At 34.0% G+C, this 230,686-nt stretch carries 200 protein-coding genes, 1 other RNA gene, 14 pseudogenes and 1 other annotated feature (2 of these 216 only partly in view); of the genes and pseudogenes, 190 read left to right on the top strand and 25 right to left on the bottom strand.

From position 1 onward, the window contains the following. Together H1220_05145 and H1220_05140 are read left to right on the top strand one after the other, a co-directional pair. Window positions 1-456, top strand: the 3' portion of a protein-coding gene (locus H1220_05145; protein QMI85119.1) for an ATP-binding cassette domain-containing protein. Its footprint begins 324 nt before the window's first position; 456 of the gene's 780 nt are visible here — the last part of the coding sequence; the start codon falls outside the window, past its left edge; it ends in the stop codon at window positions 454-456. Between the two features lie 4 nt (window positions 457-460). Further along, window positions 461-1,057 carry a flavin reductase family protein gene (locus H1220_05140; GenBank protein QMI85118.1) on the top strand — a complete coding sequence of 199 codons (597 nt, stop codon included), beginning with the start codon at window positions 461-463 and terminating at the stop codon, window positions 1,055-1,057. 61 nt (window positions 1,058-1,118) lie between these two features. Here H1220_05140 and H1220_05135 read toward each other — a convergent pair whose 3' ends face one another. Both H1220_05135 and H1220_05130 read right to left on the bottom strand, forming a co-directional pair. Further along, window positions 1,119-1,211, bottom strand: a complete 93-nt coding sequence (locus tag H1220_05135) for an IS3 family transposase (GenBank protein QMI86659.1) — start codon at window positions 1,209-1,211, stop codon at window positions 1,119-1,121. 300 nt (window positions 1,212-1,511) lie between these two features. Further along, window positions 1,512-2,816 (bottom strand): ISL3 family transposase, encoded by a 1,305-nt coding sequence (locus tag H1220_05130; protein ID QMI85117.1) that lies wholly within the window; start codon window positions 2,814-2,816, stop codon window positions 1,512-1,514. An 86-nt stretch (window positions 2,817-2,902) separates the two neighbouring features. Between H1220_05130 and H1220_05125 the strand changes: the two genes are divergently transcribed. Beyond that, window positions 2,903-3,175, top strand: coding sequence for a recombinase family protein (locus tag H1220_05125; GenBank protein QMI85116.1), 273 nt, complete (start codon window positions 2,903-2,905; stop codon window positions 3,173-3,175). A gap of 437 nt (window positions 3,176-3,612) precedes the next feature. Beyond that, a pseudogene (locus H1220_05120) lies at window positions 3,613-3,842 on the top strand (Lsa family ABC-F type ribosomal protection protein). Window positions 3,843-3,881: 39 nt separating this feature from the next. On the opposite strand, the gene H1220_05115 reads toward H1220_05120, so the two are convergent. Then, entirely contained in the window at window positions 3,882-4,319 is a 438-nt protein-coding gene (locus H1220_05115; protein QMI85115.1) for a MerR family transcriptional regulator, read from the bottom strand. 125 nt (window positions 4,320-4,444) lie between these two features. On the opposite strand from H1220_05115, the gene H1220_05110 reads away from it, so the two are divergent. The 3 genes from H1220_05110 to H1220_05100 all read left to right on the top strand — a co-directional run bounded on the left by H1220_05110 (window position 4,445) and on the right by H1220_05100 (window position 6,988). Further along, complete coding sequence (locus H1220_05110; protein QMI85114.1) at window positions 4,445-5,440, top strand: alpha/beta hydrolase; 996 nt, start codon at window positions 4,445-4,447, stop codon at window positions 5,438-5,440. A gap of 219 nt (window positions 5,441-5,659) precedes the next feature. Next, complete coding sequence (locus tag H1220_05105) at window positions 5,660-6,001, top strand: hypothetical protein (GenBank protein QMI86658.1); 342 nt, start codon at window positions 5,660-5,662, stop codon at window positions 5,999-6,001. A 429-nt stretch (window positions 6,002-6,430) separates the two neighbouring features. Beyond that, window positions 6,431-6,988 carry a transposase gene (locus H1220_05100; GenBank protein ID QMI85113.1) on the top strand — a complete coding sequence of 186 codons (558 nt, stop codon included), beginning with the start codon at window positions 6,431-6,433 and terminating at the stop codon, window positions 6,986-6,988. Window positions 6,989-7,259: 271 nt separating this feature from the next. On the opposite strand, the pseudogene H1220_05095 reads toward H1220_05100, so the two are convergent. After that, window positions 7,260-7,656: pseudogene (locus H1220_05095) on the bottom strand (hypothetical protein). Window positions 7,657-7,858: 202 nt separating this feature from the next. On the opposite strand from H1220_05095, the gene H1220_05090 reads away from it, so the two are divergent. The 8 genes and pseudogenes from H1220_05090 to H1220_05055 all read left to right on the top strand — a co-directional run bounded on the left by H1220_05090 (window position 7,859) and on the right by H1220_05055 (window position 15,428). After that, the gene (locus H1220_05090) at window positions 7,859-9,130 is read left to right on the top strand and encodes a UDP-N-acetylglucosamine 1-carboxyvinyltransferase (protein ID QMI85112.1); all 1,272 of its coding nucleotides are present in this window, start codon (window positions 7,859-7,861) and stop codon (window positions 9,128-9,130) included. Then, complete coding sequence (gene rho / locus H1220_05085) at window positions 9,130-10,386, top strand: transcription termination factor Rho (GenBank protein ID QMI85111.1); 1,257 nt, start codon at window positions 9,130-9,132, stop codon at window positions 10,384-10,386. The genes H1220_05090 and rho (H1220_05085) overlap by 1 nt, the downstream gene beginning before the upstream one ends. Window positions 10,387-10,401: 15 nt before the next feature. After that, window positions 10,402-11,346: a nucleoside hydrolase gene (locus tag H1220_05080; protein ID QMI85110.1), complete on the top strand. Its 945-nt coding sequence runs from the start codon at window positions 10,402-10,404 to the stop codon at window positions 11,344-11,346. A gap of 12 nt (window positions 11,347-11,358) precedes the next feature. Further along, complete coding sequence (locus tag H1220_05075) at window positions 11,359-12,303, top strand: glycosyltransferase family 2 protein (GenBank protein ID QMI85109.1); 945 nt, start codon at window positions 11,359-11,361, stop codon at window positions 12,301-12,303. After that, entirely contained in the window at window positions 12,290-12,811 is a 522-nt protein-coding gene (locus tag H1220_05070) for a YqeG family HAD IIIA-type phosphatase (GenBank protein QMI85108.1), read from the top strand. Before H1220_05075 ends, H1220_05070 begins: the two co-directional genes overlap by 14 nt. After that, window positions 12,804-13,899, top strand: a pseudogene (gene yqeH / locus H1220_05065) (ribosome biogenesis GTPase YqeH). The gene H1220_05070 and the pseudogene yqeH (H1220_05065) overlap by 8 nt, the downstream one beginning before the upstream one ends. After that, entirely contained in the window at window positions 13,899-14,207 is a 309-nt protein-coding gene (gene yhbY / locus H1220_05060) for a ribosome assembly RNA-binding protein YhbY (protein QMI85107.1), read from the top strand. The pseudogene yqeH (H1220_05065) and the gene yhbY (H1220_05060) overlap by 1 nt, the downstream one beginning before the upstream one ends. A gap of 288 nt (window positions 14,208-14,495) precedes the next feature. Next, a complete protein-coding gene (locus H1220_05055) occupies window positions 14,496-15,428 on the top strand; it encodes a 2-dehydropantoate 2-reductase (protein ID QMI85106.1) in 933 nt (310 codons plus the stop codon). Window positions 15,429-15,562: 134 nt separating this feature from the next. Here the strand turns inward: H1220_05055 and H1220_05050 are convergent, their stop codons facing one another. Beyond that, window positions 15,563-16,714, bottom strand: a complete 1,152-nt coding sequence (locus H1220_05050; protein QMI85105.1) for an iron-containing alcohol dehydrogenase — start codon at window positions 16,712-16,714, stop codon at window positions 15,563-15,565. An 85-nt stretch (window positions 16,715-16,799) separates the two neighbouring features. Here H1220_05050 and H1220_05045 point away from each other — a divergent pair, with 85 nt between their 5' ends. The 9 genes and pseudogenes from H1220_05045 to pnp (H1220_05005) all read left to right on the top strand — a co-directional run bounded on the left by H1220_05045 (window position 16,800) and on the right by pnp (H1220_05005) (window position 26,529). Next, window positions 16,800-17,270 carry a methylated-DNA--[protein]-cysteine S-methyltransferase gene (locus H1220_05045; GenBank protein QMI85104.1) on the top strand — a complete coding sequence of 157 codons (471 nt, stop codon included), beginning with the start codon at window positions 16,800-16,802 and terminating at the stop codon, window positions 17,268-17,270. Window positions 17,271-17,459: 189 nt separating this feature from the next. After that, a complete protein-coding gene (locus tag H1220_05040; GenBank protein QMI85103.1) occupies window positions 17,460-17,660 on the top strand; it encodes a cold-shock protein in 201 nt (66 codons plus the stop codon). An 87-nt stretch (window positions 17,661-17,747) separates the two neighbouring features. Continuing rightward, a pseudogene (gene xth, locus H1220_05035) lies at window positions 17,748-18,508 on the top strand (exodeoxyribonuclease III). Between the two features lie 64 nt (window positions 18,509-18,572). Further along, a pseudogene (pepV, locus tag H1220_05030) lies at window positions 18,573-19,970 on the top strand (dipeptidase PepV). A gap of 180 nt (window positions 19,971-20,150) precedes the next feature. Continuing rightward, the gene (locus H1220_05025; protein QMI85102.1) at window positions 20,151-21,242 is read left to right on the top strand and encodes an MFS transporter; all 1,092 of its coding nucleotides are present in this window, start codon (window positions 20,151-20,153) and stop codon (window positions 21,240-21,242) included. Between the two features lie 95 nt (window positions 21,243-21,337). Continuing rightward, window positions 21,338-22,225 carry a sulfite exporter TauE/SafE family protein gene (locus H1220_05020; GenBank protein QMI85101.1) on the top strand — a complete coding sequence of 296 codons (888 nt, stop codon included), beginning with the start codon at window positions 21,338-21,340 and terminating at the stop codon, window positions 22,223-22,225. A 130-nt stretch (window positions 22,226-22,355) separates the two neighbouring features. Then, entirely contained in the window at window positions 22,356-23,756 is a 1,401-nt protein-coding gene (locus tag H1220_05015) for an ISL3 family transposase (protein QMI85100.1), read from the top strand. Window positions 23,757-23,983: 227 nt separating this feature from the next. After that, the gene (gene rpsO, locus H1220_05010; GenBank protein ID QMI85099.1) at window positions 23,984-24,253 is read left to right on the top strand and encodes a 30S ribosomal protein S15; all 270 of its coding nucleotides are present in this window, start codon (window positions 23,984-23,986) and stop codon (window positions 24,251-24,253) included. 155 nt (window positions 24,254-24,408) lie between these two features. Continuing rightward, a pseudogene (pnp, locus tag H1220_05005) lies at window positions 24,409-26,529 on the top strand (polyribonucleotide nucleotidyltransferase). Between the two features lie 189 nt (window positions 26,530-26,718). Here pnp (H1220_05005) and H1220_05000 read toward each other — a convergent pair. Then, window positions 26,719-28,018, bottom strand: a pseudogene (locus H1220_05000) (ISL3 family transposase). A gap of 85 nt (window positions 28,019-28,103) precedes the next feature. Here H1220_05000 and H1220_04995 point away from each other — a divergent pair. Next, on the top strand, window positions 28,104-28,376 hold the full coding sequence (locus H1220_04995; protein ID QMI85098.1) for a recombinase family protein: 273 nt from the start codon (window positions 28,104-28,106) through the stop codon (window positions 28,374-28,376). Between the two features lie 437 nt (window positions 28,377-28,813). After that, window positions 28,814-29,043, top strand: a pseudogene (locus tag H1220_04990) (Lsa family ABC-F type ribosomal protection protein). A gap of 39 nt (window positions 29,044-29,082) precedes the next feature. Here H1220_04990 and H1220_04985 read toward each other — a convergent pair. After that, window positions 29,083-29,520, bottom strand: coding sequence for a MerR family transcriptional regulator (locus H1220_04985; protein QMI85097.1), 438 nt, complete (start codon window positions 29,518-29,520; stop codon window positions 29,083-29,085). Window positions 29,521-29,645: 125 nt separating this feature from the next. Between H1220_04985 and H1220_04980 the strand changes: the two genes are divergently transcribed. From H1220_04980 to H1220_04970, 3 genes are all read left to right on the top strand, one after another. Beyond that, a complete protein-coding gene (locus tag H1220_04980) occupies window positions 29,646-30,641 on the top strand; it encodes an alpha/beta hydrolase (GenBank protein ID QMI85096.1) in 996 nt (331 codons plus the stop codon). Window positions 30,642-30,860: 219 nt separating this feature from the next. Beyond that, window positions 30,861-31,202: a hypothetical protein gene (locus tag H1220_04975; protein ID QMI86657.1), complete on the top strand. Its 342-nt coding sequence runs from the start codon at window positions 30,861-30,863 to the stop codon at window positions 31,200-31,202. A 429-nt stretch (window positions 31,203-31,631) separates the two neighbouring features. Continuing rightward, entirely contained in the window at window positions 31,632-32,189 is a 558-nt protein-coding gene (locus tag H1220_04970; protein QMI85095.1) for a transposase, read from the top strand. 285 nt (window positions 32,190-32,474) lie between these two features. Here H1220_04970 and H1220_04965 read toward each other — a convergent pair whose 3' ends face one another. Then, window positions 32,475-32,702, bottom strand: coding sequence for a hypothetical protein (locus H1220_04965; GenBank protein QMI85094.1), 228 nt, complete (start codon window positions 32,700-32,702; stop codon window positions 32,475-32,477). Window positions 32,703-33,057: 355 nt separating this feature from the next. Here H1220_04965 and H1220_04960 point away from each other — a divergent pair, with 355 nt between their 5' ends. From H1220_04960 to H1220_04925, 8 genes and pseudogenes are all read left to right on the top strand, one after another. Further along, a complete protein-coding gene (locus H1220_04960; protein QMI85093.1) occupies window positions 33,058-34,329 on the top strand; it encodes a UDP-N-acetylglucosamine 1-carboxyvinyltransferase in 1,272 nt (423 codons plus the stop codon). Then, window positions 34,329-35,582, top strand: a pseudogene (gene rho / locus H1220_04955) (transcription termination factor Rho). Before H1220_04960 ends, rho (H1220_04955) begins: the two are co-directional and overlap by 1 nt. Before the next feature lie 15 nt (window positions 35,583-35,597). After that, entirely contained in the window at window positions 35,598-36,542 is a 945-nt protein-coding gene (locus H1220_04950) for a nucleoside hydrolase (protein QMI85092.1), read from the top strand. Window positions 36,543-36,554: 12 nt separating this feature from the next. Then, the gene (locus H1220_04945) at window positions 36,555-37,502 is read left to right on the top strand and encodes a glycosyltransferase family 2 protein (protein ID QMI85091.1); all 948 of its coding nucleotides are present in this window, start codon (window positions 36,555-36,557) and stop codon (window positions 37,500-37,502) included. Next, window positions 37,489-38,010 carry a YqeG family HAD IIIA-type phosphatase gene (locus H1220_04940; GenBank protein ID QMI85090.1) on the top strand — a complete coding sequence of 174 codons (522 nt, stop codon included), beginning with the start codon at window positions 37,489-37,491 and terminating at the stop codon, window positions 38,008-38,010. The genes H1220_04945 and H1220_04940 overlap by 14 nt, the downstream gene beginning before the upstream one ends. Before the next feature lie 12 nt (window positions 38,011-38,022). Further along, entirely contained in the window at window positions 38,023-39,099 is a 1,077-nt protein-coding gene (yqeH, locus tag H1220_04935) for a ribosome biogenesis GTPase YqeH (GenBank protein QMI86656.1), read from the top strand. Continuing rightward, window positions 39,099-39,407, top strand: a complete 309-nt coding sequence (gene yhbY / locus H1220_04930) for a ribosome assembly RNA-binding protein YhbY (protein QMI85089.1) — start codon at window positions 39,099-39,101, stop codon at window positions 39,405-39,407. Before yqeH (H1220_04935) ends, yhbY (H1220_04930) begins: the two co-directional genes overlap by 1 nt. Window positions 39,408-39,696: 289 nt before the next feature. Continuing rightward, entirely contained in the window at window positions 39,697-40,629 is a 933-nt protein-coding gene (locus H1220_04925; protein ID QMI85088.1) for a 2-dehydropantoate 2-reductase, read from the top strand. Window positions 40,630-40,763: 134 nt separating this feature from the next. On the opposite strand, the gene H1220_04920 is transcribed toward H1220_04925, so the two are convergent. Next, window positions 40,764-41,915, bottom strand: a complete 1,152-nt coding sequence (locus H1220_04920) for an iron-containing alcohol dehydrogenase (protein ID QMI85087.1) — start codon at window positions 41,913-41,915, stop codon at window positions 40,764-40,766. 85 nt (window positions 41,916-42,000) lie between these two features. On the opposite strand from H1220_04920, the gene H1220_04915 reads away from it, so the two are divergent. From H1220_04915 to pnp (H1220_04870), 10 genes and pseudogenes are all read left to right on the top strand, one after another. Next, window positions 42,001-42,471 carry a methylated-DNA--[protein]-cysteine S-methyltransferase gene (locus tag H1220_04915; GenBank protein QMI85086.1) on the top strand — a complete coding sequence of 157 codons (471 nt, stop codon included), beginning with the start codon at window positions 42,001-42,003 and terminating at the stop codon, window positions 42,469-42,471. A gap of 189 nt (window positions 42,472-42,660) precedes the next feature. Further along, window positions 42,661-42,861, top strand: a complete 201-nt coding sequence (locus tag H1220_04910) for a cold-shock protein (GenBank protein QMI85085.1) — start codon at window positions 42,661-42,663, stop codon at window positions 42,859-42,861. Between the two features lie 88 nt (window positions 42,862-42,949). Then, on the top strand, window positions 42,950-43,711 hold the full coding sequence (gene xth / locus H1220_04905; protein ID QMI85084.1) for an exodeoxyribonuclease III: 762 nt from the start codon (window positions 42,950-42,952) through the stop codon (window positions 43,709-43,711). A gap of 64 nt (window positions 43,712-43,775) precedes the next feature. Continuing rightward, window positions 43,776-45,176, top strand: coding sequence for a dipeptidase PepV (pepV, locus tag H1220_04900; GenBank protein ID QMI85083.1), 1,401 nt, complete (start codon window positions 43,776-43,778; stop codon window positions 45,174-45,176). A gap of 119 nt (window positions 45,177-45,295) precedes the next feature. After that, complete coding sequence (locus tag H1220_04895) at window positions 45,296-45,985, top strand: MFS transporter (protein ID QMI85082.1); 690 nt, start codon at window positions 45,296-45,298, stop codon at window positions 45,983-45,985. Then, complete coding sequence (locus H1220_04890; protein QMI85081.1) at window positions 45,960-46,448, top strand: hypothetical protein; 489 nt, start codon at window positions 45,960-45,962, stop codon at window positions 46,446-46,448. Before H1220_04895 ends, H1220_04890 begins: the two co-directional genes overlap by 26 nt. A 95-nt stretch (window positions 46,449-46,543) precedes the next feature. Then, window positions 46,544-47,431, top strand: a complete 888-nt coding sequence (locus tag H1220_04885) for a sulfite exporter TauE/SafE family protein (protein QMI85080.1) — start codon at window positions 46,544-46,546, stop codon at window positions 47,429-47,431. Between the two features lie 130 nt (window positions 47,432-47,561). Beyond that, a complete protein-coding gene (locus H1220_04880) occupies window positions 47,562-48,962 on the top strand; it encodes an ISL3 family transposase (GenBank protein ID QMI85079.1) in 1,401 nt (466 codons plus the stop codon). A 227-nt stretch (window positions 48,963-49,189) separates the two neighbouring features. After that, window positions 49,190-49,458: pseudogene (gene rpsO / locus H1220_04875) on the top strand (30S ribosomal protein S15). 155 nt (window positions 49,459-49,613) lie between these two features. Continuing rightward, window positions 49,614-51,733, top strand: a pseudogene (pnp, locus tag H1220_04870) (polyribonucleotide nucleotidyltransferase). 190 nt (window positions 51,734-51,923) lie between these two features. Here pnp (H1220_04870) and H1220_04865 read toward each other — a convergent pair. Further along, window positions 51,924-53,227 (bottom strand): annotated as a pseudogene (locus H1220_04865) (ISL3 family transposase). Between the two features lie 528 nt (window positions 53,228-53,755). Here H1220_04865 and H1220_04860 point away from each other — a divergent pair. The 4 genes and pseudogenes from H1220_04860 (at window position 53,756) to H1220_04845 (ending at window position 60,801) form a co-directional block, all read left to right on the top strand. Further along, on the top strand, window positions 53,756-56,320 hold the full coding sequence (locus tag H1220_04860) for a pneumococcal-type histidine triad protein (GenBank protein ID QMI85078.1): 2,565 nt from the start codon (window positions 53,756-53,758) through the stop codon (window positions 56,318-56,320). 309 nt (window positions 56,321-56,629) lie between these two features. Beyond that, entirely contained in the window at window positions 56,630-57,127 is a 498-nt protein-coding gene (locus tag H1220_04855; GenBank protein ID QMI85077.1) for a GNAT family N-acetyltransferase, read from the top strand. A gap of 12 nt (window positions 57,128-57,139) precedes the next feature. After that, entirely contained in the window at window positions 57,140-57,448 is a 309-nt protein-coding gene (locus tag H1220_04850) for a DUF4298 domain-containing protein (GenBank protein ID QMI85076.1), read from the top strand. A 343-nt stretch (window positions 57,449-57,791) separates the two neighbouring features. Beyond that, a pseudogene (locus tag H1220_04845) lies at window positions 57,792-60,801 on the top strand (hypothetical protein). 61 nt (window positions 60,802-60,862) lie between these two features. Here H1220_04845 and H1220_04840 read toward each other — a convergent pair. After that, a complete protein-coding gene (locus tag H1220_04840; protein QMI85075.1) occupies window positions 60,863-61,012 on the bottom strand; it encodes a hypothetical protein in 150 nt (49 codons plus the stop codon). Between the two features lie 608 nt (window positions 61,013-61,620). Between H1220_04840 and H1220_04835 the strand changes: the two genes are divergently transcribed. From H1220_04835 to essC, 17 genes are all read left to right on the top strand, one after another. Further along, window positions 61,621-62,199, top strand: a complete 579-nt coding sequence (locus tag H1220_04835; GenBank protein QMI85074.1) for a transposase — start codon at window positions 61,621-61,623, stop codon at window positions 62,197-62,199. Beyond that, window positions 62,156-63,019 (top strand): ISL3 family transposase, encoded by an 864-nt coding sequence (locus tag H1220_04830; protein ID QMI86655.1) that lies wholly within the window; start codon window positions 62,156-62,158, stop codon window positions 63,017-63,019. Before H1220_04835 ends, H1220_04830 begins: the two co-directional genes overlap by 44 nt. A gap of 81 nt (window positions 63,020-63,100) precedes the next feature. After that, window positions 63,101-64,912 (top strand): PTS glucose transporter subunit IIA, encoded by a 1,812-nt coding sequence (locus tag H1220_04825; protein QMI85073.1) that lies wholly within the window; start codon window positions 63,101-63,103, stop codon window positions 64,910-64,912. A gap of 1 nt (window position 64,913) precedes the next feature. Next, window positions 64,914-66,371 carry a family 1 glycosylhydrolase gene (locus H1220_04820; protein ID QMI85072.1) on the top strand — a complete coding sequence of 486 codons (1,458 nt, stop codon included), beginning with the start codon at window positions 64,914-64,916 and terminating at the stop codon, window positions 66,369-66,371. Window positions 66,372-66,388: 17 nt separating this feature from the next. Beyond that, the gene (locus H1220_04815; GenBank protein QMI85071.1) at window positions 66,389-67,225 is read left to right on the top strand and encodes a PRD domain-containing protein; all 837 of its coding nucleotides are present in this window, start codon (window positions 66,389-66,391) and stop codon (window positions 67,223-67,225) included. A gap of 268 nt (window positions 67,226-67,493) precedes the next feature. Beyond that, a complete protein-coding gene (locus H1220_04810) occupies window positions 67,494-67,940 on the top strand; it encodes a PTS sugar transporter subunit IIA (GenBank protein ID QMI85070.1) in 447 nt (148 codons plus the stop codon). 11 nt (window positions 67,941-67,951) lie between these two features. Continuing rightward, window positions 67,952-68,233, top strand: a complete 282-nt coding sequence (locus H1220_04805; protein ID QMI85069.1) for a PTS sugar transporter subunit IIB — start codon at window positions 67,952-67,954, stop codon at window positions 68,231-68,233. Window positions 68,234-68,258: 25 nt separating this feature from the next. Beyond that, a complete protein-coding gene (locus H1220_04800) occupies window positions 68,259-69,518 on the top strand; it encodes a PTS transporter subunit IIC (GenBank protein QMI85068.1) in 1,260 nt (419 codons plus the stop codon). A gap of 58 nt (window positions 69,519-69,576) precedes the next feature. Continuing rightward, window positions 69,577-70,464 (top strand): 4-hydroxy-tetrahydrodipicolinate synthase, encoded by an 888-nt coding sequence (gene dapA, locus H1220_04795; protein QMI85067.1) that lies wholly within the window; start codon window positions 69,577-69,579, stop codon window positions 70,462-70,464. Between the two features lies 1 nt (window position 70,465). Continuing rightward, window positions 70,466-71,098, top strand: coding sequence for a ketohydroxyglutarate aldolase (locus H1220_04790; GenBank protein ID QMI85066.1), 633 nt, complete (start codon window positions 70,466-70,468; stop codon window positions 71,096-71,098). Window positions 71,099-71,114: 16 nt separating this feature from the next. After that, on the top strand, window positions 71,115-73,196 hold the full coding sequence (locus tag H1220_04785) for a BglG family transcription antiterminator (GenBank protein QMI85065.1): 2,082 nt from the start codon (window positions 71,115-71,117) through the stop codon (window positions 73,194-73,196). Then, window positions 73,189-73,776, top strand: coding sequence for an SIS domain-containing protein (locus H1220_04780; protein ID QMI85064.1), 588 nt, complete (start codon window positions 73,189-73,191; stop codon window positions 73,774-73,776). The genes H1220_04785 and H1220_04780 overlap by 8 nt, the downstream gene beginning before the upstream one ends. A 315-nt stretch (window positions 73,777-74,091) precedes the next feature. After that, complete coding sequence (locus H1220_04775) at window positions 74,092-74,235, top strand: type III toxin-antitoxin system ToxN/AbiQ family toxin (protein ID QMI85063.1); 144 nt, start codon at window positions 74,092-74,094, stop codon at window positions 74,233-74,235. A gap of 219 nt (window positions 74,236-74,454) precedes the next feature. Further along, window positions 74,455-74,745, top strand: coding sequence for a WXG100 family type VII secretion target (locus H1220_04770; protein ID QMI85062.1), 291 nt, complete (start codon window positions 74,455-74,457; stop codon window positions 74,743-74,745). Between the two features lie 14 nt (window positions 74,746-74,759). Beyond that, the gene (locus tag H1220_04765) at window positions 74,760-75,014 is read left to right on the top strand and encodes a hypothetical protein (protein ID QMI85061.1); all 255 of its coding nucleotides are present in this window, start codon (window positions 74,760-74,762) and stop codon (window positions 75,012-75,014) included. Next, on the top strand, window positions 74,992-76,104 hold the full coding sequence (locus tag H1220_04760) for a hypothetical protein (protein ID QMI85060.1): 1,113 nt from the start codon (window positions 74,992-74,994) through the stop codon (window positions 76,102-76,104). The genes H1220_04765 and H1220_04760 overlap by 23 nt, the downstream gene beginning before the upstream one ends. Beyond that, the gene (gene essC, locus H1220_04755; GenBank protein ID QMI85059.1) at window positions 76,097-79,600 is read left to right on the top strand and encodes a type VII secretion protein EssC; all 3,504 of its coding nucleotides are present in this window, start codon (window positions 76,097-76,099) and stop codon (window positions 79,598-79,600) included. The genes H1220_04760 and essC overlap by 8 nt, the downstream gene beginning before the upstream one ends. A gap of 35 nt (window positions 79,601-79,635) precedes the next feature. Here essC and H1220_04750 read toward each other — a convergent pair whose 3' ends face one another. Then, entirely contained in the window at window positions 79,636-81,039 is a 1,404-nt protein-coding gene (locus tag H1220_04750; GenBank protein ID QMI85058.1) for an IS1182 family transposase, read from the bottom strand. A gap of 255 nt (window positions 81,040-81,294) precedes the next feature. Beyond that, window positions 81,295-81,906 carry a hypothetical protein gene (locus tag H1220_04745; protein ID QMI85057.1) on the bottom strand — a complete coding sequence of 204 codons (612 nt, stop codon included), beginning with the start codon at window positions 81,904-81,906 and terminating at the stop codon, window positions 81,295-81,297. Window positions 81,907-82,069: 163 nt separating this feature from the next. Between H1220_04745 and H1220_04740 the strand changes: the two genes are divergently transcribed. From H1220_04740 to H1220_04620, 25 genes are all read left to right on the top strand, one after another. Beyond that, window positions 82,070-83,017, top strand: coding sequence for a methionyl-tRNA formyltransferase (locus H1220_04740; GenBank protein QMI85056.1), 948 nt, complete (start codon window positions 82,070-82,072; stop codon window positions 83,015-83,017). A gap of 52 nt (window positions 83,018-83,069) precedes the next feature. After that, window positions 83,070-84,371, top strand: coding sequence for a 16S rRNA (cytosine(967)-C(5))-methyltransferase RsmB (gene rsmB, locus H1220_04735; protein QMI86654.1), 1,302 nt, complete (start codon window positions 83,070-83,072; stop codon window positions 84,369-84,371). A 15-nt stretch (window positions 84,372-84,386) separates the two neighbouring features. Then, on the top strand, window positions 84,387-85,136 hold the full coding sequence (locus H1220_04730; protein QMI85055.1) for a Stp1/IreP family PP2C-type Ser/Thr phosphatase: 750 nt from the start codon (window positions 84,387-84,389) through the stop codon (window positions 85,134-85,136). A gap of 2 nt (window positions 85,137-85,138) precedes the next feature. After that, window positions 85,139-87,052, top strand: a complete 1,914-nt coding sequence (pknB, locus tag H1220_04725) for a Stk1 family PASTA domain-containing Ser/Thr kinase (GenBank protein ID QMI85054.1) — start codon at window positions 85,139-85,141, stop codon at window positions 87,050-87,052. Window positions 87,053-87,314: 262 nt separating this feature from the next. Then, window positions 87,315-88,688 (top strand): FAD-dependent oxidoreductase, encoded by a 1,374-nt coding sequence (locus H1220_04720; protein QMI85053.1) that lies wholly within the window; start codon window positions 87,315-87,317, stop codon window positions 88,686-88,688. Between the two features lie 398 nt (window positions 88,689-89,086). After that, window positions 89,087-90,022, top strand: coding sequence for an ABC transporter permease (locus H1220_04715; GenBank protein ID QMI85052.1), 936 nt, complete (start codon window positions 89,087-89,089; stop codon window positions 90,020-90,022). Beyond that, entirely contained in the window at window positions 90,022-92,391 is a 2,370-nt protein-coding gene (locus tag H1220_04710) for an ABC transporter permease subunit (GenBank protein QMI85051.1), read from the top strand. Before H1220_04715 ends, H1220_04710 begins: the two co-directional genes overlap by 1 nt. Window positions 92,392-92,439: 48 nt before the next feature. Continuing rightward, on the top strand, window positions 92,440-93,225 hold the full coding sequence (locus tag H1220_04705; protein ID QMI85050.1) for an ABC transporter ATP-binding protein: 786 nt from the start codon (window positions 92,440-92,442) through the stop codon (window positions 93,223-93,225). Beyond that, window positions 93,218-94,000, top strand: coding sequence for an ABC transporter ATP-binding protein (locus H1220_04700; protein QMI85049.1), 783 nt, complete (start codon window positions 93,218-93,220; stop codon window positions 93,998-94,000). The genes H1220_04705 and H1220_04700 overlap by 8 nt, the downstream gene beginning before the upstream one ends. A gap of 175 nt (window positions 94,001-94,175) precedes the next feature. Next, window positions 94,176-94,763 carry a hypothetical protein gene (locus tag H1220_04695; protein ID QMI85048.1) on the top strand — a complete coding sequence of 196 codons (588 nt, stop codon included), beginning with the start codon at window positions 94,176-94,178 and terminating at the stop codon, window positions 94,761-94,763. Between the two features lie 127 nt (window positions 94,764-94,890). Then, window positions 94,891-95,373, top strand: coding sequence for a MarR family transcriptional regulator (locus tag H1220_04690; GenBank protein ID QMI85047.1), 483 nt, complete (start codon window positions 94,891-94,893; stop codon window positions 95,371-95,373). Between the two features lies 1 nt (window position 95,374). Beyond that, window positions 95,375-96,346 carry a ketoacyl-ACP synthase III gene (locus tag H1220_04685; GenBank protein QMI85046.1) on the top strand — a complete coding sequence of 324 codons (972 nt, stop codon included), beginning with the start codon at window positions 95,375-95,377 and terminating at the stop codon, window positions 96,344-96,346. Continuing rightward, complete coding sequence (locus H1220_04680; protein ID QMI85045.1) at window positions 96,319-96,597, top strand: acyl carrier protein; 279 nt, start codon at window positions 96,319-96,321, stop codon at window positions 96,595-96,597. The genes H1220_04685 and H1220_04680 overlap by 28 nt, the downstream gene beginning before the upstream one ends. 87 nt (window positions 96,598-96,684) lie before the next feature. Beyond that, window positions 96,685-97,644 (top strand): enoyl-[acyl-carrier-protein] reductase FabK, encoded by a 960-nt coding sequence (gene fabK / locus H1220_04675; protein QMI85044.1) that lies wholly within the window; start codon window positions 96,685-96,687, stop codon window positions 97,642-97,644. Between the two features lies 1 nt (window position 97,645). Beyond that, the gene (gene fabD / locus H1220_04670; protein ID QMI85043.1) at window positions 97,646-98,566 is read left to right on the top strand and encodes an ACP S-malonyltransferase; all 921 of its coding nucleotides are present in this window, start codon (window positions 97,646-97,648) and stop codon (window positions 98,564-98,566) included. Further along, window positions 98,563-99,297, top strand: coding sequence for a 3-oxoacyl-[acyl-carrier-protein] reductase (fabG, locus tag H1220_04665; GenBank protein ID QMI85042.1), 735 nt, complete (start codon window positions 98,563-98,565; stop codon window positions 99,295-99,297). Before fabD ends, fabG begins: the two co-directional genes overlap by 4 nt. A 44-nt stretch (window positions 99,298-99,341) precedes the next feature. Further along, window positions 99,342-100,586 (top strand): beta-ketoacyl-ACP synthase II, encoded by a 1,245-nt coding sequence (gene fabF / locus H1220_04660; protein QMI85041.1) that lies wholly within the window; start codon window positions 99,342-99,344, stop codon window positions 100,584-100,586. Between the two features lie 18 nt (window positions 100,587-100,604). Next, the gene (gene accB / locus H1220_04655; protein ID QMI85040.1) at window positions 100,605-101,063 is read left to right on the top strand and encodes an acetyl-CoA carboxylase biotin carboxyl carrier protein; all 459 of its coding nucleotides are present in this window, start codon (window positions 100,605-100,607) and stop codon (window positions 101,061-101,063) included. Window positions 101,064-101,074: 11 nt separating this feature from the next. Continuing rightward, window positions 101,075-101,506 (top strand): 3-hydroxyacyl-ACP dehydratase FabZ, encoded by a 432-nt coding sequence (gene fabZ, locus H1220_04650; GenBank protein ID QMI85039.1) that lies wholly within the window; start codon window positions 101,075-101,077, stop codon window positions 101,504-101,506. A 3-nt stretch (window positions 101,507-101,509) separates the two neighbouring features. Next, a complete protein-coding gene (accC, locus tag H1220_04645) occupies window positions 101,510-102,892 on the top strand; it encodes an acetyl-CoA carboxylase biotin carboxylase subunit (GenBank protein QMI85038.1) in 1,383 nt (460 codons plus the stop codon). 9 nt (window positions 102,893-102,901) lie between these two features. Continuing rightward, window positions 102,902-103,774 carry an acetyl-CoA carboxylase carboxyltransferase subunit beta gene (locus H1220_04640; GenBank protein ID QMI85037.1) on the top strand — a complete coding sequence of 291 codons (873 nt, stop codon included), beginning with the start codon at window positions 102,902-102,904 and terminating at the stop codon, window positions 103,772-103,774. Next, complete coding sequence (accA, locus tag H1220_04635; protein ID QMI85036.1) at window positions 103,758-104,549, top strand: acetyl-CoA carboxylase carboxyl transferase subunit alpha; 792 nt, start codon at window positions 103,758-103,760, stop codon at window positions 104,547-104,549. The genes H1220_04640 and accA overlap by 17 nt, the downstream gene beginning before the upstream one ends. 197 nt (window positions 104,550-104,746) lie before the next feature. Then, window positions 104,747-105,631: an aspartate carbamoyltransferase catalytic subunit gene (locus H1220_04630; GenBank protein QMI85035.1), complete on the top strand. Its 885-nt coding sequence runs from the start codon at window positions 104,747-104,749 to the stop codon at window positions 105,629-105,631. Window positions 105,632-105,644: 13 nt separating this feature from the next. Further along, window positions 105,645-106,913 carry a dihydroorotase gene (locus H1220_04625; GenBank protein ID QMI85034.1) on the top strand — a complete coding sequence of 423 codons (1,269 nt, stop codon included), beginning with the start codon at window positions 105,645-105,647 and terminating at the stop codon, window positions 106,911-106,913. Window positions 106,914-106,922: 9 nt separating this feature from the next. Then, window positions 106,923-107,858 carry a dihydroorotate oxidase gene (locus H1220_04620; GenBank protein QMI85033.1) on the top strand — a complete coding sequence of 312 codons (936 nt, stop codon included), beginning with the start codon at window positions 106,923-106,925 and terminating at the stop codon, window positions 107,856-107,858. A gap of 342 nt (window positions 107,859-108,200) precedes the next feature. On the opposite strand, the gene H1220_04615 is transcribed toward H1220_04620, so the two are convergent. Continuing rightward, complete coding sequence (locus H1220_04615; protein ID QMI85032.1) at window positions 108,201-109,241, bottom strand: IS30 family transposase; 1,041 nt, start codon at window positions 109,239-109,241, stop codon at window positions 108,201-108,203. Window positions 109,242-109,496: 255 nt separating this feature from the next. Between H1220_04615 and H1220_04610 the strand changes: the two genes are divergently transcribed. From H1220_04610 to H1220_04575, 8 genes are all read left to right on the top strand, one after another. Next, window positions 109,497-110,171 carry a response regulator transcription factor gene (locus H1220_04610; protein ID QMI85031.1) on the top strand — a complete coding sequence of 225 codons (675 nt, stop codon included), beginning with the start codon at window positions 109,497-109,499 and terminating at the stop codon, window positions 110,169-110,171. Between the two features lie 51 nt (window positions 110,172-110,222). Further along, window positions 110,223-111,359: a HAMP domain-containing histidine kinase gene (locus H1220_04605; GenBank protein QMI85030.1), complete on the top strand. Its 1,137-nt coding sequence runs from the start codon at window positions 110,223-110,225 to the stop codon at window positions 111,357-111,359. Between the two features lie 146 nt (window positions 111,360-111,505). Further along, the gene (locus H1220_04600; GenBank protein QMI85029.1) at window positions 111,506-112,906 is read left to right on the top strand and encodes an ISL3 family transposase; all 1,401 of its coding nucleotides are present in this window, start codon (window positions 111,506-111,508) and stop codon (window positions 112,904-112,906) included. Between the two features lie 128 nt (window positions 112,907-113,034). After that, window positions 113,035-113,721: a DNA repair protein RadC gene (radC, locus tag H1220_04595; GenBank protein ID QMI85028.1), complete on the top strand. Its 687-nt coding sequence runs from the start codon at window positions 113,035-113,037 to the stop codon at window positions 113,719-113,721. A gap of 94 nt (window positions 113,722-113,815) precedes the next feature. After that, complete coding sequence (locus tag H1220_04590) at window positions 113,816-114,103, top strand: hypothetical protein (protein QMI85027.1); 288 nt, start codon at window positions 113,816-113,818, stop codon at window positions 114,101-114,103. Between the two features lie 2 nt (window positions 114,104-114,105). Further along, the gene (locus H1220_04585) at window positions 114,106-115,269 is read left to right on the top strand and encodes a DUF2974 domain-containing protein (protein QMI85026.1); all 1,164 of its coding nucleotides are present in this window, start codon (window positions 114,106-114,108) and stop codon (window positions 115,267-115,269) included. After that, the gene (locus H1220_04580) at window positions 115,269-115,463 is read left to right on the top strand and encodes a hypothetical protein (protein ID QMI85025.1); all 195 of its coding nucleotides are present in this window, start codon (window positions 115,269-115,271) and stop codon (window positions 115,461-115,463) included. Before H1220_04585 ends, H1220_04580 begins: the two co-directional genes overlap by 1 nt. 16 nt (window positions 115,464-115,479) lie before the next feature. Continuing rightward, the gene (locus tag H1220_04575; GenBank protein ID QMI85024.1) at window positions 115,480-115,779 is read left to right on the top strand and encodes a hypothetical protein; all 300 of its coding nucleotides are present in this window, start codon (window positions 115,480-115,482) and stop codon (window positions 115,777-115,779) included. Window positions 115,780-115,991: 212 nt separating this feature from the next. Here the strand turns inward: H1220_04575 and mgtA are convergent, their stop codons facing one another. Next, the gene (mgtA, locus tag H1220_04570) at window positions 115,992-118,646 is read right to left on the bottom strand and encodes a magnesium-translocating P-type ATPase (protein ID QMI85023.1); all 2,655 of its coding nucleotides are present in this window, start codon (window positions 118,644-118,646) and stop codon (window positions 115,992-115,994) included. 648 nt (window positions 118,647-119,294) lie between these two features. Here mgtA and H1220_04565 point away from each other — a divergent pair. The 9 genes from H1220_04565 to H1220_04525 all read left to right on the top strand — a co-directional run bounded on the left by H1220_04565 (window position 119,295) and on the right by H1220_04525 (window position 132,380). Further along, a complete protein-coding gene (locus H1220_04565; protein ID QMI85022.1) occupies window positions 119,295-120,257 on the top strand; it encodes a methyltransferase domain-containing protein in 963 nt (320 codons plus the stop codon). Window positions 120,258-120,265: 8 nt separating this feature from the next. Then, window positions 120,266-121,354 (top strand): ABC transporter substrate-binding protein, encoded by a 1,089-nt coding sequence (locus H1220_04560; GenBank protein QMI85021.1) that lies wholly within the window; start codon window positions 120,266-120,268, stop codon window positions 121,352-121,354. Between the two features lie 3 nt (window positions 121,355-121,357). Continuing rightward, entirely contained in the window at window positions 121,358-122,413 is a 1,056-nt protein-coding gene (locus H1220_04555) for an iron ABC transporter permease (GenBank protein QMI85020.1), read from the top strand. A 1-nt stretch (window position 122,414) separates the two neighbouring features. Further along, window positions 122,415-123,176 carry an ABC transporter ATP-binding protein gene (locus tag H1220_04550; GenBank protein QMI85019.1) on the top strand — a complete coding sequence of 254 codons (762 nt, stop codon included), beginning with the start codon at window positions 122,415-122,417 and terminating at the stop codon, window positions 123,174-123,176. Between the two features lie 134 nt (window positions 123,177-123,310). Continuing rightward, on the top strand, window positions 123,311-124,177 hold the full coding sequence (locus H1220_04545) for an NAD(P)-dependent oxidoreductase (protein ID QMI85018.1): 867 nt from the start codon (window positions 123,311-123,313) through the stop codon (window positions 124,175-124,177). Window positions 124,178-124,317: 140 nt separating this feature from the next. After that, window positions 124,318-124,551: a YkuJ family protein gene (locus tag H1220_04540; protein ID QMI85017.1), complete on the top strand. Its 234-nt coding sequence runs from the start codon at window positions 124,318-124,320 to the stop codon at window positions 124,549-124,551. Window positions 124,552-124,699: 148 nt separating this feature from the next. Beyond that, entirely contained in the window at window positions 124,700-125,398 is a 699-nt protein-coding gene (locus H1220_04535) for an O-methyltransferase (GenBank protein ID QMI85016.1), read from the top strand. A gap of 653 nt (window positions 125,399-126,051) precedes the next feature. Then, window positions 126,052-131,736 carry a YSIRK-type signal peptide-containing protein gene (locus tag H1220_04530; protein ID QMI85015.1) on the top strand — a complete coding sequence of 1,895 codons (5,685 nt, stop codon included), beginning with the start codon at window positions 126,052-126,054 and terminating at the stop codon, window positions 131,734-131,736. A 452-nt stretch (window positions 131,737-132,188) separates the two neighbouring features. Beyond that, window positions 132,189-132,380 carry a helix-turn-helix domain-containing protein gene (locus tag H1220_04525; GenBank protein QMI85014.1) on the top strand — a complete coding sequence of 64 codons (192 nt, stop codon included), beginning with the start codon at window positions 132,189-132,191 and terminating at the stop codon, window positions 132,378-132,380. A 323-nt stretch (window positions 132,381-132,703) separates the two neighbouring features. Here the strand turns inward: H1220_04525 and H1220_04520 are convergent, their stop codons facing one another. Next, window positions 132,704-133,084, bottom strand: coding sequence for an IS30 family transposase (locus H1220_04520; GenBank protein ID QMI86653.1), 381 nt, complete (start codon window positions 133,082-133,084; stop codon window positions 132,704-132,706). A 12-nt stretch (window positions 133,085-133,096) separates the two neighbouring features. Continuing rightward, on the bottom strand, window positions 133,097-133,360 hold the full coding sequence (locus H1220_04515) for a hypothetical protein (protein ID QMI85013.1): 264 nt from the start codon (window positions 133,358-133,360) through the stop codon (window positions 133,097-133,099). Between the two features lie 315 nt (window positions 133,361-133,675). Between H1220_04515 and H1220_04510 the strand changes: the two genes are divergently transcribed. Beyond that, window positions 133,676-136,492: a YSIRK-type signal peptide-containing protein gene (locus tag H1220_04510; protein ID QMI85012.1), complete on the top strand. Its 2,817-nt coding sequence runs from the start codon at window positions 133,676-133,678 to the stop codon at window positions 136,490-136,492. 241 nt (window positions 136,493-136,733) lie between these two features. Here the strand turns inward: H1220_04510 and H1220_04505 are convergent, their stop codons facing one another. After that, window positions 136,734-138,134, bottom strand: coding sequence for an ISL3 family transposase (locus H1220_04505; protein QMI85011.1), 1,401 nt, complete (start codon window positions 138,132-138,134; stop codon window positions 136,734-136,736). Window positions 138,135-138,335: 201 nt separating this feature from the next. Here H1220_04505 and H1220_04500 point away from each other — a divergent pair. The 8 genes and pseudogenes from H1220_04500 to H1220_04465 all read left to right on the top strand — a co-directional run bounded on the left by H1220_04500 (window position 138,336) and on the right by H1220_04465 (window position 155,697). Continuing rightward, window positions 138,336-138,571, top strand: a pseudogene (locus H1220_04500) (hypothetical protein). Between the two features lie 14 nt (window positions 138,572-138,585). Then, window positions 138,586-139,368 (top strand): hypothetical protein, encoded by a 783-nt coding sequence (locus H1220_04495; GenBank protein ID QMI85010.1) that lies wholly within the window; start codon window positions 138,586-138,588, stop codon window positions 139,366-139,368. A gap of 50 nt (window positions 139,369-139,418) precedes the next feature. Continuing rightward, window positions 139,419-139,613 (top strand): hypothetical protein, encoded by a 195-nt coding sequence (locus tag H1220_04490; protein ID QMI85009.1) that lies wholly within the window; start codon window positions 139,419-139,421, stop codon window positions 139,611-139,613. A 285-nt stretch (window positions 139,614-139,898) separates the two neighbouring features. Beyond that, window positions 139,899-140,408, top strand: coding sequence for an RDD family protein (locus H1220_04485; GenBank protein QMI86608.1), 510 nt, complete (start codon window positions 139,899-139,901; stop codon window positions 140,406-140,408). A 1,347-nt stretch (window positions 140,409-141,755) separates the two neighbouring features. Continuing rightward, window positions 141,756-142,382 (top strand): recombinase family protein, encoded by a 627-nt coding sequence (locus H1220_04480; protein QMI86607.1) that lies wholly within the window; start codon window positions 141,756-141,758, stop codon window positions 142,380-142,382. Window positions 142,383-142,577: 195 nt separating this feature from the next. Next, window positions 142,578-152,318, top strand: a complete 9,741-nt coding sequence (locus tag H1220_04475; protein QMI86606.1) for a DUF1542 domain-containing protein — start codon at window positions 142,578-142,580, stop codon at window positions 152,316-152,318. Window positions 152,319-152,775: 457 nt separating this feature from the next. Next, a complete protein-coding gene (locus H1220_04470) occupies window positions 152,776-153,708 on the top strand; it encodes a glycosyltransferase family 2 protein (GenBank protein ID QMI86605.1) in 933 nt (310 codons plus the stop codon). 30 nt (window positions 153,709-153,738) lie between these two features. After that, entirely contained in the window at window positions 153,739-155,697 is a 1,959-nt protein-coding gene (locus H1220_04465; GenBank protein QMI86604.1) for a hypothetical protein, read from the top strand. Window positions 155,698-155,948: 251 nt separating this feature from the next. On the opposite strand, the gene H1220_04460 is transcribed toward H1220_04465, so the two are convergent. Then, complete coding sequence (locus tag H1220_04460; protein QMI86603.1) at window positions 155,949-156,923, bottom strand: hypothetical protein; 975 nt, start codon at window positions 156,921-156,923, stop codon at window positions 155,949-155,951. A gap of 401 nt (window positions 156,924-157,324) precedes the next feature. Between H1220_04460 and H1220_04455 the strand changes: the two genes are divergently transcribed. From H1220_04455 to trxA, 58 genes are all read left to right on the top strand, one after another. Further along, window positions 157,325-157,843: a sigma-70 family RNA polymerase sigma factor gene (locus H1220_04455; protein ID QMI86602.1), complete on the top strand. Its 519-nt coding sequence runs from the start codon at window positions 157,325-157,327 to the stop codon at window positions 157,841-157,843. A gap of 69 nt (window positions 157,844-157,912) precedes the next feature. Further along, the gene (locus H1220_04450; GenBank protein QMI86601.1) at window positions 157,913-158,086 is read left to right on the top strand and encodes a hypothetical protein; all 174 of its coding nucleotides are present in this window, start codon (window positions 157,913-157,915) and stop codon (window positions 158,084-158,086) included. Continuing rightward, window positions 158,031-158,324: a hypothetical protein gene (locus H1220_04445; GenBank protein QMI86600.1), complete on the top strand. Its 294-nt coding sequence runs from the start codon at window positions 158,031-158,033 to the stop codon at window positions 158,322-158,324. The genes H1220_04450 and H1220_04445 overlap by 56 nt, the downstream gene beginning before the upstream one ends. Then, the gene (locus H1220_04440; protein QMI86599.1) at window positions 158,317-159,441 is read left to right on the top strand and encodes a DUF2800 domain-containing protein; all 1,125 of its coding nucleotides are present in this window, start codon (window positions 158,317-158,319) and stop codon (window positions 159,439-159,441) included. The genes H1220_04445 and H1220_04440 overlap by 8 nt, the downstream gene beginning before the upstream one ends. Next, on the top strand, window positions 159,419-159,982 hold the full coding sequence (locus tag H1220_04435; protein QMI86598.1) for a DUF2815 family protein: 564 nt from the start codon (window positions 159,419-159,421) through the stop codon (window positions 159,980-159,982). The genes H1220_04440 and H1220_04435 overlap by 23 nt, the downstream gene beginning before the upstream one ends. Window positions 159,983-160,220: 238 nt before the next feature. Next, complete coding sequence (locus H1220_04430; protein ID QMI86597.1) at window positions 160,221-162,140, top strand: DNA polymerase; 1,920 nt, start codon at window positions 160,221-160,223, stop codon at window positions 162,138-162,140. 109 nt (window positions 162,141-162,249) lie between these two features. Next, the gene (locus tag H1220_04425) at window positions 162,250-162,447 is read left to right on the top strand and encodes a hypothetical protein (GenBank protein ID QMI86596.1); all 198 of its coding nucleotides are present in this window, start codon (window positions 162,250-162,252) and stop codon (window positions 162,445-162,447) included. A 4-nt stretch (window positions 162,448-162,451) separates the two neighbouring features. Next, window positions 162,452-162,613 carry a hypothetical protein gene (locus H1220_04420; protein ID QMI86595.1) on the top strand — a complete coding sequence of 54 codons (162 nt, stop codon included), beginning with the start codon at window positions 162,452-162,454 and terminating at the stop codon, window positions 162,611-162,613. Then, complete coding sequence (locus H1220_04415; protein QMI86594.1) at window positions 162,597-162,977, top strand: DUF4406 domain-containing protein; 381 nt, start codon at window positions 162,597-162,599, stop codon at window positions 162,975-162,977. The genes H1220_04420 and H1220_04415 overlap by 17 nt, the downstream gene beginning before the upstream one ends. Beyond that, a complete protein-coding gene (locus tag H1220_04410) occupies window positions 162,955-165,270 on the top strand; it encodes a hypothetical protein (GenBank protein ID QMI86593.1) in 2,316 nt (771 codons plus the stop codon). Before H1220_04415 ends, H1220_04410 begins: the two co-directional genes overlap by 23 nt. A gap of 252 nt (window positions 165,271-165,522) precedes the next feature. Then, window positions 165,523-165,798: a VRR-NUC domain-containing protein gene (locus tag H1220_04405; protein ID QMI86592.1), complete on the top strand. Its 276-nt coding sequence runs from the start codon at window positions 165,523-165,525 to the stop codon at window positions 165,796-165,798. Next, window positions 165,779-167,122, top strand: a complete 1,344-nt coding sequence (locus tag H1220_04400; GenBank protein QMI86591.1) for a DEAD/DEAH box helicase — start codon at window positions 165,779-165,781, stop codon at window positions 167,120-167,122. Before H1220_04405 ends, H1220_04400 begins: the two co-directional genes overlap by 20 nt. Before the next feature lie 42 nt (window positions 167,123-167,164). Continuing rightward, on the top strand, window positions 167,165-167,596 hold the full coding sequence (locus H1220_04395) for a sigma-70 family RNA polymerase sigma factor (protein ID QMI86590.1): 432 nt from the start codon (window positions 167,165-167,167) through the stop codon (window positions 167,594-167,596). A 118-nt stretch (window positions 167,597-167,714) separates the two neighbouring features. Continuing rightward, a complete protein-coding gene (locus H1220_04390; GenBank protein ID QMI86652.1) occupies window positions 167,715-167,930 on the top strand; it encodes a helix-turn-helix transcriptional regulator in 216 nt (71 codons plus the stop codon). A 39-nt stretch (window positions 167,931-167,969) separates the two neighbouring features. After that, window positions 167,970-168,338, top strand: a complete 369-nt coding sequence (locus H1220_04385) for an HNH endonuclease (GenBank protein QMI86589.1) — start codon at window positions 167,970-167,972, stop codon at window positions 168,336-168,338. 104 nt (window positions 168,339-168,442) lie between these two features. After that, window positions 168,443-169,021: a terminase gene (locus H1220_04380; GenBank protein QMI86588.1), complete on the top strand. Its 579-nt coding sequence runs from the start codon at window positions 168,443-168,445 to the stop codon at window positions 169,019-169,021. Window positions 169,022-169,023: 2 nt separating this feature from the next. After that, window positions 169,024-169,806 carry an S-adenosylmethionine synthetase gene (locus H1220_04375; GenBank protein ID QMI86587.1) on the top strand — a complete coding sequence of 261 codons (783 nt, stop codon included), beginning with the start codon at window positions 169,024-169,026 and terminating at the stop codon, window positions 169,804-169,806. Between the two features lie 9 nt (window positions 169,807-169,815). Continuing rightward, window positions 169,816-171,057 carry a site-specific DNA-methyltransferase gene (locus H1220_04370; GenBank protein ID QMI86586.1) on the top strand — a complete coding sequence of 414 codons (1,242 nt, stop codon included), beginning with the start codon at window positions 169,816-169,818 and terminating at the stop codon, window positions 171,055-171,057. After that, entirely contained in the window at window positions 171,050-172,489 is a 1,440-nt protein-coding gene (gene dcm, locus H1220_04365) for a DNA (cytosine-5-)-methyltransferase (protein QMI86585.1), read from the top strand. Before H1220_04370 ends, dcm begins: the two co-directional genes overlap by 8 nt. Before the next feature lie 62 nt (window positions 172,490-172,551). Continuing rightward, window positions 172,552-172,743, top strand: coding sequence for a hypothetical protein (locus H1220_04360; GenBank protein ID QMI86584.1), 192 nt, complete (start codon window positions 172,552-172,554; stop codon window positions 172,741-172,743). Next, window positions 172,724-172,945 carry a DUF4314 domain-containing protein gene (locus tag H1220_04355; protein ID QMI86583.1) on the top strand — a complete coding sequence of 74 codons (222 nt, stop codon included), beginning with the start codon at window positions 172,724-172,726 and terminating at the stop codon, window positions 172,943-172,945. Before H1220_04360 ends, H1220_04355 begins: the two co-directional genes overlap by 20 nt. A gap of 96 nt (window positions 172,946-173,041) precedes the next feature. After that, window positions 173,042-173,335 carry a transcriptional regulator gene (locus H1220_04350; GenBank protein ID QMI86582.1) on the top strand — a complete coding sequence of 98 codons (294 nt, stop codon included), beginning with the start codon at window positions 173,042-173,044 and terminating at the stop codon, window positions 173,333-173,335. A 159-nt stretch (window positions 173,336-173,494) separates the two neighbouring features. Further along, window positions 173,495-173,695, top strand: a complete 201-nt coding sequence (locus H1220_04345) for a hypothetical protein (GenBank protein ID QMI86581.1) — start codon at window positions 173,495-173,497, stop codon at window positions 173,693-173,695. A gap of 36 nt (window positions 173,696-173,731) precedes the next feature. Next, a complete protein-coding gene (locus H1220_04340; protein ID QMI86580.1) occupies window positions 173,732-175,321 on the top strand; it encodes a terminase large subunit in 1,590 nt (529 codons plus the stop codon). Window positions 175,322-175,383: 62 nt separating this feature from the next. Continuing rightward, window positions 175,384-175,980 carry a type IV toxin-antitoxin system AbiEi family antitoxin domain-containing protein gene (locus tag H1220_04335; protein ID QMI86650.1) on the top strand — a complete coding sequence of 199 codons (597 nt, stop codon included), beginning with the start codon at window positions 175,384-175,386 and terminating at the stop codon, window positions 175,978-175,980. Further along, on the top strand, window positions 175,973-176,806 hold the full coding sequence (locus H1220_04330) for a nucleotidyl transferase AbiEii/AbiGii toxin family protein (GenBank protein QMI86651.1): 834 nt from the start codon (window positions 175,973-175,975) through the stop codon (window positions 176,804-176,806). The genes H1220_04335 and H1220_04330 overlap by 8 nt, the downstream gene beginning before the upstream one ends. Window positions 176,807-176,911: 105 nt before the next feature. Next, window positions 176,912-178,168 (top strand): phage portal protein, encoded by a 1,257-nt coding sequence (locus H1220_04325; protein ID QMI86579.1) that lies wholly within the window; start codon window positions 176,912-176,914, stop codon window positions 178,166-178,168. Further along, entirely contained in the window at window positions 178,128-178,844 is a 717-nt protein-coding gene (locus H1220_04320; protein ID QMI86578.1) for a Clp protease ClpP, read from the top strand. Before H1220_04325 ends, H1220_04320 begins: the two co-directional genes overlap by 41 nt. A gap of 5 nt (window positions 178,845-178,849) precedes the next feature. After that, window positions 178,850-180,016 carry a phage major capsid protein gene (locus H1220_04315; protein ID QMI86577.1) on the top strand — a complete coding sequence of 389 codons (1,167 nt, stop codon included), beginning with the start codon at window positions 178,850-178,852 and terminating at the stop codon, window positions 180,014-180,016. A 15-nt stretch (window positions 180,017-180,031) separates the two neighbouring features. Continuing rightward, window positions 180,032-180,310 (top strand): phage gp6-like head-tail connector protein, encoded by a 279-nt coding sequence (locus H1220_04310; protein ID QMI86576.1) that lies wholly within the window; start codon window positions 180,032-180,034, stop codon window positions 180,308-180,310. After that, window positions 180,310-180,642: a phage head closure protein gene (locus H1220_04305; GenBank protein ID QMI86575.1), complete on the top strand. Its 333-nt coding sequence runs from the start codon at window positions 180,310-180,312 to the stop codon at window positions 180,640-180,642. The genes H1220_04310 and H1220_04305 overlap by 1 nt, the downstream gene beginning before the upstream one ends. Further along, window positions 180,639-181,016 (top strand): HK97 gp10 family phage protein, encoded by a 378-nt coding sequence (locus tag H1220_04300; GenBank protein ID QMI86574.1) that lies wholly within the window; start codon window positions 180,639-180,641, stop codon window positions 181,014-181,016. Before H1220_04305 ends, H1220_04300 begins: the two co-directional genes overlap by 4 nt. Continuing rightward, window positions 181,009-181,359 (top strand): hypothetical protein, encoded by a 351-nt coding sequence (locus H1220_04295; GenBank protein QMI86573.1) that lies wholly within the window; start codon window positions 181,009-181,011, stop codon window positions 181,357-181,359. Before H1220_04300 ends, H1220_04295 begins: the two co-directional genes overlap by 8 nt. Further along, window positions 181,332-181,916, top strand: a complete 585-nt coding sequence (locus H1220_04290; protein ID QMI86572.1) for a phage tail protein — start codon at window positions 181,332-181,334, stop codon at window positions 181,914-181,916. The genes H1220_04295 and H1220_04290 overlap by 28 nt, the downstream gene beginning before the upstream one ends. Window positions 181,917-181,925: 9 nt before the next feature. Continuing rightward, a complete protein-coding gene (locus tag H1220_04285; protein ID QMI86571.1) occupies window positions 181,926-182,291 on the top strand; it encodes a hypothetical protein in 366 nt (121 codons plus the stop codon). A gap of 287 nt (window positions 182,292-182,578) precedes the next feature. Beyond that, a complete protein-coding gene (locus H1220_04280; GenBank protein ID QMI86570.1) occupies window positions 182,579-183,235 on the top strand; it encodes a hypothetical protein in 657 nt (218 codons plus the stop codon). After that, window positions 183,228-183,641: a hypothetical protein gene (locus H1220_04275; protein ID QMI86569.1), complete on the top strand. Its 414-nt coding sequence runs from the start codon at window positions 183,228-183,230 to the stop codon at window positions 183,639-183,641. The genes H1220_04280 and H1220_04275 overlap by 8 nt, the downstream gene beginning before the upstream one ends. Window positions 183,642-183,727: 86 nt before the next feature. Next, entirely contained in the window at window positions 183,728-186,535 is a 2,808-nt protein-coding gene (locus H1220_04270; GenBank protein QMI86568.1) for a phage tail tape measure protein, read from the top strand. Continuing rightward, the gene (locus H1220_04265; GenBank protein QMI86567.1) at window positions 186,532-187,167 is read left to right on the top strand and encodes a hypothetical protein; all 636 of its coding nucleotides are present in this window, start codon (window positions 186,532-186,534) and stop codon (window positions 187,165-187,167) included. Before H1220_04270 ends, H1220_04265 begins: the two co-directional genes overlap by 4 nt. After that, entirely contained in the window at window positions 187,167-188,786 is a 1,620-nt protein-coding gene (locus H1220_04260) for a phage tail protein (GenBank protein ID QMI86566.1), read from the top strand. Before H1220_04265 ends, H1220_04260 begins: the two co-directional genes overlap by 1 nt. A 1-nt stretch (window position 188,787) precedes the next feature. Beyond that, entirely contained in the window at window positions 188,788-190,536 is a 1,749-nt protein-coding gene (locus H1220_04255) for a hypothetical protein (GenBank protein ID QMI86565.1), read from the top strand. 17 nt (window positions 190,537-190,553) lie between these two features. Then, window positions 190,554-190,964 (top strand): phage holin family protein, encoded by a 411-nt coding sequence (locus H1220_04250; protein ID QMI86564.1) that lies wholly within the window; start codon window positions 190,554-190,556, stop codon window positions 190,962-190,964. Next, window positions 190,957-191,937: an N-acetylmuramoyl-L-alanine amidase gene (locus H1220_04245; protein QMI86563.1), complete on the top strand. Its 981-nt coding sequence runs from the start codon at window positions 190,957-190,959 to the stop codon at window positions 191,935-191,937. The genes H1220_04250 and H1220_04245 overlap by 8 nt, the downstream gene beginning before the upstream one ends. 154 nt (window positions 191,938-192,091) lie before the next feature. Continuing rightward, window positions 192,092-192,481, top strand: a complete 390-nt coding sequence (locus tag H1220_04240; protein QMI86562.1) for a sigma-70 family RNA polymerase sigma factor — start codon at window positions 192,092-192,094, stop codon at window positions 192,479-192,481. After that, complete coding sequence (locus H1220_04235; GenBank protein ID QMI86561.1) at window positions 192,474-192,641, top strand: hypothetical protein; 168 nt, start codon at window positions 192,474-192,476, stop codon at window positions 192,639-192,641. Before H1220_04240 ends, H1220_04235 begins: the two co-directional genes overlap by 8 nt. 43 nt (window positions 192,642-192,684) lie before the next feature. Continuing rightward, window positions 192,685-193,587 (top strand): recombinase family protein, encoded by a 903-nt coding sequence (locus tag H1220_04230; protein QMI86560.1) that lies wholly within the window; start codon window positions 192,685-192,687, stop codon window positions 193,585-193,587. Further along, window positions 193,580-195,145, top strand: a complete 1,566-nt coding sequence (locus H1220_04225) for a recombinase family protein (GenBank protein ID QMI86559.1) — start codon at window positions 193,580-193,582, stop codon at window positions 195,143-195,145. Before H1220_04230 ends, H1220_04225 begins: the two co-directional genes overlap by 8 nt. 193 nt (window positions 195,146-195,338) lie before the next feature. Further along, window positions 195,339-196,160, top strand: a complete 822-nt coding sequence (locus H1220_04220) for an HAD family phosphatase (GenBank protein QMI86558.1) — start codon at window positions 195,339-195,341, stop codon at window positions 196,158-196,160. 1 nt (window position 196,161) lies between these two features. Then, window positions 196,162-197,046, top strand: a complete 885-nt coding sequence (locus H1220_04215; GenBank protein QMI86557.1) for a phosphotransferase — start codon at window positions 196,162-196,164, stop codon at window positions 197,044-197,046. 182 nt (window positions 197,047-197,228) lie between these two features. Further along, window positions 197,229-198,755: a DEAD/DEAH box helicase gene (locus tag H1220_04210; GenBank protein QMI86556.1), complete on the top strand. Its 1,527-nt coding sequence runs from the start codon at window positions 197,229-197,231 to the stop codon at window positions 198,753-198,755. A 197-nt stretch (window positions 198,756-198,952) separates the two neighbouring features. Continuing rightward, window positions 198,953-199,627, top strand: a complete 675-nt coding sequence (locus tag H1220_04205; GenBank protein QMI86555.1) for a hypothetical protein — start codon at window positions 198,953-198,955, stop codon at window positions 199,625-199,627. A gap of 54 nt (window positions 199,628-199,681) precedes the next feature. Next, the gene (dinB, locus tag H1220_04200; GenBank protein QMI86554.1) at window positions 199,682-200,794 is read left to right on the top strand and encodes a DNA polymerase IV; all 1,113 of its coding nucleotides are present in this window, start codon (window positions 199,682-199,684) and stop codon (window positions 200,792-200,794) included. Between the two features lie 68 nt (window positions 200,795-200,862). Beyond that, complete coding sequence (gene trpS, locus H1220_04195) at window positions 200,863-201,855, top strand: tryptophan--tRNA ligase (protein ID QMI86553.1); 993 nt, start codon at window positions 200,863-200,865, stop codon at window positions 201,853-201,855. Window positions 201,856-201,899: 44 nt separating this feature from the next. After that, window positions 201,900-202,982, top strand: a complete 1,083-nt coding sequence (locus tag H1220_04190; protein ID QMI86552.1) for a hypothetical protein — start codon at window positions 201,900-201,902, stop codon at window positions 202,980-202,982. A gap of 110 nt (window positions 202,983-203,092) precedes the next feature. Beyond that, window positions 203,093-204,133, top strand: coding sequence for an IS30 family transposase (locus H1220_04185; protein ID QMI86551.1), 1,041 nt, complete (start codon window positions 203,093-203,095; stop codon window positions 204,131-204,133). 196 nt (window positions 204,134-204,329) lie between these two features. After that, window positions 204,330-204,531: a binding site (T-box leader), on the top strand. A 642-nt stretch (window positions 204,532-205,173) separates the two neighbouring features. Further along, window positions 205,174-206,490: a histidine--tRNA ligase gene (locus H1220_04180; protein QMI86550.1), complete on the top strand. Its 1,317-nt coding sequence runs from the start codon at window positions 205,174-205,176 to the stop codon at window positions 206,488-206,490. Window positions 206,491-206,499: 9 nt separating this feature from the next. Next, entirely contained in the window at window positions 206,500-208,257 is a 1,758-nt protein-coding gene (gene aspS / locus H1220_04175; protein ID QMI86549.1) for an aspartate--tRNA ligase, read from the top strand. 131 nt (window positions 208,258-208,388) lie between these two features. Further along, the gene (trxA, locus tag H1220_04170; protein QMI86548.1) at window positions 208,389-208,700 is read left to right on the top strand and encodes a thioredoxin; all 312 of its coding nucleotides are present in this window, start codon (window positions 208,389-208,391) and stop codon (window positions 208,698-208,700) included. Between the two features lie 114 nt (window positions 208,701-208,814). On the opposite strand, the gene H1220_04165 is transcribed toward trxA, so the two are convergent. Further along, window positions 208,815-210,314: a carboxypeptidase M32 gene (locus H1220_04165; GenBank protein QMI86547.1), complete on the bottom strand. Its 1,500-nt coding sequence runs from the start codon at window positions 210,312-210,314 to the stop codon at window positions 208,815-208,817. A gap of 136 nt (window positions 210,315-210,450) precedes the next feature. Between H1220_04165 and H1220_04160 the strand changes: the two genes are divergently transcribed. Further along, on the top strand, window positions 210,451-210,981 hold the full coding sequence (locus tag H1220_04160; protein QMI86546.1) for a thermonuclease family protein: 531 nt from the start codon (window positions 210,451-210,453) through the stop codon (window positions 210,979-210,981). Between the two features lie 23 nt (window positions 210,982-211,004). Then, window positions 211,005-211,289, top strand: coding sequence for a heavy metal-binding domain-containing protein (locus tag H1220_04155; GenBank protein ID QMI86545.1), 285 nt, complete (start codon window positions 211,005-211,007; stop codon window positions 211,287-211,289). A 26-nt stretch (window positions 211,290-211,315) separates the two neighbouring features. Here the strand turns inward: H1220_04155 and H1220_04150 are convergent, their stop codons facing one another. From H1220_04150 to gpsB, 3 genes are all read right to left on the bottom strand, one after another. Beyond that, window positions 211,316-212,461, bottom strand: a complete 1,146-nt coding sequence (locus tag H1220_04150) for a class I SAM-dependent RNA methyltransferase (protein QMI86544.1) — start codon at window positions 212,459-212,461, stop codon at window positions 211,316-211,318. A gap of 79 nt (window positions 212,462-212,540) precedes the next feature. Beyond that, an RNA gene (gene rnpB, locus H1220_04145) (RNase P RNA component class B) lies at window positions 212,541-212,908 on the bottom strand. 12 nt (window positions 212,909-212,920) lie between these two features. After that, window positions 212,921-213,241, bottom strand: coding sequence for a cell division regulator GpsB (gpsB, locus tag H1220_04140; GenBank protein ID QMI86543.1), 321 nt, complete (start codon window positions 213,239-213,241; stop codon window positions 212,921-212,923). 359 nt (window positions 213,242-213,600) lie between these two features. On the opposite strand from gpsB, the gene ruvB reads away from it, so the two are divergent. Both ruvB and queA read left to right on the top strand, forming a co-directional pair. Next, the gene (gene ruvB / locus H1220_04135; protein QMI86542.1) at window positions 213,601-214,617 is read left to right on the top strand and encodes a Holliday junction branch migration DNA helicase RuvB; all 1,017 of its coding nucleotides are present in this window, start codon (window positions 213,601-213,603) and stop codon (window positions 214,615-214,617) included. 9 nt (window positions 214,618-214,626) lie between these two features. Further along, window positions 214,627-215,667, top strand: coding sequence for a tRNA preQ1(34) S-adenosylmethionine ribosyltransferase-isomerase QueA (gene queA / locus H1220_04130; protein ID QMI86541.1), 1,041 nt, complete (start codon window positions 214,627-214,629; stop codon window positions 215,665-215,667). Window positions 215,668-215,777: 110 nt separating this feature from the next. On the opposite strand, the gene yaaA is transcribed toward queA, so the two are convergent. Further along, on the bottom strand, window positions 215,778-216,491 hold the full coding sequence (gene yaaA / locus H1220_04125; GenBank protein QMI86540.1) for a peroxide stress protein YaaA: 714 nt from the start codon (window positions 216,489-216,491) through the stop codon (window positions 215,778-215,780). 140 nt (window positions 216,492-216,631) lie between these two features. On the opposite strand from yaaA, the gene gndA reads away from it, so the two are divergent. The 4 genes from gndA (at window position 216,632) to pulA (ending at window position 222,154) form a co-directional block, all read left to right on the top strand. Continuing rightward, window positions 216,632-218,065 carry an NADP-dependent phosphogluconate dehydrogenase gene (gene gndA / locus H1220_04120; protein QMI86539.1) on the top strand — a complete coding sequence of 478 codons (1,434 nt, stop codon included), beginning with the start codon at window positions 216,632-216,634 and terminating at the stop codon, window positions 218,063-218,065. Between the two features lie 311 nt (window positions 218,066-218,376). Then, entirely contained in the window at window positions 218,377-218,988 is a 612-nt protein-coding gene (locus H1220_04115; protein ID QMI86538.1) for a class I SAM-dependent methyltransferase, read from the top strand. Between the two features lie 113 nt (window positions 218,989-219,101). Beyond that, entirely contained in the window at window positions 219,102-220,055 is a 954-nt protein-coding gene (gene nrdF / locus H1220_04110; GenBank protein ID QMI86537.1) for a class 1b ribonucleoside-diphosphate reductase subunit beta, read from the top strand. Window positions 220,056-220,150: 95 nt separating this feature from the next. Continuing rightward, window positions 220,151-222,154: a type I pullulanase gene (gene pulA / locus H1220_04105; protein QMI86536.1), complete on the top strand. Its 2,004-nt coding sequence runs from the start codon at window positions 220,151-220,153 to the stop codon at window positions 222,152-222,154. 38 nt (window positions 222,155-222,192) lie between these two features. Here pulA and H1220_04100 read toward each other — a convergent pair whose 3' ends face one another. Then, window positions 222,193-222,774, bottom strand: coding sequence for a hypothetical protein (locus H1220_04100; protein QMI86535.1), 582 nt, complete (start codon window positions 222,772-222,774; stop codon window positions 222,193-222,195). 344 nt (window positions 222,775-223,118) lie between these two features. Here H1220_04100 and glgB point away from each other — a divergent pair, with 344 nt between their 5' ends. The 5 genes in view from glgB to H1220_04075 are tightly spaced (at most 13 nt apart) and all read left to right on the top strand, a layout consistent with a single transcriptional unit that may run on beyond the window. After that, complete coding sequence (glgB, locus tag H1220_04095; protein ID QMI86534.1) at window positions 223,119-225,056, top strand: 1,4-alpha-glucan branching protein GlgB; 1,938 nt, start codon at window positions 223,119-223,121, stop codon at window positions 225,054-225,056. After that, on the top strand, window positions 225,053-226,183 hold the full coding sequence (locus H1220_04090) for a glucose-1-phosphate adenylyltransferase (protein QMI86533.1): 1,131 nt from the start codon (window positions 225,053-225,055) through the stop codon (window positions 226,181-226,183). The genes glgB and H1220_04090 overlap by 4 nt, the downstream gene beginning before the upstream one ends. Beyond that, window positions 226,183-227,232 carry a glucose-1-phosphate adenylyltransferase subunit GlgD gene (locus tag H1220_04085; protein QMI86532.1) on the top strand — a complete coding sequence of 350 codons (1,050 nt, stop codon included), beginning with the start codon at window positions 226,183-226,185 and terminating at the stop codon, window positions 227,230-227,232. The genes H1220_04090 and H1220_04085 overlap by 1 nt, the downstream gene beginning before the upstream one ends. Window positions 227,233-227,241: 9 nt before the next feature. After that, entirely contained in the window at window positions 227,242-228,669 is a 1,428-nt protein-coding gene (glgA, locus tag H1220_04080; GenBank protein QMI86531.1) for a glycogen synthase GlgA, read from the top strand. 13 nt (window positions 228,670-228,682) lie between these two features. Then, window positions 228,683-230,686 carry the 5' portion of a glycogen/starch/alpha-glucan phosphorylase gene (locus tag H1220_04075; protein QMI86530.1) on the top strand. The gene runs 396 nt beyond the window's last position, so the window shows 2,004 of its 2,400 coding nt (coding positions 1-2,004); its start codon is at window positions 228,683-228,685; the stop codon falls past the right edge of the window.

The raw sequence follows: 230,686 nt of genomic DNA, 5'->3' as shown, positions 1-230,686 counted from the left end.
AGTGCTATTTTAAAAGATGTAGGATTGGACGATACTTATTTGGAAAAAACGTCTAAAGAACTAAGTGGAGGACAACTACAAAGAATTTGTATTGCTAGAGCATTATTACTAAAACCAGATGTCATTATTTTTGATGAAGCATTAAGTGGATTAGACCCTTTAATTCAAGGACAACTCTTAAAACTTTTATATGACTTAAAAGCAAGATACAATCAAACCTATGTGTTTATTTCACATGATTTTAATTTATGCTATGCAATATGTCATCGTGTATTAGTGATGTTTGAAGGAGAAATTGTTGATGAAATCAATGATTTCAATATACCAATGAACGTGACACATCCCGTGACACAAAATTTATTAAAAGAATCTCAAAATCCAAAATATTCTAAGTGCCAATTACGAAAAATTGTTGTAAAATTAGAAAGTCAAAGACAAAATATGAATGGAGAATAAAAAAGTGAAAAAAACATTTGAAACAAGAAAATTATACTTTGGATTTCCTGTTTTCTTTTTAGGATACAAAGATGATGTTCACGGATACAATATCTCAACATCTAGTTCAGCTTATTCTTTAGGAAGTATGATGGTTATTGCCATGAGAACAAAAGGCAACGCCATTACAGAAATTACAAAACACCGTCAATTTACGGTAAATATTCCAACACAAGAACTAACAAAAGAATCTGAATTAGCTGGTTTTAATAGCCGTAAAGACAAATTTGCTATTACTGGCTTAACCTATACACTAGGTGAAACAGTAGATGCACCACTAGTAGATGCTTGTCCTGTTTCTATTGAATGTGAAGTGATTGAAATGGTTGAATGTGGTGCATTAACAAATGTTATTGCTCGTGTGACAAGACGTGTCGTTGACGACTCTTTAATTGACGAAAATGAAGCATTTAGAAGTGAAATCTTTTCTCCAATTAGTTATATCGGTGACGGTGCTGCACGTCAATACCGTTATTATAATGATGAAGCAATTAAAATGGGAAGTATCATCAAAAAAATTAGAGAAGAACAAGCAGCAGAACAAGAAAATGCTGATAAATAATGGCTCTATAATAAATCGTGTTGGAGATTAAAGTGACCCCTAAAAGTTAGACAATATATATTTAGTTGAAGGATTGAATTCTGTGCTGTACAGGACTCAGTCCTTTTAGTTTTACGTTGATTTGTTTGTTGTCATAGTCAATATAATCTGAAATAGCTACTTTCTTCTAAGAATTGATGATAAAAAGCATGCTGGTACTACTAACCTTGATCACTGTGTATAATGTTTCCTCGGTATATTTTATCAGGGAGTACCTCTTCAAGTATATTTTGGCTCTATGTCAAATAGGGTTGATGACTCATAAAAGGTAGTGATGTCACGAATGTTACGTCACTATCTTTTTAGTTTAAGTCACAAAGTGATGTACGGCTCACCGACATGTACACGATACATGTCTTTTCCCCTACGTTGTGCGGAGAAGGAGCTATTCGTACGTCACTTTTGACTTAAACTATTAAGCAACTAGTGAAGTAGATGGTACGGTATACGGTACATATAACTTACACATGAATAAAATACGATTTCTAAAATGTGAAAAGTTACGATAACCATAGGCATTTCTCTTAAGTACTTTAATTTTATGATTGATTCCTTCAAGTGCACCGTTAGTCAAATGATGGTAGATAAAGGTGTTTTTAATATAGGGTAAATACCCTTTGAAAGTTCTTAATACTCTACGTAAACCAGGAGAAATAGCTTCCTGTTTAGCCCATATGAGTATTTCTTCAAATCGGTCAAAATCTCTATTGTGTAAAGCAGCTCTTAATTGATGAACGACATCGTATGTGGCTCTTAGTTCGGGGACTTGTTCCAATAAATAATCGACTATCCCTTGTGTATGCGTCATCCAATCAAACAGTGGAAAACGGTGATAAGGATAACTACTTAGTGTATCTGTGTTACTTAAAAACAACTTCCAATAACGTTTCATTTTGTTGTATAAACGGCGATTGTTCTGATGTAAAGCTTTCATTACATGCACTCTGTGTTTTGTTAACTCACGATTTAATGCTTGTACAATATGAAAAGGGTCGATAATGATATGTGCGTTAGGAAATACTTGCTTGGATACCTGAATATAGGGGCGAAACATATCAATCGTAATTGTTTTAACAGCTTTTCTTGTCTGGGTATCGTATCTAGCAAAGTAGTCTAATAGAGTGCTGGGTTTACGGTCGTGTACAACGTCAATCAGTTGATGAGTCAGTGCATCACAATAGATAAAACTCATGGCACTATCAGAAGATTTTACTGACTTGAATTCATCAAAGCATAGATGATGAGGTAATTGTGTGTTGTGATTTACTTTTAAAGTAGAGGCGACTTTATCAACAATACGTCTGACCGTATGTACAGATACATTGTGTTGTTTAGCGATGTAGGTTTCTGAAATGGTTTCTGTAAAAGTGTCCATTATCTTTTGTTTTAAACGGTTCGTGATAAAACAATGCTTATCCACAATAGGTGTTTCAGCCGTAAACGATGATTGACAGATTTTACAATAAAAACGTTGTTTAGTGAGTGATAAATAGGCATTTAGTCCTGAAATTTGGCATAAAGACAGTCGCGATTGACGTGTTCCATTTTTTACAATGCCATTGGTTGTGTGACAATTTGGGCAACAATCTGGTGTATAGGTTAATTTACCGTATAAGACTAATGATTTTTTATGTCGAATGACACATTCAGATATGTTTTCATGATCAAATGTGATGTTTTTATCCTTTAATTGTAGTAAGGTTTCTGTTATACTGGACATGGGCAATTTCTCCTTATTATTTGGTCGTACTTTTAATTTTAGAGAAAATTGCCTTTTTGTCTACATAAAATGAGGGTTGCTGGCTTATGCCATCAACCCTAAAAATTATACAGCCATTAACACCCGGTGGGAAGAAGAAATGGTCGGCGAGAACAGTTGCAGCAATACTTAGTAATGAGAAATATAAAGGAGATGCGCTGCTGCAAAAGTCATTTACAGTTGATTTTTTGACTAAGGAAAAGAAAAAGAATGAGGGTGAAATACCTCAATATTATGTAACAGGAAATCACGAGGCTATTATTTCACCAAGTACATTTGATAGGGTACAGAGGTTACTAGAGCGAAGAAAAGCTGGTTAAGAATAAGAAAGAGATTATTAGCACCCATAAAAAAATGGCAAAGATAATCTTTGATACCTCAGCATTTGAGAAGGAAAAGACAGAACTAGAAGAAGAACTTAATATTGTGGCTTAGCAGGTAAATGACTGTATTAATGAGAATGCCAGAAAAGTTCAAAACCAGGATGATTATGAAATAAGATACTCAAGCCTAGTAAATAGGTTTAATACTACAAAGGTTAGGCTGGATGAAATCAAGCAAACTATCATAGAAAAACAATCCAAGCGTGATGAGGTAGAGGATTTTATAAAGGAATTAGAAAAGCAAGATCTCATGAGAGAGTTTGATAAAAATGTATGGCTTAGTATTGTAGACTATCTTACAGTACATCATGATGGAAAAGTTGAATTTACATTCCTTGATGGCAGTCGGATAGAATTAAATAGATAGAAATCGAAACAGGAATTCTATTGATGACCAATCAGGAAATTTTATATCATGGTATGAAAACAAAGTGATGGAAGACCGATTTGAAATCAGTCAAAATGAGAAATTAAAAAAGATATTAAACGATTAAAAGAAGCTGCAAGATAGAGTAAAATTTAGTTCGATAAAATTGAAAACTGAAAATGGCGCAAAATATCTGGTGTAAAACTGGAAAAAGGACATATTGGACACCAATTCGCACCCCAGATTCACATATCTCGGGTTATCAACCCAGCTGTATTATTTATGTGCCTTGTTATATAGTTTTTGAATATCTTTGGGAAGTTTATCTGGAAGCAGGGCATTAATGCCATCCTCAGTACCATCTTGCAATGCTTTATCATAATACCAACATTTAAACTCGAGCATGGCAAGAGTTTTTTCAAGCTGCTTTATTTCAGAAAGTACAGCTTTTTTACGAGATTCAAATAATTGTTTTCTATCAAAGTAGCTTGATGGGCCTTCCATAACCCACTGAAAGAATCGTTTAATATCTTTTATTTCAAGACCGGATAATTTTAAACATTCAATAACCCGTAAAGCCTCAATTTCAGTATCTCTGAAATATCTGATATTGCCTTTTCGCTCTAGATGAGGGAAAAATCCTTCTTTATCATAGTATCTTAATGTTGAGATTGGGAGATTAAACATCTCTGAAACCTGTCCAATTGTATACATATATTTACCTTCTTTCGATTATAAAAACAATACTTGACCTAAAGTTAACTTCAGGTCTTATAATTATATTATAAGACCTGAAGATTTTATTTTCAATATGAACTTATATGGAGGTATTTGATAATATGAAGACAGATGAACTTAAGCTAGTTGTGGAATGGGACAAGACATTTCCTAAAAGTGAGAAAGTGGATCACAAGAAGGTCACATTTATAAATCGATATGGCATCACACTTGCTGCAGATATGTATATTCCAAAAGAGCCTAAGAATAAATTTCCTGCGATTGCAGTAAGTGGACCTTTTGGAGCAGTAAAAGAACAGTGTTCCGGACTGTATGCCCAGACAATGGCAGAGATAGGGTATCTGACTATTGCATTTGACCCGTCTTTTACAGGTGAAAGTGGTGGAAAACCAAGATATATGGCATCTCCGGATATTAATACAGAGGATTTTATGGCTGCAGTAGATTTTCTTTCAGTTCAGGATAATGTGGATGCAGATAAAATCGGTATTATTGGAATTTGCGGATGGGGTGGTATGGCCATTAACACAGTAGCTCTTGATACCAGAATCAAGGCAACAGTCGTTTCTACAATGTATGATATGACAAGAGTGAATGCCAACGGATATTTTGATTCTGAAAACAATGAGGAAGCTCGTTATAATTTAAAGAAAAAGCTAAATTCAATTAGAACAGAAGAATACAAAAAAGGTGAGTACTCAAGGGCTGGTGGATGTATCCCTCTTCCGGTTCCAGAGGATGTACCATTCTTTGTGAAGGATTATAGCGAATACTATAAAGGTAGAGCCTATCATGCAAGGAGCATTAATTCAAATGACGGATGGAATGTGATTGGCTGTCAGTCATTTATGAATCAACCGATTCTTAAATACAGTAATGAAATCAGAAGTGCAGTTCTTATTATGCATGGAGATAAGGCACATAGTTATTATTTTGGGAAAGATGCATATGAAGCTATGATTAAGGACAGTAATTACACTGATAATAAAGAGTTTCTTACCATTCCAGGTGCTGTTCATACAGATCTTTATGACAATTTAGAAGTGATCCCTTTCGATAAGATACAGAAATTCTTTGAAGAAAATGGAGTATGTTAGTGATGTAAAAGAAAGTATTAACTATATCAACAATTTTAAGGGGTAGAAGCAATGCGAACATTATTTTGTACTATTCTGTCTATGGTGATACTTGTTTCTATGGTGGGATGTGGAAATATCGTAAATGACTGTGACAATAAAAATCAGACAGATAAAATTACTGGGGAAGCTAAAAGTGACAGTCAAAGTGTAAATAGTAAAGAAAGTCAGAAATATGATATGAAATTATATATTAATGATACGCTTGTTCCTGTTATATGGGAGGATAATGCTTCGACGAGGTCACTAATGGAAGATGTCTCAGAGGGTGATATGGTTATCAGTATGTCTAGGTACGGAGGTAATGAGCAGGTGGGTTCATTGAGAAAGCAGTATAGAAGTAATGATAAACAGATGACCACACACAATGGGGATATAGTCCTTTATAACAGTAATAATCTTGTTGTGTTTTATGGTTCAAATTCATGGGCATATACGAAGCTTGGAAAAATAGATTTACCGGAGCAGGAAGTTACAGACTTATTGTCGAATGAAGATGTAATAATAACGATCAAAAAGTAAGGGGTGGTCATTAGAATGGGAAAAATTATAAAGACAGCAGGTAGAAAGTAGCTTGGAGAATTCGCTCGGTAAATTCTTCAAAAGGCAGAAAGTAGCGTTTACTGATATTTTAAGAATTATGGGAATTAATCTGGTAGAATTGCAAAATTTGATGTGAAAATTTAAAGATTTAATTCAATCTAGTTATAATATACAATTTGATTTTAGTGTAAGGACGGTAGCAATACCGTCTCAGACTGTTGACAAATTAAAATGTCGACAGTCTTTTTTCGTATCAGACGTTAAGTTGTACGGCTTACCACGATGTACACGATACATCGCTCGTTCTCTACTACGTGCGAGAACGAAGTCATTCGTACCACAACGTCTGATACGATAATAACGCTTAAAAGTGGTATAATAGAGATAAGAAAAAGGAGGGAAAAATCTATGTTTTATAAAGAAACTCACCCAAATGATGAAATCATATTAAACACATTGTCCGAATTAGTACCAAAAGACCATTTACTACGTAAAATTGATAAATCAATTGATTTCAACTTTATTTATGAGATTACTTCTCCCTATTATAGTCATACCAACGGTCGTAATAGTTTAGACCCTGTTGTTTTATTTAAATTGGTCTTTTTAAAAGATATTTATGGCATTAAATCCATGCGAGAAACCATTAAACGTGTCGAAACGGATGTAGCGTTTAGATGGTTTTTAAACCTCCCTTTCTCTAAACCTACCCCACATTATTCTACTTTCTCTCAAAATTATATTCGCCGTTTTCAAGGTACGTCTGTGTTTGAAGATATATTCAACACTATTGTACACCAAGCTATCTCACATCATTTAATTAGCGGCACAGCATTATTCACAGATTCCACACACATTAAAGCAAACACCAATAAAAATAAATTTAGAAACGCCGTTATTGAAGTGGTTCAGGAACGTAAACGAGATTTAGAAAACGAAATCAACGCCGAACGAGAAGCTATTTGAAAAAAGCCGTTTCATTACACCGATAAAACCAGCTCTAAAACTATTAAAGAAAGTACGACTGATAAAGAAAGTGGCTATTACCATCGGGATAATAAAGAAAAAGGATTTATGTACTTAGACCATCGTAGTGTAGATGGTAAACACAATTTTATTGTAGACTGCTTTATGGCGCAAGTACGTCTCCATTTGGATTTTTGCATAAACTCTGTTATTATTTTCATAATGTATCCAAAATTTTCAATGCAAATTTTTTGTCTAAAAATAAATGCGTTCATAAACTTCCTTTTAATGTACCGATAATGGCAGATGATTTAAATTTGTTATTACATACACTAATTCGGATAGAAATGTAGAAAATATTTTCTAACGACAGCCCAAATGTTTTGTTGTGATTGATTGATAAAAATTGTCCATTGATATTGAATGGGTGACCGTATAAAACAACAACAGCTGTGTCTAATGATTCAAATAATACGTCTTTACGGATAAAGCTAATGAATAAAAATTTTAACAAGCTTTTTATCTTTCGATTCGTCTAGCTCTTTTAAAAGTTTGTATTGACTCAAGGCATATTTTTTCGATAATTCTGTAATCGGTTGGTTATGAATATAGTAGTCCTCTCATAGATGAATTAAAAATGTATCGTTATTTTATACATGTTTTTCCATAGAATATCCTTAATGATTATATAAATTAAATATTATTCTATACGATTTATGCACAGCATTCAAGAAGAAACGTGAATACAACATAAAAAGATAGACATTTCACTCATTTTAAGCTATTCTAAAATGGGTGTTTTTGTCATTTAGACAAAAATAAGAAAATTGCGAATGAGAGATAGTAGATACGTTTTAAGGAGAATGAAACATGAAAAAAATTGTTGTTCACGGGGGCAAAAAACTATTTGGGGAAGTGACAATAAATGGTGCAAAAAATAGTGTTGTAGCACTTATTCCAGCTGCCATTTTAGCGGATAGCCCAGTAACTTTAGAAGGTGTACCAGATATTAAAGATGTACATGCATTGATTGAGATATTACATGATTTTAATGTAAAGGCAGTATTTGATAATGGCGTGTTAACAATAGATCCAACGCATATAAAATCTGTTCCAATGCCAAGTGGTAAAATTCAAAGTTTACGTGCTTCTTATTACTTTATGGGTGCAACATTGGCTCGTTTTCATGAAGGAGTTATTGGATTACCTGGAGGTTGTTTTTTAGGTCCTCGTCCAATTGATCAGCATATTAAAGCTTTTGAAAAATTAGGTGCAACCGTGACGAATGAGCAAGGTGCTATTTCTTTAGATGCTAAAAAACACGGGATACATGGCACACGTATTTACTTTGATGTTGTGTCTATTGGTGCCACAATTAACTGTATTCTTGCAGCGGTGAAAGCAAAAGGTAGAACCATTATAGAAAACGCAGCAAAAGAGCCTGAAATTGTTGATGTGGTAACATTATTGAATAAAATGGGTGCTAATATCCGTGGTGCAGGTACAGCCACTATTCGTATTGATGGTGTGGAACACTTACATGGCTGTACACATGCCGTTATACCAGATCGTATTGAAGCAGGAACGTATTTGTCATTGGCAGCCGCTTGCGGTGAGGGTATTTTAGTCAAAAATGTCATAGCCGAACATATTGAAAGTTTTTTGGCGAAATTAGACGAAATGGGTGTCGATTTTGTTGTTGGAGAAGAAGATATTTTAGTAAAACCAACGAAAGAATTAAATATGGTATCAATTAAAACGCAACCTTATCCGGGATTTGCGACTGATTTACAACAACCGATTACACCATTATTATTAAAAGCAACAGGAACAGGAACGGTTTTAGATACGATTTATCCAAAACGTGTGAAACACATTGCTGAATTGGTGAGAATGGGTGCAAATGTCAAAGTAGAAGGAGATACGATTCGTTTCAATGGGCCTTCTGAACGTCTTATGGGTGCACAAGTCACAGCTAGCGACTTAAGAGCAGGGGCATGTTTATTAATTGCCGGTTTAATGGCAGAGGGAACAACAGAAATTTATGGTGTAGAGCATATTTTAAGAGGATATGCCCATATTATCGATAATTTACGTGCATTAGGGGCGGATATTGAAATGGTTGAAATTGGAGGCGACTAATGGAAAATATTTGGACTTTAGAAACACTTGAGCAAGAAACGTTAAAAGAAATTTATAAATATGCTAGAGAATTAAATATTCCCTCATATAGTCAAATGAATAAAAAGGAATTGTGCATGGCTGTCATTCGTGCACAAGAAGAAACACAAGGTTTCTTTACAGTTGAAGGTGTTTTAGACGTTGTTTATAACGGACAAGATAGCTATGGTTTTTTACGTCCAATAAATTATACCCCAAGTCAAGAAGATATTTATATTTCTAATTCACAAATGCGTCGCTTTGATTTAAGAAGAGGCGATTTAGTGACAGGAACGGCTCGTCCACCAAAACAAAGTGAACGTCGCAATGGGTTAATGCATGTGTTAAAAGTCAATGGACAAGATCCAGAAAAAGCTAAAGAAAGAGAGCATTTTCCAGCTTTAGTCCCACTTTATCCAGACACACAAATTGTTTTGGAACATAAAACAAATGATATTGCTGCACGTGTGATTGACTGGGTAGCACCAATTGGGTTTGGACAGCGTGGGTTAATTGTTGCACCTCCAAAAGCAGGTAAAACATCATTGATTAAAACGATTGCCAAAGGAATTACACAAAATTATCCAGACGTTTATTTAATTGTCTTATTGATTGACGAACGTCCAGAAGAAGTAACTGATTTAGAACGCAGTATTAACGGAGAAGTGGTTTATTCGACATTTGATCAACAACCTGAAAACCATGTACGTTTAGTTGAGTTAGTTCATGAACGAGCATTACGCTTAGTTGAAGAAAAAAAAGATGTTGTCATTTTAATGGATAGCATTACCCGTTTAGCTAGAGCATATAATCTTGTTATTCCTCCGTCTGGTCGAACATTGAGTGGAGGGATTGATCCAGCCGCTTTTTATAAACCAAAACGTTTTTTTGGAGCCGCACGTAATATTGAGGACGGCGGTAGTTTAACAATTCTTGCAACGGCATTGATTGATACAGGTAGTCGCATGGACGATGTGATTTATGAAGAATTTAAAGGAACTGGTAATATGGAATTACATTTATCCAGAGAACTAGCAGAAAGACGTATTTTTCCTGCAATTGATATAAAAAAATCAGGCACACGTCGTGAAGAATTATTGATAGATAAAAAACGTTTAGACTTAATTTTTAAAATGCGTAACAGTATGAAAGGAGATTCACTCGAGTATACAGAGGCTATTTTAAAAGGAATGCGTAGTACAACAAGCAATAAAAAATATTTTGATTTATTAAAATAAGAAGGTAGAGAGAATATGACAAGAAAAGTATATTTAAACCATGACGGTGGTGTAGATGATTTAGTATCTTTATATTTATTATTGAAAATGGACGATGTTGAAGTTGTTGGTGTTGGTGTCATTGAAGCAGATTGTTATTTAGAACCTGCCGTATCTGCAAGTAAAAAAATTATTGAAAAATTCGGATCAGAAAAAGATAAAAAACATATCAAAGTTGCATCTTCTAATTCAAGACCGGTTCATCCATTTCCTAAAGAATGGCGCATGCACGCTTTTACAGTAGATGCCTTACCTATTTTAAATGAACATAAACCAGTAAGTATTCAAGATAGTTCTTTGAAAGCACATGAAGATTTAGTGCATGTCTTAAAAAATAGTGATGAAAAAATTGATTTAGTTTTTGTTGGTCCATTAACCGATTTGGCAAGAGCGTTAGAAATGGATGCAAGCATTGAAGAAAAAATCAATAAATTATATTGGATGGGTGGAACATTTTTAGAGCATGGCAATATTGAAGAACCGGAGCATGATGGAACAGCAGAGTGGAATGTATTTTGGGATCCATTTGCCGCAAAACGTGTTTGGGATTCTTCAATCAAAATTGAATTAGTTGCTTTAGAAAGTACAAGAAAAGTTCCTTTAACATTAGATGTACGTGATATGTGGGCAAGTCAACGTCGTTTTGAGGGAGTTGACTTTTTAGGACAATGTTATGCTATCGTACCACCATTGACTCATTTTGTAACGAACTCAACATATTTCTTATGGGATGTATTAACGACAGCTTCATTTGGACAAGAAGCTTTAGTCAAACGTGACATTGTATACAGTGATGTGGTCACAACAGGAGCAAGTAAAGGACGCACGATAAAAGTAGAAAATGGACGACCAGTTGACTTAGTATATGATGTCAATCCAACAGCATTTTTTGATTATATTACTGATTTAGCTAAAAAATAGAAAGGAGTAAGGATGTTATCAATTATAATTCCTTGTTACAACGAAGAAGGAGCCATTCCTTTGCTATATAAGCACGTGATTGATGTATTAAAAGAGATTGGTATGTCTTATGAATTGATTTTTGTCAATGACGGCAGTAAAGATAACACGTTATTGCAATTAAAATTATTGGCAAAAAAAGACAATCATGTAAAATACATTAGCTTTAGTCGTAATTTTGGAAAAGAAAGTTCAATGCTTGCAGGATTGAGTTACGCAAGTGGACAAGCTGTGATTATTATGGACGCTGATTTACAACATCCTCCTCTACTTATTAAAGAAATGATCAATGCTTTTCATGCTGGATATGATCAAGTAATTGCCAAAAGAACACGAACGGGAGATTCTGTATCTAAAACGTTTTTTGCCAAGATGTATTATAAAATTGTCAATCATTTAACAGATGTTGAAATGGTTGACGGTGTTGGCGATTTTCGTTTATTAAGCAGAAAAGCAGTCGATGCTTTATTGTCATTAAAAGAGAGCAATCGTTTTTCAAAAGGTCTTTTTTCTTGGATTGGCTTTAAACAAAAAATTATCGAGTATGAAAATCAAGAACGTCAAGTTGGAGAAACAAAATGGTCGTTGAAAAAATTATTTAACTATGGTGTGCAAGGTATTTTATCATTTAACGACAAACCTTTACGCATCACCTTTCAATTAGGATTAGTATGTGTGCTCATGTCATTTTTATATATTTTATGGACATTTATCACAATATTAAAAGAGGGTGTGACGGTTGGTGGGTATTTTACGACAATTTCTGCCATTTTAGTGATTGGTGGTGTGCAACTCATCTCGATTGGTGTTTTGGGAGAGTACATTGGTAAAATTTACTACGAAGTAAAAAAACGTCCACCATATCTGATTGATGATACAAATATAAACGTAAAGGAGAGCGAGCATGACATCGTTTAAACCAACATGGATGTTAAATAGTGTTTATGGTTTAACGCCAGAAGCATTACAAACACATGATATTCATACTGTTTTAGTTGATTTAGACAATACGATTGTTGCTTGGTGTGATCCATTAGGGACCCCTGCTTTAAAAGAATGGTTACAAACCTTAAAAGAGGCACATATTCAAGTAGCCATTGTATCGAATAATCGACAAAATCGTGTTGCCAAAGTAGCGAATACTTTAGATATCCCTTATGTTGCCAGTGCTAAAAAGCCACTGTCTAGTGGTTTGAAAAAAGCAATGGAGAATTTACAAAGTACACCAGATAAAACAATTATGGTGGGAGATCAATTATTGACTGATATTGTAGCCGGTACTTTATCAAAAATGAGAACAGTTATGGTAAAACCACTTGTAAACAGTGATTATTTTATGACAAAAATCAATCGTTTTTTTGAAAGACGTATTTTAGCAAAATGGCAAAAAAAATATCATTTAGAATGGAGAGAAACACTTGACTGAAACACTTTTTTGTATAGGTTGTGGATTAGCTATACAAACAGAAAATCCAAAAGAAAAAGGGTATACGCCGAAATCTGCGTATGAAAAAGGTATTGAAACAGGACAACTTTATTGTCAACGTTGTTTTAAATTAAGACACTATAATCAATTAGAAAAAGTATCCGTATCCGATGATGATTTTTTAGCCATGTTGCATGAAATAGGTTCACGTGATGCCTTGATTGTGAATGTGATTGATATTTTTGATGTTTATGGTTCTATGATTTCTGGTTTGCATCGTTTTGCAGGCAAAAACGATATTTTGATTGTTGCTAATAAAGTTGATTTATTGCCAAAATCCGTTAATTTAAATCGTGTGAAACACTGGTTAAAAGAACAATTACACACACAAGGCATTAAGCCTATTGATATTGTCATGGCAAGTGGTAAAAAGAAAAAAGAGATTGATGCCTTATTAGATGTTATTGAACATCGTAGGCAGGGTAAAGATGTCTATGTTGTAGGTGTCACAAATGTTGGAAAATCAACTTTAATCAATGCTATTTTCTAGTTTAGGTGGTACACAAGAATTGATAACAACATCTCAATTTCCAGGAACAACATTAGATCAAATTCGTATTCCTTTTGAGGATGGCGCTGATTTAATTGATACGCCAGGAATTATTCATCGTCATCAAATGGCACATTATTTAGATGAAAAATCATTGAAACTAGTATCTCCACAAAAAGAATTAAAGCCGGTGACATTCCAATTAAATGAAGAACAAACATTATTTCTTGGAGGATTAGCTCGTTTTGATTATTTATCGGGAGAAAAAAATGCTATGACATTTTATTTTGCTCAAGAATTGTTGTTACATCGCACAAAATTAAATGGAGCAACAGCTTTTTATGACAAACATAAAGGTGGTTTATTATCGCCTGTCCCGCAAGAAGATGTGGCATTTGTACGTAGTGAATTTTTTATCAAAAAACAAATGGATATTGTAATTTCTGGATTGGGTTGGATTACAATGCATCATAAAGGTAAAGTAGCTGTTTATGTTCCAAAAGGTGTGGACGTAACAATTAGGGAGGCAATTATTTAATGTTGACAACAAAACAAGTCAAATTTTTGAAAAAAGAAGCACACCATTTAAAACCAATTTTTCAAATTGGAAAAGGTGGTTTAAACGAAGATATGCTTAGACAAATAGGTGAAGCTATCGAAAAAAGAGAATTGATAAAAATAAATTTATTACAAAATACAATGGAAGATGAAGAACATGTTGCAAGTGTTCTAACAGAAATGTTACACGTTCATATTGTTCAAATTATCGGGCATACACTTGTTTTATACAAAGTATCCTCAAAAGAAAAATATAGACGTATCTCTGTGTGTGTGAAAGAAGTATAAATACCTTATTATCTTCTATGTATTGCAACAATGATTAAGGAAAAAAAAATAGAGAAAAACGAGTCTTTATCGCTTTTCTCTATTTTTAATTCGTCGTTAAATCGTGTTGGTGTAAATGGAGCATGATTAAAATACAATGTCTTATGAAAAAGGTATCAAAATAGTTGTAGAGATATTTTTTATATGAATAAAATGTTCATGTTGACACAAAGCTCGTTTTTCTATATGCTAATCGTGTTAAACAAATGTTTTTGAAATGCTATAGGTATATAAGAAAAGGAGGATACTATGAAGTTTGCAATTTTTGGTGCAGGTGCTTTAGGGTGTCGTATTGGTTATCAGTTAATGAAAGCAGGGGAGAATGTCACATTGGTCGATACATGGAAAGACCATGTCGAGAAAATTAAAAAAAGTGGCTTATATGTCGATTATAATGGTATTGAAGAATGTGTACCAATTCCCATTTATTATCCTGAAGAAGTAACCAATACTTTTGATGTCATTATCCCATTAACAAAATCAATGGCATTAGAGAATGTCTTAAAAGATGTAAAAACATATTGTCATCAAAATACCCGTGTTATCTCTTTATTAAATGGGTTAGGACATCATACTATTTTTGAAAAGTATATACCAAAAGAAAATATCGTGTTAGGGACAACCATTTGGACGGCACAATTAAAAGAAGCAGGGCATGTATTGTTACATGGTGTTGGTAATATTACTTTGCAAAATGCTGTACTAGATGACACATTAAAAGAAAGCGTTGAACAGATTGTACATATTTTTAATCAAGCAAATTTAAATGCACAATATAGTGATAATGTGATGCATGCCATTTGGAAAAAAGCATGTGTGAATTGTTGCTCTAATGCAGCTACAGCTCTTTTAGAATGTAATTTAGGAGAATATTTATTACAAGAAAATGGTAAGGAGGTTGTTAGACATCTAACCGAAGAATTTGTAGAAGTCGCTCGCACACAAAATATTGATTTTGATTTAGAAGAATTGCTTGCGTTTGTCTTGCAGGCAACATTAAAAGTAAAAGACCATTATACATCTATGTACCAAGATTTAGTGAAAAACCGTCGCTTAACAGAAATTGATTATTTGAATGGCTATATTGCAAAACTTGGGAAACAAAACAATATTTCTGTTCCGTATAATGATTTCATCACAAAACTGATGCATCTAAAAGAGGTTATTTTAGACGCTAAATAAAAAACTTTGTCAAATTGTATTAGTAAGTTGTCCCAAAAGTCAAAAAGCGAAGTCAACACGGTAATATGTTGACTTCGCTTTTCCTGTTTTTAGGTGTTAGAATGAATTTTATAATAAAAATGAGGTACTTTTATTTATAAACTCATCTTCAAAATGGCAAGTGCATCATCATAGCCTAATGGTTCTAAACGACCAAAAGTACCATAAATCATGCAATGCTCTGTCATTTCTTTTAATTTTGTATCATCAATCTCAACTTGAGCTAAAGTACTTGGTGCATTTAAACTTGTCCAAAAAGCACGAAGTGCATCAATCCCAGCTTTTGCTGTATCAAAGGCTGTTTCTTTTTGAATGCCAAATACATTTTTTGCAAATTTCTCAAAACGATCCACGTGTTTAGGCATGACATATGACATCCAGTTTGGCATGATAATGGCTAAACCTTGTGCATGTGCAATATCATAATAAGCACTAACAGCGTGTTCGATATTATGCGTACTCCAGTCACCACTATATCCCCAACGTAAAGAACCATTTAATGCAACTGTTCCAGCTAGCATAAGTGTTTCTCGTGCATCATAATCTGTTGGATTATCAATCACTTTTGGTGCAGTTTCAATAATGGCACGTAAAACACCTTCAATCATACCGTCTTGAACAGTTGTGTTTGTAGCTTCGTTAAAGTATTGTTCAATTAAGTGACTCATCATGTCTACAATACCATTTACAGTTTGATGTTCAGGTAAAGTGAATGTGTATGTAGGATCTAAAATAGAAAAAGCAGGATAAACAAGAGGATTTCCCCAACCTAATTTTTCATTTGTGTCAATATTTGTAATCACACTACCAGAATTCATTTCTGAACCTGTTGCAGCAAGTGTTAAAATCGTACCAAATGGCACAGCTTGTGTTGGTTTATGTTTACCAATAACAATATCCCAAGCGGGACCGTCATAATAAGCAGCAGCAACAATCAATTTTGTACAATCAATGACACTACCACCACCAACAGCTAAAACCACGTCAATCTTGTGTTCTTTAATCATATCAGCACCTTTTTGAGCTGTTGTAACACGTGGGTTTGGTTCAACACCGCTTAATTCAAAAACATCAAAACCCTCTAATTCTGTCATGATAGAATCGTATAAACCAGTACGTTTAATACTACCACCACCATAGACTAATAATAGACGTTTTCCATATTGTTCAAGTTCTTTTTTTAATTGAGAGATTTTATTTTTTCCAAAAATAAGTTTTGTCGGGTTTTTATAAGCAAATTCAACCATGTGATTACCTTCTTTCATAAATAATGACTATAGTCTACAATATACATATATTACTTTCAACTATTTCGTTTTAAAGGAGGCATTCATGTATTACAGCACAATTTTTTATCGTATGCATACTTATTATATAGTTGTGTCAGAAAAAGGCTTAGTTTCTATTGATATAAGCCCGTTTTATGTACAACTTTATCAAGCTATAAAATGTGATGAAAAAACAAATATATATGTACAACAACTAATGGAATATTTTACAAAGAAACGTACCGTATTTGATGTCGTATTTGATTTACGTGGTACACCATTTCAAATAGAGGTTTGGAAAGCCTTATTATCTGTTCCATTTGGTTCGACGGCAACTTATACGGATATTGCTTGTCTTATCAATAAACCTAAAAGTGTCAGAGCAGTTGCAAATGCGATTGGTAAAAATCCAATTTTAATGATGATTCCTTGTCATCGTATTTTAGGTAAAAACGGTTACTTAGGTGGCTTTCGAGCAGGTATTTCTTTGAAAATAGAATTATTAGAACATGAAAAAGAAAAATATACATACTAAATCGAACATTTTTTTAAAAAATTATATTTTTCTCTGTACTTTTAGAAAAAAGTATGTTACATTAACTATAATGTTTTTTGTTAGACTTTTCGGGTAATTGTAAGTTTAAATCATTTTGTGTTTACGACAGTTGGCACCGGCTACAAAAGATATAATAAACTGTGCACGTGCACAACAGGAGGATTTCCAATGGAAAAAGGAACAGTAAAATGGTTTAATGCAGAAAAAGGATTCGGGTTTATTTCTCGTGAAGGTGGCGAAGATGTATTCGTACACTTTACAGCAATCCAAACAGACGGTTACCGTACATTAGAAGAAGGTCAAGAAGTTGAATTTGAAATCGGTGAAGGCGCTCGTGGCCCTCAAGCAGTAAACGTTGTAAAATTATAATCATAAAAAAGTCACCTTACTTAAAGGTGGCTTTTTTTATTTGATAGAGATAAAATAGAAAATATTTTAAAATAGAAGAGGTTATCTATGAAAATAACAACGTGGAATGTGAACGGTGTTCGTTCCGTTTTAACAAAAGGTGTTTTACAAGACTATTTACAAGAAAGTATGCCAGATATTATGTGCTTACAAGAAGTGAAAGCTCTAATAACAGATGTTGATTATCCATTTTCTGACTTTGGTTATCATGTCTATTGGAATAGTGCTGTAAAAAAGGTTATTCTGGTACAGCTATTTTAACGAAAATAAAACCATTGTCAGTGTTTTATGGTATTGATAAAGAAGAACATGATCAAGAGGGGCGTGTGATTACACTCGAGTTTGATACATATTATCTTGTCACAGTTTATACGCCGAATGCAAAGCGTGATTTGACACGATTAGTTTACCGTCAACAATGGGAAGATGATTTTTTAAATTATATTAACGCACTAAATAAGAAAAAACCTATTGTCTTTTGTGGGGATTTAAATGTGGCGCATCGAGAAATTGATTTGGCAAATCCAAAAACAAATATTGGCAATGCAGGTTTCACAAAAGAAGAACGTGAAAAATTTGATTGTGTACTAAAAGCGAACTATGTTGATAGTTTTCGTGCTTTTTATCCAGACAAAACAGGTGCTTACACATGGTGGAGCTATATGAATCAAGCTAGAAAAAGAAATATCGGATGGAGAATTGATTATTTTATCGTAGCAAAAGAATTTATGTCACATGTTAAAGATGTGGTGATTCGTGAAGATGTATTAGGCTCTGATCATTGTCCAGTTGAATTATGGCTAGATTGAGTAAATGTATAGAGTGTTCAAAATGATTATGATATAATAATGCCAATGATTAGGAGGTTATGGAATGACAATAAATTGGACAGAAGAAGTAGCAAAAAGAAAAGATGACTTATTGGCAGATTTAAATGCTTTATTAAGTATTGATAGTGTTCGTAATGACGATTTAGCAACAGAAGATGCACCTGTAGGTCCTGGGCCAAGAAAAGCATTAGAGGCGTTTTTGGCTATTGGTGAACGTGATGGTTTTATCACAAAAAATGTAGATAATTTAGCTGGTCATATTGAGTTTGGACAAGGTGAAGAATTGATGGGGGTTTTTGGACATGTTGATGTAGTACCTGTTGGAACAGGGGGATACAGATCCATTTACACCAACAATTAAAGATAATCGTTTATACGCACGTGGTTCAAGTGATGATAAAGGACCAACAGTGGCTGCTTACTATGCTATTAAAATGATTAAAGAATTAGGTTTACCTGTGTCTAAAACATACGCTTGATTATTGGAACAGATGAAGAGAGTGGTTGGAAATGTATGACCCGCTACTTAGAAGTTGAGAGAACGCCAGATTTTGGTTTTTCTCCTGATGCTGATTTCCCAATTATCAATGGAGAAAAAGGTATTTTAACATTACACGTCAGTGTTAAAAATGCACCAAGCCAAGCGGATACAAAATTAGTGTCTTTTGAAGCAGGTTTACGTGAAAATATGGTACCACAAGATGCTTCAGCTTTATTCGTCACACCTGTATCTATCGAAACATTACAAAAAGATTTAGATGCATTTGTCAACAAATACCCAATTACAGCTACTTTATCTAAAAAAGATAATACAGTAAGAATTGATGTTGTCGGAAAAGCATCTCATGGGATGGCACCGATGAATGGTGTGAATGCAGGTACTTATTTAGCTGTATTCTTAAATCAATATCATTTTGAAGGGCATGATAAAAACTTTTTATCCTTTATTGAACAAACATTACATTTGGAACATTATGGAGAAAAATTAGGTTTAACATATACAGATAAAGTCATGGGTGAATTGACAATGAATCCAGGAGTATTCACATATAATGAAAATGGTGGAAAAGTATTGTTAAACTTCCGTTATCCACAAGGTATTACAGCTGAAGAAATTAAAGCTGGAGCTGAAAAAGCATTGGTTGACTTTAATGTTGTTGTGACAGCCGGTAAATCTCAAATACCTCACTATGTTCCTGCAAGTGATCCACTTGTGAAAACATTACTTGATGTATATGAAAAACATACAGGGCATAAAGGTGTTGAGAAAACAATCGGTGGTGGAACATATGGACGTTTACTAAAACGTGGTGTTGCATATGGAGCGATGTTCCCACACAGCATTGATACAATGCACCAAGCGAATGAATTTATTGATTTAGATGATTTATTCAGAGCATGTGCGATTTATGCAGAAGCAATCTATGAATTAGTAAAATAATCTAAACAACCACTTTGCACCGTGCAAAGTGGTTGTTCAAATTAAAATAAACACGATTGTTTCTTGTATTGATTTTATGAGCTTACAAGAAACAAAGTGTTTTAAACGGGAGAATAAAGTTGAAAATAAAAGATAGTTATTTTAGTTACTTCACCATGTATTTTTTCTACTATGCCTCGTATGCATTATTCACAGCATTTACATCTATTTGTATTGAATAAAGGCTATACAAGTGTGGATGTATCCATTATTGTGTCATCAGGTTTAATTGCAGGTATGGCAACACAACCTATTATTGGCTATTTAAGTGACCGTTTTAATATTAAATTGTTAAATACGATTTTGTTGAGTTTATCGGCTTTATTTGGATTAGTATTTTCTTTTTTAAATGATGTTTTCTTTATGGCGATAATGTATGCCATTGTTTTTTTATTGATGAATGGTGTGAACCCAGCTATTGAGAAAACAGCAACAACAAGTCGTTTTAGATATGGAACACTACGTATTTGGGGGACGATTGGTTTTGCGATTGGTGCACAATTAGCAGGTTTGGTTAATCAATACATAGGAGCATCGTTTATTTATTTTTTATTCTGTTTAACGATGCTTCTATCAGTATGTGGTATGTTATTTACAAAAAATAATGTAGATACATTAAGTATACAGACAAATCAATCTAATTATAAAGCGACGCTATTTGGTAATAAGCAATATACGATGTATTTGATTATTGCATCTATTTTTTATGGCACATTAAGTGTATCTGGAACGCATATTCCAGCAATGTTACAGCAAAGTGGATTAAATGAAACGGTAAGTATGACTGTTGTTTCATTTGCTGTTCTTTGTGAAATGCCGCTCGTTTTCTTTTCACATTTATTTATGGATAAAATGAAAAATAAACATTTACTTACTTTATTGTATATTTCTCTTATGGTACAGTTTTTAGCTTATGGCTTATTGGCGATTTTACCCATTAAAATTATCGCTACTTTATTGTTTAAACATACCGTTGGAATGACGTTTATTATGACCAATTTAAAAGTAGTACGTACAATTATACCAAATGAATATCAATTTAGTGCTTTATCAATTGTTGCAACATTAGGTAGTTTATCGGCTGTATTATGGCAATTTATTGGTGGATTTCTTATTACATATTATGGATATAGTAGCTTTTATTTAGTGATGTTAGCTTCATTATGTATTGGATTTTTATTATTAGTGAATTTTAAAGTGCAAGATAATAAAGATTTAATTTTGTTTCGATAATAGTCGTCATCTTAGAGCAAGATGACGACTTTATTTTTTGTAAAAATAAATAAAAAACAGTTTACGAAATAAAGATTTCGTATTACAATACGTTCATGGAAAATCAACTATTATTGCATAGCATTCAAATTTTACTTATCTGTTTAATTTTTTGGTTTTTGTTTATTATGTTTTCTTATACAAAAAAACATAAAATATCATTAACAAAAAAGTTTTGGACAGGATTTGGTATTGGTTATTTAACGGATTTATTGGATACATTAGGAATAGGAACTTTTGCAACGACAACAACACTTTTTAAACTAACAAAATTAGTAGAAGATGACCGTAAAATACCAGCCACTATGACAACAGCTCATGTTATTCCTGTTTTAACAGAAGCACTTTTATTTATTACAATTGTTAAAGTCGATTTATGGACACTCATTGTCATGGCTTTATCTGCTTTTTTAGGAGCATTTGTTGGAGTACGCGTAACACAGCATTGGAATACGTCTAAAGTCCAACGCATTTTAGGTTCTTTATTGCTTTTAGCTGCTTTTTTTATGGTATATCGTATGATAACCAATCCGGGTGCCGATTTAAACGATGATATAAGAGGATTGTACGGTATCAATTTATTGATAGGTGCCATTTTTGACTTTGGTATTGGTATGCTCATGAGTATGGGCTTAGGAAATTACGCTCCAGAATTGATTTTCTTCTCACTCATGGGAATTAGTCCTGCCGTTGCTTTACCTGTTATGATGTTAAATGCAGCTATGATTATGACAGCAGGAGCCAAACAATTTATTTTATCAGGACGTGTCAATTGGCCTGGCGTTCCTGGCATTATTGTTGGTGGTGTACTTGGGGTATTAACAGCAGGGTTCTTTTTAACGAATATTGATGTAAATCAATTAAAAGTACTTGTTGTGTTTATCGCCTCTTATACAGGTATTACGCTTTTATACGCGTCATATAAAAAACGTGTTGACGGATAAATCCGGAAACACGTTTTATTTTATAAATAGAACTAATTTTATTATTAAATCAATAAAGTCAGAAATTAGTGAGTTTTATAGATGATGAACTTTAGCATGATATAGAATAAAAAGGGCTCTATAATAAATCGTGTTGGTGGGAATAATCCACCAACACGATTTTGTATATAAAAGTGGACAAAAAAAGAGAAATACCTGTATGATTAAATCACCACAATTAAACAAGGAGGTATTTCTCATGGATTATTATACAAAAAAATTATTGACATTAACAGATAAATCTTTCATAGCTGATGAACATTGGTTAGAAGAAAAAACAATAAATGGTATTCCACACCACTTTATTAAAGGTACTTGGACAAAGCCTTGCCACACCTGTCCACATTGTCATGCTAAAACACTCATCAAACATGGGACATATCAAACGAAAACATTATTACCAAAGTTTAGACAAATCAAAACTGTTTTACTTCTTAAAAGAACCCGTTATCGCTGTAAAACGTGTCTAAAAACCTGTTCTTCTTCGTGTTCTTTAGTCGATAAACATTGTTGTATTTCTAAAGAATTAAAACAACTTATTGCACTTGATTTAACGAAAAATATTTCAAGAAAACATATCTGCCAAGACCACTTTGTATCTGATGTGACCGTACAACGTGTCTTAGATAAATATACAAAACAAGTTAAACCGTCTTTTCATTATCTACCTAAGGTACTATGTATCGACGAATTTAAGTCTGTGACATCTCATTTAGGGAAGATGAGTTTTATCTGTGTAGACGGATTGACGCACCGTATTATTGATGTGTTACCTAGTCGCCAATTAGACCATTTAATCACTTATTTTAAACAATTTTCTAAAAAAGCAAGACATAGCGTTCGCTATCTTGTTATGGATATGAATGCCAATTATGGCAAACTTATTCAGAAGGTTTTTCCTAATGCCGTTATTGTCACAGATAGATTTCATATCATACAACATATACATCGGAATTTAAATACACTACGTATAAAAGAAATGAACACCTTTAAAAAAGAAGAAAAGGCTTATAAACACTTAAAGAAATACTGGAAATTATTATTAAAAGATGCCTTTGATGTAAATGATACAGACTATCACTATCACCAATCCTTTAAAACATATCTGACACACGCACAAATCCTGGATAGATTATTAGACTATAGTCCTGTTTTAAAACAAGCATATGAGTTTGTACAAGAGTTGAGATATGCTTATAGACAGCGAGATTTTGAGTCATTTATGGAGGTTATTCATCATATTGACCCGTCATTACCAGAGTGGTTTAGAAAGAAATTTGATATTTTTAAAACCTATCAGAATGGTATTTATCAAGCTTTTACCACACCTTATTCAAACGGTATCACAGAAGCTATCAACAATCATATTAAAGTCATCAAACGGATTGCCTATGGCTACAGACGTTTTTCTTATTTTAGATTGCGTATTTTAATCATACAACACCATTCTCAGTGGCAGAAAAAGAATGTGAAAAAGGTAGTGAATGGTTAATGCCATTCACTACCAACATACTCACTATTTCTCTCCACCAACACAATTTGACGAAGAGCCATAAAAAGAGGGTTATTTTCATAAGAAAGACCAATGATTTTGTTTGACAAATGATATTTCATTACGTAAAATGATAGTGTGTATCTACACGAACCTTATACTTGGTAAATGCGTATCACCAACGATTTACTCGGCATAGGGCAATTTTAAAGAAAGAGGTGTTAGAAATGGCAATTTCTAAAGAACAAAAAACTGAAATCATCAAAGCATACGCAACACACGAAGGAGATACAGGTTCTCCAGAAGTACAAATCGCAGTGTTAACAGCTGAAATTAACGCTTTAAACGAACATGCACGTGTTCACAAAAAAGACTTCCATTCAGCTCGTGGTATGATGAAAAAAATCGGTCATCGTCGTCACTTGTTAGCGTACTTACGTAACAAAGATATTCAACGTTACCGTGAATTGATTCAACGTTTAGGCTTACGTCGTTAATCAGTATTGTTTAGGCGGTATTCCATTTTGGAGTACCGCCTATCCTATGTAAGCTCATTTTAAGTAGCCACTAGACTACTATGCAAAGAAGAGTGAATGACAATTGATTGACTGTTCTTTGTTTAGTAGCGTGGCAGAAAGATAGAGGAATAAATATGACAAAACAAGTTTTTGAAACGATGTGGGCAAATCGTCCATTAAAAGTTGAAGTAGGGCAATTAGCCAAACAAGCAAATGGTGCTGTTTTAGTTCGTTATGGAGATACAGTTGTGTTGACAGCGGTTGTTTGTTCAAAATCAGCCACAACAGGAGATTTTTTCCCGCTAACTGTAAACTATAATGAAAAAATGTATGCCGTTGGTAAAATGCCAGGAGGCTTTATTAAACGTGAAGGTCGTCCAAGTGAGAGTGCAACTTTAACAGCACGTTTAATTGATAGACCGATCCGTCCAATGTTTGCAGACGGATTTAGAAATGAAGTACAAATTACTAATACAGTATTATCTGTAGAACAAGATTGTTCTCCAGAAATGGCAGCAATGTTTGGTTCTTCTTTAGCTTTATGTATTTCTGATATTCCATTTGACGGGCCAATTGCAGGAGTTGATGTTGGACGTGTTAATGGTGAATATGTTATTAACCCAACAGTTGCTCAAAAAGAAAACAGTGATATTGAACTATCTGTTGCAGGAACAAAGACGGCTATCAATATGGTAGAAAGTAGTGCAAAAGAAGTTTCAGAAGAAGACATGTTGCATGCCTTACTATATGGACATGAAGCTATTAAAGCACTTGTTCAATTCCAAGAAGAAATCACACAAGCTGTTGGTAAAGAAAAAATGGATATTGACTTGTTGACATTAGATGAAGACCTTGTTAAAGAAGCACAAGACTTATTTAAAGATAAAATGTTAACAGCTATTCAAACCGAAGAAAAATTAGCACGTGAAGCAAATATTGAAGCAGTTAAAGAAGAAGCTATTTTATTCTTTGAAGAAAAATATGCAGAACATGAAGAAATTGAGCGTATTGCTAAAGAAATTCGTCAAATTGTTTATGATTTAGAAAAAGATGAAGTACGTCGCTTAATTACAGAAGATAAAGTAAGACCAGACGGTCGTAAAATTGATGAAATTCGTCCACTATCTTCAGAAGTTGCTTTATTACCACGTGTTCATGGTTCAGGCTTATTCACACGTGGACAAACACAAGCATTAACGGCAGCAACTTTAGCACCATTAGGCGAGCATCAAGTCATTGACGGATTGGGTATTGAAGAAGGAAAAAGATTTATTCATCATTATAATTTCCCACAATTTTCTGTTGGTTCAACAGGACGTGCAGGAAGTCCAGGACGCCGTGAAATTGGACATGGTGCATTAGGAGAACGAGCATTAAAACAAATTATTCCAACACCAGAGGAATTTCCATATACGATTCGTTTAGTATCTGAAGTATTAGAATCAAATGGATCAAGTTCACAAGCAAGTATTTGTGCCGGTACATTGGCGTTAATGGATGCAGGTGTTCCTATTAAAGCACCAGTTGCCGGAATTGCTATGGGATTGGTGATGAATGAGGATAATGGACAGTATACCGTTTTAACAGATATTCAAGGTTTAGAAGATCACTTAGGTGATATGGACTTTAAAGTAGCTGGAACAAGTGAAGGTATCACAGCTTTACAAATGGATATTAAAATTAAAGGTATTACTGAACAAAATTTTAACAGAAGCATTAACACAAGCCAAAAAAGCACGTTTGGAAATTTTAGAAGAATTAACAAGCACGATTGCACAACCTAGACCAGAATTAAGCCCGTATGCACCGAAAATCGAAATGATACAAATTCATCCAGATCAAATCAAGGTTGTCATTGGGCGTGGTGGAGAAACCATTAATGCCATTATTGATGAAACAGGAGTTAAAATAGATATTGACCAAGAGGGTAATGTGAGTATTGCTTCTTCTGATACGGATATGATTAAGCGTGCTATCCAAATTATTGAAGAATTAACACATGTTGTTGAAGTAGGCAATATTTATGAAGGTACAGTTAAACGTATTGAAAATTTGGCGCCTTTGTTGAAATTGTAAAAGGAAAAGACGGTCTAGTTCATATTTCTGAAATATCTCATGAAAGAACGAAATCTGTTGAAGATGTTTTAAAAATAGGACAAATGGTACGTGTCAAAGTCATTGAAATTGATAAACAAGGTAGAATTAACTTATCAATGAAAGCTCTTATTGAAAAACCAGTTTTAGACCAAGAATAAATAAAAAACGGGCTCTATGTCAAATAGGGTTGATGACTCATAAAAGGTAGTGATGTAACAAATGTTACGTCACTATCTTTTTTTAAGTCACAAAGTGATGTACGGCTCACCGACATGTACACGATACATGTCTTTTCCCCTACGTTGTGGGGGAAGGAGCTATTCGTACATCACTTTTGACTTAAACTATTAAGCAACTAGTGAAGTAGATGGTACGGTATACGGTACATATAACTTACACATGAATAAAATACGATTTCTAAAATGTGAAAAGTTACGATAACCATAGGCATTTCTCTTAAGTACTTTAATTTTATGATTGATTCCTTCAAGTGCACCATTAGTCAAATGATGGTAGATAAAGGTGTTTTTAATATAGGGTAAATACCCTTTGAAGTTCTTAATACTCTACGTAAACCAGGAGAAATAGCTTCCTGTTTAGCCCATATGAGTATTTCTTCAAATCGGTCAAAATCTCTATTATGTAAAGCATCTCTTAATTGATGAACGACATCGTATGTGGCTCTTAGTTCGGGGACTTGTTCCAATAAATAATCGACTATCCCTTGTGTATGCGTCATCCAATCAAACAGTGGAAAACGGTGATAAGGATAACTACTTAGTGTATCTGTGTTACTTAAAAACAACTTCCAATAACGTTTCATTTTGTTGTATAAACGGCGATTGTTCTGATGTAAAGCTTTCATTACATGCACTCTGTGTTTTGTTAACTCACGATTTAATGCTTGTACAATATGAAAAGGGTCGATAATGATATGTGCGTTAGGAAATACTTGCTTGGATCTGAATATAGGGGCGAAACATATCAATCGTAATTGTTTTAACAGCTTTTCTTGTCTGGGTATCGTATCTAGCAAAGTAGTCTAATAGCGTGCTGGATTTACGGTCGTGTACAACGTCAATCAGTTGATGAGTCAGTGCATCACAATAGATAAAACTCATGGCACTATCAGAAGATTTTACTGACTTGAATTCATCAAAACATAGTGATGAGGTAATTGCGTGTTGTGATTTACTTTTAAAGTAGAGGCGACCTTATCAACAATACGTCTGACCGTATGTACAGATACATTGTGTTGTTTAGCGATGTAGGTTTCTGAAATGGTTTCTGTTAAAGTGTCCATTATCTTTTGTTTTAAACGGTTTGTGATAAAACAATGCTTATCCACAATAGGTGTTTCGCTGTAAATGATGATTGACAGGATTTACAATAAAAACGTTGTTTAGTGAGTGATAAATAGGCGTTTAGTCCTGAAATTTGGCATAAAGACAGTCGCGATTGACGTGTTCCATTTTTTACAATGCCATTGGTTGCGTGACAATTTGGGCAACAATCTGGTGTATAGGTTAATTTACCGTATAAGACTAATGATTTTTTATGTCGAATGACACATTCTGATATGTTTTCATGATCAAATGTGATGTTTTTATCCTTTAATTGTAGTAAGATTTCTGTTATATTAGACATAGGCAATTTCTCCTTATTATTTGGTCGTACTTTTAATTTAGAGAAAATTGCCTTTTTGTCTACATAAAATTAGGGTTGCTGGCTTATGCCATCAACCCTAAAAATTATACAGCCATTAACACCCGGTGGGAAGAAGAAATGGTCGGCGAGAACAGTTGCAGCAATACTTAGTAATGAGAAATATAAAGGAGATGCGCTGCTGCAAAAGTCATTTACAGTTGATTTTTTGACTAAGGAAAAGAAAAAGAATGAGGGTGAAATACCTCAATATTATGTAACAGGAAATCACGAGGCTATTATTTCACCAAGTACATTTGATAGGGTACAGAGGTTACTAGAGCGAAGAAAAGCTGGTTAAGAATAAGAAAGAGATTATTAGCACCCATAAAAAAATGGCAAAGATAATCTTTGATACCTCAGCATTTGAGAAGGAAAAGACAGAACTAGAAGAAGAACTTAATATTGTGGCTTAGCAGGTAAATGACTGTATTAATGAGAATGCCAGAAAAGTTCAAAACCAGGATGATTATGAAATAAGATACTCAAGCCTAGTAAATAGGTTTAATACTACAAAGGTTAGGCTGGATGAAATCAAGCAAACTATCATAGAAAAACAATCCAAGCGTGATGAGGTAGAGGATTTTATAAAGGAATTAGAAAAGCAAGATCTCATGAGAGAGTTTGATAAAAATGTATGGCTTAGTATTGTAGACTATCTTACAGTACATCATGATGGAAAAGTTGAATTTACATTCCTTGATGGCAGTCGGATAGAATTAAATAGATAGAAATCGAAACAGGAATTCTATTGATGACCAATCAGGAAATTTTATATCATGGTATGAAAACAAAGTGATGGAAGACCGATTTGAAATCAGTCAAAATGAGAAATTAAAAAAGATATTAAACGATTAAAAGAAGCTGCAAGATAGAGTAAAATTTAGTTCGATAAAATTGAAAACTGAAAATGGCGCAAAATATCTGGTGTAAAACTGGAAAAAGGACATATTGGACACCAATTCGCACCCCAGATTCACATATCTCGGGTTATCAACCCAGCTGTATTATTTATGTGCCTTGTTATATAGTTTTTGAATATCTTTGGGAAGTTTATCTGGAAGCAGGGCATTAATGCCATCCTCAGTACCATCTTGCAATGCTTTATCATAATACCAACATTTAAACTCGAGCATGGCAAGAGTTTTTTCAAGCTGCTTTATTTCAGAAAGTACAGCTTTTTTACGAGATTCAAATAATTGTTTTCTATCAAAGTAGCTTGATGGGCCTTCCATAACCCACTGAAAGAATCGTTTAATATCTTTTATTTCAAGACCGGATAATTTTAAACATTCAATAACCCGTAAAGCCTCAATTTCAGTATCTCTGAAATATCTGATATTGCCTTTTCGCTCTAGATGAGGGAAAAATCCTTCTTTATCATAGTATCTTAATGTTGAGATTGGGAGATTAAACATCTCTGAAACCTGTCCAATTGTATACATATATTTACCTTCTTTCGATTATAAAAACAATACTTGACCTAAAGTTAACTTCAGGTCTTATAATTATATTATAAGACCTGAAGATTTTATTTTCAATATGAACTTATATGGAGGTATTTGATAATATGAAGACAGATGAACTTAAGCTAGTTGTGGAATGGGACAAGACATTTCCTAAAAGTGAGAAAGTGGATCACAAGAAGGTCACATTTATAAATCGATATGGCATCACACTTGCTGCAGATATGTATATTCCAAAAGAGCCTAAGAATAAATTTCCTGCGATTGCAGTAAGTGGACCTTTTGGAGCAGTAAAAGAACAGTGTTCCGGACTGTATGCCCAGACAATGGCAGAGATAGGGTATCTGACTATTGCATTTGACCCGTCTTTTACAGGTGAAAGTGGTGGAAAACCAAGATATATGGCATCTCCGGATATTAATACAGAGGATTTTATGGCTGCAGTAGATTTTCTTTCAGTTCAGGATAATGTGGATGCAGATAAAATCGGTATTATTGGAATTTGCGGATGGGGTGGTATGGCCATTAACACAGTAGCTCTTGATACCAGAATCAAGGCAACAGTCGTTTCTACAATGTATGATATGACAAGAGTGAATGCCAACGGATATTTTGATTCTGAAAACAATGAGGAAGCTCGTTATAATTTAAAGAAAAAGCTAAATTCAATTAGAACAGAAGAATACAAAAAAGGTGAGTACTCAAGGGCTGGTGGATGTATCCCTCTTCCGGTTCCAGAGGATGTACCATTCTTTGTGAAGGATTATAGCGAATACTATAAAGGTAGAGCCTATCATGCAAGGAGCATTAATTCAAATGACGGATGGAATGTGATTGGCTGTCAGTCATTTATGAATCAACCGATTCTTAAATACAGTAATGAAATCAGAAGTGCAGTTCTTATTATGCATGGAGATAAGGCACATAGTTATTATTTTGGGAAAGATGCATATGAAGCTATGATTAAGGACAGTAATTACACTGATAATAAAGAGTTTCTTACCATTCCAGGTGCTGTTCATACAGATCTTTATGACAATTTAGAAGTGATCCCTTTCGATAAGATACAGAAATTCTTTGAAGAAAATGGAGTATGTTAGTGATGTAAAAGAAAGTATTAACTATATCAACAATTTTAAGGGGTAGAAGCAATGCGAACATTATTTTGTACTATTCTGTCTATGGTGATACTTGTTTCTATGGTGGGATGTGGAAATATCGTAAATGACTGTGACAATAAAAATCAGACAGATAAAATTACTGGGGAAGCTAAAAGTGACAGTCAAAGTGTAAATAGTAAAGAAAGTCAGAAATATGATATGAAATATTATATTAATGATACGCTTGTTCCTGTTATATGGGAGGATAATGCTTCGACGAGGTCACTAATGGAAGATGTCTCAGAGGGTGATATGGTTATCAGTATGTCTAGGTACGGAGGTAATGAGCAGGTGGGTTCATTGAGAAAGCAGTATAGAAGTAATGATAAACAGATGACCACACACAATGGGGATATAGTCCTTTATAACAGTAATAATCTTGTTGTGTTTTATGGTTCAAATTCATGGGCATATACGAAGCTTGGAAAAATAGATTTACCGGAGCAGGAAGTTACAGACTTATTGTCGAATGAAGATGTAATAATAACGATCAAAAAGTAAGGGGTGGTCATTAGAATGGGAAAAATTATAAAGACAGCAGGTAGAAAGTAGCTTGGAGAATTCGCTCGGTAAATTCTTCAAAAGGCAGAAAGTAGCGTTTACTGATATTTTAAGAATTATGGGAATTAATCTGGTAGAATTGCAAAATTTGATGTGAAAATTTAAAGATTTAATTCAATCTAGTTATAATATACAATTTGATTTTAGTGTAAGGACGGTAGCAATACCGTCTCAGACTGTTGACAAATTAAAATGTCGACAGTCTTTTTTCGTATCAGACGTTAAGTTGTACGGCTTACCACGATGTACACGATACATCGCTCGTTCTCTACTACGTGCGAGAACGAAGTCATTCGTACCACAACGTCTGATACGATAATAACGCTTAAAAGTGGTATAATAGAGATAAGAAAAAGGAGGGAAAAATCTATGTTTTATAAAGAAACTCACCCAAATGATGAAATCATATTAAACACATTGTCCGAATTAGTACCAAAAGACCATTTACTACGTAAAATTGATAAATCAATTGATTTCAACTTTATTTATGAGATTACTTCTCCCTATTATAGTCATACCAACGGTCGTAATAGTTTAGACCCTGTTGTTTTATTTAAATTGGTCTTTTTAAAAGATATTTATGGCATTAAATCCATGCGAGAAACCATTAAACGTGTCGAAACGGATGTAGCGTTTAGATGGTTTTTAAACCTCCCTTTCTCTAAACCTACCCCACATTATTCTACTTTCTCTCAAAATTATATTCGCCGTTTTCAAGGTACGTCTGTGTTTGAAGATATATTCAACACTATTGTACACCAAGCTATCTCACATCATTTAATTAGCGGCACAGCATTATTCACAGATTCCACACACATTAAAGCAAACACCAATAAAAATAAATTTAGAAACGCCGTTATTGAAGTGGTTCAGGAACGTAAACGAGATTTAGAAAACGAAATCAACGCCGAACGAGAAGCTATTTGAAAAAAGCCGTTTCATTACACCGATAAAACCAGCTCTAAAACTATTAAAGAAAGTACGACTGATAAAGAAAGTGGCTATTACCATCGGGATAATAAAGAAAAAGGATTTATGTACTTAGACCATCGTAGTGTAGATGGTAAACACAATTTTATTGTAGACTGCTTTATGGCGCAAGTACGTCTCCATTTGGATTTTTGCATAAACTCTGTTATTATTTTCATAATGTATCCAAAATTTTCAATGCAAATTTTTTGTCTAAAAATAAATGCGTTCATAAACTTCCTTTTAATGTACCGATAATGGCAGATGATTTAAATTGTTATTACATACACTAATTCGGATAGAAATGTAGAAAATATTTTCTAACGACAGCCCAAATGTTTTGTTGTGATTGATTGATAAAAATTGTCCATTGATATTGAATGGGTGACCGTATAAAACAACAACAGCTGTGTCTAATGATTCAAATAATACGTCTTTACGGATAAAGCTAATGAATAAAAATTTTAACAAGCTTTTTATCTTTCGATTCGTCTAGCTCTTTTAAAAGTTTGTATTGACTCAAGGCATATTTTTTCGATAATTCTGTAATCGGTTGGTTATGAATATAGTAGTCCTCTCATAGATGAATTAAAAATGTATCGTTATTTTATACATGTTTTTCCATAGAATATCCTTAATGATTATATAAATTAAATATTATTCTATACGATTTATGCACAGCATTCAAGAAGAAACGTGAATACAACATAAAAAGATAGACATTTCACTCATTTTAAGCTATTCTAAAATGGGTGTTTTGTCATTTAGACAAAAATAAGAAAATTGCGAATGAGAGATAGTAGATACGTTTTAAGGAGAATGAAACATGAAAAAAATTGTTGTTCACGGGGGCAAAAAACTATTTGGGGAAGTGACAATAAATGGTGCAAAAAATAGTGTTGTAGCACTTATTCCAGCTGCCATTTTAGCGGATAGCCCAGTAACTTTAGAAGGTGTACCAGATATTAAAGATGTACATGCATTGATTGAGATATTACATGATTTTAATGTAAAGGCAGTATTTGATAATGGCGTGTTAACAATAGATCCAACGCATATAAAATCTGTTCCAATGCCAAGTGGTAAAATTCAAAGTTTACGTGCTTCTTATTACTTTATGGGTGCAACATTGGCTCGTTTTCATGAAGGAGTTATTGGATTACCTGGAGGTTGTTTTTTAGGTCCTCGTCCAATTGATCAGCATATTAAAGCTTTTGAAAAATTAGGTGCAACCGTGACGAATGAGCAAGGTGCTATTTCTTTAGATGCTAAAAAACACGGGATACATGGCACACGTATTTACTTTGATGTTGTGTCTATTGGTGCCACAATTAACTGTATTCTTGCAGCGGTGAAAGCAAAAGGTAGAACCATTATAGAAAACGCAGCAAAAGAGCCTGAAATTGTTGATGTGGTAACATTATTGAATAAAATGGGTGCTAATATCCGTGGTGCAGGTACAGCCACTATTCGTATTGATGGTGTGGAACACTTACATGGCTGTACACATGCCGTTATACCAGATCGTATTGAAGCAGGAACGTATTTGTCATTGGCAGCCGCTTGCGGTGAGGGTATTTTAGTCAAAAATGTCATAGCCGAACATATTGAAAGTTTTTTGGCGAAATTAGACGAAATGGGTGTCGATTTTGTTGTTGGAGAAGAAGATATTTTAGTAAAACCAACGAAAGAATTAAATATGGTATCAATTAAAACGCAACCTTATCCGGGATTTGCGACTGATTTACAACAACCGATTACACCATTATTATTAAAAGCAACAGGAACAGGAACGGTTTTAGATACGATTTATCCAAAACGTGTGAAACACATTGCTGAATTGGTGAGAATGGGTGCAAATGTCAAAGTAGAAGGAGATACGATTCGTTTCAATGGGCCTTCTGAACGTCTTATGGGTGCACAAGTCACAGCTAGCGACTTAAGAGCAGGGGCATGTTTATTAATTGCCGGTTTAATGGCAGAGGGAACAACAGAAATTTATGGTGTAGAGCATATTTTAAGAGGATATGCCCATATTATCGATAATTTACGTGCATTAGGGGCGGATATTGAAATGGTTGAAATTGGAGGCGACTAATGGAAAATATTTGGACTTTAGAAACACTTGAGCAAGAAACGTTAAAAGAAATTTATAAATATGCTAGAGAATTAAATATTCCCTCATATAGTCAAATGAATAAAAAGGAATTGTGCATGGCTGTCATTCGTGCACAAGAAGAAACACAAGGTTTCTTTACAGTTGAAGGTGTTTTAGACGTTGTTTATAACGGACAAGATAGCTATGGTTTTTTACGTCCAATAAATTATACCCCAAGTCAAGAAGATATTTATATTTCTAATTCACAAATGCGTCGCTTTGATTTAAGAAGAGGCGATTTAGTGACAGGAACGGCTCGTCCACCAAAACAAAGTGAACGTCGCAATGGGTTAATGCATGTGTTAAAAGTCAATGGACAAGATCCAGAAAAAGCTAAAGAAAGAGAGCATTTTCCAGCTTTAGTCCCACTTTATCCAGACACACAAATTGTTTTGGAACATAAAACAAATGATATTGCTGCACGTGTGATTGACTGGGTAGCACCAATTGGGTTTGGACAGCGTGGGTTAATTGTTGCACCTCCAAAAGCAGGTAAAACATCATTGATTAAAACGATTGCCAAAGGAATTACACAAAATTATCCAGACGTTTAAATTGTCTTATTGATTGACGAACGTCCAGAAGAAGTAACTGATTTAGAACGCAGTATTAACGGAGAAGTGGTTTATTCGACATTTGATCAACAACCTGAAAACCATGTACGTTTAGTTGAGTTAGTTCATGAACGAGCATTACGCTTAGTTGAAGAAAAAAAAGATGTTGTCATTTTAATGGATAGCATTACCCGTTTAGCTAGAGCATATAATCTTGTTATTCCTCCGTCTGGTCGAACATTGAGTGGAGGGATTGATCCAGCCGCTTTTTATAAACCAAAACGTTTTTTTGGAGCCGCACGTAATATTGAGGACGGCGGTAGTTTAACAATTCTTGCAACGGCATTGATTGATACAGGTAGTCGCATGGACGATGTGATTTATGAAGAATTTAAAGGAACTGGTAATATGGAATTACATTTATCCAGAGAACTAGCAGAAAGACGTATTTTTCCTGCAATTGATATAAAAAAATCAGGCACACGTCGTGAAGAATTATTGATAGATAAAAAACGTTTAGACTTAATTTTTAAAATGCGTAACAGTATGAAAGGAGATTCACTCGAGTATACAGAGGCTATTTTAAAAGGAATGCGTAGTACAACAAGCAATAAAAAATATTTTGATTTATTAAAATAAGAAGGTAGAGAGAATATGACAAGAAAAGTATATTTAAACCATGACGGTGGTGTAGATGATTTAGTATCTTTATATTTATTATTGAAAATGGACGATGTTGAAGTTGTTGGTGTTGGTGTCATTGAAGCAGATTGTTATTTAGAACCTGCCGTATCTGCAAGTAAAAAAATTATTGAAAAATTCGGATCAGAAAAAGATAAAAAACATATCAAAGTTGCATCTTCTAATTCAAGACCGGTTCATCCATTTCCTAAAGAATGGCGCATGCACGCTTTTACAGTAGATGCCTTACCTATTTTAAATGAACATAAACCAGTAAGTATTCAAGATAGTTCTTTGAAAGCACATGAAGATTTAGTGCATGTCTTAAAAAATAGTGATGAAAAAATTGATTTAGTTTTTGTTGGTCCATTAACCGATTTGGCAAGAGCGTTAGAAATGGATGCAAGCATTGAAGAAAAAATCAATAAATTATATTGGATGGGTGGAACATTTTTAGAGCATGGCAATATTGAAGAACCGGAGCATGATGGAACAGCAGAGTGGAATGTATTTTGGGATCCATTTGCCGCAAAACGTGTTTGGGATTCTTCAATCAAAATTGAATTAGTTGCTTTAGAAAGTACAAGAAAAGTTCCTTTAACATTAGATGTACGTGATATGTGGGCAAGTCAACGTCGTTTTGAGGGAGTTGACTTTTTAGGACAATGTTATGCTATCGTACCACCATTGACTCATTTTGTAACGAACTCAACATATTTCTTATGGGATGTATTAACGACAGCTTCATTTGGACAAGAAGCTTTAGTCAAACGTGACATTGTATACAGTGATGTGGTCACAACAGGAGCAAGTAAAGGACGCACGATAAAAGTAGAAAATGGACGACCAGTTGACTTAGTATATGATGTCAATCCAACAGCATTTTTTGATTATATTACTGATTTAGCTAAAAAATAGAAAGGAGTAAGGATGATGTTATCAATTATAATTCCTTGTTACAACGAAGAAGGAGCCATTCCTTTGCTATATAAGCACGTGATTGATGTATTAAAAGAGATTGGTATGTCTTATGAATTGATTTTTGTCAATGACGGCAGTAAAGATAACACGTTATTGCAATTAAAATTATTGGCAAAAAAAGACAATCATGTAAAATACATTAGCTTTAGTCGTAATTTTGGAAAAGAAAGTTCAATGCTTGCAGGATTGAGTTACGCAAGTGGACAAGCTGTGATTATTATGGACGCTGATTTACAACATCCTCCTCTACTTATTAAAGAAATGATCAATGCTTTTCATGCTGGATATGATCAAGTAATTGCCAAAAGAACACGAACGGGAGATTCTGTATCTAAAACGTTTTTTGCCAAGATGTATTATAAAATTGTCAATCATTTAACAGATGTTGAAATGGTTGACGGTGTTGGCGATTTTCGTTTATTAAGCAGAAAAGCAGTCGATGCTTTATTGTCATTAAAAGAGAGCAATCGTTTTTCAAAAGGTCTTTTTTCTTGGATTGGCTTTAAACAAAAAATTATCGAGTATGAAAATCAAGAACGTCAAGTTGGAGAAACAAAATGGTCGTTGAAAAAATTATTTAACTATGGTGTGCAAGGTATTTTATCATTTAACGACAAACCTTTACGCATCACCTTTCAATTAGGATTAGTATGTGTGCTCATGTCATTTTTATATATTTTATGGACATTTATCACAATATTAAAAGAGGGTGTGACGGTTGGTGGGTATTTTACGACAATTTCTGCCATTTTAGTGATTGGTGGTGTGCAACTCATCTCGATTGGTGTTTTGGGAGAGTACATTGGTAAAATTTACTACGAAGTAAAAAAACGTCCACCATATCTGATTGATGATACAAATATAAACGTAAAGGAGAGCGAGCATGACATCGTTTAAACCAACATGGATGTTAAATAGTGTTTATGGTTTAACGCCAGAAGCATTACAAACACATGATATTCATACTGTTTTAGTTGATTTAGACAATACGATTGTTGCTTGGTGTGATCCATTAGGGACCCCTGCTTTAAAAGAATGGTTACAAACCTTAAAAGAGGCACATATTCAAGTAGCCATTGTATCGAATAATCGACAAAATCGTGTTGCCAAAGTAGCGAATACTTTAGATATCCCTTATGTTGCCAGTGCTAAAAAGCCACTGTCTAGTGGTTTGAAAAAAGCAATGGAGAATTTACAAAGTACACCAGATAAAACAATTATGGTGGGAGATCAATTATTGACTGATATTGTAGCCGGTACTTTATCAAAAATGAGAACAGTTATGGTAAAACCACTTGTAAACAGTGATTATTTTATGACAAAAATCAATCGTTTTTTTGAAAGACGTATTTTAGCAAAATGGCAAAAAAAATATCATTTAGAATGGAGAGAAACACTTGACTGAAACACTTTTTTTATAGGTTGTGGATTAGCTATACAAACAGAAAATCCAAAAGAAAAAGGGTATACGCCGAAATCTGCGTATGAAAAAGGTATTGAAACAGGACAACTTTATTGTCAACGTTGTTTTAAATTAAGACACTATAATCAATTAGAAAAAGTATCCGTATCCGATGATGATTTTTTAGCCATGTTGCATGAAATAGGTTCACGTGATGCCTTGATTGTGAATGTGATTGATATTTTTGATGTTTATGGTTCTATGATTTCTGGTTTGCATCGTTTTGCAGGCAAAAACGATATTTTGATTGTTGCTAATAAAGTTGATTTATTGCCAAAATCCGTTAATTTAAATCGTGTGAAACACTGGTTAAAAGAACAATTACACACACAAGGCATTAAGCCTATTGATATTGTCATGGCAAGTGGTAAAAAGAAAAAAGAGATTGATGCCTTATTAGATGTTATTGAACATCGTAGGCAGGGTAAAGATGTCTATGTTGTAGGTGTCACAAATGTTGGAAAATCAACTTTAATCAATGCTATTATTTCTAGTTTAGGTGGTACACAAGAATTGATAACAACATCTCAATTTCCAGGAACAACATTAGATCAAATTCGTATTCCTTTTGAGGATGGCGCTGATTTAATTGATACGCCAGGAATTATTCATCGTCATCAAATGGCACATTATTTAGATGAAAAATCATTGAAACTAGTATCTCCACAAAAAGAATTAAAGCCGGTGACATTCCAATTAAATGAAGAACAAACATTATTTCTTGGAGGATTAGCTCGTTTTGATTATTTATCGGGAGAAAAAAATGCTATGACATTTTATTTTGCTCAAGAATTGTTGTTACATCGCACAAAATTAAATGGAGCAACAGCTTTTTATGACAAACATAAAGGTGGTTTATTATCGCCTGTCCCGCAAGAAGATGTGGCATTTGTACGTAGTGAATTTTTTATCAAAAAACAAATGGATATTGTAATTTCTGGATTGGGTTGGATTACAATGCATCATAAAGGTAAAGTAGCTGTTTATGTTCCAAAAGGTGTGGACGTAACAATTAGGGAGGCAATTATTTAATGTTGACAACAAAACAAGTCAAATTTTTGAAAAAAGAAGCACACCATTTAAAACCAATTTTTCAAATTGGAAAAGGTGGTTTAAACGAAGATATGCTTAGACAAATAGGTGAAGCTATCGAAAAAAGAGAATTGATAAAAATAAATTTATTACAAAATACAATGGAAGATGAAGAACATGTTGCAAGTGTTCTAACAGAAATGTTACACGTTCATATTGTTCAAATTATCGGGCATACACTTGTTTTATACAAAGTATCCTCAAAAGAAAAATATAGACGTATCTCTGTGTGTGTGAAAGAAGTATAAATACCTTATTATCTTCTATGTATTGCAACAATGATTAAGGAAAACAAAAATAGAGAAAAACGAGTCTTTATCGCTTTTCTCTATTTTTAATTCGTCGTTAAATCGTGTTGGTGTAAATGGAGCATGATTAAAATACAATGTCTTATGAAAAAGGTATCAAAATAGTTGTAGAGATATTTTTTATATGAATAAAATGTTCATGTTGACACAAAGCTCGTTTTTCTATATGCTAATCGTGTTAAACAAATGTTTTTGAAATGCTATAGGTATATAAGAAAAGGAGGATACTATGAAGTTTGCAATTTTTGGTGCAGGTGCTTTAGGGTGTCGTATTGGTTATCAGTTAATGAAAGCAGGGGAGAATGTCACATTGGTCGATACATGGAAAGACCATGTCGAGAAAATTAAAAAAAGTGGCTTATATGTCGATTATAATGGTATTGAAGAATGTGTACCAATTCCCATTTATTATCCTGAAGAAGTAACCAATACTTTTGATGTCATTATCCCATTAACAAAATCAATGGCATTAGAGAATGTCTTAAAAGATGTAAAAACATATTGTCATCAAAATACCCGTGTTATCTCTTTATTAAATGGGTTAGGACATCATACTATTTTTGAAAAGTATATACCAAAAGAAAATATCGTGTTAGGGACAACCATTTGGACGGCACAATTAAAAGAAGCAGGGCATGTATTGTTACATGGTGTTGGTAATATTACTTTGCAAAATGCTGTACTAGATGACACATTAAAAGAAAGCGTTGAACAGATTGTACATATTTTTAATCAAGCAAATTTAAATGCACAATATAGTGATAATGTGATGCATGCCATTTGGAAAAAAGCATGTGTGAATTGTTGCTCTAATGCAGCTACAGCTCTTTTAGAATGTAATTTAGGAGAATATTTATTACAAGAAAATGGTAAGGAGGTTGTTAGACATCTAACCGAAGAATTTGTAGAAGTCGCTCGCACACAAAATATTGATTTTGATTTAGAAGAATTGCTTGCGTTTGTCTTGCAGGCAACATTAAAAGTAAAAGACCATTATACATCTATGTACCAAGATTTAGTGAAAAACCGTCGCTTAACAGAAATTGATTATTTGAATGGCTATATTGCAAAACTTGGGAAACAAAACAATATTTCTGTTCCGTATAATGATTTCATCACAAAACTGATGCATCTAAAAGAGGTTATTTTAGACGCTAAATAAAAAACTTTGTCAAATTGTATTAGTAAGTTGTCCCAAAAGTCAAAAAGCGAAGTCAACACGGTAATATGTTGACTTCGCTTTTCCTGTTTTTAGGTGTTAGAATGAATTTTATAATAAAAATGAGGTACTTTTATTTATAAACTCATCTTCAAAATGGCAAGTGCATCATCATAGCCTAATGGTTCTAAACGACCAAAAGTACCATAAATCATGCAATGCTCTGTCATTTCTTTTAATTTTGTATCATCAATCTCAACTTGAGCTAAAGTACTTGGTGCATTTAAACTTGTCCAAAAAGCACGAAGTGCATCAATCCCAGCTTTTGCTGTATCAAAGGCTGTTTCTTTTTGAATGCCAAATACATTTTTTGCAAATTTCTCAAAACGATCCACGTGTTTAGGCATGACATATGACATCCAGTTTGGCATGATAATGGCTAAACCTTGTGCATGTGCAATATCATAATAAGCACTAACAGCGTGTTCGATATTATGCGTACTCCAGTCACCACTATATCCCCAACGTAAAGAACCATTTAATGCAACTGTTCCAGCTAGCATAAGTGTTTCTCGTGCATCATAATCTGTTGGATTATCAATCACTTTTGGTGCAGTTTCAATAATGGCACGTAAAACACCTTCAATCATACCGTCTTGAACAGTTGTGTTTGTAGCTTCGTTAAAGTATTGTTCAATTAAGTGACTCATCATGTCTACAATACCATTTACAGTTTGATGTTCAGGTAAAGTGAATGTGTATGTAGGATCTAAAATAGAAAAAGCAGGATAAACAAGAGGATTTCCCCAACCTAATTTTTCATTTGTGTCAATATTTGTAATCACACTACCAGAATTCATTTCTGAACCTGTTGCAGCAAGTGTTAAAATCGTACCAAATGGCACAGCTTGTGTTGGTTTATGTTTACCAATAACAATATCCCAAGCGGGACCGTCATAATAAGCAGCAGCAACAATCAATTTTGTACAATCAATGACACTACCACCACCAACAGCTAAAACCACGTCAATCTTGTGTTCTTTAATCATATCAGCACCTTTTTGAGCTGTTGTAACACGTGGGTTTGGTTCAACACCGCTTAATTCAAAAACATCAAAACCCTCTAATTCTGTCATGATAGAATCGTATAAACCAGTACGTTTAATACTACCACCACCATAGACTAATAATAGACGTTTTCCATATTGTTCAAGTTCTTTTTTTAATTGAGAGATTTTATTTTTTCCAAAAATAAGTTTTGTCGGGTTTTTATAAGCAAATTCAACCATGTGATTACCTTCTTTCATAAATAATGACTATAGTCTACAATATACATATATTACTTTCAACTATTTCGTTTTAAAGGAGGCATTCATGTATTACAGCACAATTTTTTATCGTATGCATACTTATTATATAGTTGTGTCAGAAAAAGGCTTAGTTTCTATTGATATAAGCCCGTTTTATGTACAACTTTATCAAGCTATAAAATGTGATGAAAAAACAAATATATATGTACAACAACTAATGGAATATTTTACAAAGAAACGTACCGTATTTGATGTCGTATTTGATTTACGTGGTACACCATTTCAAATAGAGGTTTGGAAAGCCTTATTATCTGTTCCATTTGGTTCGACGGCAACTTATACGGATATTGCTTGTCTTATCAATAAACCTAAAAGTGTCAGAGCAGTTGCAAATGCGATTGGTAAAAATCCAATTTTAATGATGATTCCTTGTCATCGTATTTTAGGTAAAAACGGTTACTTAGGTGGCTTTCGAGCAGGTATTTCTTTGAAAATAGAATTATTAGAACATGAAAAAGAAAAATATACATACTAAATCGAACATTTTTTTAAAAAATTATATTTTTCTCTGTACTTTTAGAAAAAAGTATGTTACATTAACTATAATGTTTTTTGTTAGACTTTTCGGGTAATTGTAAGTTTAAATCATTTTGTGTTTACGACAGTTGGCACCGGCTACAAAAGATATAATAAACTGTGCACGTGCACAACAGGAGGATTTCCAATGGAAAAAGGAACAGTAAAATGGTTTAATGCAGAAAAAGGATTCGGGTTTATTTCTCGTGAAGGTGGCGAAGATGTATTCGTACACTTTACAGCAATCCAAACAGACGGTTACCGTACATTAGAAGAAGGTCAAGAAGTTGAATTTGAAATCGGTGAAGGCGCTCGTGGCCCTCAAGCAGTAAACGTTGTAAAATTATAATCATAAAAAAGTCACCTTACTTAAAGGTGGCTTTTTTTATTTGATAGAGATAAAATAGAAATATATTTTAAAATAGAAGAGGTTATCTATGAAAATAACAACGTGGAATGTGAACGGTGTTCGTTCCGTTTTAACAAAAGGTGTTTTACAAGACTATTTACAAGAAAGTATGCCAGATATTATGTGCTTACAAGAAGTGAAAGCTCTAATAACAGATGTTGATTATCCATTTTCTGACTTTGGTTATCATGTCTATTGGAATAGTGCTGTAAAAAAAGGTTATTCTGGTACAGCTATTTTAACGAAAATAAAACCATTGTCAGTGTTTTATGGTATTGATAAAGAAGAACATGATCAAGAGGGGCGTGTGATTACACTCGAGTTTGATACATATTATCTTGTCACAGTTTATACGCCGAATGCAAAGCGTGATTTGACACGATTAGTTTACCGTCAACAATGGGAAGATGATTTTTTAAATTATATTAACGCACTAAATAAGAAAAAACCTATTGTCTTTTGTGGGGATTTAAATGTGGCGCATCGAGAAATTGATTTGGCAAATCCAAAAACAAATATTGGCAATGCAGGTTTCACAAAAGAAGAACGTGAAAAATTTGATTGTGTACTAAAAGCGAACTATGTTGATAGTTTTCGTGCTTTTTATCCAGACAAAACAGGTGCTTACACATGGTGGAGCTATATGAATCAAGCTAGAAAAAGAAATATCGGATGGAGAATTGATTATTTTATCGTAGCAAAAGAATTTATGTCACATGTTAAAGATGTGGTGATTCGTGAAGATGTATTAGGCTCTGATCATTGTCCAGTTGAATTATGGCTAGATTGAGTAAATGTATAGAGTGTTCAAAATGATTATGATATAATAATGCCAATGATTAGGAGGTTATGGAATGACAATAAATTGGACAGAAGAAGTAGCAAAAAGAAAAGATGACTTATTGGCAGATTTAAATGCTTTATTAAGTATTGATAGTGTTCGTAATGACGATTTAGCAACAGAAGATGCACCTGTAGGTCCTGGGCCAAGAAAAGCATTAGAGGCGTTTTTGGCTATTGGTGAACGTGATGGTTTTATCACAAAAAATGTAGATAATTTAGCTGGTCATATTGAGTTTGGACAAGGTGAAGAATTGATGGGGGTTTTTGGACATGTTGATGTAGTACCTGTTGGAACAGGTTGGGATACAGATCCATTTACACCAACAATTAAAGATAATCGTTTATACGCACGTGGTTCAAGTGATGATAAAGGACCAACAGTGGCTGCTTACTATGCTATTAAAATGATTAAAGAATTAGGTTTACCTGTGTCTAAAACATTACGCTTGATTATTGGAACAGATGAAGAGAGTGGTTGGAAATGTATGACCCGCTACTTAGAAGTTGAGAGAACGCCAGATTTTGGTTTTTCTCCTGATGCTGATTTCCCAATTATCAATGGAGAAAAAGGTATTTTAACATTACACGTCAGTGTTAAAAATGCACCAAGCCAAGCGGATACAAAATTAGTGTCTTTTGAAGCAGGTTTACGTGAAAATATGGTACCACAAGATGCTTCAGCTTTATTCGTCACACCTGTATCTATCGAAACATTACAAAAAGATTTAGATGCATTTGTCAACAAATACCCAATTACAGCTACTTTATCTAAAAAAGATAATACAGTAAGAATTGATGTTGTCGGAAAAGCATCTCATGGGATGGCACCGATGAATGGTGTGAATGCAGGTACTTATTTAGCTGTATTCTTAAATCAATATCATTTTGAAGGGCATGATAAAAACTTTTTATCCTTTATTGAACAAACATTACATTTGGAACATTATGGAGAAAAATTAGGTTTAACATATACAGATAAAGTCATGGGTGAATTGACAATGAATCCAGGAGTATTCACATATAATGAAAATGGTGGAAAAGTATTGTTAAACTTCCGTTATCCACAAGGTATTACAGCTGAAGAAATTAAAGCTGGAGCTGAAAAAGCATTGGTTGACTTTAATGTTGTTGTGACAGCCGGTAAATCTCAAATACCTCACTATGTTCCTGCAAGTGATCCACTTGTGAAAACATTACTTGATGTATATGAAAAACATACAGGGCATAAAGGTGTTGAGAAAACAATCGGTGGTGGAACATATGGACGTTTACTAAAACGTGGTGTTGCATATGGAGCGATGTTCCCACACAGCATTGATACAATGCACCAAGCGAATGAATTTATTGATTTAGATGATTTATTCAGAGCATGTGCGATTTATGCAGAAGCAATCTATGAATTAGTAAAATAATCTAAACAACCACTTTGCACCGTGCAAAGTGGTTGTTCAAATTAAAATAAACACGATTGTTTCTTGTATTGATTTTATGAGCTTACAAGAAACAAAGTGTTTTAAACGGGAGAATAAAGTTGAAAATAAAAGATAGTTATTTTAGTTACTTCACCATGTATTTTTTCTACTATGCCTCGTATGCATTATTCACAGCATTTACATCTATTTATGTATTGAATAAAGGCTATACAAGTGTGGATGTATCCATTATTGTGTCATCAGGTTTAATTGCAGGTATGGCAACACAACCTATTATTGGCTATTTAAGTGACCGTTTTAATATTAAATTGTTAAATACGATTTTGTTGAGTTTATCGGCTTTATTTGGATTAGTATTTTCTTTTTTAAATGATGTTTTCTTTATGGCGATAATGTATGCCATTGTTTTTTTATTGATGAATGGTGTGAACCCAGCTATTGAGAAAACAGCAACAACAAGTCGTTTTAGATATGGAACACTACGTATTTGGGGGACGATTGGTTTTGCGATTGGTGCACAATTAGCAGGTTTGGTTAATCAATACATAGGAGCATCGTTTATTTATTTTTTATTCTGTTTAACGATGCTTCTATCAGTATGTGGTATGTTATTTACAAAAAATAATGTAGATACATTAAGTATACAGACAAATCAATCTAATTATAAAGCGACGCTATTTGGTAATAAGCAATATACGATGTATTTGATTATTGCATCTATTTTTTGGCACATTAAGTGTATCTGGAACGCATATTCCAGCAATGTTACAGCAAAGTGGATTAAATGAAACGGTAAGTATGACTGTTGTTTCATTTGCTGTTCTTTGTGAAATGCCGCTCGTTTTCTTTTCACATTTATTTATGGATAAAATGAAAAATAAACATTTACTTACTTTATTGTATATTTCTCTTATGGTACAGTTTTTAGCTTATGGCTTATTGGCGATTTTACCCATTAAAATTATCGCTACTTTATTGTTTAAACATACCGTTGGAATGACGTTTATTATGACCAATTTAAAAGTAGTACGTACAATTATACCAAATGAATATCAATTTAGTGCTTTATCAATTGTTGCAACATTAGGTAGTTTATCGGCTGTATTATGGCAATTTATTGGTGGATTTCTTATTACATATTATGGATATAGTAGCTTTTATTTAGTGATGTTAGCTTCATTATGTATTGGATTTTTATTATTAGTGAATTTTAAAGTGCAAGATAATAAAGATTTAATTTTGTTTCGATAATAGTCGTCATCTTAGAGCAAGATGACGACTTTATTTTTTGTAAAAATAAATAAAAAACAGTTTACGAAATAAAGATTTCGTATTACAATACGTTCATGGAAAATCAACTATTATTGCATAGCATTCAAATTTTACTTATCTGTTTAATTTTTTGGTTTTTGTTTATTATGTTTTCTTATACAAAAAAACATAAAATATCATTAACAAAAAAGTTTTGGACAGGATTTGGTATTGGTTATTTAACGGATTTATTGGATACATTAGGAATAGGAACTTTTGCAACGACAACAACACTTTTTAAACTAACAAAATTAGTAGAAGATGACCGTAAAATACCAGCCACTATGACAACAGCTCATGTTATTCCTGTTTTAACAGAAGCACTTTTATTTATTACAATTGTTAAAGTCGATTTATGGACACTCATTGTCATGGCTTTATCTGCTTTTTTAGGAGCATTTGTTGGAGTACGCGTAACACAGCATTGGAATACGTCTAAAGTCCAACGCATTTTAGGTTCTTTATTGCTTTTAGCTGCTTTTTTTATGGTATATCGTATGATAACCAATCCGGGTGCCGATTTAAACGATGATATAAGAGGATTGTACGGTATCAATTTATTGATAGGTGCCATTTTTGACTTTGGTATTGGTATGCTCATGAGTATGGGCTTAGGAAATTACGCTCCAGAATTGATTTTCTTCTCACTCATGGGAATTAGTCCTGCCGTTGCTTTACCTGTTATGATGTTAAATGCAGCTATGATTATGACAGCAGGAGCCAAACAATTTATTTTATCAGGACGTGTCAATTGGCCTGGCGTTCCTGGCATTATTGTTGGTGGTGTACTTGGGGTATTAACAGCAGGGTTCTTTTTAACGAATATTGATGTAAATCAATTAAAAGTACTTGTTGTGTTTATCGCCTCTTATACAGGTATTACGCTTTTATACGCGTCATATAAAAAACGTGTTGACGGATAAATCCGGAAACACGTTTTATTTTATAAATAGAACTAATTTTATTATTAAATCAATAAAGTCAGAAATTAGTGAGTTTTATAGATGATGAACTTTAGCATGATATAGAATAAAAAGGGCTCTATAATAAATCGTGTTGGTGGGAATAATCCACCAACACGATTTTGTATATAAAAGTGGACAAAAAAAGAGAAATACCTGTATGATTAAATCACCACAATTAAACAAGGAGGTATTTCTCATGGATTATTATACAAAAAAATTATTGACATTAACAGATAAATCTTTCATAGCTGATGAACATTGGTTAGAAGAAAAAACAATAAATGGTATTCCACACCACTTTATTAAAGGTACTTGGACAAAGCCTTGCCACACCTGTCCACATTGTCATGCTAAAACACTCATCAAACATGGGACATATCAAACGAAAACATTATTACCAAAGTTTAGACAAATCAAAACTGTTTTACTTCTTAAAAGAACCCGTTATCGCTGTAAAACGTGTCTAAAAACCTGTTCTTCTTCGTGTTCTTTAGTCGATAAACATTGTTGTATTTCTAAAGAATTAAAACAACTTATTGCACTTGATTTAACGAAAAATATTTCAAGAAAACATATCTGCCAAGACCACTTTGTATCTGATGTGACCGTACAACGTGTCTTAGATAAATATACAAAACAAGTTAAACCGTCTTTTCATTATCTACCTAAGGTACTATGTATCGACGAATTTAAGTCTGTGACATCTCATTTAGGGAAGATGAGTTTTATCTGTGTAGACGGATTGACGCACCGTATTATTGATGTGTTACCTAGTCGCCAATTAGACCATTTAATCACTTATTTTAAACAATTTTCTAAAAAAGCAAGACATAGCGTTCGCTATCTTGTTATGGATATGAATGCCAATTATGGCAAACTTATTCAGAAGGTTTTTCCTAATGCCGTTATTGTCACAGATAGATTTCATATCATACAACATATACATCGGAATTTAAATACACTACGTATAAAAGAAATGAACACCTTTAAAAAAGAAGAAAAGGCTTATAAACACTTAAAGAAATACTGGAAATTATTATTAAAAGATGCCTTTGATGTAAATGATACAGACTATCACTATCACCAATCCTTTAAAACATATCTGACACACGCACAAATCCTGGATAGATTATTAGACTATAGTCCTGTTTTAAAACAAGCATATGAGTTTGTACAAGAGTTGAGATATGCTTATAGACAGCGAGATTTTGAGTCATTTATGGAGGTTATTCATCATATTGACCCGTCATTACCAGAGTGGTTTAGAAAGAAATTTGATATTTTTAAAACCTATCAGAATGGTATTTATCAAGCTTTTACCACACCTTATTCAAACGGTATCACAGAAGCTATCAACAATCATATTAAAGTCATCAAACGGATTGCCTATGGCTACAGACGTTTTTCTTATTTTAGATTGCGTATTTTAATCATACAACACCATTCTCAGTGGCAGAAAAAGAATGTGAAAAAGGTAGTGAATGGTTAATGCCATTCACTACCAACATACTCACTATTTCTCTCCACCAACACAATTTGACGAAGAGCCATAAAAAGAGGGTTATTTTCATAAGAAAGACCAATGATTTTGTTTGACAAATGATATTTCATTACGTAAAATGATAGTGTGTATCTACACGAACCTTATACTTGGTAAATGCGTATCACCAACGATTTACTCGGCATAGGGCAATTTTAAAGAAAGAGGTGTTAGAAATGGCAATTTCTAAAGAACAAAAAACTGAAATCATCAAAGCATACGCAACACACGAAGGAGATACAGGTTCTCCAGAAGTACAAATCGCAGTGTTAACAGCTGAAATTAACGCTTTAAACGAACATGCACGTGTTCACAAAAAGACTTCCATTCAGCTCGTGGTATGATGAAAAAAATCGGTCATCGTCGTCACTTGTTAGCGTACTTACGTAACAAAGATATTCAACGTTACCGTGAATTGATTCAACGTTTAGGCTTACGTCGTTAATCAGTATTGTTTAGGCGGTATTCCATTTTGGAGTACCGCCTATCCTATGTAAGCTCATTTTAAGTAGCCACTAGACTACTATGCAAAGAAGAGTGAATGACAATTGATTGACTGTTCTTTGTTTAGTAGCGTGGCAGAAAGATAGAGGAATAAATATGACAAAACAAGTTTTTGAAACGATGTGGGCAAATCGTCCATTAAAAGTTGAAGTAGGGCAATTAGCCAAACAAGCAAATGGTGCTGTTTTAGTTCGTTATGGAGATACAGTTGTGTTGACAGCGGTTGTTTGTTCAAAATCAGCCACAACAGGAGATTTTTTCCCGCTAACTGTAAACTATAATGAAAAAATGTATGCCGTTGGTAAAATGCCAGGAGGCTTTATTAAACGTGAAGGTCGTCCAAGTGAGAGTGCAACTTTAACAGCACGTTTAATTGATAGACCGATCCGTCCAATGTTTGCAGACGGATTTAGAAATGAAGTACAAATTACTAATACAGTATTATCTGTAGAACAAGATTGTTCTCCAGAAATGGCAGCAATGTTTGGTTCTTCTTTAGCTTTATGTATTTCTGATATTCCATTTGACGGGCCAATTGCAGGAGTTGATGTTGGACGTGTTAATGGTGAATATGTTATTAACCCAACAGTTGCTCAAAAAGAAAACAGTGATATTGAACTATCTGTTGCAGGAACAAAGACGGCTATCAATATGGTAGAAAGTAGTGCAAAAGAAGTTTCAGAAGAAGACATGTTGCATGCCTTACTATATGGACATGAAGCTATTAAAGCACTTGTTCAATTCCAAGAAGAAATCACACAAGCTGTTGGTAAAGAAAAAATGGATATTGACTTGTTGACATTAGATGAAGACCTTGTTAAAGAAGCACAAGACTTATTTAAAGATAAAATGTTAACAGCTATTCAAACCGAAGAAAAATTAGCACGTGAAGCAAATATTGAAGCAGTTAAAGAAGAAGCTATTTTATTCTTTGAAGAAAAATATGCAGAACATGAAGAAATTGAGCGTATTGCTAAAGAAATTCGTCAAATTGTTTATGATTTAGAAAAAGATGAAGTACGTCGCTTAATTACAGAAGATAAAGTAAGACCAGACGGTCGTAAAATTGATGAAATTCGTCCACTATCTTCAGAAGTTGCTTTATTACCACGTGTTCATGGTTCAGGCTTATTCACACGTGGACAAACACAAGCATTAACGGCAGCAACTTTAGCACCATTAGGCGAGCATCAAGTCATTGACGGATTGGGTATTGAAGAAGGAAAAAATTTATTCATCATTATAATTTCCCACAATTTTCTGTTGGTTCAACAGGACGTGCAGGAAGTCCAGGACGCCGTGAAATTGGACATGGTGCATTAGGAGAACGAGCATTAAAACAAATTATTCCAACACCAGAGGAATTTCCATATACGATTCGTTTAGTATCTGAAGTATTAGAATCAAATGGATCAAGTTCACAAGCAAGTATTTGTGCCGGTACATTGGCGTTAATGGATGCAGGTGTTCCTATTAAAGCACCAGTTGCCGGAATTGCTATGGGATTGGTGATGAATGAGGATAATGGACAGTATACCGTTTTAACAGATATTCAAGGTTTAGAAGATCACTTAGGTGATATGGACTTTAAAGTAGCTGGAACAAGTGAAGGTATCACAGCTTTACAAATGGATATTAAAATTAAAGGTATTACTGAACAAATTTTAACAGAAGCATTAACACAAGCCAAAAAAGCACGTTTGGAAATTTTAGAAGAATTAACAAGCACGATTGCACAACCTAGACCAGAATTAAGCCCGTATGCACCGAAAATCGAAATGATACAAATTCATCCAGATCAAATCAAGGTTGTCATTGGGCGTGGTGGAGAAACCATTAATGCCATTATTGATGAAACAGGAGTTAAAATAGATATTGACCAAGAGGGTAATGTGAGTATTGCTTCTTCTGATACGGATATGATTAAGCGTGCTATCCAAATTATTGAAGAATTAACACATGTTGTTGAAGTAGGCAATATTTATGAAGGTACAGTTAAACGTATTGAAAAATTTGGCGCCTTTGTTGAAATTGTAAAAGGAAAAGACGGTCTAGTTCATATTTCTGAAATATCTCATGAAAGAACGAAATCTGTTGAAGATGTTTTAAAAATAGGACAAATGGTACGTGTCAAAGTCATTGAAATTGATAAACAAGGTAGAATTAACTTATCAATGAAAGCTCTTATTGAAAAACCAGTTTTAGACCAAGAATAAATAAAAAACGGGCTCTATGTCAAATAGGGTTGATGACTCATAAAAGGTAGTGATGTAACAAATGTTACGTCACTATCTTTTTTTAAGTCACAAAGTGATGTACGGCTCACCGACATGTACACGATACATGTCTTTTCCCCTACGTTGTGCGGGGAAGGAGCTATTCGTACATCACTTTTGACTTAAACTATTAAGCAACTAGTGAAGTAGATGGTACGGTATACGGTACATATAACTTACACATGAATAAAATACGATTTCTAAAATGTGAAAAGTTACGATAACCATAGGCATTTCTCTTAAGTACTTTAATTTTATGATTGATTCCTTCAAGTGCACCATTAGTCAAATGATGGTAGATAAAGGTGTTTTTAATATAGGGTAAATACCCTTTGAACGTTCTTAATACTCTACGTAAACCAGGAGAAATAGCTTCCTGTTTAGCCCATATGAGTATTTCTTCAAATCGGTCAAAATCTCTATTATGTAAAGCATCTCTTAATTGATGAACGACATCGTATGTGGCTCGTAGTTCGGGACTTGTTCCAATAAATAATCGACTATCCCTTGTGTATGTGTCATCCAATCAAACAGTGGAAAACGGTGATAAGGATAACTACTTAGTGTATCTGTGTTACTTAAAAACAACTTCCAATAACGTTTCATTTTGTTGTATAAACGGCGATTATTCTGATGTAAAGCTTTCATTACATGCACTCTGTGTTTTGTTAACTCACGATTTAATGCTTGTACAATATGAAAAGGGTCGATAATGATATGTGCGTTAGGAAATACTTGCTTGGCTATCTGAATATAGGGGCGAAACATATCAATCGTAATTGTTTTAACAGCTTTTCTTGTCTGGGTATCGTATCTAGCAAAGTAGTCTAATAGCGTGCTGGATTTACGGTCGTGTACAACGTCAATCAGTTGATGAGTCAGTGCATCACAATAGATAAAACTCATGGCACTATCAGAAGATTTTACTGACTTGAATTCATCAAAACATAGGTGTTGAGGTAATTGCGTGTTGTGATTTACTTTTAAAGTAGAGGCGACCTTATCAACAATACGTCTGACCGTATGTACAGATACATTGTGTTGTTTAGCGATGTAGGTTTCTGAAATGGTTTCTGTTAAAGTATCCATTATCTTTTGTTTTAAACGGTTTGTGATAAAACAATGCTTATCCACAATAGGTGTTTCCGCTGTAAATGATGATTGACAGGATTTACAATAAAAACGTTGTTTAGTGAGTGATAAATAGGCGTTTAGTCCTGAAATTTGGCATAAAGACAGTCGTGATTGACGTGTTCCATTTTTTACAATGCCATTGGTTGCGTGACAATTTGGGCAACAATCTGGTGTATAGGTTAATTTACCGTATAAGACTAATGATTTTTTATGTCGAATGACATATTCTGATATGTTTTCATGATCAAATGTGATGTTTTTATCCTTTAATTGTAGTAAGATTTCTGTTATATTAGACATAGGCAATTTCTCCTTATTATTTGGTCGTACTTTTAATTTAAGAGAAAATTGCCTTTTTGTCTACATAAAATTAGGGTTGCTGGCTTATGCCATCAACCCTAAAAATTATACAGCCTATTTTTCTATCGTTGAGAATGGTCGTGTATAGTTACCATTGCTTTATTACACATCAACTCTTTAGGTAAAAAATGAGGGTTTAGTCCAATATGATGACATTACCATAATGCATAAAAATAGAGTGGTATAAAAAGTGAAGTGTTTCATAGCTGATAAAAAAAGGGTTTCTAATAGATATTTATAAATGATATTGGGTATTTCCTGTTTTTAGGTCCATTTTTATTTAAAAACTTTAATTGACAAGAGGATTTCAGAATAAAGTATACATTGTTCTTGATGCATAAATTTATTTAAAATACATACTATTTTGCACAATAAACCTATTATGAAGCCATATAATAGAATTGACATCTTATGTAAAATCCTTTATTATACAAAATGTAACTATTACGATTTGTGAAAGGGAGAAAAATGAAGAGAAAACATATTATTATCGGAACAGTAGGAGCGGTTGCGTTAACAAGTGTGTGTGCTTTTGCGTTGTTGCAATCACAATCAAATAATGTAACGAAAATGGAAGCACCCGTATCCAATAAGCAAACAGAAAATACAAAAGACAAAACAGCATTATATGAAACAATTGCAAATCAAATTAAACAAAACAAACCAGTACCCGTTGTGGGTAGAGTTTTTGAAAATGGTTATTTATTAAAGCACGGTAATCATTATCACTTTGTTCATGGTAAAGTACCTGAGAATGCTATTTTTGAAAAAATGGTTGAAAAACAAGATTATTATGTGTTTGATCCAAAGGATATTGTAGAAGAAAATGAATTAGGGTATGTCGTACGTCATGGAGATCATTTCCACTTTATTCCAAAAGGCAGTGTGAATAACGGCACAACAATAGCACATCATGATGAGCACAAAGTAGACCATGAGCATGATGATTATGTGTTTAGTCCAAGTGATGTTGTTGGTGAAACAGAAACCGGATATATTGTACGTCACGGAGATCATTTCCACTTTATTCCAAAAGGTAGTGTGAATAATGGTACAACAATAGCACATCATGATGAGCATGAAGCAGGCCATGACCATGAGCATGATGATTATGTGTTTAGTCCAAGTGATGTTGTTGGTGAAACAGAAACCGGATATATTGTACGCCATGGAGATCATTTCCACTTTATTCCAAAAGGCAGTGTGAATAACGGTACAACAATAGCACATCATGATGAGCATGAAGCAGCTCATGACCATGAACATGGTGTAAATGATATAGTGAATAAAGAGCATGAATCAGATAATACGCACGAAGGTCATGAACATCACGATGCAGATAATTCAATGCATGACGATAATGAACATCATAGTGAAGAAAATGAACATCATCAATTTGCATTTGATCCAAAAGATATTGTGAGTGAAGATGAAGAAGGATATGTTGTACGTCATGGAGATCATTTCCATTATGTTTACAAAAAAGATCTTCCGTCTGATTTTGTGAAACCTCATGAGGAAGAAGAAACAGAAGAACCAAAAATAGAAGAACCAAAAACAGAAGAGCCAAAACCAGAAGAACCCACGAATTTGCCAGATGATTTAGAAGAAAAAATAAACTATATTATAGCGGCGTATGGTGTTCCAAGAGAAGCAATCAAAGTCCATAATGGATACTTTGTATTTAATGAACCGACACATGAATATGATCCATCCCATATTCATCCGTATGCTATTCCTATTAACAAATTAAAAATACCTGTTATGACAGATGATAAAGAGGCAGATTTTGAAAATGAATGGTTATCTATTGCAGAACGAATGGGTGTTTCTCCGGAGCAATTAGAAATTAAAGATGGCTATTTTGTTATTTCACATGGTGATCATAGTCACTATGTGAAAATTATGTCGGGTGGAGAAAAAGAATACTTCAAAAATAAATTGCCAGATATTGTTGGAGCCTTTGTTCGTGGTGATTTAGATAAAGATGTTGTTATCAATAAAGCACAAGATCTTGAAAAACAAGCAGAGGATACTTATAAAGATGATCCTAAGCAATTAAGACGTATTAAAACAGCTTTACGTCAATTTAAAGAAAAAGTTGCTTTAGGTGGTAATTCAACGCAAGGTTATTTAGATATGTTAACAGCTTTTGAAAAACAATATATTTCGTTAAATGAAGAAGAAGCGTTGTCCGAAGAAGATCAAGCATTGGCGCAAAAACATAGTGAGCTTGTTGATAAAATTAATCGATTGAATTTATCAAGATTTTCAATAACAAAAGAAAATTTGCTAGATAAACTTTATAAAATTAGTGAATCAAAAAATCTTCAACGATTAAATGATTTGGATATATATATCAATGGATTTAATGATTTGAGAGCAAGACCTGGTATTACTGGGTTACAATTTTTAGATTATTTATTAGCTCATGTGGACGATAGAGAATTGTCTTATGATACAAGAGAATTTGTGTCAGATGCGATTTATGAATCTTATGAAGCAAGTATTATGAATCGCAAATCTATTTTCTCTATTTTCCATTTGATTGCAGACGCTAAAGATGCAATCCGTTTGTCTCATGAAACACCAGCAGAAACAAATAATACAATAACGGGTCCAAAATATGCAAGATTAGACGAACCATTTGAGTGGAGAGTGCCGTCTGTTCGAGAAGATGCGAAACGTTTTGTAGAAGATGTTAGAGGGTTGATTGGACCAACTGATCCAACACCAACACCGTCAAACTTCAAAGAAAAACCTGTTTCTGATACACCAAAGGAAGATATGGTAGTGAATAGTGTAGAAGATGATACTACAGGCAATGCGGTAAGTGAAGAACCAAAATCTAATGAAGAAGTATCGACGTCTGAAATGCCAGAAGTGTCTTCAGAAACAGAAGAAAAAGAATCAAGTGATGCTGCATTGGAAACGAACAATGAAGAAACAGCATCTGATGATAGTGATGTGGTGCGTATTGTCAATCCGAATTCAGAAGAAGTAGAGGAAAATTCGACTGAAGATCATCACTAAAAAATGAAGTAGGTGACGAGGTGAACCAACTATGGATGGTTCACCTCGTTTTGCGTTTCTATGTCAAATGACGCTAGAGGAGAGGAATAGAATAGTATTAGCTACCCAATGCTTTATTCTATGACTGAGAATGGCCTTAAGTACGTTAGATTAATATGATTCTGTTTGAATATGGAATAATGAATATAATGTAATGATTTTTTCGTCAACATTATTTCATCTCGAGTTTTAAGATATTGATTGAGTAAGTTGTCGTGAGAAAGCAAACATGATATGATAAATTTATCTAAAAGTGAAAGGAAAGCATGTATGCCAATTAAAGATATCGTGCAGCCTAATATCATTCCAATTGATGACGTATTACGATTGAGAAAGTTTGACGGAAATTTTTATTTTGCACTTGAATGGTACCAAGACGAAGAAACAGTCTGGTATGTAGATGGTGATAGAGATCTATACTCTAAAGAATTACTTGAAAAAATGTATATGTACTGGAATAGTGTTAGTGAAGTCTATTTTATTGAAGTGTATACGAATGGAACGTATCAACCGATTGGGGATGTATCATTTCATCAAGAAGATATGCCTATTGTGATAGGCAATAAATCATATCGAGGAAAAGGTATTGGGAAAAAAGTTATTCAAACACTTATTGAAAGAGCCAAGACTTTAGGATATGACAAATTATATATCGAAGAAATCTATGATTTTAATGTTGCTTCTCAAGCACTTTATATGAGCTTAGGATTTAAAAAGAAAGAGTTTGTCAACAAAGGATGGTCTTATGAACTTATTTTATCATCATAAAAAGGAGATATTATGAACGACTCAATAAAACGTATTGAATATATGGAAAATGTATTAGATAAGCAAATCAATGATTTACAACAACTAGAAAAATGCTTAGATGTGTTGGATAAAGACTACTCAAACTATCAAGAATTGATCACTTATTACTATAGTGACGAACGAAATACTGATTTAATATTGGATGATACAAATCAATTACCAAAGATGTTAAAAAGAGGTGTTTTATCAGAAGATGCTATTTACAATATGATGGCAGATAGACATGAATTATTGATACGCATGCTAGAAACAGCAACCAAATGGTTGAAAAATGACTAAATAAAGAAGTATTCGAGGTGAATGAACGTTTTTGAACGTTGTTCACCTCTTTAGTTGTTTTTTCTTAAATAAGTTGTTAGAGAGAAATTAGTACTGTCTTTTTTACCATTAAGAATGATGAAAAGATGTTATTTAAAAGCACTGTTAAATAGGACTGATTTCATCATATAATTGTTTATCATTTAAGTGGATTTATTTTGTTTAAATGAGCAATTATTTCTTATATTACCTTATCAATACATAAAACGACGAGGTATAAAAATTCTTTAATAACCGAACGGGTAAACGTTTACAATTCATTCGGATTATGTTATTATAAATTTACCTATAAGGAGGGAAATTTATGAAAAGAAAACGTCTATTATTAGCAACTGCTTTATTGGTAGCGGGTACAATTTGTCCACTCACCCAAATAAAAGCAGAAACAAGTAGAGTACAAACTCTTGTTGAGGGAATGAGTATTCGTCAAAAAATCACGCAAATGTTGATGCCAGACTTTAGAAAATGGAAACAAGCTGGACAAGATAGCGAAACAGATTTTACAGAATGGTAATTTACCACTATTACTAACTATTGACCAAGAAGGTGGTATTGTATACCGCTTAGGTAGTGGAACAGCTTTACCAGGTAATATGGCAGTTGGGGCAACAAGAGAACCAGAATTAGCTAGACAAGCAGGAGAAATTATTGGGAGAGAATTATCTGCTTTAGGGCTAAATGTTGACTTTGCCCCTGTTTTTGATACAAATAATAACCCACATAATCCGATTATTGGATTACGTTCATTCTCATCTGATCCAAATGTCGTAGCATTATTAGGTGTTCCAATGATGCAAGGTATTCAAGAATACAATGTTGCTGTTGCAGCAAAACATTTTCCAGGACATGGTGATACAGCAACGGATTCACATACAGGATTACCATTGGTTGATAAATCTTATGCTGAACTAGAAGCATTAGAATTATTACCATTTAAAGCAGCTATTGATAATGGTGTTGACATGTTGATGACAGCACATATTCAATATCCACAAATTGAAAAAGATACTGTTGTATCAAAAAAAAGTGGCGAAAAAATTTATATTCCAGCAACGTTATCTGATGATGTTATTACAGGGATTGTTCGTAATAAATTCGGATACAATGGTGTTGTGATTACCGATGCCATGGGAATGGATGCTATTGCGAAAAACTTTGGTGAATCAGAAGCAGCAATTATGGCCATTAAAGCAGGTGTGGATATTGTGTTAATGCCTACTTTTTTAAGAAGTAAAGCTGATTTAGTAAAAATTGATACAATCATTAATGACATTGAACAAGCTGTGAATGAAGGAATTATTCCAGAAAGTCGATTGAACGAAGCGGTGACACGTGTTTTAACATTGAAAGAAAAACGTGGCGTACTAGATTTTTCATTAGCGGATAGAACACTAGAAAAAGCAACGGCAAGTGTTGGTTCGGATATGAACCGTGACTTAGAACGTACTATCGCTACAAGTGCTGTAACTGTTGTGAAAAATGACGATACAGTTTTACCATTCAAAGCAAATGCAGGCGATAAAGTTCTTTTATTAGGTGCATATAATAATGAATTGCCAGGATTAGAATTAGGAATGAGACGTTTGATTGCAGATGGTATTGTTTCTAAAGACGTTACATTTGAGTCTTTCCGCTATAGTAATCAAACAACAATAGATGAATTAAAATCAAAAATAGACAATGCTACACATGTAATTGTTATTTCAGAAATAGGTAGACAAGCACAATTAGCAAGTGATGTATGGTTAACAAAAATTCCAACAGAAGTAATTGATTATGCGAATGAAACAAATAAAAAATCTGTTGTTATGAGTATTTCTAAACCTTATGATGTTGCTAACTATCCACGTGCTAAAGCGATTGTTGCTGTATACGGAAACAAAGGAATGGACCCAACAGAAGCGTTGAAACCAGACAATGCGTTCGGACCAAATATTCCTGCTGGTGTAGAAGTTATTTTTGATGGCAAAGAACATATTGGTACATTGCCAGTAGATGTACCGGTTGTTGAAAATGGTGTTATCTCTGAAACAGAAATTGCCTATCCAATTGGTCATGGTTTAATGTATACAGATGCTATTAAAGAAATGAATTTATCACTACCTGAAACAGCAAAAGTAGGGCAAAAATTTAAAGCAACGGTTACATTAGGAGAACTAAATGGATTAGAAAAAGAAGATTATGATGTTGCCGTTAAAGTGGATACAACAAAATTTAAAATTGTTGGTGATAAAACAAGTGATACGTTAGTTGTACATAAAAAAGCAATGGATAAATCTCCAATAGAAATAGAATTAGTTCCATTATTATCTGGTGTACATGCACCTGTTCTTTCAGTAAGTGTTATTGATAAACAAGAAAGAATGTTTACAAAAGAATATGAAGCTGAAATGATTGATGTAGCTTCTAATATAGATAACACTATGAAAACAAGTTTATCTATACCTGAATTTGCAAGAGTAGGGCAAAAATTTAAAGCAACGGTTACATTAGGAGCATTAAATGGATTAGAAAAAGAAGATTATGATGTTGCTGTTAAAGTGGATACAACAAACTTTAAAATTGAGGGCAATGAAACAAGCGATACGTTAGTTGTACATAAAAAAGCAATGGATACATCACCAGTAGAAGTGAATGTTATTCCAATAAATAATGGTGAATATGCACCTATTCTTTCAGTAACTGTTACTGATAAAAAAGATAATATGTTTATAAATGAATATAAAGATGAAATGGTTCGCGTATTGTTGATGGATATGGAAGGTGTGAATTTATCCCTACCTGAAACAGCAAGAGTAGGACAAACATTCAAAGCAACGGTTACATTAGGAGAACTAAATGGATTAGAAAAAGAAGATTATGATGTTGCCGTTAAAGTGGATACAACAAAATTTAAAATTGTTGAAAATCCAGCATATACAATAGTGACAGGTACAACAGGATTTAGAAGTGTTGATAGTGATACTGAAACAACAGTAATGATACATAAAAAAGCATTGGATGTATCACCAATAGAAATAGAATTAGTACCATTAGTATCTGGTAAATATGCTCCCGTTCTTTCAGTAAGTGTGATTGATAAACAAGGAAGAATGTTTACAAATGAATATCAAGATAGAATGGTGTCTGTTTTACCAATGAGAATGCCAGCGGTAAGCAGTACAATGAAAGCGCCAAAAGAAGTGCAACAAGCAGACGTTTCTACAAAAGGTAAATATTTACCAAAAACAGGTGAGCAGTCAGTTGCTATTTATGTAGGCTTATTATTTGTCGGCATGGCTGTTTTAGTCAGAAAAAAAGCAGAAGATAAATAACAACTTAGGTTGTGCGATATAGCTAATGAATGCATGAAATTTGTATAAAAATAATCGCAAATTACAATAGTAAATTAACTACCTCAGGCAAATCATAAGGGCACAAATAATGAAATAATTTACGAGGATAATGGTTTATCCATTGTTCAACAGCCGTTGCTTCGTCAGAAGTAACGGCTGTTGTGCCTTTTATGTTATAGTTATTTTGCATCTATCGGTATCCTTTTTTGTTGTTATGAAAAGTATATCCTATGAGATGTTTTTTGTACCACTGGTTAACTTAATTATATAATTTACTATGTATATAGCAAATATGAAATTGTTTACAAAAAAAGAGCAGAGATGTACAATAAATATATAAATAATTAGATGACGTTAGCAAAGAAAGGGTGTATGTGACATGAAACTAAAATTTAAACATTTTTTTGTTATATTAAGTATCATAGGGTTTCTAAGCCTTGTCATAATAAATTGGAATAGTTTAATGGCATTTGATATGAAAACGATTGTTATTCTTGTGCTACTGGGATTGTTTATTATTGTTCGTTTAGCTGAGTATAAATCTATAAAAGAATAGTTATAGAATAAATATCATTTTTATAAAAAGATGTTGACGGTTTCAAAAAAATATAGTATAGTAATTTCAATAAAATATGTGGCATGTTACTGGTAAAGCAGGCAGGACCTTTATAAATGGATAGGTAGAGTGTATCCATTTATAAGGGTCCTTTTGTTTTTGTTTCATGTAAAAAACTATTGTCAAAAGGTGTTTACCACAAATGATAGTAGTACGATAAAAGAAAGGCTCTATAATAAATCGTGTTGGTGGGAATAATCCACCAACACGATTTTGTATATAAAAGTGGACAAAAAAAGAGAAATACCTGTATGATTAAATCACCACAATTAAACAAGGAGGTATTTCTCATGGATTATTATACAAAAAAATTATTGACATTAACAGATAAATCTTTCATAGCTGATGAACATTGGTTAGAAGAAAAAACAATAAATGGTATTCCACACCACTTTATTAAAGGTACTTGGACAAAGCCTTGCCACACCTGTCCACATTGTCATGCTAAAACACTCATCAAACATGGGACATATCAAACGAAAACATTATTACCAAAGTTTAGACAAATCAAAACTGTTTTACTTCTTAAAAGAACCCGTTATCGCTGTAAAACGTGTCTAAAAACCTGTTCTTCTTCGTGTTCTTTAGTCGATAAACATTGTTGTATTTCTAAAGAATTAAAACAACTTATTGCACTTGATTTAACGAAAAATATTTCAAGAAAACATATCTGCCAAGACCACTTTGTATCTGATGTGACCGTACAACGTGTCTTAGATAAATATACAAAACAAGTTAAACCGTTTTCATTATCTACCTAAGGTACTATGTATCGACGAATTTAAGTCTGTGACATCTCATTTAGGGAAGATGAGTTTTATCTGTGTAGACGGATTGACGCACCGTATTATTGATGTGTTACCTAGTCGCCAATTAGACCATTTAATCACTTATTTTAAACAATTTTCTAAAAAAGCAAGACATAGCGTTCGCTATCTTGTTATGGATATGAATGCCAATTATGGCAAACTTATTCAGAAGGTTTTTCCTAATGCCGTTATTGTCACAGATAGATTTCATATCATACAACATATACATCGGAATTTAAATACACTACGTATAAAAGAAATGAACACCTTTAAAAAAGAAGAAAAGGCTTATAAACACTTAAAGAAATACTGGAAATTATTATTAAAAGATGCCTTTGATGTAAATGATACAGACTATCACTATCACCAATCCTTTAAAACATATCTGACACACGCACAAATCCTGGATAGATTATTAGACTATAGTCCTGTTTTAAAACAAGCATATGAGTTTGTACAAGAGTTGAGATATGCTTATAGACAGCGAGATTTTGAGTCATTTATGGAGGTTATTCATCATATTGACCCGTCATTACCAGAGTGGTTTAGAAAGAAATTTGATATTTTTAAAACCTATCAGAATGGTATTTATCAAGCTTTTACCACACCTTATTCAAACGGTATCACAGAAGCTATCAACAATCATATTAAAGTCATCAAACGGATTGCCTATGGCTACAGACGTTTTTCTTATTTTAGATTGCGTATTTTAATCATACAACACCATTCTCAGTGGCAGAAAAAGAATGTGAAAAAGGTAGTGAATGGTTAATGCCATTCACTACCAACATACTCACTATTTCTCTCCACCAACACAATTTGACGAAGAGCCAAAAGAAAAGGAGTGTTTCATATGAACTATAAAAAAGTAGCAGAAGATGTGTTAAAACACATTGGAGGAAAGGAAAATATTTCTCATTTTGAGCATTGCTCAACACGTTTACGTTTTACATTGGTTAACAATGATAAAGTGAATATAAGTGCTTTAGAAAGTATTGATGGTGTTGTAGGCGTAAGACAAAATATACAAACACAAATCATTATCGGAAATGAAGTTAATGAAGTTTATGAAGAAGTAAGAAAATTAGTTGGAGAGGTATCTGCTTCAACAACACCAATATCAAATAAAAAAGTACCGTGGACAAGTGTCTTTTTAGATTTCTTAGTAGGTGTGTTCCAACCATTAGTACCCGCAATTGCCGGTGGGGGTGTGTTGAAATCAATTTTATTATTATTAAATTTATGTGGTATTTTACCTAAAGATTCAACAGCATTTGTCGTATTCAATCAAATTGGTGATGCACCACTTTACTTTTTACCATTGCTTGTTGCTGTTTCAACAGCTAAAAAATTAAAAGTGAATGAATTAGTTGCAGCATCAGCAGTTGGTGTATTGTTATTACCTGCTGTGACAAAATTATTAACAGAGGGATTAGTATTATTTGGTTTATCTGTACAAAATATTGCATATGCGTATCAAGTATTTCCTGCTATTTTAACAGTTTTATTATATGCTGTATTAGAAAAACAGTTAACAAAATATACACCAAAACCAATTCGTATTTTCTTTGTACCAATGATGTCATTGGCGATTACAGTACCAATTACATTGTTTATTTTAGGACCGCTAGGATTTAATTTCGGTCAATTATTCTCAACTGTTATTTTATTCTTATTCCGTCATTTAGGGTGGGTAGCAACAGCTTTACTTGCATCTGTTTTACCATTTATGGTTGCTACAGGAATGCATAAAGCAATGTTACCTTATGCTATTGCAACAATGGGTGAGTTGCATAAAGAAATTTTGTACTTACCTGCATCATTAGCACATAATATTTCAGAATCAGGTGCATCTTTTGCAGTTGCTTTAAAAACAAAAGATGAAAAATTACGTGCAACGGCTATGTCATCAGGTATTTCAGCATTATTTGGGATTACAGAACCTGCATTATACGGGGTAACATTACAACATAAAGCTGTTTTGTATAGCGTTGTGTTAAGTTCATTGATTAGTGGAGCGTTTATTGGAATTGTTGCTGTGGAGGCTTTTGCATTAGTTGGGCCAGGTCTAGCATCTATGACGATGTTTACAAATCCTGCCAATCCAATGAATTTAGTGTGGGCATTTGTTGGTTTTGCATTGGCATTTGTCATTGCGTTTGTGGCAACATTCATTCAATATAAAGAACAAGAAAAAGACACAACTATTCGTTATATTAGTCCAGTTGAAGGGAATATTGTTCCATTAGAACAAGTTAATGATGATGTGTTTTCGTCTAAATTAGTTGGGGAAGGTATTGCCATTGAACCAACATCAGATGGTGTGCTTGTATCACCTTTTACAGGAACAGTTGAGGTGGTTTATGAAACTGGACATGCGGTGATGTTAAAAGATACATTAGGTGCAGAAGTATTATTTCATATTGGAATTGACACGGTAAAATTAAATGGTATGTATTTCACAAAACATGTGGAGAATGGTGCTATTGTAAATAAAGGTGATGTGTTAGTAACATTTGATGTTGAAAAAATTAAACAAGAAGGTTATGACCCAACTGTTATGATGATTGTAACAAATCACCAGCACTATAACATACATTTATCAGCACAAACACATACAACAACAAAAGATATATTACTCACGATTGATAAGAAAGGAGAATAAGATGACAGTTTTACCAGAAGGATTTTTATGGGGTGGTGCCATTGCAGCCAATCAAGCAGAAGGTGCTTGGAATGTAGACGGTAAAGGATTATCCGTTGCCGATATTGCGATGTATCGTCCTGATTTAGATGTAAAAAATTATAAAGGACACATGACTGTCACAACAGAAAGTGTGTTAAAAGCTGCAAAAGATACGAGCGATAAATGGTATCCCAAACGTCGTGGTATTGACTTTTATCATCATGTTGATGAAGATTTAGAATTATTTGCAGAAATGGGTTTTAAAGCATTACGTGTGTCGATTGCATGGAGTCGCTTATTCCCAACAGGAAAAGAATTAACTCCGAATCAAAAAGGTATTGCATTTTATAAAAGAATGTTTCATAAAATGAATGAATTAGGTATTGAACCGATTGTAACATTGTCACATTATGAAATGCCATTGCATTTGAGTTTAAATGGTAATGGTTGGGTAGACAGAGTGGTGATTGATGATTTTCTACGTTTTTGTCAAGTGTGCTTTACAGAGTTTAATACAGTGCAGTACTGGCTAAGTTTTAATGAAGTTGATAGCATTTTAAGACATCCTTTCACAACGGCTGGTATTATTCCAGATCAATGCCCTGAAAATCAAGAAGAAGCAGTCATTTATCAAGCATTACATCATCAGTTTGTGGCGTCTGCTAAAGCAACAAAATTATTAAAAGAGATAATTCCAAATGCTAAAATGGGCTGTATGTTAACAAAATTAACAACGTATCCATTAACATGTAAACCAGAAGATGTTGAATTAACGCTGAAAAAGAATTTACAAAATTATTTTTATGCCGATGTGCAAGTGTTTGGTGAGTATCCAAGATTAACACTAAATGCTTTAGAAAAAAAAGGTATTGTGTTATCATTTGAACCTGATGATTTAGCATTATTAAAAGCATATCCAGTTGATTTTGTATCATTTAGTTATTATATGTCTATGGCAGAATCAACCGATCCAAATGCTCCAAGAACACCCGGAAATACGGTTCTAGGAGTGAAAAATCCTTATTTACCAGCGACTGACTGGGGTTGGCAAATTGATCCAAAAGGATTAAAGATTTCATTACTTGAATTATATGACCGTTATAGAAAACCATTGATGATTGTAGAAAATGGAATGGGTGCAAAAGACGTCTTAGAAGAGGACGGTTCAATCCATGATCCGTATCGTGTCGCATATTTTAAAGCACATTTTGAACAAATGAAAGAAGCAGTCGATGAAGGTGTAGAGTTATTAGGATATACAAGCTGGGGTGCTATTGATATTGTTAGTGCTGGTACATCACAAATGAGTAAACGTTATGGTTTTATTTATGTAGATATTGATGATGAAGGTAATGGTACCTATAAACGTTATAAAAAAGATTCATTTTATTGGTATAAAAAAGTAATCGCATCAAATGGAGAAGATTTAGGCGATTAAAAAGTAGGAGGTGGCGTATGTCGGTTATTAAAAAAGTGCTTAATTCCAGTGTTGTTTTAGTTGATGATAAAGGCAAAGAAATGATTGCGCTTGGAAAAGGCATTGGTTATGGAAAAAAGCCGGGAGAAGCATTGGAAAAAAATCAAATTAGTCAATTATTTTTTCCAGTTGAGACACCTCAAGCACGACAACTATTTTACCTCATTGAAAATATTCCAAGTCAATATTTTGATATAACAAACGATATTTTATCTTTTTCAGAGCAATTATTAGACGAAACAGTTTCTCCGTTATTGTATTTATCGTTAACAGACCATATTCATTTTGCGATTGAGCGTCATCAACAAGGTATTGTTTTGAGTAATAAAGTGTTTTGGGAAGTGAAGTTATACTATCCTCAAGAATTTAAAATTGGGCAATATGCTATTGGATTAATTGAGAACGTTTTTCAAGAAACATTGCCAGAGGAAGAAGCTGCTAATATCGCATTTCATTTTATCAATGCGCGTCAAGCAGGAGATGAGAAAAATGCACAAAAAAGTGTCAAAATGATTGGAAATATTGTTAATTTAGTCAAGTATACACTTGGAAAGTCTTTAAAAGAGGATTCCATTCACTATAAACGTTTTATCGTCCACATTCGCTTTTTTGTAGAACGTTTTTTATCCCATGAAATGATAAATGATGATAATATGTTATTGTTTCAACAAGTATCTGAAAATTACCCAAAAGCAATGGAAGATGCTAAAAAAATTCAACAATTTATTTATCAACACTATGGTAGTAAAATATCAGTTGATGAAGTAACGTATTTAGCCATTCATATTAATCGTTTATTGAAAGATGCCGAATGACTTAATAGTCGTCATATCGAAGTGGAGCAACAAGTTGATGTTGCTCCACTTCTGTATTTCTATGACATAGATAAAAATAAAAATAGAGAACATCGCATTTTATATTCGTCATATTTTTCTACAATTTATTTATATAAACTTTTAGATTGAGAAAAAGAGCATGTTCAGTTCACTTTTTGCACGGGGTACAAACAAAAGATGAACCCAATTTGTATTGAAGCACTGAAACCGTAACCATATAATAGAATTAAGGAATGGAGGTGAGGACATGTTAAAAGATGTACTAAGAGAAACACATATTCAATTAGATGTTGAAGCCGACAACTTTGAAGATGCGATTTTACTATCGGTTGCCCCATTATTAAAAAATGGGTTTGTTTCTCAAGAGTATGTGGATAACATTATTCGTATTTATAAGGAAACAGGCCCTTACATTGTGATTACGAAACATGTAGCACTACCTCATGCACCAAGTCAGTGTGGAGCATTGAAATTAGGGATGGGGCTAACACGATTAAAAACACCTGTTGTATCAGGAAATCAAGCCAATGATCCAGTAAAATATTTATTTTCACTAAGTGCACCGGATAGTAATAGTCACTTAGAAGTATTAGCAGAATTGGTTTCTTATTTGAGCAGTGATACATTTCTTTCTCAAGTGGAACTTGCAAAAGAACCAAAAGATATTATGGCATTATTTTTAAATAACAATTAGGAGGTATTATTATGGCAAAAGCATTAGTTGCTTGTAGAGCAGGAGTAGGATCAAGTTTGATGTTAAAAATCAAAGTACTTGAAGTTGTGAAAGAAGAAGGATTTGATTTACAAATTGAACATTCTTCTTTAGATGGTGTACCAGGTTTTGACGGTGAATTATTGATTACATTACCAGATGTGGCACAAGAGTTAACTGAAAAAGGTGTACCACAAAAAGTAGTAGGTATTACAAATATTGTAGATAAAAAAGAAATTAAAGAAAAACTAGAAAAAGCATTAAGCGAATTATAAATCATATGAAGAGAGGGAGAGAGTTATGGATATTTTGATTAGTCTATTAAGTACACCGGCTATTTTATTAGGACTGGTTGCATTTGTTGGTTTACTTGCACAGAAAAAAGGCGGTGTTGAAATTTTAACAGGTACCTTTAAAACGATTATCGGCTTTTTAGTATTTAGTGCCGGAGGATCTATCATTACAGGTGCTCTACAAAAATTTAATACATTATTCCAAACAGGATTTAACATTCAAGGTGTTATCGCTTCTCCAGAAGCAGCAACAGCTTTAGCGCAAAAAGAGTTTGCATTAGTAACATCTTCTACACTTATTTTAGGTTTTGTGATGAACTTAGTATTTGCACGTATCACACCATTTAAAAACATTTTCTTCACAACAGGACACAGTTTATTCTTTGCATGTGTATTGTCACTGATTTTTAAAGCACATGGATTTGATGATGTCTTGGCAATTGTTTTAGGTGGAACATTACTAGGATTTATGTCTGCTTTCTTACCAGCGTTATGTCAACCATTTATGCGTAAAATCACAGGTAGTGATGCAACAGCAATCGGACACTTTAACATGTTTGGCTATGCTTTATCAGGTTATATCGGTAAATTCTTCAGTAAATATGAATCTGAAAGTACAGAAACTATTAAATTTCCTAAATGGTTATCATTCTTTAAAGATTTCTTAATGGGTGTATCTGTTATTATGCTTGTTTTATTCTATGTTGCAACTTTTGCTGCAGGAGAAACAGCAACAAAAGCATTAGCTGGTAGTCAACATTGGTTAGTATTCCCACTTATCCAAGCCTTTACATTTACAGCAGGTATGTCAATTTTAATGACTGGTGTAAGAATGTTCTTAGGTGAAATTACAGCGGCGTTTGTGTCTATTTCAGAAAAATTCATTCCAAATTCAAGACCTGCATTAGACGTACCAACAGTATTCCCATTTGCACCAACAGCAGTTATTGTTGGTTTCCTTTCAAGCTATGCGGCAGGATTGTTAGCTGTGTTTATTATGATTTTATTTAAATTCCCAATCGTAATTATTCCAGCAGCACACATTTGCTTCTTCTCAGGAGGAACGGCGGCAGTCTTTGGTAACTCAACAGGTGGTTGGAGAGGTGCGATTGCAGGCTCATTCGTGGCAGGATTATTATTAGCATTCCTACCAGTTGTCTTATTCCCACTATACGGTCAATTAGGCATACAAGGTTCAACATTCCCAAATATTGACTACAATGTGACTGGTATTTTATTAGACGGTATTTTAAGTATCTTTAAATAATATATGCAAAACTCAGTGGGATTTATTCGCTGAGTTTTGTTTTTTAGGAGGTTTTACAATGACATTAGGTGGACTGATTACGGCAATGGTAACACCATTTGATAAAGACAATACAATAAATTGGCAAGCGACTGAAAAGTTAATTGACCATTTAATAAGCAAACAAGTATCGGGTTTATTTATTTTAGGAACAAATGGTGAATTTCATGTCATGACAAAAGAGGAAAAATTAGACTTTGCAAAATATGTTGTGTCATATACAAATAAACGTGTACCTGTTTATGTAGGTGTTGGTGGTAATGATACAAACGAAGTTATTTCTTTAGCAAAAGACATGGAAAGTATTGGAGCAGATGCTTTATCGGTGATTGCCCCTTATTTTGTGAAATTAAAAGAAGAAGAATTGTATGAGCATTTTAAAGCCATTGCCAGAAATGTGACAATTCCAGTTATTTTATATAATATGCCCGGATTAACAGGTAATCCACTAAGTCCTACACTTGTAAAAAAACTAGCTGATATCACAAATATAATTGGGATTAAAGATAGTAGTGGAAACATTGACAATATAAAAGCTTATATTGATGAAACAAAAGAAAAAGATTTTAAAGTATTATCGGGTTCCGATTCTCTTATTTTAAATGCATTAAAGCTAGGCGCTGCCGGAGCTGTTGCTGCTACCTCTAATGTGTTAACAGATATAGATGTCGCCATTGTTCGTGAATATCAAGCAGGTAATCTTGAAAAAGCACAAGACTACCAAAATAGTATCGAAGAATTTAGACGTATCTTAAAATATGGTTCTATTCCATCTGTTTTAAAGTATGCCTTGACGTATGTTGGTCATGATGTTGGAGAGGCTAGACGACCAGTTCTACCAGTTTTAGATGAGTATCAGCAAGATATTAAAGACGTTTTGGACAACTATTTCAAGGAGGAAAACTAAGATGACAAAATTAGAAACATTAAATCGTTTATATCAAACAGCTATTATGGCTATTGTACGTATTGATACGATTCAAAGAGGATTTGAAATTGTAGATGGCTGTTTAGCCGGTGGTGTCGATTGCATGGAAATTAGTTTTACTAATAGTCGTGCACCGGAATTTATTAGAGCAATTCAAGAAAAATATCAAGATAAAATGCTTGTAGGTGCAGGGACAGTTTTAGATAGTGAAACTGCACGTATTGCGATTTTAGCTGGTGCAAAATTTATTATTTCACCTAATTTTAGTAAAGATGTAGCTAAATTATGTAATAGATATCAAGTGCCTTATATGCCAGGATGTACGTCTTATACCGAAGTCATTGAAGCATTAGAATATGGAGCGTCTATGATAAAAGCATTCCCTATTTCTAACTATTATGGTGCAAGTTTAGGAAAAGTGTTTAAAACACCATTACCATATTTACCAATCTTATCATCTGGTGGTGCAACACCTGAAAATATTGGAGAATGGTTGAAAAACGGTATTCAAGTTGTTGGGGTAGGTAGCTTATTAACTACAGGTACCGTAGAAAATATTCGTGAAAATGCAGCACGTTTTGTTGAAGGAGTGACCTTGTTTAGAAACAACTAGAAAATGAGGAGTAGATATGTTAGATAAAAAAGCAACACTCGTTTTGAATAGTATTTTAAAAAATAAAGAAACAGATATCAATCGTATTGAAAGAGAAACGAAATTAACCTTACGTCAAATTGATTATTCTTTAAACAAAATAAATGAATTGCTTGTCGATTATAAATTGATGCCACTTCGTATGAATAGTACACTCATTAGGCTAACAACAGCTCAATTCAGTTTTTTAAGACAATATCCGTCTAGTTCAGATTATTTAACATCATATATTTTAGATAGTGAAGAAAGACGATACTTTATTTTTTTAATATTAGTATCTCAATATTCAGATTATATTGCTGTCAATGATTTTATTGATTTATTAAAAATTTCAAAAACAACATTGATGAATGATTTAAAACAATTAGAGCATGAATTATTAAACTATCGTATCAACCTTTTATATTCTAGAAAAGATGGTTATTATCTATCGGGAGAAGAGTTTGATATACGACGATTTTTAATCCGTCAAATTATGATTGATTTTTCAGAGCATCATGATATTATTTACTCTATTTTTTTTAAACGTTATTTAAAAGAAAATATTGATGAACATGTGCAGGAAATCAAAGAAAAAATTACAGTGATTAGTCAAGAACATCGTATTACATTTGTAGAAAATCGTTTAAATGAATTTGCATATTTTCTACTTATTTTAAAATATCGTATGAAAAAAACAATTCCATTTCAATTTAAGCATTCTCTTGAAGAAGCAAAAGAATATCGTTTGGCAAAAGATATTTTAAGTACATTTGGTTTAGTAGAAAAGAATGAAGTGTTGTACTTAACAGCATGGTTACTCGGACAAACCGTAGGTAATATAGGAGAAACTTCCTTTGATAGAATGCTTATTTTAGATATAGTAGAACGCATTGTATTTCGTTTTGAATTATTGGCAGGTATACAATTTGATGATAAGTTTTCAGTTTTAAAACAGCTATATAGTCATATACGTCCTACTTATTATCGTATGCTTTTTAGATTACCGATTATCAATGGATTGATTCATGAAACAAAACAGCAATACAAAGAAATGTTTTTTATTGTGAAAGAAACGTTATCATCTATTGAATCAGTATTTGGTAGTTCAATTCCCGATGAAGAAATTGCTTTTTTAACCATGCATTTTTCAGCAATGATACAAAATCATTCTAATATCACGATGACACATAAAACAACAGCAATTGTTGTCTGTCCAAATGGTATTGGTAGTTCGGCTATTATTTATACTGAATTGAAAAATATTTTTTCGGATATGACTTTTATTGGTCCAGTTGATTATGACACATACTTTAAACTAGATACAAATACCTACGATATTGTGTTTTCAACAATTCCAAACTATAAATTACTTGAAACATCAAAACCAGTGTTTGTCGTAAATCCTATTATGAGTGTCGATGAAAAATATGATATTATTCGTCAAGTTTATTCAGAAATTGGAAATAAACATTTTAGATTGCCAGGTGTTGAAACAGTGATGAACATTGTTGAAAAATATGCAACTGTTCATAATGCGAAAGCACTAAGAAGAGATTTATTTAAATATTTTTCAAACAATCAAATGTCTTTTGAAACAAAACATGTTTTACGATTATCCGATGTCATAAAACAACAGTATATTCAATTAAACTGTCCTGCAACAACTATACAAGAAGCTATTGAGTATGCAGCACAACCATTGCTTGATGACGGTGTGATTGAAAAACGATATGTGGAACATATTTTAAAGCATATAGAAGAAAGGCAAGATGCGATGCTTATTTCACCAGGGATTTCAATGCCACATACAAAACCTGAAAATGGCTCACATGATGTTGCAATATCCTTTGTGAAACTACAAGAACCGATTATGTTTCAAAGACAAAAAGAACCTATTTCATGCCTGTTTTTCTTAAGTGCCATTGATCACAAAAAGCATATTCATGTCATGGCAGATTTAGTAAAACTTTTATCAGATACAGATTTATTTCAAGAAAAATTAAAACAAATCAATGATTGTAACTCATTTTTAGAATTATTAACATTAAATGAATTGGAGAAAATAGGGTATGAATAAATTAGACTTATTAAAAACAAGTTTAAAAATGGAAAGTGAAGGACTATTAAAAACAGCAAATCGCTTAAATGAGCAAACATTAGAAATTGTCGAAATTGTTGATTCTTGCCAAGGTAAAATTGTATTCACTGGGGTTGGAAAATCCGGACACGTTGGTAAAAAACTTGCAGCAACTTTTTCTAGTGTTGGTATACCTGCTATCTTTGTACATAGCACTGAAGCATTTCATGGCGATTTTGGTATGATACAAACACAAGATATTGTATTTTTGCTATCTAATAGTGGAAGTACACAAGAAGTATTAAGTATGTTACCAACATTAAGAAAAATCGGCTGTATCACGATTGCTTTTACATCAAAAGACCAATCTAGTTTAGCTGATATGTGTGATTATACATTACACTATACGTATGAAAAAGAAGCTGATGTTTTAGGATTAGCCCCAACGACAAGTTCAACAACGATGCTCGCTTTAGGTGACAGCATTGCTGTGGTTGTATCGGCTAGCCGTCAATTTACAAAAGATGATTTTCATTTATTCCACCCCGGTGGTGCCTTAGGGAAACAGTTAGAAAAATAAACTAAAAGAGTGCATTCTTGAGATGCCAATCTCAATCAGATAGGTAATAATATTATAAAATGACTATATTTCTTGTGAAGTATAGTCATTTTTTATGTTTCTTCATGTTGATTCAAATGATTAAAAATGGATAACGGTATCTTTTTTTAAGCAGTAAAAAATGAAGCAGTCGAACGAGGAGAAAAATCGTTCGAATATGACTTTATATAATAAAATTACTCTGTATAAGTAAAAATATAGAAAATAGTATTTATTAAAAATAATAACTGAAAGAAATACTATTATTTTGCATATAGTATTTATAGACAGAATGAAATGTATAAAAAACATATTTTAGCTATATTCGATATAAAAAAGATGATACCTGTACCAGAAAATTGTTATGAAAAATTAGATTTTAAGATGATTCAAGATAAATCCTATTATCATTTAATAAAAAAAGAGTATATTTTTGTTTGAAAAGGAAATAAATGATTTATGATAAGCTAGAAAAACTGTATTTAATGTAGAAAAGTAAGCAAAAAGTTTTCTAACTTATTGCCATTTTTTACATTAGAGAAAGCCATACAAGACTTTCAGCATGATAATCAAGGTATATAAATATTTTTTATATGTTACAAAGAAATGCTCTGATATTGCATATACTAATAATAGAACAAAAAAGAAAAGAGGAAGAATATGCAACAAATCAGTTTAAAACCACAAGAATTAAAAGAACAAGCACGTATTTATGTTCAAGCTAAAGAGGAAATTGAACAATCTATTCAAAGAGTAAATCATATGAATACATCTATTTCACAAGAATGGAAAGGGCAAGCTTTTCAAGCTTATTTGGAACAATACCAGCAATTATATCAATATGTTCAGAAATTTGAACAATTATTGGAAGATATTTTTCAACAATTAAATAGATATGCTACTCTTGTTGAACAGCGTGATAGAGAAGATGCACAGTCCTTTGGGATTTAGTAATAGGTGTATTTATGATTGGTATTACATTAGTAAAAGACAATAAAGAAATTGATCTACTCGTTCCAAGTAAAGTGACCATGCATCAATTAAAAGAACTTATTTATAATATGTTTGAGCATCATGGTATTGCACTGAAATATCCTTTTCAACTCGTTGTAAAAAATAAATGTATACATATTGGAGAATATGATGTATTAGAAGATTATGGTATTGCAACGGGAGATAAATTTGAAATGATTGTTGATGATACGCATGACAGGAAATAGTCAGTCTTTGCTATGTCAAGAGTTTGGGGACAAATTGATAGTTAGCTTAAATAAAAGTCAATATACGTGTGAGCATTTATCTATTATTAAATTATATTATACTATTGTAATAAAAGAAGAGATGCTCATTTGTGAATATGATATTAAAGATAGAGGATTTTCTTTAGAATCGTATAGAAATAATAAATTAAGTTATTTAGAAAAAATATGTATTGCTAAAAATATTGTCACCTACATCAAACAAATGGATATGTATACAGTACCTTATATTCATCCTAAAAACATTTATATTGCTGATGATATAACTATTCATATATGCCATGTTGGCATGCCTCATCTTGTCTATCCATATAAAGATTACCCAATGATGCAATATGTCAAAGCAATTTTATTATGGCTATTACATCCTAAATATTCTTTTGAACAATTACAATATGGGCAGTTTACACTTTCTGATACTTTTTCAAATCATTTACATCAAATAGAATCAATAGAGCAACTTGACACATATTTACAAGCAGAATATCAAAAAGAAATAAAGAAACAAAGAAAACAAAAAAAGTATGTTTCAAAGTATCTTTATGTTTTTTATAAAGTAGGATTTTTAGTTATGTCGGTTATTTTTGGGATGAATATTATAACAAAACCAATTTATGATACTATAGAATATCAATTACAAACAGCTTTTTTGAAAGGAGATTATGACTTTATCCAAGAGCAGTTAAAAGGAGAAAGTTTAGATAATTTATCACAAATCAAACGCTATTTATTAGCTTATGCAAGTATACAGCGACAAGATAGTAAATATATTCAAAAAATAGATGCATTAAAGACAATTTCTTTATCGTCATCATCACATGTATTAAATTTTTGGATTTATTTAGGAAAAAAAGATTATCAACAGGCACTTGAAGTGGCCAAAATAAATCAAGATAAACAAATGTTACTTTTAGCTTACTTACATCTATATGATACAACAAAAAAGACAGTTGAACTATCCGATACGCAAGAGCAATTATTAACGGAGTATAAAAAAGAAATTGACTATTTGTATCATGAATTGGATAAAAAAGAGGGTAAAAATGAGTAGTCATTCTTATTATGAAGTATATATATTTGATATATTATTAACAAAATTATCCATTCACAGACAAAATCCTATGATAAAACATGATGGTATTGTGTTTAGTTTAGTGAATAATAAGCTAATGATTGACGGAGAATATGTGGGTATAGGATTACATACAATAAAGCAATATTCATTGTTAGTCATAAAAAGTGAGAATGTTCATGATTTCTATTTTACATTGAGATCTGATATTGTTTTAACAATCGGAAAAGATGATTATAATGTTATAAAAATAGAAGAAGATATACACATACTTATCAATAACACACATGTGTGTATAGTGACACAAAATGATGTTCTCTATTATCAAAATAAATTGGTACAAGAAAATATGTATCCGATAATGGATAATATGCAGATGATGACAAAAAGTTTTCGATTAGAAAAGACAAATAATCAATGGCATATCATTCTCTTTTCCAATAAAGTTGTATGTCGTGATGATGCGATTTATAGACAACCACATATCTCATATAAACAGTCTGATTTTCCAAAATATTATCGGCATGTAAACATACATTTTGATAAACCACATCAGCGTTTTGTATTAAAATCAAAAGATAGTAAAAAAAGTAAACAATTAAGTCATGCTAAATCTTTTATCATTCCTTTTCTCACAACAATAAGTACTAGTTTATTTGGAAATGTATCTATTGTTTTAGTTGGTTTGTTTCTTAACATGTTGATATTGATAAGCCAATATGTATATAACAGATATAAAAATAAAAAATATATTGAACAAGAAAATAAAAATAAAGAAAAAGACTTCATGTATGCAGCATCTTGTATTGCTCAATCTTATCAAAAAGAACGAGAGATACTACAACAGAATTTTCCGTTTCCAAGTGAACTAGTACGATTGATGTCTGTATATGATACACGAATTTATGAAAGAGCTTATTATCATGACTATTTTTTAACCGTATCTTTAGGATTAGGAAGTGTTTCATCTAAACTGTCTATTGATATACAAAATGATGAGGATAAATTATTAAAAAAGCGATTTAGTAGACATGAACGTAGTCCTATTTCACTTTCGTTAAAAGAAAGTTACGTTGGTGTTGTCGGTACATATCAAAATATGATGTGTTTTTTAGAACATATATTGATACAATTAACTTTTTTCCATTCATATTTAGATGTGCAATTTGTCTGTCTTATATCAAAAGATGAATATAATAAAATATGGAGAAAATGGCGGTTTTTAAAGCATTTTTATATAAATGATTGTTGTATGAGAGGACTATGGTATCAAGAAGAACACAGACAAAAAGGATTAGATGCATTATATAATGTATTGTTAAAACGGAAAGATAAACTAAAAAAAGGGCATGTGTTTTTACCACATTATCTATTCATTGTAACAGACTATAAATATATAATAGAACATCCTATCTATCATTTATTAGAGAAATATCCCAATCAACTAGGTATGACTGTCATATTTATAAGTATTTCAAAATTGATGCTTCCACATATTGTAAAAGAAACAATCTTATTACACACTGAAGAAAAAGGACAAGTGCTGTCTGCTCAGTATGACTCTCATTTTTTTCTATATCCACCGACTCAACATATTGAAAATGGAATTAGATGTTTGTCAAATTTGATACATATTGATACGAAGAAACCGATGATGTCTACTTCTTTAAACTTTTTAGAGCAGTATCAAATATCGCAAGTATCCGAACTATCAATTTTACATCGCTGGCAAACAGCAAAAAGCTATCAATCTTTAAAAGTAACCATTGGCATCTCAGATAAAAATAATCGGGTTTATTGGGATTTACACGAATCAGAGCACGGTGCTCATGCGTTAATTGCAGGAATGACCGGTTCAGGAAAATCTCAATTTCTTATAACGTATTTATTAAGTCTTGCAGTTTCTTACTCACCAGAAGATATTTCGATGTTTATTATTGATTGGAAAGGTGGAGAAATTGTCTATGCGTTAGAAAAATTACCTCATATTGTTGGAGTAGTAACAAATTTAGATGAAAATCATGTATTACGTGCAATTCAAAGTTTAAAAGCAGAGATAAAGAAAAGGCAAGAAGCATTTGTTTATTATAGAGTATTTAATCTTAATGAGTATATCAAACGATATAAGGCACATAAACAATGTACCTCTGTATCTACAATGGAGCCACTTCCACATCTGTTTTTAATTTGTGATGAATTTGCCGAATTAAAAACATACGCTCCAGAATTTTTAATAGAATTAACATCAATCGCAAGGATTGGACGTTCTTTAGGCATTCATTTAATATTAGCTACACAAAAACCAAGTGGTATTATTAATGAACAAATGGAAAGTAATATTCAATCAAAAATTGTGTTAAAAGTAAATAGTGAGCAAGACTCTAATGAATTATTAAAAACACCAGATGCTGCTTATATTACAACGAGAGGAAGAGGATACTTAAAAATTGGACAAAAGAGTCAGATACTTTTTCAAAGTGGGTATACAGGTTGTTCAAATATGACAAAACAAGATATAGCTCTCACGATTTATAAAATAGATGATTTAGGGCAATCAATAAATGTATTGCCAACCGTACAGACAACAAAAGCAATGACTCAATTAGAAGCAATCATTTCAGAAATAGTATATGTACATAAAATGAGTTCTTTTAAAAAAGTACAAAAGGTACTTATACCACCTTTAGAAGAAAGCATCCTTATGCCGATTTTACAACATCATACTATGCCAGATATGTGTGCACCATTAGGTATTATTGATTTACCATTTTATCAAAAGCAAGAAATATATTTTTTTAATGTATGGCAGCAGTCCCATACTATTGTTTTTGGAAGTAAAGGGTATGGTAAAACAAGTACAATTTTGACAATGATATTATCTTTGACAATGTATCATTCTCCAGAATGGTTATACATATACATGGTAGATTTTGATTATTATCACTTATCTGCCTTTTTAGATTTACCACATGTATTAGAGTATGTATCTTACGATGAACAAGAAAAATTAAATCAGATGATACAACATATATATAGTATATTTACACAACGGAAAAAGATGAAACATATGAAAAAATATCCGACTATTTTAATATTTATAGATGATTATGATAGTTCTATGAGTTGTGAAAAATTAGAAGAGTGTTTATATCAAGTGATAAAAGAGGGAGCAGCGTTTTCCATATATGTTATCATGACTGTAAGTACAATGAACAATGTGCGTATGGCTTTATTAAATATGTTTCGTACAAAAATAGTATTGCATTTAAAGGAAAAGCAAGATGCTTTATATTTGCTTGGGAAATCTACTCTAATACCAAAAGCTATTAAAGGACGAGGATATATTATTCAAGAAGAACCGATATTGTGTCAAATATATACAGTCGAAAATATATGTGAACGTATAGAGTATATTTATCAATATTGGTGTAAACATCATATAACAAAAAAGTTAGAAAGTGTATATCAACATTAGTAAAAAGGCTTGAAATCAATGTTTTCAAGCCTTTTTCAGACTGTTGACAATAGCGATAAAAAATCCAACATATTTTTTAAAAATTGAAAAATATGTTGGATTTTGAATTTTAAAATACTAAATGAAGAATAATATCTCAAAAAATGGCTATCTCTCGTGAGTAGAATTGCCATTTTTTTCATATTTTGGGCAGCACAAGATAACCAAGTATAATCTTGCATCTTGGCTACTCCTCTATATTGTGCAAACCGATACCCATGATTTTGTTTAGAGTCTGCAAAACTACGCTCAATCGTTTCTTTCCGTCGTTTATATAGTGCTTTCCCAAATGTAGATAATCGACGTTCACGACATCTATCGTATACATCAGCATCTATCGCTCGACGTAGTATCCGTTTATTACTGTTATCGCTTATACGATACTGCTTATATCCTTGTCTATCAATGTTTCTGTAGGTGTAAATTTCTCCCGTACGTGTATCCGTAAAACAATCTCTAGATGAATCATATCGAAAAAACTTATGGTCAGGATTGCGATGAAAACGTCTATACCCAATCACAGAAAATATCTTTTTCTCTTCTAAAAATTTTAAAATGTCTTTTTTATAATACCCGCTATCTAACGCGACACAATTGACATCAAATTTAAATTTTTCCATCACATACGTTAATCGCGACACATACGGTACGCTATCATGCACGTTCCCCGGTGTAATAAAGCAGTCCACAATAAAGTTATGTTTACCATCGACACTACGATGGTCTAAGTACATAAATCCTTTTTCTTTATTATCCCGATGGTAATATCCGCTTTCTTTATCAGTCGTACTTTCTTTTATGTTTTTAGAGATGATTTTATCTGTGTAGCTAAAAGGCTTTTTTCCAATAGCTTCTCGTTCGGCGTTGATTTCGTTTTCTAAATCTCGCTTACGTTCTTGAACGGTTTCCATAACGGCGTTTCTAAATTTATTTTTATTGGCGTTTGCTTTAATGTGTGTGGAATCTGTGAATAATGCTGTCCCACTAATTAAATGATGTGAGATAGCTTGGTGTACAATAGTATTAAATATATCTTCAAACACAGACGTCCCTTGAAAACGGCGAATATAATTTTGAGAGAAAGTAGAATAATGTGGGGTAGGTTTAGAGAAAGGGAGGTTTAAAAACCATCTAAACGCTACATCCGTTTCGACACGTTTAATGGTTTCTCGCATGGATTTAATGCCATAAATATCTTTTAAAAAGACCAATTTAAATAAAACAACAGGGTCTAAACTATTGCGACCATTCGTATGGCTATAATAAGGAGAAGTAATCTCATAAATAAAATTGAAATCAATTGATTTATCAATTTTACGTAGTAAATGGTCTTTTGGTACTAATTCGGACAATGTGTTTAATATGATTTCGTCATTTGGGTGAGTTTCTTTATAAAACATAGATTTTTCCCTCCTTTTTCTTATCTCTATTATACCACTTTTAAGCGTTATTATCGTATCAGACGTTGTGGTACGAATGGCTTCGTTCTCGCACATGGTAGAGAACGAGCGATGTATCGTGTACATCGTGGTAAGCCGTACAACTTAACGTCTGATACGAAAAAAGACTGTCGACATTTTAATTTGTCAACAGTCTGAAAAAGGCTTGAAATCAATGTTTTCAAGCCTTTTTGAGTATTGTTAAATAAATAGTGACTAATCATGATCAATCTCAAGAACTTTTAATGTTGCATTATCAACTTTAACTTCTTTTTTCTGGTTGGCACTATATAGTTCTACTTCCCAATAAGTGATACCTAATTCTTGATCCAGACTGATTTTTGTGACAGTATCTACTGCTAATGTTTGTTTCACAGCATTCAAAACATTTGTGATGCTAGATAAAGAACTTGTGTTGATTGCTTCTTTTTGACGTTCAACACCATTTCTTTCATCACTGTCTAACATCTCTTCCTTTAAAATGACTTTATCTTTTGTTTGTGTATTTACTTGAATTGTTTTTTCTGAATCATTACCAATTAAGTCTACTTCAAATAAAGGAGTAGGGACATTTAATGTTAAACTGATACTTTCAATGTCAAAATCAGGAAAATCTTTTTTTACTAATGCTACAATCTCATTGACGTCATAATCAACTGTTGATGATGTTTGTGTAGAAGATTGTTTCATTATTGTCTGCTGCGCAGTTGTTTGTTGTGTTGTCGTTGTTGTGACAGAATGTGATATATTTTGTTGTGATTGATTTGAGCAAGCACACAAAATAAAAGTAGATAAAAATATCACTGTTTTTGAAAAATTTTTCTGCATAAAAATTACCTCCATTTTTATATCATTTAGAGATTATAGGAGATAGATTTTCATAAGTCAAATTTTTTAGAGCTTTTCAGAAGTATTCTTTGCAAGTCTTTTTATTGCTTGATATAATAGTTTTATATGAATTTTTCATGAGCCTTGGATAAAGGAGTTTTATATGTCTAAAAAAATAGTATTTATGGGAACACCTGAATTTTCTGTTCCCATTTTAAGAGCATTAGTTGAAAGTGAATATGAGGTTATTGGTGTTGTGACACAACCAGATAGATTGGTTGGGCGAAAAAAAGTATTAACTCCTTCTCCTGTAAAACGTGAAGCGTTGCTACATGGCATTGATGTGTATCAACCAGAGAAATTGGTTGGTTCGCAAGAGTTAGAAACACTTTTATCTTTAGATATTGATTTAATTGTCACAGCAGCTTACGGACAATTTTTACCGTCTGTTTTATTAAATCATCCAACATATCGTGCAATCAATGTACATGCTTCTTTGTTACCGAAATATAGAGGAGGAGCTCCTGTCCAATATGCCATTATGAATGGAGAAACACAAACGGGTGTAAGTATTATGTATATGGAACCAAAAATGGATGCTGGAGATATATTAAATCAAAAAGCTATTGATATTTTAGAAACAGACACTGTAGAAACGTTATTTGATTCATTAAGCTTATTAGGTAGAGAATTATTGATCGAAACTTTACCATGTTTATTTGAAGACACTATACAACCAATCAAACAAGATGAGTCAAAAGTGATTTTTTCACCAAATATTTCAAGAGAACAAGAAAAAATAAATTGGCATCAAACTGCCACTGACATCAATCGTCAAGTTAGAGCTATGAATAGTTGGCCGGGTGCTTATACATTATTGCACGGTGAACGGTTTAAAATATGGGAGGCTATTCCTGTTCAAGAACAGACGAATGAACCAGTTGGAACAATGATAAATATAACAGATACAGAAATTTTTGTCGCTTGTGGAGAGCACACAGTATTATCACTAAAAGTAGTACAACCGTCTGGGAAATCAAAAATGTCTATTGCTGATTTTTGTCGTGGTAGTGGTGCTCGATTAGAAAAAGGAGATTGTTTTGAAAAATAAGTCAATCGAATTAACAAAAGCACAACGTAAAAAAACAGTACGATATTTAGCCATGAAAATTTTAGTAGATGTCGAACAAAATCAAGCTTATGTCAATTTAAAGTTAGATGCTGTCTTAAAAGAAGTACCTTTATCTACAATAGATGCTAATTTATTAACAGAGATTGTTTACGGCGTCACACAAAGACGATTGACATTGGATTATCTACTAGAACCTTATGTAAAAAAAGCAATTCCTTTATGGTTACGAACAATTTTACGATTATCTACTTTTCAAATGATATTTCTCGATAAAATTCCTGCATATGCTATTTTGAATGAAGCGAGTGAAATTACAAAAATCAAAGCTGGTCAAAGTATTGTTAATTTTGTGAATGGTGTGTTGCGAAATATTGATAGAAATGGGAAAGAACGTTTATCTCATTTAATGATGCAACCAAGAACAAAAGAAGTTGTGTCACTACGTACGAGTTTGCCTATGTGGCTAGTGACGTATTTTGATACACTTTATGGTTTAGAAGAAACAGAAAAAATAGGATACTCATTACTCGAGAAACCTTATCTATCTGTTCGAGCATATGATGTAGATAAAGCAATAAATCAATTAAGTCAGACATTTATGTGTGAAAAAAGTCCATTGGCACCAAATGGTATACGTATACATTCGGGGCATGTTGCGCAAACATCTTTATTTTTACAAGGAGATATTACGATTCAAGATGAAAGTTCAATGCTTGTTGCATTGTGTGGAGCCTTGGAGGAAAGTGATAAAGTATTAGATGCATGTGCGGCACCAGGTGGAAAAACAACACATATCGCTCATTTTTTAAATAAAGAAAAGGGTGGTATAGTCTATGCATTGGATTTATACGAACATAAAATCAAATTGATTGAAGAAAATGCAAAACGACTTCACGTAGATGATGTTGTGGAGGCTATGATAAAAGATGCTCGAGATGTGTCGTCTTTTTCAGATAATTATTTTGATAAGGTGTTTGTAGATGCTCCGTGCTCCGGTTTAGGATTGATGCGGCGTAAACCAGATATTAAATATAGTAAAGTGTTTGATACAATTTCCTCACTTTCTGCTATACAAGAGGATATTCTTGAAAGTGTCTTTCCTAAAGTTGCCGTTGGAGGACGTTTAATTTATAGTACGTGTACCGTGACTTTGGAAGAAAACGAAAAACGAATGGCACAATTTTTAAAAACACATACTAATTTTGAGAGAGTGCCATTATATGATTTAAAATTACCAAAAGAATGTTATACTGAATACGGAGAAATTAGTATATTACCACATATGTTCGGCACAGATGGGTTTTATATTTGTTGTTTGAAACGTATAAAATAGAATGGAGGTGTACCAATGAAAATAGCTTTTCAAACAGATGTAGGTATGAAACGTGTCATAAATGAAGACGCCGTTGACGTTTTTCAAAATAAAGACGGTTTATATTTATGTGTTTTATGCGACGGTGTTGGGGGACATCAATCTGGAGAAGTTGCAAGCAAAACAGCTTTAACATATATGGGAGATATGTGGAAACAAGAAAAAGACATCACTATGGATACTATTTCCCATTGGTTAACATCACGAATAGAAGAAGTTAATGAGCTAATATTTAATCAAGCAAATCGTTTCTCAGATTTAAAAGGTATGTCAACAACGATTGTCTGTGCGATTATGATAGATGATAAATTGATTACAGCACATGTGGGAGATAGTCGTGTGTATGTTTATCGACACGGGGCTATTAAACAAGTAACGTATGATCATACACTTGTGAATGATTTGTTAGCTTTAGGTGGTTTAAATGAAGAAGAAGCTAAAAATCATCCGATGAAGCATGTCATTACAAGAGCTGTTGGTAATAAAAAAACAGTACAAATAGATGTTACAACAGTGACTTTGATAGATAATGACGGTATATTGATTTGTTCCGACGGATTAACAGACATGCTCTCAGATGAAGAAATTGCATCATCATTTAAAGAATATCCAGCAGTTGATGATCGTGTCAAAGGATTGATACAGAAAGCCAATGTCGCTGGAGGACGAGATAATATTAGTGTATTGATTATGAAATATGAAGAACAAAATGAAAGGAGAGGGTAATAATGGTAGCAGTTGGAGATGTTCTAAGTCAACGTTATAAACTTGAACGTTTTATTGGTAGCGGTGGTACGGCAACAGTCTATTTAGCGAAAGATTTAATTTTGGATAGACAAGTCGCTGTTAAAATTTTACGCTACGATTTTTATAATGATGAAAAAACATTAAAAAGATTTCAACGTGAAGCACGTGCAGTCAGTGAACTTGTTCATGAAAATATTGTAGAGTTATACGACGTAGACGATGATGGGCAAAATAGATATTTAGTTATGGAACATGTTGACGGAACTGATTTGAAGCAGTATATTCGTGAACATTATCCACTATCATTGGTTGAAGTTGTCAACATTATGACACAAGTCGTCAATGCTGTTTCTGTTGCGCATCATAAAGGGATTATTCACCGTGACTTAAAAACACAAAATATTTTAATCAGAAAAGACGGAGTGATTAAAATTACTGATTTTGGTATTGCGATCGGATTGAGTGATACAGCCGTTACACAAACTAATACTCTGGTAGGCTCTATTCATTACCTTTCACCTGAACAATCTAGAGGCGGCTCAGCTACGAATCAATCTGATATTTATGCTTTAGGGATTATTTTGTATGAATTGATTATGGGAGAAGTGCCATTTAATGGAGATTCAGCTGTATCTATTGCCATGAAACATTTCCAAAGTCCAATGCCGAGTATTGTTGAAAATGCTGTTCAAACAGTACCGCAAAGTTTAGAAAATGTTTTATTAAGAGCGACTACTAAAAATCCAAAATATCGTTATCCGTCATGTACGAGCATGTTACAAGATTTAAGAACCTGTCTAAAATTAAGTCGACAAAATGAAAAGAAATTTATAGAACCTAGCGGTAAACCAGTTGTGAAACAGCCTAGTAATGTGAGTGGCAATGTTGTCGTAAAACCTAAGACTCCCCCGTCCAAGCCAACATTTAAACCGCAAAAGAAAAAGAGTAAAAAAGGTTTTGTTTTGTTTGCGATGTTATTTGCTGCCTTGCTCGTTATTGGTGCAGGAACAATGTTTTTACTAGCTAATAGACCTAAAGATGTCCAAGTGCCAGAGGTTGTTGGAAAAACAGAAGTAGATGCTACTAAATTGTTAGCAGATATTGGGTTAATTGTTGAAAAAGTAGAAAAAGAAAAAAGTGATACTGTCAAAGAAGGTATGGCAATTAAGACAGATCCAAAAAGTAATACTGTGGTGAAACAAAATAGCAAAGTGATTTTATATGTGAGTTCAGGAGAAAATATGGAAACATTTGAGGACTACACGAATAAAGAATACAGTGCTATTTATACAGAACTGATAAAAAAAGGATATATCATTGAACGTAAAACAGAAGCGAGTGCAACGGTTAAAGCGGGATATATCATATCGCAAAGTATCCAAAGTGGTACGAAAGTGACACCAAAAGGAACCGTTGTTACTTTTACAGTAAGTTCGGGAGAAATTACTTTTGAAAATTATACTAACCAATTATTTGAAACAGTCAAAGGGAAATTGGTTTCTGAAGGATTTAATGTCACAAAAGAAGAGGTTCATAGTAATACAGTTAAAGAAGGCTATATTGTCGATCAGTCCATTACAGCTGGAACAAAAGTAAACCCAACACAAACGAGTGTGAAATTTTTTGTGAGTATTGGTAAAAAAGAAATTACAATGCCAAATCTATACGGCTCTAGTAAAGAATTTGTTGAAAATCAATTAAGTGACTTAGGTGTGACATATATTCTAAAACAAGAGTATTCTGAAAATCCAGTTGGTACTGTGATCCAACAATCTATTCCTGCAGGGTCAGTAATTAAAGAGGGTGTTGAAGTAACGATTACCATTTCAAGAGGAAAACAAAATCAAACAACGACAACTGAAACAACTACAGAAACGACGAGAAGAAGATACTAAAAATAAAAGGTAGTGAATGGTTATTCTCATTCACTACCTTTTTCTATCGTTGAAAAGACTATTAAATACATTGACTAGTACACTTTATTATAGAACTTGAAAATTTTGGATAAATATGGTGAAAAATACCTCCAAAATAAATATGGAAACGTATATAAATAAGATTGCAACAGAAAAAAAATGTGTTATACTATGTAGTGTAGTAAGAGTTATCATACTATTGCAAATTACATTTTTCACAATAGAAAGGTTGGATAAACAGATGAGTAAAATTGTTGTTGTCGGAGCAAACCATGCCGGTACAGCGTGTATCAATACAATCTTAGGAAATTATGGCGATCAAAATGAAGTTGTTGTATTTGACCAAAACTCAAATATTTCATTTTTAGGTTGCGGAATGGCTTTATGGATTGGGAAACAAATTGCAGGTCCAGAAGGATTATTCTATTCAGACAAACAAAAATTAGAAGCTGCTGGTGCAAAAGTTTATATGAATTCACCAGTTGAATCAATTGATTTTGATAAAAAAGAAGTTCACGTACTGATTAACGGTACTGAAAAACATGTTGAATCATACGAAAAATTGATTTTAGCAACAGGTTCACAACCAATTATTCCACCAATTAAAGGTGTTGAATTAGTACCAGGTACACGTGAATTTAAAGCAACTTTAGAAAACTTACAATTTGTTAAATTGTACCAAAACTCTGAAGAAGTGATTGAAAAATTAAAAAATAAAGACATCAAACGTGTTGCAGTTGTTGGTGCGGGTTATATTGGTGTAGAACTTGCTGAAGCATTTGAACGCTTAGGTAAAGAAGTTACTTTAGTAGATGTTGCTGAAACATGTTTAGGTGGATACTATGACAAAGATTTCACAGAATTGATGAGCCAAAACTTAAAAGATCACAATATTAAATTAGCATTTGGTCAAACAGTACAAGCTGTTGAAGGAAATGGTAAAGTTGAACGCTTAGTAACAGATAAAGAAACATTTGATGTTGATATGGTTATTTTAGCTGTTGGTTTCCGTCCAAATACAGCATTAGGAAATGGTCGATTAGAATTATTCAGAAATGGTGCATTCTTAGTTAACAAATCTCAAGAAACAAGCATGAAAGATGTTTATGCGATTGGTGACTGTGCAACAGTTTATGATAACTCAATTAACGATACAAGTTACATTGCATTAGCAACAAATGCTGTTCGTTCAGGTTTAGTTGCTGCACACAATGTAGCTGGTAAACATTTAGAATCAATTGGTGTACAAGGTTCAAACGGTATTTGTATTTATGATCTAAAAATGGTATCAACAGGTTTAACATTAGAAAAAGCAAAACGTGCTGGATATAATGCTGTTGTTACAGAATTTTCTGATTTACAAAAACCAGAATTTATTGAACATGACAACCATGAAGTAAAAATCAAAATCGTTTACGACAAAGACACTCGTGTTGTCTTAGGTTGCCAAATGGCATCTAAAGAAGATATGTCAATGGGTATTCATATGTTCTCATTAGCTATTCAAGAAAAAGTAACAATTGAAAGATTAGCTTTATTAGACATCTTCTTCTTACCACACTTCAACAAACCTTATAACTATATTACAATGGCTGCTTTAACAGCTAAAGATTAGTTTATTTATCAAAAGGTATAGCCTTTTAGGTGTTGATAGCCTTCCGAAAGGAAGCTATCAACACCTTTTAAATTAGGCTCTATAATAAATCATGTTGGTGGATAGCTCCACCAACATGATTTATTTATAGACTAATAGATGTATCATTTTATGTATTATGATAAAAAGTTTATTTCGATTTATATCGTTTTCTTTTTCTTGAAAAATTTAAATGATATTAAAAGATCTAATTATATCAATGAAAATGAGTGTTTTTCGATAAATTATTTTCTTTCGTAAAACGTAATAAAGTCTATTTTTATATTGATATTCAAATCTTAATGATGTAGAATATAGTTGTAAATAGAAGTGTTTACGATTGTTTACTTTAAAGAAAGGATGATGAGTATCGTTTTAATATGAAGAAAGTTATTTGGAAAAGATTGATACAACTTGTTTTTGTGATGTTTGGCATATCTTTCATAACTTTTTCACTGATGAATGTCATTGCATCAGATCCTATTACAATGAAGTATGAAAACATGCAACAACAAGTAGATAAGTCAGTTATTGAAAAAGAGAAAGAAAAATTAGGTTTAAATAAATCTTTTTTAGAACAGTATATTAGTTGGTTATCGAATATTTCTAAAGGTGATTTAGGAATGTCTTATCGTTATCAAAAACCAGTATCAGACAAATTAAAGGAAACAATTCCGAATACGCTTGTATTAGTTTCAGCAACTACGTTTGTTTCTGCAATATCTAGTCTATTTTTGGGGATAGTATCTGCTATTTATGAAAGAAAATGGATAGATTATCTGATACGTTTTTTTTCGTTTTTGGGTGTTGCGATGCCTAGTTTTTGGGTAGCACTCATTTTGATTTATACATTTTCTGTGTCCTTTCAATTATTACCTGTGTCAGGATATGGTACGTTTAGACATCTTATTTTGCCTATGTTGACCTTATCTATATGGATGATTGCTGTTTATACAAGGCAGATTCGCAATCAAATATTAGAAGAACATCAAAAAGATTATGTAAAAGGTTTGAAATCATTAGGTTTTTCTTATCGACATATTATGTTAAAAGAGATTTTACCCAATGCGTTATTACCAGTTCTAACAAATTTTGGGATGACCATTGGTGCTTTATTAGGTGGTACCGTCATTATTGAAACGATTTTTGGTTGGCAAGGCGTCGGTCGTTTAGTCATGGAAGCTATTAAAAATAGAGATTATCCAATTATTCAAGGCTATGTATTGTGGATGTCGATTATTTTTGTCAGTATCAATTTAATCGTTGATTTATTGTATCATGTATTAAATCCTCGTGTTCGATTGGAGGATATTTAATGTATATTAAAAGAGCCTTAAAGAATAAACAATTTATTATATGTATTAGTGGTATTATCTGCTTATTCGGTATTATTTGTTTAGCTCCATACATAGCACCTTATAGTCCATATGATTTGTTTTATGAACATATTTTACAATCGCCAAACACATCATTTTTAATGGGAACAGATCATTTAGGTAGAGATGTTTTTTCTCGTGTTTTGTATGGTGGGATGACGTCATTAGTGACAGCCATTGCGATTGTGTGTTTTGTTGCTGTAATAGGTATGTTACTAGGGGTTATATGTGCTTTATCATATAAATGGGTAGATACCGTTGTGATGCGATTATCTGATATGATTTTAGCATTTCCAAGTATGATTTTTACGATTGTGATTGTTAGTGTATTAGGAACAGGTACAGTCAATATTATTGTGGCAATTAGTGTGACGGGGTGGGTAGCTTATGCTCGTGTTGTACGTGCTATGATTTTATCTTTAAAACATGCTGAATTTATTGAAGAAGCTAAATTAGGAGGTGCCAAAACACCAAAATTGTTTTTCACCTACTTATTACCTAATATTATGCCGCATATACTTGTTTTATTAACACAAGATTTTAGTGAGAAATTACTCACTCTATCAAGTTTATCTTTATTAGGGTTAGGAGCACAACCTCCTCATCCAGAGTGGGGATATATGTTGAGTGAAGGAAAACCATATATTCAACATGCACCGTGGCTATTAGTCTTTCCCGGATTAGCCATTTTTATAAGTGTAATTTTATTTAGTTTATTGGGAGATAGTTTAAGAGAAATTCTTGATCCAAAAGAAAATATAAAAGAAAAAAGGAAGAAAAAAATGTCATTGAAAAAATTTACATCTAAATGGAGTATCTTGATTGCTTTATTATTCGTTTTAGTAGGGTGTGGAACATCTAAAATGGAAGAAAAAGCCGAAACAAAAGAAGCAAAACATTTAACAGCAGCACTATATTGGTTTGGAGATGATTTAGATCCAGCAAATGGATGGAATGCGTGGACTTTATCTCGTATTGGTGCAGCAGAAACATTAGTGACAGTCAATGAACACATGAAATTTGAGCCACAACTAGCAGATAAATGGGAAGTTGTGAATGAGAAAACTTGGAAATTCCACATTCGACAAGGTGTTAAATTTAGTAATGGAAAAGTAATGACACCAGAAGATGTGAAGAAAAGTATTGAACGTGTTATTTCAAAAGATGAGCGTGCAAAAAGTAATGCCAAATTAGATAAGATTGAAGTTGACGGAGAATATGTACTTTATCATACAACAGAGCCTTATGGTTCATTGTTAGCAAACTTAACAGAGCCATTGTTTACGATTATTGATACATCTCAACCAGAAGAAAGCATCGCAACAAAACCAGTGACAACTGGACCTTATGCTGTTAAAGAATTGAAAAAAGAAGAACAAATTGAATTAGTTGCGAATGAACATTATTGGAATGGTAAACCGGGATTAGATACATTAACTGTTCGTAATATTGAAGATGACGATACACGTTTATTAGCATTACAATCAGGAGATGTTCAAATTGCTCAAAAAATAAGTGGCGTTGGTTTGGAACAATTATCTAAAAATGCTGACTTCCAAATTTTAGAAGTTCCGTCATTACGCGTTTATTATATGGCATTAAATCATAAAAATGCGTTTTTAAAAGATAAAGAGATTCGACAAGCAATGGCGTATGCGATTGATAGAGAAAAATTAGCCAAAATTGTACGCGGAGAAGCTGTTGGAGCAGCTTTCCCACGAAGCGCAGGTTATGGATACGATAAAATTGATAAACAATCGTATGATTCTGAAAAAGCAAAAGATTTATTAGCAAAAGCTGGTTTTGTTGCAGGATCAGATGGCATTTTAGAAAAAGATGGTAAAAAATTAGCCTTTACATTGTCCCTTGCGCAAGCATCGCCTTTGGCAGAAGTTTTACAATCACAATTAAAAGAAGTGGGTATTGCATTGAATATTAACTTAACAGAAAACATCAATGAATCTAAAGTTGCGAAAGACTTTGATATTTTCTTGTTCAGTTACATTACAGCAACAACTGGTGATTCAAAACGCTTTATGGAACAAAACTACTCAACACATGGAACAGACAATTTTGGAAGTTACTCTAATCCAGAATTTGATAAAATTGTTGAAGAATTGGTAACAGAATTTGATCAACAAAAACGTGTTGAATTAACCATTCAAGGTCAACAAATTTTAAATAAAGATGTTGCGAATATTTATTTAACAACAGGTATTACAAATTCAGTTGCTACTAAAAAAGTGAAAAATGTTGTGTCTTTCCCAATTGATTATTACTTCATTACGAAAGATTTAACAGTTGAATAAATAATAGGGCTGAGATTCTCAGCTCTATTCTATTATTAGAGGGATATTATGTGTAAAAATGTTATGTCAATAGAAAATCTGTCTATTTACTATGGTGAAAAATGTGTCGTACAGCATGTGAATTTATCGTTGAAAAAAGGAGAGATTTTAACAGTCGTTGGTGAAAGTGGTAGTGGTAAAAGCACTTTATTAAGTGCGATTTCCGGTTTATTAAATTCAACGGCTACAATAGAAACGGGCACGATTTATTTAGAAGAAACACCTCTCCATGAAAATAAAACAATGTATCGTGTGAATCGAAAAGATATGACGATGATTTTTCAAAATCCGGGTGCTTTTTTCAATCCGATGAAAAAAATAGGTAAACAATATGAACAATATTTATGTTTGCACGGTGTAATAGATAAACAAGAGCAAAAACACATACAGAAAATGATGTTAGAAAAAGTACATTTATGCGATGTAGATAGAGTATTAAATGCTTATCCATTTGAATTAAGTGGAGGCATGCAGCAACGTGTGTCTATTGCTATGGCAACAACATTTAAACCAAAATTATTATTGGCAGATGAACCAACGAGTGCCTTAGATGTAACGACACAAGCAGATATTGTGAAACATTTTATTCAATTATCCAAAGAGGAAACAGCTATTTTAATGGTCACGCATAATATGAGTGTTGCGTCTTATTTGAGTGATAAAATAGCTGTGATGAAAGACGGACGAATTATCGAGTATGGAAATAGAGATGATATTATTTATCGACCAAAAGAAGCGTATACGAAAGCTTTAATTGAGGCAACACCAAGTTTGAGTGAGGTAGAGAATGGATAAAGATATGATTTTACGTGTTGAAAATGTTGATAAAATATTTAAAAACAAACAGGATTATACCGCTTTAAAACAAATATCTTTTTCTTTACATCAAAATGAATGTCTAGGAATTGTTGGTGAAAGTGGCAGTGGTAAAAGTACATTGGCAAAAGTGCTACTCGGTTTACATTCAGTGACAAAAGGACAAATATGGTATAAGAATAAAGATGTGACAACGTTTAATGCTAAACAAATGCGAGAGTATCGTCAACATATTCAAATGGTTTTTCAAAATCCTTTAGCTGCATTTAGTCCAAGAATGCGTATTGGTACATTTCTATCTGAAAGTTTAGTCAATTATGGTATTCAAACCCGAGAAGAAGCAAAGCAAACAGCAAAGACATTATTAACCTCTGTTGGATTAGATGAATCCTATTTAGAGGCATTTCCTCATGAACTTAGTGGAGGACAGCTCCAAAGAGTTGTGATTGCTAGAGCTATTTCTATTCATCCAGATATTGTTATTTATGATGAGGCAACGAGTGCTTTAGATGTTTCTGTTCAAAAGAATATTTTAGATTTACTCAAACAACTGCATCAAATGTATCAAATGGCAAGTATTTTTATTAGTCATGATTTAGCTGTTGTGAAACAAATGACAGATAGAATACTTGTGATGTATCAAGGTGAGATTGTGGAAATTTTAAAGAGTAGTGAATTACATTTAGCACAACATCCTTATACAAAGACTTTACTAGATGCAACATTTTCTGTGTATCAGCATAAATCAGAGTAAGTATCAATAAAAAATAGTGTTAGTTGATATGAACTATAGATATATTTTTTGTGGAATATTATTTACTATCTATACATTTTATCTAAAAAGATATATAGTACTGTTATATTATATCATTTATAAATATTCAAAATTTATCTAAAGTATGTGTATCTATTATATGAGGTGAATATAAATGGAAAATAAATTTAAAAATAATTTTATATCAATATATGGTGAACGTGTTTGGAAAGATTTTTTTAATACAACAAGACAAATACCTGGTAGTGATGTCATTAAATTGAAATTTTATATAGAAAAAATTGATAGAGTAAGTAATTTTTATAAAATAAAGAACAAACGTTTTACAAGATTTGTTCTAATTACACTTGAAAAATATTATGGTAATGCAACAATAGATTTTAGTGAAATATTAAAATCAGATTCTAATGCATATAAATGGGAAATAGAACATATTGTTTCTAAAGCTAAGAAAAAGGATAATCGTTTATCTAATTTGACGATAATATCTAGGGATTTAAATGGATTAGAGGAATATAAAATAGCGGAATTTTCTAAAAAGAGAGAACTAATGAAAAAAAATAAAGAATATTATTTTTATTTAAATGAAATATTTAGAAATCCATCTGAAAATGTTGATGAATATTTTGAAAGTAGAGGACAACAATTAAAAGATGATTTTAAGAAAGTATTTTGTGATGAAAATTATACAGAGTATTTATTGAAAATATTGAATATATCTGATAATGATGTGAATAGATGATTTCTAACTCAATTAATATATTTACTATTTTATATGTAATATATTTTTTGTTGACAGATAGATTATTTTTTAATATACTTTGAACATCAAATAACTTTGAGTTTCAAAGTATTTGGTATGATATATCATGAGTAAAGGAGTATTTGAGTTGACTGAAACAGATGTAATCAATAGTTATCTTGTCAAAGTCTTTAATGAAATTTTAAACATTGAAGAAACGGCATTAAAAACGAGCCAATTTTCAGATTTATCCATTAAAGAAATGCATACCATTGAAGCAATTACATTATATGATGAACCAACATCTACGGAAGTAGCTAATAAACTCAATATTACGGTTGGGACGTTAACAGTGGCCATTCATGCACTAGTAAGAAAAGGCTATGTGGAGCGTATTCGACGTGATAAAGATAAACGCATTGTTCGTTTAGGTTTAACAAAAAAAGGTAAGTTGCTTTATCGTTTACACGACAAATTTCATCGTGAAATGGTAAAAGAAACATTAAAAGGTATGAATTCAGAAGATGTCAAAATCTTAAAAATGGGACTTGAAAACTTACATCACTTTTTACAAAACAAGCAACAAGAACAGTTACACTCAAAAAAATAATATGGGAACAAGACTTATTGCAACAGGTTCCTATTTACCAAAAACAAGTTTATCAAATGACGATTTGACAAACTTTCTTGATACAAGTGATGAATGGATTTATAAGCGAACAGGTATTCAAAAACGACATATTGCAACAGATGAGAACACATCAGATTTAGGAGCTAAAGCTGCTCTTAACGCTTTGGAAAAAGTAGATATTTCACCTGAAGAGATTGGATTTATTATTGTTGCGACAATGAGCCCTGATTTTATAAGTCCAAGTACAGCCTGTTTAATTCAAGAAAAAATAGGTGCTATCAATGCATTTGCTTTTGATGTAAGTGCAGCGTGCAGTGGATTTATTTATGCACTCACGATTGCAGACAGTATGTTTCATACACAATCTTGTGAATATGGTATGGTCATTGGAGCAGAAGTGATGTCTAAAATGGTCGATTGGTCTGATAGAAAAACGAGTGTTCTATTTGGTGACGGTGCAGGCTGTGTGATTTTGAAAAAAGACAGTCAAAATAGTATTATGTACGCCTCCTTAAATAGTGATGGCTCACATTATAAAGCACTAACAGCAAAAGAGCAGCCTGTGCAAAATGCGTTATGTACGATTGACAGTAAACATCATGCACTAGATATGGACGGAAGAGCTATTTTTAATTTTGCAACGAAACAAGTTCCAATAGAGATGCTAGATGCATTACAACAAACGTCTTTAAAGCCAGACATGATTGATTATTATGTGTGTCATCAAGCGAATGCACGAATGATTGACATATTTGCAAAAAAATTAAAACAACCCATTGAAAAATTTCCAATGAATATTTCCCGTCTTGGTAATACATCTTCGGCAAGTATTCCGATTTTATTAGATGAATTATGTCAAACTAGACATATTTGTTTAGACGGTACGAAAACAGTTATGATGACTGGTTTTGGTGGAGGTTTAACATGGGGAACACTTATTATAAATATATAAATTTGGAGGAATACATTATGACAACAACATTTGAAAAAATTCAAGATATTATTGTGGAGCAATTAGATAAAGAAAAAGATGAAGTAACATTAGAAACAAACTTTAAATCAGATTTAGATGCAGATAGTTTAGATTTATTCCAAGTTATCAACGATATTGAAGACACATTTGATGTTAAAATTGATACAGATGAAAATATTGAAACAGTATCTGATTTAGTTGCTTATGTTGAAGAACAATTAAATAACTAATAAGTTCTTTGTTATATCGTGTTATTTGACGATAATACAAGAATTTTTATACAGATACTTTGAATATCAAAATATATGGAGCGTTATATGCAAAGTCATTTATGCAAACTTTTAAATATTCAATATCCTATTTTTCAAGGTGCAATGGCTTGGGTAGCTGATGCTGATTTAGCGAGTGCTGTATCAAATGCAGGAGGATTGGGCATTGTTGGAACAGGACATGATACCCCTGAGATTGTTGCCGAAAAAATAGCTGATATAAAAGCAAAAACGACAAAACCATTTGGTGTGAACATTATGTTATTAAATCCTCATGTACAAGAGGTTGTTGATGTGGTATGTCAATCTGGTGTAAAAGTTGTCACAACAGGAGCAGGTAGTCCTGGAAAATATATGGATAAATTTAAAGCTGCGGGTATTATTGTTATTCCAGTTGTTGCGTCTGTTGCACTTGCTAGACGTATGGAAAACGACGGAGCAGATGCTATTATCGTTGAAGGAATGGAAGCAGGTGGCCATATTGGAAAATCGACAACAATGGCACTATTACCACAAGTTGTCGATGCTGTGAGTGTACCAGTCATTGCTGCTGGAGGTATTGGCGACGGTAGAGGTATGGCAGCAGCCTACATGTTAGGAGCAAGTGGTATACAAGTTGGAACACGATTTGTTGTCGCAAAAGAATCGAATGCTCATGCCAATTTTAAGCAAGCCATTTTAAAAGCAAAAGATATTGATACAGTTATTACAGGGCAATTAACGGGACATCCTGTTCGTGTGTTACGTAATAAATTAACAAGAGAATATTTACAAGCAGAAAAAGAAGAAACAAGCAAAGAGAGTCCTGACTTTGAACGTTTAGAAAATATGGCACGAGGTGCACTAAGACGTGCTGTTGTAGAGGGAGATAAAATAAGAGGATCTATGATGGCAGGGCAAATTGCTGGTCTAATTTCTAAAGAACAGACATGTCATGATATTATTCAAGATTATATGCGGGAATGTTCAGAAACTATTCAAAAACAAATTGAGTATTGGAGTAAATAATATGACATTAGCATTTGTTTTTAGTGGACAAGGAGCTCAATATGAAAAAATGGGATCTACCTTATATGAAAAATATCCACAAGTAAAAGAAATATATGATAAAGCTAAAGACTTATTAGGTTATGATATTTTATCTTTAACAAAAGAACAATTAAATCAAACCTATTATACACAACCAGCAATTTTCACAATGAGTGTTGCAATAACACACTTATTCTCTAGTCACGGTATTCAACCAAATATCGTTGCAGGACTAAGTTTAGGTGAATACAGTGCTTTAGTTTGTGCGAATACTTTATCATTTGAAAAGGCATTGTTACTTTTACAAAAAAGAGCTCAATTTATGGAGCAAGTCAGTCAACAAACAGTGTCTAAAATGCTTGCCGTAATGAATATGCCACGTGAAGAACTTGAAGCACTATGCAAACAAGTTTGTGACACAAGTACCTATTATGTTGCTCCGGCAAATTATAATATGCCAGGACAAATTGTTATTTCTGGAGAAGAAAAAGGTATTCTACTTATGGAACAACTTTTAACGGAAAGAGGGATGAAATACTTACCTTTATCTGTGAGTGGTGCATTCCATACAAAACTGATGCATGAAGCCTCTGTTTTATTACGCCCATTTTTAGAAAAAGAAGTATTTCATGAACCGATTATACCAGTTATTTGTAATACGTATGCTAAAGATATACGTTCTTTCTCTATTCCAGATGTTTTAACAAAACAAATAGAAAATCCTGTTTATTTTCAAGACTCCATTCAAGAAATGATACGTTTAGGTGCGACAACATTTGTGGAAATTGGTCCTAAAAAAATATTAAGTAAATTTATTAAAAAAATTGATAAAAATGTTCATGTGATGAATGTTGAAGATGTATTATCATTTGAACATGCTATTCATGCGTTAGAGGAGTGAAGTCATTGAAAGGAAAAACAGTATTTATTACAGGTAGTTCACGAGGAATTGGTAAAGAAATTGCCATTTCTTTTGCAAAAGAAGGTGCTAATATTATTTTGAATGCACGTTCTCATGTATCGGAGGATGTTATTTCAGAAATAACGTCTTACGGTGTTCAATGTGCCGTTGTATTAGGAGATGTAAGCCAATTTGATCAAGCAAAAGAAATGATAAAAACAGCTCATGAAACATTTGGTTCATTAGATGTTTTAGTGAATAATGCAGGAATTACAAAAGACCAGTTATTATTACGTATGAGTGAAGAAGACTTTGATAATGTATTAAATATCAATTTAAAAGGTACCTTCAATATGATAAGACATGCTGTACCAATTTTATTAAAGCAACGTTCTGGTAGTATTATCAATGTTTCTAGCGTTGTTGGATTAGCAGGTAATATTGGACAAGTAAATTATGCAGCATCAAAAGCAGGTATTATTGGTTTGTCTAAAGCTGTTGCTAAAGAAGTAGCACCTCGTGGTATTACATGTAATGTAATTGCTCCCGGTTATATTGATACAGATATGACAGATATTTTAAATGAAGATGTAAAAAAAGCAATGATAGATACTATTCCGTTAAAACGAATTGGACAAGCACAAGAAGTTGCACAAGCTGCTGTTTATTTAGCTAAAGCAAGTTATGTAACTGGACAAGTGTTATCCGTTAATGGCGGTATGTACATGTAATACAATTAAATACTTTGAATATCAAAGGAAATAGGAGAAGGAATATGAATCGAGTTGTAGTCACTGGTCTAGGGGCAATTACACCCCTAGGAAATGATGTGGAAACGTATTGGGGAAATTTAAAAGAGGGAAAACATGGGATTGCACCTATTACAAAATTTGATGCGAGTCAAACAGGTGTTACATTAGCTGCAGAAGTGAAAGCATTTGATCCTAGTTTAACAATGGATAGAAAAGAATATAAACGTATGGCTCTTTTTTCTCAATATGCGATTGCGGCAACTGCAGAAGCATTATCTAGTGCAGGTTTAAGCGATTTATCACAACAAACGAATGTTGATAGAGTAGGTGTTATGATTAGTTCTGGTATTGGTGGATTAGATGACATGGAAGCAGGCATTATTAAAATGCATGAAAAAGGTGCTAAACGTGTTCCACCATTATTCGTTCCACTAACAATTGGCAATATGGCTTCAGGAAATGTTGCTATAAAATATGGTGCTAAAGGAATCTGCTTAGATATTGTTACAGCATGTGCATCTTCAACAAATGCTATTGGTGAAGCATACCGTCATATTAAACATGGATATTCGGATATTATCATTGCTGGTGGTAGTGAAGGAACAATTTGTGAAATTGGGATTGCAGGTTTTGCGGCTTTAACAGCTTTATCAACAAGTGAAAATCCAGATAGAGCATCTATACCTTTTGATAAAGAAAGAAACGGTTTCATTATGGGAGAAGGAGCCGGCATTTTAATATTAGAAAGTTTAGAGCATGCTCAAAAACGTGGCGCAACTATCTATGCTGAAGTGGTTGGATATGGTAGCAATGCAGATGCTTATCACATGACGGCGCCAACACCTGACGGTAGTGGTGCTGGAAAAGCAATGTTATTAGCAATAGAAGAAGCCGGTATTCAACCTTGTGATATCGACTATGTAAATGCGCATGGAACAAGTACACCGACAAATGATAGTGCTGAAACCACGGCTATTAAATATGCTTTTAAAGAGCATGCCTATAAATTGGCGATTTCAAGTACAAAAAGTATGACAGGACATTTACTAGGGGGAGCTGGTGCTGTGGAAGCCATCGCATGTGTCAAAGCATTGCAAGAAGGTATATTGCCACCAACAGCTAATTATCAAGAAGCAGATGCATTATGCGATTTAGACTATATTCCAAATAAGGCACGTGCATGTGATGCACACTATGCTATCAGTAACTCATTAGGTTTTGGTGGACATAATGCCGTATTGTGTTTTAAAAAGTGGGAGATAAAATAAAAGCATCGGAGAGTATTCATGATGAGTTTTGAAAAGATAAAAGAGTTAATTCAATTAGTGAATCAATCAGAGATGATGTATGTTGACATCAAAACAGACGATATGCACATCACTTTATCTAAAAGAGAGCAAGCAGATTTAGTACATGCACCATTGTCACATAGTCAAACACAAACTGATAGCAAACAAGAAATATCTGTGGTGACAAATGATGAAACGATACCAACACAAGCTATTTCTCAAGGAAATATTATTGAAAGTCCATTAGTCGGTGTTGCTTATTTATCTCCAGCACCAGATTTATCCCCTTTTAAACAAGTTGGTGATACAGTTGCTGTTGGTGATGTATTGTGTATCGTTGAAGCAATGAAAATTATGAATGAAATTAAAAGTGACGTTGCAGGTGTTGTCACAGAGATAATGGTAGATAATCAACAAATTGTTGAATTTGGGCAACCTCTATTTAGAATTTTATAAGGAGTAAGAATATGACAGTCTTAACAGCACAAGAAGTAATGGATATTATTCCAAATCGTTTTCCTATTTTTTTCATTGATCGTGTTGATGAACTTATTCCAGGAGAACGTGTTGTTTGTACAAAAAATGTAACAATAAATGAACAAGTTTTTCAAGGGCATTTTCCAGGAGAACCTGTTTTACCGGGTGTCTTCATTGTAGAAGCATTGGCACAAGCTGGGTCAATTCCGCTATTACAAAAAGAGGAATTTAAAGGACAAACAGCTTATTTAGGTGGGTTAAATAAAGTCAAATTTAGACAAAAAGTTGTACCAGGTGACGTGTTGCGTCTACAAGTAGATATTGTTAAATTAAAATCTTACGCAGGTATTGGCTTTGGACAAGCCTTTGTTGGCGATAAAAAAGTATGTGAAGCAGAAATGACATTTATTATTGGACGGTAAGGTATGATAAAAAAAGTATTGATTGCCAATCGTGGTGAAATTGCTGTACGAATTATCCGTGCTTGCCATGAACTAGGTATTGAAACAGTTGCGATTTACTCAAAAGCAGATACAGATGCCTTACATGTTATGTTGGCAAATGAAGCAATTTGTGTGGGAAATGCAAAATCTAGTGAATCTTATTTAAATAAAGTAGCCATTTTGAGTGCGGCGATTGTCACTGGTGCAGATGCCATTCATCCAGGTTTTGGATTTTTGTCTGAAAATGCTGATTTTGCTAAAATGTGTCAAGAATTGAATATTGTTTTTATTGGTCCAGCAGCATCGGTTATTGACTTAATGGGGAATAAAGCAAATGCTAGAGAAGCAATGCAAAAAGCAGGTGTTCCTGTTATTCCGGGTAGTCCAAAATCTTTAGTGAATACTGAGGATGCACTTCATTGGGCAAATGAAATTGGCTATCCTATTATGCTAAAAGCTGTTTCAGGCGGTGGTGGAAAAGGAATGCGTAAAGTGTATACATCTGATGAATTAGTTTCAGCATTTCAAACAGCACAAGCAGAAGCTCTTGCTGCGTTTGGCGATAATCGAATGTACCTTGAAAAAATTATTTCTCCAGCTAGACATATAGAAATTCAGATTTTAGCTGATAAACATGGACATGTCATTCATTTAGGAGAGCGTGATTGTTCCTTACAACGTCATCATCAAAAAGTATTAGAAGAAAGTCCGTCACCTTATTTAGACGCTATGCTTCGAGAAAAAATGGGTGAAAGTGCTGTGAAAGCTGCTACTTATGTTGGCTATGAGAATGCGGGAACCATTGAATTTTTAGTAGATGAAGAAAAAAATTATTATTTTATGGAAATGAATACGCGCATTCAAGTGGAACATCCTGTTACTGAAATGGCAACAGATATAGATATTGTTAAATGGCAATTACGTATTGCAGGTGGAGAGATGTTAACTGTCCAACAAAAAGATGTTGCATTGACAGGACATACGATTGAGTGTCGTATCAATGCTGAAAATCCGAGTAAACATTTTATGCCAAGTTGTGGTACTTTAACTTTTTTAAACCTTCCAAGTGGATGCAATGGATTGCGTGTTGAAACAGCGATGTATCAAGAGTATACAATTCCACCATTTTATGATGCCATGGTTGCTAAAATTATCGTAAAAGATGATACGAGAGAAAAAGCTATTCGAAAAATGCAGCGTGCATTAAGTGAATTATTTATTGAAGGTATTGATACAAACATTACCTTTCAAGAAGCCATTTTACAAGATGAAGCATTTTTAGAAAACCGCTTTGATATAGAGTATTTGGAACGTTCATTTTTGGAAACTTTCCATAAAAAGCACTCTATACAAAAGTCACAATAGGAGTAGTCTATGAAACCATTTAGAAAACGAGCATATATTTCTATTCCGTCTAAACAAGATATTGAAAAAAGACAGATGAGTATTCCTGACGGTATGTGGGGAAAATGCCCACATTGTCATCATATTTTTTATTTGCCGGATATAGAACCTTTTAAATGTTGTCAACAATGTCACTATCCATTTCGCTTATCTGCTTTTGAAAGATTGGCGTTAACCGTTGATTTAAATAGTTTTTGTGAATGGTTGCCAAAACTTTCTATTCAAAATCCACTTGATTTTCCTGCTTATGAGGAAAAAATAGAAACATTACAAGAAAAAACAGCACTCGACGAGGCAGTGCTTATAGGGCAGGCATGTATCAATGAATTGCCAGTTGCTATTGGTATTATGGATACCCATTTCATTATGGGTAGTATGGGAAGTAATGTTGGTGAAAAGATTACATATCTTTTTGAACAAGCACTTGAAAAAAATCTTCCTGTCATTTTATTTTGTGCATCTGGTGGTGCTAGAATGCAAGAAGGTATTTTATCTTTAATGCAGATGGCAAAGGTGAGTGTAGCGGTATCCAATCATGGACAAGCTGGTTTGTTTTATATGGCTGTATTAACAGATCCAACAACAGGTGGTGTTACAGCAAGTTTTGCTATGGAAGCAGATATGATTGTTGCTGAACCAAAAGCAACGGTTGGATTTGCTGGTAAACGTGTCATTGAACAAACAATCAAAGAGAAACTTCCAGATGATTTTCAATCTGCTGAACAAGTGCAAAAGAATGGCTTTATTGATTGTATTGTCAAAAGAGAAGCATTGCGTTCTTTTTTAGGTACTGTTTTGTCTATACATACGAGTATGGGAGGTTGTCATGAAAAAAGCAAGTGATATTGTTAAATTAGCTCGAGATACACAAAAAATGACCACAAAAGAGTGGATAGCAGCATTGTTTCATCAGTTTATTGAATTAAAAGGTGATAGATACTATGCCGATGATCAAGCCATTGTGGGAGGCATTGCTTTTTTTGATGAGCAACCTGTGACTATTATTGGGACACAAAAAGGACATGATTTAGCAAGTAATATGGCATGTAATTTTGGTTCACCTTTACCAGAAGGTTATCGAAAAGCGTATCGGTTAATGGAACAAGCTGAAAAATTTCAAAGACCGATTATTACATTTGTCAATACAGCAGGAGCTTATTGTAGTTCAGAATCAGAAAGTAGAGGTATTGGTGAAGCTATCGCACAAAATTTGGTGCTGATGAGTCAATTAACGGTTCCAATTATAACGATTATTATCGGAGAAGGTGGAAGCGGAGGAGCGTTGGCTTTAGCCATGGGTAATAAAGTATACATGTTAGAACATAGTATGTATTCGGTACTTTCTCCGGAAGGTTTTGCTGCTATTTTATGGAAAGATGCATCTAAAAGTGCAGAAGCAGCAGATATGATGAAATTAACACCGGATAGTCTACTTGATTTAAATATTATTGACGGTATTTTCCAAGAAACGCTAGGAAAAGCCAAACGCCGTTTAAGACCAAAAGAACAAGTGATTGAAGACGTGCGTTCTGAAATAAAACAGGTACTAACTTTTTATGAAAAGTTAACACCTGAAGAAATTAAACAAGATAGACAAAAAAGATTTAGAAAATATTAGACATTCTTCTCAATTAGTGATAGAATAATCCCAACTAAAAGAAATCTTTTTAAAGTAGTCCAGAGAGACTAACAAGAGATGAACAATGAACTGATTTTTCGGTGTTTTTGTACACCCATTTTGTCATACCTTGTGGTCTTAATGACTACAAGGTATTTTTTGGTGCTTATATAAAAATAAAAAGGAGCTGTCAACACATGAAAAATTTAGTTACAATGGAAACATTATCCAATGAAGAAGTATTTGCACTTGTCAAACGTGCTATTGAATTAAAAAATGGTGCGCCTGTTTTACAAAGACCTGATTTATACGTTTCTAATTTATTTTTTGAAAATTCAACTCGAACAAAAGTTAGTTTTGAAGTGGCAGAAAGAGAAGTTGGTCTTAAAGTTGTTCCTTTTGAAGTAAGTACATCATCTGTTCAAAAAGGGGAAACACTATATGACACATGTAAAACTCTTGAAATGATTGGATGCCATTTATTAGTGATTCGACATAGTGAAAATGAATATTATAAACAATTAGAAAATTTATCTATTCCTGTCATTAGTGGGGGAGATGGAACGGGGCAACATCCGTCACAATGCTTATTAGATTTAATGACGATTTATGAAGAATTTGGTTATTTTGAAGGGTTAAACATTGTTATTGCTGGAGATATTAAAAATTCTCGTGTGGCGAAAAGTAATGCAGTTGCTTTAAGTCGCTTAGGAGCAAATGTAACCTTTGTTGCACCAGATCATTGGAAAGATGAAACAGTAGGTACTTTTGTTGATATTGACGATGTGATTGAAAAAGTTGATGTATGTATGTTATTACGTGTACAACATGAAAGACATGGACATACTTTATACAATTTTTCTCCAGAAACGTATCATAGAGCATACGGATTAACAATGGAACGCTATGGAAAATTGCAAGAGCATGCCATTGTATTGCATCCAGCACCGGTCAATCGTGATGTTGAAATTGCAGATGAGCTTGTAGAAGCACCAAAATCACGTATTTTTGAACAAATGAGAAATGGTATGTTTATGCGTCAAGCTATTCTGGAAAAAGTGATTACCGAAAACCAATTATAAAAAGGAGTTTGTTATGCTGATTTTAAAAAATGGAACAGTCTTAGAACAAGATACACTTATGTCTTATGATATTGCTATTGAGGGCGGAAAAATTAAAGAAATATCACCAGACATAAAAGTATCTAAAACGGATAAAGTGATTGATGTGAAAGGGTGTTTTATTTCTCCAGGATTTATTGATGTCCATGTGCATTGGAGAGAACCTGGTTTTACACATAAAGAAACCATTTATCATGCTTCCAGAGCAGCAGCAAGAGGTGGATTTACAACGGCAATGCCAATGCCAAATTTAAATCCTGTTCCAGATACATACGAACATTTAAAACAGCAACTAGATATTATTGAAAGAGATTCTGTTATTCGTGCGATACCGTATGGAGCTATTACAAAAAATGAATTAGGACAAGAATATGCAGAGTTTGAAGCATTAGCGCCTTATGTTTTTGCTTTTAGTGATGACGGTAGAGGTGTTCAAGATGCTAATATGATGTTTGAGTCAATGAAGGTAGCAGCATCTCTCAATAAAGCAATTGTGGCACATTGTGAAGATAATTCATTGATTAGAGGTGGTTGTATGCATTGTGGACAAAGAAGCATTGCATTAGGTTTACCAGGCATTCCGTCTGTTTGTGAAAGTGTACAAATCGCAAGAGATATACTTCTTGCTGAAGCAACAGGCTGTCATTATCACGTTTGTCATGTGTCTACAAAAGAGTCTGTTCGATTAGTAAGAGAAGCAAAACAAAATGGTATCCATGTCACATGCGAAGTTTGTCCACATCATTTATTAAGCGATGAGAATGATATTCCATGTGACAATGGATTATGGAAAATGAATCCACCGTTACGTGCAAGAGAAGATAGACAAGCACTAATAGACGGTTTACTAGATGGTACGATTGATATTATTGCCACAGATCACGCACCGCATACGACAGAGGAAAAAGAAGTGTCTATGACACAAGCAGCATTTGGAATTGTTGGTTGCGAAACAGCCTTTAGCCAATTGTATACAGCCTTTGTTAAGACAGGTATTTTCTCTTTATCTTTCTTAGTGGATAAAATGAGTACAAATGTCGCAAAAATTTTTGATTTACCATACGGAACATTGGAGATTGGTTACCCTGCCGATATAACAGTCATTGATTTAAACAAAAAAGAAACGATAGATCCAACAAACTTTTTATCCAAAGGAAGAAATACACCGTATGCAAACGAAGAAATAACGGGTATACCAGTATTGACACTTGTTGAGGGGCGAATTGCCTACAATCGTTTATAGGAGGATTTTATGAATACAACAACATCATTTAAAGATTACACACTGAATAGTTGCTTATTGAATGCTTCAGGCATTCACTGTTTAACAGTAGAGGACTTAAATGCTTTAAGTCAAAGTCAAGCGGGTGCTTTTGTAACAAAAACAGCTACATTGCATGAAAGAGAAGGAAATCCAACACCACGCTATTTTGATACACCACTAGGTAGTATTAACTCTATGGGATTACCTAACTTAGGTGTTGATGTCTATTTAAATTATGTTATTGAGTACGAAAAATCACATCCTGAAAAACCATGTTTTTTATCTGTCGTGGGAATGAGTTATGAAGAAACAATTTCTATTTTGAAAAAAGTTCAAGAAAGTGATTATCAAGGCATGACAGAATTTAATTTATCGTGTCCAAACTTACCCGGAAAACCTCAAATTGCTTATGATTTTGAATTGACACATCAATTATTATCAGATGTTTTCTCATTTTTTACAAAGCCACTAGGTGTCAAATTACCACCTTATTTTGATATGGCACATTTTGATGCCATTTCTACAATTTTAAATCAATTTCCCTTAGCTTATGTAAACACCATTAACAGCATAGGGAATGGCTTATACATTGATGTGGATAGTGAATCTGTTGTCATTAAACCAAAAAGTGGTTTTGGAGGAATTGGTGGGGCGTATGTCAAACCAACCGCTTTAGCGAATGTGCGTGCCTTGTGTACACGCTTAAATCCAAGCATTCAAATTATTGGAACAGGTGGAGTATTAACAGGACAAGATGTTTTTGAACACTTATTATGTGGAGCAAGTCTTGTTGCTGTTGGCACACAATTATACAAAGAAGGTTTAGGTGTTTTTGATAGACTAAACCGAGAATTAAGTATTATTATGAAGAAAAAAGGTTACACATCTATTGAACAATTCAGAGGAAAATTAAAGGATATGTAAGCTATTAGCAAGAGGTACCCTAACATTTTTAGATGTTAAGGTACCTCTTCTTTGTAAAAACCAAAAAGTGACTTTTGGGTACAATATGCAGTATGTTGAAAGTGAAACTGTTCAGAATTTCTAATGGTCTTTCCTAATATAATCTTTTTAAGATATTGTCAATATGCACATGTTATTTAATATGTAGAATAAAAAGTCCTCCAATTGTAAAGTAAAGTGCAAAAAAACAGATAATTACTTTCTCTTTTGCGGGGTTAATAACCAAACAATAAAAACAAAGGTTTTCTAGTCAAGGCGAAAAACAAAGTGTGCCTTGACGGGAAACCTGTTTTTATTAAACTATTAATCTACCCGCAATAAAAATAACTCTGCAGGTGTACGATAACCTAATTTACGCCGTATTTTCTGATTTAAGCAGGATTCTATTTTACGAATAGTTGACTTTTTAACGGTATTGATAGATTTACCCTTAGGTAAAAACTCCCGTATCTGTCCGTTATGATTTTCGTTAGTACCACGCTCATAAGATGAATAAGGGTGTGCATAGTAAATGCTTAAATATGTCGATTCTAATTCAGATAACGAGGCGAATTCTGACCCATTATCAGATGTAATACTCTTGAAGGTTGATTTCCTATATTGTTTAAAAATATTCTTTAATGTCCGTAAGACACATTGTGCTGTTTTATCATTCATTTTACGTATAATTGTATAACGTGTTTGTCGTTCTACTAACGTTAATAATAGTGCTTCATTTTTTGTCTTCTTAAATAAGACTAAATCAATTTCCCAATGTCCAAATTCTGTACGATTATTCGCTACGTCTGGTCGATTTTCGATAGATGTACCCATATTTTTCTTGTATGTTTTGGTGTTCTCTTTTTTCGGTCGTTTTCTAATGCTTACCATTTTGGGTAAATCAATTGGTTTGATAGGGATAATACCTTGATGAACAAACGTATAAACCGTTTTCGTACAAGGGACTTTTTCATTAGGATGATTTTGCCGATACCAATGTACAAAGGTATCAATACTATGGGTTCTATATTTTTCAGTAACTACCTGTTGTAAGTCTTTGAAAAATTGTTGACTAAATTTTTCAGTTAAATCATGATGATATTTATTTTGTTGCTTAGCTTTATAGATGTAATGGCTTGTTTCAGCGTAATATTTTAATTCGTCACGTTGGATACCATTTCGATTAACAATTTGATTAACGCTTCCTCGTTTAATTTCTCTATAAATTGTGGATACATTTCTTCCGAGTCGTTCAGCGATATATCGTATTGGCTTTTTTTCGTTTAATAACGTTTCAATTTTTGTACGTTCAACCAATGATAGCTGTTTATATTGTTTTTTTGTGTTATAATTTGTTTTAGACATGATAATGACCTTTCTAATTTTGTGGTGAATCTTAGTAAGTTAATTATCTGTCTTTTTTTGTTTTTATAACACTATTTTGCTTTTGCACTTTATTTTACAACTCGGCAGAATAAAAAGTCTACTTTTTAATGCTATTCATAAAAAATATCTACTTATATGAATATTTTTCGTGAATTTTTGTATGTGTTTTTTCATGTTATTTTAAGGAATGACGTGTATAATAGATTATAGAAAGAAAATGGGAGGGTACGAAAAATGAAAATACTTGTTGTAGAAGATGAAAAAAGATTGGCTGATACGATTGTCCAAATTTTAAAGCAAGAAAAGCATTTAGTTGATGTTGTATATGATGGACAAGATGCATATGATTATATTACTTCGGATACATATGATGCCGTTGTATTGGATATGATGTTGCCAAAATTAAATGGTATTCAAGTATTAAAACTTTTACGTCAAGAACATAATGCTACCCCCATTTTAATGTTAACAGCTAAAGATCAAGTGGAAGATAAAGTAAGAGGACTAGATAGTGGTGCTGATGATTATTTAACAAAACCATTTGAAAAAGAAGAATTACTTGCACGTATTCGTGCTATTTCCAGACGTAAAGGAGATATTATTAACGATGATATTTCCTTTGTCGATATTACATTATCACAAAAAACGCAAGTATTAGAATGTGGTAGTAAATCAGTACGTTTAGGTCCAAAAGAATTTGATATTTTACGTCTATTACTCATCAATCAAAATCAAATTATGCCAAAAGAAGACTTAATTTCTCGTGTGTGGGGATTTGATTCTGATGCCGAAGATAATAATGTTGAAGTCTATATTTCTTTTTTAAGAAAAAAATTACAATTTCTATCTAGCCGTGTGACAATTTCAACAGCTAGAAAAGTAGGTTATTTTTTAGAAGAAAAAGAATGAGAGTAAAAAAAGATGCTTAAAAAATTAAAGTACAAATTTATTTTTTATACGATGAGTATTTTCAGTATTATCGTAACAGTTGTTATCGGAGGACTTTATTATAGTGTTTCAAATCAATTAAATGAACGTGTTCACGATGCGTTGAAAAAATCATTGGATTCACCATTAGGTATCAACATTATGAAAACGGATGGATTACTAACATTTAAAATTAGTAATGACGGAAGAACTATTATTGCGTCTACTTATAATGCTGAAGAACAAATCGTTAATTTTAGTGAAATCATGTCGGTTGCCCAAGAAAGTAAGGGAGATATTGTTTTTGAAAATCATCATATTCGTTATATGAAAAATAACGGATATACCGCATTTGCTTTTATTACACATGAAATTGAAAATAATCAAAAAACATTAGTAACAGCTATGAAGATAGGTACGATTGCTTTACTATTTGTTTTTATAAGTAGTACCGTTTTATCGAGTATGGCAATGCGCCCAGTTGAAGAAACGTGGCAAAAACAAAAAGATTTCATATCAGATGCTTCACATGAATTACGAACACCAATAGCCGTTATTTTAGCGAATGCTGCGATTTTAAAAGATTATCCAAATGATACCATACAATCAAAAATGAAATGGATTGACTATATTCAAGATGAATCAAGGCGAATGACCGAATTGATTGAACGCCTGTTATTTCTAGCTAAAAATGACCAAACAAAAGAAAAACCTGTTTTTCAATCACTTTCATTATCCGATTTAGTGTATGAAGTGGTATTGCCTTTAGAATCTGTGGCGTTTGAACAAGAAAAAGAATTAGTATTATCTATTTCAGAAGATGTTTCTATTGTGGGAGAAGCTTCTCATTTAAAACAACTCATTGTCATTTTATTAGATAATGCGATTAAATATTCTCCAAAAGGAGAGGAAATAAGGATCACTGTGACAAAGCAAGGCGTTTTAAGTGTACAAAATAAAGGAGATGTCATTCCGCAAGACAAATTAAAACGTTTATTTGAACGTTTTTACCGTATTGATGACTCTAGACAACGTGAAACACACGGATATGGTTTAGGTTTATCCATTGCCGATACGATTGCTAAGATGCACCATACGAAAATTAGTGTGACAAGTAATGAAAAAGATGGAACAACTTTTAAAATTGATTTATCAAAATTGAAAGGATAAAATCAAGCCAAAAATAGAATGAAAAGATGACTCAAAAAGAGGCTTGAAAACAACTTGTTGAACAGGTTGTTTTCAAGCCTTTTTATTATTTTAAAAATGTTGATTATTTTGTTTTAGCTCTTTTTAAATCGGCTCTATAATAAATCGTGTTGGTGGGAATAATCCACCAACACGATTTTGTATATAAAAGTGGACAAAAAAAGAGAAATACCTGTATGATTAAATCACCACAATTAAACAAGGAGGTATTTCTCATGGATTATTATACAAAAAAATTATTGACATTAACAGATAAATCTTTCATAGCTGATGAACATTGGTTAGAAGAAAAAACAATAAATGGTATTCCACACCACTTTATTAAAGGCACTTGGACAAAGCCTTGCCACACCTGTCCACATTGTCATGCTAAAACACTCATCAAACATGGGACATATCAAACGAAAATATTATTACCAAAGTTTAGACAAATCAAAACTGTTTTACTTCTTAAAAGAACCCGTTATCGCTGTAAAACGTGTCTAAAAACCTGTTCTTCTTCGTGTTCTTTAGTCGATAAACATTGTTGTATTTCTAAAGAATTAAAACAACTTATCGCACTTGATTTAACGAAAAATATTTCAAGAAAACATATCTGCCAAGACCACTTTGTATCTGATGTGACCGTACAACGTGTCTTAGATAAATATACAAAACAAGTTAAACCGTTTTTTCATTATCTACCTAAGGTATTATGTATCGACGAATTTAAGTCTGTGACATCTCATTTAGGGAAGATGAGTTTTATCTGTGTAGACGGGCTGACGCACCGTATTATTGATGTGTTACCTAGTCGCCAATTAGACCATTTAATCACTTATTTTAAACAATTTTCTAAAAAAGCAAGACATAGCGTTCGCTATCTTGTTATGGATATGAATGCCAATTATGGCAAACTTATTCAGAAGGTTTTTCCTAATGCCGTTATTGTAACAGATAGATTTCATATCATACAACATATACATCGGAATTTAAATACACTACGTATAAAAGAAATGAACACCTTTAAAAAAGAAGAAAAGGCTTATAAACACTTAAAGAAATACTGGAAATTATTATTAAAAGATGCCTTTGATGTAAATGATACAGACTATCATTATCACCAATCCTTTAAAACATATCTGACACACGCACAAATCCTTGATAGATTATTAGACTATAGTCCTGTTTTAAAACAAGCATATGAGTTTGTACAAGAGCTGAGATATGCTTATAGACAGCGAGATTTTGATTTATTTATGGAGGTTATTCATCATATTGACCCGTCATTACCAGAGTGGTTTAGAAAGAAATTTGATATTTTTAAAACCTATCAGAATGGTATTTATCAAGCTTTTACCACACCTTATTCAAACGGTATCACAGAAGCTATCAACAATCATATTAAAGTCATCAAACGGATTGCCTATGGCTACAGACGTTTTTCCTATTTTAGATTACGTATTTTAATCATACAACACCATTCCCAATGGCAGAAAAAGAATGTGAAAAAGGTAGTGAATGGTTAATGCCATTCACTACCAACATACTCACTATTTCTCTCCACCAACACAATTTGACGAAGAGCCTTTAAATCATGATAAGAATTTTATCAAAAAAATAAGTTTTTTGCATATAGTATGTGTGGAGGGATTTCATGAGAAAGAAGATGATGAAACAGTTACCGATTGATGAACAACCTAGAGAACGGCTACTTTTATACGGTGAACAATCGCTAGCGACCCATGAATTATTAGCGATTTTATTAAGAACAGGCACAAAGGATGAAACTGTTTTACAAGTAGCACGTGATATGTTATGCCATTTTGAAGATTTATATCAATTAAAATCAGCAACTATTGAAGAATTAAAAGAAATCAATGGGATTGGATTCGTAAAAGCGATTGAAATAAAAGCAGCTATTGAACTAGGATTTAGACTTGTTACAGCACAACAATTAAAATTAGGAAAAATCATTTCTAGTCAAACAGCGGCGGATTATTTTATGCATCATATGAATGGATTAACGCAAGAACATCTTGCTGTTTTATTTTTAAATACGAAGCATGAAATTATTCAAAAGAAAAATATTTTTATTGGTTCAGCAGATAGAAGTATTGCTAATCCAAGAGATATTTATGCATTGGCATTAAAATATGGAGCAACATGTATTCTGATTGCACATAATCACCCAAGTGGACATCCAGAACCATCTCATGAAGATATTTTGTTTACGAAAAGATTGGTTTCAGCTGGAGAGATGATTGGTGTATCAGTTTTAGATCACTTAATTATTGGGCAAAAAACATATATTAGTTTGAAAGAAAGAGCGATTATTAACTAAGATGATTGTACAAAAAGAAAGAAAAATATATTACAAAAAACAAGTGATATTAGGGATAGTCGTTTTTATGATATGCTTTTTATGTATTAAAGGAATGAGTGTGAAAGACAAATGTATCAATCAATTTATCATAGCAAATCATTTGATACATCAGTATGACATGATTAAAAAAATCGAATTTATCCATTATGCGTATGATTGGAAAGTAGGATATATCTATACGGAAATAAAAATTAATGATACTTATACAGTATGTGTAGAGTTTAGTCCGGATAGAAAAAAGATTGATAGTTTATTTTATAAAAAAGATTTTAATTTGCCATTTAAGACATTATCGTCCCAACAGCAAATCCCTCAAATTATTTATTATTTAGGAGAGTAAAGATGGTACCAGATAGTGATTTTAGAAGTTTGGCAGATATTGTTTATCATGTTGATAAAAGAAAAAAAGGTAGAAAGCGTGTTGATATAGGAGATATGCTAATACTTCATCAAACTTATCAAGTGTTAGACATACAGGATAATCAAGAAAATGGTATGCAAGCGATGGCTGTTTCTCCATTAAATGACTATGAGCGTATTGTCATTGCTTATGCAGGTACAAATACTGATGATATACACGATACAAATACTGATGTACAAAGCTTTATCAACGGTAATGATGCACTATTGGTAACGCATCAAAAAGATCAGCATTATCCCTATGTTACCACTAGTCAATTTCAAACGGCACTTTCTTTTCAACAGCGTATCAAAGAACATTTTCCAAATGCGACAATAACAACGACAGGACATTCGTTGGGGCAGTCTTTAGCGATGTATGTTGCTTTAAAATGTGGGTATATGAACATTGGTTTTAATGGACCAGATATTAGTCCACTTATTTCAAAACAAGAGATTGCATATATGAGAATGTATAAAGAACAGTTTAAAAATTATCGAAATCCGTATGATGTGATTGGAAATATTACGGGCAATCAAACAGGTACAGCCATCTATATTGATTATGGTATATCAAGTCATGCACATGATTTGAATATGTGGCAATTTAATGATGAAAATCAACTAATTAATAAACAAGGACAGACGATGACCGTTTTTCAAACACCTTATTTACAAGAGTTGATACATTTACATGTTTTATCAGGGAAATTTGCACAAAGTGGATTAAGTAGTGATGAATATGTGTTTTTAGATACTCAACAGGCAAGTATTATTGCTAAAGGAATAAAGAATATTGTACAAGAAGCGTATATGGGAATCGAGATGTTAACACGACGATATGAGCAAAGAGTTGTTGATGAGTGGCATGGTCTATTGTCAAAATCATTCCGTCATGGTTTATCATATGACGAGGTTGTAGAATGTTATCAAGAAAATGGTGTTACTTATCAAACGATTGTGGAGGATTTAAGTATGTTTTTTAAAAATAAACAAATACAATACCAACGGTTTCAAGAAGAGTATGTATTATTAGAGCATGCGATACAAAAAGGAATACAAGAAAAAGTGGCACAAGATGCACAATTTACAAGAGTATTTAAGTAGTGGTAGATAACGATACATATTTTCAAGAAAGATTAGCTTGTTTAGACGAAAAAAGAGAACAGATGTTAGCAATTTTAAAGGCTAGAAATTGTGATAAAACTTTTTATCACATGTATCAGTATAAGATTGATGATTTATATACTCTTGAAAAACAACGCTTATATCAACAATGGAATAAAACTAGTGAGCAATAGAAAAAGGAGAATAAAATTGGAAAGTAAATTAGATGTCTTTATTCAACAAAATTTTCAAGACATACATATTACAGATATGACACTTTTTCAAAAAATGTTAGAACGACAGATTATCTCTACGTTTTATATTGATGAAATGTATCACATGAAACAAGCAATAAAGATAGACTATCAATGTGAGTTAGAACAAATATTAGATGATATGGCAAAAAAATTAGTGTTTCTTAGCGATAAAATAGATAAAACAATGAAAGGCATGTGGTCTAAAAAAGTACAAGAAACTCTTTTTGAACAAATTAAAAAATCTCGTCTATAAACAACATTATGGAAAAATATCATATAGTAAAAAGAGTCGAATCTAAAAGTGAAAAGCATGGAAAATTAGTAATTTCATATAAAGAGTTTCTGAATAGAAAAAGACTTGAAACTAATTTCTTAAAAGTGTTCATTTCAAGTCTTTTTGACTAATAAAAACCAGCTGAAACGACACTTCATAGTATCGTTTCAGCTGGTTTCTATTCCAATAGATTATAACCACTCACGGTAACGTTTAATATAGAGTGATTTTACGATTGTTACCAAAGCCATGTATAAAGCAAGAATAACAATGAGTACAATATAATAAGATAGAGGTAGTGGTACTAATTTCAATGGGCCTGCTAATTGTGTGTAAGGTAGTGCTGTTAATGTCAATGCAGCGACAAGTGAGGTAATTAACACTGATAAAGCAGGTTTTGATTGGATAAATGGCAATTTAGGTGAACGTAGCATATAAATAACCATTGTTTGTGACCACATAGATTCAATAAACCAACCTGTTTGGAAAATGAGAATGAATAATGTTGGATTTGTCAATTCATGGTAGGAAAAGCCAGTCATGGTTGGTGCAATGACATAAAAGAGTAGTATAAATGTTAAACAGTCAAAAATAGAACTAACTGGTCCAATCCATGCCATAAATTTAGTAATTGATTTTGCACTCCATGTATGTGGTTGTTTTAAAAATGATGTATCAACATTATCAAATGGTAATGCGATACAGCTTAAATCATAGATTAAATTTAGAACGATTAAATGAATGGGTGCCATTGGTAGAAATGGTAAAAAGACACTTGCAAATAAAAGTGAGAAAATATTACCAAAGTTTGAACTAACAGTCATTTTAATATATTTTGTCATATTCGCATAGACTTTACGTCCCTCAATTAGTCCTTTTTCAAGAACTAATAAATCTTTATCTAATAAGATAACATCAGCCACTTCTTTGGCGATATCAACAGCGGTATCAACAGAAATACCCACATCGGCAACTTTCATAGATAAAGCATCATTGATACCATCTCCCATGTAGCCTACTTTATGATTTTTTTCTTTAAGCAAGCGAATAATACGTGCTTTTTGTTCAGGAGATAATTTAGCAAAAATCGTTGTTTCTTCAACTAAGCCTGCTAATGTAGCGTCGTCCATTTGTTCGATTTGTGAACCAAGCAGAATATGATTGACATCAAGTCCTACTTTTTCACAAACTGTTTTGGTTACTTTTTCATTATCACCTGTTAAAATTTTTGTTGTAACTCCATGCTCGCGCAATGCTTGAATAGCAGGAGCAGCAGATTGTTTTGGTGGATCAAGAAAAGCTAAGTAACCCATTAACACCATATTTGATTCATCTTCTGTTGTGAAAGCATGAATATCTTCATAAGATTTATAGGCAACTCCTAAAACACGTAGACCTTGCTCATTTAACTTATCGACTTCATTTAAAATTGTTTCACGTACGTTTTCTGTTAAAGGAATAATGTTTTCACTATCTTGTACATAAGAAGAAATGGATAACATTTCTTCTAAAGCGCCTTTTGTTACCATACGAATATGTTCTTTTTTGTCTTTAACAATAACGCTCATACGACGACGCTCAAAGTCAAAAGGTAATTCATCAATTTTGGCATAGTAAGTGTTTAAATTTTGTAAATGTTCGTGTGTTAATGATTCTTTTTCAGTTCGCTGAATAATGGCATGATCTAGTAAATTTTTTAATCCTGTTTGATAGTAACTATTTAAATAGGCTTGTTCTAAGACGTCTAAATCTAATTCAGCATGAATATTTAAAGGATATTCTAAAATAATTTCATCTTGTGTTAATGTTCCTGTTTTATCTGTACATAAAATATCAATAGCACCTAAGTCTTGAATGGCATTTAGTTTTTTGATGATAACTTTTTCTTTTGCCATAATTATAGACCCTTTAGCTAAACTAGCTGTAATAATCATTGGCAACATCTCAGGAGTTAGTCCTACACCAACACTTAACGCAAAGACACCTGCTTCAATCCAATCTCCATCTGTTAGCCCATTTATGACAAAGACAACCGGAACAAGAACAAGCATCAATCGAATAAGTAACCAAGAAATACTATTCATTTCTTTTTCAAAACTTGTTGGTTCATCAATATTTTGTAATGTTTGTTCAACACTTCCAATCATTGTGTCATTTCCGGTCGCTAAAATCAAAGCAGTAGCACTTCCACTGACAACATTTGTTCCCATAAATGCTAAATGCTCTATTTCCAGTAACGAAGTATCAACGGTATCCATAGGAGAGAGGAGAGCACGTTTTTCAATCGCATCACTTTCACCAGTTAGACTAGATTGTTGCACAAAGAAATCTCTTGTTTCTAATAATAAAACGTCAGCAGGCAGCATATCTCCAGCACTTAATTTGATGATGTCACCCACAACTAAATCATCAATCGGTATTTCTAATTGTTTCCCATTTCTGATAACAGTAGCTGTATTGATAATGAGCTGAGATAAATTACTAGATGCTTTATCACTTTTGAGTTCTTGAATAAAGCGAATAGCACCTGATAACAGCACAAGTAAAATAATGATGATAAATGTTGTTGGATCTTTTTCTCCACTTGGTGCAAGCCATACATTCGTCACAAGTGAGACAAACGCAATCACTAAAAGGATAATCGTAAACGGATTGATAATAGATTCGTATATTTTCTTCCATAAAGGTGTTTCATTTGTCTTTGTAATAATATTACTACCATATTCTTCGCGATTGTTTTCTATTTGTGTGTCCGTCAATCCAGTAGACGTTGTGTCAAATAAACGATAAACCTCTTGAATAGGTTGTGTTAATGCTAGAAGCATTCTTTCTTTAATTGTTTGCATTTTTTCACCTCAATATAGTCTATTTTAGTTTTAATGCTTACAAAATGGCAGGAAAATGCCATTTTATGTAGGCACCTAAAAACATCATCTTGCTTGTTGTATGCATCATCTGGCATTTTCCTCACCTCCTTAAAAAATAAAAAAATCTTATTATCGAACGACAATAAGATGACAAATAGCGCCATATTCATCGTTCAAGCTTTAACATCACAGGGCAATGAAATTACATTAGTCATCGCCTTAACGACAATCACTGCTGACCAACGAATAGTGTCTCCACTATTTTGCGGTAGTAATCCGTATCCCTGTGGTAGTCTCACCTACCGATACTTTATATAAATAAGTATACCTTATAACATCAAAAAGTCAAAGAAAAACGCTTTATTTTTTGCAAAACGGAATTTTTATGAAATGTAACGTTTTATATTGAAATGATTACTATTTTATAGTAGAATAAAAGAGCACAACGATGTGTTTTCAACTTATCATAATAGCGATGAGGCTACAAAAATGCTACCATTCCTGATCTTTGTAGTCTTTTTGCTGTTTTCTGATCAGTATCGTTGTTTTAAAGTACGATGACTTTAAAATAACGATTTTTTATTGAAAACATCACGTCAGTATGTAGTAAAGGAGGTAATAAAAGATATGCCAATATACGATTGTGGTAGGTGTGGATTTATTTATAATTCATTCGAAGGAGATACAAAAAATGGAGTGCCTAAGCATACTGAATTAAACGATTTAAAATCAACGCTTTGCTCAATGTGTGGCATGAGTGAAAAAAAACGCTATATCCGACCTGCAACAGATTATAAAGGTTTAGAAGCACAGTGTTACTATTTATTTTCTGGTAAGTCCTCACCACTTAAATATGAGATAGATGAATTAGAAAATAAATATATCCTTGATGTCGGTGCAGGTTTTGGACGTGTCGGTGTACCATTTTTAGAATATGGCTCACATGTCACATTACTTGAAAAGAGTAAAGAAATGCTTGAAAAAATACCCCAACATATTCTTGATAAAGTAACCGTTATTCAAGAGGATATTTTAAAAGTAGATTTACCAAAAGAGCAGTACGATGTCATCATTGCTGCTGACGGATTTCTTCAACATTTTACACCAAAGCAACAATGTATTATTGTTGAAAAATTAATGTACTCGCTTAAAAAGCAAGGGCAACTCATTTTAGAAGTGTTTATTCCAAATGATATGGCTATTTCTGTTGAAAAAGTCAAAGAGGCAAAACAAGGATTGTATTTTTTTTATCGAGCAAAAGCAACCTTACATTTACCAACAAAAGAAATACAAACAGATATTTCTATTCAAGAATGTATGGATAATGAAGTCATCAATCAATACCGTTTCATTCGCTTATTGTATTTGATTTTACCTGATGATATTCCGTGCTTATTAGAAAGAGCAGGTATTACGTATACAAGTTTAGTCAAAGAAAGATTTGATACGGCAGGATTGATACAAGAGAATTTAATCAATGCGAGTGGTATTGAGAAGAAAATAAAAAAAGATTGGATACAGGGTGGATATCCATTCTCAACAAGTGATACCAATCAAGTGAATTGGTTTAGATTTACCATTGAAAAATAGAGGAGATAATGATGAAAAAATTTGTAAAATTAACAACAACTTTAGCTTTAGTAGCCTTATTAGGTGCATGTCAACAAAATGGAGAAAGTGCTAGAAAAAATGCATCGGAAATTCAAAAAGAAAATACCGTGCAAAATGCAAATACAAAAGCAAGTATGGGAGAAGGAAAAACACAGTATCCATTAACAATTAAAACATGGGGATCAGATGGAAGTGAATTGGAAACAGTGTATACAAAATCTCCAGAGAAAGTATTAGCTGTTTATCAAGGAAGTATCGAAACATTACTTGCTTTAGGGTTAGAAGACAGAATTGTCGCTGCATCTGGATTAGATAATGCTGTACCAGAAAATCAAAAAGCAGGTTTCTCTAAATTGAATTACTTAACAGAATTTGCACCATCTCTTGAAAAAGCAACTTCTTTAGAACCAGATATGATTTTTTCATGGGGGTCTTTATTCGGTGAAAAAACATTAGGAAATGCAAAAGACTGGGTAGACAAAAAAGTAAATATTTACGTTAACAGCAATACACGTCGTGTGAAAGACGGTGAAAAACGTATTAGTACATTAGAAAATGAATACACAGATATTTTAAATATCGGTAAAATTTTTGATGTACAATCAAAAGCAGAAGCAATTGTAAAAGATATGCAAGATACAATTAAAAAAGTGATTGATAAAACAAAAGACATGAAAGAAAAACCAAGTGTTTTAGTACTTGAAAATGAAAAAGATGCATTTAGAAACTACGGTAGTAATACACTAGGTGGAGATATGGTGACTAAATTAGGTGGTCAATTAAAAAATGCTGATGTTGCAAAATTAGGAAAAGAAGACTTAATTGCTGCTAACCCAGATGTGATTTTTGTTGTTTACATGCCTTATGAAGGAGATGACGCAGAAAAAGTAAAACAAGAGAATTTAGATAAAATCTTAAAAGATGAATCATTAGCAAGTTTAAATGCCATTAAAAATAAACGTGTTGTTCCAATCTTTTTAAGTGAAATGTATGCAAGTGCAACAAGAACAAAAGACGGTATTATCTCTTTTGCTAAAGGATTATATCCAAGTATTGACTTAGGAATGGATAAATAATCTATGAACAAACAAAAACGATTAGCAAAACCAATTCTATGGGCAATCATTTTATTTGTGGGCCTAATTGTTTCGATTTTAACAGCTATCACATTCGGAAATGCTGATTTATCCATTTCCGATGTGTATAGCGTAATAGGTTATGAGTTATTTCACTTTGAACAATTTCAAGCATTTGCTACAGGTGCAACGCACGACATTGTTTGGCTCATTCGTTTTCCAAGGGTTATACTCGCTCTAACGATTGGTATGGGACTTTCAGTATGTGGCGTGGTCATGCAATCTGTTGTGAAAAATCCTCTAGCAGATCCTTATATTTTAGGGATTTCATCAGGAGCCTCTTTTGGTGCAACACTCGCTATACTATTTGGTATTGGGTCTGTATTCGGTGCAAATGCAGTTGGTGTTATGGCATTTATTGGAGCGTTGATTACCTCTCTTCTTGTGTTGCTACTAGCAAACTTAGGAGGTCGAACAAATTTAACAAAAATCATTTTATCAGGATTAGCTGTCAGTGCGATTTGTTCGGCATTTTCTAATTTTGTGATTTATATTGCCAATGACAAAAGTGCCACTGTTCAAATTATGTTTTGGCTTATGGGTAGTATGGCAAGTGCAAAATGGCACATCATTGCAGTGGTGCTGCCTATTATGTTAGTAGGTACACTTGTTTTTTGGTCTCAGTACCGACAATTAAATGTTATGCTATTAGGAGATGACACCGCCATTACATTGGGAATGAACACACAGCAATTAAGACGCTGGTATATTATTTTATCTTCTTTAATGGTGGGATTTGCTGTATATGCAGCAGGGGTTATTGGATTTGTAGGATTAGTCATTCCACATGCTGTACGTCTAGTATTTGGTAGCGACCATAAATACGTTATTCCGTTCAGTGCATTAGTCGGCTCTATTTTTGTGATATGGGCAGATGTTATGTCACGGATTGTATTAAGAAACTCTGAAATGCCTATTGGTATTTTGATTTCATTGATAGGTGCACCTTGCTTTATTTTTCTCATGATACGCCATACACATCGTGCAGGAGGTAAATAAAATGCAAGTACAAACAGACAAAGTAAATGTTATCTATGATAAAACGCCCATTTTACACGACATTACATTACAAGCAAAAGAAAATCAATTTATCGGATTGATTGGTCCAAATGGTAGTGGTAAATCCACACTGCTCAAATGCATTTATCGTACATTGGATGTCAATAGTGGCACGATTTTGTTAGATGGCACACCTATTCATCAATTCAGTTATAAAGAAACTGCAAAAAAAATGGCTGTTGTGGCACAACACAATCAATACCAATTCGATTTTACAGTACAAGACATCGTGTTAATGGGAAGAACACCTTATAAGAGTATGTTTGACAAAGAAACTGAAGAAGATTATCGTATTATGGAGCATGCACTAACACTTGTGGACATGTTAGCGTATAAAGACCGAGAATTTTCAACATTATCAGGCGGCGAACAACAACGTGTTATTTTAGCAAGAGCCTTAACACAACAACCATCATGTTTAATTTTAGATGAACCAACTAATCACTTGGATATCAAACATCAACTCATGCTATTACAAACGGTCAAAAAATTAGATATGACTGTTATTGCAGCTATACACGACTTGAATATGGCTGCAATGTATTGTGACATTATTTACGTCCTTTATCAAGGACGTATCGTAGCTGTGGGCACTCCAAAAGAGGTACTAACAAAAGAGTTAATTAAAGACGTTTATCAAGTAAATACAGATATAATCACTGATAAAAACGGACATTTACACATTTTATTTTTAGATGATTAAAATAAACACTCCAAACAGACTGTTTGGGGTGTTTTTGAGCATATATATGTCTACGCCTGATTTTTAAAAGGATAGAATCGGTTTGATTTTATTCTCACGTATCTTATGATAAAATATCCTTAGAGGTGAAAAAAATGAATATTGGTTTTATTGGATTAGGTGTTATGGGTAAATCAATCGTATCCCATTTGTTAAATGCAGAGCATCATGTTGTGGTGTATACACGCACAAAAGAAAGTGCACAAGAGGCATTGGATAAAGGTGCTGTTTGGACAGAAACTCCTGCTCAAGTGACAAAGCAAGTTGATATTGTCATGACAATGGTGGGGTATCCAAGTGATGTTGAGGAAGTATATTTTGGCGGAAACGGTATTTTTTCTGTTGATATAACAGGAAAAATTTTAATTGATTTAACAACTAGTACACCACGACTCGCAAAAAGAATTTATGAAGAAGCTGTTAAAAGAAGTGCAAATGCATTAGATGCACCTGTTTCAGGAGGAGATATTGGTGCAAAAAATGGCACACTGACGACAATGGTTGGAGGCGATCAAGAAGTCTTTGAAAAAGTGGAATTATTGTTAGGTGTTTTTTCAAGTAAAGTACGTTTACAAGGAGAATCTGGTGCCGGACAACATACAAAAATGGCAAATCAAATTATGATTGCAGGTACAATGACAGGTATGACAGAACTACTGGTATATGCAAAAGCAGCAGGATTAAGTCTTGAGCAAGTACTAGATACAGTTGGAGCAGGCAGTGCTGCAAACTGGTCTTTAACCAACTACGCACCTCGAGTTTTAAAAGACGATTTTGCAGCAGGGTTTTATGCGAAGCACTTTTTAAAAGACTTGCGTATTGCTTTAGATGAGGCAAATGAAATGGGGGTTGACTTACCTGCGACTCAAACAGCGGAACGTGTTTATGCACAATTAGTTGAAGCAGGATACGGTGATTTAGGCACACAAAGTCTTATTAAAATGTATACAAATCATGCGTAAATAAGTAAATTTATTTTTTTATAAAAAAAATAGTATTAAATCAAGTCATTTTCTGTTAAAATAAGTCTAGTCAGTTAGTGATATGATATAAATGAAATATTGGTTAAGAAAGCAATATTTGAAAGAGGAGTGAACAGAATATGAAGTCATCACAACTAGCAGCGATTATTCGTCGCTTGGAAGCAATGGTTGAGGATACATCTGATGTCGAAACAAGACGTTTTGAAAAAGACGGTGTTGAAAAATGTGTTGTACGTTATAATCATGAAACAGAAAGCTTTGAATTAGAAGAAACAGGAACAAATCAACCTTATCAGTTTGATGAATTAGATTTAGTAGCGATTGAAATTTTTGAATTATTACAAGACGCATAATCATAAAAAAAGTAAGAGGTACAGACATCATTTATAGAAATTTATTTTTAAAATGTCTATACCTCTTTTTGTATACCTTCTTTTAATAAGTTAATATATAAAAAGTGTTTAGTAAAATAAACATATCATAAAGAAAAGTGAGTGAGTTATGAAAAAAAACGAGATGATGGATAGGCCAATTGTACAATCTAATATCGTTACCTATATGAGAGAAAAACAAAGAAAATTTACTGGAATTGTTGGAGAAATAGAAGCGTATGCCAATGAACGACGTATTCCGATTATTCCACACGAAACAGCTGTTTTTTTAGATTTTTTATTAGGGCAACTAAAACCTGAAAAGATTTTAGAAATTGGAGCAGCGATTGGATTTTCAGGCTTGTTAATGGCACAGCATCTATCACCAAATGGGCATTTGACAACGATTGATAGATTTGACGTCATGATTGAGCGAGCAAAAGCAAATTTTGAGCGTTCGGATATGTCTGATAAAATTACGTTATTGGAAGGCGATGCAGAACACGTTTTACCAACGCTAACAGAACAATACGATGTGATTTTTATGGATAGTGCTAAATCAAAATATTATGATTTTCTTCCACATTGTATCCGATTGTTAAAAGTCGGAGGTGTTTTAATTGTAGATGATATTTTTCAAGGTGGTACGATTTTAGATGATATTGAAACTATTCCTCGTCGTGTTAGAAAAATTCATCGTCGCTTAAATCAATTTTTAGATTTGGTACAAACACATCCAGATTTAAAATCAACTTTACTTCCATTGGGAGATGGTATTGTTTTAATTGAAAAAAAATCAGAGGTTCATATTGAATTGGAAAAGGAATAACTATAAAGTTAAGTTTCATTGAAATCAATCAGTGGATACAATTTCACGAAATAAATAGCGTTAATATAAAGAAATTTAGTCGTTTTTGAGTTTGAAATTATTATGAAAGCATGTTGTTTATTCAAATCATTATCAAATGCGAAGATGTAAAATTATCAAAATATAATCATTTTGGAAGAAAGTTTAAAGATGATTTAACTTGTATATTAAATGATTATATCAGATACAATGTATATGTTTTTAGACATATTTTATAGCAATAACGATTTGATTGGGTTAAACTTTGATGGCAGTATTTCTGTTTGATAAATATTTTAACATGATAATGTGAATAAGTGTGGCAAGGGGGTATCTAAATTCCTTTAATGAAGTGTTTAGAACTCCCTTTGTTTTTTCTTCTTATTACTTATCGTTGTACTGATTGTTGTCTATAAAATATTTATCTGTTAATGTTCATCATTTTCTTGTATAATCATTCGTGAGAAATATCTCCTTTTTTAATTGCAGTCATTCAAACAGATGTTTCTCTTTTTTGTCGATTGTTATACACAAAATGATGTTGGTGGATTTACCTCTACAAACACAATTATTTTGGAACAAAGTAAATAGTACATTATGTAACTTTGAGTAAAATGAAAGGAATAGAAAAGAATATGAAAGAATTTTATAGGCGGGTTAGCCGCTTTTCAATACGAAAACTCTCAATAGGTGTAGCTTCTGTTTTATTGGGGACGAGTTTTTTAGCTGCTGCATCACCAGAAATGGTACATGCAGAGGAAACAATAAAGTCAAAAATCACGTATCATTATGTTAGTGAGGAAGAATTAACTGATGATGAGAAAGCTTTGATTATTAGTGCTTTGCCGTCTGATAAAGTGACGGGAGATACGACTTATTACATGGTTTATCGTCCGGATACAAATAGAACTCTGCCAAATACAGGTGAAGAATGGTCAACACTTGTGGCGGGAGCAGGGGTCACATTGTTGGTGTGTGCCTTAACTTTTCTTCGTAAGAAGAAAAAATGGGTCGTGACAGTATTGTTAGTTACTACCTTAGGACAAGTTGTTGTAGTGCCAAATGCATCTGCATTGACTCACAATTTATTTGCAAATCTTACACAAGAGTTTAGCTTGCCAAATGGTGCGCTTTTACCTGAAACAGTTCGTGACATTGAAGGTTATCGCTTTATCGGTTATATCATTGACAAAAATTCTAAAGTAGATAGAGAAACATTAGAGCAGACGAATGTGGCTATCTCAGAAGAAACGGTCACTCAAGATACAGTAAATACGACTGAAATACCAAAAGTACCTAAGAATCCAGAAATAGTGAATACCCCTGAAGTCCCAACACAACCGGAAATTTCAGAAGAAGAAACACCGACTAGTTCAGAAACTTCGACGGATACGCCAACGGAAACGGAAGTACCAAATGAGTCAACTACTGGAGAAACAGAAAGTTCAGATACAGGTAATGCACCTGTAACACCAACGCAACCAGAAAATCCGAAAGAAGAAAAACCAACTGGTACAGAAACTACAACAGAAACGCCAACGGAAACGGAAGTACCAAATGAGTCAACTACTGGAGAAACAGAAAGTCCAGAAACAGATAATGCACCTGTAACACCAACGCAACCAGAAAATCCGGAAGAAGAAATGCCGACTGGTACAGAAACTACAACAGAAACGCCAACAGAAACAGAAGTGCCAAATGGGTCAACTACTGGAGAAACAGAAAGTCCAGATACAGATAGTGTACCGACAACACCAACTCAACCAGAAAATTCGGAAGAAGAAACAACGACTGGTACAGAAACTACAACAGAAACGCCAACGGAAACAGAAGTGCCAAATGGGTCAACTACTGGAGAAACAGAAAGTTCAGATACAGGTAATGCACCTGTAACACCAACGCAACCAGAAAATTCGGAAGAAGAAACACCAACTGGTACAGAAACTACAACAGATACGCCAACAGAAATGCCAGAACCAGAGAAACATCATGATGTTTTAGGGGGAGAGGTGCTGACAGTTACGAAGCCTTTGGCGCCAATTGAGTTAATGGTTTCAGTAGATAAATTAGACAAAGGTCTACAAAAAGAAGTTGATACAACGAAAAAAACACCAACAAGTATTGCTGCCTATGAGACTGCAAAACAAAATGCACTACGAATCTTGGAAGAGGCAAATGCTAAAATTGTAGATCCAACAACCAGTGCAGAAGCCATTGCCGAGGAAAAACTGAAAGTAGAAGAAGCATTTAGAAAACTGGAGGAAGCAGAAGCTGCTTTAGAAAATGTATCGCTTACGAAGCCAGTCTTAGAATTGCAGACATTAGATAAGCAAGAAAAAGACAAGTCGATTCGAGTGCAGTATCAATTAACAGATCCTGATGCTACTTTTATTTCTGCTACTGCTCAAATTTATTCGGAAGATAAGTTGGTGAAAGAAGTTCAACTTTCAGAAAGAGATTTAGCTGGAGTTGATATTTCAGGATTAGACTATTATGTGGATTACAAATTAAAAACGACTTTTGAGTATGCAACATTAGCTGAAAATGCGCGTGAAACACTTTCAAATATTGAATCCTTTGTCTTAGAACGTAAGCAGATTGAATTAAAAAATTTACGTGACTTATCACTATATACTTACCGAAATGGTATCAAAACAAAAGTTATTAGTTTATCAGAAATTGGTCCTATAGATGAATATTTTGCAAGCTTTATATCAGAAAGTGGTAAGGAAGTTCAATTACCAATCAAGGAAATTATAGCTCAAGATAATGGCTTTAAAGTGGTAGCGACTCACCCTGAACTTGTGAAACTTAATGAAACAGATGAGTATGAAGATAATTACAGTTTTATTGTTAGTCGATTGGCACCAGCGAAAAATGATATCTATACTTCTTTTAAAGATTTGATTACCTCAATCAACGCTAATCCAAGTGGAGTATTTACTTTAGGAGCTGATTTGAGTGCTGGAGAGATGGAAGTTCCAGTTTCTAGTTACGTGACGGTTCCGTTTACAGGTACTTTAAATGGATTGTATGACGGTAAAAATTACACGATTTATGACTTGAAGGCATCTCTGTTTGAAACAACTATGAATGCCACTTTACAAAATCTTAATTTATCTAATGTTAACATTCAATCACCAAAAGCAAATGTAGGTGCTCTTGTTAATCAAGCAACTAGCACGCAGATTGAAAATGTAGCGATTGAGGGCAGCATTACAGCTCCTTATAATGTTGCTGGATTGGTTTATTCAGCACAATCGAATACAAATATCCGTAATGTAGATCTTAACATGAAAATCACTACAACAGCGACTGATACAGAAATGAAATCGGGTGGTCTTGTAGGACAAATTGGTAACAGTAACATTCAAAAAGTACATGCAAATGTCATGATTGATACTAAAGTAAAAGCAGCACAAGACTTTGGTGGAGTTCTAGGTATTGCTACAAACAATGTGAATGTATCAGATGTCTATGTCGAAGGAGCATTGGAAAATAAAGGTGGTGGCCGAGTTGGAGCGATTAGTGGAAGTGCAGGTCGTGCAGTCTTTAATCGAATCGTATCGGCAATTCCTGTAACAAATGGTTCTACTTTAAATGGATCGGGCGATGGTATCAATGCAACAGAGATTTATGGCGTTGAAGGGAAATCGACTGCCAATGTTAAGTCTGGAAAAGTAAATTTAATTTCTCCAGAAGCCGCAGCAGAAAAAGTGAACGAAATGGGAATAACAGCTACTTTATCTGATAAAGAAACTTTGGTTGGGCAAAGTTCTAAAATGATCGATTATAGTAACTTACCTCATTATGAATCGGCACGAGAGATGGCTTATCGTAATACCGAAAAACTTTTACCGTTTTATAATCGTGAGTATATTGTGAAGCAAGGGAATAAGATTGATACATCAAGTAAGTTGTATACAACAAAACTAGTGTCGATTGTCCCAATGAAAGATAATGAAGTCATTGCTAACCTTTATAAAAATAAGGAAGGAATCAATCGTTTGCTTTTAAACTATGCAGACGGTACAGTAGAATACTTAGATATTACTCCAGGTTCAGCTTTTGCAGCTAATACGATTCAAGAATATGGAATCAATGGAACTGAATTGCTCTATACACCAGAACAATTTATAATATCCCCAGCAGAAGTTATTGAAACAGCAATGAAACGAGTAGAGGGATTAACGTATTTCTCAGATGATGTTTGGAAAGTAACTCAAGGTCATCCAGAAAGAGTGTCTGATAGTCCAAGTCTTGAACCACTTGAAAAATATCAAAATGATATTTTAGAAGTACTATATTTAAAAGATGTCTTTAAGAAAGTGAATGACCGTGCACAAGATATTTTTGAAGCAGCACTTTCTCAAAGTGTAGCTGGAGATTTTACTTCAATACCGTTAAAAGAACAGATGAAGGATTATATGAAAAAGAATGCTGTTGCAATTCTTGTAGGAGCAAGTTACCTCAATCGACTCTATAATATTCAATTTGACGAGATGAATGTTGGAGAATTGGTAACTTTCTATCAAAATTTCTTCGGTACGCAAGTAAATAGTTTAGAATGGCTAGCAAATCTTGGCCGTATGGGAAATGATGCACTCGATATTAAGAATAATCCGGTAACGTATACAAAATGGATTGCCCCAGTATCTGGATATGAGAATCTTCGTGATTATCTAAGTGCTTATCGTACACGTTTTACGAAGCTTAATGAAAATGATTGGTTTAAGTCTGCGACAAAAGCGTATATCGTAGAAGTACAATCAAAAGAAGTACCAAATCAAATGTATCAAGTATACGACCAGCTTAATCGTATAGATCATCCTCGTATGATTTTGCCACTCTTAAACTTGACATCTGAAGGAATTTATATCATGAGTAATATGACAACTTTATCTTTTGGTATGTATGATCGTTATATGGATATGTCGCTTAAAGAAACGAATCCTGATAAATATGCAAGTGAATTAAAACGTGTCAACAATCTGGTGGATTATTTTGCTAAAATACAAGGAGATCATTTTGATTTCTGGTATCGAATGGCTAGACCAGAAGTTAAAGCACTTATGTATAGTAGAAGTAATATGCCAATTCCGTCATGGGACGGTTACTCTATTCCTCGATTCGATAACAAGCCAGCTTATTGGATGCCGAAGTTTGGAGAAGGAGCATCAAGCCGTATGACAGACTTCTTTGCACCAATTGGTAAACACTATATGCCAAACGGTGTTGGTGCATATGCAACCGGTAGCTTAGTTCACTATGTAATTGATAATATGCTTAGCCAGTATGGTCAATCTGTCTTCACTCATGAAATGACTCATAATATGGATGGGACGGTTTATCTTGGTGGATATGGGCGTAGAGAATTCTTTGGTGCAGAAGTTTATGCTCAAGGACTTCTACAATCGACAACATCAGCAACTAATCCGATTTTTGCACTCAATACAAATATAGACTTCTCTATTGCAGAAGATGGAAAATATGCAAACAATCGTGTTCATAACTTATCACCAGAACGTTTCCAAACCCAAGCAGACTTGAAAGAATACCTTCAAGGTCGTATGGATGTGATTTATACTCTTGAAGCTTTGGAAGGAAATGCTTTAGTGAAATTAGCCAAAGAAGACCAAGCATTGTTCTATAAGAAAATTGAACGTATCAATGACATCGGGGAGTCGAGAATCCGTCAACTAAGTGTAGAAGATTTAGAATCTCTCACTTTAGAAAGTGTTGATAATTTGGTAGAAAATGATATTCTGCTTGGTGTTCATGGACTTCATGGTAATAAAGAGAAGATTAGTAAAAATGGTTATGACATCGAACATTTATTTGCTGCGAACTATAGTGGTTTGACGAATCCAAATGGATCTTCAGATACTTTGAGTATTAAACGTTTGAGTAACGAATTACTAGCTGAAACAGGTTATGAAGGCTTTGTTGCTTATTTATCGAATCAATACCGTGCTGAAGCTCGAGCTGCAGGTAAAGTATTTAATGATGAGTATATTCTTAAGAAAATTACCAATGATGAGTTTTCAAATTTCCATGACTTTAAAAAAGCAATGTACAAACGTCGTCTAGATAAAGTTAATCAGCTGAAACCAGTTACCTTTACGTATAATCAGAAAACTTATACAGCAGATGAAGCAACATTAAATAAATTGATAAATGATGCTATTCAAGCGGATTTGGTCGCATTAAAGGCTCAGAAAGCAACACCAAATCTACTTGCACTTAAAGAAGCGATTTTCAAAGCGTATCTTTTAGATACGAATGACTTTAGAGATTCGATTTATCAAAACTCTAATTAAGTCAGTGAATTTTTGCAAAATAGATAAGTTAAAATATGGCTCTATGTCAAATAGGGTTGATAGCTCATAAAGATAGTGATTTAACAGATGTTAAGTCACTATCTTTTTATTTTAAGTCACAATGATGTACGGCCTCTACAATATGAAAAGAAGCAATACTGATACGTGCGTTAGGAAATACATGCTGAGATAACTGAATATAAGGTAAAATATATCAATCATGATAGTTTTAGTAGAGTTTTATATGAAATTAGGGTTGCTAGATTATGCCATCAACCCTAAAAATATATAATCATTAAATATCCTATGAGATGCTTTTTTGTATCACTGGTTAACTTAATTCAATAATTTACTATAGTTGAGATTTTAATAGTTATTTATTGGCAACCAAAAAAGAATTTGGTAATATAAAACTAACCAAAAGAGAATAACTTAGAAAAAGACACTTATTTATGAACAATAGAATAGCAGAATTTAGAAAATTATTAGGTTTATCACAGCACAGACTTGCAAAATTAGTAGGACTAAAAAGGCACTCGATAATGTCATATGAAAATAAAACAAAAATACCAAACATAAAAGTAGCTTATGAAATTAGTAAAATTTTAAATAAAGATATTAAGGAAGTGTTTATTTTTGAATAAAAATTTTAGGAGATGTGTTGAAAAGAAAATGTTTATTTTAAAATATAAATCTACAATAGGAGTATTTTTTGCAACTTTGATTTTTGTTTTTTTAAAACGTTTGATGCTTATAGATTCTTTTGCAATCACTTTTTTTACATTTTTATTTGAACTTTTTTTTAATTCTAAAAAAAAATAGCATAAGATGCATAATGAATATTTAGTTGATACGTAATATTAAGTGAGATTATTGCTTTAATAATAAATTATATAATTAAGTTAGCCACCTCAGGTAAATCATAAGGACATACATAGTTAAATAATTTACGTGGATAACGATTTATTCATTGTTCAACAGCCGTTACTTCGTTAGGAGTAACGGTTGTTGTGCCTTTTGGGAACCATCGTCTAATCAATCGATTTGCATTTTCGTTACTACCTCGTTCATAAGAAGAGAATGGATGTGCATCATAAATAGGACAAGTGATGGCTTCGTCTAATCTTAAAAATTCAGAACCATTATCAGCTGTTAAAGACCGGATTAAATAGTCTTGTTGAATAGACGTCAAAGCGGTGTTCACACTTTGAGCCGTTTTATCAAGAATCAGACGAATGATTTCATAGCGTGTTTTTCTGTCTGTTAATGTCAATAATTGTTGTCCACGTTTCTTGTTTAAAATCACTAAATCTATTTCAAAATGCCCAATTTCTTTTCTCTCATTAATGTTTTGTGGTCGCTATTCGATAGAGAGGGCATTAGTCTTTCTTGGTGGTCGTTTTTCAGTTGATATTATCGGTTTATGTTTTCTAGGATAAAGTAAATATTTACGCAAAATACCTGTAATCCATCCTTTGTATACCCATGTGTAAATCGTTGTACAAGAGGGCATATCAGGTAGTTGACTAATCATTTCAGGGGAATATTTATCCATGATTTTTTCTCTGATGAGGGCTTCTTTTTCTACCGTCCACGTATCTGTTCTACCTATGGCTAAACGCAAACGATGATAATTGTTTTGTGCCGTTTGTGTTATAGTATTCTTGCATCTCTTGGTATCCTTTTTTTGTTGTTACTAAAAGTATATCCTATGAGATACTTTTTTTGTACTACTGGCTAACTTAATTATATAATTTACTAAATAAATATTATTGTTAAATGTTGTATTTTTCTTATTATATTTATGTTATAATAATATAATTAAATCTATGCTTTTTAAGATGAACAAATTTTAAGAAGAAAGGTAACAAGGAGTACTATGAAATAAAAATAATTGTTGTAGAGGTAGTAGAAGTAAAACATCGGAAAGGAGATTATTATGTTTCGTCAAAAAAAATATCGATATTACAATGTTTCACAAACGAAACAACGTTTTACGATTAAAAAATTTAAATTTGGAGTTACGTCTGTACTGCTGGGACTTACTTTTTTAGGTGTCGGAGGATATCAAGTACTCGCGAATGAAAGCGATTCAAAAGTGGAAGCGACACAAAGTAATACATCACCGAATACCACAAGTGTAAATAGTGAAGAATTGCTTAGTACGACTTCAATGACAGAAGAACGAAAACAAGAGACAGACCAAGAATCAGTATTAAACACGGAGAAAATAAATTCATCACTTACTACTTATTCTACAATAGGGTCAGAAGAGTATAATCCTAGACTTTTATTATTATCAAATGGAGTACCATCTGATAATGTTCATTCTCTTGGAGGTGGTGTCGATGTTACACCTTTAGAAGCTAAAAATTTAGGCGATGGCTTTGTTGAATATTCTTATCAAGTTTCTGTTCAAGCGATTGTTAGTAGTGATCATATTCAAACGTCAGGTACTGTTCATGTTGCTCTACCTGGATTTGGACAAGATGTTAAATTTACTCAAATTGGTACCTATGATGGAGAGTTATTAAAAGATAATGCAGAGTTTAGTCCGTTTGAGTTATTACATGCGCGAATGACTGCATCAAAAAACGTTGAGGTTCCATTGGGTATTACCCATTCGATTGAAGCATTTAATAAAACTCAAGAAGAACGGCACGCACAACGCGAAGCAAATAATTATGATTACATCACAGGTTCTTCGCTTGCATTTAATGAGGAAATAGAGTTGCGTAAAGCAAAAGGGATGTTGGATTTGCCAAACGCTGTAATCTTTACTGGGTATACTCAAAGTGGTTTTAATCCAGCGGTTGATGTGTTTGATGATAAAGATAGTTCAAATCCAGCAAAAACTATTGAAGAAAATATTGCTAAATATGAAAATCTGCCGAATACCATCAAGAACTATGTTTTTTCTACATACAGTGGTGGTCATCCGATGGCAGTTAAAGTAAGTTTCAAAGTGAAAGAAGAGCAAGCATTAAAGACACCAAATTTACCATTATGGTCTGCATTAGCGTGGCGAGCATTTAATGAAGGTGGGATTGCATCGTATAAAACTGAGGCTCAAAATCTATATGATTTTGATAATGGAGCAAAAGCTGCAGCATTTGTAGCAAATCCTGAAACGATTAAAGATAATCAATTTGATAAGCATGGACTTTATGGAGCAGATACTGGTGTAACAGCTTACACTGGTGATTGGCGTCTTATTGGAACCGATATTACAAAAGCAAATTTTAACTATGTGTCTAACTTTAACCTTACAAGCAATCTAGCAGTAACCTATTTTGCTCCGCGGACAGAGGATGTAAGAGATATAGCTGTTGTACGCTATGAAACAAAGCCAGATACACAACCACAAGATATTCAACCGAATCCAGACTCAGTTAGCCCTGTAGAGTCTCAGCCGACTGATAATATTCACACACTTGGTGGGGGTGTTGATGTTACACCTCTTGAAGCGAGGGATTTAGGTGACGGCTTTGTTGAATATTCTTATCAAATATCTGTTCAAGCTGTTCAAAGTAGTGACCATATCCAAACGGCAAACACCCTTCATGTTGCACTACCTGGAATTGGGCAAGATGTCACATTTACTCAAATTGGAACTTACAATAAAGATGATCTAGGAATAGATGAGTATGACAAGGATAAATTACGTGAAAGACGTTTGAAAGCTTCAAAAGATGTAGAAGTGCCATTAGGTGTTACGACTTCTATGGCAGAGTTTGAAAAAACACAGGAAGAGAGACTAGCTTTATTAAAAGCAAATAATAAAGAAAATTATTTCCAATATACTTCTTTAGCATGGAATGAAGAAATAGAATTACGTAAGGCTCGAGGTTTGGATACATTGCCAAACGCTATTGTCTTTGCAGGTCTTTCAAAAAATGAATACAATGCAGAAGCCGATAGTCCTAGAGATTATGATAATATTCTAGAATTAGGGACAATCGAGGAACAAATTGAAAAATATGGCGATAGACCAAATATGATAAAAAACTATCTGCTTTCTGCAGAAGGTATAGGTCATCCTTTAGCGTTGAGAATTAGTTTTAAAGTATCTAAGGAGCAAGCTTTAAAAATACGGAATTTACCATTATGGGCTTCAATTGCTTGGCGTTCATTCGCTGAAGGATATATTGGTAGTTATGATAATGGATCACAAAGTCTGTATGATTATCCTGGTGGTAGAATGTCAGCGCAATTTATTTCTTATCCAGAACATATTCATAAAGAACAGTTTGATAAGAATGGACTTTATGGTACGACTGCTGGTGTGACCCGTTATACGGGAGATTGGCGTTTTATTGGTAATGATGTGTCACAAAGTTCGTTTAACTATGCGGCTATTTATAATTTAAGAAGTAATCTTGCTGTGACTTATTTTGCTCCGATTGATGAAGATTTAAGAGATATTGCTGTTGTGCGTTTTGAAGAACAGTCGGAAACCACAGAAGAACCAAATGAAAAGGTGGAAAAACCGACGGAGGATCAGACAGAAACGCCAACGCCAAATGAAACACCTAACGAACCAGTAAAACCAGGTGAAAAGATAGAGCAACCAAAGAATCCAACAGGTAAAACAACATCTAGTGAAGCATTGCCACCAAAACAACCAATGGAACAAAAAGTAGCTCAGTTATTACCAAAAACGGGTGAAACAGAAAATCGATTCTTTAGTGTTGCGATGTTAGCCATTGTGTCTTCAATTAGTTTACTATTTGGAACTAAGAAAAAACAAAATTAGATTTTAAGAAAAATATAATATATCTATAATTACGGGATATTATTATATAAGTTAGCAAAAAATCTAATAATATAGAACTGATTTTAGGTGGTGAATGGCATTAGCCATTCACTGCCTTTTTCTTGTTCTTTAACTCCGTCGAGAATAGAGTTGTAGAATCAAGATGCATAGTCTATAAAATGGCTCTTCGTCAAATTGTGTTGGTGGAGAGAAATAGTGAGTATGTTGGTAGTGAATGGCATTAACCATTCACTACCTTTTTCACATTCTTTTTCTGCCACTGAGAATGGTGTTGTATGATTAAAATACGCAATCTAAAATAAGAAAAACGTCTGTAGCCATAGGCAATCCGTTTGATGACTTTAATATGATTGTTGATAGCTTCTGTGATACCGTTTGAATAAGGTGTGGTAAAAGCTTGATAAATACCATTCTGATAGGTTTTAAAAATATCAAATTTCTTTCTAAACCACTCTGGTAATGACGGGTCAATATGATGAATAACCTCCATAAATGACTCAAAATCTCGCTGTCTATAAGCATATCTCAACTCTTGTACAAACTCATATGCTTGTTTTAAAACAGGACTATAGTCTAATAATCTATCCAGGATTTGTGCGTGTGTCAGATATGTTTTAAAGGATTGGTGATAGTGATAGTCTGTATCATTTACATCAAAGGCATCTTTTAATAATAATTTCCAGTATTTCTTTAAGTGTTTATAAGCCTTTTCTTCTTTTTTAAAGGTGTTCATTTCTTTTATACGTAGTGTATTTAAATTCCGATGTATATGTTGTATGATATGAAATCTATCTGTGACAATAACGGCATTAGGAAAAACCTTCTGAATAAGTTTGCCATAATTGGCATTCATATCCATAACAAGATAGCGAACGCTATGTCTTGCTTTTTTAGAAAATTGTTTAAAATAAGTGATTAAATGGTCTAATTGGCGACTAGGTAACACATCAATAATACGGTGCGTCAATCCGTCTACACAGATAAAACTCATCTTCCCTAAATGAGATGTCACAGACTTAAATTCGTCGATACATAGTACCTTAGGTAGATAATGAAAAGACGGTTTAACTTGTTTTGTATATTTATCTAAGACACGTTGTACGGTCACATCAGATACAAAGTGGTCTTGGCAGATATGTTTTCTTGAAATATTTTTCGTTAAATCAAGTGCAATAAGTTGTTTTAATTCTTTAGAAATACAACAATGTTTATCGACTAAAGAACACGAAGAAGAACAGGTTTTTAGACACGTTTTACAGCGATAACGGGTTCTTTTAAGAAGTAAAACAGTTTTGATTTGTCTAAACTTTGGTAATAATGTTTTCGTTTGATATGTCCCATGTTTGATGAGTGTTTTAGCATGACAATGTGGACAGGTGTGGCAAGGCTTTGTCCAAGTACCTTTAATAAAGTGGTGTGGAATACCATTTATTGTTTTTTCTTCTAACCAATGTTCATCAGCTATGAAAGATTTATCTGTTAATGTCAATAATTTTTTTGTATAATAATCCATGAGAAATACCTCCTTGTTTAATTGTGGTGATTTAATCATACAGGTATTTCTCTTTTTTTGTCCACTTTTATATACAAAATCGTGTTGGTGGATTATTCCCACCAACACGATTTATTATAGAGCCTATAAAATTAAATAATCGAGTTAAAATTCTAGCGTCATAAAAACAAATTGTTTATTTGCCAATCGATAGTTTTTATCGAGTGATCTCTGTTGAAGCCTATTTCAAACATGGTTTTAATATTTGTGGTGTGGTGTTTGATGAATTGCATACATAACCTAATCGAAAACTATTTGACATCATGACCAAAACAGAAAATAGCTCAAGATGGACATCCTGTTTTAAGGTGGAATATGGATAATATTTTTATTCGAATAAATCCGTTAGGAAATATCAAAGCAAACAAAGAAAAAACAACAGAAAAATTGACGGTGCGATTGCGACTATTATAGCACTTGATAGAGCGATTCGTTGTGGCAATCAGAAGTTTATGACAATCGTAGATTTTTATCTATATGATGATATAATAAATGTATTATTTTAGTAGAGGTGATGTATATGTTAAAAAATCCATGGAAAGATATTGTTGAAGAAATTAATGATTCAGGTAATAAGCAAATATTTGCTGCTGACGATAAAACTTTTTTAGATAATTTAAGGTCTAGGGAAGAATATGAAAAATTGAATGACAAGTATAAATTGAATCTCAATGTTTATCCCCTACATTATATTGGTGATATTAAAAAAGCTAAAATACTAGTTTTAGGCTTGAATCCTGGTGTTAATGATGAATATATTGAATTTTATAATACATTTGACGAGTCTTATCAAAAAAAAATAAAAAGGAATTTAGACTTTTCTGAACCTCGTTTTTTTGAGTTTGATTCTTATAAAGATAAACAAGGGTATTGGAAGAAATTACGAACATTATTTCCAGAAGAATATGCTCAGAAAATAGAATTTATGAAAAATTCATTAGATACTTCAAAAATAGATGGTTTTTTTAATAAAAATATTGCAGTGGTTGAGTTTTTTCCTTATCATTCAGAAGCATATAATAATAAGGAGGGATTAGAACCGTTAGTAAATAAAGTTATAAAAGAAAAGGGATATTTACCAACACAAAAATTTGTATTTGAAATAATTTCTGAAAGATTAAAGAAAAAAGATGTGGTTATAATAATATATAGAGCTGTTAGTAAGTGGATGGATGCTGTAGAGGGACTTTCCGATTATGATAAAGTCTTTGTTACTACTAATCCACAAAAGCCATCATTAAAAATTGAAAAATTGGTAAAAGCTAATTATGGAAAAGAAATTTTAGAGGTAATAGAAAGATAAAAGTATCACATATAGAGGTGTTTTTTAATATCTAAAATTAGGAGGAATGTATGAAACTATTTAGTGGACTTTTTAAATCAAGAGATAAACCAGAAAACAAACTCAACAATAATAGTTACTCCTTTTTCATTGGGCACTCCTCTAGTGGTAAAGGTGTGAATAAACAACCGGTTATAGCCGGTTGTCTATTCGTATGTTCGAATATTATCGGAAATATTGTCAAGTCTACAAATCTATGTCTATGAGATAATCGATGTGAAAAACAGAAAAAGTCACAACAAGTAATCGGGAAATGACAACAGGTTTATTTCTCTTGCGTTGTGTTGAAATTGGTATAGTTATACAAGAACTCGACTTACTAACAATTGGGTTAGTACTTGATATTTGGAGTGAAAAAACAAATGATGACGTGACATATAGCAAGGTTTCATGACAAAGTGAGTTTGATACGTTCTAATATAACACCTTAACTTTTTTTGGTATAATAGGAGCAGTAAATAAAAGATAAATTAGAATTTGTGAGGGACAGAATGTATAAAGAAAATAATAAAATAAGTTTCTCGACTAGAGTGAAAGAACTTTTTATAGACTGGTTGGTCATATGTGCATATCTGGTATGTTTATTTATCGTTTGTATTTTATTTTACAAATGGGTATTAAAAGAAATTCCCGCATTTACGTATATGCAGTCTCAGATCATCGCTTTTGTTTCGTCCGTTATTCCGATAATTCTATTTTTTACTTATCTTGATTATAATGGTGGAAGTATTGGAAAAAGAAAGATGGGACTAAAGTTGGCTTATAAAAATAAAAACTATGGTTCTGCTTTAGTTCGAAATATAATAAAGTTTTTACCTTGGCAATTAGGGCATATGAGAACTATCAGGGGGATGTATACTGGCTTCGATACTATTAGTATAGTTTTAGAGGTATTATCAGTTGGACTCATGTTAGTTTTATTTTTAATGGGAACCATAAGAAATGATAAAAGACATTTAGGAGATTTAATCGCTGGAACTCAAGTTTTGATAGAAAAATAAATTTTAATTATTCAAGTTTAAAACCTCAATTTACGACTCTTCGTTAAATCGTGTTGGTGGAGAGAAATAGTGAGTATATTGGTAGTGAATGACATCAGCCATTCACTGCCTTTTTCAGATTCTTTTTCTGTCGCATAGAAAGATGTTGTATGATACACACAATCTAAAATAAAAAAATGTCTGTATTTATTTGAACTGTATTTTCGAGCGTTAGATATTTTGTTTAACTTTTCGAATGTAGTTCATTTTATTATTCATAATACCTTTTAATTATTGGAAGAAAACCAATAAAAAATGTTATAATAATATGGAAAATCAAATTGTTAAAAAAGCGACAGTTTTTAAGTGCAAGACGAAAGGTTGGCTTAAAAACATAGTAAGACATATAGCTTGTTCGCCAAATAGCGACAAGCATCTTAATAAGAGCAACTTTATTTGCCTTATTAAGCAATGTGTTGCATCCCCCTAAATAATTAAAAGGAGAAATTGTATGATAAAACTAATAGCAATAGAAATAACTACCAATTCATGGATACAACATAACGAAATAAATGGTGCCGATATAAGGGCTTTAGGTAGTTTTTAAGTTTGAAAGGTTAAGAATCATATGAAGAGATGATTTTTTGAACTTTTAAAATTTTATCTATAATATTGAAATCGTTAAATAATTTATTATCGTTAAAAAGTAAGTAATCGTTAAATTGTTATTAGTTGATATTGAGTATGGGTGTTGAGAAGAAGATACCGATTTTGATACAAAACTAAATAGAAAATAGCTTGAAATATAGCCTTTGTTGCTAGTCCGCGTTTTAAAATGAATTGAAGTTTTTTTATTGTGCTCTTAATTTTGGCTGTATAATTTTTAGGGATGTCAAAAAAATAATAGGGGTGTGGAATTTTTCTAGGGGGTATCAACAGGATTTTTATATAAGTAACGGATTTACAAATACTTTTTATTTTAGAATAATACTCGAAGATTGTTGGAGGTGAGATAGAATTTAAAATTATAAAAAGCATGAAGTGTATATATATTTGTTATTTTACGTTTGAATTAATGGTTTGGTTTAGATTTAAATAAATAGTGGTTTTAAAAAGTTATCTATTTAGTTACAAGGTTAATTACTTATTTACCTTATTTATGTTATTGAATATTACTGTTTTTATGAATTCTAATAAGAGAGTCTGGACTTTTGTTCGGACTTTTTTTGATTTATTAATTATTTTGAGATAGGAAGGTATATTTTTTATGATATGAAGTAAACAATGCGCTGTTTATCTTTTCAAGTTGAAGTTGTTTATAGGGTTTATTTAAAGCATTATTGAGATAATAGTAAAGGAGGATAAAAAATGAAATATGGCTATATTCGTGTGTCAACTAAGGAACAAAATGTTGAGCGTCAACTAACTGCAATGTATCAAGAGGGAATTGCAGATAAACAGCTTTATATTGATAAGATGTCTGGAAAAGATTTTAATCGTATAGCTTACAAGCGTATGATAAAGCGTCTCAAAAAAGGTGATGAAGTTGTAATTAAATCAATTGATCGCTTAGGTAGAAATTATGATGAAATTCTTGAACAATGGCGGTATCTAGTAAGAGAACAAGAAGTTGATATTAAAGTATTAGATCTTGATTTATTGAACACAAAATCATCTTTTGACAATAATATTACGGGAAGATTTATTTCGGATTTAGTTTTACAAGTTCTTTCTTATGTGGCACAGGTAGAACGAGAGAATATGTTACAACGACAAAGAGAGGGGATTAGAGAAGCAAAGAAAAAAGGTGTTCGATTTGGGCGACCAAAAAAAGAAATACCACCTAACTTTGAAGAAGTCTATCAACAATGGGAATTACAGCAATTAAATATCCAAGAAGCAGCCGATGTTCTAGATGTTGCCAAAACAACGTGTTATAACTGGTTAATAGCCAGAAAAAATCAAAAAATAGTTCTAAATACTAGGGATTTTTGAATAAATGTGCTATCATTACTGTGATATATTTTGATTTTAAAAAAGGCAAGAAAAAAGGCGTTTTTAGTCCATATTTTGAACATTGAATAAATTAGTTAGTGTCTTAAATTTCAATAGGAATAGCGATTCAAAAATCCCTGATTTTTTGAATGATTTAAAATCAAATGAAATCAAAAAATATAAGGAGGAAAATCGATGTTTAATAAAAAGAAAGATCGTTTTTCAATACGAAAATTTAAAGTAGGGGTAGGGTCAGTTTTCTTAGGCTCTTTCTTGATAGTTGGACCACAAGTTTTTGCAGAAGCAAGTGAAGTTATTGAGTCTGTACCTAAGTCAAGCGTAGTGGATTTTGAGTTGTCATCAGTAGAAAAAGTAACTGTTTCTGAGAATACAACTGTGGTTGAAGAAGCTAGTCTATCGACAGCTGAATTGAAAGAAGATGGATCTGAAAAAGTAACGAATCAAGAAGAATCAGCCGTCACTGAAGTAAATCCAATAACTGAGGAAGTTAACCGTTCGTCTGAACAACTAGGTGAGAAAGTTGAAGAAACTATTTCAGTGGATAAGTTGACTTTAGAAGTCTTCAAAAAACTATCAGTTGCAGAAGTTAAATTGTTGACAGAGGAACACTTCCGTCAATTAAATCTTAGTGATGAAGACGTTGCAGGACTATCTTTAGAACTAACGAAGGCATTGACAAGTAGCCGTGCTTATCAACGTTATAATCGTTCAAGAGGAGAAATGCCAGAAGGAACAGGTTTCCGTGCGGATTCAAATGCCGTTCCAGCTGGTTTTACAGCGGTAGGAAATGAAGGCGATTTGAGAAAGTCAACGAATAATCAATTTGTTGTTGCAGGTACAAGTATTATAACTGGTAGAACAGAAGCTCAGATTGATACTGTTCGTAATCAAGCAGGTGCTTATGTGGGTAGTTTCCAAGCTACTGGTATACCGGCGAATACAAAAGTTAAGTTTAATTTGATTTCAGCTATTGATGGTAGAACATTGATAGAGGGACCAGAAGTTACTGCGAATCAAAACGGAGTTGCGAATTGGAGTTATTCTAATACAGACCCAGCTAAACCGATTCTAGCAGGTTATGTAACGGCTACCTATTCATCTGGGGGCACTCAGCATGAATTTAGATACAAAGTAGATTACCCTAAACCTGTAATTGGTGCTAACGATGCACATCCAGAAGTACTAAAGTATTTGAATGGGTATGATAAAAAAACAATTAAAAACGCAGACTTTACTCGAAATGGAGGTTTGAATCCTGGGGGCGTACAAATAGCCCATATAGCTAGAAATGCTAAGATTGAATACATAGTCCAAACTCCTGATGGAAAAGAAGAAGTTGTCGCTGAAGGGCAAAACGGGAAAACGATGGATGGAAAGCCAGCTCCCCAATTTCCTGACAATGTTGCAAACACACCAGGAACAAATGGAATTAATGCAGATGCAGGTCCGGGTAATATTTCTTATGGTTGGGGACCAAAACTAGAATTTAAAAAACCTTTGCCGCTTTCTGGTAAGTTTTATGCTCGTGTAACGATGAAACAAGCAGACGGGGATATCGTCGTTACAGGACCAAAATATGATATCACGACAGCTCCGCGGATTGCCGCTCCAACTTCTGTTAATCCATTTAATGCAGCTACAGATAAGACGCTTTCTGGTACAGGGATGGCTAATCAAACGATTCGAATTATCATTCCAGGAGTAGATAAACCGAAATATGCTATTGTGGATGGAAGTGGGAATTGGTCTCTTAAAGAAGAAGGAACAGCTTCAATGTTTAATGCTGAATTTGCTTCTGGAGATAATGTTGGTGCAGGACGCGATGACTTTAATGATTCAAAAGGAACGTGGGTTAATCGTGATATTTTGACAAGTGCAGATATTGCAGCTATTAGAGCAGCAGTAGCAAATGGAGAAGAAATCAAAATTATCCAACAACCTAATATGTGGCCGGATAATAGTAATTTGGCAGGACGCTTTTGGTCACTAGGATACGGTGCGAATACTGCTGTTCGTTACCGTGCAAGTGCAAATGACGATGGTACAGGAGATGATGGACGTCCATCTACAGGTCATCTCAAATTAGTTGTAAATCAAGTGCCACAAGTAGAGTCAACGCGTGAGGTTCAACAATTTTCAGAATTGCCGACAGAAAGTGATAAACTTCGTGATTTAATCGTTTCTAATCCAAATGAATTACCAACAGGAACAACTTTTGTGTGGGCGACAAAACCTAGTACAAATAGTTTAGGCGAGCAATCTGGAGTCGTAACAGTTACCTACCCAAATGGTACGAGTCAAACGATTAATCTAAAAGTTAACGTGGTAGACACCGTTCCCCCAGCTGAACCATCACTAAGACCACAACCAGACGGAAGTGTTGTTATTAGCACACCAGAGGATGCCAAACGCTTGGTGGTCACAGTTGCTGACGGCACACCGGTAGAATTTGTGAAAGATAATCAAGGTAATTGGAGTCTAGCGAATGGTCAAGGTGTACCAACAGGTTATGCGACTGCAAATGGGAAATTATTAGTTCCAAGCACGAATAACCAAACAGTAACGGCAATCGTAAAAGATGAAGCGGGGAATTCGTCAACACCAGACAAAGTCAAAGCAAATGATCAAATCACAGCCGCTAAAGCAGAGATTGAAGCTGCTAAAGTAAAGAAAAACCAAGCGATTGATGCTAATCAGGACATGACGCAAACCGAAAAAACTACGGCTAAGCAAGCAGTAGAAAAAGCAGCTAACGATGCAATTAAAGCCTTGGATAAAAAAGCAGAAGTCGATAAAAATGCAGCCTTAACTTCAGATTCAGTAGACTTTACCGCTGTCGGTACTGAAAAACAAAAAGGACTCGATGCGATTGAAGCTGTGCCACTGTTAGCCAAAGATAAGGCTAATCAAGAAATTGATGTAGCAGCAGCAACTCGAAAAACAGCAATCAACGCCACTCCAAATGCAACACAAGCAGACAAAGAGGCTGCAATCAAAAAAGTAGATGCAGCAGTAGAAAAAGCCAAAGCAGCAATTACAGCAGCCACTACACCAGATGCTGTGAACGCAGCGAAAGATGCAGGGAAAACAGCGATTGAAGCGGTAGAGGCAGCAGTAGCACCAGCTGCTCAAAAAGATCCACTAGAAGCTGCTAAAGAAACTGCGAAACAGCACCTAAAAGCAGAAGCGGATAAAAAAATCAAAGAAATTACGGCAAGTGACATCCTATCACCTGAAGAAAAAGTTAGAGCCATCAATAATGTAAATAAAGTGGTTGAAGAAGGAAACAAAGCGATTGATGCAACTCAAAATCAAGATGCTGCAACGGATGCAGGTTCTGATGCGGAAGCTCGTATTGAAGATATAGGTAGTGTAGGCAGAGATAAGGCAAGAAAAGCGATTGATGATGCGGCAGCAATTAAAAAAGCAGCGATTGATGCTAACCCAGCTTTGACAACTGAGGAAAAGAATGCTGAGAAAGCGAAAGTTGACGCTGCTGTAACAGCAGCAAAAACAGCAATTAATCGCGGGCGTAATCAAAATGAAATTAATACTGCAAAAGACACTGGGGTAAATACTATTAATGCTATAACTCCAGTTCCAGTCAAGAAAGACGCAGCTAAAGCTAAAGTTGAAGAAGCAAAACGCATAAAAGAGCAAGCCATCGACAACAACAATCACTTGACGGCCGAAGAAAAACAAGCTGCCAAAGAAAAAGTTGCAGCAGAAGCTGATAAAGCTAATAAAGTGATTGATGCGGCAACGTCTAATCAAGATGTAGCAACTGCTCAAACAGCTGGAGAAAAAGCCGTACGAGATGTGCCAGAAACAGCAGCCAAAAAAGCAGAAGCCAAAGCAGCTATTGACAAGGTAGCTGCAGATCGTAAGCTTGAGTTGGCGCTTAGAACGAACTTGTCGCCGGAAGAAAAAGAGGCAGTGCTTGCAGATGTAGAAGCGGCAGCTACAGCAGAAAAAGAAAAAGTTGACCAAGCGACTAATGACGCAGGTGTAGAAGCGGCGAAAACTGCAGGTGAAAATGTTGTGAAGGCAGTCGATAAAGTCGGAAAAGACCAAGCCAAAGCAGCGATTGATGCCGCTAAAAAAGCGAAAGATAAAGAAATCGATGACAACAAGGACTTGACGGCTGAAGAAAAACAAGCAGCTAAAGAGCAGACTAAACAAAAAGCAGACGAAGCCAAACAAGCTATTGATAACGCAACTAACAAAACTGGCGTAGACACAGCGAAAACAGATGGAGAAGCAGCTTTAGCAGGCGTAGCACCAACTGCTGATAAGAAAAAAGACGCTAAACAAGCGATTGAGGCTAAGGCAACGGAAGCTAAAGATGCCATTGACCAAAATCAAAACTTATCACAAGCTGAAAAAGACGCTAAAAAAGCCGAAGTAGAGGCTGAAGCAAACAAAGCTAAAGACGCAATTGATGCTGCAACTAACAATGCTGAGGTTGATAAAGCTAAAACAGACGGTGAAGCCGCAGTAAATGACATTCAAATAGTTGGTAAAGAAAATGCTCTCAAAGCTATTGATGACGCTGCAGCAGAAAAAGAAAAAGCTATTAATGACAATGCTGATCTAACAGCTGAAGAAAAAGCGAAAGCGAAAGAAGCTGTTTCACAAGCGGCTAAGGACGAGAAGCAAAAGGTTAACGATGCGATAACTCAAGATGCAGTAACAGCAGCTCAAGCAGCAGGGGTAAAAGCAGTCAATGACGTAGAAGTCACTCCAGCGAAGAAAAAAGACGCAAAAGCAGCAATTGATGAAAAGCTTAAAGAAAAAGAAAATCTTATCAATGATGCAACTGGTTTGACTGAAGATGAGAAAACAGCTGCAAAAGAAGAAGCTAAGAAATTAGCAAAAGAAGCTAAAGAAGCAATTGATGCAGCGACAACAGATGCAGCTGTTGATAAAGCGAAAACAAACGGTACGGGTGAAATTGAAAAAGTAAGCCCAAATGCTGTGACAAAACCAGAAGCGACGAAAGCTATCGATGAGGCAAAAGCTGCTAAAGATCAAGAAATCGACGGCAATAAAGATTTGACCGATGAAGAAAAACAAGCAGCCAAAGAGAAAGTTCAACAAGCAGCAGACGAAGCAAAACAAGCTATCGCAGATGCAACGACAAATGATGCTGTTACAAATGCGAAAACTAATGGTCTAAATGCGTTGAATGATGTCCCTCAAACTTCAGAAATTAAGGCAACTGCTAAAAATAGTATTGATAATGCCAAATTACAAAAAGAGCAAGAAGTTGACATGCGTTCAGACTTAACGGATGAGGAAAAAGCCGCAGCTAAAGCGGAACTTGCTAACAAAGCTCAAGAAGCAAAAAATGCAATTGACGCTGCTACAACGAATGATGCTGTTGGCGATGCATTGAATGAAAATCTGCCGTATTACAATAATTTTGCGCCGAAACCAGTTCAAAAAGAAGCTGCCAAAGCGAAAGTGGAAGAAGTTGCAAAAGCGAAGGAAGCAGCTATTGACAAAAATACTCAAGCGACAGATGAGGAAAAAGTAGCTGCTAAACAAAAAGTTCAAGAAGAAGCGACAAAAGCGAAGCAAGCAATCGATGCAGCGACTACAAATGCAAATGTCATTGCTAAAAAAGATGATGGTATCGTAGCAATCAACGGCGTGGATGTAGCACCAAAAGCTAAAGAAGCGGCAAAAAAAGCGATTGATAAAGCAGCAGAAACGAAGAAAGCGGAACTTGTAGCGAACCCAGATCTTAGCACAGAAGAAAAATTGGCTGCCATTCAAAAAGTTGATGAAGCAGCAAAAGCAGCAAAAGAAGCGATCGACGAAGCAGAGACAAATACGACCGTTGACACTGAAACAGCCAATGGTGTGAAAGCAATCAATGCTGATACAGTCGCAAAAGATAAGCAGAAAGCTGAAATTGAGAAAGCAGCTGCTGATAAGATTGCTGTTATCAATGCGGACGACAAAGCAACGCAAGAAGAAAAAGAAGCAGCTATCAAAGCAGTGAACGATGCTAAGAAGGAAGCTTTACAAGCGATTGAGGATGCAGATGCAGCTGATCAAGTTACTGAAGCCGTTACTGATGGAAAACAAAAAATCAAAGATGTTGAAGTTTCTCATGCAACTGCTGATGCCGTAGAAGCAGCGCTAGCGAAAGCGGAAACTGAAATCAACAAAGCAGCAGACGCGAAGAAAGACGAAATTGCGAATAACGATGCTTTATCAGACGCAGAAAAAGAAGCAGCGAAAAAACAAGTAGATGACGCTGCAAAAGAAGCAAAAGAAAAAGCAAACGCAGCAACAACACCAGAAGAAGCAGACCAAGCAGTAGAATCTGGTAAAACAGCTATCGATGACATTGCTCCAATTGGCAAAGACAAGGCTAAAGATGCCATTGACAAGGCAAAAGAAGCAAAAGACAAAGAAATCGATGCGGATAAAGCCTTGACAGAGGAAGAAAAAGCGAAAGCGAAAGCAGACGTTGAAAAAGCCGTAGCTGATGCGAAAAAAGCAATCGACGACGCGATGGACAATGATGGTGTTGATACAGCGAAAACAGAGGGTGAAACTGCAGTAACTGGTGTTCAACCAGCAGCAGCGAAAAAACAAGCCGCTAAAGACGTAATTGACAAGGCAAAAGAAGCAAAAGACAAAGAAATCGATGCGAATAAAGCTTTGACAGAGGAAGAAAAAGCGAAAGCAAAAGAAGAAGCACAAAAAGCTGCAGACGAAGCCAAAGCGAAAGTGGACGAAGCTGCTACAAACGAAGATGTAGCCAACGTTCGTGCTGAAGCAGAAGATAAGATTGAAAAACTTCAACCAACCGCAACTGCTAAAGACGACGCGAAAGCAGCTATTGCAGAAAAAGCGAAAGAAGCCGCTGAATCTATTGATCAAAATAATGATTTAAGCGAAGCAGAAAAAGCAGCTGCTAAAGCCGAAATTGCAGAAAAAGCAGAAGAAGCGAACAAAGCAATCGATGCAGCTACAGATCAAGCTGCTGTAGATACAGCGAAAGATGATGGTAAAACAGCTATCGATGGTATTGCTCCAATCGCAAAAGACAAAGAAAAAGATGCGATTGATGCAAAAGCAGTTGAGAAGAAAAATGCAATCGAAGGCGATAACAACTTAACAGCTGAAGAAAAACAAGCTGCTCAAGCCGAAGTAGATGCAGCTGCAAATGCAGCCAAAGCAGAGATTGACAAAGCAACTGACAAAGCGGCTGTAGACCAAGCGAAAGCAGCCGGTGAAAAAGCAATTGAAGCTGTTACTGGAACAGCTTCAACGAAGCGAGATGCTAAAGCCGCGATTGACAAGGCAAAAGAAGCAAAAGACAAAGAAATCGATGCAAATACAGCCTTGACAGATGAAGAAAAAGCGGAAGCGAAGAAAGAAGTAGCAAAAGCAGCAGGCGACGCGAAAGCAGCGATTGAGGCAGCGACAACGGATAAAGCAGTTGCAGATGAAAAAACTAAAGCTATCAAGGCAATTGACGAAGTATCACCAAGTGCTGTTTCAAAAGACGATGCTAAAGCCGCGATTGACGCAGCCGCAGATGTGAAGAAAGCTCGCATTGAAGCAAACCCTATCTTGACAACTGAAGAAAAAGAAGCAGAAAAAGCCAAAGTGGATGCAGAAGTCACAAAAGCGAAAGATGCAATTGATGCCGCAGCAACTAATCAAGCTGTAATTGATGCAAAAGCAGCAGGAATCAATGCGATTGACTCAGTGACACCTGACACGACTGCAAAAGCAGATGCTAAAGCCGCAATTGACAAGGCGAAAGAAGCAAAAGACAAAGAAATCGATGCAGATACAGCCTTGACAGATGAAGAAAAAGTAGTGGCGAAAGCAGCCGTTGAAGCTGCAGCAACAAAAGCCAAAGTAGCAATTGATGCCGCAACTGACAAAGACGGTGTTGATACAGCGAAAACAGATGGTGAAACTGCAGTAAACGACGTTCAACCAACAGCAGCGAAAAAACAAGCTGCTAAAGATACCCTTGATGCCGTTGCAGACGTGAAGAAAGCAGCAATTGATGCTAACACTGCTTTGACAACTGAAGAAAAAGAAGCAGCGAAAGCGAAAGTCGATGAAGCTGTAACAGCAGCAAAAGAAAGCATTGATACAGCTACTACGAATGCAGTCGTGGATACAGCAAAAGCTGAGGGTGTGACAGCGATTAAAGACGTGCCAGTCACAGCAACAGTGAAAGATCAAGCTAGAAAAGCGATTGATGAAGCTGCAAAAGCGAAAAAAGCTGAAATCAAGGCGAAAGATGATCTTTCAGCAGATGAAAAATTATCTGCAGTAGAAGATGTTGATACAGCAGCCAATAAAGCCAAAGAAGCGATTAATGCTGCAGAGACAGATGAAGCTGTCAATACAGCAGCGAACAATGGTAAAGCTGAAATCGAGGCGATCAACCCAGTCGCAAAAGATGCATCGAAAGTAGCAATCGATGAAGCAGCGAAAGCTAAGAAAGAAGAAATTGCGAATAATAACACTTTATCAGAGGCAGAAAAAGCCACAGCAAACAAACAAGTTGATGATGCTGTAGTAGCAGCGAAAGCAAAAGTGGAAGCAGCAACAACTCCAGAAGAAGTAACAGCTGCAGCAAATGAAGGTAAAGACGCAATTGAATCAGTGAAACCAGTTGGTAAAGACGCATCGAAAGCAGCAATTGATGAAGCAGCGAAAGCTAAGAAAGAAGAAATTGCGAATAATAACACTTTATCAGAGGCAGAAAAAGCCACAGCAAACAAACAAGTTGATGATGCTGCAGAAGCTGCGAAAGAAAAAGTGGACGAAGCAACAACTCCAGAAGAAGTAACAGCTGCAGCAAATGAAGGTAAAGACGCAATTGAATCAGTGAAACCAGTTGGTAAAGATGAAGCGAAAGCAGCAATCGATGAAGCAGCGAAAGCTAAGAAAGAAGAAATTACGAATAATAACACTTTATCAGAGGCAGAAAAAGCCGCAGCCAACAAACAAGTTGACGATGCTGTAACAGCAGCAAAAGAAAAAGTGGAAGCAGCAACAACTCCAGAAGAAGTAACAGCTGCAGTAAACGGTGGTAAAGATGCAATTGAATCAGTGAAACCAGTTGGTAAAGACGAAGCGAAAGCAGCAATCGATGAAGCAGCGAAAGCTAAGAAAGAAGAAATTGCGAATAATAACACTTTATCAGAGGCAGAAAAAGCCGCAGCCAACAAACAAGTTGATGATGCTGTAACAGCAGCGAAAGAAAAAGTGGAAGCAGCAACAACTGAAACAGAAGTTAAGGAAATTTTAGGTTCTACAAGTCTTGTGGTGTTGCCAATTGAAAAACTTCCAGTAGCAAACATTAATCAGTTAACAACGGCTGAGCAAGAAAGACTTGTTAAAGAATTAACTCGTTTTAATCCTAATGCGACAATTACTGTTGGTGAAAATGGTAAAATATTTGCTGATAATTTTGAAATCCCAATTACTGATTTGGTAGTTCAAGGTAGACATGAGCTTGGATTGGCTGATTTTAATGATAAACCAATCTTGAAACTCAATGCGGACGATGATAATGATGGGTTAACTAATCTTGAAGAATTACAACTTGGAACAGACTCATTTAATAAAGATACTGATGGTGATGGTGTCGATGATGGTACTGAAGTTAAGAAAGGTACAAATCCACTTGATGCGAATAGCTATCCAGTAAGTGATAATCAAGCTAACAGTGAAACCAAAGTTGATAAAAATAATGTCGGTGACGCTGATAGTCAAAATAATACAGCAAAATCAATTTCTGATAAAAAATTACCAACTACAGGTGAATCTAACTCAATGACTAGTTGGAATACCGCAACACTTTCACTTCTAATTAGTTTAGGTTTGGTAGTAGCTCGTCGAAAAAAAGATGAAGAAGCATAAAATTTAATCATGGTAATTTAATTGCTGATTTGTTTTTAGTATATTAAGAAACCCTGTATTTTAGGTTCTATAATATTTGGTGTTGGTGGCTTCCGCAAGGAAGCTATCAACACTTTTTTTATTGTATTAAAAAAACCGCTTATGATTTAAAGTTATTTGTCGAAACACTAATTAAATTGCCTAATAAAATGCCTGAATTAGGCGAAAAAGGAATATAGTTAGGTAATTTGAATTGAAAAGATAGATAAGCGATCCTTTGTTCGCTTTTTTCGTATCCAGGACAATATCGAAGAAGTTTTTCAAAAAAAGAAAACGTTTTCAATACTATATACTACGCATATAGTATGTTGTTGACACAGTCAACAACATATATAACCTAATAACTGATTATTTATATTAAGGAAAAATGTTGTCGGTTAAGATGTTAGGAGTGATTCGTTACAAGATGGAAAAAATGATGGGTCAGCCACTTATTACTGTTATTATCCCTATTTACAATGGCGAAACGTTTATAGATAAATGTTTAGCATCTGTTACCAGTCAAACGTATCCCAATCTTGAAATCATTTGTGTTGTAAATGGTTCGACAGATTCTTCTGTTCTTAAAATTAATGAATGGAAAGAAAAAGATTCAAGAGTGAGGCTGATTGTGAGTGATATTGCAGATTTAGGTAACGCTTCAAATATAGCACTCGATGCTTCTAAAGGGGAGTACATTGCATTTGTAGACGTTGACGATTGGGTGATGCCTGAATATATTTCTAGTTTAATGGGAGGCATTCAAAAAGGGTATAAGATGTGTCGGTCCAATTGTATTATGTATGACGGCCGTAGAAATCATAAAGCTTATCAAAATCAATATAGTCGTTATGTCTCTATTAGAGAGGCAACGTGGTTATTGCCTTTTCGTCATACGGGTTTGTATGCGAGGGCATTATTTTCTGAATTACGCTATTTAGAATTTTCATATTATGAAGATTTGTCTTTGTGGCCAATTTTAGTTGCTAGGGCAAACGGTGTCTACTATATTGATGAGCCACTATATTATTATAATCAAACGAATGTAAATTCTATAATGTCGATAAAAGACGAGCGGCATTTAGTGCTTGATAAAGTTTTTGATTTTATACTATCGCATATTACTGAAGAACTAGATAGAGAAGTTAATTTATTAGTGACATGTTTGTTTGTTCAATCTTTCTGGACATCTAATATACAGTATGTACCACGAACGAAAGCAGGCATTAACTATATGAAGAGAATCTATCAAGTGATTAATAATAAGTTAGTTGGTTACTATTACGTCGTACAACAATTGAACGTTCCACCAAGTATAAAATCAGAAATGATTGACTTTTATAAATACGGAATAAAGGGTTTTAATATTTGAAAAATAATTACAATTAAGGAGACAAATTTTATGACGTCTAAAAACAAAAAAATGACGAGTGGACATAAAGGTTCGCAACGTTCGCTGAGTTCCAAATCTATTGTATCGTCATTATTGCTATGTACAGTACTTTTATCTAATGTATCATCAGTATATGCTGAAAGTGGCGTATCGGATGTTGAAATAGAGAAAATTAATGCTTTCTTAGAGACGAAACCAGAAAATGGAGCATCAAAAACTATTTTTGCTAGCGAGTATGTGCTAAAAAGTAAAACGGATCATGGACAATTACTTAGTGATGCAACAAATTATGAGTCATTTGTGCAAAAAAGTATGGAGAAAATTAAATTATCAGCTGATCAAGTTTATCGTGTATATACTGGTACTTTCGACTACCGTAAAGCAAAAATCAAAGATGTGGATACAATAACAGTGTATCGTTATCAATTCAGAGGAGAGGACTACTATTTTTTCAAACGTGGGACATTAGTCTATCAAGATGATTTTTCAGAAGAAGAAGTAAATAATGTTAGTATTGGTTTGGTTGAGGGTGAACTATATATAAGTAGGGATAGATATATCGCCGATTTACCAATATCTAAGGTTGACTATTTGGATTTAGACCGGTTTATGTTTTTTAATGGGTATAGTGAATATTGGAGTATGCCAGTTACAAACTTAGCTTGGGATATAACATATGATACCATTGTCTCAATAGATGAATCTTTAAAAAGTGGTGAAATACTAGTAGATGAAGAGGGGAAAAAGGGAGCTTTTCTATTTAGTTATACACCTAAGTTAGATTTTATAGACAAAGTAACAAAAGAAAATTATAAAAAATTTACAGAAGCTAAAATATACGAGGATATTAATGCCAGCCTTGAAAAAGATGGAGTAGAGAAACTTCATAATGGGGAATTCAATTCTGAGTTTGATTGGGGAACTATTTCATATACAAGTACAGAGGAACCAGCTTATGAAAATAATTCGATTGAATATGTAGATGATGAATCAGACCCAATTGTACACGATGAGTATTATTTAACTCAACCGCGTAAAATTCGAGTTGGAATAGACTATACACATTTTGAAACAGTAGATGGTGTAGAGTTAAGTTCTAAAGCATATGGATTAAAAGAAGCGACTATGTTTGATGGATATGAACTTTTAGAAACTAAAAAGCTTGAAAATGGCGATAGAGTACACGTTTATCGATTAGCTGTTAAAGATAGCGATAAATATACTCCTGAAGGTGGGGGGATAATTGTTCCTAAAGGTACGATGATTACAGAAAAAGATATTTTCGAAAAAGTAACTATTCCAGAAGGTTCAAATGGTATTCTAGAAGTAATTGGAAAAATTCCAGAAACTGATACAGCAGGAGATAAAGAGGCTGTATTAGTACGCGTGACGTATCCAGATAATTCAACAGATGTAGTGGAAGTAACAGTTAAAGTAACGGAAGTAATATCTGATGAAGTTGTAAAAAAAGATAGCGATAAATACACTCCTGAAGGTGGGGGGATAATTGTTCCCAAAGGTACGATGATTACAGAAAAAGATATTTTCGAAAAAGTAACTATTCCAGAAGGTTCAAATGGTACTCTAGAAGTAATTGGAAAAATTCCAGAAACTGATACAGCAGGAGATAAAGAGGCTGTATTAGTACGCGTGACGTATCCAGATAATTCAACAGATGTAGTGGAAGTAACAGTTAAAGTAACGGAAGTAGTATCTAATGAAGATGTGACAAAAAATACAGAAACTGAAAAAACTGAAGGAAGCGTCTCGCCAGGTAATGATGTTTTAGATAGTCAACAAGAGAAAAATGATGTTCAAAATGATATTCCTACTGATGCGCCAGCTAAAGTTTTACCGCAAACAGGAGAATCAAAAAGCGGTGGTATGATGCATGGTATAACAGCTATTAGTTTTGGATTATTAACGTTTATCAAAAGTCGTCGAAAAGAAAAAAGGGAGTTAAAATAGTAAGTATTTAACAATAAATATTGGCTCTATGTCAAATAGGGTTGATGGCTCATAAAGGTAGTGATTTAACAGATGTTAAGTCACTACCTTTTCATTTTAGACTGTATAATTTGGGTTCTATAATATGGTTCTAATAAGTGTAACTTATCCATTCCGTTTCTTCACGTAGTTTTGACTTGTTTCAATCCGTATCAATCAGTAATTTCCATAGTTTGTTATAGTTGATTCTCATTTTTGTTGTTTTCCCTCTGTTAATTCTCATTTAGGGGGATTAAATCAAACCTAAGTTGTTCATACTCATATCTAAGATCTCTATTTTTAACAGCCCAATGCGTATTGTAAAGTTCAAAATCTTCAATACCTAATTCAAAATTATTTTTATATAATTCGTGTTGTAAAAATGATGATCTTAATTCAAATGTTATTTTTACATTAGATCCTAATACATCAATTTTCTTAATATCACCTAAATATGCTAAATCTCCTTCAGTATCTCCTATTGGACCTTGATCCTTTGCAAATATAGTATTTAATGAAGTTAAAAATTGACGGGATTCAATATTTAATTTACTTAAAGGATAAACAATTTCATCACACCACCTGTTGAGTACGCGATCTTTTGATAATATTAATGATCCAATTGTGTTACTACCTTCACGAAAAGTAGCATTTTGAAAACCTACAATTAGGTTATAAAATTCAGCAGGGATTAGTTTTTCTTGTGTGTTAGGTGTATGGTTGCTAATTTTACGAATATTTACTTCACCTATATGTAAAGTTTCTATATGGTTTTCTAATAATTTTTGTTTTTGAATTATAGAATACGGCTTATTTGAATTTTCAACTGTGTATTCTCTGTTAAGCAAGATAGAAGTAAATAATTCGGTTATCTTATCTGCAATATCATCGACATCATCAATATTCATATCAGGTATATCATTTTTGAACTCTTTTGCTAAATTTAGGATAACAGATTCATCTAAATCCAAAATGAAATTAGTAAAACTAGTTGATTCTATATATGTATTTATACTTTTTGATAACCCGTCAATTTTTGATTTACCAGACATATATCTTCGATACGTGTCAAATTGTAAGTCAAGTAAATGTAATTTAGATTCAGGTAGATTCACAATTTCTTCAATTAATTTTTTTGTAAAGTGACCTTTACTTAGCCCAAACGTTACCACTTTATAAAATTTTTGAGAAAATTTACTAAATTCCATACTTTCTCCTTACTAACGGATGACATGGGATACGAAAGTATCTTATTTTATCCGTTTTTATTTTTGTATTTTTATTATAATGATTATGACTTAAAGATTATGTGTAAAGTATATCACGAATATTTATCTTGGGTCAAAGATACTATTTGCGAAAGTAAACACATAATTCACAAAAAATCTCATAAAAGTTCAAGTAGGCCTACAAGAACGGACGAGAGTAAAAAGAATTTTAAAAGATAAATAAACAATAAAAGTTTATTAGAATCTTAAAAAATTCAACTCACTTCCGTGTTTTTGTCGTGCCTATTTGGTGCAGTTACAGAACCCTAGTGCGTTGAATACTATGGTTCTTTTTGTTTCTCGTCCTTTGAGATGAATCCCAACTCAAAGGAGAAATTTTAATGGAAAATTTAAAGAAACAACACTATATCCCAATGGAAGTAAATCCAGAAGAAGATAAACGGTTCATTAAGGCTAAAGGCTATACATTAGAAGATGTCAGATGGTGGAAAATAGGGAATATTACCAAGAGAGTGATTCTTATTCCGTGTACAAAAGAAGAATATGACGCATACATGCGTCCGATTTGGCGCGAATTGAAACAAGAAGAACGTAAAAAAGCCTATTTTGAAGAACGTGGTATGACACAAGTATCTGTTGAGTATGTTAAAGAAGCGTATGACTTAGACATTATAGACCCATCTCGTGTAGAAGACGATATTATGAAAAAAGAATTGCTATCTGAATTGAAAGCACAATTAGAAAAACTGAGTGAACTCGACCAGAAGATTATGTTGCTTTTTAGTCAAGGATATTCGGAATCGGCTATAGGCAAAGAAGTTGGCATGAGCCAAAAAGGCGTGAATAAACGAAAAACGAATGCCATTAAAACATTAAAATTACATTTTTTAGAAAACTAGTACTTAAACTCATCAGAAGTGTCCGATTACTTTCGAGAGGCAAGTGCTTCTTAGAAAGGAGGAACCTTCATGATGGGAAAAACGATTAACGATGACATAACAGAAGTGTTGATGTCAATTCACGAAGTCAATCAACGTATTACTAAAAGAGTAAATGGTATGTTAGTTAAGAAAGGAGAACACGTCAATGGCAAAAACAAAACAACTGGATCAAATCATCTTGGACTTAGACCAACACATTAACCAACTGATGGTTATTAAGGCTGACTTGGCATCTTTATTGACACAAACAAAGGAGTCATCGGTTCAAGAGATTAAACTAGAAGATGTCCGAGCGGTACTAGCGGATAAGAGTCGATTAGGATTTACCAAAGAAATCAAAGCGATCATCACGGCATGTGGTGCGACTAAGTTAAGTGACGTAAAACCTCAAGATTACCCTACACTTTTAAAGAAAGCGGAGGGATTAGGTCATGAATAACCACGCTTTATTATCGGCATCAAGCAGTCATCGTTGGTTAACATGTCCACCATTGCCTAGGCTAGAGTCGTATTTTGAAAACAAAACCAGTGAAGCAGCACATGAGGGGACACTAGCACATGCTGTGGCAGAAAATAAACTTAGAAAATCACTAGGAATGTCGCACAAAACCATTCAAGTGACAGATAAAGAACTGGATGAATATACTGATGACTATGTGACTTACATTTTAGAACAACTTGACATCATCAAACAATCAACCAAAGATCCGATTGTACTCATTGAACAACGTCTGGACTTTTCAGACTATGTGCCAGAAGGATTTGGTACGGGGGATTGTGTCATCGTGTCGGATAAAAAAATACACATTATTGACTTTAAGTATGGACGTGGTGTTGACGTATCGGCAGTTGATAATCCACAGATGAAACTGTATGCACTAGGGGCATTAAAATTATATGACGCCTTATATGACATGGAAGAAGTGGTGATGACCATCTTTCAACCGAGAAAATATAATGTATCAACAGATACGATGTCAACCAAAAAATTGATGGAATGGGCAGAAACAGAACTGAAAGAAAAAGCTGAATTGGCATTTGAAGGCAAAGGTGTCATTGAGTATGGACCTTGGTGTCAGTTTTCAAATTGTGGTGTCGTACTGCGTGCCAGGTATGACCACCATAAAAAGTTAGACCGTTTTGAATTGAAGTCGCCACATTTATTAACCGATGCCGAAGTGGAAGAAGTCCTTCATCATGTGGATGATTTAGCTAAGTGGGCAACTGAAGTTAAAGCGTATGCAACTGAAGTAGCGATTAAAAGTGGCAAGGCATGGGACGGTTTCAAATTAGTGGCAGGTCGAACGGTTCGCAAATTTACGGATGAAGAAAAAGTCGCACAAATCGCAAAAGCAAATGGGTATGATAATATTTATAAACAATCCCTATTGTCTATGACCGATTTACAAAAGTTAATGGGTAAAACAACATTTGAAGAACTATTTAAAACACTGATTGTCAAACCTGCTGGAACACCTGTATTAGTACCAGAAAGTGATAAGCGTAGAGCAATCAATCTAACACAAGCAAAAGATGAATTTACGGAGGAAAAATAATATGAAACAAACAAAAGTAATCACAGGATTAAATACAAGATTATCTTATTTTAATGGGTGGGAACCTAAGTCGATTAATGGTGGTGCTGAAAAATATTCAGTGTCCGTATTAATTCCTAAAGATGACTTAGCTACTTTACAGAAAATCGAACAAGCCATCGATGCAGCTATTGAAGAGGGGATTGCGAAGTTTGGTGGTAAGAAACCGAATAAAGCAGCCATTAAAACGCCCCTTCGTGATGGAGATATCGAACGTGACGATGAAGCGTATAAAGGGCATTACTTTATTAATGCGAACTCACTAACCAAACCACAAATCGTGGATATGAATGTACAGCCAATTTTGGATCGTCATGACGTATATTCTGGATGTTACGCGCGTGTGTCATTATCATTCTATGCATTTAATTCTAACGGCAACAAAGGAATTGCTTGTGGTTTAGGAAACATCCAAAAAGTAAAAGACGGTGAACCCTTAGGTGGACGTAGTAGTGCGAGTGATGATTTCACCACTATTACAGATGATGATTTCTTAGCTTAGGGAGGAATGTGACATGACAGAGATGGATAGATTTATGCTCATGATGTGTTTTGGTGTGGCGGTGGCTATTGTTATCGCATCGTGGATACATATTATGTGTGACTGGATTGACAAGTGGAAAGGGAGAAAAAGAAAATGAGCATGGAAAACTTTATCTTGGTGGCAGTGGGTGTTTTAGTTGTGGAGTTTGTGGTCAAACGATTATTAGATTTGTATTTGTATGTAAAGGAACAATTAAATGAGAAAGCTAAACATTGATATTGAGTCGTTTTCTAGTGTGAACTTGACGAAATCAGGTGTTTACAAATACGCAGAGAGTGAGGACTTTGACGTCCTCCTTTTTGCCTATGCAGTAGATGACGGGGATGTGCAAGTGGTTGATTTGGCAAGAGGTGAAACAATCCCACAAGAGATTATAGACGCCATAAAAGATGATACGGTTTTGAAATGGGCATTTAATGCACAGTTTGAACGGGTATGTTTATCTCGGTATTTAGGTGTTTATTTAAATCCATCTGCTTGGCGATGTACGATGGTGTGGTCTGCTTACATGGGGTTACCTTTATCTCTTGAAGGAGTGGGAGCAGTTTTAGGATTAGACGAACAAAAGCTAAAAACAGGCAAAGAGTTCATCCGATATTTTTGTGTACCATGCCAACCAACAAAGACAAATGGACACAGAACACGAAACTTCTTTTATCATGATGAGGATAAATGGATACAATTTAAAGCCTATAATAAACGTGATGTGGCAGTTGAAATGGCGATAGCCAACAAACTAAACAAGTTTCAAGTACCAGACTTTATATGGGATGAGTATGTATTAGATCAAAGCATTAATGACCGTGGTATTCAAATTGATCGTGATTTTGTCCAACAAGCTATTCAAATAGATGAACAAAATCGATGTTTGTTATTAGCAGAACAACAACGCCTTACCCATTTAGATAATCCCAATTCAGTCATACAATTATCACAGTGGTTAAACGACCAGGGATTAGACGTTAGCAGTTTAGATAAAAAGGCAGTCAATACATTGCTTGAAACCACGACCGGTACAGTCAATAGAGTATTGCAACTAAGACAACAACTCGCCAAACCATCTGTTAAAAAATATCAAGCCATGCAAGATGTGGCTTGTAAGGATAATCGTTGTCGAGGCATGTTTCAGTTTCTAGGTGCGAATTGTACTGGGCGATTTAGTGGCAGATTGGTACAACTACAAAATCTTCCTCAGAACCACATATCCGATTTAAAAGAAGCAAGAGCACTTGTCAAACAAGGCAACATGGAAGCGTTGAGTATCCTTTATGATGATACGTCTAACGTTTTATCCGAATTGATTCGGACAGCGTTTATCCCGAATGGGTTGTTTTATGTCGTAGACTTCTCAGCGATTGAAGCGCGCGTTATCGCATGGTTAGCCAAAGAAACGTGGCGAGAGGATCTATTTAAACAAGGTGGAGACATTTATTGTATGTCGGCAAGTCAGATGTTTGGTGTACCTGTTGAAAAACACGGAGTGAACAGTGAATTAAGGCAGAAAGGGAAGATTGCCGAATTAGCCTGTGGTTACGGTGGTTCAGTTGGAGCTTTAACTGCGATGGGTGCTCTTGAAACGGGGCTTAAACCAGAAGAACTTCAACCACTTGTGAATGCGTGGCGAGGATCTAATCCAAATATCGTGCAGTTATGGTGGGCAGTTGATAAGTGTGTCAAAGAAACGGTTAAAGAAAGAAGGATCACTCGAACGCATGGGATAACGTTCAGTTACCAAAGTGGTATGCTTTTCATTCATCTGCCAAGTGGACGGAAACTAACCTATATAAAACCACGTATTGGTGAGAATACATTCGGTGGAGAGTCTGTCACCTATGATGGTGTAGGTGCAACTAAAAAATGGGAGCGTATTGAAAGCTACGGACCAAAGTTTGTTGAAAATATTGTTCAAGCGATTGCACGAGATATTTTGATGTATGCCATGATGAACTTAAAAGACTATCAAATTGTTGCGCATGTCCATGATGAAGTCATTATTGAAGCAACAAACGCTTCTTTAGATGACATCTGTTGCATCATGAGTCAAGTACCACCGTGGGCAACTGGGTTGATTTTAGATGCAGATGGCTATACTTGTGAATTTTATAAAAAAGAGTGAGAATCATTTCTCACTTTTTTTGATATTTGGTACTTAAACAATTTGTTTTTGTCCTTTATCTAGTGAAGGAATCACTTCTTCAAATACAACATGATAAAGGAGAAACGATATGTTTTATATTAAGCAAAAAGTTGGCAATGACTTAGAACTAACCATAGACATTCATGACGAAAATGTGTTTACAAGGTGTCCATATTGTGGTGTCGAGTTTAGTGTAGATTTGGCGGAAGTCTTATCAGAAAAAGATAGTGATTTATTTTCTACTGCTGTGGTATGTACTGCCTGTACTAAAAAGCTAAGGGGGTAAGACCATGAAAACAAAAAATGAATTCGGTATTTTTGCTGATAAAACTGAAGTGCTACAAAAGGTGGAGGTAGGTTTACTAGTTGCCTTTCCAAATGATGAAGATTGTAAAAAGCACCTAGAATGGTACAAAGTGAAATGGGAGGAAGAATATGGGAAAATCAACTAAACGCATCATGGCAGAAAAGCAACAAGCCTTTAAGCCGCTTGTCTATATCTGTGCACCGTATCGAGGTGATACAGAAAAACACATTCACAATGCCATACGGTATGCCAATTTTGCTTATCAAAAAGGGAACTTACCGATTACACCACATGTACTCTTCCCATTTCTTGACGAGGAGAAACATCGGGAAGATGCGATGGCAATGGATATTATCATGCTTGGCAAGTGTCAGGAAGTATGGGTGTTTGGCAATCGTATAACTGACGGCATGAAAGAAGAGTTAATTGTCGCAAAACGTAGACGACAACCGATTAGATATTTCAATGAGGAGTGTGAATCAGTTGATGAAGATAGCGTATGGGAATAAGCGAACAGATAAATTATGGAAAAATAGTGAAATAACTTGGGATGAGTTTTGTGACCGATTAAAAACACCCATCATAACCACTGAAAGTGTTTCAGAGTATCAAAAAATGCCTAAGAGCCAACAAGCAGATATTAAAGATGTTGGTGGTTTTGTCGCAGGGCATTTAAAGCAAGGGAGACGTAAGAAGGGACATGTATTGAGTCGTTCGATGGTTACATTAGATATGGATTTTGGGACAGTTGATATTTGGGAAGAGTTAACCTTGCTCTTTCCATATCGCTGTTTATTGTATTCAACCCATAGTCATCGTAAAGATAACCCTCGTTACCGTTTCATTATTCCGTTAAGCCGTGATGTGAGTCCGGAAGAATACGGTGCAGTGGCTCGTATGCTGGCTAAAGAGATAGGCATCGATTTGTTTGATGTGACAACTTATGATGTGGAACGTTTGATGTATTGGCCATCTGTGTCTAAAGATGGTGATTATCTATTTGACGTACAAGAGGGGCCGTTACTCAATCCTGATGATGTTCTTACGAAATACGATGATTGGACGGATATAACAACATGGCCAGTATCGTCAAAAGAATCACAAGTCATTAAGACGAATGATAAGACACAAAAAGACCCACTTGAAAAAGAAGGAATAGTGGGTGCTTTTTGTCGTACGTATAGTATCACTGAAACGATTGACACATTTCTATCCGATATCTACCAATCGACTACTATACCGAATCGCTATGATCATGTCGGCTCAGAGTCAAGTGCAGGTGTGGTGGTGTATGATGATAAGTTTGTGTATAGCCATCATGCGAGTGACCCAGCAGGTGGTAAATTACTAAACGCTTTTGATTTAGTGCGTGTTCATAAGTTTGGAGATGACGATAAAAAGGACATGTGGGTGTTTGCCAGTCAAGATGATGCCGTTAAACGCACACTGTTAGAAGAGCGAAAGCAACAAGCCATTCTTGATTTTTCAAGTGATGACGATTGGATGAAAAAGCTAACCTACCATCAAAAAACAGGTGTTATTGAAAATACACTGCGAAACTTGATGTTGATATTAGAGAATGATGACAACCTAAAATCGCTCGTTTTCAATCAATTACTTGATGGCATGGAGATTAAAGGAAGTGTGCCATGGAAACACCCGTCTAAATATTGGCGGGATGCCGATGATGCACAATTGATTTCTTATATTGATTTAACGTATGGGACTTTTTCTAGTCGTAACTACGACATTGCCGTAACAAAAATCACAGATGACCGTAGTTATCATCCCATTCGTGACTATCTGGAAGCCTTGCCTGAGTGGGATAAAATTGAACGAGTGGATACCTTATTAATTGACTATCTTGGAGCACCAGATAATGAATATGTAAGAGCTATAACACGAAAAATGTTGTGCGCTGCTGTGAAACGAGTTCAACAACCCGGATGCAAATTTGATACGATGCTTGTGTTAAATGGTCCACAAGGAGTAGGTAAATCAACCTTAATTTCCAAATTAGCCGGTGAGTGGTTTTCTGATAGTTTACATTTGTCGGATACTAAGGATAAAACTGCTGCGGAGAAATTACAAGGGTATTGGATATTAGAAATCGGTGAGTTGGCAGGACTTCGAAAAGCAGAAGTAGAGACATTACGTTCATTTTTATCTAGACAAAATGATGTCTACCGTGCAGCCTTTGGCAGACGTGCCACACAACATCCGCGGCAGTGTATTTTTATTGGGACAACGAATGCAGAAACTGGGTATTTGCGAGATACCACAGGCAATCGACGTTTTTGGCCTGTTCAAGTGAACGGTAATGGCAATAAACAATCGTGGGCATTAACGAGTGAGGATGTGTCGCAAATTTGGGCAGAGGTTAAACAGTATGTTGATGCCGGTGAAAAACTTTATCTTGATGAAAAGCAAGTGTTACTGGCCAAAGAAGAACAGCGTGAAGCCATGGAAGCAGACGAACGTGAAGGGTTAGTGAAGGATTATCTTGATTTATTGCTACCTGAAAATTGGCATACAATGAGTCTGTACGAGCGTAGAAATTACATTAATGGAGAATCTGAATTTGGTGATGTGAACCATAAAGGTATTGTCGTGCGTGATTCTGTTTGTACTTTGGAAATTTGGTGTGAGTGTTTTGGAAAAGAGCGCGCCAACATTAAACGTACCGACTCAAACGACATCATTTCTATTTTAATAAAACTAGGTTGGATTCGTGAACATCAGAAGAAGCGTTTCTCGATTTACGGACCGCAATATTTTTACGTACCTAAGTCGTGTTCTTGAGAGTGTTCCAAGGGAAATCAGTGTTTTGGAAATGTTAGGTACACAGTTTGAAAACGTATCGTACCTAAGTTTTAATGGTAGGAACATTCCATAGGCACATCAGTAAAAAGTTATTCTATCAAGCTTTTTACTGAGTCGTGTTCTTATGTTCTTATTATTATAAATAATATAAATATATAAGAAATAGAGAGATAGATACAGTAAATACACGTATATAAACTATATAGAGAAAATTTGGGAGGCATTAGCACAGTGAAAGAAAAATACATTGAACAAAAATTAGTAGCTGAAGTGAAAAAAGCTGATGGGTTGTGTATCAAGCTAGTGGGGATGGTAGGTATCCCCGATCGAATGGTATTACTGCCTAATGGGAAGATAGGGTTTGTGGAAGTAAAGCAAAAAGGCAAGAAACCAAGAGCCATTCAAGTCAAGCGGATAACACAACTGAGCAGTCTAGGGGTTCAGTGCTTTGTCCTTGATGACGTGGTACAGATTGGAGGGATTATCCATGCAATACAAGCCACATAAGTATCAACGGTACGCCAGTGAGTTTATTTTAAAGCATGATGCATCAGCGTTATTATTGGATTGCGGACTTGGGAAAAGTATCATCACTTTGACAGTTATTGATGAGTTAATGCTTGATTATTTTGACGTATCAAAAGTATTGGTCATTGCACCACTTCGAGTAGCCAGTGCGACTTGGCCAAGTGAAATCAATAAATGGTCACACTTAAAGCATTTAACGTATTCAATCGTTGTTGGGAGTGAGAAAGAACGACAACAGGCATTAAAGCAAAAAGCCCATATTTATTTAATCAATCGAGAGAATGTGGATTGGTTGATCAATAAGAGTGGGTATAAATTTGACTTTGATATGGTTGTGATTGACGAAATGAGTTCTTTTAAGTCTTACCAAAGCAAACGAGTGAAAAGTCTACTCAAGGTACGTCCGTATATTAAACGTATTGTTGGTTTGACGGGCACACCAAGCAGTAATGGGTTAATGGATTTATGGGCTCAGTTTCGTATTTTAGATTTTGGTCAAAGACTGGGGCGATACATCAGTCATTATCGCAATACTTACTTCGTACCAGATAAACGTAATGGTGCAATTGTCTATTCTTACAAACCACAAGCCAATGCTGAAGATAGAATTTATCAAGCGATTAGTGATATTACCATTTCGATGAAAGCTAAAGATTATCTTGAAATGCCAGAATGTGTGATGAATGAAGTGGTGGTAAGTCTTGGCGATAGAGAACAAAAGATATACAACACCTTAAAACAAGAAATGATTACGACCGTAAAAGATGTTGAAATTGACGCTATCAATGCAGCCAGTTTATCCAACAAACTGTTACAAATGGCAAATGGTACGGTGTATGACGAGAATAAAGTCACACATACCATTCACGATAAGAAGTTGGATGCATTAGAAGATTTAATTGAATCGGCCAATGGTAAACCTGTGTTAGTGTCTTATTGGTTTCAAAGTGATCGTGATAGAATCATGAAACGCTTGGATGTGCGAGAAATTAAAACTAGCCAAGACATTACGGATTGGAATGACGGTAAAATAGCTGTTGCTTTAATTCATCCAGCAAGTGCAGGACATGGACTTAATTTACAGCAAGGTGGGTCGACATTGATTTGGTATTCACTCACTTGGTCATTGGAGTTGTACCAACAAACGAATGCACGGCTTTATCGCCAAGGGCAACAAGATACAGTCATTATTCATCACATATTGACAAAAGGGACAATTGACTTTGATGTGATGAAAGCATTGAAACAAAAAGATAAAATACAAACGGCACTGATGCATGCAGTTAAAGCAAATCTTGAGTAGGAGTTCTATGGAGAACTTACCTCAGTAACATGGGAGGTAAGCATGAAAGCAAAAGATTTTTTTAAAACAATCAAACAACTTGAAAACCAAATTGAATCAAAACGGTATATGGCACAAACCTATCGTACGTTAGCTGAAGGTGTAAGGTCTCCTGTTTACTCTGACATGCCAAAGAGTCCGAATCGTCAACTAGAACCAATGGCTGAAGCGTTAATAAAGGCAGTAGAGATTGAAGAAGAAATAAAAGCGCTAGAATATGAATTGACTCAAAAGAGAGCAGATGTGATTGATTTGATTTCTAAACTGGAAAAGGACCATCAAATCGTATTGATTAAAAGGTACTTTGAAAAGAAATCATGGGGAGAAATTGCAGCGAGTATGTATTACACAGAGCGATGGATTTATAAGATGCATGGCACTGCATTGAAACAACTTGATGAATTGTTCAGTCGAGTTCAGTTGAGTTCATGTTAGTTCAGTAGTATTCAGTTCTTATGTTGTGGTATTATATAATCAGCAAAAAATATAGAGATTGTCATACAAGCAATAATTTTATAAAATGTAAAGCAGTTACATGGAGGAAAGCTTAATGATAATCATTAGTTTGAAAGCAGCCAGAGTGAATGCTAATCTAACGTTGATTGAGGCATCTAATCAATTAAATATCAATAAAGATACTTTATGTCGACTTGAACGAGATTCGACTGATATTCCAATCTCTCTCGTTCATAAAATGGTTGCGCTCTATAAAATTCCAATGGAAAATTTATATTTTGGTAAGATATCAGAATTCAATAAGACTCGGTAGTTTTATACTACTGGGTCTTTTCTTATGGGAGGAAATAAGATGCCAACAAAACCAAAACGACCGTGTTCGTATCCAATGTGTCCAAGCTTAACACACGGACAATTTTGTCAGGAGCACCAAAGACAAGAAAATAAACGCTACGAGAAGTACGACCGCAATCCAATCTTACGCAAAAGATATAACGGACAGTGGCGAAAGATACGTGCAAGATATGTTAAAGCTCATCCGTACTGTGAATTATGTTTTAAAGAAGGTTATATGAAACAGGTAGAAGAAGTTCATCACATCACCCCTTTATCTGAAGGAGGAACGCATAACAAGGAAAATTTAATTTCTTTATGTCAGTCTTGTCATGCACGCATTCATGCCAAAGATGGGAGTCGATGGCATAAAAACATTAAGGGGTAGGGGGATGAAAATCTCTACGATTGATCCCAAAGGATAACGGGTGCCTCCCGTCACGCACAAAAACGCCTATTCAAACAGGGTATATAAAACTGAAGGAGGAACATATGGCAAGAGATGGTACAAATCGTGGTGGTAGACGTAGAAATACTGGTCCAAAACCACAAACAGCCATAGATAAAATTCAAAAAGGACAAATGGTCAAAGTGATGCCAAACGATATTCTAGAACTTGATGTCCATGAATTGGATGCAGTTGATTTACCAGAAGGAGTCTTACTTGAAGGTAACACAATGCCCAAGCCGAGTGAGTATTTATCAGCGAATCAGAAGAACGGTTTACCACTTGGTGCTGATGTGATTTATGCTGAAATTTGGTTATGGCTTAAAGAACGCAACTGTGACAAGCTAGTGAATAAACGGTTGATTGAATCCTATGCACAAGCATTGGCAAGACATATCCAATGTGAAGAAGCTATGAGCAGTTATGGGTTGCTTGGTAAACATCCCACTACTGGTGCAGTGGTGACATCTCCCTTTGTGCAGATGTCGATTCAATTTCAAAAACAAGCCAACTTATTATGGTATGAAATTTATGATATCGTCAAACAAAATTGTACAGAAGTATTTGAAGATACAGGAAGCGATATGATGGAGCGTTTACTACGTTCTAGGAAAGGATTATAAATATGATTGAAAAAGTAAACCCACAACACCCAGACAAGATTGCTGATCGCATTGCAGGGGCCATTGTGGACTTAGCCTATACAAAGGAAGATAAACCAAAGATTGCGGTTGAGGTATTGATTGGACATGGTAAGTGTCATGTCATTATTGAAACCACAGTCACTTTAAAGAAAAAAGAGATTATCCCAATTATTGAACGCATTGCTGGTCAGATAGCGTGTGATATCACTATTGAAAAACAAGATGAACATTTGGCAAATAATCAAAAAGAAAAAATGCGATGTGGTGATAATGGTATCTTTAAGGGGGTTCCACTCACAGATGAACAGAAACGACTATCAGATATTGCACGAAATATTTATAGACAATACCCCTTTGATGGTAAATACATTTTAGACGGTGAAAAACTGATTATTTGTCAAAGTAATGCTTATACGCAGTTTTTACAAAGTCAATTTCCCAATGCCATCATTAATCCGTTAGGTGATTGGACAGGTGGGACGGATGTAGACACTGGTGCTACTAACCGTAAGCTAGGCAGTGACATGGCAGATTCAGTAACAGGTGGTGGTTTACATGGTAAAGATTTATCGAAAGCAGATGTATCGGTCAATATTTATGCCTTTTTAAGAGCACAACAGGTAAATGAACCTGTGTTTTTCTCATGTGCTATTGGCGATGAAACAATTGACGGTATACCGTATGAGGATATTGTCAACATCGCAAAAGAATATGTAGACGCCATCGGTGGTTTTGAAAAACTAGCCGAATGGGGTCTTTTTTAGAGGTGTGAGATGAACAAAGAAGCAACCTATTATTTAGCTAATATTCATGACCTTATCCCTTATGCGAACAATGCAAGGACGCATTCAGATACTCAAATTGCACAAATTGCTTCCAGCATAAAAGAGTTTGGGTTTCTTAATCCAATTATTGTATCACGTGATCACACAATTCTCTGTGGACACGGTCGTTATTATGCCGCACAAAAGTTAGGTTTGGAAAAGATACCCTGTATCAAAGAGGAACATCTAACGGAAGCACAAAAGAAAGCATATATTATCGCAGATAATAAACTAGCACTTAACGCTGGGTGGGATAATGACCTATTAACCATTGAGTTATCTGAATTACAAGGGTTAGACTTTGATTTAGACTTGCTTGGATTTGATGATAAAGAATTATCCAAACTGTTTGATGACGAAAAAGATATTCAAGAAGATGACTTTGATGTCAATGACGAGTTAACGAAACCAGCGATGACACAAGTCGGTGACATTTGGCATTTAGGCAAACATATGTTAATTTGTGGTGATTCTACGAAAGAAGAAACCTACAAAGCGTTACTGGATGATACAAAAGTGAATCTAGTGGTAACTGATCCACCTTATAATGTGAACTATGAAGGTAGTGCAGGAAAAATTAAAAACGATGATATGGAAGATGGAGTGTTTTATCAGTTCTTGTGTGATGCTTTTACGCAAGCTGAAAAGGTCATGGCGCAAGATGCAAGTATCTATGTCTTCCATGCAGATACGGAAGGTTATAACTTTAGAAAAGCATTTAAAGATGCAGGATTTTATTTATCAGGGACGTGTATTTGGAAAAAACAGTCACTTGTTTTGGGGAGAAGCCCTTATCAGTGGCAACATGAACCCATTTTGTTTGGTTGGAAACAAAAAGGTAAACATCAATGGTATACCGGTAGAAAAGAATCGACGATTTGGGAGTTTGATAAACCAAAGAAAAATGCAGACCATCCAACGATGAAACCCCTCGAGTTGATGGCTTATCCGATTAAAAATTCAAGTATGACCAATAGTGTTGTATTCGATATGTTTGGTGGTAGTGGGTCTACTTTATTGGCGAGTGACCAATTAGATCGCATATGTTACACCATTGAACTGGACGAAAAGTTTTGTGATGTGATTGTTAAGCGCTACATTGAACAAGTAGGGAAAACAGATAGTGTGTATGTCATTCGTGATGATAAGAAAATACCATACGATGACTTAGTAGGTGATGAAAATGCGTAAGTTAACAATGGGAAGTTTATTTTCAGGGTCAGGAGGTTTTGAACTCGCTTCAAAATTGTCTGGTATTACACCGATTTGGAATTCAGAAGTCGAACCGTTTCCTGTGCTTGTCACTAGGAAGAATTTCCCAGAAGTCAAACAATTAGGCAATATTCAACATATCAACGGCAAAAGAATACCACCAGTAGATATCATTACTTTTGGTAGTCCTTGTCAAGATTTATCTATAGCAGGCAAAAGACAAGGGTTGGACGGTAAAAAGTCTAACCTTTTTTATGAAGCTATTCGAGTAATTAAAGAAATGAGGGAGGCAACAAATGGCAACTATCCACGATTTATCATCTGGGAAAATGTCCCAGGTGCCTTCTCAAGCAACAAAGGAGAAGATTTCAGATGTGTCCTTGAAGCCATCTGCCACATCAAAGACATACAGACATCTATCCCTAGACCTTCAAAATGGGCAAATAGTGGCAACATCGTGGGTGGAACATTCTCTCTTGCATGGCGAGTGTTGGACGCTCGGTATTTTGGAGTCCCCCAAAGACGCAAAAGAATCTTTCTTGTCGCAGATTTTAATGGCAGATGTGCCAGTGAAATATTATTTGACGAAAAAAGCGTGCCAAGGGATATTGAAACGAGCAGCACTACGAAACAAGACACTACCAACAATACTAGAACAAGCCCTACGTTATGCCTAAATGACCAAGGTGGAGAGCGTATGGACGTGACAGAAGATTTCACAGCCACACTTCGTGCCAAAGGGAATCGAGCCCCGTATGTGTTTGACAATCACGGACAAGACAGTCGATTTAATGGACCGCTTGACGTATCCCCAACATTGGGGGCAAACCTTGGTTTAGGGGGCAATAATCAACCATTGGTAGTGGATGCCAAAACTTACGACATTCGTTTGACAAGCGAAAACACACGCAATGTCAGGGCGAATGTTTACGAAACAGATACCTCAAGAACGATTGATACTGGTGGAAACAATCCAGACAGAAATCAAGGTGGATTAGCTGTGGTGTATTCCACCAGTAAAAACTCACACCATACAATCGCTAATGTGAATGAAGTTGGGACGCTTGTGGCAAGTGATTATAAAGATCCACCAACCGTCATGGAAAGAAACTTAAAGGTGCGTAGATTAACACCATTAGAGTGTGGTCGATTACAAGGCTTTCCAGATGATTGGTGTAAGGATTTAGCGGTTTTAGCACCAAGTGAGGAAGATTTGATATTTTGGAAAAATGTTTTTGAAGAGCATCGAATCATCAACGGACAGAAGAAAGCGAAATCTGACAAACAATTAGTAAAGTGGTTATCTAATCCATATTCAGATACTGCAGAATATAAGATGTGGGGTAACGGTGTCGCACTACCTTGTGTCATTTATCTGATGAAAAAAATCTTCGAAATAGCGAACAAATGACTTGATAAATAATCGGTTTAGAGTGATATATAGTGTAACGAAAATACAGGAGGTTAATTCTGATGACACAAGCATTAAACGAAAAATTATACGAGGTTGCAGAAAAGCATATTTTTTCTTTAGAAGGTAGAGGCGATTTAGTACCTAGAATGCGAGATAACGATGATTTTTTGGATGTTTATGTGATGAGTTTAGAGAAACTTTTAAAAGAAGTCTATGAGTTGGGAAAAGCAGATGGAAAAAATGAAAAATAACATTGAGAAATTAAGATTGGAGTACCAAAACGGTACTCGAGTGAAACTTGTTAAAATGGATGACAAACAAGCGCCACCTATTGGCACAAAAGGGACTGTGTTAGGAGTAGATGACATTGGCTCTATTATGGTTTCTTGGGATAATGGTAGTCGATTGAGTGTCGTATTGGGTGAAGATTGTTGTATGAAACTTGATGATTAAAAAAATTGAATCATCATGAGAAATAATTAAAAAAGACTTGATATTTATAGTGTTTAGAGTGATATATAGTGTAACGAAACAAAAGGAGAAAACACCATGTACAGACATACACAAGAAGCACTCAACGGATTAAAAACAGAAATAAAAGCCTGCAAAAAATATGTAGATTTAGCTACTCAACAAGCACAAAAAGGAAACGTAGGCAATGCGATTCAATTTTTAGAGATTGCCCAAACGGCAAGGACGTGTGCCAACCAAGCACATGAAGCCTTATGGGATTTATCAAAAGGGCAACTAAGTGATGACGCATTTGATCGTTTTTGCGAAGCAGAAACCCTAAGTCAAGTGATACACAAGGCACATAAAGCCATTCAACAAGCAAGATTTTAAGAAAAATGGATTGGATAGGGGTTTATACAAGTTTGTCACGTTCATTGAAGAAGATAAAAAAGAATGTCGTAAAATCATTCTAAATAGTGAAAAAACACTTGATAAATAGTCGTTTTAGAGTGATATATCGTGTAACAACATGAAAGCGAGGCAATGAACATGACAAGATTTGAAAAACATTTTAACATGATACAAGTTGATCCATTTTCAGCAAGAGAGATTTTAGAAGAAAGACAACAGGAACTGAATCGTTTAAAAAACAAACGAGACTGTTGTAAAAATGGATTTAGATGGCAATGTATCACACAAGAATTAGAACAGCTAGAAAAAGAATATCAATTTTTAGATGCATTGATTTAGGAGCATTGGCTCCTTTTTTTGTTGGGAGGACAGAACATGACCTATAAACCAAGTCCGTTTAAATTAAAGACATCAACCTATAATAAAGAGTTCGCTGACTATGCCGTCAATTTTATTGAATGCCTATCGCATACTAAAGGCACATGGGCAGGGAAGCCATTCAAACTTCTTCAATGGCAAGAACAAATCATCAGAGATTTATTTGGGATAGTCAAGCCAGATGGGTATCGACAGTTTAATACGGCATACATTGAAATCCCTAAAAAGATGGGTAAGAGTGAGTTAGCGGCTGCTGTTGCATTATTGCTTTGTTGCGGAGATTTTGAAGAACGTGCTGAAGTCTATGGTTGTGCAGCAGACCGACAACAAGCGAGTATTGTCTTTGAAGTAGCAGCAGATATGGTAAGAATGTGTCCTGCATTAAATAAGCGAGTTAAGATTCTAGCTTCTCAAAAACGGCTTGTGTATTTACCAACCAACAGTTTTTATCAAGTCTTATCAGCTGAGGCTTACTCCAAGCATGGTTTTAATATTCACGGTGTGGTGTTTGATGAATTGCATACACAGCCCAACAGAAAGCTCTTTGACGTTATGACCAAAGGGAGTGGAGATGCACGCACACAGCCCCTTTATTTTTTAATCACAACGGCTGGTACAGATACCCATTCGATTTGTTTTGAAACGCACCAAAAAGCAAAGGACATCTTAGACGGACGGAAAGTCGACCCTACTTTTTATCCCGTCATATACGGTGCGGATGAAAATGATGATTGGACCGATCCAAAGGTGTGGCATAAAGCCAATCCGTCACTTGGTGTGACCGTACCGATTGAAAAGGTGGAAATGGCATGTGAATCGGCTAAACAAAATCCAGGAGAAGAAAATGCCTTTAGGCAACTGCGACTCAATCAATGGGTTAAACAAGCCATTCGTTGGATGCCAATGGAGAAATGGGATGCGTGTGCGTTTAGTGTGAATGAAGAAGACCTAGAAGGTCGTGTGTGTTATGGAGGCTTAGACTTATCTTCTACAACTGACTTGACTGCGTTTGTATTAGTCTTTCCACCAGAAGATGAAGACGATAAATATGTGATACTACCATACTTTTGGTTGCCAGAAGATACCATTCCATTAAGAGTTAGACGTGACCATGTGCCGTATGATTTATGGGAGAAGCAAGGGCATGTTGAAACGACAGAAGGAAATGTTGTGCATTACGGTCATATTGAAAAATTTATTGAACGATTAGGTCAAATATTTAACATTAAAGAAATTGCCTTTGACCGTTGGGGAGCCGTTCAAATGGTTCAAAATTTAGAAGGCATGGGCTTTACAGTGGTGCCATTTGGTCAAGGATTTAAAGATATGAGCCCACCAACTAAGGAACTTATGAAATTAACCCTAGAGAAGAAAATCGCACATGGGGGGCATCCTGTTTTAAGATGGAATATGGATAACATTTTTATTCGAACAGACCCAGCAGGAAATATCAAAGCAGATAAAGAAAAATCAACAGAAAAGATTGACGGTGCCATTGCGACTATTATGGCATTAGATAGAGCTATTCGTTGTGGGAATGTCAATACGGAAAGTGTGTATGATGGGCGCGGAATTTTGTTTATGTAACCTTAAGCTTGCATTTGTGCGTTATTTATTTTATAATAAAGCACAAAAGGAAGTGCGAAATGATGAATGAAGATAAGATAAGAAAAATGATAGAAAAAAATAATGGTATCATAACAGCTAAAGAAGTATCAGAGAGTGAAGTAGAATCATGGTACCTTACGAATATGGTAAAAAAAGGAAAGCTCGAAAGAGTTGCAAGAGGTATTTATTTTGATTCTAATTATGATAATTACGATGAACTTTATATTTTTCAACTTAAAAACAAAGCATGCATTTATTCCTACCAAACGGCACTATATCTTTATGGTTTGACCGATAGAATCCCCTTTATTAATGAAGTCACTGTGAAACAAGGATATAATGCATGGCGTATCAAAGAAACAGTCTTTGTTCATCAAATAAAAAAAGAATGGTATGAGATAGGATTGACTAAAGTTATGACAGAGATGGGAAATCTTGTATATGCTTATGATATGGAAAGAACTCTTTGTGATTTGGTAAGAGATAGAAAAAACCAAGATGTAGAAATATTTTCAAAAGCTTGGAATTTTTATCTAAAGAAAGGTTCCAGAGACATATGGAAACTTAGAGAGTATGCTAAGGCATTTAATATATCACAGCAGATAGAGGAAATACTGGAGGTAATTGTTCATGAATAAAGATAGTATTACGCAAAAATTAAGAAACAAGGCTAAAGAACTAGAATTAAATTACAATACAGTATTAAGTAAATTTTTCTTTGATGAATTTTTGAAATTACTAGCAAACAGCAATCATAAAGAAAATTTTATGCTCAAGGGAGGAATGCTTTTAACGTATGCATTAGGCATTCAAAATAGATCTACTCAAGACATTGATTTTTTAGTAAAAGGAATAAAATTGAATGCTACAGAAATAAAAAAAGTTTTAGAAGATATTTTAGGAAAAACGAATCAATCGGATATATGGTTTGAATTGATTAGTGATGTGCAAGAAATTCGAGTAGAAGATGAATATGGTGGATTGAAGTTTCATGTAATTGGGCATTTATCAAATATTAGAATTCCTTTTTCTATTGATGTTGCAACAGGTGACCCAATCTTTCCGTATCCAAAAATAGAGAACTATACTACAATTTTAGGCGATAATATTGAATTAAAAATATATCCATTGGAATCTGTGTTATCAGAGAAACTACAGACAGTATTGGCAAGAGCAGAAAATAATAGTAGAAGTAAAGATTTCTATGATATTTATGCTATTTTGAATAATAAATTAGAAATGGTAGATACAGAACAGCTTAAAATAGCCGTTCTCATGACATTTAAATATAGAAAGACAGAAATTACAAAAGATGAAGCGAAACAAATTATTGACAATATTAATAATGATTCTTTAGTTAAAGAAAGATGGATAAGATATCAAAAGAAAAATCCATATGCTAAAGATATTGAATTTAATGAAATCGTTAAGTGTTTAAATGATTTAGTTGAATTGTCCATGTAAGACAAAAACTTAAAATGGTCTTTTTTTAAGGGGAATATCATAATTAAGGGAAAGTATCTACTGAAAAGTAGGTGCTTTTATTATACTTAAAATTGGGAGGCAACAATGAAATTATTTAGTGGGCTATTTCGTTCAAGAGATAAACCAGAAAACAAACTCAGCAATAATAGTTATTCCTTTTTCATTGGGCAATCATCTAGTGGGAAACGAGTCAATGAACGAACGGCGATGACCATGAGTGCGGTGTATTCGTGTGTCCGTATTTTATCGGAGACATTGGCAAGTTTACCCCTTCATGTGTATGAGATAACAGATGTGGGGAGTCAAAAAGCAACGAATCATAGTTTATATAACCTCCTGCACAATGAACCAAATAGTGAAATGACGAGTTTTATCTTTCGAGAAACCTTGATGACACACTTACTCTTGTGGGGGAATGCTTATGCACAAATCATCCGTAATGGCAAAGGGGATGTGGTGGGGTTATACCCACTTATGCCAGATAAAATGACGGTGGATAGAGATGACAACCATACGATTTATTATGAATATCTAAGTACTAATGGGGAACGAGTGAGATTATCCTATCAAGATGTGCTACACATACCAGGTTTAGGTTTTGATGGTTTGGTTGGTTACTCACCGATTGCGATGGCAAAAAATGCGATTGGCATGTCGATTGCCGCAGAAGAATATGGGGCAAAGTTCTTTTCTAATGGGGCAACACCATCGGGTATTTTAGAACATCCAGGGACGGTTAAAAATGCAGAAAGTCTAAGGGAAAGTTGGACAAGGGGCTTTTCAGGGAATAACTCGCATAAGGTGGCGATTTTAGAAGAAGGCATGAAGTACACGCCCATTTCTATATCGCCTAATGAAGCACAGTTTTTAGAAACACGTAAATTTCAACTAAACGAGATCGCTCGCATTTTTAGGATTCCACCCCATATGGTAGGAGATCTTGAAAAGTCGAGCTTTTCTAATATCGAACAACAGTCACTTGAATTTGTGAAATACACCTTAGATCCATGGGTGATTCGGTTTGAACAAGCCTTTAATCGCAGATTACTAAAAGATAAAGAAAAAGCACAGTTTTATGTGAAGTTTAATGTGGATGGTCTGCTTCGTGGCGATTATCAGTCACGTATGAATGGCTATGCGGTAGGTCGTCAAAATGGGTGGATGAGTGCGAATGATATTCGTCTACTAGAAAACCTAGATAGAATACCTACTGAAGAAGGTGGTGACTTATATTTAGTGAATGGGAATATGTTACCACTAAAACACGCAGGAGCATTCGCAAATTTGAATAAGGAGGAAAATGCCAGTGAGGAAGTTTTGGAATTGGAAAACAAACAATAAGGATGAACATCTATTGTTTTTAAATGGCACGATTGCAGAGGAGTCTTGGTTTGATGATGACGTCACGCCAAGACTTTTTAAATCGGAATTAGACAAGCATCAGGGAGATATTACCGTGTGGATTAATTCGCCAGGTGGGGATTGTATCGCGGCTGCTCAAATTTACAACATGTTAATGAACCATAAAGGAGAAGTAGTCATCAAAATTGATGGGATTGCCGCAAGTGCCGCATCGGTGATTGCCATGGCAGGGACAAAGGTGTTGATGAGCCCCGTTTCCATGATGATGATTCATAATCCTATGACGATTGCTTTTGGAGACAAAGAGCATATGAAACAAGCCATTTCTATGTTGGATGAGGTAAAAGAATCCATTATGAATGCCTATGAAATCAAAACAGGTTTAAATCGTCAAAAACTATCCAATATGATGGATGGTGAAACGTGGATGAATGTTCATAAAGCCATTGAATTGGGATTTTGTGATGGGTTACTCGAGCGAGAGGGCAATGAAACAATTGAGGTAGTTGTCGTATCAAACGCATATTCAAAAATGGTGGTTGAAAATTCACTCAAAGAAAAATTGGTTGAAAAATGTCACATTCAGCCAAAAATCAACACAGCACAGTCGCAAGATTTACTAGACAGACTTAACTTAATCAAAAATTGGAGGTAATACATATGAGCAAGTTATTAGACATGATTGAAAAAAGAAATATTGCATGGGAAGGTGCGAAAGCCTTTGTGGAAGCAAACAAAGATAAAGACGGGTTACTTACCGAAGAACAGACCAAACAGTACCAAGAAATGGAACAAAGAGTAATGAACTTCAGTAAAGAAATTGACCGTCTGCAACGTGAAGAACAATTGGATAAATTGATGGAAAAACCCATCAATACACCGATTAAAGAAAAACCAAGACAAGAAGCTATCGAAGAAAAAACAGGACGTGCTAGTCAAGAATACAAAACGAGTATGCTTCAAGCCTTACGTTCCAACTTTAAACAAGTATCGAATGTCCTACAAGAAGGTGTGGATGCCGATGGTGGGTATTTAGTACCAGAAGAGTATGATAGTCGCTTAATTCAAGTGTTAGAGGATGAAAATATTGTTCGTTCTTTAGCCACAGTCATTACAACAGCAGGCAATCATAAAATAAACATCGCCGGTTCAAGTCCAGCAGCGGCTTGGATTGACGAAGGAGCAGCATTATCCTTTGGAGAGGCGACGTTTAGTCAGATGTTATTAGATGCCCACAAACTGCATGTGGCCATTAAAGTGACAGAAGAATTACTGTATGATAGCGCCTTTAACTTGGAAAGTTATATCACTGAACAATTTGGTAAAGCACTGGCTAATGCAGAAGAAGATGCCTTTTTAAATGGTGATGGGAACAACAAGCCAACAGGTATTTTCCATGAAAGCAATGGTGGTACGTTCCTAGATAAAGTGACAGCAATTAAAGCCGATGATGTGATTAATTTGATTCATGCCTTGAAACGTCCATATCGTAAAAATGCGGTGTTCATCACAAACGATAAGACCATCGCTCAAATTCGTAAGTTCAAGGATAGTAACGGCGCCTACATTTGGCAACCAAGCTATCAACAAGGGGAACCGGACAGATTGTTAGGGTATCCGATTTACACCTCTGCTTTTGCACCAGAAAATGCAATCGCCTTTGGGGACTTTAGTTATTACAACATTGGAGATCGTGGTGCTCGTTCCTTTAAAGCCTTAACGGAGTTATTCGCAGGGAATGGGATGATTGGTTATGTGGCAAAAGAACGTGTAGATGGTAAGTTGATTGTCAAAGAAGCTGTTCAGATTTTAAGTACACAAGGGTAACAGGAGGTTTAAGCAGTGGGTTTAACATTAGATGACGTCAAACAGTACTTAAGAATTGATTCGAGCGATGATGACTCACTGCTTGAATCTTTGATGGCAACTGCTAAACATTTATGTATGCACATTTTGAGAGTGGATGATTTGTCGTCTACTCTTTTATTGTCAGAAGAAGTTCATACAGCCATGCTTTATGCCATTGCCTATTTATATGAACACCGAGAAGAAGCCAACCATAAGGACTTAACCTTGACATTAAGAAGTTTATTGTTTGGGCTTAGAAAGGTGGACTTTTAATGAAGGTGAGTTTATTGAATACTAGAATCACCATACAAGTAACAACTATTGAAACAGATGATATTGGCAATCAAACAGAGGTATGGAAAGAGCTGTATTCGTGTTATGCGACCGTCAGTAGTGAAAGTCCACTGGAACAAACGGCAACAGGTGCTGTATGGGATCATACTAAACTTGATTTTACGATTCGGTATGCCTCTGAAGTGGCACAGTTAGACAGTACCCATTTCCGAGTTGTTTTTGATCATCATCTTTATAACATTAAAGGGGTAGACCACATGAATCACAAGAAAAAAGCCATCAAACTGCATTGTCAACGGGTGGAGAGATGAAAGTAAAGTTAGATGATTTAGCTCAAGTGATTCAAAAAGAACTCGAGCAGTATCAAAAGCTAACCAATGAGCAGATTAAAGTAACGGTTAAAGAAGTTGGTCAAGAAACAAAAGCACGTATGCAATCTACTGCCCCTAAAAGAAGTGGTCGGTATCGTAACAGTTGGGTAGTAACCACCACAAAAGAAAATCGTAACAGCATGAATGTTGTGGTGCATTCAAGAAATCAGTATCAACTCACACACTTATTAGAATTTGGTCATGCCAAACGAAATGGGGGGCGAACGACAGCGATACCCCATATTGCACAAGCAGAACAAGAAGCAGTCACGTCTTTTGAAAATAAAGTAAAGGAGATTTTAGAAAATGGTTAGTGTCATAGCACTGATGAAACAAATCGACTTGCCGTTTGCTTACCATCATTTCGCAGAAAGTAACGTACCAAACCCACCGTTTATGCTTTATGTGTTACCTAGCACCAATCATTTTAAAGCGGATGGGAGAATTCATCATAAAATTGTGGTCGTGCATTTGGAGTTGTACACGGATAAAAAAGATGTGGTATCCGAGCGAAAGATTGAATTCGTCTTGGATCAAGCAGAGATTGTTTATCGTAAAAGCGAAGTATGGATAGAGAGTGAAAAACTCTATGAAGTTTTATATACATTTGAAATGGAGGAAGAAAAAATATGGGAAACAAAGTCAAATACAATTTAAAGAATGTTCATGCCGCAAAACTCACGAAAAGCCCTGAAGGGACATTTACTTATGGCACACCTAAGCCCATTTTAGGGGCTGTTAGTATTAGTTTAGAAGCAGAAGGCGAATCCAGTCCATTTTATGCCGATGGGATTGTTTACTTTAGGTCGACATCCAACAATGGATATAGTGGGGATTTGGAAATTGCCTTAATACCTGAGTGGTTTAGAACAGAAATCTTGAATGAAGAATTGGATAAAAATGGTGTTTTGGTTGAAAAAGCAACGGTAAAAGAAACCGAGAAATTTGCCCTGTTATTTGAATTTGATGGGGATGAAAAAGCGATTCGTCACGTTTTATATAATTGTTCAACCTCTCGCCCATCGATTGAATCAGAAACAAAAGAAGAGTCGATTAGTCCAGGGACGGAAAAGTTAACCTTAACAGCAGATCCTAGAGAAGATGGGTTAGTGAAATCACGCACTGGAGATACCACACAGGATACAGCCTATCAAAATTGGTACAAAGCAGTTTATGTACCAACAGCTCAAACAGTAAGTAGTCCATCACGATAGGAGGTTTATATGATACAAAAGATAATCACGATTCAAAATCAAACCGTTACGTTTAAGTCATCGGCTACCATTCCGCGTTTATACCGTTTGACATTTAAGCGTGACATCTTTAAAGACTTAGCGAAACTTGAGAAGTCTTATCAAGGTAATGGGAGCAGTTTCGAGATAGATGACTTGGAGATTTTTGAGAATGTGGCGTATATTATGGCTTATCATGCCGATAATAGTATTCCATCAACCATTGAAGAATGGTTAGACCAATTTGAGATGTTTTCTATTTATGAAATTTTGCCTGAAATATTAGAACTATGGGGGAGTAATCTTCAAACGGATGTGGAAAACAGAAAAAAGTTACATCAAGTAGTCGGGAAATGACGACAGCCTTATTTTTACTTCGATGTGTGGAGGTTGGGATTGCGATAAGAGATCTCGACCTTTTAACCATTGGTTTAGTGCTCGATATTTGGACAGAGAAAGCGAATGACAGTGTAAAGTATAACAGAGTTGCAGGACAAAAAGAGTTTGATAAGTTTTGATTTAAAGATTTGAGTATTTATGGTATAATAAAAAAAGTAATCAAACAAGCAAAAAAACGGAAAAAATATATTTACATTAATATCAGATTAATGTAAAATGATATAACTTATGAGAGGAGGATTAATATGATTTATTCAAATGAAAGAAAATTATCTTTAAGTGGTTGGCTAAAGAAACACAATAATACATCATATGAGACCCCTTTAAAGTTGCAAAAATTTTTGTTGTTTTATGAAGCATTGACGAAAGTATCTGGAGAGACCCCTGATTTTAGTCATTTAAGAGGGTATAAAAAAGGTCCGGTATTCAGTAATGTTTGGGGAGATTATACTAAGGAAAGAGCAAGCTTTAATATGGCGGCTCAGAGTGCGTATGATAAAAATGTTGAATCTATTAATGGTAAAAGAGCTGAAAAATGTGCTTTTATAGTTGGTACTATGACAGAAAAGGAATTATCGGATCTTACACATCAGATGAATCTTTGGAAATCCAAAGAAACTCGCATTATGTCTGGTGAGTATCAAGTGGATTTAGATGAATCGGATTTCAACTATAATGATGAGAAGCTGATTGACACATTAGATGCAATGTATTCAACAAATATGATAGAAAACTCAACAATTATAAATTTAGATAAAAAATATTTTGTATTTTCAAAATCTGATTCGGAATCACTTACAGAGAAACATTTCGATATGTTGCTTACTCTTGCGGAAAATGAAGAACTCCATAACCCGGTATTCGTCGATATTGACGAAGAAGGGAGGCTTCTAATTGATTAACGAAAGAGATGTTGTGAGAATGAAAGTACCTTATCCGTCTATATCGGATGGAATGGCCGTGGCTTCACATATGTATATTTGTCACAAACATTTGGGTACAGATTATGAGTACATTAAATGTCAAACACTAAAACCTTATATGCTTATTAATAATCCAATGGTCCATTATCATGATGAGCAGCCAGACATATCTAGGAATCCATTTACGCGACCAACTAGAATAGATTGTGATAAGTTATTTCTGACAGCTACAGTACATTACGACGATCGATTAAAAACATCCAATCGTCCAGATGTATGTGAAGATTTATTTTGGTCTGTCCAAGTAAAATTATTGAAAGATGGATATTCTAAGATAAATATAAATGAAATAGAACTAAAGAACTTAAATAGATTGATTTACTAATAAATTAATTAGTGATAAGTATTTGTAGCACTTACTAAATAGTAGGTGCTTTTTTCATGTCAATTTTTAGGAAAGGAGGTAATCACATGGCAAATCGTATCAAAGGGATAACTGTTGAAATTGGTGGGGATACAACAGGGTTGGATAAGTCACTTAAGTCTGTAAATAGTACTATTAAAAATACGCAGTCTGCATTAAAGGATGTAAATCGGCTATTAAAAATTGATCCAAAGAATACGGAGTTACTGGCGCAAAAACAAAAACTCCTCCAACAAGCTATTCATGAAACGAGCATCAAATTAAATGCATTAAAAGAAGCAGACAAACAAGCCAAAACGCAACTGGCAAATGGCGAACTAGGGCAAGATAAGTACGATGCTCTGCAACGAGAAATCATTGAAACCGAGCAGTCTTTATCTAAGTTACAAGAAGAGTTTAAGAAAGTGCCGAATGTGGTGGCATTATCGGTAAAAGAAGTAGGGGATAAACTGAAAAATATTGGTGATAAAACACAAGAAATTGGCACAAAGTTATCTACTCACTTAACTTTACCACTTGTTGGCATTGGTGCGGCGTCTATTAGTGCTTTTAATGAAGTAGATGCTGGACTCGATACGATTGTGACTAAAACTGGCGCAAGTGGTGAAGCACTTGAAGACATGCAAGGGATTATGGAACGTATCGCCACCAGTATTCCGACAGACTTTGAGACAGCTGGTGCCGCCATTGGTGAAGTCAATACGCGTTTTGGTGTAACAGGTAAACAACTAGAAGAACTATCTACTCAGTTTATCAAGTTTGCACAACTGAATAATGTAGACGTATCTACCGCAATCGACAACACACAAAAAGTGATTGCAGCCTTTGGTTTAACGACTGAAGATACAGGGGCATTATTGGATACGATGAATGCAGTCGGTCAGAGAACAGGCATCAGTATGGACACTTTATCCAGTGTCATGGTTACCAATGCCGCCTCGCTCCAACAACTCGGCTTTTCAGCCAGTGACGCTGCCAACTTTCTAGGGAATGTGGAAATGTCCGGAGCTGATACGTCACAAGTGATGACCGGATTAACCAAGGCATTAACAAACGCTACTGCAGAAGGTAAGCCACTAAACGATGCCTTATCGGATATTCAAAATAGGATGGTCCATGCCAAAAGTGATACGGAAGGGCTACAAGTGGCGTATGAATTGTTTGGTAAACGAGCAGGAGGGGCGATTTATCAAGCTTGTAAAAATGGGTCACTGAACTTTAGTGAATTAGGGACGTCTTTACAAGATAATATGGGTTCAGTTGAAACGACCTTCGAAAACACCATTGATCCAATTGATAGTTTTCAAACAACGATGAACCAATTAAAAATTGTCGGTGCCGATGTCGGTAATACGTTAATGACGATTCTAAAACCCATGCTTGAAAAATTAGCGACAGTGTTTAAAAATATCAAATCTGGATGGGATAGTTTATCTCCTGGTATGAAAGAAGCGATTACAACCTTTGGTGTGATTGTCGCAACAGTAGGACCAATCCTTGTCGTAGCGGGTAAAATAATCACAGCCATCGGAACGATTACAGGTGTTCTTAGTCCATTGATTGGTTTATTAACTGGAACCAGTGCTGCTACTGCAGCTGTTGGGGTTGCAGGAGGAGCCAGTGCGGCAGGAACAACGGCAGCTGGGGTTGCAGCTGGTGGAGCAGCAACTGGATTTGGTGCATTACATCTTTCTTTATTACCCATTATTGGTATTATTGCAGGTATTGTCGCAGCCATCGCTGGTATTATTTTAGTGATTAAAAACTGGGGAGCGATTACGGAATGGTTTAAGGATGTATGGGGAACCATCACACAAACGGTTACAACAGTTGTGCAGAATATGTCCACCTACTTTATGACGGCTTGGAACGGTATTGTCTCTTTCTTTACGACCACTTGGGAAACGATTAAGGCTATTTTAGATGTTGGCTTACAATTTTTAGTGTCTTTAATACAAGGTGCCTTTGCCCTTATCACTTTACCTTTTCAGTTTATTTGGGAAAACTGTAAAGAGGTGATTCTATCGGTATGGGAGGGCATTAAAGGAATTGTTGATAGTGGTATTCAAGCCGTATCTAGTGTAATCAGTAGTGTTATGAGTGTTATCCAAGAGATTCTATCTTCGATATGGCAATCCATCAGCACAACAATTTCAACGGTCTTATCAATGATTCAAAATGTGGTGTCAACTGTGTTTCAAACGATTAAAGGTGTCACCAGTACGGTATGGAATGGCATCAAGTCTACTGTTGGCACTGCTCTTGATGGTATAAAAACCGCTGTTTCAACGGTATTTCATTCTGTTTCTAGCACAGTAGGCAGTATTTTTAATGGCATTAAAACAACGGCAACAAATGTATGGAATGGCATCAAATCAGCCATTACCACACCGATTGAAGCTGCCAAGAATACTGTCAAAAAAGCTATTGATGCAGTGGTGGGATTCTTTGCTGGAATGAAGATTAGTTTTCCAAAGATAAAACTGCCACATTTTAGTATTAAGGGAAGTTTTTCAATCCTCCCTCCATCTGTACCGAGCTTATCCATTGATTGGTATAAAGAAGGTGGGATTATGACACGACCAACATTGTTTGGTATGAATGGCACTTCCTTAATGGCAGGAGGCGAAGCAGGGCATGAAGCGATTCTTCCGTTAAAAGGATTTTATTATCACTTGGATAAACTGTTTCAAGAGAAAATGGGAGGCAATGAGATGATTGAAAAATACTTAGCGATTATCGCAGAAAATAGTACACAAGCCATCTACTTAGATGATGGGACATTGGTTGGACGATTACTCCCAAGTATTGATAGTGGACTGGGAAAAATGGCAGTAAGGAGGGCTAGAGGATGATTACACTGTTTATTGATGACACAGACTTATATAAGCAAGGAATTATTTTAGAAGAATTTGATATTGGTATTCCTGAGATGAAAGTACACAAAGTATCTGTTCCGGGCAGAAATGGTGACCTTGATATGAGTAGAGCTTTAACAGGTTATACACATTTTTCAAATCGAACCATCAGTCTGGTTTTAGGCATGACCGGTTCAGAAGAAGAGCGAGAAAGGCTTCGGTCATTATTGTTTGTGCATGTGTATAATAAACAGGTGCATATTCGGTTTTCACATTTAGAGGGTTATTTTGTGGGTACGATGACGTTTCATTCTTATGAGCGAACACCAGCTAAATCGACCATCAAAGCCACGGTAGACTGTTATCCATTTCGATTGATTGGTGATGAAGTGGTATCGAGTACGACACTGACAAGTGCATTTCAGTACATCACCATTGGGTATGCAGGGATGCCAACGCCATTAAGTATTGTGACAACTGGCATGGCGACGATTGAATACAAAGGGAAACGATATACGGTGCAAAAGGGTGAGCATCAATTAGGGATTCTCCTTGAAATGGGGAATAATACGTTAAGGGTGTCAGGCAATGGCACGTTAACGACTCAGTACATCAGGGAGGTGTTATAATGTATCGCATTTATGCCGATAATGATTTAATCTATAATCCCCTCATTCCAGAGTATACCATTATTGAAGGGAGATTGAACAGTTCGTTAAATACGGTCGGGACATTGACCTTTACGATACCTAAAAGCAATCCGTCTTATGGTCAAATCCAGTATATGAAATCCATCATTACGTTATATGACGATGATCGGTTGCTTTTTAGGGGACGTGTTTTCTCACCTAGTGTTGATCTTTTTCAAACAGAAACCGTTGAATGTGAGAGTGACTTAGCCTTCTTCAATGACAGTGTGCTTGAACCGTATGATTTTAGAAATAGACGTGTTGAAGATGTGTTACAGGACGTGTTACTCAGTCATAATGCACAAGTTAGTTCAGATAAACAATTTAAATTAGGATATGTGACGGTCACCAATGATACCGCAAAGGGGAACATCGTCCGTTCATCTAGTGATTACACATCCACTTGGTCTTTTTTAAGGGATAAACTGTTAAAAGAACTGGGTGGCTATTTTTATGTCCGCTATCAAGTAGATGGTGTGTACTTGGATTATGTCAATGATTTGAATGATGTGAATCATCAAACCATAGAACAAACCATCAATTTATTGGATGCCAAACGAGAATGGTTTAGTGACGAACTCGCTACGATTGTGATTCCTTTAGGCAGTAAGATAACAGATGACGATACGGATACGGAACGCTATGTGACGATTGAATCGGTTAATCATGGCGATAAGGCGCTTCGAGATGAGCATGCGATAGCACTTTACGGAGAGATTACTAAAGTGACCCATCATGACTACATCACAGATCCAACGAATTTGCTTAGTGCAGGACGTAAAGACTTAGCGGATTCTGTTCTATTGATTAGTAAGATAACATTAACGGCTGCTGATTTGTCTAAAGCAGGAGAGGCAGTTGATGCCTTTGGCTTAGGGCAAAAGCTAAAAGTAAAGATTCCAAGTCTTAACATTGATGAGCGGATGCTTGTCAGTCAACTATCCCTTGATTTACTTCATCCAGAAAGTAGTACTTTGTCCATTGGGATTGAAGAAAAAACGCTGACCGTGACACAGTTCCATACGGAGCATTCAATTGAAACGATTTATCAGAATTTACAAGAACATATGAAAGAGTTGAATACAGCAGCGATTGTTCGAGCCATTCGTGAAGCCAATTCGTATATTCAACAATCAGCCAATGAAATCAAACTGGACGTATCCGAGAAATACTACAACAAAGAAAAAGCAGATGAACTGTTGAGTGCGGTTCAAACGATGATGACACAAACATCAGATGCCATTTCTTTTCAGTTTTATCAGTATCAACAGTTACAAGAGACCTTATACGGTGCTAATGCGAGACAATTTACAGAACTCAGCCGTTATATTCGCTTTGAAAATGGGCACATTATTTTAGGTGAACAAAATAGTCCCATTGTGCTTCGCATTGAGAATGAGCGCATTGTCTTTTTACAAGGTGGTGTGGAGAGTGCCTATTGGCATAATCGAAAATTCTATGCGGTAGATGGAGAGTATCTGCAAAGTTTAAAATTGGGTAAGTTTGCTTTTATGCCAAGATCAACAGGTAATTTAAGTTTTACAAAGGTGGTGAATTAAGATGGCAAGCAGTGGTTCTTTTCACACGAATGCGTATGACGTTAGGTATTTAACGTTTGAGTGGCATGTTGCCAATCAAAATGTATCCACTAATCAAACAACCATCAATTGGAGCTTAAGAGGAAATGGTGCAAATCCAAACACTTGGTATATGTCGGGAAACTTTAAGGTGGTCATTGAAGGGTCTACTGTTTACCAATCAGCCAGTCGTATTCAATTAACCGGGACTGCCAGTGTTGCGAGTGGGCAATTTACCATTTCACATGACTCAGATGGGCATAAAACCTTTAGTGCCAGTGTGGAAGCTGGCATTTACTATTTTGCGGTGAATGCTAGAGGGAGTGGATCATGGGATTTGCCAACTATTGCCAGAGCCACACAACCGACCTTGAATAAGACAAGTATGTCTTTTGGGGATACGATTACCATTTATACCCCAAGAGCAACAAGCACCTTTACACATACTATTCAAGCAGGTGTGGAGGGAAAATTAAGTTGGACAACCATCGCATCGAATGTCGCAACAAGTGATACATGGACGTTACCCAAATGGTGGGGACGCTATTTAACGCATTCAACGGATAAATTACTATTTAGGGTGCTTACTTACTCAGGAAGTCAACTGATTGGCAGTAAGGATACACCTCCTGTGACCGTCATAGCCACTACTGATATGGCACCTGTTGTCAACATCACCTTAACGGATGTGAACAATTTTTATAACACCTATGGTGGTTTTGTCAGAGGAAAGTCTAGAATCAAAGCAACCGTAACAGAAAGGCTGTATGAACAAGCCGTTGTGACAACACGCAGTTTAGTTTTAAATGGGATAACGTATCAAAGTAGTGATCAAACATCTGAAGTGATTACGTCAACGTCACAACGAGTAGAAGCTAGAGTTGTGGATTCTAGGGGAATGACAGGTACAAAAGTCGTGACCCCTGTTGTGTATGATTGGTATGAACCTAGAATTACGATGGCAAAAGCCAATCGTTGCCAAGCCAATGGGACACTGGATGAGTCTGGAGCGTATATTAAATTGGAGTATGCGTGTGCTGTTGCCCCAGTGAACAATAAAAATCAAAAGGTACTCAGTTACAGTTACAAACGGCAAAACCAAAGTCAATCGACTACGCAGAGTATACCAATGGAAACGTATAGTAAAACAGGGAGTGTCATCTTTCCTGCCAGTGGGGAGAGTTCTTGGGAAGTGACGGTGACACTAAGAGATGCTTTTAATACGAGTCAAGTTGTAGTGAGCGTTGGAACAGCCTTTGTGTTACTCGATTTTCACAGTTCTGGAAAAGGTATCGGTGTTGGTAAGGTTGCAGAATTACAAAACACACTTGATGTATCACCTAACTGGGATTTTAAATATAAAAATGCCGTGATGAGTGATTTTGTGATGGAACAAGGCATGAAGAATAACTGGATTTACCGTAAATGGTATAGTGGTGTGATGGAATTGAGTACGAGAAAGTCGGTAACAGTTGATGTGAAAAATAGATGGGGAAGTTTATTTACTTCTGGACCGATTGCAGCAACGGATTTAGCATACCCTTTTGTTTTTAAAGAGTTACCGACCGTCATTGTGACTTTATCGCCTATTACATGGGCAGGGATGGTGATGGCTGGATCAGGACAGGTAGGTTCTATATCTAAAACAGGCGTCTTTGAAGTTGTCAGAGGCTTAGAAGCATCGAATGCCAATTATATATTTAATTATAATGTGGTTGGCAAATGGAAGTAAAGAATGGAGGATACACTATGAAAGAATTATGGTCAACATGCCAAGTGGTGTTTTCAGTTATTGGAGGCACACTTGGTTATTTTTTAGGAGGATTAGACGGCATGTTATACACATTATTGGTATTTGTGGTTACAGATTATGTAACAGGTGTTTTGTGTGCGATTGCGGATAAACGTTTATCCAGTGACGTTGGGTTTAATGGTATCGCACGAAAAATCATTATTTTTGCATTAGTGGGGATTGCCCACTTACTGGATGTGCAGATTTTGGGGCATGTAGGTGTTTTACGCGCAATGGTTATCTTCTTTTATGTATCAAATGAAGGGATATCGATTATTGAAAATGCCGCCCACTTAGGTTTGCCAATTCCAGAAAAATTAAAATCTATTTTACAACAATTAAAAGAAAGAGGGAATGAACATGAGTAATAGTCCATTAGTCAATTATGTCAAATTAAGCCCAAATCATAGTGGGCAACGCAATCATACCATTGATACGATTACCATTCATCACATGGCAGGTAATCTATCGGTTGAAACGTGTGGGAATGTATTTGCGCCAGTGTCAAGACAAGCAAGTTCGAATTATGGGGTCGATTCCAGTGGTAGAGTCGGTATGTATGTTGAGGAACATAATCGTTCGTGGTGCTCGTCAAGTGCAGCCAATGACAACCGAGCGATTACGATTGAAGTGGCCAATGATGAGTATGGTGGTAACTGGCATGTGAGTGATGTGGCTTTAGAAAAAACTATTCAATTATGTGTGGATATTTGTCAGCGTAACGGCATTCCGTCACTCAATTATACAGGTGATACAAGTGGTAATTTGACGAAGCATGAATGGTTTGCGAATACGAACTGTCCAGGACCTTATCTTGGTAGCAAGTTCCCCTATATTGCGACTGAAGTGAATAAGCGATTAAGTGGGCAGTTATCGACACCTGTTCAACAAACCTATACGAATCTTGATGATGTGGCACGACAAGTCATTAACGGACGTTTTGGAAATGGAGAGGAACGCAAACAAAAGTTACGTGCTTCTGGATATGATCCTTTGCAAGTCCAAGAACGAGTGAATGTCTTGTTGGGCAAACCATCAACATCTAAGCCTACATTGAAATCAATCGATGAAGTGGCAACAGAAGTATTGAACGGTAAGTGGGGGAATGGTGCTAGTCGCAAAACGACATTGACTAATGCGGGGTATGACTATAATCAAGTACAAGCAAAAGTGAATGAATTGTTAAGTGGACAACCAACCCCAAAACTAAAATCTATTGATGAAGTAGCTAGAGAAGTCATTAACGGTCAATGGGGCAACGGACAAGAGAGAAAGAATCGTTTAACGCAAGCTGGATACGATTATCATCAAGTCCAACAAAAAGTAAATGAACTATTATAGTAGAAAGCCTATCTAAGTAGTGATGCTTAGGTAGGTCTTTTTTTTATTTTAAAGGTTAATTTTTTATTTATTTTTGTTGCCTGAGATGTAGACAGGATAAATTTTGGTACTTAGAACCTCGCTTTTTGTCCTTTATCTACTGGAGGTAGAGAAAATGACTCACAAAGATGACATTATACGATTAAGAAGAAATGGATTAGGTTATAAAAAGATTGCGAGTTTACTAGCTATATCTGTCAATACGGTTAAATCAGTATGTAGACGTGAAGGGATTGAGAAAGTTAAGGTAAATGATGGTCATAGATGTAAAGGTTGTGGTGAAGCACTTATTCAAAAACAAGGCAAAAAAGTGAAACAGTTTTGTAGTGATACGTGTCGTATGAAGTGGTGGAATAAGAACTTAGATAAAGTGAATCGGAAATCATACACTACGCATACCTGTAAAAAATGTGGTGAATCATTTAAATCTTACGCCAATAAAAAAAGAGTGTATTGTTCACATCAGTGCTACATAAACGATAGATTTGGAGGACATAATGAATAAAAACAATGAATTAACCTTTCAAATCACAATGACCCTTGTTGATAATTTAATTAAAAATAATCTTATTACAGCGGAAGAATATGAGCTTTTTAAAGAAAAAATGATTAAAAAATATGAGCCAAAACTAGGTAAATTATTGATCCTAATACTTGATAAATAAACGTTTCAGAGTGATATATAGTCATAACAAAAAGGAGGATACAATGAAAGTTATTAAGCAATTATCTGCACTACCAAAACGAGAAAAGTTAAAAGTTGCAGCGTATACACGAGTATCTCATCATCATTTACTAAATTCACTCTCCAATCAAGTATCTTATTACAATCAATTGATTCAAAATCATCCTGATTGGGAGTATGTAGGTGTTTACTCTGATGATGTGGTTAGTGGCAAACAAATAAAAAATCGAAAAAATTATTTAAAGTTACTCGATGATTGTCGGCATGGAAAAGTTGATATGATCCTCACAAAATCTATTTCAAGGTTTGGACGAAACACTATCGAACTATTAGAAACTATAAGGGAATTAAAGCAACTAGGTATTAGTGTTCGATTTGAAAAAGAAAGTATTGATACCTTAACGACAGATGGCGAATTACTGATTACATTATTGGCAACTTTAGCAGAAGAAGAGTCAAATCAAATTAGTAGTAATATCAGATGGAAAGTTAGAAAGAAATTTGAACAAGGAATACCCCATAATCCGCAACCTATTCTAGGTTATAGATGGAAAGACGATCACTATGACATATACGAATCCGAGGCAATGTTAGTTAGAAAAATATATGATGATTATATTTCAGGGATAACGCCATCAAAAATAGCCAATCGATTAAATGAAGATGGTTTTACAACACGAAAAGGAAACTCATTCACACGATCCATCATCCATAACATATTAAATCAAGAAGCTTATACAGGTATTCTCATTTTACAAAAGACGTATAGACGGAGAGGTAAAAGCCGATCTATACCAAATGAAGGAGCTTTAAATAAATATATTGTTGAAGCTGCACACGAACCAATTGTTGCCAAATCTATTTTTGAAAAGGTACAAGAATTAAAACAGAAAAACAATCTAAGGAAAGGAAAAAAGAATGACTAAAAAAATTATTACCATTGAAGCAGATAAACGATTAAGCAATCAGTCTAAATTACCGAGTGTTCATAAACGAAAAGTTGCTGGTTATGCGAGGGTATCAACGGACTTAGAAGACCAAGCATCGTCTTACGAAACACAAATGAATTATTATGAATCGTATATCAACAGTCGGTCAGATTGGGAATTTGTGAAGATGTATTCGGATGAAGGGATTAGCGGAACAACTACTAAAAAACGATTAGGATTTCAAGAAATGGTATCTGACGCAATGGATGGTAAAATTGATTTAATCATTACGAAATCAGTTTCACGATTTGCAAGAAATACCGTTGATTCGTTATCGACAGTTCGTCAATTGAAAGACAAGGGTGTAGAAATTTATTTTGAAAAAGAAAATATATGGACATTTGATTCAAAGGGCGAACTACTGATTACCATTATGTCTTCTATTGCCCAAGAAGAAAGTAGAAGTATTTCAGAAAACGTCAAGTGGGCAAAACGTAAAAATGCAGCAGAAGGAAAAGTGACATTTTCTTATTCAACGGTTTTAGGTTTTAAACAAAGTGAAGATGGTGGGTTTGAAGTCGATAAGGATGAAGCTAGAATTGTAGAATACATCTTCAGTTTATTTTTAAAAGGGAAAAATCCCAATCAAATCGCAAGAGAATTAACTGAAAAAAATATAAAGACTCCAGCTGGTAAAGAGAAATGGTCGTATGGCAGCGTGAAAAGTATTTTACAAAATGAAAAATATAAAGGTGATGCACTTCTTCAAAAATACTATAGCGTTGATTTTCTAAATAAGCAGCAGAAGAAAAATGAAGGAGAGTTGCCACAATATTATGTTGAGAATAGTCATGAAGCCATTATTGATAAAGAAATCTTTGATATGGTGCAAGTACAACTAAGACATAACACAAAGTGGGCAACAGAAAAGAATTATTTTTCAAAAATAGAGTGTGGTTGTTGTGGAAATAAGTATTGTCGATATATATGGCATTCTAATAGTAAGTATAAAAGACACATTTATAGATGTAGCCATAAGTATAAAGATAAGAATAAATGTCAAACACCACATGTAACAGATGAAGACATTCAAGAATGGATTGTTGATGCTTTAAATCAGCAAATTGCGAATAAAGAAGAGATTATTGATAATTTAGGTATTTTAGTTCATCAATTGGAGAGTAATATGACATTAAAAGATGAAATCAATACTTTGAACAATAAATTGACTGTTGTACAAGACGAAGTTGAAAATTTAGTTTACACCAATTCAAAATTAGCACAAGACCAAAGTAATTATCAAAAGATATACGATAAATTGGTTAAAACATATGAAAAACTAGAATTGTTACTTGAAGAGAAAAAGGAAGAGTTGGTCAACTATCATATTCGTATTCAAAACTTAAAATCGTGTATTGACATTATTGGAAAACAGGACACCCTAATTAGGGAGTTCAATCCAACACTGTTTAATATACTAATAGAGAAAATCGTTATCGAAACAGACAAGAGAATCACCATTCACTTTACTGATGGAAAAATTTTGTATCGATGAGAAAATGACATGACTCGCGAATAATGATTCACCCTGCCATGGAGGTAGGGTATTTTTTTATTGGAAGAAAACCAATAAAAAATGTTATAATAATATGGAAAAATCAAATCGTTAAAAGTTGCACACCCCTAGAGCCATTTGCACACCCTTTTGGGCGGTTGCACACCCCTAGCATGAAAAAAGGAGAAATTGTATGATAAAACTAATAGCAATAGATATGGACGGCACACTTTTGAATGAAGCAAAAGAAGTGACTAAACCACAAATTGAAATGCTTCATAAAGCCGTTGAAAAAGGTATAAAAATTGTAATTTGTACAGGACGAGCATTGTCTGGAGTAAAGCCGATTTATGAAAAAATAGGATTGAAACAAGATGAGTATGCCATATTAAACAATGGTTGTTCCACACATCATACATCAGATTGGTCATTGGTGAGTTGGCACCAATTAACAAAAAATGATATGTTGTATTTAAATCGTATCAATCATGAAAATAAAGATGTACAATTTACACTATTTGATGAGGAACATTATTTTTGTGTTGATGAAGAGCCTCAAGAACAAGTGAAAAAAGATGCCTCACTTGTCTTTTTAGAACCTCAATTTTTATCTATTGATGAAGCAATTAGTGGCGAATATACGATGTTCCAAGGCATGTTTCTCGCTGCCCCCGAAAGACTAGATATATTCCAAGAAAAATATGAAAAAGAGTTATCAGAACATTTTAGTGTTGTACGAAGTCAATCTTATATTTTTGAAACAATGCCAAAAGGAGCAACAAAAGCCACGGCGTTAGAGAAATTAGCCAATAGTTTAAATATTAAACGAGAAGAGATTATGGCAATTGGAGATGCAAATAATGATTTAGAAATGCTTGCATATGCAGGAGTGAGTGTTGCTATGGGAAATGCTACAGAAAATGTTAAAGCAATTGCTACACATATTACAGATACAAATGAACAAGACGGCGTTGCCAAAGCGATTGAGCTATACGCTTTGGAACAGGAGGTATAAAATGTTTGATAGGCTACCGTTTTATGCTTCTATTCAAGCAATAACACCAATTCAGAAAGGGTATTCGGTAGACAAAAAATTTTATATCAAAGATAAAGACGGGAAAGAATTTCTTTTGCGCCTTGTCTCTACCGATAAAGTATCTAATCAAATGCCTTTGTTAGAAAAAATAAAGGCTATAAAAAATCCCTATATTTCTCATTTAGTTGATTATGGTTCTTTAACAGATACAACTGATTTTTTACTCTTTGAATGGAAACAAGGTGTTATTTTAAGAAATGTCATACATTCACTACCTATAAAACAGCAATATGCATTAGGGATAGAGTGCGGACAATATTTGACAGAAATACACGGTATATCTGTCGATGTTCAATGTCATTTTTTGGACTATTATCAACAAAAAGTAGATAATAAACTAAAAAATGCGAATAGCATTGATATAAAAGTAAACCATTTTGATACGTTTGTTGATCATCTTCAATCGAATATATTTTTGATGAAGCAACGGCCCATCAAAATTGAACATGGTGATTTTCATGTGGGAAATATGATATATGACGGTCAACATATTCATGTCATTGATTGGGACAGAAGTGAGTATGGAGATCCTTATGATGAGTTTAAACCGTTTGCGTTTAATGTGGAAAAAAGTGCTGCTTTTCAAACAGGTATTATTGATGGGTATTTTCATGGTCGAATTCCTGATGATTTTTTTCCGATTTTAAGTGTGTATGCTGCTGAATCTTGTATTGGTAATTTGTATTGGGCATATCATTTTGGGAAAAAAGAAGATATGACAATGATGTATCAACTAGCCGAAACAATTTATGATTATTTCAAAGGATTTACACAAACAACGCCGACCTGGTACGGAAAATATTGATTTTCAGAAAATGTTTGAAAACATATTAGTTGCTTATTAGGTGATTTGTGTTATACTGTTATAGGAACAAAAGAGAGTTTTAAGTTTTTAGATAAAGGCTTGGTCTGTACCGAGCCATTTTTTTACGTGAAGAGCGTTTCAAACAAGAAAAACTCTCTATTTAAAAAAGAGAGAGGTAATATATGAAATTTTCAGAATTAGGATTAAGTGATATCCTTTTAAAATCCATTAAAAATATGGGATTTGAGGAGGCTACTCCTATCCAAGAACAAACGATTCCGTTGGCATTATCTGGTGCTGATGTTATTGGCCAAGCACAAACAGGAACAGGAAAAACAGCATCATTTGGGTTACCAATGCTTGAAAAAATTGACACTTCTCATCGTGTCATTCAAGGATTAGTCATTGCCCCAACACGTGAATTAGCTATTCAAACACAAGAAGAGTTATTCCGTTTAAGTAAAGACAAACGTGTTAGAGTGAATGTTGTATACGGAGGCAGTGATATTGGTCGTCAGATTAAGCAGTTAAAAGATGTGCCGCATATTTTAGTTGGAACACCTGGACGTTTATTAGACCACATTAAACGCAAAACCATTTCATTAAGTCATATCGAAACATTGGTTTTAGACGAAGCAGATGAAATGTTGAACATGGGATTTTTGGAAGATATTGAAAGCATTATTCAATTAACACCAGAAACTAGACAAACACTATTATTTTCTGCAACAATGCCAGAAGCAATTAAACGTATTGGTGTGACTTTCATGAAGTCTCCAGAACATGTACGCATTAAAACAAAAGAAATGACAGCTAATTTAATTGATCAATATTTTGTGAAATGTAAAGAAAATGAAAAATTTGATATTATGACACGTTTATTTGATGTACAATCTCCAGAATTAACCATTATTTTTGGTCGTACAAAACGCCGTGTTGATGAGTTAGCTAGTGGACTAGAGGCTAGAGGATATAAAGCTGAAGGGATTCATGGAGATTTATCTCAACAAAAACGTATGAGTGTTTTACGTGCATTCAAGAGTGGTAAATTAGATATTTTAGTAGCCACAGACGTTGCAGCGCGTGGACTAGATATTTCAGGTGTCACACATGTGTATAATTATGATGTACCACAAGATCCAGAAAGCTATGTACACCGTATTGGAAGAACAGGACGTGCCGGTAAAGAAGGTATGTCTGTAACACTTGTAACACCACATGAAATGGATTATTTAAGAACGATTGAGGACTTAACAAGAAAACGTATGACACCTTTACGTCCACCAACTAGTCAAGAAGCGTTCGAGGGACAACTACGTGTTGCGTTAGACCAAGTTGATCAAATGATTTCTGATGTTGAATTATCTGATTTTGAATCTGCTGTGAATGTATTGTTGAGTAAATATACACCAACAGAATTGGCAACAGTTTTAATGAAAACATTAGCACGCGATAAAGAAGAAATTCCTGTTAATATTACACCTGAAAAACCATTACCAATGCGTAAACGTCAAACAAGACGTGACGGTGGAAACCGCCGTTACAATGATAGAAACCATGAAAAAGGTGGAAATAGACGTTACCGTGATAGACGTGATGATAAAGGTGGCAGTCGATACAATGATCGTAAACAAGATAGAACAGACCGCTACGACAGAAAATCAAAAGACGGCAGACGCGACAAAGGATTTACAATTCGTAAAAAATAAATAAGTCTATAAAAATAAAGTTAAAAAAGCTTTAAATCAACATGCCTAACAAGTTGATTTAAAGCTTTTTTGATTGTCTGTTCAATCGTGTTGATGGCTTACTCCCACCAACACGATTGAACGAAGAGCTAGTGAATATGTTTATATTTACTTTTAATGAAAAAAGGATTAGAATTTAGAAAAAAGGAGGAAATACTATGTTTGAACATTTTGTGAAAATGGAAACATTTATGTACGAAACAATGCCATTTCTCATTTGTATCATGTCTGCTGTACTATTGATATGGATACCATGTTTAATATATATTAGAGAAAAGCGGTGGGCTAAGTATTTAAATCTTGTTACTTTATTGTTTTTAATTGGAACAAGTGTGTATATTTATACAGGTTTCAAAACATACGAAGAGATTTCTAAAAAAGAAAAATATGTTAACGCAGCTGTGCGTGAATACAAATTATTGCTTTTTTCTGGAGAAGCATATAGTTATCCAGAATTAAAACAAGCTTCACAAGAATATATGAAAGATACATTCGAAAATATTGGCTTGTATGATGCGAATACAGTAGAAGAAGTTGTTGAGTATTTAGGAAAAGATGATCTATTTTATTATTTTGATATAGCTGGACAACAACTCTCTGTGACGCATCATTATGGTGCCATAGATGATAATATACAAGAGGCAAAACGTGAGGGGATACAATACACGTTGACGGATAAAAATTTTGAAAATATCGGCTTTATCAATCAATCTAGTATTTTTTTCATCAAATATCACATTCCAAAATCTATGGAAGATAAAATAGTTGAAAAAGAGGTTGAAACAACAGCAAAATATCAAAAAAAGGTCGTTAAAAAATGGATAATACCATAATTAAAAGTTGACAAAAAGTAAACTTTTAATGTATGATGTTAGTGAGGTGACATTATGCAAATTGGTGTTTTATCTTTTAATCATTTTCATCATGATGTATCAAGAAAAATTATTCATATTGATATGGATGCATTTTATGCGTCTGTTGAGATTCGAGAAAATCCTAGTTTAAAAAATAAACCTGTTGTTATTGCTCAGCATCCAAAAGAAACAAATGGTAGAGGGATTGTTTCCACGTGTAATTATATCGCTAGACAATATGGTATTCATTCCGCCATGTCTTCTCAAAAAGCTTATGAATTATGTCCAAACGCTGTTTTTATTAAAGGGAATATGACATTATATGCCTCTGTTTCTCAACAAATTCGAGAGATTTTTAAACGATATACCGACAAAATAGAACCGCTTTCTCTTGATGAGGCGTTTTTAGACGTAACAGAGAATAAAAAAGGGTATAAAAGTGCGATATATATTGCTAAGTGTATTCAAAAAGATATATGGGAAGAATTACATTTGACTTGTTCAGCAGGTGTTTCGTATAACAAATTTTTAGCAAAAATTGCTAGTGACTATCAAAAACCGTCAGGGTTAACAACCATTACACCTGAGGAAGCACAAAGTTTTTTAAATGAGTTACCCATTGAAAAATTTTATGGTGTTGGAAAAAAATCTGTTGAAAAACTGCATGAACAAGGTATTTTTAAAGGAAAAGATATTTTAGAAATAGATGCTACACGTTTATTACAGCAATTTGGGAAATCAGGATTTTCATTATTGCAACGTGCAAATGGTATCGATAATAGTCCCGTTAAATCAAATAGAAAGCGTAAATCATTAGGTAGAGAGAACACTTTTTATCCAGAAATTTCAACAGAAAATGAAGTCCAAATAGCTATTCGCAAACTAGCCAAGTCTGTTAGTAAGCAACTACAAGTAAAAGACTTACGTGGAAACATTGTAACACTTAAAATTCGGTATACAGATTTTGAAACCATTACACGTCAACAAAAATTAGATAAAATGGTAGAAAATGAGGACTTTTTATTTCAAAAAGCAATAGAATTATGGGAAGAATATGGAGATTTGGATAAAAACATTCGATTGATTGGCGTTTCTGTCAGTGGTTTGGAACAAAAGAAAATTGAAAGAATTGTTTTAGATATATAATTGTTTGTATTACACTATATTTTCTCGTATAATAAAAGAATATTCCAAGTTTTAGGAGATTATAAAACATGAAAAAACGTATATTTTCTGGCGTCCAACCAACTGGTATTCCAACCATTGGTAACTATGTTGGCGCAATGAAACATTTTGTGGATTTACAAGATGAGTACGACTGTATCTATTGTGTTGTCGATCAACATGCCATCACTGTTCCACAAAATCCAACCGTATTAAAAGAACAAACTCGATCATTAGCCGCTTTATATATTGCTTTAGGAATCGATCCTAAAAAATCAACATTATTTATTCAATCAGAAGTTCCTGCACATTCACAAGCTGCTTGGATTGCTTTGTGTAATGTCGGTATTGGAGAGTTAGAGCGTATGACGCAATATAAAGATAAATCGGCTAAACAAGAAACGGTTTCTGCTGGCTTATTGTGTTATCCGCCTTTAATGGCTGTCGATATTGCTTTGTATGACACGCATGTTGTACCTGTTGGAGATGATCAAAAGCAACATATTGAGTTGACACGTGACTTTGTAAATCGTTTTAATAGCCGTTATGGTCAAGGTCAAGACTTACTTGTTTTACCAGAACCGCTTATTCAATCATCGGGTGCTCGTGTTATGAGTTTACAAGATCCAACGAAAAAAATGTCTAAATCAGACAGCAATCAAAAATCTTACGTGCTTTTGTTAGATGAACCAAGTGTTATTCGTAAAAAAATAAAAAGTGCCGTAACAGATTCAAGCGGTTTAGTATATTATGATAAAGAAAATAAACCGGGTGTATCTAATTTGTTAACAATCTTTTCTGTTTTTTCTGGACGTTCTATTCAAGATTTGGAGCAAGAATATCGTGAAGCAGGATATGGTAAATTTAAAACAGATTTAGCCGAAACAATTATTTCTGTTTTAGAACCTATTCAAGAACGCTATAATGCTTTACTTCACTCACAAGAATTAGATCGTATTTTAGATGAAGGTGCAAAACGTGCCAATGACATTGCCAATGAAACATTAAAAAGAATGGAAAAAGCTATAGGCTTAGGAAGATAAAAGGTTGATATAAAATGGATATTTTTAAAAGATTAGATCAATTCATGAAAAAAAATGCGCATTTATATACCACGGAAGATGAAGCAATTCAAAGCTTTTTAAATCAAATTGAGAAAGAAGATATTAATCCATATTTTTCAGAAGCATTTGAAAGTGATGAGATGGATACGATAGACGAGATTTATGATTTATTAGAGCAATTAGAGTTTGAACCAAATAGAAGTAAAAAACGAAAAATATGTGACAAAATCTTGGCGTTAGACCCAGATAATATTGATGCACAAATAATGTTGTTATCTCAAGAAAATATCATTGATTTTCTTCAAGGACTAAAAAAACTTGAAGAATCTGAAAAACAAAAGTGGTTAAAAACAAATCAAGCTGGTTGGATATATTTTGAAGAAAGACCTTATTTAAGAATGAAATATATTTTAGGTCAAGAATATTTGAAGCAATTTATGGTTAAAAAAGCAAAAGAGTGTTTTGAAGAATTATATTTTCAACTAGATAAAAATGATCATCAAGGTGCTCGTTATGAATTGATGTATATTTATTGTCTACTTTCAGATTGGGAAAAAGCGAGTAATCTTTTTTATAGTCAATCTTATTTTAAAAACGATGATATGATGATTTTTCCATTATTAGTGATGGCTATTTTAGAAGATAGACAATCAGAAGCACAAGAATTATTGACATTACTAAGTAAAGCTAATAGAGATGTAAAACACATGGTGACTTTTTCAGATGATTTTTCAGAGGCTTTAGCAGATCTTGAATTATTTAATTTTGATACATATATACCGAATAGCATTCAGTCACTAGCGATTTTATATGATAAATATGCGATGCGTGTGTTTAGTATAGATGATTATGTTCTTGAGTGGATAGAAAAACATTTTTCTAAAAGGTCAAGTGTCAAACCTTTAACTCTATTAGAGAAAAAGACAGTAGATGAATCGATTTTTTCTGATTTATCGGCAAATGTGGCTCGGCAATTTATTGAAAAAAAACTTTTCACAAAAAAAGATTTTCAAAAAGTAACAGAAAAAGAATTACTTGAATTAAAAGGTGTTGGAGCAAAAACAATCGAAAAACTGAAAAGTAAAGGAATTGTTTTAAAGAAATAATTTGGCCGAGTTGTAAAATAAAGTGCAAAAGCAAAATAGTGTTATAAAAACAAAAAAAGACAGATAATTAACTTACTAAGATTCACCACAAAATTAGAAAGGTCATTATCATGTCTAAAACAAATTATAACACAAAAAAACAATATAAACAGCTATCATTGGTTGAACGTACAAAAATTGAAACGTTATTAAACGAAAAAAAGCCAATACGATATATCGCTGAACGACTCGGAAGAAATGTATCCACAATTTATAGAGAAATTAAACGAGGAAGCGTTAATCAAATTGTTAATCGAAATGGTATCCAACGTGACGAATTAAAATATTACGCTGAAACAAGCCATTACATCTATAAAGCTAAGCAACAAAATAAATATCATCATGATTTAACTGAAAAATTTAGTCAACAATTTTTCAAAGACTTACAACAGGTAGTTACTGAAAAATATAGAACCCATAGTATTGATACCTTTGTACATTGGTATCGGCAAAATCATCCTAATGAAAAAGTCCCTTGTACGAAAACGGTTTATACGTTTGTTCATCAAGGTATTATCCCTATCAAACCAATTGATTTACCCAAAATGGTAAGCATTAGAAAACGACCGAAAAAAGAGAACACCAAAACATACAAGAAAAATATGGGTACATCTATCGAAAATCGACCAGACGTAGCGAATAATCGTACAGAATTTGGACATTGGGAAATTGATTTAGTCTTATTTAAGAAGACAAAAAATGAAGCACTATTATTAACGTTAGTAGAACGACAAACACGTTATACAATTATACGTAAAATGAATGATAAAACAGCACAATGTGTCTTACGGACATTAAAGAATATTTTTAAACAATATAGGAAATCAACCTTCAAGAGTATTACATCTGATAATGGGTCAGAATTCGCCTCGTTATCTGAATTAGAATCGACATATTTAAGCATTTACTATGCACACCCTTATTCATCTTATGAGCGTGGTACTAACGAAAATCATAACGGACAGATACGGGAGTTTTTACCTAAGGGTAAATCTATCAATACCGTTAAAAAGTCAACTATTCGTAAAATAGAATCCTGCTTAAATCAGAAAATACGGCGTAAATTAGGTTATCGTACACCTGCAGAGTTATTTTTATTGCGGGTAGATTAATAGTTTAATAAAAACAGGTTTCCCGTCAAGGCACACTTTGTTTTTCGCCTTGACTAGAAAACCTTTGTTTTTATTGTTTGGTTATTAACCCCGCAAAAGAGAAAGTAATTATCTGTTTTTTTGCACTTTACTTTACAATTGGAGAAGAAATAATTTGACAAGAATAGCCAATATGCTATATACTTTTGTCATACATTAAAAATTTATGAAAGAAACAAGTAGTTTTATAGTTTATATTTTAAGAGATGCTTTGGTTGGTGCAAAAAGCAAGTGGCTATAAAATCAAGACATTCTGGAAATTGGTAATGCAAAGTTACTACGGATAGCGTCCGTTATACGCTCGAGAAAAGCACATGCTTTTAAATAAAGGTGGTACCACGTTTTCTAACGTCCTTACTAGTTCAACTAGTAAGGACGTTTTTATTACAGCCGTAGGAGCAAAGCGACGTACAGATGTAATATGGGACGGAACGAGGCATTAATGTATTTCGATAGAAATACGCCCGCCGAGAGAGTACCAATCCTTGAAAAAGCCGTAGGAGCAAAGCGACGTACGTTGAGTAAGGAAACTACGGAGCGAAGCTCCCTAGTACGACATTCGTAGCCAGCAAGCTGTAACGACTGTCGCATATGGGACGGAACGAGGCAACAATGTATTTCGATAGAAATACGCCCGCCGAGAGAGTACCAATCCTTGAAAAAGCCGTAGGAGCAAAGCGACGTACGTTAAGTAAGGAAACTACGGAGCGAAGCTCCCTAGTACGACATTCGTAGCCAGCAAGCTGTAACGACTGTCGCATATGGGACGGAACGAGGCAACAATGTATTTCGATAGAAATACGCCCGCCGAGAGAGTACCAATCCTTGAAAAAGCCGTAGGAGCAAAGCGACGTACGTTAAGTAAGGAAACTACGGAGCGAAGCTCCCTAGTACGACATTCGTAGCCAGCAAGCTATAACGACTGGCACAATAGACAATCTATTGTAAGTCAGTACACTATTTATATTTGTAAAGTAGAAAAGAAAGGAAGTAGATAAAATATGATACAAAAACCAAAAGGAACGGCAGATTTATTACCAGTTAATAATCCTTTGTGGCACTATTTAGAAGAAACAACACGTATTTTAATGTCTGATTATCAATTTTCTGAAATGAGAACACCATTATTTGAAAATTATGAGTTATTTGCTAGAAGTTCTGGAGAAACGAGTGATATTGTATCAAAAGAAATGTATGATTTTTACGATAAGGGAGATAGACACATCGCACTACGTCCAGAGGGGACAGCACCGGTTGTGCGTGCTTATATTGAAAATAAATTATATGGGAATGAGCATGCAAAACCATTAAAAGTGTTCTATATGGCACCGATGTTTCGATATGAACGTCCACAGGGTGGACGTATGCGTCAATTTCATCAAATTGGGACTGAAGTTTTTGGAAGTACCAATCCAGCAACAGATGTCGAAACGATTGCATTGGCGTGGGATTTATTTAAAGAATTGGGTATTCAAGATGTGAAATTGGTTATCAATTCTTTAGGTAAAACGGAGGATAGACAACGCTATCGTCAAGCGTTAATTGATTATTTAACACCGTTAAAAGATCAATTAAGTCATGATTCACAAACTCGCTTAGAAAAAAATCCATTACGTATTTTAGATAGCAAAGACGAAAAAGATAAAGCTATTGTAGCAAATGCTCCAAGTATTTTAGACTTTTTATCTCCAGAAGCACAAGAGCATTTTGATAAAGTACAAGCTCTACTCAATGGTCTAAATATTCCGTTTGAAATTGATGCAAATATGGTACGTGGATTGGACTACTATCAAGATACAATTTTTGAAATGATGACAAATTCAGCTGTTTTTGGAGCACAAACAACCATTTGTGGAGGCGGTCGTTATGACGGATTAGTAGAAGCTCTAGGTGGTCCACAAACATCAAGTTTTGGCTTTGGTATTGGCATGGAGCGTCTTGTATTGTTGATGGAAAGTCAAAAAGTTGAGGTACCCAACTTACAAGAATTAGATATTTTTGTGATTGGTATGGGAGAAGAAACATCTGTTGAAACATTGAAATTAACACAAGCGGCAAGACAAGCAGGATATTCAGCAGATAGAGATTATTTAGATAGAAAATTTAAAGCACAGTTTAAACTTGCAGATAAATTAGGTGCAAAAGTTGTTCTTATTGTTGGAGAAGAAGAATTACAAAAAGGAACAGCAAAACTTAAAGTGTTTAAAACAGGTAAAGAAGTAGAAGTACCATTGACTGATTTATACGATAATTTTGAAACAGTGTATCGTATGAATACAATGGATACGTCGGTTTTAGATGAATATTTTAATCAATAGGAGAGGTATATGAGAACAAATTATTGTGGCATGATAACAGAAAAGTACGTCAACCAAACAGTAACCGTACAAGGTTGGGTTGCTAGACGTAGAGATTTTGGTGGTCTATTATTTATCCATTTACGTGATAGAGAGGGGATTGTACAAGTTGTGTTTAATGCTGAAACACAACCAGAGATATTTAAACTTGCAGAAAAATTACGTTCAGAATATGTTGTGGAAATTACAGGAGAAGTTGTTTTACGTGAAGAACAACAAATCAACGATAAAATGAATACCGGTAAAATTGATATACATGCACATGCTCTAACAATTTTATCAACAGCAACAACACCGGCTATTCCAGTAGAGGACGGCTATAACACATCAGATGAATTACGAATGCAATATCGTTATTTAGATTTACGCCGTACAAGTATGTTGCATAATTTACGTTTACGTCATCAAGTGACAAAATCTATTCGTGAGTCATTGGATAATGCAGGATTTATTGATGTTGAAACACCGTATTTAACAAAATCAACACCAGAAGGAGCAAGAGATTATCTTGTACCATCTCGTGTGAATAGCGGTTCATTTTATGCGTTACCGCAATCTCCTCAGTTGTTTAAACAGCTATTGATGGGTGCAGGATTAGATAAATATTATCAAATTGCACGTTGTTTCCGTGATGAAGATTTAAGGGGAGATAGACAACCAGAGTTTACACAAGTCGACTTAGAAACAAGCTTTTTATCAGCAGAGGAGATTCAACAAACTGTTGAAAATATGTTGCAAAAAGTGATGAAAGATACATTGAATATTGATGTAACAACATCATTTCCACGTATGTCGTATGCAGAGGCAATGAACAGATACGGAAATGACAAACCGGATACACGCTTTGCATTAGAATTGATTGATATTGCTTCAGTTGCTCAAAAAGTTGAGTTTGGTGTTTTCCAAAATGCCCTAGCAAATGGAGGACAAGTAAAAGCATTGAACTTAAAAGGTCAAGCAAGTGCCTATTCACGTAAAGACGTTGATAAATTGGGTGAGTTTGTTGCAAGATATGGAGCAAAAGGCTTGGCATGGACAAAAGTTGAAAATGGTGAATTTACAGGTGGTATTGCCAAATTTATCAATGATGTAAAAGAGGAATTATTATCTGTTGTGAATGGAGAAGACGGTGACATTTTATTCTTCTGTGCTGATAAACCGAGTGTGGTGGCACAATCATTAAGTGAATTACGTTTGAAATTAGGACGTGACCATGATTTGATTGATACATCAGCGTTTCATTTCTTGTGGATCGTGGATTGGCCTTTATTGGAATACGATGAAGATAATCAACGTTATGTTGCGATGCATCATCCATTTACAAGACCAAAAGCAAGTGATATGGATAAATTGATAACAAATCCTGCAGATGTGATGGCAGAGGCGTATGATATTGTTTTGAATGGATACGAAATTGGCGGTGGCTCATTGCGTATTTATACACGGGAAATGCAAGAAAAAATGTTTGATGTATTAGGATTTACAAAAGAAGAAGCAGAACAACAATTTGGTTTCTTATTGGGAGCTTTAGATTCAGGATTTCCTCCTCATGGTGGATTGGCACTTGGCTTGGACAGATTGGTTATGTTATTGGCAAAAGAGAATAATATTCGTGAAGTAATTGCTTTCCCTAAAAATGGTAAAGCGATTGATCCAATGACAGAGGCACCAAGTGAAGTAAGTACAGCTCAATTACAAGAATTATCGCTATCTATTTTAGAAAAATAATATTGTGAAAATCATGTTGATAAACGTATTTGTCAACATGATTTTTTTATTTTTGACGTAAGCATTTTTATTTACCAACTATTTTGATTGTGGTATGCTAATAAAAAATAAGAAAAGAAAGAGTGAAAAAAATGGTTTTATCATTAACAGATGCAACATTTGAAAAAGAAACAGAAAAAGGTCTTGTTTTAGTTGATTTTTGGGCAACATGGTGTGGTCCTTGTCGTATGCAAGCACCAATTATTGATGCTTTAGATGAAGAATTGGGTGATAAAGTAACATTTGCAAAAATGGATATTGACGAAAATCCAGAAACAGCAAAAGAATTACGTATTATGAGTATTCCAACACTTCTCATCAAAAAAGACGGTGTGATTGTTGACCAACTTGTTGGTTTACATCAAAAAGGACACTTAGAAGAAATTTTAGAAAAATATATGTAAGATATATAACCCCCCGTTAAGCACCTTATGTGCTTAGCGGGGGGTTAATAAATTGATAAAATAAGAAATACCGATATAAATACGGTTAACTGGATTTCTAATATAAAATCTTATTTAAATATCATATACATCAAAATAAATCTCACGTTGTCTATCCAATAAATATTTTGATGATAGTGGTTCACCAGTTGCATTTAAAATCAATTCATTTGGTTTTTTAGATGAACCGTATTGATGAATGTGATGCGTTAACCATTCTCGAATTGGTAAATAAACATCTTGTTTAAAGACGTCTTTCATACATAAATCTTTTTCCATTGCATGACGTAATTGTGCAGCGTACATGTATCCTAAAGCATAGGACGGGAAGTAACCGAATAGTCCACCGCTCCAATGAACGTCCTGTAAGACACCTTCTAAATCATCTTTTGGTATAATACCTAGATACTCTTCGTATTTTTCATTCCATACACGTGGCAATTCACTCACAGGAAGATTGTCATTAAACAACATTTTTTCAATTTCATAGCGAATAATAATGTGTAGAGGATAAGTTAATGTATCGGCTTCAATGCGAATAAAGGAAGATTGTGAATGATGTAGTCCTTTATAGAAAGTATCAAAGTCAATATCATCAAAAGTTCCCTCTGTAATGCTTTGGAATAGAGAATAGTTTTCTCTCCAAAAATCTTTGTCGCTACCAATCATCATTTCATAAAAGAGAGATTGTGATTCGTGTATTCCTGTACTCGTTCCATTAGTTAGTGGTGTATAGTCGAATTTAGCATCAATATTTTGTTCATAAATGCCATGTCCAGCTTCGTGGATAACACCAAATACAGCCATTTTAAAATCATGTTCGTTCCAACGTGTTGTGATGCGAACATCATTTCTGTTTAATTCTTGCATAAATGGGTGCGTTGTATCATCTAAACGTCCTTTGTTGAAATCATATCCAATTTTACGAGCAATTTCTCGAACAAATTTATCTTGTTGGTATTTTGGTACATGACGTGTTAAAAAGTCTGTTCTAGGTGGTGTTCCTTTTTCTTCTAATGTTTTACGAATATCAATTAAACCATTTCTTAATTCTGAAAATAAAATGTCTAATTTTTCAGTTGTCATACCTGGCTCGTGTTTATTTAATAAAACGTCATAAGGTGTTTTTTCATCTTTTTGCCATAGTGGAATAAATGAACGAATCATAGAGATACATTGTTCTAATACTGGTTCAAAGCGTTTAAAATCTTTGGCAAGACGTCCTTGATGCCAAGCATCTTCTGCTTTTGTGATGAGTTTTGCATATTCTGTATATTGTTCAACAGGAATCTTGTTGTTCAATTCATAATTTTCTTTGACTTTTTCAAAGAGTAACAAACCGTCTTTAGATAATTCATCTGTATGTTCTTCAAAATAAGTTAAGAATGACACTAGTTTTTCTGATATACTCATTTCAAAGGCTTTACCCGATATATAACCTTTAACCTCTGATCGAAATGATGTTGCTTCTTTTGGCATACCAGTGGATGTATCCCAGCCAAGTAATGATAATACTTCATTTAATAGGGCAATTTCCTTTAAATAATCACGAAATTCTTTTTCTTTTTGGTGCATACGTTATCTCCTTTTCTTTTTATGTTTATTATAGCGTAATTTAGACAGTGAATAAAGTCATTGATAATGATGTTCAAAATAAGAAGAGTAGTTTATAATAAGAGTGTCTTTATTGTAAACAAAGGAGAATATAATCATGAAATTAAAACAATTATGGTTTATCATGCTCGCATTTTTTTGTGTTGGTTGCCAAGTACAAACAAGCACACCAATACAAAACCAAGAACAAGTAACCTTAAAACGAGTGGTAGACGGAGATACTGTTATTTTCAATATTGATGGAAAAGAAACAAAAGTGCGTGTATTATTAGTCGATACGCCTGAAAGTGTAAAGCCAGATACACCGATTTATCCTTTTGGGAAAGAGGCGAGTGAACGAACAAAAGAATTGTTAAAAAAAGCCAAAATTATTTCTTTGGAATATGAAGAAACAGGCAAAAAAGAAGATAAGTACGACAGAGCGTTAGCGTATGTCTTTGTCGACGGGAAATTATTAGAAGAAATTCTTGTTGAAGAGGGTTTAGCACGAGTTGCTTTTTATAAAGGACAAGAAAAATATTTATCATTATTGAAAACAAAGCAAGAAGCGGCTAAGAAAAAGAAAATAGGAATATGGTCTATTGAGGGTTATGTAACAGAAAGAGGATATGTGTTAGATACAAAATAAAAAGAAAAGGGGGCGTATATATGATGTTGCTGACGACAACCGAACACGTAGTAGGATATACCATTCAAAAGTATTGTGATGTTGTATTTGGAGAAATGATGGGATTTGTTGAAGGCTTAGTCGATGTGGCAATGGACGAAACAGAATTATCAGATATTCGAGAAGCCGCGTATTTGGAAATGTGTATGAAAGCTAGTGATCTTGATGCGAATGGTATTATTGGTATTCGTGTCCATTATCAATTATTAGCGTGTGGAAAAGTGTTTGTGTCGTGCTGTGGCACGGCTGTGAAAATCGAAAAGGCTTAAAATCCTCGGATTTTAAGCCTTTTAAGCTATTGTTCCGTATTTTTTTTTGGTCTTAAACCCCAAAATTGAAAATAGTCTGTACGAATAGCTCCATTATATAATTTACGTTTTTTAGTTGCTTGTTGACCATAGTAAGTTTCGAAAGCTAAATCACTTGTTAAAATATACTTACTCCAAGTTGGTATGTGTGCATACGTTTGTCCCATTTGTTGATACAAGTGATGTACTTTATCTTCATCTAACAATCTATCACCATAAGGAGGATTTGAAATTAAAATACCGAACTCTTTTTTTGTTTTGAAATCTGATAATTGCATTTGTTTAAACTGAATATGCTCTGACACACCTGCTTTTTCAGCATTTCGTTTGGCAATCTCAATCATTGAGCCGTCAATATCAGTACCTGTAATATCAAGTGTGACATCTTTTTTGATTTGATTTTTGGCATCTTGTCGAACTTGTTCAAAAATATCATTATCAAAAATATCCCATGTTTCACACGCAAAATGACGATTTAATCCAGGAGCAATATTCAATCCTATTAGGGCTGCTTCAATCGGAATAGTACCTGATCCACATGTTGGGTCGTATAAAGGTCTGTCAGGGAACCATGTTGTTAATTGGATTAGTGCAGCTGCCATGTTTTCTTTTAAAGGGGCACCACCTTTTTCAGTACGATACCCACGTTTAAATAAACTAGATCCGGTTGTGTCTAATGTTAATGTGACGACATCTTTTAAAACAGATACTTCAATAGGGTAGACAGCACCTGTTTCGGCTAGTTTTGTTTTGCGATGATAGTAGTTAGAAAGTCTTGTAACAATCGCTTTTTTTGTAATAGATTGACAGCTAGGTACATGATGAAGTGTTGATTTAACAGATTTTCCAGAAACAGGAAAATTAGCGTCTAAAGGTAACATATCTTCCCAAGGAAGTGCTTTTGTTTTTTCAAATAATTCATCAAATGTACGTGCTTTAAATGTTCCAAAAATAATTTTAATACGGTCAGCCGTACGTAGCCATAGATTTGTTTTGGCAATATCATAAGCTGTTCCTTCAAATAGCACTTTACCATTTTCAACTTGGCAAGTGTATCCCATATCTTTTAATTCTTTACCAACGAGTGCTTCAATACCAGCCGCACACGTCGCCATCAATTTGAATGTTTTCATGACATATTATCTCCATAATAATACAGTGCTAAAAAGATTTAGCACTGTGCGTAATGTTTATATAACCTGAATTGTAAACTTCTATAAGCCATGTTCTGTACTATTTATCTGTCAGGAGCAGAGTAAATAGCGATTATTATCTGTCTGTGTATCATTGATACACCTCTTTTTTCGTTGTTATTCCTATAAAGAGTGCCCCTACCATACGTTTGGGTTGCTCGCTCGAGGGGTTTACCGCGTTCCACCAATCTGTTTCCAGTATTGCTTCGTCACTGTGGCACTTTCAAGAATACTTTGACATAGCCTAAGCCTTAGCCATTTTTTCTGCCGTCAACTAATAGTTGCCTTAGCTTATTGTTTCGCTAAGCACGAACACTACAAGCATTTCAGCTTGTGCGAGCATGGACTTTCCTCAGCTTAGATACTAAACCGCAATAATCCGAAGTCTACAAAGACATCTTATTGAACATTGTCCAATTTTGAACCAAAAACGTGTTTTTCTAAGTTTGATATACGTCTTAAAATATCGTAGTTTGTTGTGCCGGCACTTGATGTTTGAGGTTTTGCATCAGAACCACCATTTTTTTCTGATAATTCGCCAATTTTGTTGATTAAGCGAATATTTTCTTGTTTTAATTTTGCTAGTTCTGTTTCAAACATGTCGTAATCTTGCATGATTAAATCTAAAAATTCATCTACTTCAACAGTGTTGTATCCTCTCATGCTTGTTTTAAATGCTTGATCATAAATATCTTGTGGGGTTAAGTTTCTTTTTGCCATATCGTTCATCCTTTCAGTATCGTACCTTTCTATTTTACAATGAATATGTTTTTTTTTAAAGTCAAAAACAACAATTCATTAAAAAAATTGTGTTTTATAATGAAACATTTGTTTCAATAGTGTGTATCAAGGAAAAAATGTATTTAAAATAGAATAATATCAATAGTTTACTGATTTACGGTTTATCATTTGATAATGACGATGAAAAAAGATAAATTCAAAGAAATACTCGTTAAATCATGAATTGCAAAAAAGTCAGCATATAGATTTGTTATCTATATTATTTTAGACAACAATACTTTACTACAAGTCCAAAAAATGATACTTTAGTGTAGAGTAAAAATGAAAAGGAGATTGCTATGTCATTTGATGAAGAACGTTTTATGTCTAGTCATGTTAGAACAGAACAAGAAGAACAAGCAGAGATGTCTTTACGTCCAAAAACATTAGCACAGTATATTGGGCAAGACCGTGTAAAGCATGAGCTAGCAATTTATATAAAAGCTGCAAAAGAACGTCAAGAAGCATTAGACCACGTTTTATTATATGGTCCTCCAGGATTAGGAAAAACAACAATGGCAATGGTCATTGCGAATGAAATCGGTGTAGGCATTCGTACAACGAGTGGTCCGGCAATCGAAAGACCGGGTGATTTAGTTGCTTTATTAAGTGATTTAAATCCGGGTGATATTTTGTTTATTGATGAAATTCATCGTTTGCCACGACAAGTGGAAGAAATGTTATATTCTGCTATGGAAGATTTTTATATTGATATTATTTCTGGTCAAGGAGCTACGGCACAGCCCATTCATTTTCCATTGCCACCGTTCACACTCGTTGGTGCAACAACAAAAGCAGGTTCTTTATCAGCACCATTAAGAGATAGATTTGGTATCGTTTCTCACATGGAATATTATGATGTAGAAGCTCTTTCTGAAATTGTCAAACGTTCGGCATCTATTTTTGATATGGAGATTGATGAGGCAGGAGCGTATGAAATTGGGTTACGTTCACGTGGGACACCGCGTATTGCCAATCGTTTATTAAAACGTGTTCGAGATTACACACAAGTTTTTGGACAAGGTGTGATAACAAAGGAATTATCGGATAAAGCATTATCCTTATTACGTGTTGATGAAAAAGGTTTAGATCATGTGGATAGAAATTTATTAGAAACGATGATACAACTTTACAATGGTGGCCCAGTCGGACTAAGTACAATCGCCGCAAACATTAGTGAAGATACCGATACAATAGAAGATATGTATGAACCGTACTTACTTCAAATGGGCTTTTTACAAAGAACCCCAAGAGGTAGGGTTGTGACTGAATATGCCTATAAGCATTTAGGTATTGCATATAAAAAAGATGAATAGGAGAGTAAAATGTTAACGACAAAAGACTTTGATTTTGATTTGCCGGAGGAGCTGATTGCACAGACACCTTTAAAAGAACGGAGTAAATCAAGATTACTTGCCTTAAATGCCACAAGTGGTGCGTATCAAGATGAAACATTTATCAATGTTGTCAATCATCTGCATGAGGGAGATGTATTAGTTTTAAATGATACACGTGTTTTACCCGCAAGATTGCATGGAGAAAAAGAAGATACGGGTGCTCATGTTGAATTGTTATTATTGACGAATATAGAGGGAGATAAATGGGAAGCTCTTGTGAAACCTGCTAAGCGTGTTAAAGTAGGAACAGTTATTTCATTTGGAGATGGACGCTTAAAAGCAAAAGTTATCGAAGAACAAGAGCACGGAGGACGCATTGTTGAATTTATGTATCAAGGTGTCTTTTTAGAAGTCTTAGATTCTTTAGGGGAAATGCCTTTACCACCATATATTAAAGAGCATTTGGATGATAAAGAACGCTATCAAACCGTTTATGCAAAAGAAGTTGGTTCTGCGGCTGCCCCAACAGCAGGTTTGCATTTCACACCAGAATTATTAGAACAAATTGAAGCAAAGGGTGTAGACATTGCTTATTTGACATTGCATGTCGGATTAGGCACATTTAGACCGGTTTCTGTTGAAAATTTAAGTGAGCATAAAATGCATTCAGAATTTTATCAGTTAAATCAAGAAACAGCTAATAAAATCAATGCAGCGAAAAAAAGAGGAAATCGTGTCATAGCTGTTGGAACAACGTCTATTCGTACACTAGAAACTATTGCCACAGCGAACCAAGGTACGATGATAGCATCAAGTGGGTGGACAGATATATTTATTTCCCCTGGGTATACGTTTAAAATTGTCGACGGTTTTATTACGAATTTTCATTTACCAAAATCTACTTTAGTTATGCTTGTATCAGCATTTGCAGGACGAGAAAATGTGTTAAATGCTTATCAACATGCCATTTCTAAAAAATATCGTTTCTTTAGTTTTGGCGATGCAATGATTGTTGAAAAATTTGTATAATAAAAAGACTTGACATCAACATTTTTAATGAGTTGATGTCAAGTCTTTTTGAGTAGATTTTCTTAGATAAAAAAGCATTTTAACATGATTAATATGTAAGTAATGTATTTTTATGGCTGAGAAACAAAGCAAAAATGTGTGTCGCTTGATTTTTCAGCGCAGTAAGAAAAACCATTAAACTGTAATAATTTTATATCTTGAATATCCGTAATATGCTTAGTTATCAAGGTATTGACTAAGCCTCCACGTCCTTTTTTAGATGTTGTAGAATGTGTTTTATGTTTATGATTTAAAAAAGAGCATGTATAAAATTGTTGTGATATCTCTTTAGAAAAAATCTGTTCAAATTCACTGGATAATAGCGATAAAATAGGTTGATGTGATGATGCAAATCCGTCAAAATGTTCTTTCCATAGTTGTTTTAGCGTTTTACCATTGACTTGTAAGGCGTGTGCAAAATCAAAACGATGCTCAACAATAGGTGCTGTAGCAGGAATGATACCATATAAAGCGGATGTTATATACACATGTTTATCAAGATACGCTATTTCTTTTTCTGATAAGTTCTGACGATTGATTTGGCGATACATCAATCCGTTAAATAAGGTAATAGCACGATAACAAGGTGCTGTATGAAATGATTGAATTCGATTATGCTCAACAACGGCACGATCATAGGATATGTGAAAAAATGTTGCCAGTTCTTCCACTGTTTTTTCTTGTAAGACAGATAAAATGTCTTGTGTTTGATTAGAAAGTGGAGGTCTTTGTGTACTTGGTAAAGTAGGTAATAATTCTTTAGCCGTTGGAATAAGTATTTTCATAAAAACTCCTTTAACATCTTAGTATAAAAAGTATAGTGTTTTTTTCATTTTATTGCAATCTTTATAAGCGATTTACTTGAATGACACATCAAGATTTGTTACTATTTGTCTATATATTTTCATGAAAAGAGGAATGAATTTTGACTAAGCAACAAATCGGTGTTGTCGGCATGGCCGTCATGGGAAAAAATTTAGCATTAAACATTGAAAGTAGAGGATATACGGTATCTATTTTTAACCGTACAACGTCCAAAACAGACGCTGTTATTGCTGAACATCCAGATAAAAAATTAGTACCAACTTATTCGATTGAAGAATTTGTTGATTCATTGGAAAAGCCAAGACGTATTTTGTTAATGGTACAAGCAGGAAAACCAACAGATTTAACCATTCAATCATTATTACCACATTTAGATAAAGGCGATATTTTAATTGACGGAGGAAATACATTCTTTAAAGATACAATGCGTCGCAATGAAGAATTGGCAAGCTCTGGTATTAACTTTATCGGAACAGGTGTTTCTGGAGGAGAAGAAGGTGCTTTGAAAGGACCTGCGATTATGCCAGGAGGACAAAAAGAAGCATATGATTTAGTAGCACCTATTTTACGAGAAATTGCAGCAAAAGCCAAAGACGGAGAGCCTTGTGTCACATATATTGGCGAAAATGGAGCAGGTCATTATGTGAAAATGGTTCATAATGGTATCGAATATGGCGATATGCAGTTAATTGCTGAATCCTATGATTTATTACGTCATTTATTAGGTTTATCTATCGAAGAGATTGCCTCTATTTTTAAAGAATGGAATCAAGGCGAGTTAGATAGTTATTTAATGGAAATTACAGCCGATATTTTAACAAAATACGATGCTCAAACAGGAAAACCAATGGTTGATGTGATTGTAGATAGTGCCGGTAATAAAGGAACAGGTAAATGGACATCACAAAATGCATTAGATTTAGGTGTGCCATTATCCTTAATCACAGAATCTGTTTTTGCTAGATATATTTCAACATTTAAAGAAGAACGTGAAACAGCATCAACTCTTTTACCGACTGTTGAAAAAGAAAGTATTTCTAAAGAAGATAAAGAAAAATGGATTGAAAGCATTCGCCGTGCCTTATACTTTAGTAAAATTATGAGCTATGCACAAGGATTTGCCCAAATGCGTATTGCCAGTGATGAGTTTGGCTGGAGCTTACAATATGGTGATATTGCCAAAATCTTTAGAGCAGGTTGTATCATTCGTGCACAATTTTTACAAAAAATTACAGATGCCTACACAAAAAATCCTGATTTAACGAACTTATTATTAGATGATTATTTCTTAAACATTACAAAAGAATATCATCAATCTGTTCGTGATGTTGTTTCTTTAGCTGTTAGAAACGGTATACCAGTACCAACATTCTCAGCAGCGATTACATATTTTGATGCATATCGTACACCAGTATTACCTGCTAATTTAATTCAAGCACAACGTGACTACTTCGGTGCACATACATATAAACGTGTTGATAAAGACGGCACATTCCACTATGAGTGGTTAAAAGATAATGAATTAGAAGTATAATCCAAAAACAACCGACTTCTCTGTCGGTTGTTTTTGATTATATAAAACGACATCTTGTCTTAAAATATTGTAGTTCTATAACGTTCGTAAAATTGATAGAGTAAGTCAACGAGTACTTGCGTATCTTGATTGACTAAAGGTTCTATGGTATAAAATATATTTTTCTTTAGAGAAAATAATCGTTCTTTTCATTATTTCTTTAAGCATTAGTATATGTTACTATATTCTACAAAAGAAGATGATTTCAATTGTTTAATCACGTGTTTTTCTATATAATAAGCAAGATGATAAGACGAGAAAGGATGTATCACATGTCAGAACATTATTATAGCCACACACCTACAAGTAAGACCGATGAACAAAAACATACGATTGTTGTGGCAAATCAAACATTATCTATATGGACAGATCACGGTGTGTTTTCAAAAACAGGTTTAGACTTTGGTTCTCGTACACTACTTGAAACCATTAAACAAGATATGATACTGCCTAAAAATCCCGCTATTTTAGATGTTGGTTGTGGATATGGTCCCATTGGATTAACACTAGCAAAAGCCTATTCAGATGCTTTTGTGACAATGGTGGACATAAACGAACGTGCGGTTCATCTAACAGAAAAAAATATACATGAAAATAAAGTCAATCATGCAAAAGTACTACAATCTAATGTGTACGAAGCGATAACAGAGCAATTTGATATGATTGTTTCTAATCCACCTATTCGTGCAGGAAAAAAAGTTGTGCATCATATTCTTGAAGAAAGTATATCGTATTTAAAACCTAATGGTTATATTGTAATTGTCATTCAAAAAAAACAAGGAGCACCTAGTGCACAGAAAAAAATGGAAGATGTTTTTGGCAATGTGACATTATTAAACCGTGATAAAGGGTATTGGATTTTGTGTAGTCAATTAAAGGGATAACTACTATATATGGTATGTATTCTTTTTAGCATGTTGATATGTTGTTTATTTTCCTTGCAAAAAAGAACCAATCATAGTAGAGTATTAGCATAGGTATTTAGGAGGAAGTATGAATGAATCCATATATTGCAATTAACTGGAATAGTATTGAAGATATGATTGATAAATTAACGTGGGAGAAATTAACCGAGCAATTTTGGTTAGATACACGTATTCCATTATCAAATGATTTAGACGATTGGCGTACGTTAACTGACGCAGAAAGAGATATGGTTGCGAAAGTGTTTGGTGGATTGACTTTATTAGATACGCTACAATCACAAGACGGTGTGGAATCTTTGAAAAAAGATGTTCGTACACAACACGAAGAAGCCGTTTATAACAATATTCAATTTATGGAGTCTGTTCATGCGAAAAGTTATTCGTCAATCTTTAGTACGTTGAATACAAAAGCAGAAATTGAAGAAATTTTTGCTTGGACAAACTCAAATGAATTTTTACAAAAGAAAGCAGAAATTATTAACGGTATTTATCAAAATGGTTCTCCGTTAGAGAGAAAAGTAGCGAGTGTGTTACTAGAATCTTTCTTATTTTATTCAGGTTTCTTTGCACCATTATATTATTTAGGAAACAATAAACTAGCGAATGTCGCAGAAATCATTAAGCTGATTATTCGTGATGAATCTGTTCATGGAACATATATTGGCTATAAATTCCAATTAGCGTATAATGAATTAAGTGAAGAAGAACAAGAAACATTGAAAAATTGGGTATTCCAATTAACATATCAGTTGTATTCAAATGAAATTAAATACACACAAATGTTATACGATCAAATTGGTTGGACAGAAAAAGTAAAAGTCTTTATTCGTTATAATGCCAACAAAGCATTACAAAATCTAGGATTTGATCCACTGTTTCCAGATACAGCAGAAGATGTTGATCCGATTGTCATGAATGGTATCTCAACAGGAACAAGTAATCACGACTTCTTCTCACAAGTTGGAAATGGCTATTTATTAGGTGAAGTAGAAGCGATGGAAGATGAAGATTATATAAATTGGTAATCCAAATATTAAAACGGTAAGTTGACAGGTATTGTCGACTTACCGTTTTGTTTATGTTATAGTGAACGTATCACAAGATTAAAGGAAAGAATAGAATGACAAATCAATATTTACAAGCCTTTATGGACGATATTGATAGGATAACAGTGGTATGTGATACACCCCAAGTCGATATTTTGGAAATAAGTTTATCATGTGATGTGATGATAACACTCGTATCACAAACATCAACTTCTTATACCTATCAAACAAATCTTCCTCTACCATTGGATACACCTATTTTTGCTATCGTAAATGGAGAAAAAATACCTGTTTTATTTCGTCATATTGCACGTTTACCTTTATTTGATGACTATTTTTATTATGACGGAATATTAGGATATACGTATACACCCGAGCAAACAGAATTTAAACTATGGGCACCTGGAGCAACACAAGTATATTTATTATTAGATGATGTCCCGTATGAGATGATAAACCAAGAAAGAGGAGTATACACATACACATTCCTTGGAAATTGTTTACATCAAACGTATATGTATGGTATTTATCGACACACAGATTATCATGAAGTAGTTGACCCCTATACAAAAGCCGTAACTGTGAATGGCGAACGAGGTGTTATTGTAACAGTACCAACAGCAAGCAAGTTGCCTTTACCACCTGTTGATGTACCTATCATTTATGAAATGCACGTAAGAGATATGAGCAGCCATATAGATAGTGGTATACAGCATAAAGGCATGTTTCTTGGACTGACAGAGCACAATACGCATACAAGTCATTTACAAAAAACAGGTATTGATTACATGACATCATTAGGTGTCACACATGTTCAAATGATGCCTATGGCTGATTATAGTGCACAATCCGTTGATGAAACACAACCGTGGCGTTCATATAATTGGGGATATGACCCGCTGCATTTTAATGTACCCGAGGGAAGTTATAGTACTAATCCGTATGATCCTATGACACGAATTTTAGAGTGTCAAGCGTTTATTGATAAGTGTCATCAAGAGGGGTTACGTGTCATTATGGATGTGGTTTATAATCATGTGTATCACATCAAAGAACATAGTTTTGAAAAAATCGTACCATTTTATTTTTTTAGACGTGATGAATATGGTGTGTTAACCGACGGGACAGGTGTTGGCAATGATTTTGCCAGTGAGAGAAAAATGGCTAGAAAGTATATCGTTGATAGTGTATCTTATTGGGCACAAACTTATCAAATAGATGGGTTTAGGTTTGACTTAATGGGGATGTTAGATATTCAAACGATGCAAGACGTATCAAGACGGTTAAAAGCAATCAATCCTCATATCATCATTTTAGGTGAAGGGTGGGATATGGGTACTTTGCCTACCCCTCAAAAAGCAATGCAAGCTAATGCACATTTGATTTCAGATATTGCTTTTTTTAACGATAAATTTCGAGATAATGTAAAATCTTTTGTATCAGGGCAACTGGGATTTGAGGGGATTATCTTCAATCAGATTTTGGGAACAGCACCTTATACACACATGAAGCAAATGGTACAATACGTCGAAGTACATGATAATTACACGCTGTGGGATTATTTAACGTTGCACAATACATCAGAAAACGATACCATTCGCCTCAAGCGACATCGTCTTGCGACAAGCATGGTTTTATTAACATTTGGGATACCATTTTTACATGCAGGACAAGAGTTTATGCGTACCAAATCGGGCATTGAAAATTCGTATTGTTCGCCAGATATTATTAATCAAATGGATTGGGATAGAGCGTTTGTTTATCAAGATAATATCGAGTATGTAACCTCCTTAGTACACTTTAGAAAAGAGCATCCTTTTTTTGCCACAACAGACTTTGATACAATAAAAGAAATGGTTAAGGTGATTAAAAGTGATGAGCAAATCATTGCGTATTGTGTCAAAGATTTATTTATTATTCATAGTGCTAATTTTTATGGAAAAGACTTATATTTACCACATGGAACATATACATTGTTGATAAGCAGTGAATCCATTTCTGTGAGAAAATGGATTGTTGGCTCTAAAGGCATTACAGTGCCACCATTGAGCACGCTTGTGTTAAAAAAAGAAAGATAGAGCGATATGATGGCGTCATCATATCGCTCCATTTTACATTATTTTTTATAAATAGTTCCTGTATTGTCTTTAAATGATGTATCATCAATGCGTTCTATAATCAAAATCTGACGTTCATCGTTTTCTTCTACATGCAATTGCACAACCCAGTCGGTATCATTTCCATGTGCTTTTGTAACAGTTGGATGTGAAAATTCAAGATACATATTTCCATATTTTGCTTGATAATTTGGTAAATCTTGTTCGTAGTAAGCACGTAGTGTAGGTGCTTTTGGTTCTTGTTTTAAATCATCTGTTATCGTTGCTTTTTTATTTAGTTTTCCATTTTTATCAAGTATTTGACTAAATTGATTACGAATATTTGTTGAAATATTGCTTCTAATCACATCGTTTTTAGAAGCATGATTGTTCATATCAAGTGATAGAATCATTTTGTCATTTTCAAAATGAATAGCCGATAGGGTACTTTTTGATGTTGTTGCTTTATAGGTTCCAGTATAAGGAAATCCTTCTGCAAGAGGTTTGATGTTTGTACTATCTTGTTTTGGTGAACAAGCAGTGATGATACAAATGACGATAAATGTGAAGAAGATTGATGTGATATATTTATATTTTTTCATAATAATACTCCTTTTTTATGATATGAAATAACTTTCTTTAAAATACAATGGAATCACCTTCTTAAAAATTTATAATTGTATTATAACAGAATTTTAAGAAGAGATAAAGTTTTATCTATTTATAAAAATAAAAGTTTTAGTTAGCTGTTTTATGGAGCTATTATAGTCTGTATTATAACAATTCATAATAGGCAAAAATATTGAAAAAACATCAAAAAAAATCACCAGATGAAGTAAAAATATGGTATAATAATATCAAACATAAAGCGTTTTCTTTCTTTGGTTTAAACAAATTTATCTCGAAGATAGAAACTTTATTAAATTGATGAATATGCACTCTAATGATGAAGGAGGGAAATATTACGAAAAATTTATATCAAGAATGGAAAGATGATATTTATTTATTTAATATTGGACAACAATATGCAAGTTATCGTTTTTTAGGGAATCATTTTGTGAAAAGAAATGAAACCGTTTACGTTTCTTTTGCTGTATGGGCTCCACATGCCAAACATGTTTATTTAGTAGGGGATTTTAATGATTGGACTTATGAGCGTATGACGTGTTTAGAAGAAACGGGTATATGGTTATCTTTATCTGAAAAAGCAAAATCGGGAGATTGTTATAAATATGTGATTGAAGATGAGCAAGGAAATACTATTTACAAAATTGATCCATTTGCTAAAAAATTTGAAAGACCACCAAAAGATGCGTCTATTGTATATGATGTTGCACCTAAAAAATGGAAAGATGGTCTATGGCAGGCAAATAAAAAAAGGAAAGATATTTTAGAAAAACCTTTGAATATATATGAGATACATGCAGGTTCTTGGAAACGGCATTTAGACGGTACTTTATATTCATTTGATGACTTCAAAAAATATCTTGTGCCTTACGTCAAAGACATGGGATATACGCATATTGAGTTTATGCCACTTATGGAGCATCCGCTTGAAGAAAGTTGGGGATATCAAGTTACGGGGTATTATGCTGTGGCATCAATCTTTGGAGATTTAGATGCATTTAGAGATTTTGTAGAATATGCACATCAACAAGGTATTGGTATTATTATGGATTGGGTTCCGGGACATTTTTGTCGAAATGCTTATGCACTTGCCTATTATGACGGGACACCAACGTATGAATATAGTGATGAAGATAGGGCAAATAATCAAGGGTGGGGAACGCTTAATTTTGATTTAGGTAAACCACAAGTACAAAGTTTTTTAATTTCTAATGCGCTATTTTGGTTAGATGTGTGCCACGTCGATGGTATTCGTGTAGATGCTGTATCAAATATTCTTTATTTAGATTTTGATAATTTAAGTTGGAAACCAAATAAATATGGAGATAATCGTAATTTAGAAGGCATTGACTTTTTAAAACAACTAAATACGATTATTTATCGTTATTATCCAACAACATTGATGATTGCCGAAGAAAGTACATCATTTGATGGAGTAACACGACCTGTATATCACGGAGGTCTAGGATTTTTATTTAAGTGGAATATGGGTTGGATGAATGATACATTAGCCTATATTGAAACAGATACGTATGTTAGAAAAGATTATTATCGCTTGATGACTTTTTCATTTATGTATATGTTTCATGATCAGTTTATATTGCCATTATCACATGACGAAGTCGTCCATGGAAAAAATTCAATGTTAGGTAAAATAAAAGGCGATAGGTACAAACAATTTGCGACATTAAGACTTTTACAAGCCTATATGATAGCTCATCCAGGTAAAAAATTGAATTTTATGGGATATGAACTAGGTCAATTTTTAGAATGGCGTTTCTATTCTCAATTAGAATGGATTGATTTACAACGTCCGTTTAATCAAGAGTATCAATATTTTATTAAAACAATTAATCATTTGTATCAATCACAAAAGGCATTGTATGAAGTAGATACTAAATCGGACGGTATAACGGTTTTAGATGCAGATAATATAGACGAGTCCATTATTAGTTTTATTAGACATGGAAAACAAAAACGAGATTTTCTAATTATGATTGCTAACTTCTTGCCAATAGAACGATTAACATATCGTGTAGGTGTTCCTTATGAGGGACAGTATGAAATATTATTGAATACAGAAGCAAAAGAGTATGGTGGTACTTGGACGCATACAAAATCCATTTATCAAACAGAAAAAATCCCTTATCAAAATCAACCGTATTCTTTTGAATGTGTCGTACCGAGTTTAGCGGCACTATATATTAAACCTAAAAGAGTATATATAAAAAAAGAAATGAAGGAGTTAACTGTATGAAAAAAGAAATGATTGCGATGATATTAGCCGGAGGACAAGGTACAAGACTTGGTAAACTAACGGCACATATTGCTAAACCAGCTGTACCATTTGGAGGGCGTTATCGTATTATTGACTTTGCGATGAGTAATTGTGCTAATTCAGATATTGATAATGTTGGTGTCATTACCCAATATCAACCTTTATCACTAAATGAACATATCGGTAGCGGAAAAGCTTGGGGAATGGAAGGACGTTACGGTGGAGCAACCATTTTACAACCGTATTCTAGCTCAAAAGGAACACAATTTTTCGCTGGAACGGCACATGCGATTGTTCAAAATATTGACTATATTGACCAACTCAATCCAGAGTATATTTTGATTTTATCCGGTGATCATATTTATAAAATGAATTATCAAAAAATGCTTGAATTTCATAAAGCCAATAATGCTAGCTTAACAGTTGCCGTTATTCCAGTACCATTAGAAGAAGCCTCACGTTTTGGGATTATGAATACCGATTCAGATAGTCGTATTATCGAATTTGAAGAAAAACCAAAAGAACCAAAAAGCAATTTAGCATCTATGGGTATTTATATTTTCGATTGGAAAAAACTTCGTCAATTATTGCTAAATGATGAACAAGGAGAAATGGAAGATTTTGGAAAAAATGTTATTCCTCAATATTTAATCAATCATGAGAATGTATTTGCTTATCGCTTTAATGGTTATTGGAAAGACGTTGGTACCATTGAATCATTATGGGAAGCCAATATGGAATTTTTAGAAGAAAATCATGAATTAAATATTCGAGATAGAGAATGGCGTATCTTTTCAAATAATATCAATGCTCTGCCACATTTTATTGGAGAGCACGCTAAAGTAAAAAATGCCATGATTTCTGACGGTTGTATTATAGAGGGAAATGTGAATCATTCGATTTTATCGAATAATGTCACTATTAGTGAGGGGGCAACGGTCAATAATAGTTTAATTATGGGAAATGTAAAAATCGGTAAAAATGTTGTGATTGACTATGCGATTATTGGAGAAAATGCGGTTATTTCAGATAATGCAAGAGTTGTTGGAACACAATCAAATATTGCCGTTATTGGATATGATGAAAAAATTGGAGGATTAAACTAATGAGAAAAAATGATATTTGTGCCGTTCTATCATTAACCGAACAGTCTGATTCACTACGTGCGTTGACCTTAAAAAGACCGATTGCAGCATTACCTTTTGCCAGCCGTTTTCGTATTATTGATTTTCCTTTATCTTCTGTAAGTGAAGCTGGTGTTAAATCTGTTGCTTTATTTATCGGAAAATCTGGTCGTTCTATTTATGACCATGTGAGAAGCGGTAGTTCATGGGGATTCGATTCACATGTTAATGGTGGTATTTTTACTTTTTCACAACAATTTTATAAATATTCACTAGGAGAAGAAGTTGGATACGAAGATTTTTATGAAGATTTAATTGAATTTGTGAAACGTTCACATGTAGGATATGTGTTTATTTCAGGAAGTAAAGTGATTGCCAATGTAAATTTAGAAGATGTGAAACAAGAGCATATCGAATCTGGCTGCGATATTACACAAATTTTTGATGAAGGACACCGTAATTTAAATAAATATTTGTTATCAACACCAAAATTATATGAAATGATTAGTCTGGCGGTGAAAGAAAAATTATTTGTAGAAGTAGATGAGCTAATTCGTCATTATTCAGCAAAAGAAACTGTCAATACATACATTCATTTAGGCTATACAGCCATTATCAATGACTTGTCAGATTATTTCTATGCCAATATGGATATGCTGGATAGCCAAAAATTTAAATCACTATTTTATGCATCTAATCCAGTTGTCACAAAAACAAGAAATGGAGCACCGTCATTTTTTACAGACGATGCCATTGTATTAAATAGTTTGATTGCCACAGATTGTGTGGTACGTGGACATGTTGAACGTAGTTTACTGTCTAGACGTGTTGAAGTTGAAAAAGATGCTCATGTGAAAAACACAATTATTTTACAAGGATGTCATATTGGAAAAGGTGCCTCTATTGAATATGCTATTTTAGATAAAGGTGTTCAAGTTGGGAAAGGCGCAGTGATTAAAGGGACACCGGACAATATTTTATTGATTACTAAAAATGATATTATTGGTGAAAATGAAGAACGTCGTGTATAGGAGGAGAATATGAAGATATTATTTGCCAGTTCAGAAGTTGTGCCATTTTCAAAATCAGGTGGATTAGCAGATGTTGCGTATGCTTTGCCAAAAGAGCTTGCAAAACAAGGAATTGACATTCGTGTTGTCACACCATTTTATACACATATAAAACAAGTTTATAAAGATAAGATAAAAGACTTATTATGGTTTACAATAAAAGTTGGGCAAAAAGATTGCTATGTTGGTGTTAAAACCTTATACATGGATGGCGTTACCTATTATTTTATTGATAATTTAGATTATTTTGATCGTGGTATACTATATGGAGAGTGGGATGACGGAGAGCGCTTTGGTTATTTTTCACTAGCTGTTATTGAAATGATGCAAAAAATTGATTTTATACCTGATGTTTTACATGTTAATGATTGGCATACAGCTATGATACCTGCTTTATTAGTGGATAAATACCATTGGGTAGATGCATTTAAAGACATCAAAAAAGTATTAACCATTCATAATTTAAGATTCCAAGGTATTTATGATCCGATTGTGTTAGAAAGTATCTTTGATACATACTATACAATGTTGACAGATGATGGTGGAAAATACTATGATAATCTCAACTATTTAAAAGCAGGCATTAACTTTTCTGATGTTGTCACAACAGTTAGTCCAACTTATGCTAAAGAAATCATGACAAGTGAATTTGGCGAAGGGCTAGATGATGTGTTACGCCATAATTCTTGGAAAGTTACCGGTATTTTAAATGGGATTGACTATGAACTAAACAATCCTGAAACGGATACACATATTCCGTATCATTTTTCAAGTCAATCATTGGAAAATAAAACAAAAAATAAAACGAGTTTACAACAAGAACTAGGCTTACCTATTCGAGAAGATGCTCCTTTATTGAGTGCTGTTTCACGTTTAACCGATCAAAAAGGATTTCAACTTGTTGCACAAACATTAGAAGAAGTCTTACAACAAGATGTACAAGTCGTCATTTTAGGTACTGGAGATGCCGTTTTTGAAGAGGCGTTTATTCATCTTGCAAATAAATATCCACACAAATGTAGAGCATTGATTACATTTGATGTAAGTTTAGCACAGCGTATTTATGCAGGAAGCGATATATTTTTAATGCCGTCTGCTTTTGAGCCTTGTGGCTTATCTCAACTGATTGCATTAAGATATGGTACATTACCTCTTGTACATGAAACCGGTGGATTAAAAGATACAGTGATACCATATAATCAATTTACAGGTGAAGGTACTGGATTTAGTTTTTATGATTTTTCCGAGTACGTTTTATTAGATGTCATTTATCAAGCACTTTCTCTTTATTTTAATGAACCAGATAAATGGCAACAGTTAGTCAAACAAGCTATGTCACAAACATTTGATTGGGTCTTTCCTGCAAAAGCCTATATTGAGTTGTATCAAAAACATTAAAAAGGAGTAGAGAATGAATATCGAACAATTTGTTACTTTATACAAAAAAAGGTTCATTGATGTGTATGCCTATGATTACACACAAGGATCTAATGTAGAGCAATTATATATTTTATCGGATATTGTAAAGTCTATTATTAATGAAAATTGGGTGAAAACAAATCAACGTTATGAAAAAAATAAACAAAAACAAGTTTATTATTTTTCTATGGAATTTTTACCAGGACGTATGCTAAAAAATAATTTATTGAATTTAGGTTTATTAAAAACGGTAGAAAAAGGATTGCAAGATTTAAACTTAAATTTAGATGATTTAGCAAAAGCAGAAGTAGACCCAGCTTTAGGAAATGGAGGCTTAGGAAGACTAGCATCTTGTTTTATGGATTCGATTGCCTCAACAGGTTCGCCAGGACACGGCTGTGGTATTCGCTATCGTTATGGCTTGTTTAAACAAAAATTTGTTGACGGATATCAAGTAGAATTACCTGAAAACTGGTTACGTAATGGGAATTTATGGGAAGTTAGAAAAGAAAATAAATCGGTTATTGTTCGATTTGGTGGACGAGTAAATCTTGTACCAAATCATCAAGGACAATTAGAACCTCAGTATGAAGATACGTTAAATATTTTAGCTGTACCGTATGATGTTGCACAAGTCGGGTATCAAAATGGTGTGGTGAATAATTTACGTTTGTGGTCTGCTGAAATTCCTTATGGCGAAGAAGAGCATTTTAACTTAGAAAAAGAACGAGAAGAAATTAAGAAAATTACTGAAGTATTGTACCCAGATGATTCGAATTATGACGGTCAATTATTGCGTTTAAAACAAGAATATTTCTTCTCAAGTGCTGGTGTACAAAGCATTGTACGTTATTTTAAACACTTGAATTTACCATGGCGTGCTTTTCCAGATAAAATTGCCATTCATATCAATGATACACATCCAACGTTATGTATTCCAGAATTGATGCGTATTTTATTAGATGAAGAGCATTTATCCTGGGAACAAGCGTGGGAAATTACGAAAAATACAATTAGTTACACGAACCATACAATTTTACAAGAAGCCATGGAACGTTGGTCTTGTGATATGGTTGAAACATTATTGCCACGTATTTATCAAATTATTTTAGAAATTAATCGTCGTCATTTTGAAAAGAAAACAGCTATTTATGGCATTGAATTAACAACACGCACAGCTATTGTTTTAGACGGCCAAATTAAAATGGCAAATTTAGCTATTATTGGTAGCCATAGTGTCAATGGTGTAGCAAAACTACATACGGATATTTTAAAAAATGCTACATTAAAAGATTTTTATGAAATGTACCCATGGAAGTTTAACAATAAAACAAATGGTATTACACAAAGACGTTGGTTGCAACTTGCCAATCCAGATTTGACAGAATTACTTGATAAAACCATTGGTACCCAGTGGCATTTTAATCATACCGAATTAAAATTATTAAAAGCATACCAAGATGATAATGATGTATTGTATGCCTTACAAGATGTTAAACGTTTAAATAAAGAACGTTTTGCTAAATATGTTCTTGAGGAAAAAGGTATTGAATTACCAATAGATGCTATTTTTGATGTACAAATTAAACGTCTACATGCGTACAAACGTCAATTATTAAATGCTCTGCATATTTTATTACGTTATTTAACGATTAAAGAAAATCCAAATATTGATTATGTACCTAGAGTCTTTATTTTTGGGGCAAAAGCAGCACCAAGTTATACGTATGCTAAATCTATTATTAAATTTATCAATGCTCTGGCAGATCTTGTTAATAATGACATAGATGTGAATCATTTATTAAAAATTGTCTTTGTTGAAAATTATGGTGTTTCACTAGCAGAATTGATTATTCCAGCGGCAGATTTATCTGAGCAAATTTCATTAGCCGGAAAAGAAGCATCTGGAACAAGTAATATGAAATTGATGTTAAATGGTGCCGTAACGATTGGTACATTGGATGGAGCCAATGTCGAAATTCGTGACTATGTAGGT

The sequence above is a fragment of the Carnobacteriaceae bacterium zg-84 genome, assembly GCA_013874835.1.
GTDB lineage: Bacteria > Bacillota > Bacilli > Lactobacillales > Aerococcaceae > WM01.
This window is presented reverse-complemented; position numbering and strand designations above follow the sequence as displayed.

Excerpts from the sequence above, each read along its gene's own strand:
- H1220_05130 (QMI85117.1), bottom strand. The coding sequence starts at position 2,816 with ATGTCCAGTATAACAGAAACCTTACTACAATTAAAGGATAAAAACATC.
- H1220_05125 (QMI85116.1), top strand. The coding sequence starts at position 2,903 with ATGCCATCAACCCTAAAAATTATACAGCCATTAACACCCGGTGGGAAG.
- H1220_05115 (QMI85115.1), bottom strand. The coding sequence starts at position 4,319 with ATGTATACAATTGGACAGGTTTCAGAGATGTTTAATCTCCCAATCTCA.
- H1220_05110 (QMI85114.1), top strand. The coding sequence starts at position 4,445 with ATGAAGACAGATGAACTTAAGCTAGTTGTGGAATGGGACAAGACATTT.
- H1220_05105 (QMI86658.1), top strand. The coding sequence starts at position 5,660 with ATGAAATTATATATTAATGATACGCTTGTTCCTGTTATATGGGAGGAT.
- H1220_05100 (QMI85113.1), top strand. The coding sequence starts at position 6,431 with ATGTTTTATAAAGAAACTCACCCAAATGATGAAATCATATTAAACACA.
- H1220_05090 (QMI85112.1), top strand. The coding sequence starts at position 7,859 with ATGAAAAAAATTGTTGTTCACGGGGGCAAAAAACTATTTGGGGAAGTG.
- rho (QMI85111.1), top strand. The coding sequence starts at position 9,130 with ATGGAAAATATTTGGACTTTAGAAACACTTGAGCAAGAAACGTTAAAA.
- H1220_05080 (QMI85110.1), top strand. The coding sequence starts at position 10,402 with ATGACAAGAAAAGTATATTTAAACCATGACGGTGGTGTAGATGATTTA.
- H1220_05075 (QMI85109.1), top strand. The coding sequence starts at position 11,359 with ATGTTATCAATTATAATTCCTTGTTACAACGAAGAAGGAGCCATTCCT.
- H1220_05070 (QMI85108.1), top strand. The coding sequence starts at position 12,290 with ATGACATCGTTTAAACCAACATGGATGTTAAATAGTGTTTATGGTTTA.
- yhbY (QMI85107.1), top strand. The coding sequence starts at position 13,899 with ATGTTGACAACAAAACAAGTCAAATTTTTGAAAAAAGAAGCACACCAT.
- H1220_05055 (QMI85106.1), top strand. The coding sequence starts at position 14,496 with ATGAAGTTTGCAATTTTTGGTGCAGGTGCTTTAGGGTGTCGTATTGGT.
- H1220_05050 (QMI85105.1), bottom strand. The coding sequence starts at position 16,714 with ATGGTTGAATTTGCTTATAAAAACCCGACAAAACTTATTTTTGGAAAA.
- H1220_05045 (QMI85104.1), top strand. The coding sequence starts at position 16,800 with ATGTATTACAGCACAATTTTTTATCGTATGCATACTTATTATATAGTT.
- H1220_05040 (QMI85103.1), top strand. The coding sequence starts at position 17,460 with ATGGAAAAAGGAACAGTAAAATGGTTTAATGCAGAAAAAGGATTCGGG.
- H1220_05025 (QMI85102.1), top strand. The coding sequence starts at position 20,151 with ATGCATTATTCACAGCATTTACATCTATTTGTATTGAATAAAGGCTAT.
- H1220_05020 (QMI85101.1), top strand. The coding sequence starts at position 21,338 with ATGGAAAATCAACTATTATTGCATAGCATTCAAATTTTACTTATCTGT.
- rpsO (QMI85099.1), top strand. The coding sequence starts at position 23,984 with ATGGCAATTTCTAAAGAACAAAAAACTGAAATCATCAAAGCATACGCA.
- H1220_04995 (QMI85098.1), top strand. The coding sequence starts at position 28,104 with ATGCCATCAACCCTAAAAATTATACAGCCATTAACACCCGGTGGGAAG.
- H1220_04985 (QMI85097.1), bottom strand. The coding sequence starts at position 29,520 with ATGTATACAATTGGACAGGTTTCAGAGATGTTTAATCTCCCAATCTCA.
- H1220_04980 (QMI85096.1), top strand. The coding sequence starts at position 29,646 with ATGAAGACAGATGAACTTAAGCTAGTTGTGGAATGGGACAAGACATTT.
- H1220_04975 (QMI86657.1), top strand. The coding sequence starts at position 30,861 with ATGAAATATTATATTAATGATACGCTTGTTCCTGTTATATGGGAGGAT.
- H1220_04970 (QMI85095.1), top strand. The coding sequence starts at position 31,632 with ATGTTTTATAAAGAAACTCACCCAAATGATGAAATCATATTAAACACA.
- H1220_04960 (QMI85093.1), top strand. The coding sequence starts at position 33,058 with ATGAAAAAAATTGTTGTTCACGGGGGCAAAAAACTATTTGGGGAAGTG.
- H1220_04950 (QMI85092.1), top strand. The coding sequence starts at position 35,598 with ATGACAAGAAAAGTATATTTAAACCATGACGGTGGTGTAGATGATTTA.
- H1220_04945 (QMI85091.1), top strand. The coding sequence starts at position 36,555 with ATGATGTTATCAATTATAATTCCTTGTTACAACGAAGAAGGAGCCATT.
- H1220_04940 (QMI85090.1), top strand. The coding sequence starts at position 37,489 with ATGACATCGTTTAAACCAACATGGATGTTAAATAGTGTTTATGGTTTA.
- yhbY (QMI85089.1), top strand. The coding sequence starts at position 39,099 with ATGTTGACAACAAAACAAGTCAAATTTTTGAAAAAAGAAGCACACCAT.
- H1220_04925 (QMI85088.1), top strand. The coding sequence starts at position 39,697 with ATGAAGTTTGCAATTTTTGGTGCAGGTGCTTTAGGGTGTCGTATTGGT.
- H1220_04920 (QMI85087.1), bottom strand. The coding sequence starts at position 41,915 with ATGGTTGAATTTGCTTATAAAAACCCGACAAAACTTATTTTTGGAAAA.
- H1220_04915 (QMI85086.1), top strand. The coding sequence starts at position 42,001 with ATGTATTACAGCACAATTTTTTATCGTATGCATACTTATTATATAGTT.
- H1220_04910 (QMI85085.1), top strand. The coding sequence starts at position 42,661 with ATGGAAAAAGGAACAGTAAAATGGTTTAATGCAGAAAAAGGATTCGGG.
- xth (QMI85084.1), top strand. The coding sequence starts at position 42,950 with ATGAAAATAACAACGTGGAATGTGAACGGTGTTCGTTCCGTTTTAACA.
- pepV (QMI85083.1), top strand. The coding sequence starts at position 43,776 with ATGACAATAAATTGGACAGAAGAAGTAGCAAAAAGAAAAGATGACTTA.
- H1220_04890 (QMI85081.1), top strand. The coding sequence starts at position 45,960 with ATGTTACAGCAAAGTGGATTAAATGAAACGGTAAGTATGACTGTTGTT.
- H1220_04885 (QMI85080.1), top strand. The coding sequence starts at position 46,544 with ATGGAAAATCAACTATTATTGCATAGCATTCAAATTTTACTTATCTGT.
- H1220_04860 (QMI85078.1), top strand. The coding sequence starts at position 53,756 with ATGAAGAGAAAACATATTATTATCGGAACAGTAGGAGCGGTTGCGTTA.
- H1220_04855 (QMI85077.1), top strand. The coding sequence starts at position 56,630 with ATGCCAATTAAAGATATCGTGCAGCCTAATATCATTCCAATTGATGAC.
- H1220_04850 (QMI85076.1), top strand. The coding sequence starts at position 57,140 with ATGAACGACTCAATAAAACGTATTGAATATATGGAAAATGTATTAGAT.
- H1220_04840 (QMI85075.1), bottom strand. The coding sequence starts at position 61,012 with ATGCAAAATAACTATAACATAAAAGGCACAACAGCCGTTACTTCTGAC.
- H1220_04825 (QMI85073.1), top strand. The coding sequence starts at position 63,101 with ATGAACTATAAAAAAGTAGCAGAAGATGTGTTAAAACACATTGGAGGA.
- H1220_04820 (QMI85072.1), top strand. The coding sequence starts at position 64,914 with ATGACAGTTTTACCAGAAGGATTTTTATGGGGTGGTGCCATTGCAGCC.
- H1220_04815 (QMI85071.1), top strand. The coding sequence starts at position 66,389 with ATGTCGGTTATTAAAAAAGTGCTTAATTCCAGTGTTGTTTTAGTTGAT.
- H1220_04810 (QMI85070.1), top strand. The coding sequence starts at position 67,494 with ATGTTAAAAGATGTACTAAGAGAAACACATATTCAATTAGATGTTGAA.
- H1220_04805 (QMI85069.1), top strand. The coding sequence starts at position 67,952 with ATGGCAAAAGCATTAGTTGCTTGTAGAGCAGGAGTAGGATCAAGTTTG.
- H1220_04800 (QMI85068.1), top strand. The coding sequence starts at position 68,259 with ATGGATATTTTGATTAGTCTATTAAGTACACCGGCTATTTTATTAGGA.
- dapA (QMI85067.1), top strand. The coding sequence starts at position 69,577 with ATGACATTAGGTGGACTGATTACGGCAATGGTAACACCATTTGATAAA.
- H1220_04790 (QMI85066.1), top strand. The coding sequence starts at position 70,466 with ATGACAAAATTAGAAACATTAAATCGTTTATATCAAACAGCTATTATG.
- H1220_04785 (QMI85065.1), top strand. The coding sequence starts at position 71,115 with ATGTTAGATAAAAAAGCAACACTCGTTTTGAATAGTATTTTAAAAAAT.
- H1220_04780 (QMI85064.1), top strand. The coding sequence starts at position 73,189 with ATGAATAAATTAGACTTATTAAAAACAAGTTTAAAAATGGAAAGTGAA.
- H1220_04775 (QMI85063.1), top strand. The coding sequence starts at position 74,092 with ATGTATAAAAAACATATTTTAGCTATATTCGATATAAAAAAGATGATA.
- H1220_04770 (QMI85062.1), top strand. The coding sequence starts at position 74,455 with ATGCAACAAATCAGTTTAAAACCACAAGAATTAAAAGAACAAGCACGT.
- H1220_04765 (QMI85061.1), top strand. The coding sequence starts at position 74,760 with ATGATTGGTATTACATTAGTAAAAGACAATAAAGAAATTGATCTACTC.
- H1220_04760 (QMI85060.1), top strand. The coding sequence starts at position 74,992 with ATGATACGCATGACAGGAAATAGTCAGTCTTTGCTATGTCAAGAGTTT.
- essC (QMI85059.1), top strand. The coding sequence starts at position 76,097 with ATGAGTAGTCATTCTTATTATGAAGTATATATATTTGATATATTATTA.
- H1220_04750 (QMI85058.1), bottom strand. The coding sequence starts at position 81,039 with ATGTTTTATAAAGAAACTCACCCAAATGACGAAATCATATTAAACACA.
- H1220_04745 (QMI85057.1), bottom strand. The coding sequence starts at position 81,906 with ATGCAGAAAAATTTTTCAAAAACAGTGATATTTTTATCTACTTTTATT.
- H1220_04740 (QMI85056.1), top strand. The coding sequence starts at position 82,070 with ATGTCTAAAAAAATAGTATTTATGGGAACACCTGAATTTTCTGTTCCC.
- rsmB (QMI86654.1), top strand. The coding sequence starts at position 83,070 with ATGAAAATTTTAGTAGATGTCGAACAAAATCAAGCTTATGTCAATTTA.
- H1220_04730 (QMI85055.1), top strand. The coding sequence starts at position 84,387 with ATGAAAATAGCTTTTCAAACAGATGTAGGTATGAAACGTGTCATAAAT.
- pknB (QMI85054.1), top strand. The coding sequence starts at position 85,139 with ATGGTAGCAGTTGGAGATGTTCTAAGTCAACGTTATAAACTTGAACGT.
- H1220_04720 (QMI85053.1), top strand. The coding sequence starts at position 87,315 with ATGAGTAAAATTGTTGTTGTCGGAGCAAACCATGCCGGTACAGCGTGT.
- H1220_04715 (QMI85052.1), top strand. The coding sequence starts at position 89,087 with ATGAAGAAAGTTATTTGGAAAAGATTGATACAACTTGTTTTTGTGATG.
- H1220_04710 (QMI85051.1), top strand. The coding sequence starts at position 90,022 with ATGTATATTAAAAGAGCCTTAAAGAATAAACAATTTATTATATGTATT.
- H1220_04705 (QMI85050.1), top strand. The coding sequence starts at position 92,440 with ATGTGTAAAAATGTTATGTCAATAGAAAATCTGTCTATTTACTATGGT.
- H1220_04700 (QMI85049.1), top strand. The coding sequence starts at position 93,218 with ATGGATAAAGATATGATTTTACGTGTTGAAAATGTTGATAAAATATTT.
- H1220_04695 (QMI85048.1), top strand. The coding sequence starts at position 94,176 with ATGGAAAATAAATTTAAAAATAATTTTATATCAATATATGGTGAACGT.
- H1220_04690 (QMI85047.1), top strand. The coding sequence starts at position 94,891 with ATGAGTAAAGGAGTATTTGAGTTGACTGAAACAGATGTAATCAATAGT.
- H1220_04685 (QMI85046.1), top strand. The coding sequence starts at position 95,375 with ATGGGAACAAGACTTATTGCAACAGGTTCCTATTTACCAAAAACAAGT.
- H1220_04680 (QMI85045.1), top strand. The coding sequence starts at position 96,319 with ATGGGGAACACTTATTATAAATATATAAATTTGGAGGAATACATTATG.
- fabK (QMI85044.1), top strand. The coding sequence starts at position 96,685 with ATGCAAAGTCATTTATGCAAACTTTTAAATATTCAATATCCTATTTTT.
- fabD (QMI85043.1), top strand. The coding sequence starts at position 97,646 with ATGACATTAGCATTTGTTTTTAGTGGACAAGGAGCTCAATATGAAAAA.
- fabF (QMI85041.1), top strand. The coding sequence starts at position 99,342 with ATGAATCGAGTTGTAGTCACTGGTCTAGGGGCAATTACACCCCTAGGA.
- accB (QMI85040.1), top strand. The coding sequence starts at position 100,605 with ATGATGAGTTTTGAAAAGATAAAAGAGTTAATTCAATTAGTGAATCAA.
- fabZ (QMI85039.1), top strand. The coding sequence starts at position 101,075 with ATGACAGTCTTAACAGCACAAGAAGTAATGGATATTATTCCAAATCGT.
- accC (QMI85038.1), top strand. The coding sequence starts at position 101,510 with ATGATAAAAAAAGTATTGATTGCCAATCGTGGTGAAATTGCTGTACGA.
- H1220_04640 (QMI85037.1), top strand. The coding sequence starts at position 102,902 with ATGAAACCATTTAGAAAACGAGCATATATTTCTATTCCGTCTAAACAA.
- accA (QMI85036.1), top strand. The coding sequence starts at position 103,758 with ATGAAAAAAGCAAGTGATATTGTTAAATTAGCTCGAGATACACAAAAA.
- H1220_04630 (QMI85035.1), top strand. The coding sequence starts at position 104,747 with ATGAAAAATTTAGTTACAATGGAAACATTATCCAATGAAGAAGTATTT.
- H1220_04625 (QMI85034.1), top strand. The coding sequence starts at position 105,645 with ATGCTGATTTTAAAAAATGGAACAGTCTTAGAACAAGATACACTTATG.
- H1220_04620 (QMI85033.1), top strand. The coding sequence starts at position 106,923 with ATGAATACAACAACATCATTTAAAGATTACACACTGAATAGTTGCTTA.
- H1220_04615 (QMI85032.1), bottom strand. The coding sequence starts at position 109,241 with ATGTCTAAAACAAATTATAACACAAAAAAACAATATAAACAGCTATCA.
- H1220_04610 (QMI85031.1), top strand. The coding sequence starts at position 109,497 with ATGAAAATACTTGTTGTAGAAGATGAAAAAAGATTGGCTGATACGATT.
- H1220_04605 (QMI85030.1), top strand. The coding sequence starts at position 110,223 with ATGAGTATTTTCAGTATTATCGTAACAGTTGTTATCGGAGGACTTTAT.
- radC (QMI85028.1), top strand. The coding sequence starts at position 113,035 with ATGAGAAAGAAGATGATGAAACAGTTACCGATTGATGAACAACCTAGA.
- H1220_04590 (QMI85027.1), top strand. The coding sequence starts at position 113,816 with ATGAGTGTGAAAGACAAATGTATCAATCAATTTATCATAGCAAATCAT.
- H1220_04585 (QMI85026.1), top strand. The coding sequence starts at position 114,106 with ATGGTACCAGATAGTGATTTTAGAAGTTTGGCAGATATTGTTTATCAT.
- mgtA (QMI85023.1), bottom strand. The coding sequence starts at position 118,646 with ATGCAAACAATTAAAGAAAGAATGCTTCTAGCATTAACACAACCTATT.
- H1220_04565 (QMI85022.1), top strand. The coding sequence starts at position 119,295 with ATGCCAATATACGATTGTGGTAGGTGTGGATTTATTTATAATTCATTC.
- H1220_04560 (QMI85021.1), top strand. The coding sequence starts at position 120,266 with ATGATGAAAAAATTTGTAAAATTAACAACAACTTTAGCTTTAGTAGCC.
- H1220_04555 (QMI85020.1), top strand. The coding sequence starts at position 121,358 with ATGAACAAACAAAAACGATTAGCAAAACCAATTCTATGGGCAATCATT.
- H1220_04550 (QMI85019.1), top strand. The coding sequence starts at position 122,415 with ATGCAAGTACAAACAGACAAAGTAAATGTTATCTATGATAAAACGCCC.
- H1220_04545 (QMI85018.1), top strand. The coding sequence starts at position 123,311 with ATGAATATTGGTTTTATTGGATTAGGTGTTATGGGTAAATCAATCGTA.
- H1220_04540 (QMI85017.1), top strand. The coding sequence starts at position 124,318 with ATGAAGTCATCACAACTAGCAGCGATTATTCGTCGCTTGGAAGCAATG.
- H1220_04535 (QMI85016.1), top strand. The coding sequence starts at position 124,700 with ATGAAAAAAAACGAGATGATGGATAGGCCAATTGTACAATCTAATATC.
- H1220_04530 (QMI85015.1), top strand. The coding sequence starts at position 126,052 with ATGAAAGAATTTTATAGGCGGGTTAGCCGCTTTTCAATACGAAAACTC.
- H1220_04525 (QMI85014.1), top strand. The coding sequence starts at position 132,189 with ATGAACAATAGAATAGCAGAATTTAGAAAATTATTAGGTTTATCACAG.
- H1220_04510 (QMI85012.1), top strand. The coding sequence starts at position 133,676 with ATGTTTCGTCAAAAAAAATATCGATATTACAATGTTTCACAAACGAAA.
- H1220_04495 (QMI85010.1), top strand. The coding sequence starts at position 138,586 with ATGTTAAAAAATCCATGGAAAGATATTGTTGAAGAAATTAATGATTCA.
- H1220_04490 (QMI85009.1), top strand. The coding sequence starts at position 139,419 with ATGAAACTATTTAGTGGACTTTTTAAATCAAGAGATAAACCAGAAAAC.
- H1220_04485 (QMI86608.1), top strand. The coding sequence starts at position 139,899 with ATGTATAAAGAAAATAATAAAATAAGTTTCTCGACTAGAGTGAAAGAA.
- H1220_04480 (QMI86607.1), top strand. The coding sequence starts at position 141,756 with ATGAAATATGGCTATATTCGTGTGTCAACTAAGGAACAAAATGTTGAG.
- H1220_04475 (QMI86606.1), top strand. The coding sequence starts at position 142,578 with ATGTTTAATAAAAAGAAAGATCGTTTTTCAATACGAAAATTTAAAGTA.
- H1220_04470 (QMI86605.1), top strand. The coding sequence starts at position 152,776 with ATGGGTCAGCCACTTATTACTGTTATTATCCCTATTTACAATGGCGAA.
- H1220_04465 (QMI86604.1), top strand. The coding sequence starts at position 153,739 with ATGACGTCTAAAAACAAAAAAATGACGAGTGGACATAAAGGTTCGCAA.
- H1220_04460 (QMI86603.1), bottom strand. The coding sequence starts at position 156,923 with ATGGAATTTAGTAAATTTTCTCAAAAATTTTATAAAGTGGTAACGTTT.
- H1220_04455 (QMI86602.1), top strand. The coding sequence starts at position 157,325 with ATGGAAAATTTAAAGAAACAACACTATATCCCAATGGAAGTAAATCCA.
- H1220_04450 (QMI86601.1), top strand. The coding sequence starts at position 157,913 with ATGATGGGAAAAACGATTAACGATGACATAACAGAAGTGTTGATGTCA.
- H1220_04445 (QMI86600.1), top strand. The coding sequence starts at position 158,031 with ATGGCAAAAACAAAACAACTGGATCAAATCATCTTGGACTTAGACCAA.
- H1220_04440 (QMI86599.1), top strand. The coding sequence starts at position 158,317 with ATGAATAACCACGCTTTATTATCGGCATCAAGCAGTCATCGTTGGTTA.
- H1220_04435 (QMI86598.1), top strand. The coding sequence starts at position 159,419 with ATGAATTTACGGAGGAAAAATAATATGAAACAAACAAAAGTAATCACA.
- H1220_04430 (QMI86597.1), top strand. The coding sequence starts at position 160,221 with ATGAGAAAGCTAAACATTGATATTGAGTCGTTTTCTAGTGTGAACTTG.
- H1220_04425 (QMI86596.1), top strand. The coding sequence starts at position 162,250 with ATGTTTTATATTAAGCAAAAAGTTGGCAATGACTTAGAACTAACCATA.
- H1220_04420 (QMI86595.1), top strand. The coding sequence starts at position 162,452 with ATGAAAACAAAAAATGAATTCGGTATTTTTGCTGATAAAACTGAAGTG.
- H1220_04415 (QMI86594.1), top strand. The coding sequence starts at position 162,597 with ATGGGAAAATCAACTAAACGCATCATGGCAGAAAAGCAACAAGCCTTT.
- H1220_04410 (QMI86593.1), top strand. The coding sequence starts at position 162,955 with ATGAAGATAGCGTATGGGAATAAGCGAACAGATAAATTATGGAAAAAT.
- H1220_04400 (QMI86591.1), top strand. The coding sequence starts at position 165,779 with ATGCAATACAAGCCACATAAGTATCAACGGTACGCCAGTGAGTTTATT.
- H1220_04395 (QMI86590.1), top strand. The coding sequence starts at position 167,165 with ATGAAAGCAAAAGATTTTTTTAAAACAATCAAACAACTTGAAAACCAA.
- H1220_04385 (QMI86589.1), top strand. The coding sequence starts at position 167,970 with ATGCCAACAAAACCAAAACGACCGTGTTCGTATCCAATGTGTCCAAGC.
- H1220_04380 (QMI86588.1), top strand. The coding sequence starts at position 168,443 with ATGGCAAGAGATGGTACAAATCGTGGTGGTAGACGTAGAAATACTGGT.
- H1220_04375 (QMI86587.1), top strand. The coding sequence starts at position 169,024 with ATGATTGAAAAAGTAAACCCACAACACCCAGACAAGATTGCTGATCGC.
- H1220_04370 (QMI86586.1), top strand. The coding sequence starts at position 169,816 with ATGAACAAAGAAGCAACCTATTATTTAGCTAATATTCATGACCTTATC.
- dcm (QMI86585.1), top strand. The coding sequence starts at position 171,050 with ATGCGTAAGTTAACAATGGGAAGTTTATTTTCAGGGTCAGGAGGTTTT.
- H1220_04360 (QMI86584.1), top strand. The coding sequence starts at position 172,552 with ATGACACAAGCATTAAACGAAAAATTATACGAGGTTGCAGAAAAGCAT.
- H1220_04355 (QMI86583.1), top strand. The coding sequence starts at position 172,724 with ATGGAAAAAATGAAAAATAACATTGAGAAATTAAGATTGGAGTACCAA.
- H1220_04350 (QMI86582.1), top strand. The coding sequence starts at position 173,042 with ATGTACAGACATACACAAGAAGCACTCAACGGATTAAAAACAGAAATA.
- H1220_04345 (QMI86581.1), top strand. The coding sequence starts at position 173,495 with ATGACAAGATTTGAAAAACATTTTAACATGATACAAGTTGATCCATTT.
- H1220_04340 (QMI86580.1), top strand. The coding sequence starts at position 173,732 with ATGACCTATAAACCAAGTCCGTTTAAATTAAAGACATCAACCTATAAT.
- H1220_04335 (QMI86650.1), top strand. The coding sequence starts at position 175,384 with ATGAATGAAGATAAGATAAGAAAAATGATAGAAAAAAATAATGGTATC.
- H1220_04330 (QMI86651.1), top strand. The coding sequence starts at position 175,973 with ATGAATAAAGATAGTATTACGCAAAAATTAAGAAACAAGGCTAAAGAA.
- H1220_04325 (QMI86579.1), top strand. The coding sequence starts at position 176,912 with ATGAAATTATTTAGTGGGCTATTTCGTTCAAGAGATAAACCAGAAAAC.
- H1220_04320 (QMI86578.1), top strand. The coding sequence starts at position 178,128 with ATGCCAGTGAGGAAGTTTTGGAATTGGAAAACAAACAATAAGGATGAA.
- H1220_04315 (QMI86577.1), top strand. The coding sequence starts at position 178,850 with ATGAGCAAGTTATTAGACATGATTGAAAAAAGAAATATTGCATGGGAA.
- H1220_04305 (QMI86575.1), top strand. The coding sequence starts at position 180,310 with ATGAAGGTGAGTTTATTGAATACTAGAATCACCATACAAGTAACAACT.
- H1220_04300 (QMI86574.1), top strand. The coding sequence starts at position 180,639 with ATGAAAGTAAAGTTAGATGATTTAGCTCAAGTGATTCAAAAAGAACTC.
- H1220_04295 (QMI86573.1), top strand. The coding sequence starts at position 181,009 with ATGGTTAGTGTCATAGCACTGATGAAACAAATCGACTTGCCGTTTGCT.
- H1220_04290 (QMI86572.1), top strand. The coding sequence starts at position 181,332 with ATGGGAAACAAAGTCAAATACAATTTAAAGAATGTTCATGCCGCAAAA.
- H1220_04285 (QMI86571.1), top strand. The coding sequence starts at position 181,926 with ATGATACAAAAGATAATCACGATTCAAAATCAAACCGTTACGTTTAAG.
- H1220_04280 (QMI86570.1), top strand. The coding sequence starts at position 182,579 with ATGATTTATTCAAATGAAAGAAAATTATCTTTAAGTGGTTGGCTAAAG.
- H1220_04270 (QMI86568.1), top strand. The coding sequence starts at position 183,728 with ATGGCAAATCGTATCAAAGGGATAACTGTTGAAATTGGTGGGGATACA.
- H1220_04265 (QMI86567.1), top strand. The coding sequence starts at position 186,532 with ATGATTACACTGTTTATTGATGACACAGACTTATATAAGCAAGGAATT.
- H1220_04260 (QMI86566.1), top strand. The coding sequence starts at position 187,167 with ATGTATCGCATTTATGCCGATAATGATTTAATCTATAATCCCCTCATT.
- H1220_04255 (QMI86565.1), top strand. The coding sequence starts at position 188,788 with ATGGCAAGCAGTGGTTCTTTTCACACGAATGCGTATGACGTTAGGTAT.
- H1220_04250 (QMI86564.1), top strand. The coding sequence starts at position 190,554 with ATGAAAGAATTATGGTCAACATGCCAAGTGGTGTTTTCAGTTATTGGA.
- H1220_04245 (QMI86563.1), top strand. The coding sequence starts at position 190,957 with ATGAGTAATAGTCCATTAGTCAATTATGTCAAATTAAGCCCAAATCAT.
- H1220_04240 (QMI86562.1), top strand. The coding sequence starts at position 192,092 with ATGACTCACAAAGATGACATTATACGATTAAGAAGAAATGGATTAGGT.
- H1220_04235 (QMI86561.1), top strand. The coding sequence starts at position 192,474 with ATGAATAAAAACAATGAATTAACCTTTCAAATCACAATGACCCTTGTT.
- H1220_04230 (QMI86560.1), top strand. The coding sequence starts at position 192,685 with ATGAAAGTTATTAAGCAATTATCTGCACTACCAAAACGAGAAAAGTTA.
- H1220_04225 (QMI86559.1), top strand. The coding sequence starts at position 193,580 with ATGACTAAAAAAATTATTACCATTGAAGCAGATAAACGATTAAGCAAT.
- H1220_04220 (QMI86558.1), top strand. The coding sequence starts at position 195,339 with ATGATAAAACTAATAGCAATAGATATGGACGGCACACTTTTGAATGAA.
- H1220_04215 (QMI86557.1), top strand. The coding sequence starts at position 196,162 with ATGTTTGATAGGCTACCGTTTTATGCTTCTATTCAAGCAATAACACCA.
- H1220_04210 (QMI86556.1), top strand. The coding sequence starts at position 197,229 with ATGAAATTTTCAGAATTAGGATTAAGTGATATCCTTTTAAAATCCATT.
- H1220_04205 (QMI86555.1), top strand. The coding sequence starts at position 198,953 with ATGTTTGAACATTTTGTGAAAATGGAAACATTTATGTACGAAACAATG.
- dinB (QMI86554.1), top strand. The coding sequence starts at position 199,682 with ATGCAAATTGGTGTTTTATCTTTTAATCATTTTCATCATGATGTATCA.
- trpS (QMI86553.1), top strand. The coding sequence starts at position 200,863 with ATGAAAAAACGTATATTTTCTGGCGTCCAACCAACTGGTATTCCAACC.
- H1220_04190 (QMI86552.1), top strand. The coding sequence starts at position 201,900 with ATGAAAAAAAATGCGCATTTATATACCACGGAAGATGAAGCAATTCAA.
- H1220_04185 (QMI86551.1), top strand. The coding sequence starts at position 203,093 with ATGTCTAAAACAAATTATAACACAAAAAAACAATATAAACAGCTATCA.
- H1220_04180 (QMI86550.1), top strand. The coding sequence starts at position 205,174 with ATGATACAAAAACCAAAAGGAACGGCAGATTTATTACCAGTTAATAAT.
- aspS (QMI86549.1), top strand. The coding sequence starts at position 206,500 with ATGAGAACAAATTATTGTGGCATGATAACAGAAAAGTACGTCAACCAA.
- trxA (QMI86548.1), top strand. The coding sequence starts at position 208,389 with ATGGTTTTATCATTAACAGATGCAACATTTGAAAAAGAAACAGAAAAA.
- H1220_04165 (QMI86547.1), bottom strand. The coding sequence starts at position 210,314 with ATGCACCAAAAAGAAAAAGAATTTCGTGATTATTTAAAGGAAATTGCC.
- H1220_04160 (QMI86546.1), top strand. The coding sequence starts at position 210,451 with ATGAAATTAAAACAATTATGGTTTATCATGCTCGCATTTTTTTGTGTT.
- H1220_04155 (QMI86545.1), top strand. The coding sequence starts at position 211,005 with ATGTTGCTGACGACAACCGAACACGTAGTAGGATATACCATTCAAAAG.
- H1220_04150 (QMI86544.1), bottom strand. The coding sequence starts at position 212,461 with ATGAAAACATTCAAATTGATGGCGACGTGTGCGGCTGGTATTGAAGCA.
- gpsB (QMI86543.1), bottom strand. The coding sequence starts at position 213,241 with ATGGCAAAAAGAAACTTAACCCCACAAGATATTTATGATCAAGCATTT.
- ruvB (QMI86542.1), top strand. The coding sequence starts at position 213,601 with ATGTCATTTGATGAAGAACGTTTTATGTCTAGTCATGTTAGAACAGAA.
- queA (QMI86541.1), top strand. The coding sequence starts at position 214,627 with ATGTTAACGACAAAAGACTTTGATTTTGATTTGCCGGAGGAGCTGATT.
- yaaA (QMI86540.1), bottom strand. The coding sequence starts at position 216,491 with ATGAAAATACTTATTCCAACGGCTAAAGAATTATTACCTACTTTACCA.
- H1220_04115 (QMI86538.1), top strand. The coding sequence starts at position 218,377 with ATGTCAGAACATTATTATAGCCACACACCTACAAGTAAGACCGATGAA.
- nrdF (QMI86537.1), top strand. The coding sequence starts at position 219,102 with ATGAATCCATATATTGCAATTAACTGGAATAGTATTGAAGATATGATT.
- pulA (QMI86536.1), top strand. The coding sequence starts at position 220,151 with ATGACAAATCAATATTTACAAGCCTTTATGGACGATATTGATAGGATA.
- H1220_04100 (QMI86535.1), bottom strand. The coding sequence starts at position 222,774 with ATGAAAAAATATAAATATATCACATCAATCTTCTTCACATTTATCGTC.
- glgB (QMI86534.1), top strand. The coding sequence starts at position 223,119 with ATGAAGGAGGGAAATATTACGAAAAATTTATATCAAGAATGGAAAGAT.
- H1220_04090 (QMI86533.1), top strand. The coding sequence starts at position 225,053 with ATGAAAAAAGAAATGATTGCGATGATATTAGCCGGAGGACAAGGTACA.
- H1220_04085 (QMI86532.1), top strand. The coding sequence starts at position 226,183 with ATGAGAAAAAATGATATTTGTGCCGTTCTATCATTAACCGAACAGTCT.
- glgA (QMI86531.1), top strand. The coding sequence starts at position 227,242 with ATGAAGATATTATTTGCCAGTTCAGAAGTTGTGCCATTTTCAAAATCA.